Source organism: Streptomyces asiaticus (assembly GCF_018138715.1).
Taxonomy (GTDB): Bacteria; Actinomycetota; Actinomycetes; order Streptomycetales; family Streptomycetaceae; genus Streptomyces; species Streptomyces asiaticus.
The window spans coordinates 5,492,942-5,715,751 of sequence record NZ_JAGSHX010000006.1; the positions used below are offsets into that span (position 1 = coordinate 5,492,942).

The window sequence follows — 222,810 nt, forward strand, 5'->3', positions numbered from 1 at the left end:
CCATGCCTCGGCGGCCCGCTCCACCACCTCGTCGAAGAGCGCCCCGACGGCGTCCGCGCCCATGATCCGCAGCGTCAGCCACAGTTTGAGCGCGTCGAAGCGGCGGGTGGTCTGGATGGACTTGTCCACCTGGTTGGGGATCAGGTTCCGGGCGCTGTGCTCGGGGTTGAGATAGTCCGCGTGGTACGTGGCGTGGCTGAGCGTGGCGCGGTCGCGGACCAGGACGGCGCTGGAGCTGACCGGCTGGAAGAAGGACTTGTGGTAGTCCACGGTCACCGAGTCGGCGCGCTCGATGCCGTCCAGGAGGTGGCGGCGGGTCGGGGAGACCAGCAGCCCGCAGCCGTACGCGGCGTCCACGTGCAGCCAGGTGCCGTGCCGGGCGCACAGCTCGGCGATCTCGGGCAGCGGGTCGATGGAGCCGAAGTCGGTGGTGCCCGCGGTGGCCACGACGGCCATGACGATCAGGCCCTCGCGGCGGCAGCGGTCCAGCTCATGGGCGAGGGAGACGGTCCGCATCCGGCGGTCCTGGTCGCAGGGGACCGGGATGACGGCCTCGTAGCCGAGCCCGAGGATGGCGGCGGCCTTCTGGATGGAGAAGTGGCTGACCTGGGAGGTGAGGATGCGCAGCCGGGGCAGGATCGCGGATTTCGCGATCGTCTCACCGGCGGCGGTGGCCTCCTTCTCGACCAGGGTGCACGCCTCGTCGCGGGCGAGCAGCATCGCCTGGAGGTTGGACTGGGTGCCGCCGCTGGTGAAGATGCCGTCCGCGGCCTCGCCGAGGCCGATGCGCTCCGCGGTCCAGTCGATCAGCCGGCGCTCGATCAGGGTGCCGCCGGCGCTCTGGTCCCAGGTGTCGAGGGAGGAGTTGACGGCGGAGAGGACGGCCTCGCCCAGCAGTGCGGGGATCACCACGGGGCAGTTGAGATGGGCCAGGTAGCGCGGGTGGTGGAAGTAGACGGTGTCCCTGAGGTAGACGCTCTCCAGCTCCTTGAGCGCGGCGTCCGGATCGCCGAGCGGGCGCTCCAGGTCGATTCCGGAGATCTCGGGGGCGAGCTCGGCGGGGGTGATGCCGGTGAAGGGGCGCTCGGCGCGGGCGACGGTGGCGGCCACCAGGCCGACGCCGTCGGTCACGGAGCGCCGATAGCGTTCCGCCGTACGGCCGTTGAAGAGGTGGGCCCTGCCATCCGCCGCCCCGGGTATCGGCTCCGGCGACGGGTCCTCAGCGGTCTGCGCGAGGAAACTCACGGTCTGTCCCTTCTGGAAACGAGCATGCGGGCGTGCGGACGGCGCCGGCATGCGGCTGGGTGGGGGAGGGGGCGGCCTGCGGCCTGACGGCCCGGTGGGCTGACGGCCTGGTGGGCATGCGGGGGCGCTGGACGTGGCGGCAGGGCGCGCGGGGGCGCGCCGAGCGGTCGGCCGCCGGCGTCCAGCGGTCGGCCCTCTGCGGTCCTTTGGAGGGATTCGGTGAGAGGGATTCAGTTGTGCGCCGCGGGGGTGGATTCAGCTGGGGGGCTGGGGAGCGGCTCCGGCGACGGGGTCAGTCGTCGGTCGCGGGGCCGGCGCCCGACACGGCCTCCTCGACGAGCTGCTCCTCACAGGCGCCCAGGCGCCAGTAGCCGGTGAAGGTGACGGCCTTGCGGTCGAAGCCGCGCTCGCGCACCAGGTGGCGGCGCAGCGCCCTGACCGTTCCGGCCTCGCCCGCGATCCAGGCGTACGGCGTGCCGTAGGGCAGCTCGGCGGCGCCCACCGCGTTCAGCAGCAGGGCGGAGCGCGGGGTGCCGGGGGCGATGGCGTCCCGGACCAGCCAGGTGATCTCGGCCCTCGCCTCGGTGCGCAGCTCCTGGATGTCCTCGGCGTGCTGGACCTCGAGCCACACCTTGACGGGGAAGTCGGCGGGCAGCCATTCGAGGATGCCCGCGATGGCGGGCAGCGCGGTCTCGTCGCCGGTGATCAGCACCCAGTCGGTCCTGGACGGCGGCCGGAAGTCCACCCCGCCGTTGTCCTCCACCACCGGGCCCAGCAGGGTGACGCGGTCGCCTGCCTCGGCGCGCGCGGCCCAGCGGGCGGCCGGGCCGCTGTCGTGGTGGAGCGCGAAGTCCACGTCGATCTCATCGGGGTCGCGGCGCTGTTGGCGCACCGTGTACGAGCGCATGATGCCGCGCTCGGCCGGATCCATCGCCCGCCAGGTGGTGAACCAGCCATCCCCGGCCTCGACCGGCACCACCGGGGCGGTCTGGCCGGGGTGCGGCAGGAAGAGTTTGAAGCGCTGGTCGCGGCCTCCGCTGATGAAGTCCTTCAGACAGGCGCCGCCGAAGGTGATCCGCGCCATGGACGGTCCGAGCGCGCGGGTCCGCACGACCCGCGCGTCGAAGAACCGGAACGGGACGGCGGTGGTGGGGGCGGTTTTGGTGGCTGCGGTGGTCATGGGAGGGGGGTCTTCCCTTCGCTTGCCGTGGGGAGGCCGGGGCCAGCCGGTCGACTGACCGTCAGCTGACCTTCTTCGCGTCCTGGATGGCCTTGGTGAGGGATTCGACGAGCGGGGCGGCGCCTGCGTACGAGAAGCGCGGCTCGCTGCTCCAGGGGGCGATCTGACCGGCCTTGACCGCGGCCAGCTTGGACCAGGTCGGCTTGGAGGTCAGGGCCCCCGGCTGGAGGGTCGCGGTGCGGTTGTCGAGGAAGAGCACATCAGCGTCGTACTTGTCGGCGTTCTCCCAGCTGAGGCTCTCGAAGTAGCCGCCCTTGTCGGGCTTTTCGGGGACGACGAAGTCGACGCCGAGCTCGCTGAAGTAGATCAGGTCGGCATTGATCTTCGGGTTGGAGACATAGAAGAGATCGGCGCTGGCGGAGCAGGCCATGACCTTGATCTTGTGCGATTTGACGGTTTTGCGCAGGGTCTCGGTGGCCTTCTCGAACCGCGCCTTGGCGTCGGTGACCTTCTTGGCCTTCAGGTCGGCGCCGAGCGCCTCGGCCAGCGCGGCGTAGCGCTTGATGGGCTCGAGCATGGAGATCCGGCCGGTGGCGATGGCGGCGCTGGGGGCCAGCTGGAGGATCTTCTTCTTGCTGTCGTCCGGGAGGTAGAAGAGCGCGCCCGGGTCGTACATGTTGGTGATCAGCAGATCGGGGCTGAGCGAGGCGTACTTCTCGACGTTGAACTGGCCCCAGGTGTTGCCCAGGGACGTGGCCTGGTCGACGGGGAAGTCGCCCGCCTGGACGTCCGGCTTGCCGTTCTTCAGCGTGGTCGGGCCGAAGACGCCCGTGATCTGCTTCTCGATGCCGAAGTCGTAGAGCGCGGCCGCCGCGGCGATGTAGGCCACGATGTGCTGCGGCCGGCTGTCGAGGCTGATCTTCTTCTTGCGGTCATCGGTGAACGACCAGGAGCCGCCGCCGTCGTCACCGCCGGAGCCCGAACCGCCGTTGTCCCCGCAGGCGGTGACCAGGGCTCCGAGCCCGAGGGCGCCGCCCGCGGTGAGCAGACCGCGGCGGGAGAGGGGGAGTGCTCTGGCCTGGCGCATGAAGGTGCTCTCTCTCGATGCATACGGGGGCATGGTCACGGGACGGCAACCCGAGGACGTAGTTAGGTTAGCCTAACCAACCTGTTTGTCCAGTGGGTGGGGTCGTTCCGGACCTCACATCGAGGGGCTCATACGGCCGTTCAGGGCGGATTCACAGGTCCAGCACCAATCGCGGGCCACGGCAGCGTGAGACACAGATCATCATCGTCTCGCCCGAGGCCCGCTCCTCGTCGGTGAGCACGGAGTCGTGGTGGTCCACCTCCCCCTCGACGACGTCCGTCTCACACGTCCCACAGGTGCCCTCTTCGCAGGAGTACAAAACCGGTACCCCCGCCGCCTCGACCGTGCGCAGCACGCTGCGCTCCGGCTCCACGGTGAGCGTCAGACCCGAGCGGGTGAGCACCAACTCGAAGGCCCGGGTGCCCGATTCGGCGCCCGCGTCGTGCGTACGGGGCTGGAAGCGCTCGGTGTGCAGGGACCCCTCGGGCCAGTCGCGGCACGCCTCCTCGGCGGCCTGGAGCAGTGGTTCGGGGCCGCAGCAGTAGACCAGGGTGCCGGGACCGGCCGGGGCGGTGGGGTGCGGCGCGGTGGGGTGCGGCGCGGTGAGGTACGGCGCGAGGTCGAGCAGCCCCTCCTCGTCCTGCGGCACCAGGCGCACCTTGTCGCCGTAGGCGGCGGCGAGCTCGTCCGCGAAGGCCATCGAGGCACGGGTGCGCCCGCCGTAGAGCAGCCGCCAGTCGGCGCCCGCGGCCTCGGCGGCGGCCGTCATGGGGAGGAGGGGGGTGATGCCGATGCCGCCCGCGATGAACAGATAGCGGGCCGCCGGGCGCAGCGCGAAGTGGTTGCGCGGCCCGCGCACCCGCACCGTGCCGCCCTCGGTGAGGGTGTCGTGCACCCGGGCGGAGCCGCCGCGCCCGGCGGGGGCGCGGAGCACCGCGATCCGCCAGGAGGCGCGGTCGGCGGGGTCGCCGCACAGCGAGTACTGCCGGATCCGGCCCGCGTCGAGGACGAGGTCGAGATGGGCGCCGGGCTCCCAGGCGGGGAGGTCACGGCCCGCCGGATGGCGCAGCGTCAGCGCCACCACGTCCGAGGCCACCTCCTCCCTGCGGGCCACCAGCAGGGTGTCCTCGTACTCGCCGCCGGGGTTCATGAACGGGGCTCCTTCCGGTGGCCGTTGGGCAGGTGCTCGGAGGGATCGACGGGGTGGTGCCCGGTGGGGTGGGCGAGCATCCACTGCCACAGCTCGACCGGGTCCTCCGCGGTGCGCTCGGCGCCGCAGTGGCAGACCCCGTGCAGCACATCGGTGCCGGGCAGCCAGTCGATCCGGTACACCTCCGCCGTGGGCGTGCCCTTCACGGGGACGCCACCACGGGCGCGGTCTTCTCCCCTTCGGCGGCGAGGCGGGCGAGGATGCGGCGCGCGGCCAGTCCGCCGGTGTCGATGTTGATGCTGAGCTCCTGATAGCCCGCGCGCTCGGCGTCCAGCGCCTTCTGGAGCACGTTCAGCGCCGCCACGTCCTGGAGCACCACGGTCCGGTTGAGGTCGTGGAGGAAGGTGGAGACCTCCTCGTCGTCCTGCGCGAAGTCCCGTGAGACGGCCCAGAAGTCGTACACATGGCGGTCGGTGGACGGGGTGATGGCGTAGGTGATCTCCACATGGAAGGCGTGGGGATCGGAGCCGTCCGGTTCCGGCAGCACTCCCACCGGGGCGATCCGGCTGTGCAGGAGATACAGACAGGGCGCGTGGTACTCGATGTCCTGCCAGCGGGTGATGCGGCCCTCGATGCCGGTGGAGCGGGCGTAGAAGGGCGGGCACTCGGCGTCGTCCATGTGGCGGCTGACCCGGACGACGCCCGCGCCCTCGTCGACCTCCGTGGTGATCGGGGTCTCGGCGACCTCGGGGGTGCCGATGTAGCCGCCGTGCAGATACGTCTCGTGGGAGAGGTCCAGCAGATTGTCCACGAGCAGGCCGTAGTCGGCGTCGATCGGCTCCATGCCGCCGACCGTCGTCCAGCGCGGATCGGCCAGCCAGGGGGCGCGCGGCACCGCGCCGGGGTCGGCGAGCGCCGGATCCCCGATCCACACCCACACCAGCGAGTCCCGCTCGACGACGGGGTAGGAGCGGACCCGGGCGGTGCGCGGGACGCGCTTCTGGCCCGGTACGAACACACAGGTGCCGCCGGTGTCGTAGGTGAAGCCGTGGTAGCCGCAGACGACCGTGTCGCCGTCGAGACGGCCGGCGGTGAGCGGATAGCGGCGGTGCACACAGCGGTCGGCGAGCGCGATGACCTTGTCGTCGGACTCGGCGCGGTAGAAGGCGATGGGTTCGTCGAGGATGGTGCGCCCCAGCAGCTCGCGGCCGATTTCGCGGCCGTAGGCGGCGACGTACCACTGGTTTTTCGCGAAGGCGGTCATGCGTGCCAGCGTGGTGACGCCCGTCACGCACGGGCAACGGCCCTTCCACTGAGTGGAAGGGCCGCGCGGGGAGGTGTGCCGCGGTGGACCGCCGGGCGGGTCAGCCGCCGAACTGCCAGAAGACGGAGTGATTCACCGTCAGCAGGACGATCAGCAGGACCACATCGGCGATGCCGAGGGTGAGTCCGAGCAGCGCCCGGCCCCTGCGGCGGGTGTTCCGGGCGATCGCGAGCGTCCCCAGGACGATCGCGCAGGGCCCGAAGACCGCGTTGAACAGCAGCAGACCGATCAGACCGAGCACGAAGGAGGCGACGGCCATGCCGTCGGCGTCCTGGCGCGCCCGGACCGGTGAGGTGCGGGACGGTGCGGTGAGTGCCATGGGTCTCAGCTCCCCTTGTGCCCGGTGCGTTCGCGGATGAAGAAGATCAGCAGCCAGGCGCCGATGGCGCCCGCGGCGGCGAGGAACAGGGGGAGCGGAGTGTGCGCCGCCGCCCCCAGAAGAACCCCCATCAGGGCGAGTGCCGCGACGATGAAGAGCATGTGTGCCTCTCTCGAAGTGACGATCCGGATGCGGTTGGCGTGCGGATGGTAATTGTTCGGTGAACAGTTGGAATCACAACTGTTCACTGAGTTCTAGAGTACCCCGCCGAACCCTGGAAAAATTCAGCGAACGGCTGTTTACTGAATGATATGAGTCACACGTCCGGGGTCCGGCAGGCCCAGAAGGAGAAGACGCGGCGCGCGTTGATGGACGCCGCGTTGCGGCTGCTGGAGGACCAGAGCCTGAGCAGTCTGGGGCTGCGCGAGGTCACGCGGGCGGTGGGAGTGGCACCGGCCGCGTTCTACCGGCACTTCCGGGATCTGAGCGATCTCGGTGTCGCGCTGGTCGAGGAGAGCCTGGGCAGCCTGCACCACATGATCAATGCGATCCTCGCCGGTCAGGAGGGTGACGAGGAGCGGATCGAGGCCACCGTCGATGCGGTCGCCGAACATGTCCGTCACTACCCCGCGCATATCCGCTTCATCGCACGTGAGCGGCATGGCGGGGTGCGCCCGGTGCGCCAGGCCATAGCCGCCGAGCTGGACCGATTCGCCGATGAGGTGGCCGCCGCCTTCTGTCCGCGGCTCCCGGCGGAATCCTGGCCACCGGAAGATGTCCGGATGCTTGCGGAGCTGTATGTGGACCGCATGGTGATGACGGCGACGGCGTTCCTGGAGGCGCAGGCCGATCACCCCGAGGCCGCGGACGAGCGGCGAGTGGCCGCCACGGCGCGCAAACAGCTTCTGCTGATCAGCCTCGGGCGCCGCCACTGGCACGACGCGTGATCTCCACGCCGTAGTCGCCGGCCGCGTCCCGGCCGGTGACCCGGACCCGTATCCGTATGCCGTTCGCCGCGGCGTCGAAGGTCTCGCCGGGCGCGTAGGCCGCGTCGCTGAGCCCGGGGTGGACATTGTGCTCCCGGGTGCAGCCGCGGCCGTTGGGGGTGGAGTCCACGATGGTGACGGGGCCGCCGCCGGAGTCGACACCGGTGTTCACCCAGGAGATCAGGACCCCGGGCTTGCATATCGCCTCGTCGTTGCCGCCGGTCGCCCGCGCCTCGATCGCGTAGCCGGTGGACGGCGAGACGGGGACGAAGACCAGCTTGGTCCCCTCCGCGCGGCTCAGCGGGGACAGGGTGTGGGCGAAGACCCCGGACCGGGCGGCGCACGCGATCTGCCGCGGGCCGAGCCAACCCAGCTTCCACTTGTGCCAGGCCAGCAGGTCGTTGCCGGGGCCCCAGTCCTCGGACATCACATCCCAGTGGCCCGCCTTGTCGCCGCCGCCGTGGGTATAGAGGTCGGGCAGCCCGAAGACATGGCCGTTCTCATGGGGCAGGACGCGGAAGCCGGTGCGGCGCAGCGAGCCGGAGCCGTCGTCCTGGCGGCTGTAGACGAAGGAGACATTGGCCAGCGGAACGCCGTCGGCGGCCGGGGCGTGCTGGTTGTCGGCGTAGGTGACGGACAGCACGGCATGCGCGGCCGGTGGCCCGGCGTTCGGGGTGACCAGGACGTTCACCAGGTCGTAGCGGCGGAAGTCGACCTTGGGGTCGGCGGACTTGGCGATGTCGGCGACGAGTTTGCGATAGCCCGGGTCGAAGGGGCTGCCGCGCTTGATGCCGTAGGCGTGGAACGGGCGCGGCATCCGCAGCCAGTGGGTGATCGGCATCTCGGGGCGGTAGTCCAGCCGTCCGTACGAGCTCTGCGCGAACCACCGGGAGGTCTGCGGGAAGAACTCCTCGAAGCGCTGGCGGGCGGTGCCCTGACCGCGGACATCGGGGAAGTCGATCATGAGGTTGAGGGCGTGGACGGTGCCGGTGCTGCGGCTGTAGCCGCGGCCGGTGGGTATGCCGTCGGCCATCTGGAGCCCCGGTCCCGAGGCGAGGGCGCAGGGCGCGAGCGAGCCGAAGTCCGGGGGCGCGGAGGGCGCCGGGGTCAGCTCGGAGGGTGCGGGGGGCGCGGGACGCGGGGCCGCCGCCGGGGCGACCACCGCCACCGTGAGCACGGCGGCGGTGGCGAACGCGCTGCCTCTGCGGGGCCGGCGTATTCGTATGCGGGGGCGGGTGGTCCCATGCGTCTGGTCCATTGCCGACCACGGTGTGATGGCGCGGTCCGGGGCGCCCGTGGGGTGCCGCCGAACGGCGGAATGAGCTGCTCCGTCCGGGCGGCGGGGGTGCCGGGCAGGTGTGAGGCAGGTCACGTACGGACGCAGAAATTCCGGGGACTCATTCCCCGTTTAACCGAGTGACCGCATAAACGGGGACTCACTCCCCGGAAAGTTGAAGCTCGAACGTCAAGGCCGGGGCGCGGCGCCGCCGCCAAGCCGCCGGAGCACCGGCCACCGAGAACCGTACGCGTGGAAGCCGTACGCGCAGAAGGGAGTGCTGTCATGGCCGCTGAGACGATCACCGCGAAGTCCGCACAGCCCCGGCTGCGCGCGGACGCCCTGCGTAACCGTGAGCGCATTGTGGCGGCCGCCCGAGAGGTGATCGTCGAGTGCGGGGCGCACATCCCCCTCGATGAAATCGCTCGACGGGCGGGGGTCGGCAATGCCACGATCTACCGGCACTTCACGGACCGCCGTGAGCTGATCCACCATGTGGCGCTCTCGGTGATGTCCCGTGTCGCCGACCAGGCCGAATCCGCCCTGGCCGAGGAGGACGACACCTTCTCGGCGCTGCGGCGCTTCGTCCACGCCGCGGCGGACGAGCACATCGGCGCGCTGTGCCTGCTGCTCTCCGACGGCCTCGACAAGGAGCACCCTGATTTCATCGCTACCCGCGACCGTCTGGCGGACGGTGTCGAAGCCCTGATGGGGGCCGCGAAAGCCGAAGGCAAACTGCGCACCGACATCGGCGTCGGTGACCTGATGGTCGCGCTCAATCAGCTCACCCGGCCGCTGCCCGGCAGCGCCTGTGTGGACTTCGAGCCCTTTGTGCACCGGCATCTGCAACTGTTCCTGGACGGTCTGCACACCCCGGCGCGCTCGGAACTACCCGGAAAGTCCGTGACCTTGGAGGATCTGCAACACCGGCCGTGACGTGACATAGATCGCATCCGGCCGATCCCGGAGCACCGCTTATTCCGCGCACGTTCACACGTCTTCCTTACGTGCGTCGTCGCCTCTCGCTACCTCTTATTCCAACGGCTTATGCCGGTCTGACCCTGACCGGCCCCTTACGTTCCATTTCTCACTCTCCGCACCGCTAGGTAGGCCCATCCATGCCTGAAACGGCTCAGTTCGTCGATCCCCGGCGCTGGAAAGCGCTCATATTCATCGCCCTCGCCCAGCTGATGGTCGTGCTCGACGCGACCATCGTGAACATCGCGCTGCCCAGCGCCCAGGCCGATCTCGGCATCTCCGACGGCAACCGGCAGTGGGTCATCACCGCCTACGCCCTCGCCTTCGGCGGACTGCTGCTGTTCGGCGGCCGGATCGCCGACCTGTGGGGACGCAAGCAGACCTTCATCGTCGGTCTGATCGGCTTCGCCGCCGCCTCGGCCGTCGGCGGTGCCGCGCTGAACACCCCCATGCTGCTGGGTGCGCGCGCCCTCCAGGGTGTGTTCGGCGCGCTGCTCGCCCCCTCCGCGCTCTCGCTGCTCGCGGTGATGTTCACCGACGCCAAGGAGCGCGCCAAGGCGTTCGGTGTCTTCGGTGCCATCGCCGGTGGTGGCGGCGCCGTCGGTCTGATCCTCGGTGGTGTGCTCACCGAGTACATGGACTGGCGCTGGACCTTCTTCGTGAACATCCCGTTCGCCATCGTCGCCGCGATCGGCGCGGTCGCCGTGATCCGCGAGCCGGTGGAGAGCCACAACTCGTCCCGGCTGGACGTCCCCGGCGTGATCCTGGCCACCACCGGTCTGGTCTCGCTGGTCTACGGCTTCACCCGCGCCGAGGCCGACGGCTGGTCCGCGGGCCCGACCATCGGTCTGTTCGTCGCCGCGGCCGTGCTGCTGCTCGCCTTCGTGGTCGTCGAGTCGCGGGTGAAGGCGCCGCTGCTGCCGCTGCGGGTGGTCGCCGACCGCAACCGCGGCGGTGTCTACGCCTCGCTGGCCCTCGCCATCATCGGCATGTTCGGCCTGTTCCTCTTCCTCACCTACTACATGCAGGTCGTCAAGGGGTACAGCCCGGTCAAGACCGGCTTCGCCTTCCTGCCGATGGTCGCGGGCATGATCACCGGCTCGACGCAGATCGGCGCCCGGCTGATGACCCGCGTCCCGGCGCGGCTGCTGATGGGCCCGGGCTTCCTGGTCGCCTCGGTCGGCATGCTGCTGCTGACCCAGATCGACCTGGACACCTCGTACCCGGCGCTGATCCTGCCCGGGTTCCTGTTGCTCGGCCTCGGTATGGGTACCGCCTTCATGCCGGCGATGAGCCTGGCCACGCATGGTGTCGAGCCGCGTGACGCGGGTGTCGCCTCGGCGATGGTCAACACCTCGCAGCAGGTCGGCGGCGCCATCGGCACCGCGCTGCTGAACACGATCGCGGCGAGCGCCACCACCGAGTACGCGAAGTCGCATGCGGCGGGGGCCCCTTCCCGCACGGCGCTTCAGCTCCAGTCGATGGTGCACGGCTACAGCGCCGCCATCTGGTGGGCGGTCGGCATCCTGGTGCTGGCCGCGGTCATCGCCATCACGTTCGTCAACGCCGGACAGCCGAAGGGCGACGGCGCGGTCGCGGGCTCCGGTGAGGGTGCGGCGGAGGACGTCGTTCCGGTGATGGCGCACTGATGCGCTGAGGCCCGTTCGCCGGACTGTCCGTAGCCGGTCTGACGTCAGGTGAAGGCCCCGCTCCTCCTCGGGACTCGAGGAGGAGCGGGGCCTTCGTGTGGTGTCTCGGAGCGTCAGCGCAGCCAGGGGAGGTCGGCGCCGGCCGGCTGGAGGCCGTCCGCGATGATCCGGCATACGGCGCCGAACTGCTCGACCTGCTCGGGGGTGAGCCGGTCGAAGATGGCCGTCCGTACGGCGGTGACATGGCCGGGGGCGGTGTCCTGGAGCACCTTGAGTCCCTTGTCGGTCAGGACCGCGTTCTGTCCGCGCTTGTCGTCGGGGCAGTCCTCGCGCCGGACCCAGCCGTCCTTCTCCATGCGCGCGACGGCGTGGGAGAGCCGGGAGCGGGTGATCTTGGCGGCCTCGGCCAGTTCGGTCATCCGCATCCGGTGGCGCGGTGCCCAGGAGAGCTTCACCAGCAGGCCGTAGTAGACGTGGGGCATGCCCGCGTCACGCTGCAACTGGCGGTCGAGGTGGTCCTCCAGGAGCATGCTCGCCTGGACATACGCCTGCCAGCTGCGCTGTTCGTCTTCGGTCAGCCAACGCGGCTCGTCGGCGTCTGAGGGGGTTTTCATGGCGTCGTCCACGCGTCCATTCTAGGGAATTCTCTTTGAATCTTAAATAACTGTGCGCTACAGTGATAACTACATGCTTGAGACTTCAAGCATTTGGCGAGCTTCTGTCGACTGACGAGGAGTCCTCATGTCCGCGCTCGACGGGCGCATGCCCGCGCTCTACCTCAGCCATGGTGCTCCGCCGCTCGCCGACGATCCGGTCTGGCCGGGGCAGCTCGCCGCCTGGGCCGCCGGCCTGCCCCGGCCCAACGCCATTCTCATGATCTCCGCTCACTGGGAAGAGGCGCCCCTGGCGATCGGCGCCACCCAACAGGTGCCTCTGATCTATGACTTCTGGGGGTTCCCCCAGCACTATTACCAGGTGCGGTACGCCGCGCCGGGCGCTCCCGAACTCGCCGAGCGGATCCGCAGGACGCTGCGCACGGCGGGTACCCCGGTGCAGGACATCCCCGACCGGGGGCTGGACCACGGGGCGTATGTGCCCCTGGTCGAGATGTATCCGGAGGCCGACATCCCGGTTCTCCAGGTCTCGATGCCGACCCTCGACCCGCGGAAGCTGATGGAGATCGGCCGGAAGCTGGCGCCGCTGCGGGACGAGGGCGTCCTGATCGTCGGCAGCGGCTTCTTCACCCACAACCTGGCCGCGCTGCGGCACACGGGCCCGATGCCGCCCAGTTGGTCGGCCGAGTTCGACGACTGGGGGCAGCGGGCCCTGGGCGCGCGGGACATCGACGCGCTGCTGGACTTCGAGCACACGGCCCCGGCGGCGGGGCTCGCCCATCCGCGCACCGAACACTTCGCGCCGTTGTTCGTCACGCTGGGCGCGGCGGAGGCGGAGCTGCGCAGCCAGCGGAGTGTGATCGACGGGTTCTGGATGGGGCTGGCGAAGCGGTCGTTGCAGTTCGGGTGAGGGTGAGGGTGAGGGTGAGGGTGAGGGGGCGGAGGAGGGTTTGCCGTGAGGTTGAGGGGGGCGGGGGAGCGCGCTCGGTGGGGTGTGGCTGAGCGGGTACGGCCCGGCTGGGGCGCTTGGGTCAGAGCACCGGGTCGATCATCGCGCAGGCGTGCAGTGCGGTGGCCAGGGCCGTCGGGTCCGTACCCCGGGCGACATCGAGCGCGGTGTCGGTCAGCTTGATGGCGTGCTCATCGCCGTGCGCGGCGGCGTGGGCGAAGACTTCCTCGGGGGTGATGCCCTTCCCGTCCACGGATGGCAACCGGTCGGCCGGGAGCGCTTCCGCGGGTGCGTACACCGCCGTGACCACGGCGCTCGCCGCCCATGCCGCGTCCAGACTCGGCGCCCACAGCTCGCGCGGCAGCGCGGGCAGGGCGCGCAGGACGGCGTTGGGCGCCGTCGCGGCGTGGACCAGCATGATCGGTTCGCCGTGGCCGTGGGTGGCGTAGCGGTGCGTCGCGGCCCGTACGAGCTCGGTCAGACGTCGGCGCGCCTCCTCGGGCCGGTCGGCGAGGTTGGCGGGGCCGTCGGGGCCGTCGGGGCCGTCGGGGTCTTCGGGACCGTGGGGGCCGTTGGGGCTGGGGCCGGTCGTTCGGCTGGGCCGCGGGGTGGACGGCTCAGCGGGCGGCGGGGCGGTGGGCGGCCAGGTGGGGAAGGCGGTGAGCCGGGCCAGCCGCTCCCGGATGCCACCGCTCTGGTCGGCGATCGGCTCCACGGCGGCCAGCGCGTCGGCCGCCGACCCGGAGGCGGGGCCCGGTAGCCGGCGGAGCGGCGGCAGCGGGGCGTGGCGGGCGGCCCAGTAGCCGAGGGCGTGGGCCAGCTCGGCGGTGCGGGGAGCGGTCGACGTGCCCGGGTCGTCCAGCAGGGTCCGTACGGCGTGGCCGACGCGGATCACCGGATGGGTCGCGCCGGCGGCGATGCCCGGCAGCAGCCGCGGCCACCACACGGTGAGCACGTCCTGCCAGGGGTGGTCGGCGAGCTCCCGGTCGAAGTAGGCGGGCCAGTCGGCGAGCCGACGTGGATCACCGAGCGCCTCGCGCCAGTTCTCCTCGGTGATCGCGGCGTACGAGCGCGGCATCTCCTCCAGCTTGTCGCGATAGCGGTCCAGCCAGCGGTGCACGGTGCGCCCCTGGCCGTGGCGCACCAGTGCCTCCACGGCCATCGGCGCGTGATTGCTCAGCCATCCGTGGCGCTCGGGGCCGGAGGCGTGCAGTCGCTCGAGGGCTTCGTCGAGAGTTCCACTCGTGTCGTCTGTCATGGGCTCACGCTAGGGAGGGCGGGACGGCCCCGGAACGGACCGGGGACGGAGGCGTGCGGGGACCAACGACCTAAGCCGGGCCGGGCCCGGTCGGGCCCGGCCGCCGATCCTCGAAGGCTGAGGGTTACTCCCTTTACTCCCGGGGTGCTCCGCCCGTACGTGGACGTTACTCCCGAGGGTGTTCCGCCCGTACGTGGAAGACGTAGAACGACATGCCCGCCATCGCGAGCCCCGTCCCCAGCCCGATCCCCGCTGACCGGTACACCGAGCCTCCGCTCACGGAGTGCAGAAAGCCGAGCGCACAGCCGAGGACCGTCCCGTAGAGCACGGCCCGGATCTCCGGCATCAGGCCCGGCGTCATCATGCCGAGGGCGTAGCAGAGCGCTCCGACCACCGCCGCCGAGACCACGCCGAAGACGGCGGCCGTGGGGATGGTGGAGCCCTGGTTGTGGGTCACGAACATCACCCAGCCGCCGTAGAGCACCGCGAGAACGGCTGGGACACCCCAGGAGGCGGAGGGGTGCAGTCGGAGCGGGAGGCGTGGATGGCGGTGGTGGCTCACGAGGGCGGTGCGGGCTGTGGGGGCTGTGGGGGCATTCATGGCGGAACCTCCTCGTCGCCGCGTCCCCGCCCTGGCCTGTCACTTTCCAGCGCACACCCATGCCGAGTGCCGGGCAACCCGGAGCGATGGGCCATACGGGCAACCGGCGGCCCGCGAGATTCGTCTTGACAGATGGGAGAAGGGCAGAAGAGCCGTGGGAGGCCGCCGCACAAGGGGTCTGACCTGCGCTTCCCGGTGTCTCGGCAGCGCGCTGACCCGCGTGTGGCTGGACAGGATACTGCATGATCGTAAAAAGGTGGGGGCCTGATGGGAATTCTGTCCTGATTCCAGTCGTTGTTTCCTTCGGACGGGGCACCCGACACCGGAGAGTCCGTCCATAGTCCGCGCCCGATCCATCTGTAAGGGAGCACGCATGGCAACCCGTGCCGTCGCCCGTAATCAGTCCGCCGCCGGTGGTGGCGCTGATGGGGCCAACAGTGTTCGCGCCTCAGGCGGGGAGATCGCCGATCGCGACCTGGTCGGCATGTATCTCGACGAGATCGCTCGCACCCCGCTGCTGGACGCGGCGAAGGAGGTCGAGCTTTCTCAGTCCATCGAAGCGGGGGTGTACGCCCAGCAGATCCTGGACGGGGAGGTTGAGGACACCTCTGCCGCAGGTGCGAGCCGCGAGGAGCTGGAGGCGATAGCCGCCGAAGGCGCCCGCGCCAAGGACATCTTCATCCGCTCCAATCTGCGCCTCGTCGTGGCTGTGGCGCGCCGCTATCCGCGCAGTGGGCTGCCCCTGCTCGACCTGATCCAGGAGGGCAACGCGGGCCTGGTGCGCGCGGTGGAGAAGTTCGACTACACGAAGGGCTTCAAGTTCTCGACCTATGCCACGTGGTGGATCCGTCAGGCCATCACGCGCTCGATCGCGGATCAGTCCCGTACGATCCGGCTGCCCGTCCACCTGGTCGAGGAGCTCGGCCGGATCCGCCGGGTGCAGCGGGAGTTCAACCGTGAGCACGGCCGCGAGCCGGAGCACGCCGAGATCGCCGAGGAGCTCGGCTCCACGATGGAGCGGGTCTCGGATGTGCTCGACTGGGCCCGCGACCCGGTCAGTCTGAACATGTCGGTCGACGACGAAGGGGAGACCCAGTTCGGCGATCTGCTGGAGGACACCTCGGCCGTCTCGCCCGAGCAGTCGGTGATGACGCTGCTGCGCAGCGAGGAGCTGGAGGACCTGATCGGCCGCCTCGACGACCGCACCGCCTCCATCATCAAGGCGCGGTACGGCATCGACGACGGCCGGGAGCGCACCCTGACCGAGGTCGGCAAGCAGCATGGCCTCACGCGTGAGCGGATCCGACAGATTGAGAAGCACGCATTGCTTGAGCTGAAGAAGATGGCCCGCCAGACCGGTTTCGACGCAGCAGCTTGAGTTCTCAGGCCCATAGACCCCAGCAGCCACCAGATCCCCTCCCACCCCTAGACCGAGCCCCGGCGCCTCCCCCCCCCCGGCGTCGGGGCTCGCTTGTGTCTGTCTGCTGGGGGTGTGGATCTGGGGACGGAGGGGGTCAGGCGGCGAAGCCGCCGTCCACGGCGATCGACGCCCCGGTGATGTAGCGGCCGCTGTCGCCCGCGAGATGGGCCACGGTCGCCGCGATCTCCGTGGTGCGGCCGTAGCGCCCGAGCGCGGTGAAGCCGCTCTGGAAGGCGGCGTTCTCGCCGTCGGCCGGGTTCATATCGGTGTCCACGGGGCCGGGGTGGATCAGGTTGGCGGTGATTCCGCGCGGGCCGAGCTCACGGGCCAGGGCCTTGGTGAGGCCGGTCAGCGCGGTCTTGCTGGTCGCGTAGAGGCTGCCGCCGGGGAAGGCGACCCGCTCGGCCATACAGCTGCCGATGTTGATGATCCGCCCGCCGTCGGCCATATGCGCGGTGGCCGCCTGCGCCAGGAGGAACGGTGCCCGGACATTCACGGCGAGAACCCGGTCCACATCGTCCAGCGACAGCTCGGCGATGGGGCCGAGGGCGCCGACGCCCGCGTTGTTGACCAGGATGTCCAGACGGCCGAACTCGGCGGCGGTCCCCTCCACGGCGGCCCGCACCGCCTGCGCGTCGACGCCGTCGGCCCGCACGGCCCAGGCGCGGCGGCCGAGCACCTTGATCCGGTCGACGACATTCGCCGCGCGCTCGGCCTGGCTGTGGTAGGTCAGGGCGACATCGGCGCCCTCCTCGGCGAGCCGGATCGCCACGGCCTCCCCGATGCCCCGGCTGCCGCCGGTGACGAGGGCCGCCTTGCCGTCGAGTGTCATGCCTTCTCCTCTGCTCTTCCTTGTATTCCTGAGATGCGGAAAAGATCCCGCTATGCGGTGGTCCCGGAGGACATGACTCGATCCTGGCCGGGCGGGCCCTGGAAGTCCGGCGGGATTCGGACGGTGCGCTGGCGGCGATGGGTGGTGGCGATGGGCGGCGGCCAGGGGCGGGTCAGCCAGGGCTGAGGCGGTGAGCCAGGAAACATGCCCGGTCGAGTTTGTTTCGTGCCCGAGTCTGTTTACTTTCCTGCATCGCCCACGTAATCTGGCCGCGAAATCACAGGTTCGGGCATGGAAGGGACGTAAACCCACATGTACGCACCGGAGCGTCAGCAGGAGATTCTCCGGCTCGCCCGCGAGGGCGGGCGGGTGGATGTCCTGTCCCTCGCCGAGGAGTTCCAGGTCACCGCCGAGACCGTACGGCGTGATCTGCGCGCCCTCGACCGGGCAGGGCTCGTCCGCCGTGTGCACGGGGGCGCCATCCCGGCCGGACGGCTGGACTTCGAGCCCGATCTCGCCGAGCGCGAGTCCACCGCCGCCGATGAGAAGGACCGGATCGCGCGGGCCGCCATCGCCGAGCTGCCGTCCGACGGCAGCGTGATCATCGACGCGGGCTCGACGGCGGCCCGGTTCGCCGCCGCCCTTCCCCTGGAGGCCAAGCTCACCGTCGTCACCCACGCCCTGCCGGTCGCCGCCCGCCTCGCCGACCACCCCGGTATCGCGCTGCACCTCGTCGGGGGGCGGGTCCGCCACCGCACCCGGGCCGCCGTGGACGCATGGGCGCTGCGCGGCTACGGCGAGATCAAGGCCGATGTGGTCTTCCTCGCCACCAACGGCTTCTCGCTGGACGGCGGGCTCACCACACCCGATCTCGCGGAGGGCGCCGTCAAGAGCGCCATGATCGCGGCGGCCCGGCGGGTGGTGCTGCTCGCGGACTCCGCCAAGTTCGGCCGGGAGCACTTCGCCCGGTTCGGCGGCCTGGACGATGTCGATCTGCTCATCACGGACACCGGGCTCAGCCCCCAGGACGCCCTGGCCATCGAGCGCCAGGGCACGGAAGTGGCACGCGCATGATTCTCACCGTCACCCCCAACCCCAGCCTGGACCGTACGTACGAGATCCCCGCGCTGGAGCGCGGCGCCGTGCTGCGGGCCACGGCCGACCGGGTCGACCCCGGCGGAAAGGGCGTCAATGTCTCGCGCGCCGTGGCCGCCGCGGGGCAGCGCACGGTGGCCGTGCTGCCGCTCGGTGGACCGGAGGGCGCGCTGCTCGCCCGGCTGCTGGAGGAGCTGGGCATCGAGGCAGCGGGTGTGCCCGTGGCGGGCTCGACCCGGGTCAACATCTCCGTGGCCGAACCGGACGGCACCCTCACCAAGCTCAATGCGAGCGGGCCCGAACTGAGCGATGCCGAGGCCGAGGCGGTGCTGGAGGCCGTCCGGACGAGGGTCGAGAGCGCCGACTGGATCGCCTGCTGCGGCAGCCTGCCCCGGGGGCTCGCACCCGAGTGGTACGCCGAGCTGGTGGCGCGGGCCCACCGGGCGGGCGCCCGGATCGCCCTGGACACCTCCGGCCCCTCGCTGACCGCCGCCCTGCGTGAGCGCCCCGATGTGGTGAAGCCCAACGCCGAGGAGCTGGCCCAGGCCGTGGGCCGTCCGCTGACCACCGTGGGCGAGGCGGTCAAGGCGGCCGAGGAACTGCGGGGGCTGGGTGCCCGCGCGGTGCTCGCCAGCCTGGGCGCCGACGGCCAGCTGCTGGTCGACGAGACCGGCGCGTACTTCGGCACCGCCCGGGTCACCGCCGTGCGCAGCAACGTCGGCGCGGGCGACGCCTCGCTCGCCGGATTCCTCGCGGCGGGCGGCTCCGGGCCCGCCGCACTCGCCTCGGCCGTGGCCCATGGAGCGGCCGCGGTGCAGCTGCCGGGAAGCGCCATGCCGACCCCGGCCGACCTCGACCCGTCCGCCGTGGTCACCACGTCGGACATCCCGCTGGACCGTGTGCTCAAGGAGCCCGCGTGACCGGCCGACCCCACTCCCACCCCCCAGTCCCCACTCCGTCCGCCCGCCTCCCCCAGGGCGGCACCGCACACAAGGGAGCCGCGAGATGAGTGAGTTGATCACCGCGGATCTGGTCGACCTTGACCTGTCCGCCGACACCAAGGAAGCCGCCGCCCGGTCGCTCGCCGAACGCATGGTCCAGGCAGGCCGGGTCACCGACCTCGACGGCTTTCTCGCCGACGTGGCGGCGCGCGAGGAGCAGATGCCGACCGGCCTGGACGGCGGCATCGGCATACCCCACTGCCGCAGCGCCCATGTCACCGAGCCGACCCTGGCCTTCGGGCGCAGCGCGGCCCGGATCGACTTCGGCGCGGCGGACGGGCCGGCCGATCTGGTCTTCCTGATTGCCGCCCCGGAGGGCGCGGACAGCGACCATCTGACGATCCTGTCGAGCCTTGCCCGGCAGCTGATGAACGCCGACTTCACCGATGCGCTGCGCTCGGCCGACCAGCCCGAGCAGGTGGCCGCCCTGATCCGCGGCGAGGAGCCCGCCACGGTTGAGCCCGCCACGGCTGAGCCCGCAGCCGCTGAGGCTGCTCCGGCCGAGCCTGCTGCGGCCGAGCCCGCCGCCTCCGACTCGGTTGCGGCCTCGGCCGCTGCCTCCCAGACCGCGCCGGAGCCGGTGGCCCCGTTCCGGATCGTGGCCGTCACGTCCTGCCCCACCGGTATCGCCCACACCTATATGGCCGCCGAGTCGCTGGAGAACGCCGCTCGCGAGGCCGGGGTCGAGCTGGTGGTCGAGACCCAGGGCTCGGCCGGATTCGACAAGCTCCCCGCCGCCACCATCGCCGCCGCCGACGCGGTGGTCTTCGCGCACGATGTGGAGGTGCGGGAGAAGGCCCGCTTCGCGGGCAAGCCGACGGTGGACGTCGGGGTGAAGGTGGCCATCAACCGCCCCGCCGAGCTGATCGCCGAGGCGCGCGGGAAGGCCGCGCGGGGCGAGATCGCCGCACCGGCCGACGGCGCGGAGGGCTCGGCGCCGATGGACGCGGACGGTGCCGCCGGTGACGGCTTCGGCACCCGGCTGCGCAAGTGGCTGATGACGGGCGTCAGTTACATGGTCCCGTTCGTCGCCGCGGGCGGTCTGCTGATCGCGCTCGCCTTCGCGATCGGCGGTTACGAGATCGCGAGCGCCAAGTCCGTGGCGGACCACTTCGTCTGGACCGAGACCAGCAGCTGGGCGGCGCTGCTCTTCCAGATCGGCGGTGCGGCGTTCACCTTCCTGGTGCCGGTCCTGGCGGGCTATATCGCCTACGGGATGGCCGACCGGCCCGGTCTGGTCCCCGGTTTCGTGGGCGGCTACATCGCGACCACCATCAAGGCCGGATTCCTCGGCGGTCTGGTCGCGGGTCTGATCGCGGGCGCGGTCGTCATGGCCATCCAGCGGTTCAAGGTCCCGGCGTCGCTGCGCGGCATCATGCCGGTGGTGGTGATCCCGCTGATCTCCTCCGCGATCGTCGGCGTCCTGATGTTCGTGGTGATCGGCAAGCCCATCGCCTCCGCGCAGGAGGCGATGACCGACTGGCTCAACGGCCTCTCCGGCGCCAACGCCATCGGGCTGGGCGTCCTCCTCGGTCTGATGATGTGCTTCGACCTGGGCGGCCCGGTCAACAAGGTGGCCTACGCCTTCGCCACCGGCGGTATCGCGGTGTCGGACCCCTCCACCGGAAGCCTCAAGATCATGGCCGCGGTGATGGCCGCCGGTATGGTCCCGCCGCTGGCGATGGCCCTCGCCACCACCGTGCGCGGACGGCTGTTCACCAAGACCGAGCGGGAGAACGGCAAGGCCGCCTGGGTGCTGGGTGCCTCCTTCATCAGTGAGGGCGCCATTCCGTTCGCCGCGGCGGATCCGCTGCGGGTGATTCCCTCGTCGATGGTGGGCGGTGCCGTCACCGGTGCGCTGTCGATGGCGTTCGACTGCACGCTGCGCGCCCCGCACGGCGGCATCTTCGTGGTCCCGCTGATCGGCCAGCCGTTCCTCTACCTGCTGGCCATCGTGGCGGGCACGGTGGTCTCGACCGGTCTGGTGGTCTTCCTCAAGGGGCTGCGGAAGACGGCGGAGCCGGGGGCCACCGGCCAGGCGGGCGGCGGTGCTGCCACGGGTGGCGCCACCGAGGACGAGTCGAAGGTGGCGGTGGCGGTCTGACCGCATCTCAGCCACGCCCTGTCGGGCCCGGCGGCCTGCCCACCTCCGTGGGCGGGCCGCCGGTCTCCGTGGGCAGGCCGCGCGAGGCGTAGTAGGCGCCGAGCGCGGCCTCGCCACCCGACCCCATGGCGGTCGCGATCCGCTGGAAGCGGACCGACCGAAGATCACCGGCGGTGAAGACCCGGGGACGCTGGCTCCCGGGAGGGCAGTAACCGGACCGGTCGGCCGCCACGGCCCCGGCCGGGGGCGCCGGGGCGCTGCCCAGGTTGAGGAAGACGAGATCGGCCGCGAGCGTGCGCCGCTCGCCCTCCACCGTCTCGACCTCGGCGGTGACCGGTGCCGACGCGGACCCGGGACCCAACTCCAGCCGCCGCACGGCCACCAGCTCCACCCGCGGGTCCCGCCGGACCTCCTCGGTCTTGTAGGCGTCCTCGGGCGGATACGCCACCACAAAGCGGGCCTGGAGCTCCGGATGGGCCCGCGCCACCGTGCCCAGGGGCCGGTCCGCCCCCAGGACCAGCACCGTCCGGTCGTCGATCGCGTCCGGTTCCGCCTCCCACAGCTGCGGCAGCGCCCGGCCCGCCGCGCCGCCGAGCCATCCCGCTCCCTCGGGGCCCAGCGGCCCGACTCCCGTGGCGACGACTACGTATGGAGCGGTCAGCCGCGACTCACCCGCCCGATCGGACCCCGGGGACCCGGCCGGCTCCACAGCCTCCACCGTGACCTCGACGCGGTCGTCGAAGGCATCGATCAGCGTGGCGCGGCGGCCGAGCTCCACCCGGCACAGATCACACTGCGCCAGATCGGCCTCGATCGCCGCCGCCAGATCCGGGCCGTTGGTGGCGGTGAGGACATTGCGCACCACCGGGATGCGCCGCAGTGCCCCGCACAGGGCGTCGCCCGACTCGATCAGCACCGAGCGCATCCCCACGCTCGCCGCCATCACGGCGGCGGCACAGCCCGCCGGGCCACCGCCGACGATCAGCAGATCCGTATCCATCCGAAGCCCCCTCTCCTCATCGCTCCGGCCCGCTTCTCCCGGCCGGACGCTTCCTTCCCCCGGCCTCCGCGGATCAGAGGCCGTAAAGATCCCGGTACGCGGGGAAGACACCGCCCGGGCCGTCCACGGTCTCCGCCGCGAGCACCGCCTTGACCACCGCCCGGGTCAGCATGTCCGCCCCGGCCGCCAGCACCTCGTTCAGCGCACCGCTCTCCCGGTGCACCCCGAACGCCGGATCGCCGGCGTCCTCGGGGTCTCCCTCCGGTATCAGCGGGCGCCCACAGGTGGCCAGGGCGAAGACCGTGTCGCCGTCGGAGAGCAGATGCACCGGCCGGACGGCCCGCGCCAGACCGTCGTGTGCCGTCCCCGCGAGCTTCTGCGCCTGGGCCCGGGTGAGCACGGCGTCGGTGGCGACCACGGCCAGTGTGGTGTTCAGCGGAGGCCGCACCGACGCGGCCTGCCGCCGCTCCGACTCGGCCCGCGCGGCGGCGAGCCGGCGCATCGCCTCCACGTGCACGGCCGCGCCGGGCCGGTGCGGCCCGCCCTCTTCCGACGGTCCGTAGTGCTCCCCGTACAGCGCACCCGTACCGGGATCGACGACCGACCCCGCGGCGTTGACCACCGCCAGCGCGGCCACGGTGACGCCGGACGGCAGCACCGTGGAGGCCGAACCGGTGCCGCCCTTGAGTCCACCGGCCACCGCGCCCGTGCCCGCCCCCACATTGCCCTGGGCGACCGGAGCCCCCGTCTCCGAACCGGCCGCCGCCTCGATCGCCTCGCGCCCCAGCGCGGCGTCCGGGCGGGCCCGCCAGTCGCCGCCCCGGCCCAGGTCGAAGAGGGCGGCGGTCGGGACCACCGGAACGACCTGCGCCGGGTCGGGCCCGACCCGGAAGCCCCGGCCGTGGTCCTCCAGCCAGGCGGCCACCCCCGAGGCGCTGTCGAGCCCGAAGGCGCTGCCACCGGTCAGCACGACGGCATCGACACGCTGGACCAGATTGCGCGGATCGAGGGCATCGGTCTCCCGGGTGCCGGGGCCACCGCCGCGCACATCGACGGCGGCGACCGCCCCGCCCTCGGGGGCCAGCACCACGGTCGTTCCGGTGAGCCGGCCGCCGCCGGACCGCTGGGCTTGGCCCACCCGCAGTCCGTGGACATCCGTCAGGCCGTCAGCCGGACCGGTGGGGGCAGATTCGGGGTTTGTCCGCTCGGCATCCATGGAAGCTATGCGTAGCACGGGAAGCCATGGCATGGTCGAGTGGCGAGGCGCGAACCACCCCCGTATCCCCCCTTCCGCGATCGCCGCCGAAGCGTGCCGGACGGGATGAGGACCCCTCATATAGAGGGCGTTCATCAGACGTTGATGGCCTGACAGCAATCTGAGCTGTATGCCGTTCGCCCCCGTCCGAAAGAAGACCGCCGTGCCCCGTAGCTCTCGGACGGAGGAGCTCCCGACACCGGCCGCCGACCCTCGGCGGGCCGCCCGGGTGGCCCTCCGCTGGATCAGTGAGCCGGACTGCACCGAGGAGCTCACCCATGCCGAGCTGCTCGACCAGGCGGCCCGGGCCGCCGCCGCGCTCACCCGGCTCGGTGTCCGCGCCGGAGACCGGGTGGCGGTCCATCTGCCGCTGGTGCCCGAGTCCGTGATCGCCACGCTCGCCTGCGGCCGGCTCGACGTCGTCCGCGCCAGCCTCCCCATGGGGCTGCGCCCCCATGAGTTGCGCGACCGGATCAGGGAGGTCGGCGCCAAGGTCGTCATCACCGCGGACGCCGGGCAGCACGGCGGGGAGATACAGCCGCTCAAGCGCCATGTCGACCGGGCGCTGGCCGGCTGCCCCGAGGTGCGGTCCGTACTGGTGGTCCACCGGCTGGCCTGCCCGGTGTCCTGGAGGCCCGGGCGTGACCTGTGGTGGCACGACGAGCTCGGCCGATACACCGAGCCGCTGCCCGGGCCGTATTCTTGAGGCATGAGCACCGCCCCTGCCCCTGGACCGCGCGATCCGGCCGCCGCGCTGAGCTTCGACGATCCCTTCGCGCAGCGGTCATCGGACGATACGGACCACGGGTGGGGTGAGCGGGTTCCCGGCGGCGACAGTGCCGACGATGCCGCTGATCTGGCCCGGTTCCTCGACGAGAAGCCGCCCCACCACCTCTGACGGATTCCTAGGCGCTGGAGCCGCTGCCGCCACCGTCGCAGACGGTGGCGCGCTGTGCCACCAGCTCGTCGCGGATCTCGCGCAGCAGAATGATCTCCTCGGCGTCCGCGACGGCCTGCTCCTCCGCCTTCGCCTCCTTGGCGGCCTTCCGCGCCAGATAGCGCGACATCGGCAGCACCATCAGGAAGTACACCACCGCCGCGGTGATCAGGAAGGTCAGCACGGCTGAGAGCACGCTTCCCCAGAGAATCGGGATGCCGTGGACGATATCGCCCGTGGCGTTGGTCTCGCAGGGCGCCTTGAGACAGGAGCGGTACTTCTCGAGGTCCTTCGTGCCGAAGGCTCCGACTATGGGGTTGATGAGGCCCTTCACTATCGAGTTCACGACGGCGGTGAAAGCGGCTCCGATGACGACCGCGACGGCCAGGTCGATCACATTGCCGCGCATCAGGAAGGCTTTGAACCCCTCCATGACGCTCTGCTTCTCCTCGGTCACCTTCTCCTGACTCAACCCACTGCCTCTCTTTCGCCGCGTCGGTGCTTGAGCGGACGGTTCCGCAACCTACACCCGCAGGTGAAAGGGGCATCAGGGGAGTCGGGGCAGTCGTCGGGGGAGTCGGGGCAGTCAGCGGCGGCATAGTGTCACCGTCAGTCGGGAGTCGGCCGCGGCTCCGGCCAGCGCTGTGGCGTCCGCTCGCGGCACCGTCAGCACCACCAGCGCCCCGCCGCCGTCCGCCGCGCCGTCGAGCGTGCCGCTGTCCGGCGCCCCGTCGCCGCTCGTATCCGCTTCCACCTCGGCCTCCGGCGCGCCGCCGTCGGCTTCGCTGTCCGTCGCGCGGGCGCTTCGAGACCCCGGCACCTCGGCCACCCGGACCCCACGCGCGACCACCCGCGCCGTAGCACCGGAGGAGCGGGCCCGTGCGGCGTCCGGCAGCGGCGTGGCCAGCACATCCACCCGGTCGCCGGGGTGCAGCAGCCGTACCGCCGCGGCGTCGGCGATCCGGACCGGCGCCGAGACCATGGCGGGGCTCGGGCCACCCCGCCGCTCCTCACCCGTGGGCGCGGGCGCGCGGGAGGACACCGCGTCCGTGTGCTCCCGGCCGGACGGCGCGGCGGCCGCGAGCGCGGCGGCCGTCAGCGCGAGCCCGGCCGCCATCGCACGGCGGCGTCGCCGCACGGTCCGCCGCAGCCCGAATCCGCCGGTGCGCCTGGTGCGCCCGGTGCGCACCGGATCGAAGCGGGGCACCGCACGGGCCGGGGGAGCGGAGCGGGGTAACGCGAGGGTGGGGGACGGATGGGACATGGCACATCACCGCCTGCCGGGAGGGTCCGAGTGCTTCTGGCCCCCTCACCATGCCCGCCCCCACCCGATCCCGCTCGGGCCTGTGGACGGCCACCGGGCTGTGGATAACTCGGCCACCCGAGCGAGCGACACCCGCCCCGTCCGGCTGCCCCCGCACCGCGCCTACGGAAGCTCGATCCCCAGGTCCCAGCCGTCGTGGGCGTGGGTGCACAGGCAGTCCCGGGCGGAGGTCTCCGGCAGCCTGCCCACCGCGTCGAAGAGCACCTCGCGCAGTCGGCCCACGTTCTCCCCGAAGACCTTCAGCACCTCGGTGTGGGTGACGCCCTCGCCGGTCTCGACCCCCGCGTCCAGGTCGGTGACCAGCGTCAACGACGTGTAGCAGAGCCCCAGTTCACGGGCGAGTACCGCCTCCGGGTGGCCCGTCATGCCGACCACCGACCAGCCCTGCGCCGCATGCCAGCGCGATTCGGCGCGGGTCGAGAAGCGCGGCCCCTCGACGACGCACATCGTCCCGCCGTCCACCGGCTCCCAGCCGCGTCCGCGCGCCGCGTCCACGGCCGCCTTCCGGCCCACCGGGCAGTACGGGTCGGCGAATGTGGTGTGCACCACGTTCGGGATCCGGCCGTCCGGCAGCTGCTCGCCGTCGAAGTAGGTCTGCGTACGCCCCTTGGTACGGTCCACCAGCTGGTCCGGGACGAGCAGCGTGCCGGGTCCGTACTCCGGCTGAAGCCCGCCGACCGCGCACGGGCCGAAGACCTGCCGCACCCCGAGCGAGCGCAGGGCCCAGAGGTTGGCACGGTAGTTGATGCGGTGTGGCGGCAGATGGTGCTTGCGGCCGTGCCGCGGGAGGAAGGCGACCCGGCGCCCCTCGATGTCGCCGAGGACGAGCGAGTCGCTCGGCGCCCCATAGGGAGTCTCCACGGTGATCTCGGTCACGTCGTCGAGGAACGTGTAGAACCCCGATCCCCCGATGACCCCTATGTCTGCTTGCCTGCTGGTCTCGACCATGTGATCACCCTAGCCATCCGCGCCCGCGCGAACGACACCCCGCCGCCTCCCGGGGGAGGCGGCGGGGTGTCGTTGAAGCCGAGGAACCAGGCGGCCGGATCAGGCGGCCGAGCTCGACGTCGAGGACGACGAAGACGCCGAGGAGGGCGTCGACGACGAAGACGTCGAGGAAGAGGAGTCCGAGGACGAAGACGAGTCCGAGGACGAGGAGGACGACGAGCCGGAGCTGTCGCTCTTCGCCGCCGGCTTGCTGGAGCCGCCGCTCGAGCTGCTGGAGGAGGAGCGGCTGTCGTTCCGGTAGAAGCCGGAGCCCTTGAACACGATGCCGACCGCCGAGAACACCTTCTTCAGGCGTCCCTTGCAGTTGGGGCACTCGGTGAGCGCGTCGTCGCTGAACTTCTGCACCGCCTCGAGGCCCTCGCCGCACTCGGTGCACTGGTACTGATAGGTCGGCACGTTCTTCCTCCTGGCACTCTCACTCAATGAGTGCTAACGACGCTCCATAGTGCAGTATTCCCGCGCGTCAGTCCACTGGGGCGAGACATGCGGTGATCGAACACACCGCCCGAGGCGGCCTCCTACTGGCCCCTCAACCCGCTCCCGTGCCCAGCCAGCCCGCCAGCTTGCCGCCCCGGCCCACCGCCCGCAGCCGCCGCTCCGCCGCGTCGCGCACCGGGTCCGTGGCCACCACCAGCAGCTCGTCGCCGCGCCGCAGCACCGTCGAGGGCAGCGGTACGAAGCTGGTCTCGTCCCGGACCACCAGGGTGACCGCGGCCCCCGGGGGCAGCCGCAGCTCGCCGACCTCGACGCCGTGCATCTTGGACGACCGGGGGATCGACACCGACAGCAGGTGACCGCGCAGCCGCTCCAGTGGCGCCGACTCGATGCCCAGGTCGGCCGGCTCGGGCTCCTCGAGCCGCAGCCGGGGGGCGAGCCAGGGCAGCGTCGGCCCCTGGACCAGGGTGTAGACGATCACCAGCACGAAGACGATGTTGAAGATCCGGCGGCTGTCGGGCACATCGCTGACCACCGGGATGGTCGCCAGCACGATCGGCACCGCCCCGCGCAGCCCCGCCCAGGACAGCAGCGCCTTCTCCCGCCAGGGCAGCCGGAACGGCGCCGTGCTGACCAGGACCGACACCGGGCGGGCCACCACGGTCAGCACCAGCCCCACCGCGAGGGCGGGCAGGATGTCATCGCCCAGCTCATGCGGGGTGACCAGCAGCCCCAGCAGGACGAACATCCCGATCTGGGCGAGCCAGCCCAGCCCCTCGGCGAAGCCGCGCGTCGCCGGCCAGTGCGGCAGCCGTGCGTTGCCCATGATGAGCGAGGCGAGGTAGACGGCGAGGAAGCCGGACCCGTGCGCCAGCGAACCCGCCGCATAGGCGGTCACCGCGATGGCGATCACCGCGATCGGGTACAGACCCGAGGCGGGCAGCGCCACATGCCGCAGGCCGTAGGCGCCCAGCCAGCCGACCGCGATGCCGATCACCGCGCCGATCGCCAGCTCCAGGGCGATCGTGCCGATCAGGGAGTACCAGGAATCCATGGGGCCCTGGCTGGAGAAGGCGACCACCAGGATCACCACAGGGGCGTCGTTGAAGCCCGACTCGGCCTCCAGGACGCCCGTGAGCCGCTTGGGCAGCGGCACCGTGCGCAGCACCGAGAAGACCGCCGCCGCGTCCGTGGACGACACCACCGCGCCGATGATCAGCGCCTGCCGCCAGTCCAGTCCCACCAGGTAGTGCCCTGCCGCCGCGGTGATCCCCACGCTGACCGCGACGCCCACGGTGGACAGGACGGCGGCCGCCGGCAGGGCGGGTTTGATCTCGCCCCACTTCGTGCCCAGACCGCCTTCGGCCAGGATGACGACCAGCGCGGCGTAGCCGAGGATCTGCGTCAGTTCAGCGTCGTTGAAGGTGACGCCGATCCCGTCCGTGCCGATGGCGACGCCGATCCCGAGATAGATCAGCAGCGTGGGCAGTCCACTGCGTGATGACACCCTTACGGCCGCCACCGCGACGAGCAGGACGAGGGAGCAGATCAACAGCAGTTCATTGAGGTGGTGAACAGTCAGGGGCCGACCCTTTCTCGCGGGAGCGGAGGGAACGCTGCGAAGGGGTCCCCACCGACCGGAACTTCATTGCCTTATCTAACATTTTACGGGATCTTGACGCGAGCCTCCCACGGGAAGGCTTCACCGAGGTGTACGAGCCCGGGCGGTGGCCGGTGCAGGACGTCAGTCATGACTCCGCGTAGGGGCGGCGACAGCGCTGCGCCTATGGTTGCTCCAGCACTCCAGGTTCACCCTGCCCCTCGAAGGACAGCGATGCCCGCCAACACAACCGGCTCTTCTCCCAAAAAGAAGAAGAGCCGACGTCTCCGCCTGATCGTGATCGCAGTCGTGCTGCTGCTCGTCGGGGGCGTCGGCTACGGCGCGTACTGGAGCATCAGTACCGTTCGAGCCTCATTCCCGGAGACCACGGGATCGCTGCAGCTGAAGGGGTTGTCCGGCCCCGTGCAGGTCAAACGTGACGGCTACGGGATACCTCAGATCTACGCCGGTACCTCCGAGGACCTCTTCCGCGCCCAGGGGTTCGTCCAGGCCCAGGACCGCTTCTGGGAGATGGACGTCCGCCGCCATATGACCGCGGGCCGGCTCTCGGAGATGTTTGGTTCCGGCCAGGTGGAGACCGACGCGTTCCTGCGCACCATGGGCTGGCACCGGGTGGCCAAGCAGGAGTACGACACCAAGGTGTCGGCCTCGACCAAGAAGTATCTGCGGGCCTACTCCGACGGCGTCAACGCCTACCTCAAGGACCACCAAGGGGACGCGCTGTCGGTCGAGTACGCGGCCCTGGACTTCAAGAACGACGGCTACAAGCCCGAGAAGTGGACCCCGGTCGACTCGTTGGCGTGGCTGAAGGCGATGGCCTGGGACCTGCGCGGCAACATGCAGGACGAGGTGGACCGCGCCCTGGCTTCCAACCGGCTCAGCGCCAAGCAGATAGACGAGCTCTACCCCTCCTACCCGTACAGCCGGAACAAGCCGATCGTCCAGGGCGGCGCCGTCAGCGAGGTCACGGACGAGTTCGACCCCAAGGGCACCCCGGCCGGCTCCACGAGCGGTACGGGCGGCACCGGCTCGGTGGGCGGAGGGGCCACCGGGGCCGCTCAGGGGCTTCAGACGCAGCTGTCCTCGCTCTCCAAGACCCTGGACGACGTCCCGGCGCTGCTGGGCCCGAACGGGACCGGTATCGGCTCCAACTCGTGGGTGGTCTCCGGCAAGTACACGACGACCGGCAAGCCGCTGCTCGCCAACGACCCGCACCTGGCGCCCCAGCTGCCGTCCGTCTGGTACCAGATGGGGCTGCACTGCAAGCAGGTCACCAGCGAGTGTCCGTTCGACGCGGCGGGCTTCACCTTCGCCGGTCTGCCCGGTGTGGTCATAGGTCACAATCAGGACATCAGCTGGGGCATGACCAACCTCGGCGCCGACGTCAGCGACCTGTACCTGGAGAAGGTCACCTCCGACGGCTATCTCTACGACGGCAAGCAGCTCCCGTTCACCACCCGCGAGGAGACCATCAAGGTCGCGGGCGGCGCGAGCCGTAAGATCACCGTCCGCACCACCAACAACGGCCCGATCGTCTCCGACCGCGACGACGAGCTCGCCGGCGTCGGTAAGAGCGCCCCGGTGGGCTCCGGCGCCGATGACGTGGCCCCCGACCGCGGCGACGGCTACGCGGTGGCGCTGAAGTGGACCGCGCTGAACCCGTCCAACACCATGGACTCGGTCTTCAAGCTCAACACCGCCAAGAACTTCAGCGACTTCCGTAAGGCGGCCCGCGACTTCGCGGTCCCCTCCCAGAACCTCATCTACGCCGACACCAAGGGCAACATCGGCTATCAGGCGCCCGGTCAGATCCCGGTGCGCTCCAAGGGCGACGGCCGCTATCCGGCGCCCGGCTGGGACTCGCGCTACAAGTGGAGCAAGTACATTCCGCAGTCGGCGCTGCCCTGGGAGCTCAACCCCGACCGCGGCTATATCGTCACCGCCAACCAGGCCGTCATAGACAAGAAGAACTACCCGTATCTGCTGACCGACGACTGGGGCTACGGCGCGCGGAGCCAGCGCATCACCGACCTCATCGAGTCGAAGGTCAAGGACGGCGGGAAGATCTCCACGGACGACATGCAGTCCCTTCAGATGGACAACAGCAGCGAGATCGCCAAGCTGCTGACGCCCTATCTGCTGAAGATCGAGGTCAAGGACGACTACGTACGCGAGGCCCAGAAGCTGCTGGAGAGCTGGGACTACACCCAGGACTCGGACTCGGCGGCCGCCGCGTACTTCAACGCCGTCTGGCGCAACACTCTCAAGCTGGCCTTCGGCGACAAGCTTCCCAAGGAGCTGCGGGTCAAGGGGGAGTGCCTGCGGGTGCGCCCGGCCGACGACTCGGGTCCGCTGGAGGACCTGAACGGCAACGCCCGGCTGGTGCGCGAATGCGGTAGGCGCGACCCCGACATGGCCCAGCCCGACGGCGGCGACCGCTGGTACGAGGTCGTGCGCGAGATCATCAAGGACCCGGAGAACGACTGGTGGAAGACGGCGGGCACCCGCAACAAGCCCGGCGCCACCAACCGTGACGAGCTGCTGGGGCAGGCCATGCGGGCCGCGCGCTCGGAGCTCACCGCCAAGCTGGGCAAGGACATCAACAGCTGGAGCTGGGGCCGGCTGCATCGGCTGACGCTGAAGAACCAGACCCTGGGCACGGACGGTCCCGGCGTGGTGCAGTGGCTCCTCAACCGGGGCCCGTGGAACCTCTCCGGCGGCGAGGCGGCGGTCAACGCCACCGGCTGGAACGCAGCGGGCGGCTACGACGTCACCTGGGTCCCCTCGATGCGGATGGTCGTCAACCTCGACAACCTCGACAAGTCGCGCTGGATCAACCTCACCGGCGCCTCCGGCCACGCCTACAACGCGCACTACACGGACCAGACCGAGAAGTGGGCGAAGGGCGAGCTGCTGCCCTGGGCGTTCAACAAGAGCGCCGTGGACAAGTCGACGGAGGACGAGCTGGCGCTCACCCCGTAGCGATCCATGGAGCACCGGGGGCCCCGCACGGGCCCCGAAGGGCCCGGTGGCCGTCTGAGGGGCGTTTCCGCCCCCGGACGGCCCCCGGGCCCGTTCGACCCTCGCGGCCCCGCCGACAGGCGCCTCCGGGCGCCTTCAGCGGGGCCGTGGCGTGAAGCGGTGGAGGCCCGACGGCATCACCGCCGCGTGCACCGGACGGTCGTGGGCCTCCTGGGGCACCTCGTCCAGCAGTTCGCCGTCGTACAGCAGCACCACCAGCGCCGGATCGGCCCCCGCCGCAGCCAGTCGGGCCAGCACCCGGTCGTACGAGCCGCCGCCGCGGCCCAGCCGCATCCCGCGCCGGTCCACCGCGAGCCCGGGCAGCAGCACCACGTCCGCCCCGGTCACCGCCCCGGGGCCGAGCCGCGGCCCCTCGGGCTCCAGCAGGCCGCGCCGGGCGGGCGTCAGCCGACCGGGCCCCTCGTCCTCGCCCCAGTCGAGATCGTCGTCCTCGAGCAGCACCGGAAGCAGCACCCGGACCCCGCGGGCGCGCAGGGCCTCCCTCAGGGCGTGCGTACCGGGCTCGCCGCCCATGGACACATAGGCCGCCACCGTGGCCGCCCCGGCGAGCTCGGGAAGCTCCAGGGCGCGACACGCCAGAGCGGCGCCGGCCGTCTCGATGTCATCCGCCGTCAACCTGGACCTCATCGTCAGGTGACGTCTCCGCAACGCGCGCTTACTAGCGTCGGTGTTGATCACTGGGTGCGCAATCTCCCTGTCTCATGCCATATTCACCGAATACTCATCATCTGTCCCAAAGGCACCGGATAGGGTTCGGTACATGACTCAATCGCGTACTCGGATCACCAAGGCTGTCATCCCTGCCGCGGGGCTCGGAACCCGCTTTCTTCCGGCCACCAAGGCCACCCCCAAGGAGATGCTGCCGGTCGTCGACAAGCCGGCGATCCAGTACGTCGTCGAGGAAGCAGTCACCGCCGGACTGTCCGACGTCCTCATGATCACCGGTCGTAACAAGCGGCCCCTGGAAGACCACTTCGACCGCAACTACGAGCTCGAAGAGGCCCTGACCCGTAAGGGCGACGAGACCCGACTCGCCCGCGTCCAGGAGTCCAGCGACCTGGCGACCATGCACTACGTCCGCCAGGGAGACCCCAGGGGGCTCGGCCATGCCGTGCTCTGTGCCGCCCCGCACGTCGGTGATCAGCCCTTTGCCGTCCTCCTCGGCGACGACCTCATTGATGCCCGCGACCCGCTACTGGCCCGCATGGTCGACGTTCAGGAGCAGCATGGCGGCAGCGTCATCGCCCTGATGGAGGTGGACCCGGCACAGATCCACCTCTATGGCTGCGCGGCCGTCAAGCCGACGGTGGACGACGATGTCGTCCAGGTCACCGGCCTGGTCGAGAAGCCCGACCCCGCGGACGCGCCCAGCAACTACGCCGTCATCGGCCGCTATGTGCTCGACCCGGCCGTCTTCGGGGTGCTGCGCGAGACCGAGCCGGGCCGCGGTGGCGAGATCCAGCTCACCGACGCCCTTCAGGCGCTAGCCTCCAGTCCGGACCTCGGCGGCCCGGTGCACGGGGTCGTCTTCAAGGGGCGCCGTTACGACACAGGCGACCGTGGCGACTATCTGCGTGCCATTGTCAGACTCGCGTGCGAACGTGAAGACCTGGGCCCGGAGTTCCGGGATTGGCTTCGCAGTTACGTCACCGAGGAGATGTAGCACCTTGAGCAGCACCGCAGAACGGGCCGCGGACCGCGGGCCGGACCAGGACCGGGTCTGGACGGTGGCCGAGCACCTCGACGACATCCTCGGGCACGTCCATCCGCTGGAGCCGATCGAGCTGCAATTGCTCGAGGCCCAGGGCTGCGTCCTGGTGGAGGACGTCACCGTTCCCGGCGCGCTTCCGCCGTTCGACAACAGCTCCATGGACGGCTATGCCGTCCGTACGGCTGACGTCGCGGCCGCGACCGAGGACCATCCCGCGGTGCTGACCGTCATCGGCGACATCGCGGCAGGCAGCGGTGACCTGCCCGCCGTGGGCCCGGGCGAGGCGGCCCGGATCATGACCGGCGCCCCGGTCCCGCCCGGTGGCCAGGCCATCGTCCCCGTCGAGTGGACCGACGGCGGCCTCGACAGCGGGCCGGTCACCCATATGCCCGCGCGGGGCTCGGACCCCCACGGCGGCAGCGGCAGGGTGCGCGTCTTCCGCCCGGCGCGGGAGGGCCAGCACGTGCGCACCCGGGGCAGCGACGCGGACGCGGGCGAGCTCGCGCTGCGCGCCGGCACGGTCCTGGGCGCCTCGCAGCTCGGGCTGCTGGCCGCGCTCGGCCGCGCCACCGTGATGGTGCGGCCCCGGCCGCGGGTGGTGGTGCTCTCCACCGGCAGCGAGCTGGTCCAGCCCGGTGAGGAGGCGGGCCCGGGCCGGATCCACGACTCCAACAGCTTCCAGCTCACGGCCGCCGCCCGGGAGGCCGGCGCGATCGCCTACCGGGTGGGCGCGGTGGCCGACGACGCCGCCACGCTGCGTGCCGCCGTCGAGGACCAGCTGGTCCGCGCCGACATCGTCGTGACCAGCGGTGGCGTCAGCGTCGGCGCCTACGACGTGGTCAAGGAGGCGATGCACGAGGTGCACTTCCGCAAGCTGGCCATGCAGCCCGGCAAGCCCCAGGGCTTCGGCCGTGTCGGCCCGGAGAACACCCCGCTGATGGCCCTGCCCGGCAACCCGGTGAGCTCGTACGTCTCCTTCGAGCTCTTCGTGCGCCCCGTCATCCGCACCATGCTGGGGAGCGCCGACGTCCACCGCACCATCGCCCAGGCGGTCTGCCCCGAGGGTGTCGCCTCCTCGCCCAAGGACAGGCGCCAGTTCCTGCGCGGCTGGTACGAGCCGGCCACGCTCGACGGGCCGGCCACCGTCAGCCCGGTGGGCGGCGCGGGATCACACCTGATCAAGGCCATGGCGCACGCCAACGCGCTGATCGTCGTCCCCGAGGACGTCACCCAGGTCGCCCCCGGCGCCGAGGTGGACGTCGTCCTGCTGGCCTAGCCGCCGACCGCGGCGGGTACGGTGTCGTCCCACACAGGAGCCACCTGGCCCGGACCGGGAGAACGATGAGCAGCGCCCAGGACCATCTCACCCACCTCGACCCGTCGGGCGCCGCCCGCATGGTCGACGTCTCGGCCAAGGACGTCACCGCGCGCACCGCCCGGGCGAGCGGCCGCGTGCGCGTGGCGCCGCGTGTCGTGGAACTGCTGCGCGGCGAGGGCCTCCCCAAGGGCGACGCCCTCGCCACCGCGCGGATCGCGGGCATCATGGGTGCCAAGCGGACCCCGGACCTGATCCCGCTCTGTCATCCGCTCGCGGTGTCGGGCGTCACGGTGGACCTCGAGGTCGCCGACGACGCCGTCGAGATCACCGCCACCGTGAAGACCACGGACCGCACGGGCGTGGAGATGGAGGCCCTGACGGCGGTCTCGGTCGCCGCCCTGACGGTGATCGACATGGTCAAGGCCGTCGACAAGGGAGCCGTCATCACCGACGTCCGGGTGGAGGAGAAGACCGGCGGCAAGTCCGGCGACTGGAGCCGGTCGTGAGCGGCTCAGCGGCGTCACGCCGCGCCCTGGTCGTCACCGCCTCCAACCGCGCCGCCGCCGGGGTCTACGCCGACACGGGGGGCCCGCTGATCGCCGAGGGGCTGGCCGGGCTCGGCTTCGCCGTGGACGGCCCGCGCGTGGTGCCCGACGGCGATCCGGTGGAGGCCGCCCTGCGGGACGCCGTGGCGGCCTCGTACGACGTCGTGGTGACCACCGGCGGCACCGGTCTCACCCCGACCGACCGCACCCCTGAGGCGACCCGCCGGGTCCTGGACTACGAGATCCCGGGGATCGCGGAGGCCATCCGCGCCGAGGGGCTCGCCAAGGTGCCCACCGCCGCGCTCTCCCGGGGGCTGGCCGGGGTCGCCGGCACGACCCTGGTCGTCAATCTGCCCGGCTCGACCGGAGGGGTGCGTGACGGCCTCAAGGTGCTCGGCCGCATCCTGGTCCACGCGGTCGACCAGATCCACGGCGGGGACCACCGCAGACCCGCCGACTCCGCCGCCTCCGCCAGTGATCCCGCCGATCCCGCGGGGCGGGCCGGGAGCACGCGCTGAACGCCCCCTGGCCGGTCGTGCTGGCGGACGGCGACACCGTCCTCCGCCCCATAAAGCTGCGCGACCAGCGCGCCTGGCGCGAGGTCAACCAGCGCAACCGGGAGTGGCTGCGGCGCTGGGAGGCGACCATCCCGCCGCCCCCTCCGGGCGGCCCCGTCACCCACCGGCCCACCTACCGGCAGATGGTCCGCCATCTGCGGGCGGAGGCGCACGCGGGGCGGATGCTGCCGTTCATCATCGAGTACCAGGGGCGGCTGGCCGGGCAGTTGACGGTCGCCGGGATCACCTGGGGGTCGATGTGCTCGGGCCATGTCGGCTATTGGGTCGACCAGGCGGTGGCCGGGCGCGGAGTGATGCCGACGTCGGTCGCGCTCGCCGTCGACCATTGCTTCCGCACCGTCGGGCTGCACCGCATCGAGGTCTGTATCCGGCCCGAGAACCTGCCCAGCCGCCGGGTGGTGGAGAAACTCGGATTCCGCCAGGAAGGGCTGCGGCCGCGCTATCTCCACATCGACGGCGCATGGCGCGACCACCTGGTCTACGCGCTCACGGTGGAGGAACTGTCCGAGGGGCTGCTGAACCGGTGGCACCGGACCCGACCAGGAGCATCGCAGAAATGAAATATCTGTTCGAATAGCGGGAGAACATTTCCAACCTGGTCATCCCAACAATCACAAAAAACTTTCGAGATATCAGCCAGATCGTGCGACACACCGCGCCAATTGGCAGATGGCCTCATGCGGACCCCTCTACCGTGTGAGCGTGAGCAGCAGTGGCCTCATCTACGCAGTCATCGTCGGGGCCTGGGCCGCCTATTTGGTGCCGATGTGGCTTCGTAGGCAGGACGAGCTCAATGAGGCCCGTCCGACGGAACGCTTCAGCACCGCCATCCGGCTGCTGTCCGGACGGGCGGGCATGGAGCGTCGTTACGCCAAGAGCCGTGTGGACCTCGAGCGCCCCGGGGACCCGGCGGACGACCCCGCCGAGCGCACCGCCGAGGACGGGGACGCCCCCGCCACGGGTGGCGGCCTCGCCGAGCCGGGGCGCTATGCGGCCGACCCGGAAGCGGTGACCGACGCGGTCGACGTCCGGGCCTTCGCCGAGCCCGTAACCCTGCGTGCCCCCGCCCCCACGGGCGCCGACGCCCCCGCCGAGGGCCCGTCGGCAGCGGCGGCCGGGGGCGCGAGCGGTGCACGGGGCGCGGGCGCCGGAGGTACGAGCGGTGCGCGGGCCCCTGGCGCCGGGGGCGCGAGCGGTGCACGCGGGGCAGGCGGCGGAGGCTGGAGCGCGTTGGACCGCGGACGGCGCGCCCGAGTGCTCGCGCGCCGTCGCCGCACCACCGTGATCCTCTTCATCGCCTTCACCCTCGGCGCGATCGTCGCGGCCGTGGGTGGCCTCGCCTTCCTGTGGGCCCCGGGCATCCCGGCCATACTGCTCAGCGCCTATATCGCCTACCTCCGCGCCCAGGAGCGCCGTCGCTTCGCCTTCACCATGGACCAGCGCCACGCCGAGCAGGCGGCGCAGCGACTGCGTGAGCGCCGTCGTCCGCGGGCCCATCCGCCCGCCGATGGTCCCTCGGCCGAGGACCGCCCTGCCGACCCTCCCGCCCCCGCCGAGGCCGAGCCCGCCCCCGCGAAGGCGCCCTCGCCGCACGCGGCCGGGCGGCGCGCGCTGGTGGAGCAGACCGATCACGCCGAGTGGGTGGACCAGGAGCGCGAGCGCGAGCGGGGCCCGGCGGCCGGCGAGGGCTGGGAGCCGGTGCCGGTCCCGCTGCCCACCTACGTCACTGCCCCGGTCGCCCCGCGCGCCACGGGCAGCGTCGACCTGGCCGCCCCCGACGCCTGGAGCTCGGCCCGCTCCAGCACCGTCGACCCCGCCTCCGCCCATGACCCCGCCCCGGCCCCGGACCCGGTCGCCGCCCCACCCCACGGCACCCGCGACCGCGGCCGCACCCCCCTCTTCGACCAGTACGCCGACGAGGACCGGCCGCGTGCTGCCAACGAGTGACGGGCCCTTCACTGACCAGCGAGGAACGGATTACCAAGCACCCCGGAGGGGATGCTAGAGTTTCACTCGTTGCAAGGGCCTGTGGCGCAGACTGGTAGCGCACCTCGTTCGCATCGAGGGGGTCAGGGGTTCAAATCCCCTCAGGTCCACCGCAGCTCAAAGCCCCCGCCGGGGAAACCTGGCGGGGGCTTTTTCGTGCCGTACAGCAGCGAAGTACAGCAACTACTTCAACTACTTCCGATCTTGCTTGCCCAGGTGCTTGCCGAGCCTCCGCAGCGCCTTACGGGTGGCCTCGGACGGGACGTGCGTGTAGATCTCCATGGTCACCGCGATCTTGCTGTGCCGGAGGATCTGCATCGCGATGCGCGGGTGCACGTCGAGTGCGGCGAGCAGCGATCCGCAGGTGTGACGGGTGTCATGCAGCCGGATCCGGCGGATGCCCGCCTTGGAGGTCCGATCGGCGAACGAGCGGTTGAAGTTGCGCGGCTCGATCGGGGTCCCGTAGCGGGTGGTGAACACGAAGTCCGAGTCCGTCCACAACTCTCCGGCCGCTTGCTTGGCCGCTTCCTGCTCCTTCCTGCGCACCCGGAGAGCGGTGACACAGATCGCGGGCAGCGGCAGGACGGCCGTTGAGGCTTCGGTCTTGGTCTCGTCGTGCACCAGGCGCCGCTGGATGCGCTGGAGCTGAAGCTGCACCGTCACCTCCCCGGCATCCAGATTGACGTTCTGCCAGGTGAGCCCGAGCACCTCACCGCGCCGGAACCCCAGGACGAGGATCAGTACGTACGCCGCGTAGAGCGGATCACGGGCGGTGCTGGCTGCTTCGAGGAACTTCCGGGCTTCCTCCACGGACCAGGGGTCGCGCTTGACCTTCCGCGCGGACCGCACCTTGACCAGTCCCGCGACGTTCTTCGAAATCAGCTCTTCCGTCATGGCGTTGGTGAGCGCGGAACGCAGGACGGCACGGGAGTCCTGGACCGTACGGCGGGACGGGACCTGATCGCAGCATCGGCCGACCGCGCAGCAACGAGGCTCTTCGCGCCGGGCATCCTTGCCCTGTGCGCAGCACTGGCACTGTTCGAGCAGATCGTTGACCCATGTCCGCACGTCCCGCACGGTGAGCTTGTCGATGCGCTTGTGGCCGACGCCGGGGGCGATGTAGAGCCGGACGTGCATCGCGTAGGTCTCGGCCGTCTTGGGCTTCAGGTCGGGCTCCACGACCTCGCGCAGCCAGTACGTGAGGTACTGCTCAAGCGTCGGCGCACTGGTGGTGACAGGCCCCTTCTTCGCTTCCGCGTGGAGCTTGATCCACTTGTCGTGAACCTCGGTCCGCGTCTTGCCATAGACGTACTTGCGCTTCTTCCTGCCGTCCGGGGTGGTGACCCAGGCGTAGGCGGCGAAGCCGTTCTTGTAGGGGTAGATGGACCCTTCGCCGTTGCCGCGCTTGCCGCTCATGCGGACCACCTCTCGGTGCTGTCCTGGGCACAGCGGTTGACGTACTCGTCGACCCAGGCCGGGAGGATGCGCCGGTTCCGGCCGATCTTGACCGGGCGGATCTCACCGGTCAGGACAAGCATCTTGGTCTTGGACAGCCCGAAGCCGAGCATCTCGGCGACCTCGGCCGTCGTGTGCCACTTACGCGTTATCGCGGTCGGGGTCATCCGGCGCGTTTTCCTTCCGTTGCGGGGGAGGGGGTGGGCGGGTATCGCCTCGGGGACGGTCAGGGCTGTGTGTGTCGTTGGCAGGCCCGTTCTCACAGCCAGGGGTCCCCTTCCGCTTTGCGGCGGTCGGCGTGGTCGCGTGCTTGGGCGATGTCGTGGCGTACCTGGGCGGCGAGGAGTTCTTCGCCGGGGCTGTAGCCGGAGGTCAGGTATTGCCAGTGGGAGACGATGAGGGTGGTTTCCTCGTCCAGCTCGGGCTGGTCGTCTGCGGTGCGGGCTTGTTCGGTGCGCCAGGTGCGGCGGATGTCGCGGAGTGCGCCGAGGGTGGTGGAGTAGCGGCGGGATTTGCTGGAGAAGTGGCCTCGGAAGCCGAGCATGTGGGCCCACTTCCAGAGCTTGAGTTCGGCGAATTCGGGGAGGTGGCCGAGGTTCCAGGCGGTGCGGATCATCTGGCGGACGTGGCTGTGCACGGGCAGGTCCGCGATGGGTTCGGACTGGCCGGTGCCCTCGCACTCGTCGCAGAGATCGCGGAAGCCGTCGGGGCCGCGCTGGTAGCCGCGTCCGGTGCAGTGCGGGCAGCGCAGGGAGCGATCTACCGTTCCGGAGTCCTCAGCGCTCTTGGTGGCGTACTTCGCGACGTAGGCGGCCACCTTCTGATCCGTCAGCTCACCATCGCCCAGGGCCGCGATCTCGCGGATGTCGAGCTGATCGCCCCACCGGAGTTCGCGTTCTCCGATGGCGTCGGAAGCCGCAGTGAGTACGACCCGCCCATGTGCTGTCTTGACCGCGTGGGTGAGGGCGTCGGCGGTGGCCCACCGGGGCGGGGGCTCGTTGCTGCCTTCGGGGCCGTCGAGGCGGATCACGGCGTGGAAGTGGACCAGGCCGCGCCGCTGGTACTCGGCGACCTTGGCGAAGGAGACCCGCAGCGCCGCGTTCAGAGCCTTCTGCGTCATGCCGAGGTGGGCGGCCAGCTCACGGCGCAGGTAGGTGGTGAAGCGTGCCCACAGTGCTCCGGCGTGGGCGTTCCAGAGCACGGCGCCGGTGTAGTCGTAGGTGGTCGGGGACAGTGGGGTGCCCAGGGCGGGGTCGTCGGCGGGGTGGCGGGTGCCGCAGCGACAGGGCAGGTTCTCGCCCGCGTCGGTGGTGCGGCGGTTGTGGACCGGCCCGAACGACGGAGCGGTCAGGGTGACGAAAAGGCGCGGGTGCGTGCGCACGGTCTCCGGCACGCTCTTGCCGCCTGAGAGTCCGGCCCGGATCAGGTGGTAGGTGTCGGCTGCGTACAGGCGCGAGCAGGACGGGCAGCGCGAGGAGCGGCGGTTACCGCAGGCGGTCAGCAGCCGCCCGGTGGGCTCATCAGCGGTGCTGTACGCACGGACAACGGTGCCGCTTGCTGTGTCGCGGGTCTCGGTGGAGCCGACGAGCTGAACCGGCCGGGTACAACCGCGGATTCGGCTGATCTGGTCTTGGACGCGGTCGAAGTCGGGGAGGTGGGCAAGTTCGATGAGGTCCCGCAGGGCCAGGCTCGCCACGTGGCGCAGGTCCAGAGGGGCTTTCACGGGTGAGGTCTCCTTTCGAGGAGGAGGGCCCCGGGCAGCACTGGGCCAGGGCTGCGGGTGCTGCCCGAGGACATGACGAATCCGGCCCGGTCGGGGCGGGGGATTTCGGATTGCCGGGACGGCCGGCACGGGGTCAGAGCTGGGCGTGCGCGGCGGTGGCCAGCGGCAGTGCGACGCCGAGGCGGGCCCGGAGCTGGGCCGGGCTGATGGGCTCGCCGTGTTCGGCCCGGTAGGTCTCCGCGATGGTGCGTGCCGCGTTCAGCAGCGGCACGGGCACCGTGACCACCGGGGAAGTCTCCGGCTTCGGCGCGACCGGGGGCGAGACCGGTTCAGGGGCCGGGGCAGGCTCCGGCGCGGGGGCCGGTGCCGTCTCGGCCGGAACGGGTGGCGCGGCCGGGGTCGGGGTGGTGTGGGTGACGGTGTGGAAGTGGCGCAGGAGTTGCGGGCCGACAGCTCCCCAGCCCAGAAGGAGGAGCGGGGCGACCGCGTCCACGGCGGCCCGGCCGTAGTGCCCGGCCACGATCGGTTCGGCGACGTTGAGGGCCAGGGTCAGCAGCCCGGACACGTGCATCAGCCGGGCGGCGGCCTTGATCTGCTCGGCGGGGACGCCGCGCAGGGACAGGTAGCGCAGGGCGACCAGGAGGCCGACGACGGACAGGTCCACCATCGGGGCGATCAGCGGGGCGACCGGGGCGGGGACGCCGAGGCGCAGGGCCAGGGCCCAGACGTTGCCGAAGGAGAAGACGAAGGCCAGGGCCGCGATGATGCCCATGACCACGGTCACCGTGCGCTGAGTGATCCGGTCCTCAGACATAGAGGATTCACCTCCTTCCACGTGTTGTGACGAGCGGGCCAGAGGGACGAGTCAGGCCGCCTCCCGCTTGGTGAGCGGGTCGTCCACCCGCATCGCCGAGGCAGCCAGGTCTTCCAGCAGTTCGGCGGGGTCGCGGGTCAGGTGCGCTGTCTCGGTGGCGATGCGGGCAGCGTCAGCGTCGGCCACGTACGGCGTGCGGATGCGCGCGAAGCCGGGCCGCCCCTGGTGCGCCATGGCCGCCACCCCGACATAGGCAGGGTCCTGGAGCGCGGTCGGGTTGGCGTCGGGCCAGTTGCGGATGTCCTCCCCCAGCGCGACCACGGCCGCTTCAGCGGTCTTCTGGGCGAAGGACAGGCCGACCGGGCACACGTCCCGGATGAAGGTGGGGATGGCATCCCCGGTCGCCTTCTGCGTCGCGATGATCACCAGGATGCCGACGTTACGGCCCTTCTTCACCAGGTCCTCCACCAGCCGCGCGTTCTCCGCAGCCAGCGCGGCGAGCCTCTTCGTCCGCGTGTCCGACCCCTTGTAGTCACGGAAGTAGGTGTGCGCCTCGTCCACGATGAGCACGGTCAACGGCCAGGCCGCCGAGGGCCCGACGTGCCACATGTTCTTCACGCCCAGCAGAGCGCGGATGGACGCCGACCGGTCCCGCCGGAGCCTGACCAACCGCGTGAACAGCGCGTTCGCCTCTTCCAGATCGTCACCGACGAACGCGAAGATCCGCTCGGTCAGATCGGCGTAGTCACCCTCATGGGATGAGGTCACCTTCCCGTCGGCCACCGCGTACTGAACCGCATCGGACGGCGCCGTATCGCAGATGAACCGGTTGACCAGAGACGTCTTACCGAAGCCGGGCAACCCGGCCACAGTCACACCGGGCACGTTGGCCAGGCTCACGCTCACCGGCAGCGCGTACTCATCCACGCCCAGATCCCACACCGCCAAATCCTCCGGCACCGAGCCGGTAGGGATGTGCTCGGTGGGAACGATCAGCGGATCAACCCGCACCCCACGGATCACGAGCTGCCCCGGCTTGTCCGGCAGGACCGAAACCCGCGTGCACCGCCACGCGTCAGCCAGATACGGCGCTGCCTTCTGGAACTCCGCTAGGCCCACCTTGGGCAGGCATACCGCGTGCACCAGCACCCCGTACCGGTCGGCGACCACTCGGATCTTTGGGATCAGAACCCGGGGCTTGGGGACCTTGCCGTCCGGGGCCACGATCACGGCCGGAGGGGTCTTGTCGGTCACTGACAGCCCGACCATCGGGGCCAGCCGACGCCAGCGACGCCGTACGCCGATGGCTTGCCGCATGCTCGCCCGCGTCATCTTGTCGGCACGCACGTAGCGCACCAGCCACCACAGGGCCCATATGCCGATCAGGGCCAGGGCCGCCCCGGCAACAACCGGGGCAGACCCGAACACCTCCTGCACAGTCACAGCACGTCCTTGTTCGTGTAGAGGAATCGGTACAGGGATATCCGCAGTTCCAGCAGGTCACGGCCCGATGTGAGCCGGGGGTAGCCGTGCGACTCGATCACCTTGGCCACGTCGAAGTGCAGACCGTTGGTGAACCGCGAGTCGTCATCCCCGCTCTCCGGCGCCACCGGATAGACCGGCTCAGGGGTGGCGGCCGTCACTTGACCAGCTCCAGCGCCGCCGCCCGGTAGGCCACACCATCGGACAGTTGCCCGTTGAAGAGCCGCGCCCACGGAGTGGCGAACAGCTCCGCCACCCGCACCGGCATGCCCGGCTGGAGACCGCCCGGCAGGCCGCTCTCGGGAACGGTGATCTTCATCTGCTCGGCGCGGCCTTCCTCCATGAGGAAGACGGTCAGGGTGTGCAGGGTCTCCCCGGTGTCCCGGTCGGTGGCGACCTCACCCGTGTTGGGGTCCTTGATCTTCGGCACCGGGAGGGTGCCAGCGATGAACTGGGTGGAGGGCAGCAGCCCCACGCGGATACGCGTCATAGCCATGCTTCTTGCTCCTCTTCGGTCGGTAGCCGCTCGGTGCGGCGCGACCAACAGTGCACTATGTGCGCTAGCGCGTCAAGCACATAGCGCACTCATGCCGTGAGTGAGCTAGCGCACTTCGTGTGGGGGTGGAGGCGACGTGCGTTCTAGTGCGGTGGGTGGGCTAAGCGGGCTACCCTCGTGCTATGAGCCTGCCGAGGGATGCCCACACCCCGCCTTACCGGCTGGTCGCGGACGAACTGCGCCAGCAGATCCGCACCGGCCGCATTAAGCCGGGTGAACGCGTCCCGTCATCTCGCGACCTGGAAGCCAAGTACGACATCGCGAACATGACCGCGAGGTCTGCGCTGCGTGTTCTCCGCGACGAGGGGCTGATCTACTCCACGCCAGGGCGGGGGAACTTCGTTGTTGACCCGCTGCCCCCAGAGTCGGGGGATGGCCTGGGGGCAGACGGGTTGGAAAGTCAGCGGCAGATGCCCAGTGCCGAGTATCTGGAACTCTCTGGCCGATTGGATGACCTCAACGCCAAGGTTGACGACCTCATGGGGTTCCTCCAGCAGCTAGCCAACTTCACCGAGCGTCAGCAGAAGGGGTAGCGGTCAGACCTTTCGGCAATCCGACGAGCCAGCTCCTCCAGCTGGGCAATCTTCTTGTCGAGTTCATCGAGGCGAGCCAGGATCTCCGCCGACTCCTGCGCGTTCATGTGCTCCCCGTTTATGTCGCTTATGTCTGCTCACCTGTTCCGCGCCCGATTTCCGGATCCCGTTGGGACAGCCACGCCCTGTGCACTGATCTCACATGACTCGTGCCTCCCGATCAGGCGTCCGCAGCGGCGGACGGGGGAGGCGCACAAGCAGCTGTTCAGAGTTTCCTTACTGGATCAAGGCGGCCCGCTTGCGCGGGCCGCGCGCGCTGGCGGCCCGTGGCCGCCGCCCGCTCCTGTCTGCCGCCCCGCTCAGCGGCGCCCCCGTGCCACTCAGCGCGCCACCCCGCACCAGCAGCCCACCGACCGCAGTCAGCATCTGGAACAGCTCCCACGGAGCTCCTGCCGACCGCAGTGGACGCGCCGACGTAGCAACACGGCCAAGGCCACATGCCCAGTCCTGCCAGCCGTCGAGGGGCGGCTACGCGGAGCGGTTTACATGACCGGTCGTCCGCCGACTGCGGCCATCGTCGTTGTGCGCGTAGGAACGGCCAGCGGGGAGGGGAGGGGTGCCGGGCCGGGGGTATGTCGATCGTCGGCCCCGGCCCGATACGGCCGGCCGCCGTACTGTCGCCGTCACGGATGCGAGCGCGTGAGCAGACCGAACTGCCCGGTCCTGGCGGGCGGGGAGCGGCTGCTGCCGCGCGGTGGCTTAGGTCGTCGTGGTCGCTCCGCGTCGGTTTCCGTATCGCGGTGGCTGACCAGCGTGTCGTAAACGCTCTGGCAACCGCCACCACAGAACCCGCCACCTCGCATCTGCCTCGCACTCGTCACCATCCCTTTCCTGCGCCTGAACTCACCTGGAAATGGGCGGCGTCGAAACGAGTACGACAACCACCCCGGTACCATCGGCACCGGGGTCCTGACCACGGACTTCCCACCGGGCTACCCCTTGGCCTGCCAGGGTTTTGAGGGGTAGCCCGGTTTTGCGTATGCGGTTGTTCTGCTGTGCGGTCCGACTCCCGGCCTCGCGGATCGTCTGTTGGGCGCGGGCATGGGGAGCCGGACCGCTGACGGCGGACGGGGCAGTGTCCGCCGCTCCTGGGCGTGGTGGGTGACATCCACGAGGCGAACGGGGCGTTGTCCGCCGCGCAGTCACCGCGCCCAGGGAGGGCGGGAGCCGCGGGTCCTTCCCATGGGCAGCAGCTCCCGCCCGGTCTCTAGGTCACCCGTCGCCTTCCTGGGCGAGACCGGAGTTGTTGAGCAGGAACTGACACGTGTAGCCCAAGCTCCGAACGTGCCACTCAGCCGACCGCAAGCCGGAGCCCAGCCCCTGACGCACCTCATGCGGGATGGTGTTCAACCTGCTGCGCTTCGAGTACCAGGCCACAGTGCCCCGGTTCAGACGGTCGATCCGCGTCTCTGCCAGCGGCATCAACGTATGAATGTGCCCCAGCAACGCTGTGTGCAGGTCGCGCAGTTCTTCGTACGGCGGCAGTACCGTCCGCGTCACTAAGGCGTTGACGATCGTCCTCTTGATCTCCTCGACGTCCACTTCGTCTTGCTGCTCGCCTGCGCGTTGCACCGCCGCGCTCATGGCCTTCACCCCGCATGTTTGCTGTCTGTCCGGCCTTAGACATGGTGGGGTTACAGGACGTCCCAATGAAGGCCGCTTAGAGGACTCAAAGAGGACTTCTATGGGACCTGCTAGCGAGGTCAGGAAGGGGAGGGTCCCCAAATGGGCCCTTCAAAGCTACCGTTGGCGGAGCTGACCAGCCCCATCGAAACTGTGAGGAAGTCCAGTGCCCAGGCCAGTGGGAAACGTTCGGCTCAAGGCCGCCCGGCAGGCGGCGGGATACGCGTCTCAGGAAGCGTTGGCGGAGGCCATCCGTAACACCGCTCCTCAGCTCGGCATACGGTCGTTGCAGATCAGCGTGCGCCAGGTCCGCCGCTGGGAGTCAGCGAATCCGCCATGGCCGCAGCCTGACGTTCAGCGGGTATTGACGCATCTGCTGGGCCAGTCCATCGAGGAACTGGGCTTCACCGCGCCGTGGAACGGAACGGGTTCGACGGGGGAGGGTGCCAGTCGACGGCCCGTCGCAGCATCGGGAGCGCCCGCGATCGGACCCGCTCCCGGGCCGTTTCCCACCGCGAGCAATGCCACGCAACCAGCCACTGTGGGCAGTGACTTCGCCGCGATCACGGCCGCTCACCGACGCCTGTACTGGTCCGTGCAGCCCTCCCAACTCCACGCCACCGTTGTGGAGCACACACGTCTGGGCACAGCGCTCATTGGTGAGACGTCCGGCCGCTGCCGTACGGCCCTGGCCGCCGCACTCGCCGAGTCCTACCTTCTGGCCGGACGTATCGACTTCTTCGACCTCCAGCAGCCCAATGCCGCGAACAACGCGTTTGTGCGTGGCCTCCAGGCCGCAGGGGAAGCCGATGACGCGCTCTTGGGAGCGGCGATCCTGGCGCATACCGCGTTCATCCCAGGCTGGGAGGGCCACAGGGAAGACGCCGAAGAGCGCATGTCTGCTGCCCGTGCCTACGCCCGCAGGGGCAACGCCCCCGCGATGATGCTGGCTTGGCTTGACGCCGTTGAGGCCGAGTGCATGACCCGGTGCAACGACACCCGTACGGCGCTGCGCCTGATCTCCCACGCCGAAGGCGTACTGGCCGAAGGCGATACGGACGAGCCATGCCCGGTGTGGATGGATTGGTTCAGCCCCGTCCGCCTCGCCGCGTTCAAAGGCAACACCCAGCTGATCGCCGGACACACGGCCCAGGCCCGGACCACGCTGCTGGGAGTCCTCGACAACCTGCCCGCCGACGACGGCAAGCAGCGGACCATCATCCTCGGCGACCTGGCGGCCGTGGAGGCCGCAGCCGGTAGGCCAGAGGAAGCCTGCCGATGGGCCAACGAAGCGCTCGATCAGCTCAGCGTCACTTGGTACGCCGTCGGCATGGACCGGATCCGCGACGTACGCAAGCGACTGCACGCATGGCGCGACGAACCGTACGTCCGCAGCCTGGACGACCGCATGTACGGCTGGGGAACGACCGTCAGCGCTCTTCAGCGCTGAGACTGGCAACCAGCTCCGGCAGCTCGGCGAGGCTGTGCACACGGAAGGTCGGCACCGCGACAGCATCCGGCTCGTCCCACTGGATCGTCGCCCACGGCCCACGCCGGACCAGCGCCGTCTTCATGCCCACCTTGTCCGCCGGGCGGATGTCGTTGTCCAGCCGGTCACCCACGTAAAGGATCTCCTCGGCCGGGCAGGGAGCCGCGTCCGCTACGTGGGAGAAGAACGCCGGATCGGGTTTGGACACGCCCCAGTCGTCGGACGTGGCGATGAAGTCGGCCGGGAGGTCGAGCGAGCGCAGTATGCCCCCGGCCCGCACGGTCTGGTTGCCCGCGATCCCCACCCACAGACCGGTATCCCGCAGCGCCGCCAGCGTCGGACGGACGTCCGCGTACAGATCGCTGTCATCGAAGTGCTCAGGCTGGCCGGCCTGAGCCCGCTTCTCCCGCTCCTCGTACAGATCGAACCCAGGGCGGAAGACCTGGAACGTCTCGCGGTAGTCCCGACCCTGAGCGATCACAGCGCCGAACGCCGCCGCGAACGTGTGCCGGGGCACCCCCAGCCAATCCGCCCACGTGCCGTACTCGCGCGTCTCATCGACCAGGCACTCACCAACATCGAAAACCACAGCTCGGATCATGATGAGCAGGGTAGGCCAAGCAGAGCGCACGCTGCGTCTTGTGTCTCCGTAACCGTCGCAGTCGGACTCGACCGTGCCAACCGGACCCTGAAGACGCGCCTCTTTTTCATGGCTGCGAAGCAAGTCATCAGCCGAGCTCATTGGCCGTGACCAGTGACGCACAGGGTCTCGACGCCTGCTTTGGCACGGCTGCGTCGGCTGCGGTGCGTCGGTCTGACCGAGTGCGTTCCCGGGAATCGGATCCGTTAGTTCGATTGCGCTCCTTCTAACCCTGGGGGAGGATTTACACGAGCTGGAGCACTGCATAGCGGGTGTTCTACGCCGATCTCAGTAGGGTGGGGGCATGGGGACGGAAGCTCGCGTTTTTGGATCTTGGCGCCTTCGGGGAGGGCGCTATGAACAGCACGGCTTGCCAGTCGAGGTTCTGGCGGAGTTCGGTAGATACGAGCGTTTGGTTATTGACGTCGCCCGGGGCATCTACAAGCAGCGTCATGCTTCGCGGCAGCGTGTGCCGAGGGGGTTCGCTTCCTCGTTTTCGCTGCGTCTTTCAGGGATTCGACCCGGCAGCGTGATTCCGGTTCTTGAACGCATTCCGGGCGATACCGCAGCCCTCTTTGAAGAAATTGACGCCGGGGTATTTGACGAAGCGAGAATGGTAATCCAAGAGACTCTGCGTTCAATTTCGGCAGGAGCGGGGATTCCCCGAAGCTTTCCGCCTCATGCGCTTCGGGAGTTTTCTCACTTCGGAAGGAGTCTGCAAGAGGATGAGTTTATTGAATTCGATGCAGGTACGCCCAGCGCGGCAACCTATTCACAATCGGTTCGTCGTCTAATTCACGAGCAGGCGCGTTTGGATCGGTTTGAGATTGAGACACTTGTATCTGGTCAGGTCACTGGTGTTAGCGCCGATAAAGGTACGTTTGATTTCCGTCTTGCGCGGGGTGGAAGGGTCATCATTGGGCGCTTTGCGTCAGATGACATCGTCGGTGAGTTGAAGCAGTACCTTGATCGATCAACAATGGCACCAACGGTTGCTATAAATGCTGTCGCCATTCAATCGATGGATGGCGACACGCTCGAGATTCGAGATGTGATTTCTATCGAACCTGTGCTGCCCGCTGAGTGGTCCGAGCGTCTAGTTGAGTTGCATGACCTTGAATCCGGGTGGCTGGACGGCGTCGGGGCCCAGGTTGACCGCAAGGTCCTTCGTGAAGTCGAGTCGCTGCTTTTGGAATTTCTTGACACGGGAGTAAGGCGTCCCTATATCTATCCAACTGAGGAGGGGGACGTACAGCTTGAGTGGCCATTTGCGGCCGGAGAGGTCACTCTAGTCGTAACTTCGGATGAGCGGGTGGAAGTTTTCGTATTCTCTAAAGAGAATGATGACGAGCGGGAGCAGTCATTCTCTTGGCGGCAGTTGACTGAGATTGCAGAATTTGTCCATGGGGGGATTGCGGAGTATGGCGACTGATGGCTCAAGCCTTCGTCCCGGGGAATTTGAGATAGTCGATGAGGGGGAGCGGCTCTGGCGTCAGGTTAACCCTGCATGGATCCAAGAGGGACGGGTCACCAGTCAACTATTCAGTCCCACTCCCAAGGACACTGGGGAAGTTTCTGTATGCAGAGCTTCGAAAGTGAGTGCCGAGTCATCCTATGAGCACCACACGGAGGTGCTGGGATACAAGTCGGTCGGCGTCTACTCTGTAGATGTAGTCGAGGTCGAGGACGTGGGACTTCGGGCCGTTGACGATTCCCAGGTCAACGATGGAGACGAGCGTCCGCCAGGGCACTCCTATATCGACTTTAAGTCTGCGAGTGGCAATCAGCGAAAAAAGCGCGCAAGTAAATTGCGCGATAAGGCCGAAAAGCGTGGTTGGCAATATCGCCCGGGGGAACAGTCGTAGGCTGCGTGAGATCTATACGCTTTCGGGATGCGACCTGACCGTCTAAAGCATGGGTTGAGATTCCGCTGTGTGCTGTATGACGCTGCGGATCTCTGGTGGACCATGAAGCCGTTACGGTGCAGGCGAGAGGCCGTTTGCGCAGGTGGAAGTACGACTCCAACCATGCCTACAGCAGAGGCGAAACGAGCGGCTGACAGCAACGATTCCACATGACGCCTGTCGTTGACTCGGCGCAGGCACTCGTCCGGGGCGTCGTCCAAGCGGGCACCGGCACCCTGCCCGAACCTTACGGATCAAGCGCCGCGCAGATCCGACGCTCTCTATGGAGTGGGCGGGGTTACGGAAGCGAGCGTGTGCCTCGCGGCGGTTGTGAACCGCTCGCGTATGCCAGCGCGGGCTTCCTGGTTGCGCTTCAGTTCATCGATGATCGCAGTAGCTTGGTCAAGGAATACGGAAAACCCGTCGCCATCCTCATACGCGCGAGCGATTGCAGCGTTGGCGAGTTCCTGGGCTCGTTCCATGCTCTCGAATATCGCTGCCGCCTGCGGGTCCTCATGGATTGGCCGACCACTTTCGTTTGCCTGCGCCACGAGCTCTTGCATCTGCCTCGTGGTCTCCTCCATAGTCTCCCTAGCCGCTCTCATCGCTGGCGTTGTCTCGTTGGTCATGCGTTCAGTTGCAGCCGGAAGTGTTGATTCTGTTAGCTCCTTGAATTTGGTGGCTATATCTACGTCACGCCGAATGCTGTCGGCGAGCTCTTCCGCCGCCCGGGCTACATCGGCCGGTCCTAGGATGTCGATCCTCCGAGCACGCTCCGCCATGCGGCTGGCAGCTTCCTTTAGCGGGTTGACTCCTGGCGATTCGGAGTCTCCCGGCAAGCCCACGGAGTCAATAAGGCGAAGGCACTCGTCCCAAGCTGCTAGGAAACCCTCGTATGCCTGAAGCCGCTGTTGCCGAAGCCAGTGGGCTTGATCGACTGTGGCTTGATCGTGAACTTGCTGCAAGGTGGCTTGCGCACTGAGCACAGCTCCTTTCTTGGTGGCCCGCGCGGACAGAGCCGCACCGACCACTGTGCCTGCCAGTCCGAACACGGCAGCCACCAGGGCAACCACAAGTTCTCTCATGAAGAGACATCATCGCGACAATGACGGTCGGGTGGAATGGGACGTCCCGTGTACCTGGTTGCGCCGCCCATGCCCCGGTAGCACCCGTCGATGACGGGGCGGTCGGCCACGCGGGCAGCAGCGGCTTGCCCCGGCGGACGCCCGGTTGCGTGGTTCGGGATCCTGAAGCCACGGACCTCACACGACTCCGCCGCATAGTCCCTACCCCGACCAGTCCGGGTCACCGGACACCACATTGTTCGGAACCACCCATGCACGCCCACCAAGACTTCTAAATCAGTGGTCAGCGAGTGCTGTACAGCAGAGAAGTACAGCAACCACCCCAACCACCGTCGATCGACACCGGCCCCAGCCGACCCACTGACCAGCCGGGCAGACCTCAGCGACCGCCCCGCGCGTAGTTCGCATCGAGGGGGTCAGGGGTTCAAATCCCCTCAGGTCCACCGCAGCTCAAAGCCCCCGCCGGGGAAACCTGGCGGGGGCTTTTTGGTGTCCGGTGCCCGTGCGGTGGCGATCAGGTGGAGCGGTTTTCCGCGTTGACCATCCAGGCGTGTTTCTCCAGGGAATCGATGATCGCGTGCAGTAGGTCGGCCGTGGAGGGGTCCTCGGTGTCGACCTGGTCGTGGAGGGTGCGGAGGGTGTCCGCGGTGGCGCGCAGGCGGGCGGTGATGAGGTCGACGACGGTGCTTACGCTCGCCTCGCCCGCCGGGAACGTGGGGAGGGTGGTGGTCGCTGCCACGGTCTCGGAGCGGCCGTCCGGGATGGCGGCCAGGGCGCGCATGCGTTCGGCGATGGTGTCGGCCGACTCGCGGGCGTCGTCCACGATCTGATCCAGTTGAAGGTGGAGGTCGCGGAAGTTGTGGCCGACCACGTTCCAGTGGGCCTGCTTGCCCTGGAGATGCAGTTCGACGAGGTCCACCACGATCTGCTGCAACGCCTGGGCGAGCTGCGGCGAGGCCGTGAATCCGGCGACATCGCTCTCCGAACGTCGGGAACTCCCGGAAGCGGCCATGGTGTGTCTCCTTCGGAAGCGCCGCAGAGCAGACCCCTGGCACAGGAGGCCCGTGTTCGTATGCGATCAAGCCTCAGGGAGGTCTCTCTCCGTCGCCACTCCGCTTGATCCGCTCGGGTACCTGGGGGGGAATGAGTACCCCGCGCGATCCGCGGGCGGCCCGTGCGCGGTTGGGGGGAACGGTGAGCGAGACAGCTTCCGCGGGAACGGGTGCCGACGAGGCGGCAGGCGCCGCGCAGGACCGGAGGGTCCGTACGGTGGCCAAGGTCGGCCTCGCACTGCTGGTGCCCACGGCCGTCGTCAGCATCGTCCTCGCCCTCATGACGCAGCGGGCCACCGATTGCATCGTGGACGGTGACCACTGCTCCTCCATACCCGGCTCGGTGATCTTCGGGTCGTTTCTGGCCTCGGCGGCGTTCGGGGTCTTCGCCGTCGGCTGCCCGCGGGAGCGGCTGCCGTTTCCCTCGGCGCGGTCGTGGGCGGTCGAGCTACAGGGGGCCGCTCAGGTGGTGATGGCGATGCTGCTGCTGGCCTCTCCCTGAGCGTTCGGGAGGCGCGGGGGAGGGTGCGATGTCATGGAATCGTGCTTACCGCGTTCGTGTTTGGTGCGGGCCGGTGGACAGGTGATGGCGCAGGCCAGGGGCACGGGCATAGTAGGTGCCCGGTCCTGTGGCTCCATGGCGTGAAAACGCCGTAGGGCAGAGGACGGCACAGCAGATCACAGCGCAACAACTGCACCACAACAGGGGGATAAGGCTCCATGCCACTCATACGCCGTTCCACCGTGGCGGCCGCGGCCATGACCGCGCTGCTGGTGGTCTCCGCTTCGGCCTGCGGGCCCGGTGACGACGAGTCGGCTTCTTCGTCGAACTCCTCGGCCGCGTCCACCGGGCAGCAGGCCAAGGACGGGATCAAGCTGCCCGATGGCGTCCCGACGAGTCTGGACGACCTGAAGAAGTGGAAGGAGGGCGGCTGGAAGGACTGGGACAAGTGGGCCCGCAAGGCATCGGAATTCGCCAATCCGATCATCAAGAACTTCTGGCAGCCGTCCAGGATGGCCAAGGCGAAGGACTCGTCGCACACCGTCTCCACGCAGAGCGCCGGCCAGGACCAGGCGGCCACCGACCCCGAGCCGCCCGCCGTGCCGGCCAAGCAGGTTTCGCGGCCGTACCACCAGAACATGGCGCCGGTCGGGAAGGTGTTCTTCGACGGCCCCGAGGGGCCGATGGTGTGTTCCGGGACGGTCATCGACGACCCGGCCCACCCGGGGAAGTCCAACCTGGTGTGGACCGCGGGCCACTGTGTGCACTCCGGCAAGCAGGGCGGCTGGATGCGCAACATCGTGTTCGTGCCCTCGTACAACGACAACGGACTGCCGGCCGAGCAGACCCAGTCGGCGGCGCAGAACGAGGTCAGCCCCTACGGCGTGTGGTGGGCGGACTGGTCGCAGACCTCGTCCGAGTGGATCGCGAACGGCGGTAAGACCGGCGGAGTGGGGTCGGCGTACGACTTCGCGGTGCTGCATCTGAAGCCCGAGAACGGCGGCGGCAAGTCGTTGCAGGAGACGGTCGGGGCCTCGGTGCCGGTGTGGTTCGGGGCGCCGTCGGCCGACCAGGTGAGCTCGATCGGCGCGTACGGCTACCCGCAGGCCCCGCCGTACGACGGGGCGAAGATGTTCAACTGCACCAGCAGGCCGGGCCGGCTGTCGTTCTCGCCCACCTCGCCGACGATGTACCGGATCGGCTGCTCGATGACCGGCGGGACCTCGGGCGGTGGCTGGTTCGTCAACCACGGCGGTAAGACGGTGCTGGTGTCCAACAGCTCGATCGGCTCGTACGGGCACACCTGGCTCGCCGGGCCGCATCTGGGGGCCGAGGCCAAGGGCGTGTTCGAGGCCATCAGCAAGAAGTTCGCCGGTCAGGGCTGACCGGGGCGCGGAGACGCGACAGGTGTTACGGGGCCCGCTCCGCGTTCCGGAGCGGGCCCCTCGTCATGGGCTTACGGGTGCGCCCGTAAGCCCATCCGTGAGGTCCGTTGTGCCCGCCTCACCCGTGGCGTCCGTAAGGAGCTTGGCGTAGCAACGGCTGCTCTCCTCGAACCGGTAGAGCCCGAACTTGGTCACCGGCGCGTAGCCGGACGAGGTGTACAGCGCGATGGCCTCGGGCTGCTCGGTGCCGGTCTCCAGAACCATCCGCACCCGCCCCGCCTCCCGCGCGCTGTCCTCCAGCGCCGCGAGGATCCGCCGGGCCAGCCCCCGCCCGCGTGCCGAGCGCACCACGAACATCCGCTTGATCTCGGCGTCCCCGTCCTCGTAGCCCTCCTCGTTCCGCTCCTGGCTGCGCCAGCCGCCGCTCGCGACCGGGGTGCCGTCCGTGTCGTACACGATGAGATAGAGGCCGTGCGGCGGGTCGAAGTGGGCCGGGTCCATATGCGTCAGATCGCCCTCGCCGTAGCGCTCGGCGTACTCCACCTGCACTTCCGCGTCGAGTTTGCGGGCGTCAGGGTGATCGTAGCGAATGACTCGAACGTCCATGCGACGGATCGTACTTCCATGCGGGGGGAGGGGCCGTTGTTTTTGTCGCGTATCGTGCCGGGCGTGCTCACCGTGACGACCGTGAATGTGAACGGGCTGCGCGCCGCCGCCAAGAAGGGCTTCATCTCCTGGCTGGACGGCACCGCGGCCGATGTGGTGTGCCTCCAGGAGGTGCGCGCCGAGCCCAAGGAACTGCCCGAGGCGGTGCGCGAACCCGATGGCTGGCATGTGGTGCACGCCCCAGCGGCGGCCAAGGGCCGGGCCGGGGTGTCGGTGTACGCCCGGCGCGAGCTGGAGGGCGTCCGGGTCGGCTTCGGATCGTCCGAGTTCGACGGCAGCGGCCGCTATGTGGAGGTCGATCTGCCGGGCGTGACCGTCGGCAGCCTGTACCTTCCCTCGGGCGAGGTCGGCACGGACCGCCAGGACGAGAAGGAGCGCTTCATGGCGGAGTTCCTTCCGTATCTGAAGGAGCTGCGCGAGCGGGCGGCGGCCGGTGGGCGCGAGGCGCTGGTGTGCGGCGACTGGAACATCGCCCACCAGGAGGCCGACCTCAAGAACTGGAAGGCCAACCAGAAGAAGTCCGGCTTCCTGCCGGAGGAGCGCGCCTGGCTGGGCAGGGTCTTCGAGGAGGCGGCGTACGTGGACGTGGTGCGCGCCCTGCACCCGGACGTCGCGGGTCCCTACTCGTGGTGGTCCTACCGCGGCCGGGCCTTCGACAATGACGCGGGCTGGCGCATCGACTACCAGATCGCCACCCCGGGGCTCGCCGGGCGCGCGGTCAAGGCGGTCGTGGAGCGGGCGGCCGCCTACGACCAGCGGTGGAGCGACCACGCCCCGGTGACGGTGGCCTACGGCCCGGCTCACTGAGGTTCGCGGGGGCAGCGGTCCTGTGGGTTCGCCGCCTCCGGGGGCTCATCGGCCCCGCGGGCTCACTGGCCCGTCCTCCCCGGGGCCGCTGACCCGTACGTCCCCGGGCTCTCTGACCCGTACCTCCCCGCAGGCTCACTGGCCCCCGGAGCGACCCCCGGAGGGCCCCCTGGGCGGGGCCTCGCCCAGCTCCGCCCGCATTCGGCGGTTCATGGCCATCGTCAGCTCGGCGTCCACCACGCTGGTGGCCAGTGGCCGCAGCCGCTCCATGGTCTCGCCGACGTCCTCGCCGCGCTCCATGGCGTCCGCCAGCACATGGGTGCGCAGCAGTGTGACGAAGGTCTCGGCGATCGCGTCCACATGCTCACGCACCTCGCGCGCCGCGCCGAGCACGGCGGCCAGTGGGACGCCCTGTTCGACCAGGGTGTGTGAGACGTCCAGCAGGCGGCGGCTGAGGTGGACGATCTCGTCGCCGTCGACGGCCAGATAGCCGAGGTCGAGGGAGGTGCTGAGGTTCTCCGGGGTGACCTCGCCCTGGAAGTAGTCGGCGAGGGCCTCGGGCCTGAGCCGGACCGGGGTCTCCGCGGGCCAGGACGCGGCGGCGCCGGGCAGTCCGAGCAGCTCGCCGACGTCTCGGCGGCCGCTTTCGAAGGCGGCGAGCAGCTCGGCGATCCCGCCGAGGGTGTGGCCGCGTTCCAGCAGCGCCGCGATCGTCCGCAGCCGGGCCAGATGGTGGTCGTTGTACCAGGCGATCCGGCCCTCGCGGCGCGGCGGTGGGAGCAGCTTGCGCTCCCGGTAGAAGCGCAGGGTGCGCACGGTGATCCCGGCCTTCTCGGCCAGTTCCGCCATGCGGTACTCGCGTACCTCGTCCGCTTCGCTCGTCGCCACGAGGGAAGCCTATGCCGAAGCCCATGCCGAGGCCGGTCAGGTGCAACCGCCGGTAACTAAGTTATCCACAGCCCCTACCGCTTGGTAGATCCCTGTCCTACGCTCCCATCGTGCCAGTGATTGCTGGCGCGGTCGTATTCGCGTTCGTGGAAGGCGGCGGCATGGCTGGGCTGACGCATGAGCATGTACGGGTGGCGGTGATCGGGGCCGGATTCGGCGGGCTGGGGGCGGCGGTGCGGCTGCGCCGCGCGGGCATCACGGACTTCGTGGTGCTGGAGCGCGCGGACGCGGTCGGCGGCGCCTGGCGGGACAACACCTATCCGGGCTGTGCCTGCGATGTCCCGTCGCATCTGTACTCCTTCTCTTTCGCGCCCAACCCCGACTGGCCGCGGAACTTCTCCGGTCAGCCCCATATCCGCGCCTATCTGGAGCGGGTCGCCGACACCTTCGGGCTGCGGCCGCACCTGCGCTTCGGCGCCGAGGTGCGGTCCCTGCGCTGGGACACCGAAGCGGTGCACTGGGAGGTGGAGACGGCGCGGGGCTCGCTGACCGCCGATGTCGTGGTGAGTGCCACCGGTCCGCTCGCCGATCCCCGGATCCCCGACGTCCCGGGGCTCGACGGCTTCCCCGGTGCCGTCTTCCACTCCGCGCGCTGGGACCACACCACCGATCTGCGCGGCAAGCGCGTGGCGATGATCGGCACCGGCGCCTCGGCCATCCAGATCGTCCCCGCCATCCAGCGCGAGGTCGGCCGGCTCACCCTCTTCCAGCGCACCCCGCCCTGGGTGCTGCCGCGGATGGACCGCCGGATCAGCGGCCTCGAGCGATGGCTGCACTCGAAGATCCCGGCCACCCGGTCGCTGCGCCGCGGGGTGCTGTGGGGCATCCGGGAGCTCCAGGTCGGGGCCTTCACCAAGCGGCCGGGCGAGATGCGGTTCGTCGAGCGGCTGGCCGGCGCCCATATGCGACGGGCCATCAAGGACCCGGGGCTGCGGGCGGCGCTGACCCCCGACTACCGCATCGGCTGCAAGCGCATCCTGCTCTCCAACGACTACTATCCGGCGCTCGCCCAGCCGCATGTGGACGTGGTCCCGACGGGGTTGAGTGAGGTGCGCGGCAGCACTCTGGTCGGTGCCGACGGCACCGAGACCGAGGCCGACGTGATCATCTTCGGCACCGGCTTCCATGTGACCGACGTCCCCATAGCCCAGCGGGTGACCGGGGCGCGCGGGACGACGCTCGCGGAGGAGTGGAAGGGCGGGATGGAGGCGCTGCGCGGCACCAGTCCCGCGGGTTTCCCCAACTTCCTGACCATCATCGGGCCCAACACCGGCCTCGGGAACAGCTCGATGATCCTCGTCATCGAGGCGCAGCTGGCCTATATGGCCGACTATCTGCGCCAGTTGGACACCCTCGGCGGCAAGGTCGCGCTGGACGCCCGGCCGTCGGCGGTGCGCGCCTACACCGACATGATCCAGGAAAGGATGGCACGCACGGTGTGGAACACCGGAGGCTGTGACAGCTGGTACCTCGACAACGGCCGCAACACCACCCTGTGGCCCGGCACGACGTCCGAGCTGCGAAGGGTCACCCGACGCGTGGACCTCGCCGAGTACACGGTGGTGCGGCCGCGCACCGGGCCGGTCAAGGCCACGGTGTCCACGGCCGGTGCGGGGAGGGGATCGCGGTGAGGCGGGTCCCTTCGCCGCCCCCTTCGCCGCCCTCGGGGCCGTACGCCCCGCCCGTGCCGGAGCGCGAGCTGACGGTGGTCTCGGCCGACGGCAGCCGGATCCACACGGAGCTGCACGGGCCCGAGGGCGCCCCGGCCGTCGTGCTCGCGCACGGCTGGGTCTGCTCCACGGCCTTCTGGGCCCCGGTGGTGCGCGCACTCTCGACCGACCACCGGGTGATCCTCTACGACCAGCGCGGCCATGGCCGCAGCCCGGCCCCAGGGCCCGGCGGCTACAGCACCGAGGCCCTGGCCGACGATCTGGTGGCGGTGGTGGAAGCGGTCATTCCGCTGGGTCGGCGGGCCGTGCTGGCGGGCCACTCCATGGGTGCGATGACGCTGATGGCCGCCGCCGACCGTCCCGTGTTGCGCGAGCGTGCGGCCGCCGCGGTGCTGTGCAGCACCGGTGCCGCACGGCTGATGGAGCGGTCTCGGGTGGTGCCGCTGCGCTCCCCGCGGGCGCGGGCGCGGGTGCACCGCCTGCTGCTCGGCTCACGCGCCCCGCTGGGCCCGGTCACGCCGCTCTCCAAGCGGCTGGTGCGGTACGTCACGATGGGCCCAGGCGCCGACCCGGCCACGGTGGAGGTGGCCGCGCGGATCCTGCACGCCTGCCCCCGCGTCGTACGCGCCGGGTGGGGCCGGGTCCTGGCCGCCCTCGAACTGGACGCGCGGATCGGCCAACTGACCATGCCCACGGCCGTCATCGTCGGCACCGCCGACCGGCTCACCCCGACCGAGCACGCCCACGCCCTCGCCGCCGCGCTGCCGCACTGCACCGGTCTGACCGAGCTCCCGGGGCTCGGCCATATGACCCCGCTGGAGGATCCCGAGGCGGTCACCGGGGTGATCCGCGGCCTGGTCGAGGAGTACGGGACATCCCGGGGAACCGATCCCACAGCCCCTCAGGAATCCCAAGTGGAAGCGAAGGAGCAGACGGCATGAGTGCGCGCAGGGGCCTTGAGGGCCAGGTCGCGGTGGTGACGGGTGCGGCGCGGGGCGTCGGCGAGCTGCTCGCCCGCAAGCTCTCCGCACGCGGCGCGAAGGTCGCCCTGGTGGGCCTGGAGCCCGAGGAGCTGAAGCGGATCTCGGAGCGGCTGCCCACCGACTCCGCCTACTGGCACGCCGATGTCACCGACACCGAGGCGATGGCACGGGTGGCGGAGGAGGTCGTGGCGCGGTTCGGCGCGGTGGACATCGTCTGCGCCAACGCGGGCGTGGCCCAGGCCGGTCCGTTCCTCGACACCGATGAGACGGCCTGGCGGCGCGTGATCGAGGTCAATCTGCTGGGCAGCGCCACCACGGCCCGTGCCTTCCTGCCCGCGCTGACCGCGAGCCGCGGCTATCTGCTCCAGATCGCCTCGCTCGCCGCGATCGCGCCCGCGCCCATGATGACGGCGTACTGCGCGTCCAAGTCCGGGGTCGAGGCGTTCGCCCACAGTCTGCGGGCCGAGGTGGGCCACCGTGGGGTCCGGGTCGGCGTGGGCTATCTGAGCTGGACGGACACCGATATGGTGCGCGGCGCCGACCGCGACGAGGTGATGCGCGAGCTGCGGCAGCGGCTGCCCTGGCCCGCGGGCCGCACCTATCCGCTGGGCCCGGCGGTGGAGCGGCTGGTGGCGGGCATCGAGCGCCGGTCGGCGCATGTGTACGCGCAGTGGTGGTTGCGCGGTATGCAGTCGATGCGCGGCTATCTCCCGGCGTTCATCCATGCCGTGGGGCGGCGCGAGATGCGCCGCGCCGAGCCGCGGCTGGCGGCGACCCGGGAGGAGCGGGGCGGTCTGGTGGGCGAGGGCGGCGCGGCGGACGAGAAGGCGCGCACGTCGGGCACCGTGGGCACGGAGCGTCACCAGTAACGCTCCGTCAACCGCCCTGACCTGCGTGTTCTTCGACTCCTCCGGTCCGGAATGCGGAGAAAGTCAGTGCGTGTAACTCTTGTCGGGCCCGACGCCATTCACCCGATGAGGAGTGACACATGGGCCCCAAGGACCAGTCGAACGAGAAGGCTCAGCAGGCCAAGCGGAAGCAGCAGGGCGGGCGGAGCCAGGAGCCGCGGCGCGGTCAGCAGACGCAGTCCGGTCAGCAGAGGCAGTCCGGTGAGCGCATGCAGTCCGGTGAGCGCATGGAGGAGCGCTCCCGCCGGGAGCCCGGGCAGGAGCAGCGCCGCGGCCGTCAGGACCGGCCGGAGGCCCAGGGGCAGTCCCAGCGGATGGGCCGTGAGCGCCGTCAGCCGGGCATGGGCGACGAGATGATGGACCAGGAGCCCTTCGAAGAGATGTGACGCACCGAGGGCGGCACAGAGGGCGGGAGGGGTGTATCCCCATGGTCGACCATGGGGATACACCCCTGCGCCTGCACCCTCACTCCCCGTTGCGTGGTGGCAGTTGGGGGCGGCGCAGGTCGGGGACGTCCGAGTAGTCCGGTGGGGTCGCGGCCGGATGCCGCTCCAGCAGATCGAGCGCCGTACGGACGGCGACCCCGAGTTGTGGATGGCGGCCCTCCGCCCAGTCCACGGGGGAGCGCGGCGCCTCGATGTCCGGCTCCACACCGTGGTTCTCCACGCCCCAGCGGTAGGCGTCGAACCACGCGGCGTTCATCGGCACCGTGATCGACGTGCCGTCGCCGAGGCGGTGACGCCCGGTCATCCCGACCACCCCGCCCCAGGTGCGCAGCCCCACCACCGGCCCGATGCCCTGGATCTTGAAGGCCGCGGTGATCATGTCGCCGTCGGAGGAGGTCGCCTCGTCGGCGACGGCGACGATCGGCCCGCGCGGCGCGTTGCTGGAGTACGACACCGGCTGGGCGTTGCGGGTCAGGTCCCAGCCCATGACCTTGCGGGTGAGCTTCTCCACCACCAGCTCGCTGATGTTGCCTCCCGCGTTGCCCCGGACGTCCACGATCAGCGCGGGCAGCGACATCTCGCGGCGTAGATCGCGGTTGAACTGCGCCCAGCCGGAGCCGCCCATGTCGGGGATGTGGAGATAGCCGCACCGCCCGTCGCTCAACTCCCGCACCACGGACCGGCGCTGGGCGACCCAGTCCTGGTAGCGCAGCGGCCGGTCGTCAATCAGCGGGGAGACCGCGACCCGGCGCGGCGGCCCCTCGCCGTCCGGCGACTCGAAGGTCAGCTCCACCGTCGTGCCGCCCGCGGCCGTCAGCAGCGGATACGGGCCGGCCACCGGGTCCACCGGGCGCCCGTCGACATGGGTGAGCACGGCGCCGTCCCGGATGCCCAGACCGGCCAGCGGCGAGCGGGCCCGGGAGTCGGAGGACTCACCGGGCAGGATGCGGGCCACCGTCCACCGCCCGTCCTTGGGCAAGCGGGTGAGGTTGGCGCCGAGCAGTCCGATGGGGCGCTGGTAGTGGGACGGCCCCTCGTTGCGCCGGGCGGCGCTGACGTAGGCGTGCGAGGTGCCCAGCTCGCCCAGGGTCTCGCGGAGCAGATCGGCGAACTCGTCGGGCGAGGCGACCCGTTCGACCAGCGGACGGTACTGGTCGAGCACCCCGTCCCAGTCGACACCGCACATCCCCGGGTCCCAGTAGTAGTGGCGGGTGATGCGCCCGGCCTCGTCGTACGCCTGCCGCCACTCGGCCGCCGGATCGGCGGTGTGCTGGATCCGCCGCATGTCGAGGTGGACCGTCGAGTCGCTGTCGCCCGACTCGGTGGCGGGCATCGCGCGCAGATCGCCGTCGTCGTAGGCCACCAGCCGGGTGCCGTCGCCGCTGACCACGAACCAGTCCAGCTCACCGGTGAGTTCGGTGCGCTTGGCCTTCGCCAGGTCGAAGTGTTCCAGGGTGGGGCGGCTCGAGGTCTCGCCCGGGTTGGCGAACGTCTCGCCGAGCACACCCGAGATCGGCCAGCGCAGCCACACCAGCCCGCCGCCGCTGACCGGGCTCAGCGAGGAGTACTTGGACGCGGAGACGGGGAAGGCCGTGACCCGGCTGGCCAGCCCCTCCACCTCGACCGTCACCGTGCCGTCGCCGTCGCCCTCGCCCCCGCTGACGTCCGGGTCAAGACCGCCCGCCGCCGGGCGCCCCTCGGGGGACAGCGCGAAGGGCGAGGGGGTGGCGGAGGACAGCGGTACGAGATAGGGCCGGCAGCCCAGCGGGAAGGAGAGATCGCCGGTGTGCACGTCGTAGACCGGGTCGAAGCCGCGCCAGGAGAGGAAGGCGAGATAGCGGCCGTCGCTGGTGAAGACCGGCTCCTCGTCCTCGAACCGCCCGTTGGTCACATCCACCACGGACCGGTCGGCCAGCCGCGCGATCTTGATCGAGCGCAGGGTGCGCCCTATCCCGGGGTGGGACCAGGCGAGCCAGGCCGAGTCGGGGGCGAAGGCCAGGTCGCCCACCGGGCCGTTGTCCGACCGGATCAGCTCGGTGACCTCGCCGTCCCCGTCGGGTGAGGTGTCCACCAGCAGCAGCCGCCCGTCGCCCGCGGCGACCGCGAGCAGGTCGCCGTCCGGTGAGGGCTCCAGCTCGTGCACCCGGCCCAGCCGGCCGGCGGCCAGCCGGCGCGGCTCGGTGGGGCCGCTGGCCCGGGGCAGATGCGCTATCTCGATGGCGTCCTCGCCCTCCGCGTCGGTGAGGTAGGCGACCCGGCCGGTCGAGCCCAGCATCACGGGCAGCCGCACCCGGACGCCCGGGGTGTCGGCGAGGGTGCGGGCGGGGCCGTCGCGGTGGGTGAGCCAGTACAGGCTGCCGCGGACGCACACCGCGCTGGCCCGGCCGGTGGTGTCCACCGACAGCGAGTCGATGTGCGAGGCGGCGGGCACCTGGTAGGGCCGCCGCCCGGTGCGCGCCCCGCCGAGCCGTACGTCCAGCCTGCGCGGTTCGCCGTCCGGGCTCAGGTCGTCCACCAGCCACAGCTCGCCCGCGCACTGGTAGACGACGCGGGAGCCGTCGGTCGAGGCGTGCCGGGCGTAGAAGTCGGCGTGGTCGGTGTGGCGGCGCAGATCGGTGCCGTCGGGCAGACAGGAGTAGAGGTTGCCGATGCCCTCGTGGTCGGAGAGGAAGGCGATCCGGCCGCCGACGAACATCGCCGCGTCCAGATGCCCGTTCAGCTTCTCCACGAGCCGGGTGCCGTGCAGCCACAGCCGGCCCATCGCCCCGCCCCGGTAGCGCTTCCAGGTGGCGGGCTCGTGCGGCGGCTTGCCGGTGAGCAGCAGGGTGCGGCGCTCGCCGTCGAGGTCGGCCACCGCGATGTCGGCCACCGGCCCCCAGGGCAGCCGCCCGCCGGGGCTGCCGTCGGTCGGCAGGCTGTAGGCCCAGGAGAAGTGGGAGAACGGCTGCTCATGGGAGGAGACCGCGAGGATCTGGGAGGCGCCGTCCTGGTCCGGCGGGGTCCAGCCGCACACCGTGGCGTCCGTGCTGCCCCAGTAGGTCAGCCGGCGGGCCGGGCCGCCGGCCGAGGGGACGAGATAGATCTCCGGGTCGAGGCTGCGCCAGGTGGTGAATGCGATCTGGGAGCCGTCGGGGGAGAAGCGGGGAGGTCCGACACGGGTCCGGTCCGCGGTCAGCCGCCACGCTCGCCCGGGTGGCTCACCCGAGGCGGTCAGCGGGGCGACCCACAGATCGTCCTCGGCCGCGAAGCACAGCAAGTCGCCGTGCAGATGCGGAAATCGCAGGTACGCCTGGTCGTCGTCGCATGCGTAAGGCTCCACCCCACCCATGTTTTCGAGCTACGCCATTCGGAGCAACTCGGTTGTGTGACCGAGACCACGAGCGAAACGGCGTAGTTTCGATAGAGCCGGGCTTATGCTGGAGGAGTACGAAACCGTTTCGTTCGGAAGCTCGGAGGGAGGCGACACCCCATGCGGACCACGGATCAGCCGACGGAGGACCGCGACACCGCCCGGGTGCGCCGCAGCAGACTCTCCCCCGAGCGCGAGCGGGAGCTGTACGAGGCGGTGGTCGAGCTGCTGGGCGAGGTCGGGTACGACGGTCTGACGATGGACGCCGTCGCGGCCCGCACCCGGTCCAGCAAGGCCACGCTCTACCGCCAGTGGAATGGCAAGCCGCAGCTGGTCGCGACCGCGCTGCGGCACACCAAGCCCGTTCTGCTCGAAGGCGTCGACACCGGATCGCTCCGCGGGGACCTGCGGGAGATCGCACGGTGTTCGGAGACCGCCCATGAGCGGGACGCCGCGCTGATGAGGGGACTCGCCCACGCAAGCCACGACAACCCGGACCTTCACCAGGCCCTGCGAGAGTTGTTGATCTTCCCCGAGATCGACGCGCTCCACGCGCTGCTGAGGCGCGCCGTCGACCGCGGCGAAGTCGCCCCGGACCGGCCCGCCCTGAACTACGTCGTGCACATGATGTGCGGCGCGTTCATCACCCGACCGCTCGTCGAGGGCAAGCAGCCGGACCAGACGTATCTCCTGGAGTACATCGACGCCGTGATCCTCCCCGCACTCGGCGCCGCATAGCCCTTCCTCTCACACTCCCCCGAAACTCCCCCCGATCTCCCCGCACAACCACATAGGACCCCGGCCGGCGCGCCGCTCTCGTCGCCGGTTCGGTCACCCATCCCTGCCCTGCCAGCCAACCGACGGGAGCACCCCTTCTCGTGGCCACCTTCCTCTATAAACTCGGCCGGTTCGCCTTCCGGCGACGCGGCTTCGTCGCGCTGATATGGGTGGCGCTGCTCGCGGTCGCGGGCGTCGGCGCCGCCACCGCCTCCCAGCCCGCCAACGACAGCTTCTCCATCCCCGGCACCGAGGCCCAGAAGGCATTCGACCTGCTGGAACAGCGGTTCCCCGGGGGTAACGCGGACGGCGCCACCGCCCGTGTGGTCTTCCGCGCCCCGAGCGGCGAGAAGATGACCGACCCGGCCAACAAGGCGGTGGTCACCAAGACCGTCGCCGAGCTCAAGGCCAGCTCGCCGCAGGTCGCCTCGGTCGCCGACCCCTACCAGGCCCATGCCGTCAGCAAGGACGGCACCACGGCGTACATCCTGACCAGCTACAAGGTCAACGCCATGGAGCTGGAGGACCCCGCCAAGGACGGTCTGAAGGAGGTGGGGGACAAGGCCCAGAAGTCGGGGCTGACGGTGCAGATCGGCGGTGACGCGCTCCAGGAGATGCCGGAGACCGGCTCCACCGAGATCATCGGCATCGCGATCTCCGCGGTCGTCCTCGCCATCACCTTCGGCTCGCTGGTCGCGGCCGGACTACCACTGCTGACCGCGCTCATCGGCGTCGGCATCGGCATTTCGTCGATCACCGCGCTCGCCACCACCCTGGGGCTGTCCACCACCACCTCCACACTGGCGATGATGATCGGCCTCGCGGTCGGCATCGACTACGCGCTGTTCATCGTCTCCCGCTACCGAGCGGAGCTGGCCGAGGGACGGGAGCGGGAGGAAGCCGCCGGACGGGCCGTGGGCACCGCGGGCTCCGCGGTCGTCTTCGCCGGCCTTACGGTCGTCATCGCGCTCGTCGGCCTCGCCGTCGTCAACATTCCGATGCTCACCAAGATGGGCTTCGCCGCGGCCGGTACGGTCGTCATCGCCGTCCTCATCGCGATCAGCCTCATCCCGGCGGTGCTGGGCTTCGCGGGCAAGCGGGTGTTCGGGCGCAAGGCGCGCCGGCGGATGGAGGAGCGTGCCGCGGCGGCCGCCGCGAGCGGCGGGGACGCCCCCGAGGAGAAGCCCAACATGGGCACCCGCTGGGCCCGCTTCGTGCTGCGCCGCCCGCTGATGGTGCTCCTGGTGGCCGTGCTCGGCCTCGGTGCGGCCGCCGTGCCCGCCGTCAGCCTGGAACTCGGTCTGCCGGACGACGGCTCGCAGCCGGTCAGCAGCCAGAAGCGCCAGGCGTACGACGCGATCTCCGAGGGCTTCGGCCCCGGCTACAACGGTCCGCTGATGGTGGTCGTGGACGCCAAGGGCAGCGACGACGCCAAGGGCGCGGCCCAGCAGGTCCGTAAGACCATCACCGGTCTGGACGGGGTGGCGGGGGTCAGCCCGGCCGCGTTCAACAAGGCCGGTGACACCGCGACGCTCACCGTCGTCCCCAAGTACAAGCCGAGCAGCATCGACACCGAGAACCTGGTCGGCGACATCCGGGACAAGGCGAGCGGGTTCACGTCCGACACCGGCGCCGAGGTGCTGGTGACCGGCCAGACGGCGATGAACATCGACATCTCGCAGAAGCTCAACGACGCGCTGGTGCCCTATCTGGTGCTCGTCGTCGGACTGGCCTTCCTGCTGCTGATGGTGGTCTTCCGGTCCGTCCTGGTCCCGCTCAAGGCGGCGCTCGGCTTCCTGCTCTCCGTCGTCGCGGCGCTCGGCGCGGTGGTCGCGGTCTTCCAGTGGGGCTGGCTGGCGGATCTGTTCGGGGTCGAGGAGACCGGTCCGATCATGAGCATGATGCCGATCTTCATGATCGGTGTGGTGTTCGGTCTGGCGATGGACTACGAGGTCTTCCTGGTGACCCGGATGCGGGAGGCGTACGTCCACGGCGAGCGCCCCGGCCAGGCCGTCGTCACCGGCTTCCGGCACGGCGCCCGGGTGGTCACCGCGGCCGCGGTCATCATGATCAGCGTCTTCGCGGGATTCATCGGCTCGTCCGAGTCGATGATCAAGATGATCGGCTTCGGCCTCGCCACCGCCGTTCTCTTCGACGCCTTCGTGGTCCGTATGGCCATCGTGCCGGCGGTGCTGGCGCTGCTCGGCAAGGCGGCCTGGTGGCTGCCGCGCTGGCTGGACCGGGCGCTGCCCAACGTGGATGTGGAGGGCGAGGGCCTGCGCAAGCAGCTCGAGCAGCCCGCCGCGGCCCAGGAGCGCGACAGGGACTCCGACGCCGAGCTGACCCGCGTCTGACCAGCGTCCGACCCGCGTCCGACCTTGTGTCTGACCCGCGGCTGACCGTGTCTGACCCGTGTCTGACCCGCTTCTGACCCGCTTCTGACTCGCGGCTGAACACCTGGCGTCACGCCTCGGCCCGACGGCGGCCTTCCGATCCCGGAAGGCCGCCGTCCGGCGTTTTCCGCGGGCCCACGCGATCCCGCGATGTAGGCGCTCTTGCGAACGACTTGCAGGTACGGGCTACCATCGGGCCGATAGTTGCAGCTCAGGAGCGGAGTCCCGTCATGCATGTGCCCGACGGATTCATCGACGCACCGGTGTCGGTGGCGACCGGTGCGGTCGCGGCCGGGGCCGTCGCGGTCAGTTTGCGCGGTGCCCGGCGGGAGCTCGACGAGCGGACCGCGCCGCTGGCCGGGCTGGTCGCGGCGTTCATCTTCGCCGTGCAGATGCTGAACTTCCCCGTGGCCGCCGGGACCAGCGGCCATCTGCTGGGCGGGGCGCTGGCCGCGATACTCGTGGGGCCGTACACGGGGGTGTTGTGCGTCTCCGTGGTGCTGCTGATGCAGGGCGTGCTGTTCGCGGACGGCGGGCTCACCGCGCTCGGCGTCAACATCACGGACATGGCCCTGGTCACCACGGTCGTGGCGTACGCGCTCTTCCGCGCGATCGTGAAGCTGGCCCCGCATCGCCGCCGTACGGTCACCGTCGCGTCCTTCGTGGCCGCGCTGATCTCCGTACCGGCCGCGGCGGTGGCCTTCACGGCGATCTACGCGCTCGGCGGCACCGCCGATGTGGCGATCGGCAAGGTCTTCGCGGCGATGGTCGGTGTGCATGTGCTGATCGGCATCGGCGAGGCGGCGATCACCGCGCTGACGGTCGGTGCCGTCGTGGCCGTGCGGCCAGATCTGGTGTACGGGGCGCGGGGGGTGACCGCGCGTCCGCTGGAGATCCGCAGCAGCCCGCTGGCTCCGGCCACCCCGGGGGCGGTGGCGCGGGCCGAGGGCCCGGCGGCCGAACCCGCCGCGGCGACCTCCGAGATCCCCGAGCCCGCCGGGACCCCCGAACCCGCCGCGGCGCCGCGGCGGTCGGCCCGGCGCGTGTGGTGGGCCGGGCTCGCGGCCGCGCTACTGTGCGCCGGGGTCGTCAGCTTCTACGCCTCCGCCAGCCCCGACGGGCTGGAGAAGGTCGCCCATGACAAGGGGATCGACCAGAAGAAGGAGGACCACGCCGCCAAGGACTCCCCGCTCGCCGACTACGGCGTCAAGAACATCACCGACGCCCGGCTCTCCGGCGGGATCGCCGGGGTGATCGGGGTCGGGGCCACCCTCGCCGTCGGCTCCGGGGTCTTCATCGTCATACGGCGGCGCAGGGCGACGGCCGAGAGCGGGCGGGGCTGACCGTGGGCGCGGGACACGCACACAAGCTCTACCGGGAGGGCCGGTCGCCGGTCCACGCCCTCCCCCCGCACTGCAAGATCGCCGCCGTCTTCTGCTTCGTGCTGGTCGTGGTCTCCACGCCGCGCGAGGCCGTCTGGGCCTTCGGGGCGTACGCGGTGCTGCTGGCCGCAGTGGCGGTGGCGGCCCGGATCCCGGCCGGGTACGTACTGCGGCGGCTGCTCATCGAGATCCCGTTCGTGGCCTTCGCCGTGCTGATGCCGTTCATCGCGGAGGGCCCGCGGGTGGAGGCGCTGGGGATGTCGCTGAGCGAGTCGGGGCTGTGGAGCGCCTGGAACATCCTCGCCAAGGGCACCCTCGGCGTCGCCGCCTCCGTCCTCCTGGCGTCCACGACCGAACTGCGCGCCCTGCTGCTGGGGTTGCAGCGGCTGCGGATGCCCTCGCTGCTGGTGCAGATCGCCTCGTTCATGATCCGCTACGGGGACGTCATCTCCGATGAGATGCGCCGGATGCGCATCGCCCGCCAGTCGCGCGGCTTCGAGGCGCGCGGGGTGCGGCACTGGGGCGTGCTCGCCTCCTCGGCCGGGGCGCTGTTCATCCGCTCCTACGAACGGGGCGAGCGGGTCCATCTGGCGATGGTCAGCCGGGGCTATACGGGCACCATGCCGGTGATCGACGATGTGACGGCGTCCCGTACCCAGTGGATGTACGCCGCCGCCCTCCCGCTGACCGCGCTGGCGGTCTGCCTGACCGGATGGATGCTGCCATGACCGACCCCGCCACCACTCCGCCGTCCCTCCAGGTGTCCGGTCTGGCCTATGCCTACCCCGACGGCCACCAGGCCCTCTACGGCGTCGATCTGACCGTGGCCCGCGGCGAGCGGGTGGCGCTCCTGGGGCCCAATGGCGCGGGCAAGACCACGCTCGTGCTGCACCTCAACGGCATCCTTACGGCGGGCGCCGGGACGGTCACGGTCGCGGGGCTGCCGGTGGCGAAGGCGCATCTGGCCGAGATCCGCCGCCGGGTGGGCATCGTCTTCCAGGACCCGGACGACCAGCTGTTCATGCCGACCGTGCGCGAGGACGTGGCCTTCGGCCCGGCCGCGGCGGGGCTGCGCGGCGCGGAGCTGGAGGAGCGGGTGCGCCACGCGCTGGAGCGGGTCGGGATGGCGGAGTTCGCCGACCGGCCGCCGCACCACCTCTCCTTCGGGCAGCGGCGGCGGGTGGCCGTGGCGACCGTACTGGCCATGGAGCCGGAGATCCTGGTCCTGGACGAGCCCTCGTCCAACCTCGATCCGGCCTCGCGCCGCGAACTCGCCGACATCCTGCGGTCCCTGGAGGTGACCGTGCTGATGGTCACCCACGATCTGCCGTACGCGCTGGAGTTGTGCCCGCGCTCGGTGGTGCTCAGCGGCGGGGTGATCGCGGCGGACGGCGGAACGCAGGAGCTGCTGTGCGACGAGGGGCTGATGCGTGAGCACCGGCTGGAGCTTCCCTTCGGCTTTGACCCGCGTTCGGTGACGGTGCCGGTGAGGTGACGGGCTGGGGGTGTCCGCCGGCGCTTGGCGCCTGCGGCGGGCTGTTCCCCTCCCCGCCCCTTCCCGAAACCGGGGCTCCGCCCCGGGCCCCGGGCTGGGGCTCTGCCCCGGGCCCCCGGCTGGGGTTCCGTCCCGGGCCCCCGGCTGGGGCTTCGTCCCGGGTCCCGGGCTGGGGCTCTGCCCCGGGTCCCGGGCTGGGGTTCCGTCCCGGGTCCCGGGCTGGGGCTTCGCCCCGGGTCCCGGGCTGGGGTTCCGTCCCGGGCCCCCGGCTGGGGCTTCGTCCCGGGCCCCCGGCTGAGGTTCCGTCCCGGGCCCCCGGCTGGGGCTTCGTCCCGGGTCCCGGGCTGGGGCTTCGTCCCGGACCCCGGAGCGGGGCTCCGCCCCGGCCCCCGGGCTGGGGCTTCGCCCGGATCCCGGGGGCCGGGGGCGAAGCCCCTGCACGCGGCTTCGCCGCGTGGTCTGTCGGACCGGCGATCAGCGTCGGTGAGGTGAGCGGTCATCCGGACCCGCCGGACATGGACATCGGTGTCGATGTCGCTCGGCATGGGCGGCCGGCCTTGATCCGCTCCACCGCTGCCAGCAGATCCGCCTGCCCCACGCGCGGCCGCCCCGTCCGCAGCACCTCCGCCGCCGCGTCGATCACCGCACGGCGGATATCGCGCCCGGTCACCTCGTCCACCCCGGCCAGCCCCTCCGGCGATACGTCCTCGGCGAGGGGCAGCGCCTCGGGCAGATGGCGCCGCCAGATCCCGGCCCGCGCCGCCTCGTCCGGCGCCGGGAAGCGCACATGCCACACCCGGCTGTCGAACGCCGTGTCATAGCTGGTCACCAGGTTGGTGGCCAGGACGACCAGCCCCTCGTGGCTGTCCAGGGCGGTCAGCATTTCGCTGCGCATGGCGTTCACCGCGTGTTCCGAGCCATGGGTGGCGGTCTCGAACCGCGAGGACATCAGCGCGTCCGCCTCGTCGAGGAAGAGCACCGCGCCCTGCTCGCGCGCCGCGTGGAAGAGCGCCGCCAGATTCTTCGGGCCCTCCCCGTAGTACTTGCTCTCCAACTGCGAGGCGCGGGCCGCGATCAGCGAACGGCCCAGCCGGTGGGCGAGGGCGTGGGCGGCCAGGGTCTTGCCGGTGCCGGGCGCGCCCTCCAGGTTGATCGCCGAGCCTGGGTGCGGCTGGATCTCGCGCAGCCCCCACTCGTCGAACAGCACCCGGCGCTGCTCCACGGTGTGCACGGCGCGCAGCAGCTGGTCCAGCGTCCGGTCCGGGAGCACCAGGCGGTCGAAGGTGTACAGCGGTGGCGACGCGGTGAACCGCCGCGCCCGCTGCGCGATCGACGGCTCGTCCGGCCCCGCCTCCGCTTCCGTCTCCGCTGCCCTCTCCGCCGCCGTGCCCGCTCGCGGCCCCGACTCCGCCGCCGCCCCCGGTGGTTGGTTGGTGACGGTGACGGTGAGCGGCCGTGGTCCGCCCCGGCCGCTGAACTCCTTCGCGGCCTCGATCAGCCGGGTCCGCAGCAGCGCCGCCTCCACATCGTCGGTGCCGCCCGGAATCCCGGTGACGGCGAAGGCGGTACGCGAACCCCTTCCCAGGTTCCTCACTGGATCTCCCCCCCTCGAACGCCGGCCGAGCGCAGGCCCCTCAGACGCGGAGCCTCGGACCCGGAGCCCCAGGCCCGGGCCCTCGGCCCCGGACCTCAGCCCCAGACCGCGACCCGGTGGTGCGTATGAGCGCTGCGCACCCGCTGCTCGGCCTGCTTCGCCTCGATCCGGCGGCTTTCGACGAACTGCTCCCGCGAGGTGTCGAAAAGCCCTTGGATATAGCTGACATTGCCGTTGCGGATGGACTCGGAGACGGTGACCGCCCGCAGATCGGGATCGGTGTGCAGCCGCTCGCTCCGGGACCGGAACCAGTCCGCCAGGAGCTCGATGGTCACGCAGACGACATGGACCACCGCGACCGCGCCGATCCCGCCGAGTGCGAGGAGGACCATGCCCAGCAGGCTCAGCATGACGGCCCCGCCTCTCCGAAGATGATGAGGTCCTTGTCCCCGAAGGCCGCGCGGAGTTCCTCGTCCAGGCGCCGGGCCCGGCAGACCCACACCGGGGCGGACGCCTCGGTGTCGCCCAGCGGAACGCCCTCCTGGTCCAGGAAGAAGGTCTGTACGAGGAAGACCGGCCCCTGGCGCCGCCGCAGCACGGCACCGGCGGCCGCTTCCGGTGCCCGTGGGCGGTTGCGGACCAGGAAGGAGACCACATCGCGGTAGCGGAGGACGCCGCGCGGCGATACTCGCCGGGCGCCCCGCCCCCGCCCGCGCTCCCGGTCGCTCCGGGCCCCGGGGGACCGGCACCCGAGCCGGGCGTCCGTCCCGCGGAGCGTCACGTCGAAGGTGCCGAGGAGACGGTCACCGGTGGCCGTCTCACGAGAGCCGCGCTGGTCAGGCATGGGCTTCCCCCGTCTTCCGAATCCGTCGTCCGAACCGGTCGTCCGAAGAGGCGGGCCCCCGGTTCCCCCGGCGAGGGCCCGATACCGATCCTGCGCGCCTCGCGTGTCGCTTTTCGTCCCCCGGGACGGTGGGAAATCCGGGAGATCGCTGTCGGCGCCCGTGACGACAGAAACCGACATCCGCGCGGGCCCGCATCGCTCGGCCCCGCATCGCTCGGCCCCGCATCGCTCGGCCCTTCATCGCTCGGCCCCGCATCGCTCGGCCCTTCATCGCTCGGCCCCGCCCCGGCGCGGCGGATGCGCCCCCAGGTCGGTCAGCCGGCGCAGCAGCAGATCCGGTTTGGTGTGCCGGGAGCACACGTACATCGCGAACATCATGCGGATGTCCGCCGGTTTGGAATTGATCCCGCAGGCGGTCATGGCCCGGTCTATCTGCGTACGGACCGTGGAGACCTTCACATCGAGGTGGGCGGCCGTCTCCTCGTACGAGTACCCGTCCGCGTACCACTCCAGCGCCCGGACCTGGCCCTCGCTCAGCCCGGCGGCCCAGGGGGAGAACACCACGGGCTCATGGGCGGGCGGCTGCTCGGCCGACGAGGCCATGTAGAGCGCGTCCAGCAGGGTCAGCTGGCCGAGCCCGGCCCGGGCGCACTGCATCCGGAAGTCCCGCAGATCCTCCCCGTAGCGCTTCTCGCTGACGCCCAGCTCCTCCAGGATCCAGGCCACCCGGCCGCCACGGGCCGTGCGCCCCAGCAGATCGGCGAAGTACGGCGGCACACTGAGCCCGCATTCGCGCACCGCCGTCTCCAGGGCGGAGGCCAGATGCGGTTTCAGCCAGTGCGGATGGTTGCGGGCGTCCCATACGGCATTGGCCAGGACCGCCGCGCCGACCGTCTTGCCGAAGACCGCCTTCGCCCCGCACACCCAGGGGGCCACCCGCTGGCGCCACTGCTCGGCCGCCGTGCACACCACCACATCCGAGCGGCGCACCAGATCGGCGAACTGCTCGGCGGTGCCCACCCCCATCATGTCGGCCACGCACACGTCGTACTCCGCGCCGCTCACCTCGAGTTGCTCCACGGAGTCCACCTCGCTGACCACGGTCAGCCGTGGATCGGCGTTCAGCGCGGCCACCAGGCCGCGTCTGGTCATCTCATGGTCCTCGACCACCGCCACCTGGAGTGGCTGTTTCGGTCCGTACTCGGCCGACTCGTCTCTCATCCGACGCCCCCTTGACTCGGCTCGGTCGTGTAACTCGTCTCGGTGTCGTTGTCCCGTTGGATCGGCAGGGTGAGCGTCACCTGTGTGAACCCGGGGACCGACCGCACCCGCAGCGCCCCGCCCCGCTCGCGCAGCAGGCTCTCGTGCAGCGCCAGCGACCGCATGGCGCCGACCCCGCGTGCCAGCACCCCGGGCGGGAAGCCCACGCCCTCGTCGGTGACCACCAGCTCCACCAGCTCGCCGCCGTCGGCGTCCTCGACGAGGTCCACATGCAGCACCGCGTCATGCACCCCGGCACTGCGCGGCACATTGATCAACAGGGCGCGCAGCGCGGGCTCCAACAGCTCCACCTGGGACGGCAGCACCCGGGCCGCGGCGCCGACCACCCGCTCGGTGACGATCGGCTCCACGGTGAGGGTGTCGTTGGTGGCCAGGGCCACCTGCCGGTGGACCATGCCGATCAGCGGCACCGACTCGCTGAACCGCCCGGTGCCGATGAAGGTGGCCAGCCGCTCCCGCGCCACCACCGCCGATTTGCGCAGCGAGTCGATCTGCTCGGGGTCCGAGGCGTCGATCCGCTGGAAGGCGTTGAGGGTGTGGCCGAGGTGGTTGTGGAGCTCGATGGCGAGCAGCTTGCGCTGCTCCTGCTCATGCAGCTGAAGGCTCATATCGCCCAGGTCGGCGGCGAGTTGCAGCAGGAACGCGGCGCCGCGGCGGATGAGATACGCCAGCGCTCCGTAGCCGGTGAGCCCGATGAGCACATCGGAGCGGGCCAGCGCCGCCGGGCCGCCGTCGCCCAGGGCGACGACCGCGGCGTAGGAGGCGGCGATCGCGCAGGTGCCGATGACCAGCACCCGCCGTGGCCGGCCGAGCGCCGAACCGATGCCCGCGGCCGAGATCTGCTCGGTGGTCAGCACCAGCAGCGGGGCCATGTCCTGCGACCGGTGCGGGCCCATGACCAGGGCACACGCCCACAGGAACAGCACGGCCGAGCACAGCTCCACACCGGCCGCCACACCGTCGTACGTGGTCGGCGGCGGATCCCGCGGATCGGGCCGGACGCCCGCGCGCTCCCGCTCGGTGTCGTCCGCGAGCATCCGCCGGTGGTTGCGGACTATGCGCGCGACGAACCACAGGGATTCGGCCACCACCGCGATCAGCAGCAGCAATGCCCCGCCGCGGTGCGGCAGACGGCCCGCGATCCCGGGCACCGTGACCGCCAGCTGGATGCCGTGCATCAGTCGGAAGATCAGCAGGATGCGCAGCATCTGCCATTCCATGTCCCGGCGGGCCAGCCGGTGCCGGTCGGCCGGCGGTTCGGCGACCTGGTGATATCCGTCGGTGGGGCGCGGCGCCCGCCCGCGCCCCCGCTGTCGTTCCTCGCGTGTCCACGCCCACGCCCACGCCCATGAACGCGGCCGCAGCCGCCCCCGTAACCGAGCCACGTGCCCCCCGATTTCCCCCGGATTCCAGTGTGCGGTGGCCGGGGGCGGCGCAATAGGGACCCTTGGCCCTGGCGGACCCGCGTGTGCGGGTGCGGGAGGGCGCTCGGAGGCATACCGGGGGCGCGTGGCGCCTGCTCTTCCGCGCCGCCCCACCGCACCAGCGGCGGGCCGTTCCGTTACGCCTCCCGCGCCGCCAGGCTGGCCCGCACCGCGCGCACGAGCGCCTGCGCACGCGGATCGGCGGTGACACCGCGCCGCATACCGTTGGTGACGTAGGCAAAGCCGATGCGCGCCTCCGGGTCGGCGAAGGCGAGGGACCCGCCGCGCCCCGGGTGGCCGAAGGAGCCCGGACCCAGCAGCGGGCAGGCCGGGCCGTGCAGCATATAGCCGAGGCCGAACCGGGTGCCGACGACCAGGACCCGGTCAGGGCCCGCGGACTCCTCGGTGCGGGCCATCGTCAGCGTCGCCGGGGCGAACAGCCTGCCCCCCGAGCGGGCCGTACGGGCCGAGGGCAGCGGGCCGATCAGCGCCGCGTAGAAGCGCGCCAGTGCCTCGGCGGTCGCCACCCCGCCCGAGGCGGGCAACTCGGCGGCCAGATACGCGGGGTCGTTCTCGTCCGGCAGCGGGGTGATCGCGGCGAACGCCCGCCGGGTCAGCGACTCGGGGTCCCGGTACGCCTCGGCGACCGACCGCTTGGGGCGCAGCCGCGGCCCCTGGGCGGCGGGCACGGAGAGCGCCTCCACCGCCGCGATCCGGCCCACCCGGCCCCGCTGCTCCTCGGGCAGCCCGAGCCACAGGTCGAGCCCCAGCGGCCGGGCGATCTCCTCGGCGATCCAGCGCCCGATGGTCCGCCCGGTGACCCTGCGCACCAGCTCGCCCAGCAGCCAGCTGTACGTCTGGGCGTGGTAGCCGTGTGCCGTACCGGGCTCCCATACGGGCCGCTGGGCGGCGACGGCCCGCGGCCCGGATATGCCGTCGATGGCCTCGGCGGGGGTCAGCGGGGTGTCGAGCACGGGCACGCCGGTGCGGTGCGCGAGCAGATGCCGCACCAGCACCCGCTCCTTGCCGGCCGCCTTGAACTCCGGCCAGTAGGTGCTGACCCGGCCGTCCAGGTCCAGCTGGCCGCGCTGGTGCAGCAGCAGCGGCACGGCGGCGGCCACGCCCTTGGTGACCGACCGGACGACCTGGGCGGTGTCCTGGACCCAGGGCTCGGGGCCGTCGTCGGCCCCGGGACTGTTGTCGCCGTCGTTGTCGGGGGTCTTCGTACCGCCCCACAGATCGACGACCTTCTCGCCCTCCCGGTACAGGACCACGGCCGCGCCGCGCTCACCGTGCCGGGCGAAGTTCGCCGCGAAGGCGTCCCGGACCGGTTCGAAACCGTCCGCCACCGTGCCCTGGACGTCCACCACTGTCCGACTCCCGCCATGTCGACCCGAGCGTGTGTGCTGAGTTTCTCTTATGGTGCAACGCCCCGCGCGGGAGGATCATGCCGGGGCCGGGCATGATCCCGGCGGACCCGCCGCGATGGGGCGGCGGCGGTCCCGGAACCGACGAGAAGGGGCACACGGTGCGGAGATTCGAGGGCTACGCGGTCATGCTCACCGGCGCGGGGCGCGGGATCGGGGAGGTGACCGCCCGCCGGTTCGCCGACGAGGGCGCCCAGGTGCTGATCACCGACCAGGACGGCGAACGGGCCGCGAAGGCCGCCGAGTCCATACGGGCCGACGGCGGCGAGGCCGAGTCGCTGGGCTGCGACGTGGCACTGCGGGCGGACGTCGAGGCGACCGTGGCGCACGCCGTAAGGAGCTTCGGAAGGCTGGACGTCCTGGTCAACAGCGCCCACTCGTGCCACGTCGACACCCCGCTGTTCGAGGACCAGGCGGACGACGAGTGGCAGCAGGACATCGATGTCACCCTCGGCGGCGCCTTCCGCTGCTCCCGCGCCGCGCTGCCGCACCTGGCCGCCGCGGAGGGCCGGGGCGCGATCGTCAACGTCGGCTCGGTCAACGGCCTCCAGGACTTCGGCAACCACGCCTACAGCGCCGCCAAGGCGGGCCTGGGCAGCCTCACCCGCACCCTGGCCGCCCACGCCGCCGCCCGGGGCGTCCGCGTCAACCTCGTGGCCCCCGGCACGATCCGCACCCCCGGCTGGGACGGCCAGGAGGACACCCTGCGCCGCGCCGCCGAGGTCTACCCCCTCGGCCGGGTCGGCGAACCCACCGACATCGCCGCCGCCATCACCTTCCTCGCCTCCTCCGACGCCGCCTGGATCACCGGGATCACCCTCCCCGTGGACGGCGGCATCACGACCACGAACGTGGCGGTGCGCAGGGCCTTCGGTCACTTGGAGACGCCCAGCGAGACATAGTCGTAAGCGCCCTGCCAGGGGTCGCTCGTATAGACGTTGGTCAGCCGGGAGCCGCGCCAGAGCACGCTCTTCTGGAACAGGATGGGCAGATACGCGGCGGAGTCGGAGATCCTCCGATTGATCTGCGCGTAGTCGCTCCCGGCCTTTTCCGGGTCCTGTTCGGCGATCGCCGTGTCGAAGAGGTGGTCGATCGTGGGGTCGTCCAGCAGGGCGGTATTGATATTGCCGGTGTCCCGCGTGAAACGGCTGTCGGCGAGCGGCTGGAGAAAGCTCTGACCGGTCGGGAAGTCGGGGGCCCACCGGTTGAGGATGATGCCGTAGCCCTTCTCCTGCACCACTCCGGGCGAGCCGACCCTGTCGAAGTAGTCCGTGATGCCGATGCGCTCGATATGGGTGCTGATACCGACCTGTTTGAGGGATGCGGAGAGCGACGCGGCGATATCCAGGTCTCTCCCGCTGTCACGCACCGCCATGGTGATCGTGAACCCCTTCGGCCGTCCGCACGCCTTCAGCTCCTCCTTCGCCTTGTCGGCGTTCGGCCTGCCGTTGTTCTCCAGTGTTCCGTACGGGTCGTAGGAGGAGTCGGAGCCCGCGATGGTGGGCGGGAGCATATGGGGCGCGATATCGCCGGTCAGCTGTTCACCGGAAGCGGTCCGCAGGTTCTCCCTGTCCGCCGCGTAGAGGACCGCCTTACGGCAGTGGACGTTGTTCAGGGGTTTGACGGAGCGCGGGAGGGCCGCGAACAGGAGCACCCCGGTGTACGAGGTGTCCAACCGGGGCTTGAGGTCGGAGCTGTTCCTGGCCTTGGTGAGGGCGGGTCCGGTGAATCCGGACGATTCCAGGTCCAGGTCGTACCGGCCGGAGAACAGGGCATTCGCGTTGGCCTGCTCATCACCGTTGATATCCACCGTGATCCGGTCGGGAAGGGCGGTGCGGATCGGGTCGGACGACCGCTTCCACTCGGTGTTGCGGACCAGTTCCAGTGACGTGCCCGGCTGATAGGAGCGGATTTTGTACGGCCCCGAGGAGAACGGCCCGTCCGTGTACTTTCCCTTGGTGTCCTTCTCCTTTTTCACCGGGGATCCGGACGGCATGGCGAGCATGCGCTCGAAGTCGCCATTGGCCTTCGGGAGGTTGAAGACGATGGTCCTGTCGTCCGGGGTGCCGATGGCCTTCAGCCCGAGCTTGTCCTTGGAGTTGTCCTTGTACGGCCCTTTGTAGGTGAGGTCGGGATCGAGCGTCTCCTGGAGGAAGATCGGGCCACCCGGGAGCTCGTCCTGGGCCCAGACCCGCTCGATGCCGTACTTGATGTCATAGGACGTGATCGGGGAGCCGTCCTCCCAGGTGATCCCCTTGCGCAGGGTGTAGGTGTACGTCTTACCGCCGTCGGTCACCTTGGCCGTCTTCTCCGCGAGGTCGGGGACCAGTTCGGCACCGTCCTTACCGGGCTTGGGGGCGTAGGTGACCAGTTGGCGGGCGTAGTAGCGGGAGAAGTTCCAGATGTAGCCGTAATAGGTGCGCTGGGGGTCCCAATAGTCCGCGTCGTTCCGGCTGATGAACTTCAGCGTTCCGCCCGGTTTCGTCGAGGCGTTGACGACGGCGCCCTTGGCCGCGGCGTTGTACCCGGAGGTGGGGCCCGGCTTCGGTTTGCCGGACGACTTCGGCTTCGACGGGTGCTGCCCGGAGTCGTCCTTGGAGGAGTCCTTCATCCAGGACATCGCCAGGGGCACGCCCGCGGCCACCAGGGCCACGACGAGCGCTCCCGCCAGCCCGTAGGTGACGGCGCGGCGGCGGCCCCGAGAGGCGGCGCCGCCGGGGGAGGGGAGCGGGGCGGGCGACGGCAGGGCCATCGGCGACCAGGTGGGCATCGGCGGCACGGCGGGCAGCGGCGCGGGCGGCGGCGTCGGCTCGTGGCCGTACGGTGTGGGTTCGTGGCCGTACGGCGGTGGCGGGGGCGGCGGCTCGTGGTCGTACGGCAGGGGCGGCGGGCCGAAGCCGGGCGGTGCCCAGGCGGCGTTGCGCGCCAAGGCGAGCCCGCCCGCCGTGTTGCGGTCGCGCTTCTGTGGCAGCGGCCGCCCCTTGGCCCGCAGCGCCGCGTACACCTGCGCGTAGACCGTGTCCAGGTCCAGTAGCTCCGGCCCGCCCGGCACCCCTTCGCGCAGCAGCCGCAGCAACTCACCCGTGAAGGCTGTATGGGTCTCACCGGGCGGGGCGAGCGCGAAGCTGGTGTCGGGGACGGAGGCCAGCAGATAGGTGCCCTCGATCTCCACCTGGTCGATGACCGCCTCGGCGCTCGCCGCGCTCATGAAGCCGAGCACGCGTCCGCTGAAGCAGCAGTCGAGCAGCATCACCTGGCGCCCGGCCCGCCCGTCCAGCACGACGTCGCGCAGCGTGCCGTACGGCAGTCCGGTGTAGGAGCGGTGCTGCATGGACCCGGTCAGCCCCAGGAAGAGCTCGCCGCGGCGCGGTTCCACGAGGCCGTGTCCCGCGAAGTACACCAGCAGGGTGTCCGTGGCCTCCTCGGCCGCGGTCCGGACGGCCTCGAGGACCTCGACCGCGGTGCCGGGGTCCTCGATGACCGTGCAGTGCTCGGGCGCCAGCCCCCAGGAGCCCGGGGCGCACAGGGCCGCGGCCAGCGCGCTCAGGTTGTTGGCCACCGCCGGGATCTGCTCCAGGTGGGCATAGCGGCTGGTGCCGATGAGCACAGCGCGGCTGGCGGCCGGATCGGGCAGAACGGCCACGGCTATCGCCCTTCCCCGCCGCCCTGACGGTGCGGTTCCGGTTCCCGTTCCGGCTCGGGGGCGGCCGGGCGCTCCAGCGCGTCGATCAGCCGCGCCAGCTCCTCGTCGCCGCCGTCGATGTCGACCGTAAGGTCACCACGGCGCACGGTGATCCGTGGGCCGTGCGGCCGCGTCTGCCGCCAGGTGGACAGCGCCAGCGCGAAGGAGGCCGCGCTCCAGGCGTTGTCGGTGATGAGCTGTAGCACATCGGTGAACACGCCCATCTGGCCCGGCGACGGCTCGGCCCGGACCAGCTCCACCTGGGCGCCGTGGCGCGTGTCCGGATCCCGTCTCAGCCAGTCGTGGAGCGAACGGAGCTCCGCCTCCCCACCGGTCACCGCTACGTCGATCCGCACCAAGTCCCCCTTGTGACGACGGTCTCCTGATTCTGGCCTACCCAGGCCCGCTCGCGCAGGACCACCAAGAGCAGGGGCAACGGAGTACGGGCACGCGCGACGGAGTACGCGGCCAACCCGCGTGCGGCATCAACCCGTGTGCAGCATCAGCCCGATGCCCGCCACCATCAGCCCCGCCGCCGCGATCCTCGGACCGCCGAACCGCTCCTTGAAGAACAGCGCCCCGATCGCCGCGCCCACGATGATCGACGATTCGCGCAGCGCCGCGATCGGGGCGAGCTCGGCCCGGGTCTGGGCCCACAGCACCAGCCCGTAGGCGGCGACCGACAGCAGCCCGCCGAGCAGTCCGCGCGCCGCGACCGGCCGCAGCTGCCGAAGGAGCGCACCGCGCCGGATCGCCAGGGCGCAGACGGGGATGGCGAAGCCCTCCAGGATCATCAGCCAGGCGATGTAGGCGGGCGGGCTGCCGGAGGCGCGCACCCCCAGACCGTCCACGACGGTGTACGCGGCGATGGACAGACCGGTGGCGATGGCGGCCGTAAGGGCGAGCCACTGCGGCGCGCCCCCGCCGTTCCCCTCGCGTTCGGCGTGCCGCGCCCCCCTGATGCCCCACAGCGCCACGCCCACCAGCCCCGCCGAGGCCACTGCGATGCCCGCCGCCTGCCAGCGGTCCGGCCGCTCGCCGACGAAGACCGCGGCGGCCACGGTCACCACCAGCGGGGCGGTGCCGCGCGCGATGGGGTACATCTGGCCGAAGTCGCCCAGGTGGAACGAGCGCATGAGCAGCAGCTGATAGACCACGTGGATGGCCGCGGAGGCCAGCAGATACGGCCAGGCGTCCGCCGCGGGCAGCGGGGTGAACGGCAGCAGCGCCAGCCCGCACAGCGCCCCGCCGCCACCCACCAGGGTGAAGGCGAGCAGCTGGTCCCTGATGCCGTGCGCGATCGCGTTCCAACTGGCGTGGGTGACGGCCGCTATGAGTACCGCGGCCGCGACCAGCGGGGTCACGCGGACCGCTCGCGCACATCCACCAGGGTGCCCTCGGCATGCGCGATCAGGGACTTGGGGCCGAGCGGGAAGACGGTGTGCGGATTGCCCGCCGCGGCCCATACGGTCTCGTGGTCCAGCAGCCGGCGGTCGGCGAGGACGCGGGTACGGGTGCGGTGGCCGAAGGGCGGCACCCCGCCGATGGCGTAGCCGGTGGTCTCCCGCACCAGCGCCGCGTCCGCCCGGCGGACGCTCCCGGCGCCCAGTTCATGCCGTACGAGCTCGACGTCGACCCGTGACGCCCCGTCCATCAGCACCACCACCGGCTGTCCGTCCGCCTCGAAGACCAGCGACTTGACGATCTGGCTCAGCTCACAGCCGATCGCCGCGGCGGCCTCGGCGGCGGTACGGGTGGCGTCGGGGAACCGGCGCACCTCGACGTCCAGGCCGAGCTCGCGCAGGGCGGCGGCGAAGCGGGGGTGGGCGGCGGTGTCAGGGGTGGAGTCGACCATGGGCCGACGCTATCGACGCCCCCGCGCCCGCCGCCACGACATTTCCCGTCGGTGGCATCACGACTTTTCCCGTCGGCGGCGTCCGGGCCCCGCTGACGGTTGCCGTCCGGGCCCCGCCGACCGGCGGCGTCCGTGCCCCGCCGACCGGCCGAACACGAAGGAGCCGGGCGGGCGCTCGACGCGCCCGCCCGGCTCCTGGGGCGTATCCGCGAAGGCTCAGCCCGCGCGCAGCAGCGCGGCCACGATCGGGCCCGCCGTGTCGCCGCCGTGGCCGCCCTCGGGGACCACACCGGCGGCCGCGACGTCGTCGCGGTACGCGCTGAACCAGCCGTTCGGCTTCTCCTGGTTGTCCACCTCGGCGGAGCCGGTCTTGGCGCCGAAGTCACCGCTCATCCCGGCCATCGCCTCGGCGGCGGTGCCCGAGGTGGCCGTGAGCTTCATGAGCTTCTTCAGCTGGTCGTGGGTGCTGGACTTCATCGCCCTGCTCGCCTTGGCCAGCGTCCGGTCGTCCAGCGACGGCGAGACCAGGTACGGCTGGCGGAAGGTGCCGGTGGAGGCGGTGGCCGCGACCGACGCCATGTTGAGCGGGTTCATCCGCACGCCGCCCTGGCCGATCAGCGAGGCGGCCTTGGAGGCCCCGGACTGCACCGGCACCGCGCCGTCGAAGGTGGGCACGCCGGTCTGCCAGTTGAGCCCGATGCCGAAGACGTCCCGGGCCTCCTTGCTCAGGTCGTCGTCCTTCAGCTTCCCCGCCTGGCTGATGAAGGCCGTGTTGCAGGAGCGGGCGAAGCTCTGCTCGAACGTGCCGTTCTTGATCTCGAACTTCTTGTCGTTCTGGAACTTCCAGCCGCCGTAACTGAAGTACTTCGGGCACGGATGCGGCTTGCCGTACGCCGCCAGACCCTTGTCCATCAGCGTCGTCGAGGTGATGATCTTCATCGTCGAGCCGGGTGCGTACGAACCCTGGAAGGCGGTGTTGAAGCCGCTCGCGGGGGAGTTGGCCAGCGCGAGGATCTCACCGGTGCTGGGCTTGACCGCGACCACCGACGCCTTGGTGCGCTTGCTCACCTGCTGCTCGGCGGTGCGCTGGAGCGATGCGTCGATCGTGGTGCGGAGCGTGCCCGGGGTGCCCTTGGAGAGCACCTTGAGGGTCTTGTCGGGGGTCTTGGAGCCCTTGGCGCGCTGGATCCAGGTCTCCACGCCCGCCTCGCCGCCCGCCTTCTTGCCGTACCGCTCGCGCAGCGCGGCCAGGACGGTCTTGAGGGTCGGGTGTTCGGAGGCGGTCAGCTCCTTGCCGTCGCGGTCCACCGCCTTGATCGGCGGCGCCTCGGACGCGCCGGTCTTGAGCGTGTCGCCCTCGGCGAGGTCGGGGTGCACCACGGAGGGCTTCCAGGCGACGACCGGCTTGCCGGTCTTGGTGTCGCGGGTCACGGTCAGCGAGGATTCATACGCCCAGGGGACGCTCTCACCGCCGGAGGAGAGCTGGGCGCTGACGGAGAACGGCACCTTGGCGCCGCTTGCCTGCCCCGCGTCCAGCGTCACCTTGGCCACCTTGGCCTTCGTGCGGTAGCCGCTCAGCGCGGTGGTGGCCGCGCCGCTGTCGTCCGTAAGGGCGGCGGCCTTCGCCGTCTCGCCCGCCGACCAGGCCGCCAGGAACGCGTGGGCGGTGGTCTTGACCTCGGCCGCGCTGGGCGGGCCGGTCTTCACCTTCTTCAGGGACGGCTTGTCGTCACCCGAGCCGGCGCTCGCACCGTCCTTCGGGCCGGCTGAATCGTCCTGGCCGCTGCCGCAACCGGCCACACCGACCATGGCGGCGAACACCGCACCGACGATCGCGGCTCTCGCGCCACTCCGCATTTCAGAACCCCCACACTGTGTTCTCGGTTCCCCCCATCAGTCGATGGGGGTCGCGGTGCCCGGCACTCTACCGGCACCACGTGAAGCCCCCGCGCCCTCACCGTAGGGGGCGCGGGGGCCGTGGCCGGATCCATGCGGTGGGCCAGGGGCCGAGCCGGGGTCAGATCCACGTGTCGAGCCACATCCGGGCGCGCCAGGCGTCCATGGGGATCGTCTGGCCCGTGTACAGCGGGAAGAAGTAGATGAAGTTCCAGATGATCAGCAGGACGAGCGCGCCCGAGCCGACCGCGCCGATCACCCGGCGGGTCTCGCTCGCGCCCGGTGGCCCCAGCAGCGCGCCGATCATCATCGCCACCCCGAGGCACAGGAAGGGCACGAAGACGACGGCGTAGAAGGAGAAGATTGTCCGGTCCTGGTAGAGGAACCACGGCAGATAGCCCGCGGCGATCCCGCACAGGATCGCGCCCGCCCGCCAGTCGCGCCGCAGCGCCCAGCGGAAGAGCAGGTACAGCAGTGCGAAACAGGCCGTCCACCACAGCAGCGGGGTGCCGATGGCCAGCACCTCGCGGGCGCACTTCTCGGCGGCGTCCTTGGGACAGCCCTCCTGGCCGGCCCGCGGGGACTCGTAGAAGTACGAGACCGGGCGGGACTGGACCAGCCAGCTCCATGGATTGGACTGGTAGACATGCGGCGAGTCGAGGTTGACGTGGAACTTGTAGACCTCGGACTCGTAGTGCCACAGGCTGCGCAGCGGGTTGAGCAGCCAGTCGAAGGCGCCGCCGGTGCCATGGCCGCCGCCGCCGTCGGACGTGGCGGACTCGGACCAGTGGCGGAAGTAGCCGCTGTGCCGCCAGCCGCGCCCCTGGTCGTAGCTGCCGCTCGCGGTGAACCAGCCCGACCAGGAGGCGATGTACGTGAGGATCGCCACAGGCACCAGCGAGACGAACGCCCAGCCCAGATCGCGCCGCAGCACCGCCCGGTAGGGGCGGAGGGCGCCCGCGGTGCGGCGGCTGCCGACGTCCCACAGGACGGTCATCAGGCCGAAGGCCGCCAGTACGTACAGCCCGTTCCACTTGGTGCCGATGGCCAGGCCCAGCAGCACCCCGGCCGCGATCCGCCACGGCCGCGCGCCCAGCTTCAGGCCCCGGGCGACGGCCGGGTCCGGCCGCGCCCCGCCGTTCTCTCCGGCCGGCAGCGCCGCCGCCAGCCTGGCGCGCGCCAGGTCCCGGTCGACGAGCAGACAGCCGAAGGCGGCCAGCACGAAGAACATCACGACCAGGTCGAGCAGCGCCGTGCGGCTCATCACGAAGTGCAGCCCGTCCACGGCCATCAGCGCGCCCGCGAGACAGCCGAGGAACGTCGACCGGAACAGCCGCCGCCCGATCCGGCACAGCATCAGCACCGAGAGGGTGCCGAGCACCGCGACCATGAACCGCCAGCCGAACGGGTGCAGCCCGAAGAACTGCTCGCCGAGCCCGATGACCCACTTGCCCACCGGCGGGTGCACCACATACGAGGCCGCGTCACTGAGCGGGATGTGCTGCGGGACGTCGAGAATCCGGTCGTTGGCGGATTTCGGCCAGGTGCCCTCGTAGCCGTACTCCCAGATCGACCAGGCGTCCTTGGCGTAGTACGTCTCGTCGAATATGACGTTGTCCGGGCTGCCCAGATGCCAGAAGCGGGTCAGCCCGGCGCACAGCGCGACGAGCAGCGGACCGCCCCAGCCGCTCCAGCGGGCGATTCTGGCCGCCGCCGAGGGGGTCGCGCCGAGGATCTCCCAGAGCCGGGTGCCCGGCTCCGCGTACGGCGGGACCAGCCGCTCCCGTACGCCGGGCCTGGTCTGGCCCGCGTATCCGAAACGGCGCAGCCGGCGTTGCCAGGCCGGCGGCTGCTGGCCGGTGGCTTTGCCCGGCTGGGCGTGGGTCGCGGTGTCACTGCTCACCGGCCCATCGTAGGGAAGCGGTCTGTGAGTGTGGCGGGGAAAGGCGGCGAACGGGGATTCGTGCCCGGGGCGGCGGCCTGGGGGCCGAGCCCGCGGCCGCCTCGGAGCCGAGCCCGTGGCCGGTCTCCGTCGGCCCCGCGGCCGGTCGTGGCCGGTCTCCGTCGGCCCCGCAGCCGGTCGCCGGGCCTTCCGCCCCCGGCTGCGAGGATGGGGGCGTGACTGGAACGCTCGTACTGGCAGGGACCCCCATCGGCGACACGGCGGACGCGCCCCCGAGGCTGGCCGCCGAGCTCATGGCCGCCGATGTGATCGCCGCCGAGGACACCCGGCGGCTGCGCCGCCTCACCCAGGCGCTGGACGTGCGCCCGGCCGGCCGGGTGGTGTCCTACTTCGAGGGCAACGAGTCGGCCCGCACGCCCGAGCTGGTCGAGTCGCTGGCCGGCGGCGCCCGGGTGCTGCTGGTCACCGACGCGGGCATGCCGTCGGTCTCCGACCCCGGCTACCGGCTGGTGGCCGCCGCCGTGGAGCGCGGGATCGCCGTCACCGCCGTGCCCGGCCCGTCCGCGGTGCTCACCGCCCTGGCCGTGTCCGGGCTGCCGGTGGACCGCTTCTGCTTCGAGGGGTTCCCGCCGCGCAAGGCGGGGGAGCGGCTGACGCGGCTGCGCGAGGTCGCCGACGAGCGCCGCACCCTGGTCTGGTTCGAGGCCCCGCACCGGCTGGACGACACGCTGGCGGCCATGGCCGAGGTGTTCGGCCCGGACCGCCGCGCCGCGGTGTGCCGGGAGCTGACCAAGACCTACGAGGAGGTGCGGCGCGGCCCGCTGGCCGAGCTGGCCGCCTGGGCGGCGGAGGGCGTACGCGGCGAGATCACCATCGTGGTCGAGGGCGCCCCCGCGCCCGGCCCCGACGAGGCGGGCCCCGCCGAGCTGGCCCGCCGGGTCGCGGTGCGCGAGGAGGCCGGTGAGCGCCGTAAGGAGGCCATCGCGGCGGTGGCGCAGGAGGCCGGGGTGCCCAAACGGCAGGTGTTCGACGCGGTCGTGGCGGCGAAGAACGCCGCGGGAAGCACCCCACGCGAAGGTAAAGCCCTGTAGCGAAATGCAAAGCTCAGGTTAGTAGCCGGGCAGTTGCACGCCAGTTTCTCCATCGCCGTTGCCAAATCTCGCTCAAAGAGAGGGAAGAGCCCGTGCGGTGGCGCCGGGAAAGGCGTCCACTAGTGGTGGAAGACCTGGGGCGATCCCATCCCGGAAGACTTGTCCTGTGTGACAAGAGGAGCTGCCATGAGCGATATAGCGGGAACTTCGAGCGGTGCTCATCCGATAGCCGCCCACACCCCCTCCGAACAGTCCGGCGAGGTGGCCCACGAGGCGTACGCCTTCGCCTGCATGAAGTGCGGGCACGGCTGGGAGCGGTCGTACGACATCGAACACCACGTGGACGGCGAGGGCCGCGCCTTCGTCGTGTACTTCACCGGCGGCCGGCGCGTCCCGTCCCCGCTGACGAGCCCCGACTGCGTCAACTGCGGTGCGCATCTGGTGCGGATCATGCGCTCGGGGCAGGTCTCCTCCGTCCTGGAGAGTGCGCGGCGCGGGAGGCCGCACACCACCCGGGACCGGAAGGACGGCACCGGCGCGCCGGACACCGAGGCGGACGCCGCGCCGGACCACGCACCGGAAAACGAGGGCCCCGCGCGACGCCGTGGGCACCATTGGCACCTTCCGAATCTGCTGCATCCCTTTCAGCACCACCGCGACTGAGTACGATCCGGTTCATATGAGCCGCTTCACATGAGCCGGTTCGAGTGGATTCGTATGATCCGGTTCCCGAGCCGGTTCACCTGAGCCGGGCACGGGTCAACTGAGCGGCCGGACGCGATTCACCTCACATTCACCGGGATTCATAGAATCGCGTCCATGGCGAAAACAGCATCGACCCCCGGCGGCAGTGGCAAGGCGAGTGGCGCGCAAAAGGAAAAGGACGCGCCCCCGCCGCCGCCGGAGCCCCTGCGGGTCCCGGTCGCCGATTCCCACACCCACCTGGACATGCAGTCGGGCACCGTCGAGGAGGCACTGGCCAAGGCTGCCTCGGTCGGCGTGACGACCGTCGTCCAGGTGGGCTGTGATCTCGCCGGGTCCCGGTGGGCGGCCGAGACCGCGGCGGCGCACGAGAGCGTATGGGCCACGGTGGCCCTGCACCCCAACGAGGCGCCGCGCATCGTCCTGGGCGACCCGGACGGCTGGTCCCGGCAGGGGGCCAGGGAGCCCGGCGGCGACGCCGCCCTGGACGCGGCGCTCGACCGGATAGCGGCCCTCGCCGCGCTGCCCCAGGTGCGGGGCGTGGGCGAGACCGGTCTGGACTACTTCCGCACCGGCCCGGAGGGCATGGCCGCCCAGGAGCGCTCGTTCCGCCGCCACATCGCCATCGCCAAGGAGCACGGCAAGGCGCTGGTCATCCACGACCGGGAGGCCCACGACGACGTGCTGCGGGTGCTCACCGAGGAGGGCGCGCCCGACACCGTCGTCTTCCACTGCTACTCCGGTGACGCGGCCATGGCGAAGATCTGCGCCGAGCGCGGCTACTACATGTCGTTCGCGGGCAACATCACCTTCAAGAACGCCCAGCCGCTGCGCGACGCCCTCGCCGTCGCCCCGCTCGACCTCGTCCTCGTCGAGACCGACGCGCCGTTCCTGACCCCCGTCCCCTACCGCGGACGGCCCAACGCCCCGTATCTGATCCCGCTCACCCTGCGGGCCATGGCCGAGGTCAAGGGCGTCCCCGAGGACACCCTGGCGACCGCCGTGGCGGCCAATACGGCGCGCGTCTTCGGCTATTGATCGGCCATCGAGGGGCGGTGGCGATCCGAGGCCGCTGATCACACTGCGTGATGATCTTCCTTTGGAGAGTCACCCCCACTCCGCTACAGTCCCGGACCCAACGCCCTGACCAGTGGACTTGTGGAGTGTTACCGGAGTGTTGTCGTGAGCCGTAGGGCCAGCCACCGCGTCCCGGGCGGCCGTGCCGCCGCCCGCCGAGCCGCCCGGCGCGGTGCCACCGGCCGGACCGATCCGATGCGCCGACTGCTGCCGCAGGCGATGGTGGTCGCCGCCCTGGCCGGCGGCACCTCCGCCTTTGTCGCCCAGGACAAGGCCGTACGGCTCAGCGTCGACGGCGACGCGCGCACGTTGCACACCTACGCCGACGACGTGGGCGAGCTGCTGGCGGACCAGGACGTCCGCGTCGGCGCGCACGACATCGTCGCCCCCGCCCCCGGGGAGCGGCTCGGTGACGGCGACGAGATCGCCGTCCGCTACGGCCGACCCGTCACCCTCACCCTCGACGGGGAGCGCCGCCGGGTGTGGACCACCGCCCGCACGGTTGACGGCGCACTGCGCCAACTGGGCGTACGTGCCGAGGGCGCGTATCTGTCCGCCTCCCGCTCCGCGGCCATCACCAGCCGCGGGCTGCTCCTGCACGTCCGCACCGAGCGCACCGTCACCTTCCTCGCCGACGGGCGCCCCCACGTCGTCCGTACGAACGCCGCCACCGTCGGCGAGGCGCTCGCCGCCGCCGGGCTCACCCTGCGCGGCCAGGACACCACCTCCGTCCCGCAGGACAGCTTTCCGCGCGACGGCCAGACGGTGACGGTGATGCGGATCACCGGCGGCAAGGAGGTCCGGGACCATCCGGTGCCCTTCACCACCGTCCGCCGCGCCGACCCCACCCTCCCCAAGGGCACCGAGCTGGTGGCCCGGCCCGGTGAGCCGGGCACCCTGCGCATCACCTACCGGGTGCGCAGCGTCAACGGCGTACGGCAGCGGCCGCGGAAGATCGGCAGCGAGATCGTCAAGGCGCCCGTGGCCCGGATCGTCCGGGTCGGCACCATGACCGTGCCCGCCGTCGTCGGCGGCCCGGCGGACGGGCTCAACTGGCGGGCGATGGCCCGCTGCGAATCGGGCGGCCGGCCCGACGCGGTCGACGGCTCCGGCCACTACGGCGGCCTCTACCAGCTCGACCAGGGCACCTGGCACTCCCTCGGCGGCCACGGCCGCCCCCAGGACGCGCCCCCGTCCGAGCAGACCTACCGAGCGAAGAAGCTCTACCAGCAACGCGGCGCCGGCCCCTGGCCCAGCTGCGGCTCCAAGCTTCACCGGTGACGGGGCCCGGTCGGCTGCCCCGGCCGGACCCCCAGCCCCGCCGAGCGCGGGAGCGCCCCGTCGCGTACGCCGGACCCGGGTCCCACGGCGCGGCCGTAAACTCTCCGGGTGAGCTCCACCGACTCCGACGTCCTGCTCGGCCCCGCCGACATCCGCGAACTCGCGGCGCGGCTCGGCGTACGTCCGACCAAGCAGCGCGGCCAGAACTTCGTCATCGACGCCAATACGGTCCGCCGGATCGTCCGGACCGCCGGGGTGCGCCCGGACGACGTGGTCGTCGAGGTCGGCCCCGGGCTCGGTTCGCTGACCCTCGCGCTGCTGGAGGCCGCCGACCGGGTCACCGCCGTCGAGATCGACGAGGTCCTCGCCGCGGCCCTCCCCGCGACCGTCGAGGCCCGGCTGCCGCACCGCGCCGACCGCTTCGCGCTGGTGCACAGCGACGCCCTGCGGGTGACCGAGCTGCCGGGCCCCGCCCCGACCGCGCTGGTCGCCAACCTGCCGTACAACGTCGCCGTGCCCGTGCTGCTCCATATGCTCGGACGCTTCCCGACCATCGAGCGGACCCTGGTCATGGTCCAGTCCGAGGTCGCCGACCGGCTCGCCGCCCCGCCCGGCTCCAAGGTGTACGGCGTCCCCTCCGTGAAGGCCGCCTGGTACGCCCACGTCAAGCGCGCGGGCGCGATCGGCCGCAATGTCTTCTGGCCCGCCCCCAACGTCGACTCCGGCCTGGTCTCGCTGATCCGCCGGGACGAGCCCCCGCGCACCACCGCCACCCGGGAAGCGGTCTTCGCGGTGGTGGACGCGGCGTTCGCCCAGCGCCGCAAGACCCTCAGGGCGGCGCTCGCGGGCTGGGCGGGTTCGGCGGGGGCCGCGGAGGAGGCCCTGAAGGCCGCCGGCGTCTCGCCGCAGGCGCGCGGCGAGTCGCTGACGGTGGAGGACTTCGCCGCGATCGCCGAGCACGGACCGGCGGCCTGATCGCGGGACGCGCCTCCGGTGGGCTTGCTCCCCGCCCCGCAGCATCCGATGCACGGCTTCGCCGGGGCCCGGGGGGCTCCGCCACCGAACGCCCGCTGGGGCTCCGCCCCAGGCCCCGCTTCGGCCGTATGCCGGCCGGGGTCAGGGGCCGGAGCCGCGGACCGGGGGTGCGGCGCCTCGCCGGGGCGCGGGGCGCAACCCCGGGTGTAACCCCCGGGGCAAAGCCCCCTGAAGGGGGCTGGACGGGGGCTGGGGCGGAGGTGCCCGACCCCCAGCCCCTCCGGCGTTTGAGGAGCGGGGTCCAGGGGCGGAGCCCCGGTTACGGGAAGGGGCGGGGTGGGGGACGAGCCCGCCGCAGGCACACCCCCGCAGGCGGGACAATGGCCGCACCGGAACACCCGAACCCCACCGAGGAGCCCCGTGAGCCGTCCCGTGACCGCCCGTGTGCCCGCCAAGGTCAACGTCCAGCTCGCGGTCGGCGGACTGCGTCCCGACGGGTTCCACGACCTGGCCAACGTCTTCCTCGCCGTCGGGCTCCACGACGAGGTCACCGCGACCCCCGCCGACGCCCTCCGGATCACCGTCGAGGGCGCGGACGCCGGTCAGGTGCCGCTGGACCGCGGCAACCTCGCGGCCCGCGCCGCGCTCGCGCTCGCCGAGCGGTACGGCATCGAACCCGGCGTGCACCTCCACATCGCCAAGGACATCCCCGTGGCGGGCGGCATGGCGGGCGGCAGCGCGGACGCCGCCGGGGCGCTGCTGGCGTGCGACGCGCTGTGGGGCACCCGGGCGACCCGGGCCGAACTCCTCGAGATCTGCGCCGAGTTGGGCAGCGACATCCCCTTCAGCCTCGTCGGCGGCGTGGCACTCGGCCGTGGCCGGGGCGAGCTGCTGACGCCGCTCGAGACCGGCGGCACCTTCCACTGGGTGTTCGCCGTGGCCGACGGCGGGCTGTCCACCCCCGCCGTCTACCGCGAATGCGACCGGCTCCGCGAGGAGTCCGGCGCGGGTGCGAGCGCCGCCGACGTGCCCGACCCCGAGCCCTCCCAGGCGCTGCTGGACGCGCTGCGCAGCGGCGACGCCACCGCGCTTGCCGCCGCCGTCTCCAACGATCTCCAGCCCGCCGCGCTCTCGCTGCGCCCCGCGCTCGCCGACACCCTGCGCGCCGGAGCGGACGCGGGCGCGCTCGCCTCCCTCGTCTCCGGCTCCGGTCCGACCTGCGCCTTCCTGGCCAAGGACACCGAGGCCGCGCAGGGGGTGGCGACGGCGCTGGCCGCCTCGGGCACCTGCCGTACGGTCCGGGTCACCTCCGGCCCGGTCCCCGGTGCGCGGCTGGTCGGCGACGCCTGGGCGGCCGGCCCACTCGATGCCTGAGCGGCTGGCGGACGCCTGAGTGAGCGCCTGAGTGAGCGGCCGGCAGACGCCCGAGTGAGCGCCTGAGCGAGCAGCTGGTCGACGCCTGAGCGAGGCGCCCCGCGCGGCGACTACCCTGGGATGCCGATCGATCCGCGTAATGGAGTGTGATGGCGACCAACCTGGTCAACGTTGAATCCGTCGGCAAGGTGTACGGCACCCGTGCCCTGCTGGACGGCGTCTCCCTCGGAGTGAACGAGGGCGACCGCATCGGCGTCGTCGGCCGTAACGGCGACGGCAAGACCACGCTCATCCGGATCCTCGCCAAGCTGGAGCCCGCCGACGACGGCCGCGTCACCCACGCCGGTGATCTGCGGCTCGGCGTGCTCACCCAGCACGACTCGCTCGATCCCGCGGCCACCATCCGCCATGAGGTGATCGGCGACCTCGCCGACCACGAGTGGGCCGGTGACGCCAAGATCCGGGACGTGCTCACCGGGCTGTTCGGCGGGCTGGACCTGCCCGGCTTCCCGCAGGGCCTCGACACGGTCATCGGTCCGCTGTCCGGCGGTGAGCGCCGCCGTATCGCGCTCGCCCAGCTGCTGATCGCCGAGCAGGACCTGATCGTTCTCGACGAGCCCACCAACCACCTCGACGTCGAGGGCATCTCCTGGCTGGCCGGGCATCTGCGCGCCCGCCGCTCGGGCCTGGTGGTGGTCACCCACGACCGCTGGTTCCTCGACCAGGTCTGCACCCGGATGTGGGACGTCCAGCGCGGCGCCGTCCACGAGTACGAGGGCGGCTACAGCGACTACGTCTTCGCCCGCGCCGAGCGCGAGCGCATCGCCGCCAGCGAGGAGGCCAAGCGGCAGAACATGATGCGCAAGGAGCTCGCCTGGCTGCGCCGCGGTGCCCCCGCCCGCACCAGCAAGCCCCGCTTCCGCATCGAGGCGGCCAACGCGCTGATCGCGGACGTCCCCCCACCCCGCGACAGCGCCGAGCTGATGAAGTTCGCCAACTCCCGGCTCGGCAAGACCGTCTTCGACCTGGAGGACGTGACCGTCACCGCCGGGCCCAAGATGCTGCTCAAGCATCTGACCTGGCAGCTGGGGCCCGGTGACCGGATCGGCCTGGTGGGGGTGAACGGCGCGGGCAAGACCTCGCTGCTGCGCGCCCTCGCCGAGGCCGCCCGCAGCGAGGGCGAACAGCAGCCCGCCGGGGGCCGGATCGTGGTCGGCAAGACCGTAAGGCTCGCGTATCTGTCCCAGGAGGTCGCCGAACTCGACCGGAACCTGCGGGTCCTGGAGGCCGTCGAGCAGATCCGGCAGCGCGTCGACCTCGGCAAGGGCCGGGAGATGACCGCATCCCAGCTGTGCGAGAAGTTCGGCTTCACCAAGGAGAAGCAGTGGACCCCGGTCGGCGATCTCTCCGGCGGTGAGCGGCGCCGGCTCCAGATCCTGCGGCTGCTGATGGACGAGCCCAATGTGCTCTTCCTGGACGAGCCCACCAACGACCTGGACATCGAGACCCTGACCCAGCTGGAGGACCTGCTCGACGGCTGGCCCGGCTCGCTCGTGGTCATCAGCCACGACCGCTACTTCATCGAGCGCACCACCGACCGGGTGCTCGCCCTGCTGGGCGACGCCACCCTGCGGATGCTGCCGCGCGGCGTGGACGAGTACCTGGAGCGGCGGCAGCGCGCCCTGGCCGCGGCCGCCCCGGCCGCCGCCGCGCCCGCCAAGCAGAAGACCGGCGAACAGGCCGCCCGGCAGCGGTCGGCGGCCGAGCAGCGCGCCGCCAAGAAGGAGCTTCAGCGCATCGAGCGGCGGCTGGACCGGATCAGCGAGCAGGAGTCCGGGCTGCACGCGCAGATCGCCGAGCACGCCACGGACTTCGCCAAGGTCGCCGAGCTCGATACGCAGCTGCGCGAGCTGACGGGGGAGCGGGACGAGCTGGAGACCCGCTGGCTGGAGCTGGCTGACGACGCGTGAGCCGACGCCGCATGGCCGACGAAGCACGAGCCGCCAACGCACGAGCCGCCAACGCATGATGTGAGTGGCCTGAAAGCATCGTGTGAAGAGGTTGTGCGGCGATGGCGCGCGCCCTGACAACGGTCGCGTCACAGGCCGGTCTCAGCTGATCGATGACCTGGACACTGATCCCAATTGCGCCCCTTACGGGTGATACAAAGAACTCCCGCCTGCCTTCCGCTCAATGGCGGGGTGCCCTGTCCGATTCGCTCCTTCCCGGGGGTCTTTGACCCACCGGGATCGCGGGGGAGGCCGGTCGGACGACGGGTCCCGCATCTGAAGGAATTCGCATGTCACAGCCGCCTCCGCCGCCGAACCAGCCGCCGCAGGGCGGTTTCGGCGCGCCGCAGGAACCTGGTTACGGCTACCCACAGCAGCCGCCCACGCCGCCTCCGGGCCAGCAGGGCTACGGCTATCCGCAGGCTCCCGGCCAGTCGCCGCAGACCCCGCCGCCTCCGCCGCCGTCGGCACCGCCGGCGCCGCCGCAGACGCCCCCGCAGGGCGCGGGCGGCTACGGCTACCCGGATCAGCCGGTGCATGGCCAGCCGACCCAGGGCGGCCCGTCGCCGTACGGATCCGGCCAGCAGCCTTACGGTCAGCCGCAGTACGGCCAGCAGCCTTACGGACAGCCGCAATTCGGTCAGCCGCAGTACGGCCAGCCGCCGCAGGCCCAGTACCCCGGCGGCCCCGGTCCGGGCGGCCCCGGTGGCTCCGGCCAGTCCAAGCAGCGTATGGCGATCATCGTCAGCGCCGTGGTCGCGGTGGCGCTGATCATCGGCGGCGGCATCTGGTTCGCCACCAAGGACGACGGCGGCGGAAGCGAGGCGAAGGGCAAGGACAAGCAGTCCAGCCAGGGCGCCTCCAGCGGCACCACCGGTGGCGGGGACAAGCCCGCCAAGGTTGTGGACGCCAAGCTGCTCAACAAGGTCCCGATGCCCAAGGTCTCCGACCAGGTCACCGTCGAGGGCATGTGGACCACCGACGACACCTTCGTGAAGGCCGGTGTGTACAAGATCGTCGGCTATCCGCTGAGCGGCGGCGACGCCAAGTGGACGATCCCGCTGGACGGCGCGGTCTGCTGGTCCTCGGACCACCTCACCAAGGACGGGCTGACCACGGTCCTCTACCAGGAGGCCAAGCCGTCGGCCGAGGACAAGTACCCCAGCTGCACCGAGGTCGGGTTGCTGGACCTCAAGAACGGCAAGATGCTGTGGCACCGGAACGTCAAGGAGGGTGACGAGAAGATCCGCTTCGACGAGGTCACCATCGGCGGGGGCACCGTGGCCGCGGGCGGCACCAGCGGCGGCGCCGCCTGGTCCACCTCGGGCCAGTCCCTGTGGAAGCCCAAGTCGGGCGAGCAGTGCTCGGACGACGGCTACGCGGGCGGCGAGGACAAGCTGGTCGCGGTGCGCCGCTGCGGCGACTACGACAACCCGCAGATCCAGGTCCAGACGCTGAACCCGAAGACGGGCGCGGTGAAGTCGGCCTACAAGGTCTCGCAGGGCATCGACTACGTCCACGTCGCCTCCACCGATCCGCTGGTGATCGGCCTGGACGCCGGCGACTCCACCGGCTCGGCGGTCTCGGACTTCCTGTCCATCGACGACAGCGCCAAGACCGGCAAGGTGCTCGGCAAGATCGGCACCGAGAACGGCAAGTACGACGCCAAGTGCGAGTCGACCAATGTCGAGGGCTGCCGCAAGCTCGCCATCTCCAAGTCGGCGAACACCCTCTTCCTCGGCTCCGAGGACCGCACCGACTCCAGCGCCGCGACGGCCAACGAGGTCGTGGCCTTCGACCTGAAGACCGGCAAGCCGATCGGGAAGACCGACGGGGTCAAGGGCGCCGCCCTCACCCCGCTCGGGCTGGACAAGGACGGCTCCGTCCTCGCGTACCAGGAGAGCACCTGGGAGACCGGCGGCGCGGTCTGGCGGATCGACCCCAAGTCGTACGCCAAGACCAAGCTGTTGCAGAACCCCGTCACCAGCCATGAGCTGGAGCAGAACTTCAGCCCCAGCTACTCGGAGATCATCTACTCCGGAGAGCACCTCTACATGAGCGACGTCTACGCCAGCAAGCCCTCGGGCACCTACGACCGGAACGACCCGCTGGCCATCATCTTCGGCGCGAGCTGAGGTTTCCGGCGCGAGCTGACGTTCCGGCGTCCGCCCGACCGACCCCACGGCGGCCCCGCCCGTACGCACCGTACGGGCGGGGCCGCCGCTGTGTGTGCCGGCGGAGCGCCGGGGCGCGCGCCCCCGGGGAACCGGCCGCATCGATCGGATTGGGACGTCAACCGGACCTCAAGTGGGCACGAATGGCCGGGATTTCGGCATTCCGGGGGGCTTCTGCCCGGTAAGGGGCGCGCAACGTCGAACAAGCGTGTAGCTTTCCCACCTGAGCGAATGGGGGGAGCTCATGGGCGTGCGACTCATGGTGGTCGACGATCACCGTCTGCTCGCGGAGGCGCTCGCCTCGGCGCTGAAGCTGCGCGGGCATCGGGTGCTCGCCGCGGCGGCGCCGAGCGCGGGCGCGGCGGACCTGGTGGTGAGCCGGGCACCTGAGGTGTGCCTGCTGGGCACGGCGGCACCCGCCGAGCCGGGGGTGTTCGACCCGGTGGTGCGGATCAAGAAGGAGCGGCCGCAGGTCGCGGTCGTGGTGCTCGGCCCGGTGCCGAGCCCGCGCGGCATCGCCGCCGCCTTCGCCGCCGGGGCGTCCGGCTATGTGCGCCACGACGAGCGGATCGAGGGCGTCGAACGCGCCATGATGAAGGCGCGCGCGGGGGAGGCGGCCGTGGCGCCCCAGCTGCTCCAGGGGGCGTTCGCGGAGCTGCTCAACCCCGCGGCCCAGCCCGACGACGAGGGCGCCCGGCTGCTGCGGATGCTGACCCCGCGCGAGGTGGAGGTGCTGGTGCGGGTCGCCGAGGGCGAGGACACCCGGCTGATCGCGGCGGGCATGGGGATCGCCCCCAGCACGGCCCGCACCCATGTGCAGCGGGTGCTGATGAAGCTCGGGGTGGGCTCGCGGCTGGAGGCGGCGGCCCTGGCGGCGCGTACGGGGCTGCTGGACCGCGCGGCGACGCGCCGGACCGCGTCGGCCCCGCCCCAGCCGCCTACCGCGCCGCAGCCGCCCGCGTCGGCGCCGTAAGCCTCAAGCCCGGGGGCCGGGCCGGGCCGTGCCGGGCGCGGTGGTCGGTTGCCCGCGTCGCTCAGCCCGTTCCGGACCCAGGCTCTCGGCCCCCGGGCCCGCCCCCGGGCCCGCCCCCGGGCCCGCCCCCGGGCCGAGCGGGCTCCGGCTTGGGCCCGGCCCCGGGCGCGGACAGCGGCCTGAGCTTCATCCAGAGCAGAAAGAGCAGGCCGACCGCGAGCATGCACGACCCCGTCCAGAGGTTGATGTTGATGCCCGACGCCTTCTTCACATCCGCGTCCGAGGCGGTGAACCCGGCGATGAGGACGATGATCCCGTAGATCACGAACAGCCCGCCGATGATCCGCCGCACATCGAACAGCCGGGCCGCGGTCGCCGACTTCTGCTCCAGGTCCTCGACCTCATGCCGGTATTCGTACTCCTCACTCATGGCGCACGCTCCTTATCGCCGCGGGTCACAGGGAGAACGGGATGTAGCACAGGGCCGCGAGGATCAGCGCGGTCCAGCCCAGCACGGCCGGACGGCGGTACCACGCCTCGTCACCCGGCGCCGGCGGCTCGGCCACCCCGGGCGCGGTGGTGCCGTAGACCAGACCGGCCAGCGACTCCACCGGCTTGGGCTTGGTGAACGGGGTCACCGTGACCATCACCACCCCGCCGACCACGAACGCCACGATGGCCGAGACGAAGTTGGCGCCCTGGTCGCTGGGGATGGAGATGACATCCCCCCGGTAGAGCCAGAAGTAGTTGATCAACGCCGCCACCGTGCCGCACAGCAGCCCCCAGAACCCGGCCGGGGCGGTGGCCCGTTTCCAGAACATCCCGATGATGAAGACGCAGAACAGCGGCACGTTGAAGAACGAGAACAGGGTCTGGAGGTAGTTCATGATGTTGCTGAACGAGGAGGCGATGAACGCCGTCCCCATACCGGCCAGCACTCCGATCGCCGTCACCACCCGCCCGGTCAGCAGGTAGTACTCGTCCGGTCGGCCCTTCCTGACGTACGCCCGCCAGATGTCGTTGGTGAAGACCGTGTTGAACGACGACACATTGGCCGCCATGCCCGCCATGAAGGCGGCCAGCAGCCCGGTCACCGCAAGCCCCAGCACCCCGTTCGGCAGCAACTCGCTCATCAGCAGCGGAATCGCGTCGTTGTACTGGAGACCGCTCGTCTTCGAGCCGATGCCCGGCTCCATGACCAGGGCGATCAGCCCGGGGACCACCACGATCAGCGGGATGAACATCTTGGGGAACGCGGCGATCAGCGGAGTGCGCTGGGCGGCCGAGAGGTTCCTGGCCGACAGGGCGCGCTGCACCTCGGCGAAGTTGGTCGTCCAGTAGCCGAAGCTCAGACAGAAGCCGAGGCCCAGCACGATGGTCAGCCAGTTCGCCCCCAGCGGGTTGGACGAGCCGATGCCGGTACCGCCCCAGGCGGAGACGAAATTGGGGCCGTGGGAGTCCGTGAGCGAGTCCTTGAGCCCGCCGAAGCCGCCGATCCGCCGGAGGCCGACGACGGTGAGCGGGATCAGGGCGGCCAGGATCACGAAGAACTGAAGCACCTCGTTGTAGATCGCCGAGGAGAGTCCGCCGAGGGTGATGTACGCGAGCACGAAGAGCCCCGCGACCACGATGGCCACCCACTGCGGCCAGCCCAGCAGCGCCTCCACCACGATCGCCATCGCGTAGAGGTTCACCCCCGCGATCAGCACGGACGCGACCGAGAAGATGATCGAGCTGAGCAGGTGCGAGGACGGTCCATAGCGGTGCAGCAGGAACTCGGGGACGGACCGTACCTTTGAACCGTAGTAGAACGGCATCATCACCAGGCCGAGGAAGACCATGGCCGGAATCGCCCCGACCCAGTACCAGTGCACCGTGTACACCCCGTACTGCGCCCCGTTGGCGGCCATCCCCAGGATCTCCAGGGCGCCCAGATTCGCGGCGACGAAGGCCAGACCGGTGACCCACGCGGGCAGCGACCGGCCGGAGAGAAAGAAGTCGAGGCTGGTCTTGACGCTCGCTCTGGCGGCGAATCCCACGCCGAGGACGACGGCGAAATAGAGGATCAGGATCGTGTAGTCGAGCGCGTTGGTGGGGAGCCGTAGCCCTTCGGCCAGAAAGTGCATGGTCTCGCCTCATCGCCTGAACGGAATGCACCAGAAACGTTCGGTGAACGTATCCGAATTCTTGTGGTTTGTCCGAGCAGCTGCACCGTGCATTGACGGCACTGTTGGCTTGTGGTTCATTATGTTGAGTTGTGTTGGGTGCACCTGACAGGAGCTGGCGGAGTGAAGAAGACGGCGACGCGGCTCGCGGACGGACGCGAGCTGATCTATTACGACGCACGCGACGACGCGGTGCGCGACGCCGTCGACCAGCGGCCGCTCGACCCCATCGCGACCCGCTCGGAGATCCGGCACGACCGGCTGCTCGGCGACCGGGTGGCGATCGCCTCCCACCGGCAGGCCCGCACCTACCACCCGCCGGCCGACGAATGTCCGCTGTGCCCCTCCCGCGAGGGGCGGCACAGCGAGATCCCCGCCTCCGACTACGACGTCGTGGTCTTCGAGAACCGCTTCCCGTCGCTGGCCGGTGACTCGGGCCGGTGCGAGGTCGTGTGCTTCACCTCCGACCACGACGCCTCCTTCGCCGACCTCGACGTCGAACAGGCCGCTCTGGTGCTCGACGCCTGGACCGACCGCACCGCCGAGCTGGCCCAGCACCCCGCCGTCGAACAGGTCTTCTGCTTCGAGAACCGCGGCAAGGAGATCGGCGTCACCCTCGGCCATCCGCACGGCCAGATCTACGGGTATCCCTTTGTGACCCCTCGTACACGGCTGATGCTCCGTTCGCTCGGCGAGCACCGTGTGGCCACCGGTCGGAATCTGTTCGATGATGTGGTCGCCGATGAGCTGGCCGACGGGCGCCGGGTGGTGCTCGACGGCGAGCACTGGGTCGCGTTCGTGCCGTACGCCGCCCACTGGCCCTACGAGGTGCACCTCTACCCGAAGCGGCGGGTCCCGGACCTGCCGGCGCTGGACGAGGCCGCGCGCACAGAGTTTCCACAGATGTATCTGGAACTCTTGAAGCGCTTCGACCGGATTTTCGGCGAGGGTGAGCCGCCCACGCCCTACATCTCCGCCTGGCACCAGGCGCCGTACCGCATGACCGACCGCGGTGAATTCGCACTTCACCTCGAGCTTTTCACCATCCGCCGCACTTCCGGCAAGCTGAAGTTTCTCGCGGGTTCCGAATCCGGCATGAATGTGTTCATCAACGATGTGCCGCCGGAGGCCGCGGCCGAGCGACTGCGAGAGGTAGCGAGCAAGTGAGCAATGCGCAGCAGAAGAAGTACCTGGTCACCGGCGGTGCCGGCTATGTCGGCAGCGTGGTCGCGGCGCATCTGCTCGAAGCCGGGCACCGGGTGACGGTGCTGGACGACCTCTCCACCGGCCACCGCGCCGGGGTCCCCGAGGGCGCGGAGTTCATCGAGGGCCGCATCCAGGACGCCGCCAAGTGGCTCGACCCCACCTACGACGGCGTGCTGCACTTCGCGGCGTTTTCCCAGGTCGGCGAGTCCGTCGTCAACCCCGAGAAGTACTGGGTCAACAATGTGGGCGGCACCACGGAGCTGCTCGCCGCGATGCGCGACGCCGGGGTGCGCACCCTCGTCTTCTCCTCCACCGCCGCCACCTACGGCGAGCCCGACCAGGTCCCGATCACCGAGGACCTCCCGACCGCGCCCACCAACCCCTACGGGGCCAGCAAGCTCGCCGTCGACCACATGATCAGCGGTGAGTGCGCCGCCCACGGCCTGGCCGCGGTCTCCCTGCGGTACTTCAACGTCGCGGGCGCCTACGGGGCGTACGGCGAGCGCCATGACCCCGAGTCGCACCTCATCCCCCTGGTGCTCCAGGTCGCCCAGGGCCGCCGGGAGGCCATCTCCGTCTTCGGCGACGACTACGCCACCCCCGACGGCACCTGCGTCCGCGACTACATCCACGTCGCCGACCTCGCCGACGCCCATCTGCTCGCCCTCGGCGCGGCAGCCCGCCCGTCTCCCACCACCACCCTCAACGGAGGCGCTGCGCGCCGCGGAGTCAATCCCGGCGAGCACCTGATCTGCAACCTCGGCAATGGGAACGGCTTCTCCGTCCGCGAGGTCATCGAGACGGTGCGCCAGGTCACCGGCCACCCCATCCCGGAGATCGCCGCCCCGCGCCGCGGCGGCGACCCGGCGGTCCTGGTGGCCTCCGCCGAGCGTGCCAAGGAGCGCCTGGGCTGGCGCCCGACCCGCGCCGACCTGGCCGGAATCGTCGCGGACGCATGGGAGTTCGCGCAGCGGAGGGAGAGTCAGTGACGGACGAGCACGGCCCCGGGCGGGTCACGGCGGAGTTCCGCGAGGTCTACGGCACCGAGCCCGGCGGCGTCTGGGCGGCGCCGGGCCGGGTCAATCTGATCGGCGAGCACACCGACTACAACGACGGCTTCGTGATGCCGCTCGCCCTGCCCCACACCTGCCTGGCCGCCGCCTCGCCGCGCACCGACGGGGTGCTGCGGCTGCATTCGGGCGATGTGCCGGGCGGGGCCGTCGAGCTGCGGGTCGAGGAGCTTTCGCCGGTCGCGGGCGGCGCCGGTGGCGGCGACCGCGGCGGCTGGGCCGCCTATCCGGCCGGAGTGGTGTGGGCGCTGCGCGAGGCGGGGCTGCTGACGGGCGGGGCCGGTGGTGCGGATCTGCACTTCGAGTCCACCGTGCCCACCGGCGCCGGGCTGTCCTCGTCCGCCGCGCTGGAGGTGGTCACCGCCACCGCGCTCAACGATCTGTACGGGCTGGGGCTCACCCCGCCGCGCATCGCCCAGCTGTGCCAGCGCGCGGAGAACGCCTTCGTGGGCGTGCCCTGCGGGATCATGGACCAGATGGCGTCGGCGTGCTGCACCGAGGGGCACGCCCTCTTCCTCGACGCCCGTGATCTCACCCAGCGCCAGGTGCCGTTCGACCTGGCGGCCGAGGGGCTGCGGCTGCTGGTCGTGGACACCCGGGTCAAGCACGAGCTGGGCGACGGCGCGTACGCGAGCCGGCGCGCCGCGTGCGAGGCGGCCGCGCGGACGCTCGGGGTGCGGGCGCTGCGGGATGTGCCCTTCGAGGGGCTGGACGCGACGCTCGCCGAGCTGGAGCGGCTGGGCTGCGACGCGGCCACCCGGCGGCGGGTGCGCCATGTGGTGACCGAGGACCGCCGGGTGGAGGAGGTCATCCAGCGGCTCGACGCGGGGGACACCCGGTCCATCGGGCCGGTGCTGACCGCCGGGCACGCCTCCTGTCGCGACGACTTCGAGATCTCCTGCGCGGAGCTCGACCTGGTCGTGGAGACGGCCAACGCGGCGGGGGCGCTCGGGGCGCGGATGACCGGCGGCGGCTTCGGCGGCTCGGCCATCGTGCTGGTGGAGGAGGCGGACGCGGATGCGGTGAGCAAGGCGGTGACGGAGGCGTTCGGCGCGGCCGGGCACCGGGCGCCGCGGATCTTCCCGGCGGTGCCGAGTGCGGGGGCGCGACGGCTGTAGGGGGCCGTACCCACCGGCTCTTGGTCGCCTCTCGGTAAATTTTCGCCGCTCGTGGATCTCGTACTCCCCAAGAGCGAACAAGAAACCCACAGTGAACAGCCGAGAACAGTCAGTTTCGCTAATCCGCTTCCTATATGAGACCACGGCCTTACTCTGAGTACAGCGTCGGTGGGGGCCGACGCGTATCAGGGGGCGAGACAGTCAGGTACGACGCCCGGGGCGGGGTAGCAATCACTGCACGGCGGCGGCCGTGCGGGTTGCGGTGACCTTGCGCCGGGCGCCGTACCCGGCACTGTTTCTCGGTGTTCCGGGATCTTTCATCCGGTGACGTGGGGGGTTGTCCGTGGCACGTATTCGGGTTCTCGTGGTCGACGACCATCGTATTTTCGCCGAGTCCTTGGCTGCCGCCCTCGCGGCGGAGCAGGATGTGGACGTGGCGGCGGCCGGAAGCGGTCCGGCGGCGCTGCGCTGTCTGGAGCGCGCGGCGGCGGAGGGGCGCCGCTTCGACGTCCTGCTGGTCGATGCCGACTTGGGCACGGCCGCCGACGGTGTGGGGCCACCGCTTCCGGTGCCGGCCGAGCTGCCGTACGGCGGGGCGAACGGCACGGCGCACAGCGGTATCCAAGGCGGGAGGCACGGCGGGACGCACGTCGGCGCGCACGGCGGGCCGCACGGCGGGGCCCATGGTGGCCCGCACGGCGGGGCCCATGGCGGGTCGGCCCGGGCGGTGAACGGCCGGGCGGCCGACGGGATATCGCTCGTCGGCGCGGTCCGCTCCGCCCAGCCGGGGGCGCGCACCGTGGTGCTGGCCGAGCGCGACGATCCGCGCCGCGCGGCGGCGGCGCTACAGGCCGGGGCGTCCGGCTGGGTCGCCAAGGACTGCTCACTGGTCCGGCTGCTCGCGGTCATCCGGGGGGTGCTGCGGGAGGAGACCCATCTGCCGCCCGCCCTGCTCACCGGCGTTCTGCGGGAGTTGACGGCCGCCCGTAAGCACCGCACCGAAAGCGAGCGCCTGGTCGAGTCGCTGACGCCGCGTGAGCGGGAGGTGCTGCGCTGCATGGTGGCCGGGCTCGGCCGTAAGGCCGTCGCCGAGCGGCTCTTCCTTTCCCCGCACACCGTCCGCACCCATATGCAGAATGTGCTGGGCAAGCTGGGTGTGCACTCCACGCTCGCGGCCGTGGCGCTGGCCCGCCGGGCCGGTGTGGGCCCGGTCGACCTAGCCGGGGAGATTGTCGAACGGGGCGGTCAGCTGGCGTAGCAGCGCGGCCAGTTCGGCGCGCTGGGCCTGGGAGAGCTCGGCCAGGATGGCGTGCTCATGGTCCAGCAGCCCGGCCAGTGCCTGATCGGCGCGGTCACGCCCTTCGGCGGTCAGCCGGACCAGCACACCGCGCCGGTCACTGGGGTCGGGCCCCCGCTCGACCAGCCCCTTCTTGGCGAGCCGGTCGATGCGGTTGGTCATGGTGCCCGAGGTGACCAGAGTCTGGGTCAGCAGCTGCCCGGGGGAGAGCTGATACGGGGGCCCGGCCCGGCGCAGCGAGGTGAGGACGTCGAACTCCCAGGGCTCCAGATTGTGCTCGGCGAAGGCGATCCGCCGTGCCCGGTCCAGATGGCGGGCGAGCCGGCTGACCCGGCTGAGCACTTCGAGCGGTTCCACATCGAGGTCGGGGCGTTCCCGCCGCCACGCCGCGACCAGCCGATCGACCTCGTCCTCCATGGCGATCAGTGTAGTGGGTCTGTCGACATGAAGTCTCTTGACATCAAGAGATAACGTGGAGCACGGTAAGGCGCCGGGACGCGCAGCAGCGACCACGGCGACTCGTACCGACCGTACCCGCAGGGGGACCGACCATGACCACCGCGCCCAACTGGGACCCTCGGCAGTATCTCCGCCACGCCGGCCACCGCACCCGCCCCTTCCTGGACCTGCTGGCCCACGTCCCCGAGCTGCCCACCGACCCCGGCCGCCCGCCCCGCATCGCCGACCTCGGCTGCGGCCCCGGGAACGTCACCGCCCTGCTCTTCGACCGCTGGCCCGACGCCGGGGTCACCGGCCTGGACAACTCCGCCGAGATGCTCGCCGAGGCCCAGCCCCTCGCGGGCCCCACCACCGGCGGCGGCCGCCTCGACCTCCGGCAGGCCGATGTGCGGAACTGGGTGCCGGACGAGCCCTACGACCTGATCGTCTCCAACGCCGCCCTCCAGTGGATCCCCGGCCACCCCGACGCCTTCCCGACCTGGCTGGCCGGACTGCGCCCCGGCGGCACCTTCGCCTTCCAGGTCCCCGGCAACTTCACCGCCCCCAGCCACACCCTGCTGCGCGACCTGTGCAACGCACCCGAATGGCGCGACCGCCTCGCCGCCCGCCTCCGCGACCCGGCCGCCGTCCTGGAACCCACCGAATACCTGGAGCGCCTGGCCGCGCTCGGCTGCGAGGTCGACGCCTGGGAGACCACCTATGTGCAGATCCTGACCGGCCCCGACCCCGTCCTCGATTGGGTCAAGGGCACCGCCCTGCGCCCGGTCCTGACCGCCCTCGCCGACGACCCACCCGCCCGCGACCGCTTCCTCGCCACCTACGCCGCCCTCCTCCGCGACGCCTACCCCGCCACCCCCCACGGCACGGCCTTCCCCTTCCGCCGCATCTTCATCGTCGCCCACCAGGCCCGCCGATGATCACGGCCCTCGACCACGTACAACTCGCCGCCCCACCCGGCAGCGAGCCCGCCCTGCGCACCTACTACGGCGAGGTGCTCGGCATGACCGAGATCCCCAAACCACCCGCCCTCGCCGCCAACGGCGGCCTGTGGTTCGCCCGCGGCCCGGTCCAGCTGCACCTGGGCATCGACCCGGACTTCCGCCCCTCCCACAAGGCCCACCCGGGTCTCAGGGTCGCCGGCATAGCAGCCTTCGCCACCCGCCTCGCCGGGCACGGCGCCAAGGTCGTCTGGGACGAGAAACTGCCGGGCCACCACCGCTTCTACTCCGAGGACCCGGTCGGCAACCGGCTGGAGTTCCTGGAGCCGATCGGGTGAAACCACCCGATCGGATGATCGACCCGGCTTCCGGCCCGCCGTTCCCCCTACGGCCCATAGTGTCCCGGTGCCGCCGGTGACGGCAGGAAGGAGGGATCACTGTGACCGACCGTCCGGTTCCGGACATCCTTGATGGGCTGGTCTGGCAGGCGTGGAAGGCCATGGCGCCGCCCGAGGGTTTCCGCGCCGAGATCATTGATGAGGCCATCGAGGTATCGCCCCCACGCCGACGACGCCACGCTGTGGTCGTCAACCGATTGCGTCTCGCTCTGACGTCCCAGTTGATCGGCGGCGACCATGCCGGCTACCAAGGCGCCCATGTCATCCACCGCCGCAAGGTGTGGATCCCCGACCTCTTCATCGCCCCCGAGGACCTCGACGAGATCCCCGACGAAGAAGACCTCGGAGTGGACGCGAGCGGGGTCAAAGCTGTCTTCGAGGTGGTCTCGCCCGGCCGGGAGGCCCAGTCGCGCGACCGGGAGCGCAAGCGCCGGGCCTACGCCCGCGCGGGCATCCCGCTCTACGTCCTGATCGACGACTTCGACGGTGACGGCACGGTCGTCGTGCTGACCGACCCCAACCCCGACAAGGCCGTCTACGCCGACGAGCACCGCGTGCCCTACGGCACCGACGCCGTCATCCCCGACGGCCCCGCCAAGGGCTTCGTCATCGGCGAGGCCATCGTCGGGCCGTGACACTCAGCCGTTCCGGTCCAGGGTGAGCCGGGTGCCGGTACAGCCCCTTCCCGCGGAAGTCGCGTTCCCGTTTCCGTGATGACCTCGGCCCATACGGTCAGTCCCTGACGGGAGCGTCGGCCGCCCCAGCGGTGTGCCAGTGCCGCGACCATGAACAGGCCGCGACCATGCTCGTCGTCCCCCTCGGGCAGAGCGGTGACCGAGATGTCGCCCGCACCCTCATCGGTCACGGTGACGACGACCGAGCGCCCGGCCAGCGCGAGCGTGACCGCGACCGAGCGGCTGGCGGTGTGTTCCAGTGCGTTGGCGGCGAGCTCGCCGATGACGGTTTCCAGCGCCTCGGTGGTCTCCTTGGGCAACCCCCATGAACGCGCCGTCCCGGCCACGTGCCGACGGGCCATGGCGGCGGAGGCGAGATCGTCGCCGGGCAGCGTCCACAGGCTGAGCGTCTGCGGGCGCGTGGCGCTTCCGAGCGCGGCGCCGACCGCCTCAAGAGACGCGGCGCATTGGTCCACGACCGGCCCCCTTGATACGGACATCGGAGAGCCACACTCCGGTGAGATGGGCGAGCGCGGCGGCGACGGCCTCGCACAGCTCGTCGCCGTCGGTGGTGAGCGGGCCCGCCGTATCCGGTGCCACGATCCAGCGCCGCCCGCAGACGGCCCGGCGACCGGCGAGGAGATTCGCCAGGGGTGACGGCCAGCGCATGACGCCGGAGGCGACGCAGCGCGTGCCGGTCAGTGGCGGCCAACTCGCGGAGCAGCCAGGCGGCGCGAGGAATTCGACCGTCGCCCGCGGAGGCACGTCCAGTACGAGCCCGAGGGCCGCGCCTCGCGCGCGCAGCCGATGCAGGGCGACCGCACCGATCGTGCGGGTCACTCGCGTGACGTCCCACGCCGTGCCGATGGGCACTTCCACGGCCCGCCCGCTTCGCCAGGCCCGTTCGACGTCGGATAACCGGGCCCCGGCGGCGACGGCCAGTGCGGTGGGGGTGTGCGGTGTCATGGGTAGCTCCCTTGAGGCGATTGGCTGGTGCATCTTCGACCTTCACGAGGAGCTTGCCATTGAATTCCAACAACTGGCCTTTACGTCAGTAGAGTTCACCGATGTGGGTGACGAACTCGCTGGTGCCGTCAACTCGATGTCCATCGCCGCATACGCTCGGCGGACTCGACGGGAGGGAGCGTGGAATGACCGCCACGATGACGGGACCGGCCGGACGCATGCAGATCGCGCGGGGGCTGATCGCGCTGCGTGAGCGTTGCGGCCTGACGCAGACGCAAGTCGCCGAGCGTGCGGGCGTGAGCAAAGCGACGGTGAGCCGGTACGAGGCTTGGCAGGACCGCGCGCGTATTCGCTGGGCAACGGTCAAGGCACTGGCCGACGCCTGCGAGGCATCCGCAGAGGAACGAGAGGCGCTGGTGCGCGTCGTCAAGTCGCAATCCGAGGGCTGGTGGGTCGGCAACAGCGCGGTACCGGAGTGGATCGACCCCCTGGTCTCGTTCGAGCATGAGTCGGAGTACGAGCACGTGTACGCGAACAATGTCGTACCCGGACTGCTTCAGACCCGTGCCTATGCGACCGCGATCCACCGGGCGACCGAACTGCGCACCCCCAACGAGCAGGTCGAGCGCATGGTCGATGCCCGTATGCAGCGCCAGAGCATCCTTGACCGGCAAGTGCCCCTGCACCTGTGGGTCATCCTGGACGAAGCCGTACTCCGGCGCATCGTGGGTGATGAGGCTGTGATGGCCGAGCAGATGGACCACCTCTACGACATGGCGCAGCGCCCGAACGTCGATATCCAACTGCTCCCTTTCACGGCTGGAGCCCATGCCGCGGGGTCCGGGCACTTCGTCATCCTCGGCCGGGAGGACGCGCGAAACCCGCTCAACTCCATGGCCGTCGTGTACATCGAGATGCGTCGCAGAGGCTTGTACCTCGACGACGTGGACGCGGTCACTTCCTATAAATTGTCGTTCGATTACCTTCGTTCACAGGCAGCCGACTCGACAGCGTCACTGCGGCTGCTGGGGACCGTGCGACAGGAGTTCTCTTCATGAGCGATCGCATATCCACCGTTGGCATGGCAGCCGCAGTCTGGCGCAGAAGCAGTTACAGCGGCCCGGAGGGCAATGAATGCGTCGAGGTCGCGGACCTCCGCACCCACATCGCCGTCCGCGACTCGAAGAACACGACCGGCCCCGTCCTGACCTTCCCCGCCGACGCCTTCGCCTTGTTCGTCGGCGAGGTGAAGGCGGGTCGCCGGCGCGGCTGAGGCTGTCCACAATCCGCGCGGTGGCGGCGCGACAGCGTGTATACATCCTGTAACAGGGAGAAGGGGTGAGCCGGTGTACGTGACGAGGCTGCGGCTGGACGGTGTCCGTGGATTCCATGGGCCGCGCACCGTGGACCTCGACTTCACCCGGCCCGATGGCGGCTACGCGGGCTGGACGGTGCTGGCCGGGCGCAACGGCTCGGGCAAGACCACGTTATTGCGGGCCATCGCGCTATGCCTCGCGGGAAACCGGCGAGCCTCCCAGCTGGACGACGATCTGGAGGGCTGGTTGTCGGACGGCCGGGAGCATGCCTGGCTCACCGCGGCGCTGCGGTCCGACTCGGGAGAGGACCCAGGGAGCGCCAAGGCGATCGGGAAGAGGCCCCGGACGGCTGAATTCGAGGTTCGGCTCGAGTGGAAGCCCGAGGACGCGCTCTTTCCGGAATCGGGCGATGTCATGCCCACTGAGGTGAGGTTCAGCGGGGGTCGGGAGGCGGGCGCACTGTGGTCGTCGTCACCCGTCGGCTGGTTTCACGCCGGGTACGGTCCGTTCCGCAGGCTGTCCGGAGCCGGGATGTACCACGACCGCCAGACCCGCGCCGCCCATCGCGGCGCCGCCAGCCGCGCTGCGGCGATGCGCACGCTCTTCCACGAGCAGGCCGCGCTGACCGAGGCCGTCGACTGGCTGGTCTCGGCGCATCTCTACCGGCTGGAGGAGCGCTCGGGAGCCCAGGACCTCCTGGACACGGTCATCGCGCTGCTCAACCACGATCTGCTGCCCGATGACTACCGCGTCGTCGAAGTCGATTCCGATGGACCGTGGTTGTGCCGGAACGACGACCGGGGCGTGATGTTCCCACTGCACCAGATGAGTGACGGATTCCGCACCGTTGTCGCTTTGGTCCTCGACATCGTCTGGCGGATGTATACCGCCTATGGACACCTGGATCTCAGATGGCGGCGTGCTGGGCCGCAGGGGCCCGAACCATATCTGCCGCACTCGGGCGTGGTGCTGATCGACGAGGTCGACGCGCACCTCCACGTCTCCTGGCAAAAGCGCATCGGGGAGTGGCTCAAGGCACACTTCCCGGCGATCCAGTTCATCGTCACCACCCACAGCCCGTACATCTGCCAGGCCGCCGATGAGCGCGGTCTGATCCGGTTGCCCGGTCCGGACGAGGCGCGGCCCCCGGAGGTGGTCTCCGAGGCCCTGTGGAAGCGCATCGTGTACGGAACAGGCGACGACGCCGCGCTCTCGGACCTGTTCGGGCTGGACACCCCGTACTCGGGCGAGGCCCAGGAGCTGCGGAAGGAACTGGTGGCGCTGGAGGCACGCGTGGTCACGGGGCAGGCCACGGACGAGGAAGAGGACCGCCACGAGGCTCTGCGACAGCGATTGAAGAGCTCACCGCGGACCAGGGTCTCGGAGGTGGAGGCCCGCTTGAAGCGCCTCGGGGCCTTTGACGAATGATCCGGGTGCAGCGCATCGAGCTGCCGCGACAGCTGGTGGCTCACGCGGCGGAACTGACGGAAAGAGTGACGAAGGCCGAGCCGGAAGAGCGGTACGACCTCGCGCGCGGTCTGTGGAGCCACACCACGCAGCGCCGCAAGCTCGTCACGCCGCTGCGCCGATTATTGGGGCAGATGGCGCACGGCAACCGCTGCTGCATGTACTGCTGCGACGACCTCAGTACGGACGTCGATCACTTCGAGCCGTTGGCGGTCAACCCGTTACGGACTTTCGATTGGCTGAACCACCTCCTCGCGTGCACGACCTGCAACAGCCATCACAAAGGGGATCGTTTCCCTCTGGACAGCGCCGGTGAGCCGTTGCTCATCGATCCCACGCGGGAAGATCCGTACGAGCACCTGTACCTGGGCCTTGAGAACGGGGAGTACACAGGGCTGACGGACAAGGGGCGGGCCACCCTGGATGTGTGCGGGCTGAACAGGGACGAGCTGCCCGAGGCTCGACGCGGTGCACGGGATGTGGTGTGCATGTGCGTGAGCGCCTGGCAGCGGGGCCGGGAGAAGGGGAACGAGCGCAACATGGCAGTAGCCGTGCGCACCATCCGCGAGCAGCCTTTCGCCGACGTGGCCCAGTTCATGCTTCGACAGGCCGTCCTGCCGAAGGCCAGGGTCGCTTTCGCCTTCGACCTCGGGGACGAGACGCTCGATCTGCTGCGGATTCCGGAGCTGCGCGCGGCCCTGCTCGACTGACATCCGACACGGCCGGTCGAGGTCACATGCCAGGCACGCATTGCCGCAATGCTCTCCGCGGCGCTCCCCTGAACCGATATGTCATGAGACCGTTGACGCGCTGAACAACAAAGCGGTGGCCACGTTTCTCGGGGGAGAGCCATGAGCAGCGCGTCGGGCGGGGCGGGTCCGGGCATGGGTGGGGGCAGCGAGGAGCAGCGGCAGCGCGGCGTCTGGATATTGGTGGCCGCCGCCCTCGCGTTCGCCGTGCTCGTGCTGCCGCAGGTGGTCGAGGGGGACGACAAGACCTCCTTCGCGGGCAGCGCACTCCCGTCCGGTGGAACCTCACCCCCGCCGACGGGGCCCGGCGGGCTTCCCAGTGGGCTTCCCAGCGGAATCCCCACGGGGGTGCCCAGCGCCTCGCTGCCGGGGTACGGCTCCGGGGGCAGCGGGGGAGGGGGAGGATCGGCCGAGACCCGGGCGCCCGCCACGCCCACCGTGGCGCCGGATCCCACCGGGGAGGCGTACCGGGCGGTGAGCCCCGGGAACTGCCTCGCCGTGTACGACACCGGGTACGGCGACTACAACACCCGGATGCCCGCCCCGGTCGACTGCGACGCCGGAAACGCCTACATGTGGGTGAGCGCGGTGCGGAGCGGCGGCGGGGCCTGTCCGCAGGGGGCGGGGCAGGACTACATGTCGTACACCTCCCGGGGGCGGACCACCGCCCTGTGCCTGACCCGTCAGTTCAAGGTGGGGTACTGCTTGCTGGCCAAGCAGACGGGCAGCGGGCAGCAGGCGCGGATGAACGCCGGGCTGATGACCGCGGTGGACTGCGACGCGAAGCGGGTCCCGGTCCGGTACAACCGGATTCTGCACATCACCGGCGTCTACAAGGCCCCGGCGAACGCCTCCGCGGCGAACTGTGCCCGGGTCCAGGGCGACCGTACGTACTACTGGTCATGGCTGGTGAACGGCGGCCGGACACTGCTGTGCGCCATGGTGTACCAGGGCTGACCGCTCAGCGGGTCGCCACGTTCACCAGCCCCCCGCTCAGCGCCAGCAGCAGAATGACGCCGGCCCCCGGGGCGGCCAGATACGGCAGGAGGGCCAGCGTGGCCAGGAGGCAGTACGCGGCGGCCACCCAGGACAGCACCCGCTGGGCCTCCTCCGGCCCGTAGCGGTTGAGCCGCACGACGAGCGCCATGAACACGGCCGCCCACAGGGCGGCCCGTGGCTCACCGAAGGAGACGTTGTCGTACAGGTCCACCGCGGGCTTGTACCAGTCCGTGTCGGCCAGCGAGCCCGCGAACTCGATCATGTCCTTCAGATAGGCGTGCGACGCCGCTGACGTCGCGTCCTTCAGGTCGGCGCGCACCCACTCCGTGATGACCAGCATCATCAGGCCGAGTGCGTGGCAGACGCCCGGCCCCACGGCCACCGCCTTCCGGCGCGCCTCAGACCGCTCCCCCGTGCTCATGTCCGGTCTCCCCCTCCCCCGTGAGCCCCCATCATCCCGACCGGCGGGACGCGCGGAACAGTACCGGGAGGGTCAGTTCTTGCGGTGGCCTATCAGGCGGGGCTTCTGTTCCAGGCCGTCCAGGCCGTGCCAGGCCAGGTTCACCAGGTGGGCCGCGACCTCGGCCTTCTTGGGTTTGCGGACGTCCAGCCACCACTGGCCGGTCAGGGCGACCATGCCCACCAGGGCCTGGGCGTAGAGGGGGGCCAGTTTGGGGTCGAAGCCGCGGGCCTTGAATTCCAGGCCCAGGATGTCCTCCACCTGGGTGGCGATATCGCTGATCAGGGAGGCGAAGGTGCCCGTGGACTGGGCGACGGGGGAGTCGCGGACGAGGATGCGGAAGCCGTCCGTGTACTCCTCGATGTAGTCCAGGAGGGCGAAGGTGGCCTGCTCGCACAGCTCGCGCGGATGGCCCGCGGTGAGGGATGTGGTCACCATGTCGAGCATCCGCCGCATCTCGCGGTCCACCACGACCGCGTACAGCCCCTCCTTGCCGCCGAAGTGCTCGTAGACCACCGGCTTGGAGACCCCGGCCTTCGCCGCGATCTCCTCCACCGAGGTGCCCTCGAAGCCGCGCTCGGCGAAGAGCGTGCGACCGATGTCCAGCAGCTGCTCCCGGCGCTCCTTGCCGGTCATCCGGACCCGGCGGGGTCGCCGGGCTCCGGATCCGGAGGGCCGGCTGGCCCGGCGCGGCCGGTCCTTTTCACCGCTGGTATTACTGTCGGTCGCCACGCCCTCTATCATGCCGCTCCGGCGGTCTCCTTCTGACGGCGGGCATCGATACGGTCCTGGCTCGGCCACCGGACGTCATACGCCCAGCCCGCCTTCTCGAACCAGCGGATGATCCGGGCGCTGGAGTCCAGCTGCCCCCGCATCACCCCGTGCCGGGCGCAGGTCGGGTCCGCGTGGTGCAGGTTGTGCCAGGACTCGCCGCACGAGAGCACCGCGAGCCACCACACATTGCCGGAGCGGTCCCGCGACTTGAACGGGCGCTTGCCCACCGCGTGGCAGATCGAGTTGATCGACCAGGTCACATGGTGCAGCAAAGCCACCCGGACGAGTGACCCCCAGAAGAAGGCGGTCACCGCGCCCTGCCAGGACCAGGTCACCAGTCCGCCGATCACCGGCGGCACCATCAGGGAGACCACGGTCCAGATCACGAACTGCCGGGAGATCGCCCGGATGGCGCCGTCCTTGACCAGATCCGGTGCGTATTTGGACTGCGGCGTCTGCTCCTCGTCGAACATCCAGGCGATATGGGCCCACCACAACCCCTTCAGCAGGGCCGGCACGGTCTCGCCGTACCGCCAGGGGGAGTGCGGGTCGCCCTCCGCGTCGGAGAACTTGTGGTGCTTGCGGTGATCGGCCACCCAGCGGACCAGCGGGCCCTCCACGGCCAGCGACCCCGCGATCGCCAGCGCGATCCGCAGCGGCCGCTTCGCCTTGAACGAGCCATGGGTGAAGTAGCGGTGGAAGCCGATCGTGATGCCGTGGCAGCCGATGTAGTACATCGACACCAGAAGCGCCAGATCCAGCCAGCTGACCCCCCAGCCCCAGGCCAGGGGAACCGCCGCGACCAGTGCGACGAAGGGGACGGTGATGAACAGGAGGAGGGTGATCTGTTCGATGGAGCGCTTGCTGTCCCCGCCGAGCGTGGCGGTGGGAAGCGGGGCCTCCTGGGCCTTCGGCGTGTCGTTGACCACGTCGGGGCTTGCAGTCATGGGATCCCTCGTGGGGCTCGGGGGCATGGCTACGGATGCGTAACCTACGGCGTCGTAAGTATGGCAGGGCCGGGAAGCGGGGCAATAGGGCTCTGGTCTCACCCAGGCTCGTGCCGCCTATCCTGGTGAGCGTCGGACAGCGCGGTCCGCACATGGCCGAAAGCACCGGGTCAGCAGCCCGCGGCGCCCGCCGCGCACGCATTGATGCCGCGCTTCGAACCCCGTTCGCTGCAAGGAGCCCGCACCTGTGAGCAGTGCCGACCACACCAACGCCGCCCTGCGTGCCGATATCCGCCGTCTGGGTGACCTGCTCGGTGAGACCCTCGTCCGACAGGAGGGCCCCGACCTCCTCGAACTCGTCGAGCGCGTCCGCGCCCTCACCCGCAGTGACGGCGAGGCCGCGGCCGACCTGCTCGGCTCCACCGACCTGGAGACCGCCGCCAAGCTGGTCCGCGCCTTCTCCACCTACTTCCACCTGGCCAACGTCACCGAGCAGGTGCACCGCGGCCGCGAGCTGCGCGCCCGCCGCGCCGCCGAGGGCGGCATCCTCGCCCGCACCGCCGACCAGCTCAAGGACGCCGACCCCGAGCACCTCCGGGAGACCGTCGCCAACCTCGGCGTGCGCCCCGTCTTCACCGCCCACCCCACCGAGGCCGCCCGCCGCACCGTCCTCACCAAGCTCCGACGCATCGCCGAGCTGCTCGACACCCTCGCCGTCGGCGGCGACGCCCGCCGCGCCGACCTGCGGCTCGCCGAGAGCATCGATCTGCTCTGGCAGACCGACGAGCTGCGCGTCGCCCGCCCCGAGCCCGCCGACGAGGCCCGCAACGCCATCTACTACCTCGACGAGCTGCACGCCGGTGCCGTCGGCGACGTCCTCGAGGACCTCACCGCGGAGCTCGAGCGCGTGGGCGTCGAGCTGCCCGCCACCACCCGCCCGCTCACCTTCGGCACCTGGATCGGCGGCGACCGCGACGGCAACCCCAACGTCACCCCCGAGGTCACCCGGGACGTCCTGATCCTCCAGCACGAGCACGGCATCACCGACGCGCTGGAGATCATCGACGAGCTGCGCGCCGCGCTCTCCAGCTCCATCCGCAACACCGGCGCCTCCGAGGAGCTCCTCGCCTCCCTCCAGCGCGACCTCGAACTGCTGCCCGAGATCAGCCCGCGCTACAAGCGGCTCAACGCCGAGGAGCCCTACCGGCTCAAGGCCACCTGTATGCGGCAGAAGCTCGTCAACACCCGCGAGCGGCTCGCCGGGGACACCCCCCACCAGCCCGGCCGCGACTACCTCGGCTCCGGTGAGCTCCTCGCCGACCTCCACCTCGTCCAGGACTCCCTGCGCGCCCACCGCGGCCAGCTCATCGCCGACGGCCGGCTCGAGCGGTCCATCCGCACCCTCGCCGCCTTCGGCCTCCAGCTCGCCACCATGGACGTCCGCGAGCACGCCGACGCCCACCACCACGCCCTCGGCCAGCTCTTCGACCGGCTCGGCGAGGAGTCCTGGCGCTACGCCGACATGCCGCGCGACTACCGGCGCAAGCTGCTCGCCAAGGAGCTGCGCTCCCGGCGTCCCCTCGCCCCGACCCCGGCGCCGCTGGACGCCGCCGGTGCCAAGACCCTCGGCGTCTTCCACACCATCCGCGAGTCCTTCGAGCGCTTCGGCCCCGAGATCGTCGAGTCGTACATCATCTCCATGTGCCAGGGCTCCGACGACGTCTTCGCCGCCGCGGTCCTCGCCCGCGAGGCCGGGCTGATCGACCTCCACGCGGGCTGGGCCAAGATCGGCATCGTTCCGCTGCTGGAGACCACCGAAGAGCTGAAGATCGCCGACAAGCTCCTCGACGAGATGCTCGCCGACCCCTCCTACCGGCGGCTCGTCGCCCTCCGCGGCGACGTCCAGGAGGTCATGCTCGGCTACTCCGACTCCTCCAAGTTCGGCGGCATCACCACCTCCCAGTGGGAGATCCACCGCGCCCAGCGGCTGCTGCGCGACGTCGCCCACCGGCACGGCGTACGGCTGCGGCTCTTCCACGGCCGCGGCGGCACCGTCGGCCGCGGCGGCGGCCCCACCCATGACGCGATCCTCGCGCAGCCGTGGGGCACCCTCGAGGGCGAGATCAAGGTGACCGAGCAGGGCGAGGTCATCTCCGACAAGTACCTCGTGCCCTCGCTGGCCCGGGAGAACCTGGAGCTGACGGTGGCCGCCACGTTGCAGGCGTCCGCCCTGCACACCGCCCCGCGCCAGTCCGACGAGGCGCTCGCCCGCTGGGACGCGGCGATGGAAACCGTGTCCGAGGCCGCGCACGGCGCCTACCGCGGGCTCGTCGACGACCCCGACCTGCCCGCGTACTTCTTCGCCTCCACACCGGTGGACCAGCTCGCCGAGCTCCACCTCGGCTCCCGGCCCTCCCGCCGCCCCGACTCCGGCGCCGGTCTCGACGGACTGCGGGCCATCCCGTGGGTCTTCGGCTGGACCCAGTCCCGGCAGATCGTCCCCGGCTGGTTCGGCGTCGGCTCCGGCCTCAAGGCGGCCCGCGAGGCCGGGCTCGACAGCGTCCTCGACGAAATGCACGAACACTGGCACTTCTTCCGCAACTTCCTGTCCAACGTCGAGATGACGCTGGCCAAGACGGATCTGCGGATCGCCCGGCACTACGTGGACACGCTGGTGCCGGATGAGCTGAAGCACGTCTTCGACGTGATCCAGGAGGAGCACGAGCTGACGGTGCGGGAGGTGCTGCGGATCACCGGTGGACGGGAGCTCCTCGACTCCAACCCGGTGCTGAAGCAGACGTTCCACGTCCGGGACGCCTACCTCGACCCGATCTCGTATCTCCAGGTGACCCTGCTCCACCGCCAGCGCACCGCGGCCGAGCGGGGCGAGGACCCCGACCCCCTGCTCGCCCGGGCCCTCCTCCTCACGGTCAACGGCGTGGCCGCGGGCCTCCGCAACACCGGCTGACGACGGCGTGACACGGTCTGGGGCCCGCTCCCAAAGGGGCGGGCCCCAGACATGCTGGTCGCGCCCGTACCTCGCGCGCGTTGAAACGCCGGCGCGTGGAAGGCCGAGCGGCCGCGCCGGGAACAGCCGGTCCAGCCGGCGCGGTTGCATCGACCGAAGACATATTTCTCCAGGAGGACTGTTTCATGGCTGACCGGCCCTTGACGCTCATGGCAGTGCACGCCCACCCCGACGACGAGGCCACCGGGACCGGAGGGGTCCTCGCGCGGTACGCGGCGGAAGGCATCCGTACGGTTCTCGTGACGTGTACCGACGGCGGTTGCGGTGACGGACCGGGGGGTGTCAAACCGGGCGAACCCGGGCACGATCCGGCGGCGGTCGCCTTGATGCGCCGTCAAGAGCTCGAGGCGAGTTGTGAGGTCCTGAAGATCAGCGATCTGGAGATGCTGGACTATGCCGACTCCGGGATGACGGGCTGGCCGAGCAACGACGCCCCCGGATCCTTCTGGCAGACCCCCGTGGAGGAAGGCGCGGCCCGACTCGCGGAACTCATGCGGCACTACCGGCCCGATGTGGTCGTCACTTACGACGAGAACGGCTTCTACGGCCACCCCGACCACATCCAGGCCCACCGCATCACGATGGCGGCACTGGAGATGACCGAGCTGACCCCGAAGGTCTACTGGACCACGATGCCCCGCTCGGGGATGCGGCGGTTCGGCGAGATCATGCGCGAGTTCCATGAGGACATGCCGGAGCCGGACCCTGCCGAGGCCGCGGCGATGCCCGAGATCGGCCTCCCCGACGATGAGATCACCACCTGGGTGGACACCACCGCGTTCAGCGGCCAGAAGTTCGACGCGCTGGCCGCGCACGCCAGTCAGGGCGAGAACATCTTCTTCCTCAAGATGGGCAAGGAGCGGTTCGGCGAGTTGATGGGCATGGAGACCTTCCTACGGGTCCAGGACGCCACCGGCGCGGCCGTCCCCGAGAACGATCTCTTCGCCGGACTGCGCTGAGACCGCGTAGGTTCGCCGGGCCGGTCAGGCCACGGCCCCGAGGGCGCGTCCGCCCCAGCGGACGCGGGCGCGTTCCTCGGCCAAGGGGCCGGTCGCACCACGGCGGGGTGGTCCCGGGACGAAGCGTGCGCCCGGACCCAGGGGGGACCCGGTGAGCGCTACAGCGTCAGCGTGGCGAAGGACGCGCCCAGCAGCGCCGCGCCCAGCAGGCCCATGGCCCAGCCCGTGCGGCGCAGCCCGAGGCCGCCTGCCACGATCAGGGAGGTGAGGAGGAGGGAGCCGCCGAAGGGGACCCAGGCGTGGAGCATGCCGGCGGCGCCGGTGCGGACGGCGTGGTCCGTGCCGGGTTTGAGGGCCACCGGCACCCGGTCGCCCGTCCCGTTCGTGACGGTCTCGTCGATCCGTACCCGGCCACGGGACGTGCCGCCCTCGCGGGCCGGGGTGAAGGAGCCGGTGCACCATTCGTCGCCGCAGTCGGAGACCGTGACGGTGCCGCGCTCAAGCCCCTTGGTCAGCGTCGACGGCTTGGCGTCGCCCCAGGATGACCACACCCCGGCGACCAGGATCAGCAGCGCGACAAGCGCCATTGCCACGTTCTTCGCCAGCAACAGAAACCCGTACGCGTTCTCGCCCGCCCGCCGCGCACGGCTGCGCTTGGTCACACCGGTGGAAGCCATGGCGGCGATCCTCGCCATCCCCGGGCCGTCGGTCAACCTTCCGACGAACAAACGGGCGAGCGGCGTTTTTCAGGAGTTGTACGTCCCCTGCGCGCGCTCCAGCCCGTCCGCGATGAGCGTCTCCACCGCGTCCGCCGCGCGGTCCACGAAATAGTCCAACTCCCGGCGCTCCGCGGCGGAAAAGTCCTTGAGGACAAACGCGGCGACATCCATCCGGCCCGGCGGACGGCCGATTCCGAAGCGCACCCGGCAGTAGTCCGCGCCCAGCGACTTGGTGATCGACTTCAGCCCATTGTGGCCATTGTCACCACCGCCGATCTTCAACCGCAGTGCCCCGTAATCGATGTCCAATTCGTCATGGACGGCCACGACATGACCGACCGGCACCTTGTAGAAGTCGCGCAGCGCGGTCACCGGACCGCCCGAGAGGTTCATGAAGGACATCGGCTTGGCGATCACGACGCGGCGGCTCGCCGGCCCGGGCGGACCCACCCGGCCCTCGACGACCTGGGCCCGCGACTTGTGCGCCTTGAAACGGGCACCCATCCGCTCGGCCAGCAGATCGGCCACCATGAAGCCGACGTTGTGGCGGTTGCCCGCGTACTCGCCACCGGGGTTGCCGAGGCCCACCACAAGCCAGGGGCTCGTGTCGTCCGTCATCTGGATGTCTCTCCTTGAGGACGGCCGCCGCCCCGCACCCCAGGGGGCGGGACGGCGGCCGGAGCAGCGAAAAGGGAGCAGGCGCAGATTACGCCTCGGCGCCCTCGGCCTCGCCCTCGGCGCCCTCCTCGGCGGGGGCCTCGGCCTGGGCGGCGACCACCTGAAGCACGGCCGCGTCGTCCTCGACGGCCAGCGTGGTGCCCGCCGGGAGGGTGATGTCCTTGGCGTGGATGGTGGCACCCGCGTCCAGGCCCGCGATGGAGACGGTGACCGACTCCGGGATGTGGGTCGCCTCGGTCTCGACCGGCAGGGCGTTCAGCAGGTGCTCGAGCAGGTTGCCGCCCGGGGCCAGGTCGCCCTCGGTGAGGATCGGCACCTCGACGGTGACCTTCTCACCCTTCTTCACCAGCAGCAGGTCGATGTGCTCCAGCACGCCGATCTTGATGGGGTGACGCTGTACGGCCTTCGGGATGACCAGCTCGTCCTTGCCGCCCTCGACGTTCAGACGGATCAGCACGTTCGGGGTCTTCAGCGCCATCAGCAGGTCGTGCGCCGGCAGCGTGACGTGCAGCGGGTCGACGCCGTGGCCGTAGACCACGCCGGGAACGCGATCGGCGGCACGGGTGCGGCGGGCGGCACCCTTGCCGAACTCGGTACGGGGCTTAGCGGCGATCTTGACCTCGGCCATGGGGCACTCCTCGTAGATCGTTTACGGTGTGTGGGCGTCACCCGGCCCACGACAGACCTGCTACGAAGAGCGCGTCGATAACGGACAGCCGCTGTGAGAAGCGGCCTCCCTCGCCGAGCAACTCAACGATTCTACCAATGACTGAGGCCACTCCCTGACGGGAGTGGCCTCTACGTCCGGTCCGGGGAGGTTAAGCCGCTCACGCTTGCTCCTCGAACAGGCTGGTCACCGAGCCGTCCTCGAAGACCTCCTGGACCGCGCGGGCGATCGTCGGCGCCATCGACAGCACGGTCACCTTGTCCAGCTCCACCTCGTTCGGAGTCGGCAGGGTGTTGGTGAAGACGAACTCACTGACCTTGGAGTTCTTCAGCCGGTCCGCGGCCGGACCCGACAGCACACCGTGGGTGGCGGTCACGATCACGTCCTCCGCGCCGTTGGCGAACAGCGCCTCCGCCGCCGCGCAGATGGTGCCACCGGTGTCGATCATGTCGTCGACCAGCACACACACCCGGCCCCGCACATCGCCGACCACCTCGTGCACCGTGACCTGGTTGGCCACGTCCGGGTCCCGCCGCTTGTGCACGATCGCCAGCGGTGCGCCCAGCCGGTCGCACCAGCGGTCCGCGACCCGGACCCGGCCGGCGTCCGGCGACACCACGGTGAGCTTGGCCTTGTCGACCTTGGCGCCCACGTAGTCGGCGAGCACCGGCAGCGCGAAGAGGTGGTCCACCGGACCGTCGAAGAAGCCCTGGATCTGGTCGGTGTGCAGATCGACCGTGAGGATCCGGTCGGCGCCCGCCGTCTTCAGCATGTCGGCGATCAGCCGGGCCGAGATCGGCTCCCGGCCACGGTGCTTCTTGTCCTGACGGGCGTAGCCGTAGAACGGAACGATCACCGTGATCGAGCGCGCGGAGGCCCGCTTCAGCGCGTCGACCATGATGAGCTGTTCCATGATCCACTTATTGATCGGAGTCGTGTGGCTCTGGATCAAAAAGCAGTCGGCACCGCGTGCCGACTCCTGGAAGCGGACGTAGATCTCGCCGTTGGCGAAGTCGAATGCCTTGGTCGGGACCAAGCTGACGCCCAGCTCATGGGCGACCTCCTCGGCCAGCTCGGGGTGGGCGCGGCCGGAGAAGAGCATCAGCTTCTTCTCGCCGGTCGTCTTGATCCCGGTCACAACAAGTCTCCTTGGATGTCGCTTTGGTGCACTTCTCACCGTACGCCCCGCACGGTGTACCTGTGCACATGTCACTGCTGGTCCTCGTCCTCCCGACGAGCGGCCTCGGCGGCTCGCGCCGCGGCGCTTCCGGGGCGCTTGCGGGCGACCCAGCCCTCGATGTTCCGCTGCTGTCCGCGTGCGACGGCGAGCGAGCCCGGGGGCACATCCTTGGTGATGACCGATCCGGCGGCGGTGTAAGCACCGTCCCCGATCGTGACGGGAGCCACAAGCATGTTGTCGGCCCCGGTCCGGCAGTGGCTGCCGATGGTGGTGTGGTGCTTCTTCACACCGTCGTAGTTCACGAAGACGCTGGCGGCGCCGATGTTGGTCTGCTCGCCGATCGTCGCGTCGCCCACGTAGGACAGATGCGGCACCTTGGTGCCGTCGCCGATCGAGGCGTTCTTCATCTCCACATACGTGCCGGCCTTGGCCTTGGCGCCCAGCCGGGTCCCGGGGCGCAGATACGTGTACGGCCCCACGTTCGCCCCCGCGCCGATCTCCGCGCCGTCCGCGACGGTGAACGAGACGACCGCGCCCCGGTCGACGGTGGTGTCGGTGAGCCGGGAGTTCGGCCCGACCTCGGCGTCCGAGGCCAGGTGGGTGGCGCCCAGCAGCTGGGTGCCGGGGTGGACCAGCGCGTCCGGCTCGAAGGTGACGGTCACGTCGATCCAGGTGGTGGCGGGGTCGACGACGGTCACCCCGCTCAGCATCGCCCGCTCCAGCAGCCGCTCGTTCAGCAGCCTGCGGGCCTCGGCCAGCTGGACGCGGTTGTTGATCCCGACGATCTCGCGGTGGTCACCCGCCACGCACGCGCCCACCCGGTGTCCGGCCTCGCGCAGGATGCCGAGCACATCGGTGAGGTACTCCTCACCCTGGCTGTTGTCGGTGCGGACCTTGCCGAGGGCGTCGGTGAGCAGCTGGGCGTCGAAGGCGAAGACCCCGGAGTTGATCTCGCGGATCGCGCGCTGCGCGTCGGTGGCGTCCTTGTGCTCCACGATCGCGGTGACGGCGCCGGTCGCGTCCTCCCGCACGATCCGGCCGTAGCCGGTGGCGTCGGGGACCTCGGCGGACAGCACGGTCACGGCGTTGCCGTCGGCGTCGTGGGCCGCGGCGAGCCGCTGGAGCGTCTCGCCGGTCAGCAGCGGGGTGTCACCGCAGACGACGATCACGGTGCCGTCGAGGGCGACCCCGCTGTCGGACAGCTCCTCCAGGCCCATCCGGACGGCGTGCCCGGTGCCGTTCTGCTCGTGCTGGACGGCGGTGCGCACCTCGGCGTCGGTCTCGGCCAGATGCGCGGAGACCTGCTCCCGGGCGTGGCCGACCACGACCACGAGGTGTTCGGGGGAGAGCTCGCGGGAGGCGGCGACGACGTGCCCGACGAGGGAGCGGCCGCAGAGGGCGTGCAGAACCTTCGGGGTCGCCGATTTCATGCGGGTGCCCTCACCCGCTGCGAGGACGACGACGGCTGCCGGGCGGTTGGCGCTCACGGGTGTGCCCTTCGGCTTCGGGGGTGGACACCCGCAGGATACCGAGAGGTTTCCGGGCGGAAAGGAAGGAGGGTCCCGAGCCGGGAGATCAGGCCCCCGGGAAGGCGGAACGCGAGGCGGGACCGAAGACGGAATGTGAAGCTCCCCCGCCAGGACTCGAACCCGGACAAATGGCACCAAAAGCCACTGTGCTGCCAATTACACCACGGGGGATGGCGCGAGCCATCTGACCGGAATTCGATCAGACCGCCGCTACGGCGCCCTCCACTATGCCGTACCAGGAGCCTTCCGTGCGACGGTATGCGCCAGCCCGTCGGGGGCGCGGACGGCGCGGCGGGCGCGCCGCCGTGTCACCGGGAAAAGCGCTGGCGCCCGGCCGTAGGCTGGTCGCTATGAGTCCGACGGGGGAAGAGGCCACGGGCGCGCGGGGCGCGCCCGCGGGGCCGTGGTGGTGGGCGCGGCGGCGGAGCATGGGGCTCGATGTCCTGCTCGCCGTGGCGTCGTCGATCGAGTGCGCGGCGGAGGGTGTCGGATTCGCCCACGATGCCCGGATTCCGGTGGCTGCCGGGGTGCTGACCGGGGCGCTCGTCGGCGCCACGCTGGTGCTGCGGCGCCGCTGGGCGATCGCCGTGGTGCTGATATCGATCGCGGTCGCCCCCGCCGAAATGGGTCTGCTGCTCGGCGTCGTGGGGCTCTACACCCTCGCCTCCTCCGAGGTGCCGCGCCGGATCACGGCGGTGCTGGCCGGGATGGCGGCGGTGGGCAGCTTCCTCGTCACGGTGATCGGTCTCCGCCAGGACAATCCGCAGAGCAGTCTGGGGACCTCCGTGTGGGAGGCCCCGATGTTCGCCATGGTGCTCACCCTGGGGCTGACCGGCCCGCCCGTGCTGCTGGGGCTGTACGTCCGGGCGCGGCGACGGCTGGTGGAGAGCCTGCGCGAGCGGGCGGACGGTCTGGAACGGGAGCTCTCGCTGCTCGCGGATCGCGCGGAGGAACGGGCCGAGTGGGCCCGTAACGAGGAGCGGACCCGGATCGCGCGGGAGATGCACGACGTGGTGGCGCACCGGGTGAGCCTGATGGTGGTGCACGCGGCGGCCCTTCAGGCGGTGGCGCTCAAGGATCCGGAGAAGGCGTCGAAGAACGCGGCGCTGGTGGGCGACATGGGACGGCAGGCGCTGACCGAGTTGCGGCAGATGCTGGGGGTGCTGCGGTCCGAGGACGGTCCGCGGGCGGGGGCGGCGTTCGCCGCCGGGTCCTCGTCTTCCGTTGCTGGGTCCTCGTCTTCCGCCGCCGCTGCTGGGTTCTCCTCCGCCGGGTCCTCTACCGCCGACGCCTCCGATGCTGCCGGGGCCTCCGCCGAGGAGAGGCCGCTGGCGGGGGTGGTGGCCGCGGCCTCGGCCGCCGCGGAGGCCGCGGAGGCCGCGGGGGCCGCGGGAGCGGCCGGGAGGGGCGTGGAGGTGGCCGGGGGGCCGCGGCTGGCGGAGCTGGAGGCGCTGGTCGGGCAGTCCCGGGCGGCGGGGATGGCCGTGGAGCTCTCGGTCGAGGGCGAGGAGCGGCGGTACGCGGCGCCGGTGGAGCAGACGGCCTACCGGGTGGTCCAGGAGGCGCTGACCAACGTCCACAAGCACGCCCCGGGCGCGAGCGCCCGGGTCCGGGTGGCGCACCGCACCGCGGAGATCGCGGTCCTGGTGGAGAACGGGCCGTCGGAGCGGGGCGCGGCGGACGCGGGGCTGCCGAGCGGGGGGAACGGCCTGGTCGGGATGCGGGAGCGGGTCTCGACGCTCGGCGGGGGTTTTGTGTCGGGCGCCACGGAGGCGGGGGGCTTCCGGGTGTCGGCGGTCATCCCGGACGGGGCGGAGGGGCCGGACGGCCCCGACCGTAAGAATGACGCGGATCACACGGATCACACGGATCACACGGACCGCACGGATCAGCCCGCGGACCGTCCGGCCGACCGCGCCGGGGGCGTGGAGCGGGCGAAGAGCGCCTAAGGGGGCGTTCGACGGAGCTTGGCGCCTGCGGCGGGCTGTTCCCCTACCCGCCCCTTCCCGACACCTGACGATATGCGGCTCCGCCGCGTGGGGGGGTGAGCGGGCGAAGAGCGCCTGAGCGTTCTGCGGACGTGCCCTGAGCTGCCGTCGTTCGTCCGCGGCGCCGTCGTGGCTGGTCGCGCCCACGCGGCGGAGCCGCATATCGACACAGCCCCGCGCCCCTTCGGGGCGCCTCCCGGCGGTAGCCGGAGCGCTGTGCCTGGCGTCGCGGGCCCGTGTGGCCTAGTCGGTGGCCGGTCGGATTGCGTGGGTTACGCACGGGTCAGCCTCGTCGGGAGCGCGCCCGTGACGAGGGTGCTGAGGGCGGCGTCCAGGGTGGGGCCGAGGTACCAGTCCCCGGTGTGGTCGAGGCTGTAGATCCGCCCCTCCGCGTCGATGGTCAACACCGCCTGCCCGTCCGCCTCCTCGCCCAGCGGGCTCACCTCGGTCTCCAGGGCCCGGCCCAGATCGCCCAGGGTGCGGGCGAGATGGAGGCCGAGCAGGGGATCGATGCGGAACGGGGTCGGGGCGATCTCGCGGCCCGCACCGGGCGGCTGGATGTGCAGCCCGCCGAACTCCGCCCATGCCTCGACCGCCGCCGGGAAGACGGCGTGCCGGTGGCCGGCCGGGGAGGTGTGGGCGCGCAGGGTGTCGGCCCAGACCTCGGCGCGCTGCATGTCCCAGCGGCCGGGCTGCCAGCCCGCCTCGCGCAGGGCGGCGTCGACGGCGACGGAGAAGCGGGTGACGTCCAAGCGGTCGATCGGCTGCCGCGCCGGGCGTGTCGGCTGCCGTGTCGGGGCTCCCCGCGGGGCCTGGGCCGTCTGTGGTGCCTGTGGTGCCTGATGTGCCTGGCTCACGTGCTCCCCCCCACCACCCGTACGCCGAAATGGGCCAGCAGCGCGGCGCAGGACAGACAGGGCGGGGCGTAGCTGCCGTGCTGCGGGTCGCCCGCCTCCCGGATCCGGCGAGTGGTGAGTTTGGCCTGTTTGAGGGAGCGGCGGGCCTCACCCTGGGTGAGCGGTTTGCGGGAGGCGCGCTTGGAGCGGCCGGCCTCGACGTTCGCCAGGTGGCGGGAGAGCAGGATCACCTCGGGGCAGCGCCCGGTGAAGCGTTCACGCTGGCCGCTGGCGAGCGCGTCGAGGAATTCCCGCACCAGTGGATGGAGCGTCGGCGGCTGGTCGGCCTTGCCCCCGGTGCAGGTCAGCGTTTCGCCACGGACGGACAGCGCGGCCGCGACGGCGGGCAGGATGCCGTCGCGGCGGCGGTGCAGCGGCGGTGGGCCGGCGTCGGGGTCGACGCTGCTCCATCTCAGCCGGGGGTCGCCGGCCGCGGGGGTGGCGCCGTCGCCGCCTCCGTTGCTCTGCGTGATGTGCATGTGGTGGATCCCTCCCTGTGCAATCCCCCGGTTGCAATGATCAGATTGCCAAATCCCGCGGGCGCTGCGGTAGTCCGGGTCTGAACGACCTGGTGGGGACGGAGGCCGTCGTGAGGGTGGATGGCCGCCCGGTTCGGACGGTTGCGTCACCGCATAGGCTGTGCCCAGTAGCCAGCATCAGCAGGGGGCAACCGCCATGACGACAGGTCGGCTCGGGCAGCATGCCGCGCCACCGAACACGGCCTACGCCGGGCAGGTCGTGCACTTCCCGGATCCGGTCCGGGCCGCGCGCCACCCCAAGGGTGTCCGCGTGGACGAAAACGGCTTTCCGGACTTCTCGCCGTATGCGCGCGCGGCCGCCGAAATCGCGGAGCCCCCGGAGGGGTTCGGCGTCGACGAGCTCCGGCTGACGGACTACGTCTCGGCGAACGCGGCGCTGCACGCCACCGGGCACGAGCTGTGGAACGGGGCGTCGGCGGTGGCCACCCCGCACGGCTGGACCTGGCACCACGTCGTCGGCACCCGGCGCATGGAGCTGATCCCGGTCGAGGTCAAGGCACTGCTGCGGCACCACGGCGGGCTCGCCACGGCGCAGGTCGACCAGGAGAAGCGGGGTACCCGCCCGCTTCAGGAGACCCGGCCGATGCATGTGGGCCTGCCGCTGCGGGGCATCTCCGTCACCGAGGAGCAGGTGCTCGGCGTCGAGGAGGACCTCGGCTACCGGCTGCCCGATGCGTACCGCGCCTTCCTCAAGGCGGCGGGCGGCTGCGCGCCGGTCGGCACGGCGCTCGACCCGGAGCTGGGGCTGCTGATCGACCAGCCCTTCTTCACGGTGCGCGACGAGGCGGCGGTCAATGACCTCGTCTATGTCAACAAGTGTCTGCGGGACCACTTCACCAAGGACTATCTGGGCGTCGGCTTCGTCCAGGGCGGGGTGATCGCGGTCAAGGTGAAGGGTGACGCGATCGGCTCGGTGTGGTTCTGCGCGTATGACGACGCGCGGGACCGTGACGGCTGGACGGTCCAGGAGCGGGTGGAGCGGCTGTTGCTGCCCTGCGGCGACGACTTCGACGCCTTCCTGCTCCGGCTGGCGGGCAATCCGCCGGAGCTGGAGACCGTGGCGAACCTGATGGTGGACGGTGGATTCGCGTACGCCGTCCCGGTGGAGGGGTGAGCGCGATGGTGACCTTCGCACAGGCGCAGGAGCGCGCGGAACTCTGGATCAACGGCGATGTGCCGGCCTATCAGCAGCGCGAGGCGCGGGTCCGGGAGTTCGACCTGGGCTTCGTGGTCTGGGCCGAGGACCGCCCGGACGGCCCGGTCTCGGGCAGCGGTGCCGAGGGCACGCGGATGGTGATCGCCCGCGACAGCGGCGAGACCACGCTGTGGCCGGGGCTGCCGGTGGGCGAGGTGATCCGCCGTTACGAGGAGCGGTACGGCACGACCGACGGCTCCCGCGACGAGTCCACGACCGGGCGGCAGCAGCGCATCGATCTGAACGCGACCTCCTTCCTGCTCACTCCGCCGGAGTGGTTGCAGGAGGCGGCGGACGCGATGAGCAGCCGGTCCGAGGGGCGGCTGGACCTTCCCGAGCAGCGGGCGGGGGCGGAGCCGGATGCCGCCGCCGCGGCTGCCGGTTCCCCTTCGGCTCCGGATCCTTCGGCGGCTCCTGGTCCTCCCGCTTCCCCTGCTGCTCCGGCTGCGGGGTCCGCTTCACCTCCCTTGCCGCCGGAGGACAACTGGCCGTCGGCCGGTGGGCCGGGGGCCGGGGCCGCCGGGCCCGGGGCGGCGGGACACAGGTCCCCGGGCATGGACCACTGGCCGTCGGACGGCGGGGCGCGGAGCGCCGGTCCGGACGCGCCGTACAGCGCGCCGGGCGCTCCGCCCGCTCCGCCCGCGCCCGTTCCGGGTGCGCCCCGGGACCGGGGCGGGGCGGTGGACGACTGGCCGTCCGACGGTGTCGCGCGCCCGCTCGCGGGCGACCGGCCGCAGGACGGCCCGCCCGCGCCCGGTGGCCCGCCCGGCGGTGAGGGCTGGCGGAACGCTCCGCCTCCGCCCCCGTCCGGTGGCGGCAGCCCGTGGGCCCCGCCCACGCCGGGCGCCGGTACGCCCTCCTCGGGGGGCCAGGCCGACAACGCGGCCACACCCGGCGGCGGTACGCCGTGGGCCGGTACGGACATCAAGGGCGACGATGACGACGACCGCTCGGTCGCCCCGCCCGCCACGGTCTTCGCGCCGCCGCTCGCGGGCTACGACGACGAGGACACCCCGGCGCCGGGCATACGGCCGGACGCCAAGACCGAGTTGATGTCCGGCGGCAGCGCGCTGCCGCCCACGGCCATCGCCCCGTCCCTCGACTTCCCCGGGCAGCAGGGCGGCCCCGGTGCCGGACCCGGTGCCGGTCCGGGTGCCCATCCCAACGCGAGCGACATCGCGGACGCCGCCACCCGTAAGGCGGGCGGCGGTCCGACGCCTCCGCCGCCCGGTGCTCCGGGGGCCCCGGGTACGCCCGGTACGCCCGGCGCCCGGCCGGGTGCGGACTCCACGCCTCCGTCGCCCGCGCCGTCCGGTCCCGGTGCCCCCGGCGCTCCGGCCGGTGGGTACGTACCGACGCAGCTGGTCTCGCAGCTCGACTCCGAAAGCCTCGGCGGCGCCCCGCGGCCGCCCGGCCCGCCTGGTCCGCCCGGAGCGCCGGGTGCTCCTGGCGCTCCCGGTGCTCCCGGTGCTCCCGGTGCTCCTGGCGCCCCCGGTGGTCAGGGTGGTGGGCAGACGCCGCCTCCGCCCGGTGCTCCGGGTGCGCCCGGTGGTGGTGTGCACGCTGCCGCGACGATGCTCGCGGGTGGTCCGGGTGCGCCCGGCCAGACCCCGCCTCCGGGCACCCCACAGCCTCCCGGTCCCCCCGGCCCTCCCGGCGCGCCGGGCGCTCCTGGCGCTCCCGGTGGTCAGGGTGGTGGGCAGACGCCGCCTCCGCCCGGTGCTCCGGGTGCGCCCGGTGGTGGTGTGCACGCTGCCGCGACGATGCTCGCCGGTGGTCCGGGCGCGCCCGGCCAGACCCCGCCCCCCGGCACCCCGCACCCGCCCGGTGCGCCCGGCGCTCCGGGCCAGGGTGCCCCGTCCGGCCCGCAGCCGCCCGGCCCACCCGGTGTCCCCGGTGCGGGTGGTCCGCACACGCCGCCGCCCCCGCCGGGCGCGGCCGGGCCGCCGTACCCGGGCGGACCGGGCGCCCCTGGCGCGCCCGGCGCCCCCGGTATGCCCCCGCCCGCCGGTGCTCCCGCTCAGGGGCTGGCGCCGCCTCCGGGCGCGCCCGCGCCGGGGATGGCGCCGCAGCCCGGCTATGCGTATCCGCCGCCGCCCCCCGGTCAGCCGACCGTGGGCCCGGGCTATATGGCGGTGTTGCGCTACCGTGCGCAGGACGGCTCGGAGCAGCAGCTGATCCGCCGTTCGGCGCCCGGCACCCCGCATCCGGAGTGGCAGATCCTGCATGAGCTGCGGGCGATGAACGTCCCGCCGCAGCAGGTGCTGGAGCTCCACACCGAGCTGGAGTCCTGCGATCTGCCCGGCGGCTACTGCGCCCGGATGATCCGGGAGAGCTGGCCGCAGGTGCGGATCAGCCACACCGCCGCGTACGGACGCGATCACGCCACCCGGCAGCAGGGCGTACGGCATCTGCTGGAGCACCAGGGCGAGCTGCACCAGGTGGCGGACGGCCCGGCCCGTCCGGCGCCGAACCGGGTGCCGCTGCCGCACCCCAGCCAGGTGCAGCCGATTCCGCCGGTGCCGCCGGAGGGGCTGGCGCATGAGCTGGGCCAGGCGTTCGGGCCGCAGGGCATCGTCCGCTTCGACCAGCGCGCGGTGTCGCGGATGGGCGTTCCGGAGGTGGTGGCGCAGACGCTGGTGTGGGCGGGGCTGCCGCTGGACTTCGGTCCGTTCTTCTGGGCGCAGGCCCAGGCGGGCCGCCCGGTGCCGACGCTGGCGGAGCTGGCGGCGGAGCGCGGGGTGCAGTCCGCGCCGGACGCGGGTTCGTACCTGGTCATGGGCAATGACTTCGGCCGTCAGCTGTGTGTGCAGTACGGCACGGCGAACATCGTGGCGGTGCCGCTGGAGGCGACGCCCCAGCCGGCCCCGCCGCAGTTCGTGAACACCGGGCTCCCGGAGTTCGTGCGGTGCATGGCGCTGCTGGGCCGGATGTGGCGGCTGCGGTACGGGTTGACGCCGGACCAGGCGGGCCGCTGGACCGTGGACTTCCAGGCGCAACTCGCGGGTCTGGACCCGGCGGCGCTGTCCACGCCGGACAACTGGTGGGCCGTGCTGCTCGAGCAGATGTGGGACGGCCTGCTGTAAGCCCGTTGTGCGTCCGCCCGCGCGGCCCTGACCGCGCGCCACCGGACGAACCGCGCGACCGAGGAACGCGCACCGCGCGGCCGAAGAACGAATGGCGATCGAGGCGCCCGACCCCCGTGACGGGGGCGGGCGCCTCGTCGTTGTTGTCACCGGCGGCGCTCCCGGCCGCGGAAATGGGCGGAGTGTCGCGTTATGGGGATGAGAGGCCATCTATAAAGATGTGCGCCGAAGCGCGTTGCATACCGGACAAAAGGGGTTCCAAGGATGGGCGCATCGGTGTCACGTCATGGCTTCACCATCGTCGGCGGACGGGGCCGTGGCTACCGGCCCGCGCAGGTCGAGCGCTATGTGGCCGACCTGTCCGAAGCGCGGGACGCGGCGTGGGAGCGCGCCGCGCGCCTCACCGTGCTGGCCAATGAGCTGACCGCCGAGGCGGAGCGGCTGCGCGAGGTGATCTCCCAACTGGCCCCCCAGACCTATGAGTCCCTCGGCGACCGGGCCCAGCTGATCCTGATGGCCGCCGAGGAGGAGGTCGTCTGTCTGCGGGCGGCGGCCGAGGCGACGGCGCAGGAGGAGTGGGAGGCCGCGCAGGCCGTGGCCCGTAGGGTGCGGGACGCCGCCCGCGACGAGGCCGAGCTGGTCCGCGAGGCCGCCGAGGTGGCGGCGCGCGCCACCTTGGAGTCGGCCCAGGTGGATGTGGACGAGCTGCGGGCCGTCTCGCGCCAGGACGCCAAGGAGTGGCGGGCCCAGGCGCTGACGGAGCTGAAGGAGATGCGCCAGCGCACCGCCGGGATCCTGGCCGAGCAGGAGCGGGAGCACGCCGAGCGGTGGGAGGCGGCGGGCCGCGAACTGGCCGAGCGGGACAACGCGATGACGGCCCGGCTGGCCCAGCTGGAGGAGTACGCCCGGGCGGGGCTCGCCGACGCCAAGCGGGAGTACGGGATGGCCGAGCAGGCCGCGCGGCTGCGGCAGGAGGACGCGCAGGCACAGGCGGCGGAGATCATCGCCCAGGCGCGGGCCCGGGAGGAGCGGCTGGCGCGGGAGACGGAGCGGACGCTGCGCGAGCACGTGCAGCGGCGCGAGGAGCTCAAGGCGCATCTGGAGCATGTGCGCGGCAGCCTGGCGGCGCTGACCGGCAAGCCGGTGGCGGAGGACGCGACGGCGGCCCCGCACCACGAGTCCTGAGCCCGCCCGGCCTCGGGGGCCGGGCCGCCGTTCAGGCGTCCGCCTCCGCCCCCGCCCCTGCCTCCGCCTCCGCCTCCGTACGGACCGGGAAGCGGCGCGGGGCGAGGAACACCAGGGCCAGCAGCGCCAGCAGCGCGGCGGTCGCCGAGCCCAGATAGACGTGGTCGACGGCGGTGTCCACGGCCCGTCGCAGATAGTCGGCCGCCTGGTCGGTGAGGGTGCCGGGGTGCTCCAGGGCGCGCGAGACCGAGTCCAGGTCGTCGGGCAGCCCCGGCCGGATGGCGTCGGGCGCCTCGGTCAGCCGGGAGGCCAGCGTCGCGTTGGCCACGGCGCCGAAGAGCGCCGCCCCGACGCTCTGGCCGACCTGGCGGCAGAAGAGGATCGAGGCGGTGGCGGTGCCGCGCTCGGCCCATCCGACGGACGACTGCACCCCGATGATCAGCGGCAGCTGGAACAGCCCGAGCGCGCCCCCGAGCAGCAGCATGATCAGCGCGGGCTGCCAGGCGGCGCCCGGATAGGGCAGGAGCGGGAAGGCGGCCAGGATCAGCGTGGCGGCCGTCATCCCCGTGATGGCACAGCGCCGGAAGCCGACGCGGTTGTAGACGCGGCTGCTGAGCGCGGCCGCGATCGGCCAGCTCAGCGTCATCGTGGACAGCACGAACCCGGCCGGTATCGGTCCGAGCCCCAGTACCGACTGGGCGTAGGTGGGCAGAAAGACGGTCGGGGCGATCATCAGCAGACCGAGCGCGGCGAAGGCGACGTTCACCGCCGAGATGGTGCGGCGGTGCCAGACCCACCCGGGGATGATCGGTTCGGCGGCGCGCCATTCGATCCACACGGTGGCCGCGGCGCACACCGCGGCGCCGCCGAGCATGGTGAGCGAGGGCGCGGACAGCCAGCTCCAGGCCACTCCGCCCTGGACGAGCGCGGTCAGCAGCAGTCCGCCGCTGAGGAACACACCGAGCGCCCCGGCCCAGTCGACCCGGGGGCGGCTCTCCCGGTGCCGCCGTGGTTCGTGCAGATGGCGGGTGATCAGGGTGAACGCCAGGGCGCCGACCGGCAGATTGATGAGGAAGATCCACCGCCAGTCGGCGTATCCGGCGAGCATTCCGCCGATCGCGGGGCCCGCCACGGAGGAGAGCGCCCACACCGAGGAGAGCCTGGCCTGGATCTTCGGGCGCTCCTTGAGCGGGTAGAGGTCGGCGGCGACGACCTGGATGGTGCCCTGGAGCGCCCCGCCGCCCAGCCCCTGGACGACCCGGAAGGCGATGAGGGAGGCCATGTTCCAGGCCCCGGCGCACAGCAGCGAGCCGATGACGAAGAGCACGACGCCCGCGAGCAGGATGGGCTTGCGGCCGAAGGTGTCGGAGAGCTTTCCGTACAGCGGCAGGGAGACCGTGACGGCGAGCAGATAGCCGGAGAAGAGCCAGGAGAAGACGGAGAAGCCGCCGAGGTCGCCGACGATCTGCGGGACGGCGGTGGAGATGATGGTCGAGTCCAGCGCCGCCAGCGCCATGCCGAGCATCAGGGCGGCGACGACGGGGCGGCGGCCGCTGGGGGTGGGGGCGCCGGGCGGGAGCTGGGGTGCGGGGGGCCTGGGGTCCGCGTCCATCGGCCGTCGTGCGGTGCCGCCCACGGTGGCGCGCTCCCTCCGCCGGTCCGCGCCGGCACGTGTCCCTGTTGTTCGTACGCCGGACTCGCGTGCGCACGATGCTTGTACGACCCACGATTCCATGCCGGAGCAGGCTCGCGGAAGAACGCATCCGGGCTGCCCAGACGGCCCGGTTTGAGCCTGACGTGGCGGAAGGGTGCAGCATCGACCCCGAGTCCGGGGTCAGACCCAGGACTCACTCCCCTAGGGGATGCCCACCCTGTACTCCTACTCCCGGTTCGTCCGGGCGGATGAGGAGCCTGTCGTCCCCACTTCATAAGGTTGCTACGGGCTGCGCGACCGAGGGGGTGGGGCTAGCCCTACCGCTAAGAGGGAGTCATTCCCCATCGCGGAGGTTCCCGGATCGCGGCAGTCTTGATGCGGCGATCGGGGAACAGAGATCACCGATCGGACATCGAAGGAGAAAGACCGTGACAACGGCTGTATCGATTCCCAGGACCGGGGGCAGCGGAGGACATACGGCCGTCGCCGCCCGAGCACGTCAGGTCGTCAAGGCGTACGGCTCCGGGGAGACCCGGGTGGTCGCGCTGGACCATGTGGACGTGGACGTCGCGCGGGGGCAGTACACCGCGATCATGGGCCCGTCCGGCTCCGGCAAGTCGACCCTGATGCACTGCCTGGCCGGTCTGGACACCGTCAGCTCCGGGCAGATCTTCATCGACGAGACCGAGATCACCAAGCTGAAGGACAAGAAGCTCACCAAGCTGCGCCGGGACCGGATCGGCTTCATCTTCCAGGCGTTCAACCTGCTGCCCACGCTCAGCGCGATCGAGAACATCACACTGCCGATGGACATCGCGGGCCGCAAGCCCGACCGGGCCTGGATGGACCGGGTGGTGGAGACCGTGGGTCTGTCCGGCCGGCTCAAGCACCGTCCGAACCAGCTCTCCGGCGGTCAGCAGCAGCGCGTCGCCGTGGCCCGCGCCCTCGCCGCCCGCCCCGAGATCATCTTCGGTGACGAGCCGACCGGAAACCTGGACTCGCGGGCCGGCGCCGAGGTGCTGGGCTTCCTCAAGCGGTCGGTGGACGAGCTGGGCCAGACCATCGTGATGGTCACCCATGACCCGGTCGCCGCCTCCTACGCCAACCGGGTGCTGTACCTGGCCGACGGCCGGATCGTCGACGAGATGTACAACCCGACGGCCGATCTGGTCCTGGAGCGCATGAAGCACTTCGACGCGCGAGGACGGGTGTCATGACCGTCCTCAAGACCTCACTGCGCAACTTCGTCGCCCACAAGGGGCGGATGGCGCTGTCCGCGATCGCCGTGCTGCTGTCGGTGGCGTTCGTCTGCGGCACGCTCGTCTTCACCGACACCACCAACGCCACGTTCGACAAGCTCTTCGCGAGCACGGCCTCCGACGTCACGGTCAGCCCCAAGGGCGTCAGCGACAAGGACACCCAGCAGGGCCGGATCCGTACCCTGCCCGGTTCGGAGCTGGCGCGGCTGAAGCAGGTGGACGGCGTCAAGTCGGTGCTCGGCGACGCCACCAGCCAGTCGATCACCGCCGCCGACCGCGACGACAACAGCATCGGCTCGGACACCGGCGCCCCGACCATCGGCACCAACTGGGACCCGACCGAGAAGCGCTCGGTCGAGATCACCTCCGGCCACGCGCCACGCGGCCCGACCGAGATCATGGTCGACGCCGACACCGCCAAGAACAAGAAGCTGAAGCTGGGCGACGAGGTGCGGATCATCGCCATCCCGGGCGAGTTCCGCGCGAAGATCGTCGGCATTGCCACGTTCCAGGTGACCAACCCCGGCGCCACGCTGATCTACATGGACACCGACACCGCGCAGCGCAAGCTGCTCGGCGCCCCCGGGGTCTACTCCAGCTACTCGCTCACCGCCAAGGCGGGCGTCAGCCACGACCAGCTGAAGAAGAACGTCGTCGCCGACCTCGGCACCGGGGTCAAGGTGCAGACGAAGGCCGAGTCCAGCAAGGAGGCCGAGGACGACATCGGCTCGTTCCTGGACGTGATGAAGTACGCGATGCTCGGCTTCGCCGGGATCGCCGTCCTGGTCGGCATCTTCCTGATCGTCAACACCTTCTCGATGCTGGTCGCCCAGCGCACCCGTGAGATCGGCCTGATGCGCGCCATCGGCTCCAGCCGGAAGCAGATCAACCGGTCGGTGCTGATCGAGGCGCTGCTGCTCGGCGTCGTCGGCTCGATCCTCGGTGTCCTCGGCGGCGTCGGCCTCGCGGTCGGCCTGATGAAGATCATGGGCAGCGCGGGGCTCCACCTGAGCACCGACCAGCTGACCGTGAAGGCCACCACGCCCATCGTGGGCATCGGCATCGGCGTCGTCGTCACCGTCATCGCGGCGTACATCCCCGCCCGCCGGGCCGGGAAGATCTCCCCGATGGCGGCCCTGCGCGACGCGGGCACCCCGGCGGACAGCAGGGCCGGATGGATCCGCGGCGCGATCGGCACCCTGCTCACCGCGGGCGGCGCGGCCTCCCTGGTGGTCGCGGGGAACGCGGACAAGGCGGTCGACGGCTCGATGTTCCTGGGCCTCGGCGTGGTGCTGACGCTCATCGGCTTCATCGTCATCGGCCCGCTGCTGGCCGGTCTGGTGGTCCGGGTACTGGCCACCGTCGTCCTGCGGATCTTCGGCCCGGTCGGCCGGCTGGCCGAGCGCAACGCGCTGCGCAACCCGCGCCGCACCGGCGCCACCGGCGCGGCCCTGATGATCGGCCTGGCGCTGGTCGCCTGTCTGTCGGTGGTGGGCTCCTCGATGGTCGCCTCGGCCACCGACGAGCTGGACAAGTCGGTGGGCGCGGACTTCATCATCCAGTCCGACACCGGCCAGCCGATCACCAAGGGGATCGCGGACGCGGTGCGCCAGGCCAAGGGCCTGAAGCACATCAGCGAGGCCAAGGACATCGAGGGCACCAAGCTCACCCTGCCCGACGGCAAGACGGTCACCAAGGACCTCTCGGCCGCCAGCCCGACGTACGCCGAGGATCTGCGCACCCCGGTCGTCGAGGGCGACCTGTCCGCCGCGTACGGCAAGGACGCCATGTCGGTGCCCGAGGGCTTCGCCAAGGACCACAAGGTGAAGAAGGGCGACACCCTCACCGTCGCCTTCAAGGAGGGCCGCACCGCCAAGCTGACCGTCGCCGCGATCACCTCGGACGACGTCAGCCTCGACAAGGGCGCGCTGTACCTCAACATCGCCACCGTCGAGCGTTACGTCCCCGCCAAGCTGATCCCGGCCGACGTCATGATGCTGGCGCAGGCCAAGGACGGCCAGGAGAAGCAGGCGTACGACTCCCTCAAGTCCCAGCTGCACCACTACCCGTCGGTGAAGGTGCGCGACCAGACCGACTACAAGAAGGAGGTCAAGGACCAGGTCGGTCAGCTGCTCAACCTGGTCTACGGCCTGCTGGCGCTCGCGATCATCGTCGCCGTCCTCGGCGTGGTGAACACCCTGGCGCTCTCGGTCGTCGAGCGGACCCGTGAGATCGGCCTGATGCGCGCCATCGGCGTCTCCCGCCGCCAGATGCGCCGCATGATCCGCCTGGAGTCCGTGGTCATCGCCCTCTTCGGCGCCCTGCTGGGACTCGGGCTCGGCATGGGCTGGGGCACCACGGCCCAGAAGCTGCTGGCGCTCGAGGGTCTGAAGACCCTGGAGATCCCGTGGCCGACGATCATCACGGTCTTCATCGGCTCCGCCGTCGTGGGCCTGATCGCGGCCCTGGTCCCGGCCTTCCGGGCGGCGCGGATGAACGTCCTGAACGCGATCGCCACGGAATAGCAGAGCCAACGGGGGAAATGAGGCCCGCTGCCCCTCCACGGAGGGAGGGACAGAAGGGCGACCGGCCCGGTGTGCGACGGGGGAGCGCACCGGGCCGGTTTTTTCCTGTGCACCGTTTTCTTCTGTGCACCCGGTTTTTCCTGCGTGCCGGGGCGAATTCGATCACCGGCCGCCATATTGAGGCCGACTTCGCGGAGCGAGGCGCTCAGGTCAGTTGATGCCCCACGGGTCGGTGATCGGCGCGGAGTCGCTGGTGCCGTCGGGGTTGTGCCAGATACAGATGCTTGCGACGACATTGATCGGGACGACCAGGCCTCCAGAGGCCCGGCATTCGGCCTGGGTGACCGAGGGGCGGGGAGCGGCCTGGGCCGTTCCTCCGATTCCCAGCGTGAGGGCGAGGGCCCCGAGGGTGGTTGCCGCAGCTAACGCAAGGCGACGAGAGCGCATATCGGTACACTCCGATCCGGTGGACTTTCCACCTCGGCGAGAAAGCTAGCCGGACGAACTCGAGGAATTCACTAGAGCTGTGACCGCGCGGTTCGGATGAGGGGACGTCGGCGTATTCCGGTACGGCAAAACCGCCGCCCGGGTGGGCCCGCAGAATTCCGGCGCAATGTCAATGCATTCGTCGCCGATGGCCGATTCTCTGCCGCACAGCTACTGGTCCCGTGGTTTGACTTGGAGTGCGCTCCAACTCCTAGCGTGATCGTCACGACCACGAAGGAGGTACCCGATGTCCGAACTGCCCACCCGCCGCCTGGGCGCCCTGACCGTCGCGGCCCAGGGCCTGGGCTGCATGGGGATGAGCCACGGCTACGGCGCCTCGGACGACGCCCAGTCGATCGCCACGCTCCACCGCGCCCTCGACCTCGGCGTCACGCTGCTGGACACCTCCGACTTCTACGGCGCCGGGCACAACGAGGAGCTGCTCGGCCGGGCCCTGGCCGGGCGGCGGGAGCGGGCGGCGCTGGCCACCAAGTTCGGGTTCGCCAACCGGCTGGGGGAGCCGACCGCGATCCGGGGGGACGCCGCGTACGTCCGCCAGGCGTGCGACGCCTCGCTGCGGCGGCTCGGCGTCGATCACATCGACCTCTACTACCAGCATCGCGTCGACCCCGACGTCCCCATCGAGGAGACCGTCGGCGCGATGGCCGAGCTGGTCCAGGCGGGCAAGGTGCGCCATCTCGGTCTGTCCGAGGCGGGCGCGGAGACCATCCGCCGGGCCCACGCGGTGCACCCCATCGCGGCCCTCCAGAGCGAATGGTCGCTGTGGACGCGGGACCTGGAGCACGAGATCGTCCCGGTCTGCCGCGAGCTCGGCATCGGCCTCGTCCCCTTCTCCCCGCTCGGCCGCGGCTTCCTGACCGGCCGCTACACCTCCGTCGACGGCCTGCCGGAGACCGATGTGCGCCGCACCCAGCCCCGGTTCGCGGACGGCAACCTCGAACAGAACCTGGCCATCGTCGACAAGCTGAACGAACTGGCCGCCGAGAAGGGCGTCACCGCCGGTCAGCTCGCCCTCGCCTGGGTGCAGCACCGCGGCGACGACGTGGTCCCCATCCCGGGCACCCGGCGCCAGAAGTACCTGGAGGAGAACCTGGCCGCGGTCGCCATCGAGCTGTCCGCCGACGACCTGGCCGCGATCGACGCCGCGGCCCCGGCCGACCAGGTGGCGGGAACCCGCTACGACGAGAAGAGCCTCACCTTCGTCAACCGCTGACCCCCATCAGCTCGCTGATCACCGCGCCCAGCGCCTGTTGTTCGTCATCCGCCGGCCAGCGGGCGGCGTGCACCATGCGCAGCGCGGTGATCAGCCGCTCCCGCTCCTCCTCCGTACCGAGGTCGCCGAGGTACGGCGGGAGGATCACCCCGAGCGCCCGCAACTCGCCGCGGGCACACAGCCGCTCCAGCAGCGCTGCGAGCGGTCCGTTCCTGCGGGTCGTACGCAGCCCGTCGGCGATGCCGAAGCGGGTCCAGTCCGCGTAAGCCCCGGCCGGTACGTCGCCGATGTGCGCGGCGGCGCGTACGAAGTGCCGGTGGGCAGCGGCTGGGTCACCGAGTGCCCGGTACGCCGAGCCCATGGTGACGTGCAGCGAGGCGTAGAACCCGCGGACCCGCTCGTCGCCGACCGCGTCCGCGCGGTCCAGGCACTCCTGGTTCCAGCGCAGTGTCTCGGCGGGGGTGGGCTGGTGCCGGGCGAGGTAGTGCGCGGCCACGCATTTCTCGTAGTCGTCGGCGGCGATGTCCCACGCCTGCCGGAAGCGGGCGCGGGCATCGTCGGCCCGGCCCTCGGCCTCGGCGGCCATGCCCTGCACGCACAACCGGACGACGGGATTGTCGGGATCCATTGCGGTCTCCTTCACGGGGTCCGGACGGGCATGACGAGCGTCGTGAAACTGCCCTGATCGGCGGAACGGACGACGACGGGCTCGCTGTCCGAGGCGATCTCCAGCAGCACGTCCGGCCCCACACCGGCCTCCAGCGCGGGCACGAGGGCGGCCGGGTCGAAGGCGATGCGCAGCGGCGGCCCGGTGGAGAGGGCGGACAACGGAGGCCCGTCTGCGACGGCGGGCGGTGGCGCGGTGCCATCCACGGCGGCCGACGATGGCGCACCGTCCGCGACGGCGGGCAGCGCCGGGCCACCCTCGACCGTCAGCCCGCCGTCACCGGTCCGCAGCACCACCGGCCCGTCACCACCCCACCCCGCAACAACCGCACACAGCGCCGCCCGATCGGTGATCACCCGATGCCGGGCGGCAGCCAGTCCGTCGAGCACCATGCGGTACGCGGGAAACATCTCATCCGCGACGGCAAGCGCCCGCTCCTCCCCGCCCCCACGTACGCGGACGTCGTCCCCATCCACCTCGATCGCGACCTCCGCCAGCCCCCGCACCCGCCCCGCGACCTCCCGCAACTCCTCCACACCGACCGGCAGCCCACACGGCTCACCGCTGATCGCGAGCGGCCGCAGCGCCCGTACGGACAGCCGGTAGCGGTCGGTGGCCACCAGCCGCAGCTCCTGCTCGGCGAGCTCGACCAAGACGCAGCCCAGCACCGGAAACTCCGCCCGCACCGCACCGGACGCCACCGCCGAGCCCACCTGTCGCACCGCGCCCGCCAGCTCGGCGCCGCCGATCCGGACCTGGGCTCGGCGCGCCCCGCCCGGCAGGGTGCGCAGCACGTCCTCGATGGCCGCACGGGCGGCCGCCGCGGACTCCCTGGTCCGTCGCAGATGGTCCCGCAGCAGCTCCCGGGCCTCTTCGGGCGGCCCGTCCAGCACGGCCGTCGCCTCGACCAGCGGCAGCCCGGCGTCCCGCAGCCGCCGCAGCAGCGCGGCGCGGGGCGCCTGCTCCGGGGCGTAGTACCGATACCCGGTGGCCGCGTCCACCCGCGCGGGCCGCAGCACCGCGCAGTCGTCGTAGAACCGCAGCGCGCTCGGCGCCAGCCCGACCCGGCGGGCGAAGGCGCCGATGCCCATCAGGGGCTCGTCGTCGTCCATGGCCGCCATGCTCGGCCTTCAAGCGGCTCGAAGGTCAAACGGAACCGCCCCGATGAGTTTCGCGCCGCCCCTCGGTCTTACCGGCATAACCCATGACCACCAGGGAGGTCACCATGACCGAGACCGCGAAGGGCACCCGGTTCACCGAGATCGGCCGGGTCGCCGTCACCGTCGCCGACCAGGACCGGGCGCTCGATTTCTACGTCAACACCCTCGGCTTCGAGAAGCGCGCCGACATTCCCTTCGGCGACGGCATGCGCTGGATCGAGGTGGGCCCGGCAGGCGCCCCGACCGGCATCGCGCTCGTCCTCCCGCGCGAGGGCCAAACCGCTGAGGGCACCGAGACGGGCCTGATCCTCACCTCCGCGGACATCGACGCCGACCACGCCACCCTGCGCTCCCGCGGCGTCGACACCGACCCCGAGGTCCAGCGCTGGGGCGCCCCGGTCCCGCCGATGTTCGGCTTCCGCGACGCGGACGGCAACTCCCTGATGGTCGTCCAGAACGACTGAGCCCCACCCCGCCGGGAGCCGGTCCGCACACGGGGGCGGACCGGTTCCCGGGTACGCTCAGCCGCTTGCGGTGGTGTCGTGACCGAAGTGGTCGAGGGCGCCTGCCTTGGCGGCGCGTAGGAAGGTGCCGAAGGTGGCGGGGCTGGTGGCGAGGATGGTGTCGGGTGCGGCGCTCTCGCGCAGCTGGAGGGCACCGGTGCGGTCGTTGCGTCCAGGAATTCGCTCTGGACGACGGCTGGCGGGATGCCGAGGTCGCGGCGTGGGGGACGGCGTACGAGGACGGGCGGGTGGACGTGACCAGCGTCGACGGGCTGCGGCGGCTCAGCCTGGCCTCGCCCGCCCGGGCGACTTGGTACTTCGCGCGGCGGGACGGCGTCACCGCCCGGTTGGTGTGGCTCACGCCGTCGCGTGCCGCCACGTTCGACCCCGCCGAGGCGGCCTGACCGGCGGCCACCGGGCTCACCGGCGCGTTGTCAGTCGCTCCTAGTAGAACTGTTGCTCACATCGCCCCCCTGACACGCCGCACGGCAGGAGCAGCCAGCATGAGAAGGCACGACGATCACCTTGAGGAGCTGTACGGCCTCCCGGCTTTCACGTTTCCCGCGCCCGGCGAGACAGCAACCCTGCCCGAACCCGACGCCGTGGCCTGGCGGATCGGCTATGAGAGGTGGGAATCCGAGGAGAGGTGGGTGGAGACCTTCGGCCGCTTCTGTGCCGAGGTCGACATCACGCGGGTCCGCGCTCTGATCGTCGGCATCTGGGGCGATGTGGAAGACACCGATCCGTCCGAGGTCATCGAAGCGCTGTTGGCCGTGCGCGACCGGCTGCCCGCCCTGCGGTCGGTGTTCCTCGGGGACATCACGGACGAGGAGTGCAGTCTCTCCCGGATCAGCCAGACCGACGTCACACCGCTGCTGACCGGCTTTCCCGCACTGGAGGATTTCGGCGTGCGCGCGGGGTGGGGCACCAGCCTGGGAGAAACATTGAAGCTGGAGTTCCCCGCCCTGCGCCATGACGCGCTGCGCAGGCTGACCGTGCAAAGCAGTGGCCTGCCGGGTGGCGTCGTGCGCGGTGTGGGGGCGAGCGAACTGCCCGCGCTGGTCCACCTCGACCTGTGGCTGGGCAGCAACGACACCGGTGGGGACTGTGAGGTGGCCGATCTGGAGCCGATCCTGTCCGGTGCCCGGATGCCCCGGCTGCGGCACCTGGCCCTGCGCAACAGCGAGATCCAGGACGAGGTCGCCGCCGCCGTGGCGTCCGCCCCGGTGGTCGCTCGGCTCGAGGTGCTCGACCTTTCCATGGGCATCCTGAGCGACGACGGCGCCGCCGCCCTCCTCAGCGGCCAGCCGCTGACCCACCTCACAAAGCTGGACCTGCACTACAACTTCCTCAGCGAGCCCTTCCGGCAGCGCATACGCCAAGCGCTCGAACCCGCGGGCGTCGAAGTGGATCTCGATCAGAGTGACGTCGACTACGAGGCCGACGGCACCGTCTGGCGCTCCATCTGTGTTGAGGGGCTCCCCTAAGGGGTGTCTTGTCGATCAGTCCGGATCAGCGAGCGGCGTCAGGGGGCACCTCCCAGCGGTAGCTGGGGGCGCGGGGGGCACCTCCCAGCGGTAGCTGGGGGAGCGACGAGCGCGGGGCCGCGAGGTGCCGTGCCGGGCGTCGGGAGCCCGGCACGACCGGCAAGACACCCCCTAGTCGCGGGGGAGCAGGGTGCCCAGCGGGCCGAGGTCCAGGTTGAGGTCGTCCGGTGTCAGGCCGTGCTGGTCGCACAGCTCCGCCATGCGCTGGTCGAGCAGCATCAGCGTGGTGCCGATGCGCTCGATCTGGTCGTCGGTGAGGCCGCCCGCGTCGATGCGGCGGATGGCCTGGCGCTCCATCAGCTGGCGGAGGAGTTCGACGACCGTCAGCACCAGGGCCACCAGGTCGCGGCCGACCGAGTCGCGGTCGATGTCGACGCGGGACGGGGCGGAGGGGACCGGCGTGCTCATAGCGGGCCGCTGTCGGTCCACGGGGCCCGCACCCGTTCGTTGACCGAGGAGAGCAGGGCGTGCAGGGAGAGGCGGACGAGGGGGACCTCGGCGATCGCGATGACCAGGTCGCCGCTGATGACGACGCCGGTGGCGAGCACCCGGTCGAGGAGGTCCACGAGGGGGACGCCGAGCGGGCCCAGGGCCTCGGCGGGGGTGGTTCCCCACTCGGGGGCCTCTTGACGGGCGGTGGCGGCGGGGTTCGCCTCCCACAGGGCCCGGGCCGGAGCGGCATCCCAGGTGGGCCCGGTCATGGGGGTCATGGGGTCGCCCCCGCGTCCGTGATTCCTCCGTCGACGAAGGAGTACGGCACCCACGGTCCGGAGAGTTCGATCCGCACGTCCGCCTCGTCGTGGCGCAACGACGCGAGCGCGGCGCGCAGTTCGCGCTCCCGGCCCAGGTCGAGCAGGTAGGCCGCGTTCAGCACATGGGTGCGGTGCTTCCCGGTCACCTCGACGCCGTGCGGGCGCAGCCGGCGCGCGGCCACGGCGAGGCCCCGGACGACGGTGTCCACCCGCTCGGCGGCCCGCAGCGCCAGGGTGTGGCGCTGTTCGCGGCCGCGCTGCCGGGTGCGGACGCGGTCCAGATAGGCGCGGCCGCTCCCGGGGCCGTCCGACGGGGCGGGGGCCGCTTCGGGCGGCGGCCCCGTGGGGGCGTAGACCTTGACGCCCCATTCGACCCGGCCCGCGATCCGGTCCAGGGCGGTCAGCAAGGACGTCTGCCGGTCGCCCAGGGCCTCGCGGACGCGGCCGTCGTCGAGATAGACCGTGGCCAGGGGCAGCGGAACGGCCGGGGCCAGCGCCGACGCCGCCGTGATCACCGCGTGGTGGGCGCGGGCGCAGCGCTCCAGCTCGGCGCCGTCGGACAGCCGCCGGCGCAGCGCCGCCTCGCCGTACCCGGCCGCGGGCACGTCCTGGACCACGGCGGTGAGCGGGCCCGCCGCGAGCGTGCGGACCGGGGCGCCGGTGCCGAGCCCGGGGAGTTCCGCCAACGGTTCCGCCGGGTCGGTGAGGCCGTCGCCCCGGCAGACCGCGAAGGCGTAGGTGAGGGTGGGGGGTTCGGCGCGGGTCATGGGCGCCTCTCCTCCTCGGCCGCGCCGACCGTGCTCAGCTCCTCTGCGCCGATCCGTGACTCCAGGGCGTGAAGCCGCGTCCGCAGGTCCGCGTTCTCCTGGGCGAGGGTGTCCCGCGCGGCGCGCGACGAGAGCGCGGGATCGGTTTCCCACCAGTCGATGCCGGCCTTACGGGCGGTGTCCACGGAGGAGATGAACAACCGCAGCCGGATGGTGAGCAGTTCGATGTCCAGCAGGTCGATCTTGATGTCCCCGGCGATCACGATGCCCTTGTCCAGGACCCGCTCCAGGATCTCGGCGAGGTCGGAGGGGTGCCGCTCGTCGTTCACGGTCGGGGGGTCGATCAGACCGCGTTCAGTCATGGTGTCGCACCCCCGCCCTTCCTCCCCGGCCGCCCGGGCCTCCCCGGCCGCCCGAGCGCTCCAGCAGCTCCAGCAGCCGGTCCTCCTCCCGGTCGAACTCCTCCGGGCCGATCGCCCCCGACTCCAGCGCCTCGTTCAGCGCGGCGAGCCGGGCGCGCAGCACCGACGGATGGCACATCTCCTCCTCCGCCATGTCCCGCACGCGCTCCGCGATCCACACCACCCCGCGCACCGGCGCCAGCGGGAAGAGGACGACCTGGCTCAGTACGCCCATCTCAGACCCGGCCTTCCGTGAAGCTGTAGCAGGGCAGCGGGCCGGTGAGCCGCAGTTCGGCCCGGTCGCGGTGGGCGGCCGCGAGGCGTTCCACGGTGCCCTCGAACCGCCGCTGCTCGCGCCGGTCCAGCAGGAACGAGGCGTTGAGCACGCACCCCTCGACCTCCGGGCCGTGCACCGTGGCGTCCGCCACGGCCGAGAGCTCCGCGAGCACCGTGGCCGCGGCGGCCGCCGCCCTGCGCCTCAGCCCGCGCGCCACGGCCTCGCCGAGCCGGACGCTGGCCTCGTACCCCGGGGCCCGGCGCGCGGCGGTGCGCAACCGGCTCACCTCGGGGTCCTCCCGTACCAGCGCGCCCAGGTCGGCCTCGGTGGGCAGCGCCTTGAGGTTCATCTCCACGCGTCCCTCGAGGCGTTCCAGCGCGGCCAGACAGTCGTGCTGTGTGCACAGCAGCTGCCGCCGCACCGACTCCTCGTCGGGGGCGACCATGCCGAAGCGCATCGGCAGCACCGGCCCGTCCCGCCCCAGCGTCAGGGCGAGGTCCTGGTGGGCGAGGAGGTCGCGGCGCTTGGCGCGCAGCCGGGCCGGAGCGTCGCTGATCACCGCGGCCAGCGCTCCGGCCCGGACGGTACGGACCGGGGCGGGCCGCTCGCCCACCCCGGTGCGGCCGGGCGGCACCGTGTGGGAGGCGCGGACGACGCCGTAGACGTACACGCTCTGCGGTGCGGGCGCGGGCGCGGTCATGGATCAGTCCTCCTCGGAGGCAGACGGTGAACGGCGGCGGGTGGGGGCACTGCGCCGCCGGGGGCGGCTCTCCCGCTCCTCCCGCTCCCCTTCTTCCCCCTCCTCGTCATCGGCCCCGACGGCCCGCTTGACCTTCTCGCCCACGCCCGCCACCGCCTTCTTGGCCTTCTTCTTGGCGAGGCCGGTGGCCATGCCCCCGGCCGGACTCCCGCCGCCGCCCGCCATCCCGCCCAGCAGTTCCGGAACGGTCTTGCTGCGGTCGAATTCGAGGTCCAGACGGTTGCAGGCCTCGGCGAAGCGGAGGTACGTGTCCACGCTGGCGACCACGATCCGGGCGTCGATCTTCAGGATCTCGATGCCGACGAGGGAGACCCGGATGAAGACGTCGATCACCATGCCCCGGTCGAGGATGAGTTCCAGGCAGTCGTAGAGGGTGCCGGTCCGCTGGATGCAGACGACCTCTTCCGTGTAAGTGCCACTGGGCATCTCGGGGCGTCCTTTCGGCTGTCGCGTCTCAGCAGTCGTCGGCCGCACCGCGCCGGTAGCGGCGGACCCTCCGGTATTCCTGGAGCTCGCCCCGCTCGTCGATGCGCACCTCGTACGTGGCCAGCAGGCTGGTGGTGTCGGGGATCCGGGCGACCTCGAGGACGTCCACGCTGACGAGCCAGCCGTCCTCGTGGCGGGCCACGCCGCTGACGCCCTCGGGCTCATGGACGATCAGTGAGGCGAGCTGTTCGCACGCGTGCCGGGCGGCCTCGGCCGGTTTGGGGGCTCGGGGCCGGGTACTCGTCCTGGTGGGCGATGGGCGCGGGTCTCGCTCTGCCATGTGCATCAGTGTGATCACAGGGCGTGCCCGGCCGCCCGTCGTGATGGGCCGGACGGATGCCTGCCGCCATGGGCCGGACGGCCCCGTGCCGCCACGGGCGCGGGCCGGGCGCGGACCGCCGGGGCGCAGGCGGTTCCGGCGGGGCCACGGCCGGACCCGGCGTGGTTGTCCGCGGGTGGCCGTACTCTGGAAGACCCCCGGCCCGTGACACGTGTCGGGTCATTCGCGTTGTCCGCCTCCGGGATGGAATACCCCTTTATGAGCCTCACCGGTCTGCTCGACGCCGTCGTAAGGGACCCCGCGCTCGCCGAGGCGGTGCGCGGCGCCGCCGACGGCCATCGCCCCCATGTCGATCTGGTCGGCCCGCCCGCCGCCCGTCCGTTCGCCATCGCCGCGCTGGCGCGCTCCGCGGGCCGTCCCGTGCTCGCGGTGACGGCCACCGGCCGGGAGGCGGAGGACCTCGCGGCGGCGCTGCGCTCGCTGCTGCCGCCGGACGGGGTGGTGGAGTACCCGTCCTGGGAGACGCTGCCGCACGAGCGGCTCTCCCCGCGCTCGGACACGGTCGGGCGGCGCCTCGCGGTGCTGCGCAGGCTGGCCCATCCGAGCCCGGACGACCCGGCGGCCGGTCCCGTCTCGGTCGTCGTCGCGCCCGTGCGGTCCGTGCTCCAGCCGCAGGTCAAGGGGCTCGGTGACCTGGAGCCGGTGAGCCTGCGGGCCGGGCAGACCGCCGATCTGGAGGAGATCGTGGACGGGCTCGGGGCCGCCGCGTACTCCCGGGTCGAACTGGTCGAGAAGCGCGGTGAGTTCGCCGTGCGCGGCGGCATCCTGGACGTCTTCCCGCCGACCGAGGAGCATCCGCTCCGGATCGAGTTCTGGGGCGACGACATCGAGGAGATCCGCTACTTCAAGGTGGCCGATCAGCGGTCCCTGGAGGTCGCCGAGCACGGGCTGTGGGCCCCGCCCTGCCGGGAGCTGCTGCTGACCGACGACGTACGGGAGCGGGCCGCGGCCCTCGCCGAGGCCCATCCCGAGCTGGGCGAGCTGCTCGGCAAGATCGCCGAGGGGATCGCGGTCGAGGGCATGGAGTCCCTGGCCCCCGTCCTGGTGGACGACATGGAGCTGCTGCTCGACGTCCTCCCGGCGGGCAGTATGACGGTCGTCTGCGAGCCGGAGCGGGTGCGCACCCGGGCGGCGGACCTGGTGGCCACCAGCCAGGAGTTCCTCCAGGCGTCCTGGGCGGCCACGGCCGGGGGAGGGGAGGCCCCGATCGACGTCGGCGCGGCCTCCCTGTGGAGCATCGCGGACGTCCGCGACCGCGCCCGTGAGCTGGGCATGATGTGGTGGTCGGTGAGCCCCTTCGCGGCCGACGAGGAGCTCGACGCGGACACCGTCAAGCTCGGTATGCACGCCACCGAGAGCTACCGCGGCGACACCGCCCGGGCGCTGGCCGACACCAAGGGCTGGCTCGCCGACGGCTGGCGCACGGTCTATGTGACCGAGGGCCACGGCCCCGCCTCCCGCACCGTCGAGGTGCTCGGCGGCGAGGGGATCGCGGCCCGGCTGGACGGCGACCTCACCGAGATCAAGCCGTCCGTGGTGCATGTGGCCTGCGGCTCGATCGACTACGGCTTCATCGACCCGGCCCTGAAGCTGGCCGTGCTGACCGAGACCGATCTGTCCGGGCAGAAGGCCGCGGGCAAGGACGGGGCGCGGATGCCCGCGCGCCGCCGTAAGACCATCGATCCGCTCACCCTCGAGGCGGGCGACTTCATCGTCCACGAGCAGCACGGCGTGGGCCGCTACATCGAGATGGTGCAGCGCACCGTCCAGGGCGCCACCCGTGAGTACCTGGTGGTGGAGTACGCCCCGGCCAAGCGCGGCCAGCCCGGCGACCGGCTCTTCGTCCCGACCGACCAGCTGGAGCAGGTCACCAAGTACGTGGGCGGCGAGGCGCCGACCCTGCACCGGCTCGGCGGCGCCGACTGGACCAAGACCAAGGCGCGCGCCAAGAAGGCCGTCAAGGAGATCGCCGCCGACCTGATCAAGCTCTACTCGGCCCGGATGGCGGCGCCCGGCCATGCCTTCGGCGCGGACACCCCCTGGCAGCGCGAGCTGGAGGACGCGTTCCCGTACGCGGAGACCCCCGACCAGCTCACCACCATCGCCGAGGTCAAGGAGGACATGGAGAAGTCGGTTCCGATGGACCGGCTGATCTGCGGCGACGTCGGCTACGGCAAGACCGAGATCGCGGTCCGCGCGGCCTTCAAGGCGGTCCAGGACGGCAAGCAGGTGGCGGTGCTCGTGCCCACGACCCTGCTGGTGCAGCAGCACTTCGGCACCTTCGGCGAGCGGTACGGCCAGTTCCCGGTCAATGTCAGGGCGCTCTCCCGCTTCCAGACCGACACCGAGGCCAAGGCGGTGCTGGAAGGGCTGCGGGACGGCTCGGTCGACATCGTCATCGGCACCCACCGGCTCTTCTCCTCCGAAACCAAGTTCAAGGACCTGGGTCTGGTCATCGTGGACGAGGAGCAGCGCTTCGGCGTCGAGCACAAGGAGCAGCTGAAGAAGCTCCGCGCCAATGTGGACGTGCTGACCATGTCCGCCACGCCCATCCCGCGCACCCTGGAGATGGCGGTCACCGGCATCCGCGAGATGTCCACGATCACCACCCCGCCGGAGGAGCGCCATCCGGTGCTGACCTTCGTCGGACCGTACGAGCAGAAGCAGATCGGCGCGGCGATCCGGCGCGAGCTGCTCCGCGAGGGCCAGGTCTTCTACATCCACAACCGGGTGGAGTCCATCGACCGGGCCGCCGCCCGGCTGCGCGAGATCGTCCCCGAGGCGCGGATCGCCACCGCCCACGGGCAGATGTCGGAGGGCGCGCTGGAGCAGGTCGTGGTCGACTTCTGGGAGAAGAAGTTCGACGTCCTGGTCTCCACGACCATCGTCGAGTCCGGGATCGACATCTCCAACGCCAACACCCTGATCGTCGAGCGCGGCGACAACTTCGGCCTCTCCCAGCTGCACCAGCTGCGCGGCCGGGTCGGGCGAGGGCGCGAGCGCGGTTACGCGTACTTCCTCTACCCGCCCGAGAAGCCGCTCACCGAGACCGCCCATGAGCGGCTGGCCACGATCGCCCAGCACACCGAGATGGGCGCGGGCATGTATGTGGCGATGAAGGACCTGGAGATCCGCGGCGCGGGCAATCTGCTCGGCGGCGAGCAGTCCGGCCATATCGCGGGCGTCGGCTTCGACCTCTACGTCCGGATGGTCGGCGAGGCCGTCGCCGACTACCGCGCCTCGATCGAGGCGGGCGAGGGCGAGCCCGTGGAGGCGCCGCTGGAGGTCAAGATCGAGCTTCCGGTCGACGCGCACGTCCCGCACGACTACGCCCCCGGCGAGCGGCTGCGCCTCCAGGCGTACCGGGCGATCGCCTCCGCGAGCAGCGAGGACGACATCCGCGCCGTCCGCGAGGAGCTCACCGACCGCTACGGCAAGCTCCCCGAGCCGGTGGAGAACCTCCTCCTGGTCGCCGGACTGCGCCTGCTGGCCCGCGCCTGCGGCGTCACGGACATCACCCTCCAGGGCTCCAACATCCGCTTCTCCCCGGTGGAGCTCCGCGAATCCCAGGAGCTGCGCCTCAAGCGCCTCTACCAGCGCTCGGTCATCAAGCCCGCCACCAAGCAGGTCCTGGTGCCCCGCCCCGCCACCGCCCGCATCGGCGGCAAGCCGCTGGTGGGGCGGGAGCTGCTGGCGTGGACCGGGGAGTTCCTGACGTCGATCCTGGGGTCGTGAGGGCGATCCTGGGGGCGTGACCGGGCGGCCGTCCCGGGCGGTTGCCCTGAACCGGCTTGCCTGCGGGGCCGCCGTGCATGGAAAATGCATGCATGGTGGCTCTTCAGATTCGGGATGTGCCGGACGAGGTGCGCGACATACTGGCCGAACGGGCGAGGCAGCTGGGCCAGTCCCTCCAGGGATATCTGCTGGACCTGGTCAAGCACGAGGCCGAGCGGGCGGGCAACGTCGCGCTGTTGCAACGGTTCGAGGGTCGATCGGACGGCGTCGAGACCGCCGTGAGCGAGACCGTACGCGAGCTCGACGCCGACCGCGCGGCACGCGTCGCCGGACCCGGCCTCTCACCGGGGGAGCCGGGGGCGCCCGCGTGATCATCGTGGACGCGAGCGTCCTCATTGAAGCGCTCACCGGGGACGCCGCCGCCGGGAAGGCGGCCCGTGCGCGCCTCGCTCAGGACCCGCATTGGGCGGCGCCCGGCCATCTCGTCGTCGAGACCTTCCACGCGGTACGCGGTCGGCTCCTCGGAGGGAAGATCACCCAAGCCCGCGCCGAGGACGCCGTGGCCGCGCTGACCGGGGCATCGATCGAGTCGATCGCCATCCAGCCGCTCCTGATGCGCATGTGGGAGCTGCGGGGGCAGGTCACGGGCTACCACGCGGCGTACATCGCGGCGGCGGAGGTGTACCGGGCTCCGCTGATCACTGGTGATGCCCGGCTGAGTCGCTGCACCATGGCGCGCTGCGTGATCGAAGTCCTCGGCTGATCGCCTGGGCGAGGGGGACAGGGGCGGGCCGCGCGCGACACCCCCGTCGTCGCGCGGCGGCCGGCCCCGGCTCATGAGCCCGGCGGGGTGGCCGGGTGCGGTGCCGTGCGGGTGGGGGAGTGCGCCCTCAGCCCTCAGCCCTCAGCCCTCGGCGAGAGGCGGGGCTCGGCGCGGCCCGTCGTGGCTTGTCCAGGACAATAGGCGCCCGCGGCATCCGCGGCGAGGAACGATGTGCACAGTGAGCGCGCCGGGCGGTTCCCCATCGAACGGTGAGTGCGCTGGCGAACGGTGAGTACGACGGCGAACGGAGAGCGACCCCGGTGTGCGGTCGCCCCGTCTCAGAGCGAGCCCAAAGCCCGCATCGCGAGCCATAGTTCGTACTTCGCGCTCGGCGCGGTCAGCAGGGAGCGGCCCAGGGCGTCCTCCGCCCTGGTCAGGCGCTTGCGGGCGCCCGGGAGGGAGATGCCCAGGGCGGTGGCCGCTGCGGGGAGGCGGGCGTCGGCGCGCAGCCAGGCGCGTATGGTCTCCAGGCCGGCCGTCGGACCGGCCTGCTCCAGGGGGCGCAGCTGGGCCCGGGCCCAGGCCCCGGCGGCGGGGGTGCCCAGCACCGCGTCCAGTGTGGCGGTGTGCCCCGGCGGGGCCTGGGCGCGGGCCGCCGCGGCCTGGGGCGCCGTATGCAGCCGCAGCGCCAGCCACGCGGCCGACTGCGCGGCCAGACTGCGGCTGACCTCCACGCCCAGCAGCTCGTCCAGATGGCGCATCCGCGCCGCGAGCGTATTGCGGTGGATCTTCAGATGGCGGCTGGCCGCCCCGCCGAAGCTGAGCCACGACCCGAGCGTGCCCAGCAGCTCCTGCGGGCCCGGGTCGGCGCGGCGGGCCGGTGCGTACCGCAGACAGGGCGCCAGGAGCTCGCTCGCCCACACATAGCCCTCCGGGCCCGCCAGGACGGTCACATCCACATCGCCGCCGAAACCCGCGCGGCGCCCGGGCGCGTTACGGGCCACCGCCAGCGCGTGGATGGCCTGCTCGTACGCGGTCGGTGTGTCCCGCAGCGCGACCGCCGCGCTCACCCCGACCCGGCATTCGGGCACCAGCCGGACGATCAGCAGGTCCAGTGGCGCAGGGCCGCCGCGCGGGCCGCCGCTCACCGCCGCCGCACCCGGGCCCGGCTCGGGCGGTACGAGCGCGAGCACATGGTTCGGGCGCACCGGACACGGCACGATCCACGCCCCGCCCCCGGCCTCGCGGTCGATCCGCCGGGCGATCTCGCGCCGCCGGGCGTGCGGGCACTCGATGACGTACATCTGGACCATCGCGGGCAGCGCCGGCCGCAGCGCCCCGGCGATCCGCTGCGCGGCGGGCACGCTGCCCACCATCAGCAGATGCAGCACCGCCTCCCGGCTGTACTCCTCGGCCGACTCGATCCGCCGCCGCGCCCGCTCGGACTGCTCCAGCCGCCAGCACAGGGCGAGGGTGCGGGCGGCGTCGGCGAGCAGCGTTCCGCAGTGCGGATCGTCCGGCCCGACGACGGCGAGATACGTCCTGGGGCCGGTGTCGAGCGCGATCAGATGCACCGGGGGCCCATCGCCCCCGCCCAGCACGGCGGAGGCCGCCCCGCGCCGGTGCAGCTCGACAGCGGCCACGGCGGCGGCGTCGACGGCGACCCGCGCCACCGCCGGGTCGTGCTCCCCACCCGGCCCGGCCAGCACCCGCCCCGTGTCCCCGACCAGCACGGCCGGACCCCCGGTCCGCCGGGCCAGCCAGCCGAGCATCGCCCGTACCGCCCCACGCTTGGTGGCCAGCCGGGCGAGAGCGAGAACGTCATCGGCGCGGTCGGCGCGGTCGGCGCGCACGTCGGAGGGCGGGGTGTGCATGAAACAGCACATTAGTTCTGATCGCCTGGGTTTCGGAAAGGGCCCGACCCCGCCTGTGGAAAACCTGTGGAAACGACGGAGACGTAGCCGGTTCCTCCGAGCGCTTCGGGACCACTGTCATCCTGTGGCTCGCGGTTCCGCGAGCAGGCCGGGCAGGGCAAAGAGAGTCCGGCCCTGCGCCATGCTGGTGTGCTCGATCCAGCCGTCCGGCAGGGCGAGCGTGTGGCGGCGCAGGCGGCGGCCAGTGGTGCGCATAACGGGGGAGAGATGGCAGGGGTCGAGTTCCTCGACCAGTAGGCTCGGGGCGCTGGTGGCTGGGTTCTTCTTCCCTGTGACGGCGAGTGGCAGGCGCCCGGTAGGCGCAAGAGGCAGAGGTGCCATCCGCCAGATCGGTCCGCGGAGGGCGGACAGGCTGGCCCGGCCGAAGTCGCGTTCCTCGAGCGGGGTCATTGGTTCGCCGTTGGTGCCGGTCAGGCCGCGGAACAGTTTCTCGGCGCGGCCCTGGTTGACGATCTGTCCGGTGTCGATGGTGAAGGTCCGGGAGAAGAACATGCGCGGTGGGTAGCCGGCCCGCTCAAGCGCCGCAGCGTACGCGGCGACCTGGGGATGGATCTGCTCGCACAGATGGGCCGCCGCAGCACGGTCGATGGGCTGCAATTCGTCGGCCTGGGCGGTGAGCGCCTGAAGAACGGTGGCCACGTCCGCGCCAGTGGCATGGGCGAACTCGTCCCGGCGGCCCAGCCCGTGGGCCCGCTTGTGGGCCAGCAAGGTGTTGAGCAGGGGCCTGGTTGCGTCGGTGTAGCCGGAGTTCGGGCGCACGGCGGTGGCCGGATAGAGGTGCAGGGCGGTGAAGGTGCCGTCGGGGTGGAAGTTGGGATCGGCCGCGAAGTACGGGCCGTCGGCGTTGGAGAAGCGGTGCAGCCGTACCGTCCGGGCCCGGTGCGGCACCGAGAGGGTGCCGGTGAGCGCAGCCTGCACCGTGGCGGCCGTCGGCGGTGCGATGTCGGAGGTGATGTGCAGGTAGGGGGCACCGGGTTCGGAGTAGAGCGGCTCGTCCAGGCTCTCGATCACGGTCTCGGGCAGCTCACCGTCGGTCCGTTCATGGGAGATGAGCAGGTGGGGGCCGGTGGCGAGGACGTGGTGGCCGTCGATGCGGGCGTCGGTCAGTTCGCCGATCCCGACGAGCGGGGCGAAGCGGAGCTCGCACGCGGCGGTGGTGGCGCCGTGCCCGAGCACGTCCAGTAGTGGACGGTATGTCCGCAGGGCAGCGGCCAGATCCTCGATATACGCCTGGCGGTCGACCCCGAAGCGGCCGGTGAAGCCGAGGGTGTAGGGGGTGACGGAGAAACGGATGCCGTCGAAGGCGCCGGTGAACTCCTTCACCAGGTGCTGGTGCATAGCGGCCAGTCGCGCGGAGTGGCGGGAGTAGCCGACGGTGGAGATTCGCAGCTTCACGCCAAGGACATCACGGGCAAGCTGGGCATAGTGGTCGAGGTGGGGGTAGGAGCCGATGTCGTTGTCCAGATAGGGGAAGACCACGCCGGGGCGGTGGATACGGCCCGAGGCGATGGCCAGGCTCCGCTCGGCGGCGACCCCCGCGAGCGCGGTGAACAGGCCGGTCAGCCCCTCTTGGGTCAGGCTCCAGATGTCGCGGCCGGCACCTTGCGAGCACATGGCGCATCCATTGAAGCAGCCGACCTGTGGGGCCAGGTATTGCAGGCGGGTGAAGGCGTCGTCGGGCATGCGCCGCAACTGCTCCAGCAGCCCGGGTACGACGGTGGTGGTCATGACGGTGTCACCTCGCTGGAAGTCGGTGGTGAGTAAGCCCCAAGGTCACGCCCGGTCTCGAACTCGCCGAAGAGCGGCATGTACTCCAGCCGCCAGCACACCTGCACGCACCGTTTCGGCAGTGCGGCCCCGATCCCGCCCCCACGGGCATCCCAACCCACCAGTTCGGTGGAGGAGTCCGCCCGCTTCTTCGCCATCCCTGAGGGCTACCCACCAACACAGCAGACAGCACCGGAAGCGCTGCCGCGCCCGTCAACCCGACCGGCGCTGATCCGGTACCCGCTGTACTCGATCACGCGTCCCTCGCGTCTGACGAGGATGCGGTCAGCCAGTTGCGTGTTCTCGAGCCGGTGTGTGACGACGATGGTCATGCGGCTGTCGGCGATGCGCCGGATCATGCGGGAGGACCTGGGCATCTTCGACTGAGGCCCGGGGCCGGGGCCATGACCTCGGGGGTAATCGACGCTCCTGGCGGGGCGCGGCAGGCTGATCCGTGTCCGCCGATCCGCTTGGAGCACTTGGAGGAGCCATGCCCGCCGCCTACGCGCTCGCGCATCTGCACGGCCGCAGCCCGCACCCCGACGTCATCGAGTACCTGGAGCGGATCCAGGCCACCCTCGACCCCTTTCACGGCCGGTTCCTCATCCACGGCGACACGTTCGAGGTGGTCGAGGGGGAGTGGCCGGGCAGTGTGGTGCTGATCGAGTTCCCGGGCGGGATGGCGGACGCCCGCGCGTGGTACGCGTCGCCCGCCTATCAGGACATCCTGGCGCTGCGCACCGACCACATCGAGGGCGATGTGATCCTGGCCGATGGCGTCGGCCCCGGCTACGACCCACTGAAGCGGGCCGAGAAGCTCCGGTCCGCCGACCCCAGCGGGTACGCCCGCTGAGCGCTCCGCGGGAAGTGTCGCGATGTGTCGTCGGCCGACTGCGGCGCCGTCGTGGCTGGTCCCACGCGGCGGAGCCGCATATCGACACAGCCGCGGCGGAGCCGCACAACGACACAGCCCCGCGCCCCTTCGGGGCGCTGCCCGAACCGTAGCGGGCTTCCTCCGACCTGCTGGGCGCGCGCCACCCAGCGGGTCTTCCCCCCTCTCCGCCACTTCCCGCGGCATGGATATGCGGCTCCGCCGCGTGGCAAGGGCTTCGCCCCTGGGCCCCGGGGGGCGACGAGCCGACCGTCGCCGCGATCAGCGCACCGGCCGGGGATGCCGACCGCGCCACCTGCGACGCGGCCGGGGGCTGGGGCGGAGCCCCAGTTGGGGGAAGGGGCGGGGAGGGGAGTAGCCCACCGCAGGCGTCAGCGCCCCACCGCGTAGCCCTGCGCGCCGCGCGGGTTGGCGGCGGCGAGCAGGACGCCCGTCTCCGGGTCGCGGGCGACCGCGCACAGGCGGCCCTCCGACCAGGGTTCGCCGACCACGACGTCGTGGCCTCGGCGGCGGAGTTCCGCAAGGGCGGGTTCGCCGATGCGGGACTCGACGACCACCCGGCCCGCCGTCATCGCCCGGGGGTGGAAGGAGCCGGGGAAGGACTCCTGGTGCCAGTTGGGGGCGTCGATGGCGCCCTGGAGATCCAGGCCGGAGCGCACCGGCGCCCGTAGCGCCACGCCGAGGAAGAAGTGGGTGCTCCACTGGTCCTGCTGGTCGCCGCCGGGAGTGCCGAAGGCCATGACGGGGGTGTCGCCGCGCAGCGCGAGCGAGGGGGTGAGCGTGGTGCGGGGGCGGCGGCCGGGGGTGAGGGAGTTGGGCAGGCCGGGGTCCAGCCAGGTCATCTGGAGCCGGGTGCCGAGCGGGAAACCCAGCGCGGGGATGACGGGGTTGGACTGGAGCCAGCCGCCGCTGGGCGTGGCCGCGACCATGTTGCCCCAGCGGTCCACCACGTCGAGGTGGCAGGTGTCGCCCCGGGTCACCCCGTCCCGGTCGACGACGGGTTCGCCATGAGCCGGTCCGCCCAGCCCCAGGCCCAGGTCCCCGCCGCCGACCGTCGGCTCGCCGCCGCCCGGCCCGGCGGCCGGTCCGGCCGCCCCGGACGCGGCGCGGGCCACCGCGGCCAGCGCCTGCTTGCTCAGCCGTGGCGTACGGCCCCCGGGATGCCCGGGGCGCAGCTCGTACGAGGCCCGTTCGCCGATCAGCGCCCGCCGCTCGTCGTTGTACGGACGCGAGAGCAGCTCCGTCAGCGGCACGTCGGCGGCGTCCCCGTACCACGCCTCGCGGTCGGCCATGGCCAGCTTGCCGCCCTCGATCAGGAGGTGCAGGAAGTCGGGCGTGCCCAGGTCGGCCTCGCTCAGCTCGTACGGCAGCAGGGCGAGTTGCTGGAGCAGCACCGGCCCCTGGCTCCAGGGCCCGGCCTTGCACACGGTCCAGCCGTTCCAGAAGTGGCGGACCGGCGGCTCGTACGTGGCCTCGAAGGCGGCCAGGTCGTCCCCGGTCATGGTCCCGGCGTTGCGGTGCCCGGACGAGTCCATCGCGGGCCGGGCCGCCGCGTCCGCCAGCTCCTCCGCGATGAAGCCCTCGCGCCAGACCCGGCGGGCCGCCTCGATCTGGGTCTCGCGCCCCGGCCCTGCCCCCTCCGCCTCGGTGACCAGCCGTCGCCAGGTGGCGGCCAGCGCGGGGTTGGTGAGCAGCCGCCCGGCGGCGGGGGACTTCCCGTCCGGCAGATACAGCTCGGCCGAGGTGGTCCACTCGGTCTCGAACAGCTCCCGCACCGTCTCGACGGTCTCCCCGATCCGCTCGACCGCCGGATGGCCGTGCTCGGCGTAGCCGATCGCGTACCGCAGCACCTCGGCGAGCCGCTTCGTACCGTGGTCGCGCAGCAGCACCATCCAGGCGTCGAACGCACCGGGCACCGCCGCCGCGAGCGGGCCGGTGCCGGGGACGAGGTCGAGGCCGAGCGCGGTGTAGTGGTCGATGGTGGCCCCGGCGGGGGCCGGGCCCTGGCCGCACAGCACGGTGGGTTCGCCGCCCGCCGGGGCGAGGATGATCGGCACCTCACCGGCGGGCCCGTTCAGATGCGGCTCGACCACATGCAGGACGAACCCGGCGGCCACGGCCGCGTCGAAGGCGTTGCCGCCGTCCTCCAGGACGGCCATGGCGGACTGCGAGGCCAGCCAGTGGGTGGAGGACACCATGCCATGGGTGCCCTGAAGGGTGGGCCGGGTGGTGAACATGTCGGCAGGCTCCTGGTCTCGTACGAATGCGGGTGCGGGTGCGGGTGCGGGTGCAGGTGTGGACGGCGGGTGGGGACGGCGGGTGTGGACGTGCGGGTGCGGACGTGCGGGGCAGTCAGAAGGCAGACGCGTCTGGCGCGGTGCCATCGTCCGCCACCAGATGGCACGAGACCTCGCGGCGGCCGCCGCCCTCCGCGAGCCGCCGCGGCACGGGCGGCTCGGTGCGGCAGCGGTCGACGGCGAGCGGACAGCGGGTGTGGAAGCGGCAGCCGCTCGGCGGATCCAGCGGGCTGGGCAGCTCCCCGCTGAGCACGATCCGGGCGCGCGACCGCTGCGCGGCCGGGTTCGGCACCGGGGCCGCGGACAGCAGGGCCTGGGTGTACGGATGCTTGGGGTCGGCGAACAGCTCGGCGGCCGGGGCCTGTTCCACCAGCTGCCCCAGATACATCACGGCGATCCGGTCGGCGAGGTACTCGACGGCGGCCAGGTCATGGGTGATGAACAGACACCCGAACCGCCGCTCCCGCTGGAGGTCCGCCAGCAGATTGAGCACGGACGCCTGGACGGAGACGTCCAGCGCCGACGTCGGCTCGTCGGCCACCAGCAGCTGGGGGTCGACCGACAGCGCGCGGGCGATGGAGACCCGCTGCCGCTGTCCGCCGGAGAGTTCATGGGGCCGCCGTCGCGCCAGTTCGGGCCGCAGCCCCACCTGGGCCAGCAGCGCGGCGACCCGGTCGCGCAGGGCGTCGCCGGACGCCAGGCGGTGCAGCCGCAGCGGCTGGCCGACGATGGCGCCCACGGTCATCCGCGGGTCGAGCGAGGAGGACGGGTCCTGGAAGACCAGGTGGAAGTCCTTGCGCAGCGGACGCAGCGCCCGCCTCGAAAGACGGGTCACATCGCGGCCGTTGATCGTCACCTGGCCCGCGGTCGGCCGGTCCAGCCGTACGGCGCACCGTCCCACCGTTGACTTGCCGCTGCCGGACTCCCCGACCAGGCCGACGATCTCGCCCCGGCCGATGCTGAGGCTGACCCCGTCGACCGCCCTGACGGTGCCGGCGGGGCCGGTGAAGTGCCGGACCAGGCCACTGATGTCGAGCACGGCGTCATCCCGCGACGCCTCCGGGGGCGCGACGGCGGCGGTCATGAGGCGGCCTCCTGTCCGGGGCGTTCGGAGCGTTCAGTGTGTTCGGAGCGTTCAGGGTGTTCGGGGTGTTCAGGGCGTTCGGGGTGCACCGGCACCGGATACCAGCACGCGGCCTCATGCGACTCGGATTGCTCGGCTTGCTCGGAGCGCCCGTCCCGTTCGTACCCCTCATGCCTCTCATCCCGCTCGCGCGGCGCCCGCAGCCCCCGCAGCCCCCGCAGTACGGGCCTCTGCTCCCCGCACCGCTCGTCGGCGTAGGAGCAGCGGGGCTGGAAGGTGCAGCGGTCGGGCTGTTCGGTGAGGCTCGGCACCAGTCCGGGGATCTCCTGGAGCCGCCCCCGCCCGCCCTCCGTCCGCCGCCGACCGGGCACCGGCACCGCGCCGAGCAGCCCGCGGGTGTACGGATGGCGGGGCGCGCCGAACAGCTCGTCCACCGGGGCCTGTTCGACGCCCCGGCCCGCGTACATCACCAGCACCCGGTCGGCGATGTCGGCGACCACGCCCAGATCGTGGGTGATCAGCACGATCGCGGTGCCGAGCCGCTCCCGCAGGGATTGCAGCACCTCCAGGATGCCCGCCTGCACGGTGACGTCCAGCGCGGTGGTGGGCTCGTCGGCGATGAGCACGGCGGGGTCGCAGGCGATCGCGATGGCGATCATCACCCGCTGCCGCATTCCGCCGCTGAGCTGGTGGGGATAGTCGCGGGCCCGCTGGGCGGGGGCGGGGATGCCGACGAGGTCGAGCAGGTCCACGGCCCGCTCGCGCGCCTCCCGGCGGCCGATCCCCTGATGGCGCCGGAGGACCTCGCCCACCTGGCGGCCGATGGTGAGCACGGGGTTCAGCGAGGTCATCGGCTCCTGGAAGATCATCGCGATCTCCCGGCCGCGGACGTCCCGCAGTTCGCTCTCGTCCGCCCCCACCAGCTCCCGTCCGCCCAGCCGGACGGAGCCGCCGACGCTCGCCGTGGGCGGCAGCAGCCCCATGACGGCGGTGGAGGTCACGGACTTGCCGCAGCCGGACTCGCCGACCACGGCCAGTACTTCACCGGCGGCGATGTCGTACGACAGCCCGTCCACCGCGTGGACCACGCGGGTCGGGGTGCGGAAGACCACGGACAGGTCCCGCACGCTCAGGGCGGGGGGCGCGGTGGACGGCGCGGTGGACGTGGTCATCGGCTGTCTCCCTGGGGGTCGAGGATGTCGCGCAGCCCGTCCCCGAGCAGATTGAACGCGAGCGTCGCGGCGATGATCGCGAGGCCCGGGAAGACCGCCATCCAGGGCGCGGCGGCGATGTACGCCTGGGCGCTGGAGAGCATCACCCCGAGCGAGGGGGACGGCGGCTGGACGCCGAGGCCGAGGAAGCTCAGCAGCGCCTCACCGATGATCGCGGTGGGGATGCCCACGGTGGCCTGGACGGTCAGCGCGGACAGGGCGCCGGGCAGGATATGGCGGAAGAGCACGGTGCCGTCCCCGCCGCCGTTTGCCACGGCCGCCGCCACATAGTCCAGGTGTTTGAGCCGCAGTGTCTCCGCCCGGGTGATCCGGATGACGGCCGGGATCTGCGAGACGCCGACCGCGATCGTGGCGTTGAGCAGGGACGGTCCGAGGATGGTGGCCAGGCCCACCGCCAGCACCAGGAAGGGGAAGGCGAGCAGGGTGTCGGTGAGCCGGGAGACCACCGAGTCGGCGAACCGCCCGTAGTAGCCCGCGATCAGCCCGAGCGGCACCCCGGCCGCGAAGGCCAGCGCCACCGCGAGCAGCCCGATCTGGAGCGAGGCCCGCACCCCGTACACGACCCGGGAGAGCTGATCGCGGCCCAGGTCGTCGGTGCCCAGCCAGTGGGCCCAGCCCGGCGGCCGGAGGGCGGCGGTGAAGTCGGGGCGGGCCGGGTCGTACGGCGCGATGAGCGGGGCGCCCACCGCGATCAGCACCAGGAGCGCGGCGGCCACGGCCCCGGTGAGGGCCAGCTTGTTACGGGTCAGCAGCCGGAGCCGGGACAGCGGGGCGAGCGGGGCCCGCTCCCGCTCCCCGGCGGCGGGAAGGGCGGTAGTCGCGGCGCTCACTGCGCACCTCCGAGCCGGATACGGGGGTCGATCACCGAATAGGCCAGGTCCACCAGGAGGTTGACGACGATGTAGGCGGTGGAGGTGAACAGCACCACGCCCTGCACCATCGCGTAGTCGCGGGAGAAGACCGCGTCGATGGTGAGCTTGCCGAAGCCCGGCAGGACGAAGATCTGCTCGGTGACCACCGCGCCCGAGATGAGGTGCCCGAGCTGGAGTCCGAGCACGGTCACCACGGTGACCAGGCTGTTCCGCAGGGCGTGCCCCATGATCACCTGGCGTCGGGAGAGCCCCTTGGCGCGTGCCGTGCGCACGTAGTCGGCGGACAGCGAGCCCAGCATGGCCGCGCGCGTCTGCCGCATCACGACCGCCGCCAGACCGGAGCCGAGGACGATCACCGGGAGCACCATATGGCGCAGGTTCTCCATCGGGTCCACGCCGAACGGCACGAAACCGGAGGCCGCGAAGACCGGGACGGCGATCGCGAAGGCGAGGACGAGCACGATGCCGAGCCAGAACGCGGGCACCGAAAGCCCCAGCAGCGCCACCGCGTTGACCAGCCACTCCTCGGGCCTGCCGCGTCGGACCGCCGCCACCACCCCGGCACCCACGCCGACCACGACCGCGAGCAGCAGGGCCAGCGCGGACAGTTCGAGGGTGACGGGCAGCGCCTCCATCACCGAGTCCAGGACCGGCAGCCCGGTGCGGGAGGAGACGCCGAGGTCGCCGGTGGCGGCGTGCCGCACATAGCGCACGTACTGCACCACGATGTTGTCGTCGAGCCCGTAGCTCTCGCGGATCTGGGCGATCGCCTCGGGCGTCGGCTCCTCCCCGGCCAGCGCGGTGGCGGTGTCGCCGGGCAGCGCCCGTACACCGGCGAAGACCACGACACTGACCAGGAAGAGCGTGATCAGCGATTCGCCGAGCCGGCGGATCGGATACGACATCAGCTCCCTCCCCTCACATATCCGGCGTCCTTCACCCGGATCAGCCCGTCGCCGAAGACCTTCAGCCCGGCGACCTTCTTCGTCACGAAGACGTAGTTCGTGGGCTGGATCAGATAGAGCACGGTGTGCGCGGCGCGGACGCGCTCCACGAGCCGGGCGTAGATCTTCTTGCGGGCGGGTTTGGCCGCGGTGGTGCCGCCCTCGGCGATCAGCCGGTCGATGGCGGGGTCGGAGAGCCCGCCGTAGTTCTGGGCGCCGCCGGTGCCGGCGAACACGTCGATGTTGCCCGCCGGGTCCAGCCGACCCGACCAGTTGGTGGTCGCCGCCTGGAAGTCGCCCGCGCGGGAGTGCTCCAGGCCGGTGGCGAACTCGGTGGGCGCCAGGCTCACCGCGAAGCCCGCCTCCTTGGCCATGGCCTGGATGACCTGGCCCAGCCGGTTGTCCTCCGGGGTGGTGCTGATCTGGAGCCGCACCCGGACCGGTGTGGTCACCTTGGCGGCCCTGAGCAGCCGCTTGGCCTTGGCCAGGTCGCGGGCCGGGCAGCGGGACCCGGTGGCGTACGGGGTGCCGACGGGGAGCGGACCGCAGGTGGGCCGGTAGCGGCCCTGGAAGACGATGGTGTTGATCAGGTCGCGGTCCAGGGAGAGGTCGAACGCCTCGCGCACCCGTACGTCCCGAGCGATCGGGGTGTCGATCCGGCCCGGCGGCGCCCCCGCGCCCTTGGTGTTCCCGATGTTGAGGGTCAGTCCGTAGTAGCCCAGCGAGGAGGAGTGGAACAGCTGGAGCCCGGGTTCGGTGAGCGCCCTGCCCACCTGGACCGGGTCCATCTGGTCGCCCACCTGGATGTCGCCGGACTGGAGGTTCGCCAGCCGGACGTTGCCGTCGGTGATGGTGCGGTAGATCACCCGCCGCAGATGGACGGCGTCGGCGTCGTAGTAGTTCGGGTCCTTGTCCAGCACGATGCGGTCGCCCACCACGCGCTCGGCGTAGCGGAACGGGCCGACGCAGGTGGGGTGGCTCGCGAAGCCCTTGCCGTAGCGCTTCAGCGCGGTGGGGGACATGACCATGCCCGCGCGGTCCGCGAGCAGCGCGAGCAGCGGGACGTACGGCTTGGCCAGCCGCAGCCGTACGGTGTCGTCGCCGACCGCCTGGACCGAGGTGAGGGGCTTCAGCTCGCTCGCGCGCACGGAACCGGTCAGCGTCCGGTGCCGGTCCAGGGAGGTCTTGACCGCCTCGGCGTCCATGCGGGTGCCGTCGGCGAACCGGACGCCGCGCCGCAGCTTGACGGTGACGGTGCGGCCGCCGTCGCTCGTCGTGGGCGGGGCGGCGGCGAGCTGCGGCACGATCCGGTTCGCGGCGTCGACGTCGTAGAGCTTCTCGCACATCGCGGTGAACACGGTCCGGCCCACGGCGGTGCTGGCCAGGGTGGGGTCCAGCTTGTCCGGGTCCGATTTGAGGGCGATGGTGAGCGTTCCGCCGTCGCGGGCGGGCCGGGGGTCGGTCATCCGGTCGGCGCCCACCTCGGCCGTGGGGGAGGCCAGGGAGGCGCAGCCGGCGGTGGCGCCGGCCACCAGCACCCACAGCACCCGGGCGGCGAGGGCGGCGGCGCGCGGTCGGTGGCGGGTGGGTGGGGGCCGGTCGCTGGGTCCGCTCGTTCTTTGGCGCATGGCGGGATGCCTCACTGCTGGGGACGTCGGGGCGCGCGCTGCGGTGCGGCCAGGATGGCGCAGCGGCCGCATTTGGCCCATTGGTAGGACCAAATTGATGTCGGTGGACGCTAGCGTGCGGACCCGGTGACTCCGGTTGCCCGCCCGTCACCACCTGGTTAAATCCGCTCGCGGCGGCGACGGGGCGGAGGCCGGGCGGAGGCCGGGAGGACACCGGGATGACGTCCGCCGGGTGTGAGACTCTGGACCACCGGCCGGACCGGAAAGCTGGAGAAAGCTGAAGAAGGCGGAGGAAAGCCAGGAGATGGACTGGCGGCAACTGCGGCACTCCACCCTGTCGAGGCCGGACGCCCTGGCCGTCGGCCTGGAGCGGCTGATCCTGAGCGGAGAGCTGGCGCCCGGTTCCCGGGTCCCCCCGGAGCGGGAGCTCGCGGAGAGCCTCGGCGTCTCCCGGGGCTCGGTCCGCGAGGCGCTGCGCGCCCTCGCCTCGCGCGGACTGGTCGCCCGGCGCCCCGGCTCCGGCACCGTCGTGCTCGACCCCGGGGCCACTCCGCGCGGCGACGTCCTGGCCTCCGGGCTCGAGGCCACGGCGGAGCTGTTGCAGGTCATGGAGGTGCGCGCGTGCATCGAGCCCTCGGTGACCGCGCGGGCCGCCCGGCGGGCCACCCCCTCCGACATCGTCCAGCTGCACGCCCTGCTGGACGCGATGCGACGCGAGCCCACGCGGCAGGAGTTCACCGACCTGGACCGCACCTTCCACCGCGCCATCGCCCAGTACACCCGCAACCCGCTGCTGCTGCGGCTGCTGGACCGGGTCTACGAGATCGGCGAGCCCGGGCGGCGCAAGACCTCGCTGTCCGCCGCCCGCCGGCGCGCCACGATCGAGGAGCACCAGGCCATCCTGCGGGCGATCGAGGACCGCGACCCGGAGGCGGCCCGAGCGGCCTCCGAGGCGCATCTGGACTCGGTGCTGCACCGGATCGAGGAGCAGCGAAAAAAATCTTCGGACGGGGATGTCGAGAACGCGGGACCGGCTCCGTCCCCGGGGTGAACGCGACCACAATGGGTCGCATCCGCATCGAGGAGAACCACGATGGCCAAGTACCTGCTGCTGAAGCACTACCGCGGCGCTCCGGCTCCGGTGAACAACGTGCCGATGGACCAGTGGACGCCGGAGGAGATCTCGGCGCATGTGCAGTACATGAACGACTTCGCGGCCCGGCTGGAGAAGACCGGCGAGTTCGTCGACGGTCAGGCGCTCGCCCCGGAGGGGTCGTGGGTGCGGTACGACGGCGAGGGGCGTCCGCCGGTCACCGACGGTCCGTTCGCCGAGACCAAGGACCTCATCGCGGGCTGGATGGTGATCGACGTCGACAGCCACGAGCGCGCCGTCGAGCTGGCCGGTGAGCTGTCGGCCGCTCCGGGGAAGGACGGGAAGCCGATCCACGAGTGGCTGGAGGTGCGCCCGTTCCTGGCCGCCAAGCCCAGCACCACGGAGTGCACTTTCAAGTGACGCGGATGAACGAGGCCCTGATCAGGAGCCTCACGCCGGGTGTGCTCGGCGTCCTCGTCCGCCGCGGAGCCGATTTCGCGGCGGCCGAGGACGCCGTACAGGACGCGCTCATCGAGGCGGTCCGCGTGTGGCCGGCCGACCCCCCGCGGGACGCCAAGGGCTGGCTGGTCACCGTGGCCTGGCGCAAGTTCCTCGACGCGACCCGGGCGGACGCGGCCCGCCGCCGGCGTGAGGACCTCGTCGAGGAGGAACCGGCGCCCGGCCCGGCCGCCTCGGTGGACGACACGCTCCAGCTCTACTTCCTGTGCGCCCACCCGTCGCTGACGCCGTCGTCCGCCGTCGCGCTCACCCTGCGCGCGGTCGGCGGCCTCACCACCCGCCAGATCGCCCAGGCGTATCTGGTGCCCGAGGCGACCATGGCGCAGCGCATCAGCCGGGCCAAGCGCACCGTCTCCGGCGTACGGTTCGACCAGCCCGGCGACGTCGCCACCGTGCTCCGCGTGCTGTACCTGGTCTTCAACGAGGGCTACTCGGGCGACGTCGACCTCGCCGCCGAGGCCATCCGGCTCACCCGGCAGCTCGCGGCCGCGATCGACCACCCCGAGGTGGCGGGGCTCCTCGCCCTGATGCTGCTCCACCACGCCCGGCGCGCCAGCCGGACCGCGCCCGACGGCAGCCTGGTGCCGCTCGCCGAGCAGGACCGCTCCCGGTGGGACACCGAGGCGATCGCCGAGGGGGTGGAGATCCTCCAGGCGGCGCTCGCCCGCGACCGGCTGGGCGAGTTCCAGGCCCAGGCCGCCATCGCGGCCCTCCACGCGGACGCGCCCACCGCCGAGGAGACCGACTGGGTGCAGATCGTGGAGTGGTACGACGAGCTCGCGGGCCTGACCGACAGCCCGGTCGTGCGGCTCAACCGAGCGGTGGCCGTCGGCGAGGCCGACGGCCCGCGTGCCGGGCTGGCCGCGCTCGCGGAACTGGACGCGTCTTCCCCCAGCTCTTCGAGCGGGGGATCCCCCTTGCCCCGCCACGCGGCGGTGGCGGCGTACCTCCACGAGCGCGACGGTGACCTGACGACGGCGGCCCGGCTGTACGCGGAGGCGGCCCACAAGGCGTCCAACCTCGCCGAACGCGACTATCTGACCCGCCAGGCCGCCCGGCTCAACACCGGCCGATCTCACTGACGGGCCGGGTCAGCCAGGAGCCGGCTCACGGACGGACGTACCGGTCGGGTTTGCCCTGGGGCCAGTTGACGGTGAGGCTCTGGCCGTCACCGCTGACCACGGCGTGGCCACCGGAGAGGGGCTCGCCCTGACAGGTCATGGTGACGGCCATGCTCGCGCTGATCGTCCCGGGGCAGGACTTGCCCTGGTAGCCCACGCTGAGGGAACTGCCGGACACGGTCATGACGATCGCGTTGCCGTTCGGGTCGCGCACCTCGGAGTACCAGGTGCCCCGCACGCTCGCCGGGGCGCCCGCCCGGGTCGGCGCGGGGGCCTGCGGGTTCGGCGCCGTGCGGCGCGGGGCCGGGGTGGTGCCGCCGGCGGGTCGGGTGGCCCGGGGGCTGCTCGGGCTCGCACGGGGGCGCTTGGCGGGCTCCGTACGGCTCGGGCTGGGGCTCGCACTGGTGGGAGTGGCGGACGCGGTGCCGCGTTCCGCATCGTCGGCCTTCTGGGCGGACGCCGCCGCCCCGTCTCCTCCGGCGCGGTGACCCCTGCCGACTCGGGTGAACGAGGGGTTAAATCGCCCGGAAAGGCCGGTTACGGCGATGTCGTCATTTCTTCTGCAACTCCCTTCGAATAACGCGATGACCTGCGACTGCGGGAATCCTGCGGGAAACTAGGTAATTTCCCGGGCAACCGCTTGCCGTCCCTCAGGGTCTACCGGGGCGATCGGAAACACCCAATAGCCGATCGCCGGCGCCCGGTGACTGAAACCGCGCTTACTCGCCGGCCCGATCGGCGCTGATTGCACGAAGGGCCCTTTCCCTATGCGCAGGTACCGGATCATGGCCGCTACGGCCACCCTCGCTCTCGCCCTGGGGGGAGCCGCGCTCGCGGCGCCCGCCGCCCAGGCGGCCCCGACGACCTCGGGCTCTCTCGTCCACGAGGACGGCGAGCTCTGGTACAAGGCCGCCGCGGGGCAGAAGAACAATCTGACGGTCTCCGAGCAGATCGTCAGCCGTGGGGAATTCGAGGAATATTACGTCCTCACCTTCCGCGACAAGGGTGACATCACCATCGATCCGGAGGCGGCGAACTGGGACGAGTGCACCTACCCGACCGCGAGCGATCACACCGTCGCCCAGTGCGCGGTGGAAATCCCGCAGAACTCCGACGACTCCGACAACTTCGATGTCGATCTCGGTGACGGCAATGACACCGCGAAGATCGACCCCAATGGCTCGGCCTACGCCGGAATTCACGGCGGCGCCGGCAACGACGTCCTCCAGGGCAGCGCGGCGCCCACGTTCTACGGCGAGGGCGGCAACGACAAGATCGACGGTGGCGGCGGTGTCATGGGCTTCGGCGCCTACGGCGGCGACGGCGACGACACCATCACCAACTGCGCGCAGGAATGCCACGGTGACGCCGGGAACGACACCATCACCGGCGGCTCCGAGGACAACATCCTGCGCGGGGGCACCGGCAACGACATCCTCCGTGGCGGCAAGGGCGACGACACCCTCTACGGCAACAGCGGCGACGACGTGCTGTGGGGCGGCGAGGGCAATGACACCCTCTCCGGCGGCACGGGCAACAACGAGGTCCACCAGGACTGAGACCGGGCAGGACCAGGTCTCACTGGGGCCGGGGCTCCCCTCACGAGCCCCGGCCCTCCCCGTGCCTGCTCCCCTTCGCCTACTTCCCCCAGATCTTGCGATACGCCTGCCGATAGCCCTCGGAGTCCCACGACAGCGCGCCACCGCTGTTCGCGGCGGTGGTGATGTGCACCGAGGGGACGTATCCGCTGGCGGGCTTGTCCGCGAAGGCGCGGTTGAACTCATCGGCGATCTGCCAGCCCTGTTCGGTGAGGGGCTCGGGCACCGTGGCCGCCTGGAACCGCTTGCCGTTGACGCGCTGGAAGGCCGACGGGTCGCCGTCCCCCGCGCCGATGTTGAACGGGGCGCCCGCGCCGTCCTTGCCCGCGGCGCGCAGAGCGGCCGCGGTGTGCCGGAAGTACAGGTCGTTGATGGCGGCCGAGTACGTCCACTTGTCGCCGAAGCGGGCGAGCAGGGACCGGACTTCCCCGATGGCGCGCTTGTTGGCCTCGGGTATCGGCACGTTCCGGTAGCTCAGCAGCTTGACGTCGGAGCAGGTGGCGAGCTCCTTCTTGATCAGGTCCGACTTGTGCTTCGCGAAGGGGACCGTGCCGTCGGTGAACAGCACCACGCCCGCGCGGCCGCCCGAGCGGGCGATGATCCAGTCGGCACTGATCTTCGCGACGTCCTCGACCCGGGTGGTGACGTTGGTGAAGAGATCGGGGCTCCCGTCCGGGCCCGGGGTCGGGGCGGAGTGCCAGCCGATCACCGGAATGCCCGCCGCCTTGGCCTCCTTCATCTCGTCGGCGACGCTGCCGGGGTCGAAACCGGCGATGGCGATGCCGTCCGGCTTGAGGGCGAGCGCCTTCTTGAAGGCGGACCGGTAACCCTCCGGCGTGCCCTGGCCATTGAGGGTGCGGGCGCTCCACCGCAGCAGTGACGCGGCTTCCTGGACGCCCTGGGCGACTCCGGCCGGACCGGGGTTGGAGAGGTCATGGGCGATGAAGACGATGCTCTTGCCGTGACCGGCCGCCTCGGGCCCGGTGGTGGGGCCCTTCCACGGGGCGTCCACGTCCTCGGCCTTCTTGACGGCTCGTTCGGCTCTGGAGACGACGGTCGGGCAGCCGGGCTTCGCGGAGGTCCGGTGGGTCGTGGTGGAGGCGGCGCCGGGCTCGCAGCCGGCGGTGGCCACGGCCAGCAGCGCGATGGCCGTCAGGGCCGCCTTGCGGGTGGGGTGCACGGGTCTCCTCGCAGGGCACGGAGTGGTACGGAGAGTACGGGCCGGGGATGGTACGGGGGTTGACCGGCGATGGGCCGGGGTGGACCCGGGGTGGACCGGGGGTGGGTGGACCGGGGGCTGGGAGCAGACAGGTTACGGGTGGCGGCGCCGCGCCGGGCAGCCCCCTTCGGTACCCGCGGCCCCATCGAGCACAGTCGTGAACAAGCCAGCCCATGCGCCGCCCTCGGTCTCCACCCCATGACCACCGGGCAGCCACCTCCCGGCCACCGGCTGGGCGGTTGGCGGGGCGCCGGGGGATACGTAGATGACCTAAACCTAGCAAACTGTGGAAATTCCGTGGTCGTTGAGGGGCCATGCCTTGCGCGTGTGCGCACAGGCGGTAGTGTTCACGCCCGGTCACGCATGTGGCGCGATTCCATCGCTCGCATTCCGGCCGGAATCGCCTTCGCCGACGTCCCGTTTCCCGGTGTCGGCGATCGGCGGCAACAACACCTCGGTCACCGCTCAGGAGCACATCGAAGGAGGACCTGGGTGTCTGTGGACACGGCGGACCCGCCAGCCGACCAGGAGCCGTCCGGACACGCGCCGCCGCCGAGTTCGCGGTCCCCGCACACGACGGGGCGCGCGGCGGGTCGTACGACGGGCCGCACGACGGGTCGTAGGACGGAAGCCCTCGGCGCGCTCCTCGACCGCTGGCCGTTCCGGCGGAAGCTCAACGTCCTGGTGATCGTGCCGCTGACGGTCGTCGGCGTGCTCCTCGGCGTCGCCGTGTACGGCCAGGTGCGGCAGGCCATGGACGCCAACCGGATCGCCGAGCGGGTGCGCGACAGCGGCCAGGTGGCCCGGCTGATCAACGACGTACAGGCCGAGCACCGGGAGGCGCTCCTGCTCTCCGTCCAGCAGGAGCCGGTCCGCCCCGGGGCCACCCTCCCGTCCACCGCCGACTACCGCCGGGCGCAGCGGGTCACCGACGGGCGGGCCGCCGATGTGCGTTCGGCGTTCGGCTCCGCCCTGCCGAAGGACGAGGCTCAGGCCCTCGACTACGTCCGGCGCCTGAGCGTGCTGCGGGACAAGGTCGAACGGGGCTCGGTGCCCGCCGCCGGTATCGACCCCGCGTACGCCGCCGCCGTCGGCTATCTCATCGACGGCATCGGGCTCGACCACTTCTCCGACAGCCCCTCGTCCTCCGCGATCGAGCTGGTCGACGCCGTGATGCGCGCCGACGCCGCCCATGCGGCCTTCGAGGGCGGGGTGTTCTCCGCCCAGACCCGGGACGCCAACGGCCTCACCGAGTACACCCGCGCGGTCGGCGCCCACCGGGTCTACGAGGAGCAGTCGGAACGTTTCTCCAGGATCGCCGACCCCGGCCAGGTCCTGCGCCTCGACGGCATCGAGCGGAACGCCGAGGAGAACGGCATCGAGGACCGGTTCGCCGAGCTCCAGATCGACCCCAGCTCCCTCCAGGACCAGTCGCCGCGGCAGCTGCGCGCGGAGATGGCCCAGGGCAACCGGCAGGCCGAGGCCCGCCTCGAGATCGCCCGCTCGCTGATCGGCGAGATCGCCGATCGGACCGAGCATGCCTCCAACGACGCCCTGTACAAGGCGCTGGCCCTGCTCGCCCTCGCCGTTCTCGGCTTCGCCGCCTGGCTGACGTTCTCGTTCCTGGTCCGGCGTTCCGTCGTACGCCCCCTGGCGGCCCTCACCGGCGCGGCGCACCAGGTCGTCGAGGTGGCGGACAAGGAACTCGCCAAGGTCGAGGACGACGACACGACCGACACCACCCCGCTGCGGCCCCGGCCGATCCCGGTCCCGGTGCGCGACGAGATCGGCGATCTCGCCGAGGCGTTCAACCAGGTGCAGGTCACCGCCGCGGCGCTGCTGGAGCGGCAGGTGCTCAGCCGCCGCAACGTCGGCGAGATGTTCGGCAACGTCGGCCGCCGGGTCAGCAACCTCACCACCCGCCAGCTCACCCTGATCGACGCCGTCGAACGCGAGGAGAGTTCCCCCGACATCCTGGAGCGGCTCTACCGCATCGACCACATCGCCGTACGCCTCCAGCGCAACGCCGACAGCCTGATGCTGCTCGCCGGAATCCGGGAGACCGAGCTGGACGCCCGGCCGACGACGCTGGCCGATGTCATCCGCGCGGCGCTCGGCCAGATCGAGGGGTACCAGCGGGTGTCTCTGCGGTCCGAGACCGAGGTCACGGTCGCGCCCGACATCACCGGCGACCTCACGCTGATGCTGGCGGAGTTGCTGGAGAACGCGGTCTCGTTCTCCCCGTCCGACACCCCCGTCGAGGTCGTCGTCCGGCCCGGCACCGATGTCACGGCGGACGGCGGCGCGCTGATCGAGGTCATCGACCACGGGCTCGGCCTGGCCGCGGAACGCCTCAAGGAGGAGAACGCCCGCCTGGTGCGCCGCGAGCGGCTCGACCTCGTACCGACCAAGGTGCTCGGCCTCTTCGTGGTCGGCAGCCTCGCCCGGCGCTGGGGCATCCGGGTCACGCTGAGCCGTACGCCGGGCGGCGGGGTCACGGGCAGTGTGTGGGTGCCGTCGGCGCTGCTGGTGGCGCGGGGGGCAGGAGAGGAATCGGCGGCTGCGGCTTCGGGTCCGGCTTCGGTTACGGCTGCGGGGTCGGGTGCTGCGGGGTCGGGGAAGGGCGCGGCAGGGGCCGGGCGGGAGCTCGCGTCCGCACTTGTCGTCACGCCTCCGCCCGTACGGTCCTCCGGGTCCTCCGGGTCCTCCGGGTCCTCCGCCGGCGCGCCGGAGCGGCGCCCGGCGGCTCCGGCGACGGAGTCGGGTCTGCCGCGGCGTGTCCCGGCGACGTCCCGTACGAACGCGGAGTCGGCCGGCACCGCGAAGGAGACGCGGGCAGCGAACGAGTCGAACGCCGGGGAGGAGCGGTCCGCCGGGAAGGAGCGGTCCGCCGAGAGGGAGCGGTCCGCCGAGAGGGAGCGGTCCGCCGCGAACGAGCCGAACACCGTCCCGGCCGCCGCCCCCGGCTCGCGCCCCCTCCGCCGCCGCGTCCGGGGCGCGACGCTCGACAAGACCACCTCATCGGCCGACCGGGCGATCCCGGAGACGCGTCGGCCCGCCGACGCCGACGCGGTCCGCTCCGAACTCGACGAGTTCGAGGCGGCCGTACGCAGGGCGGAGCGGGACAGCGCCGCCGCCAGCCCGGCCGAAGCCATGCCATCGACACATCAGCGACCCCGGAAGGAGTCGGGCAGTGACCACGCCGACAGATAAGAGCGGTACCGCTGAGCGGGAAGCCACCGATCTGCGAGCCGCCGCGGCCGACTTCACCTGGCTGCTGGACCGATTCGCCACCCAGACCGCCGGTGTCGTCGACGCCATCGCGGTGTCCTCCGACGGCCTGCTGATCGCCGTCTCCCAACTGCGGGATCAGGCCGACTCCGAGCGGCTCGCCGCGATCGTCTCCGGTGTCACCAGCCTCGCCGCCGGTGCCTCCGGCAACTACGGCCTCGGCGAGCTGAACAAGGTCATCATCGATCTCGAGGGCGGCCATGTGCTGGTGTCGTCCATCGGCTGCGGTGCCGTGCTCGGCGTGGTGACCACGAAGGAGGCGAAGCTGGGCAACATCGCGTACGAGATGACCCTCTTCGCCAACCGGGCCGGGACCGCGCTCACCCCGCAGCTCGTCATGGAGCTGAAGAAGAGCGCCGGGTCCGTCGGCTGACGGGGCGCGCGGCGCAGGGAGGAGGGGGCGAGATGGCCGCCGGTGAACCAGTACCGCACGACGCGGCAGCGCGGGAGGGGGCAGGACAGGACGCGGAGGACGGTGCCCGGGCCGCCCCGGAGCCGCGCGAGCCCGTGGGGCCGCCCGAGCCAGAGGCGCCGCCCGAGCCCGTAGGGACAACCGAGCGGGCCGGCCGCCCCGAAGAGCGGCCGGCGCCGCCCGAGTCCGTCGAGCCGCCCGAGCCCGAGGCACGGCCCGAGTCCGTCGAGCCGCCCGAGCCCGCCGTCCGCGCCTCCGCCGTCCGCCCGTTCCTGCTGACCGCGGGCAGGGTGGCCGGGAGCGGCGCCGCGCCACCGCTCCCGGTCGAGACCCAGATCGTGGCGACGCCGGACGGGCTGTCCGCCCTGCGGTCGCTCGCCTTCGAACGCCGCGACATCGTCGCCGCCTGCCGACGCCCCCAGTCGGTGGCGGAGCTGGCCGCCCGGCTGCATCTGCATCTCAACGTGGTCCGGGTCCTCGCGGAGGACCTGTGCGCCGCGGGACATCTGGCGGTCCATGTCCCGAACGCCGGGACCGTCCACGACATCTCCGTACTGCGAAGGGTTATCGATGGTCTCCGTGCCGTCCCCGACTCACGGGGCTCACTCCGCGACAGCGGTTGAAGAACCGCCACTGCCGGTCAAGCTGGTCATCGCCGGTGGCTTCGGGGTCGGCAAGACCACGGCGGTGGGCGCGATCTCCGAGATCCGGCCGCTGACCACGGAGGCGTTGATCACGGAGGTCGCGGCGGGCGTGGACGACCTCACCCACACCCCCGGCAAGACCACCACCACGGTCGCCATGGACTTCGGCGTCATCACGATCGACCCGAAGCTGAAGCTGTATCTGTTCGGCACGCCGGGCCAGGACCGGTTCGGCTTCATGTGGGACGACGTGGTCGAGGGCGCCCTCGGCGGCCTGGTGATCGTGGACACCCGCCGCCTGGACGACTGTTACGCGGCGGTGGACTACTTCGAGCACAAGGACATCCCCTTCGCCGTCGCCATCAACGCCTTCGACGGCGAGGTCCAGCACGATCTGGACGAGGTCCGCTGGGCCCTGGACATCTCCGAGCACGTCCCGCTGATCGTCTTCGACGCCCGCGAGACGGGTTCGGTCCGCGACGCGCTCCTGATCGTCCTCGATGTGGCCCTGTCCCGCGCCCAGTCCGCGGCCGACCCGGCCTGACGAGACATAACGGAACGGCCGACGACGCGGGCCGAGATCAAGGGTCGCCCTCCTCCGACAGCGACCGCAGATGTGTACGGCGCCCGTCCTGGTCCAGGATGCCCAGGGCCTCGGCAGGCCCGCCGTGCGCTCCGAAGGCGTGGGGGATCATCGTGGAGAACTCCGCCGCCTGTCCGGTCTCGACGACGATCCTCCGATCCCCCAACACGAGCGTCACGGCGCCGGACAGGACCGTGAACCAGTCCCTGCCCGGATGGACCTTCAGCGCCTCGGCACTGGTCGGGGCCGGTTTGGTGAGGCGTAGCTTGGCCACGATGACCCCGGGCTGCCGGTTCAGCATCCAGGTGGTCAGCCCGCGCGCCGCGTCATGCTGCGGCCGGATGATCACGTCATCATCGGCGGTCGACTCCACCAGCTGATCCAGACTGGTCCCCAGGGCCCGCGCTATCGCGCTCAACTGATCAAGACTGATCCGTCGATGTCCCGTCTCGATCCGGCTCAGCGTGGACGGGCTCAGATAGCAGCGGGCGGCCAGATCGTCCAGCGACCAGCCCATGGCCGAACGCAGTCCCCTGATCCGCTTGCGAACCAGGGCGTCGAGAGCGCTGTCCTCTTGCGTCATACGCAAGATGGTATGTCGCTGAGGCAAGACCCACTTACGCTCGAAACATGACGGACCACCACCACGAGCACCACCAACACAGCGCCGCCGGGGCGGACGACTCGGACTGGGCCGAACTCCTGGACCTCGACGCCGAAGTCCTGCACACCTACCTGTCCGAAGTGACGTCTCAGCTCGCCCAGTTGACGCGCAACGACCCACCCCACCGCATCCTCGACCTGGGCAGCGGCACCGGCACCGGCACCCTCGCCCTGCTCGAGCGTTTCGAGGACGCCGAGGCGGTCGCCGTCGACCGATCCCCTGACCTCCTGGAGCATCTGCGGGGCAAGGCCCGCGCACGCGGAGTGGAGGACCGCGTCCGAACCGTCCAGGCGGATCTGGACGACACATGGCCGGACTTCGGCCCCGTGGACCTGGTGTGGGCGTCGGCGTCCGTCCACCACCTCGCCGACCCCGACCGCGGCTTGCGCGAGATCTTCGAGCGGCTGCGCCCCGGCGGTCTCCTGGCCGTGATCGAGATGGCCGGTTTCCCGCGCTTCCTCCCCGAGGACGTCGGCCGAGGGCGCCCAGGACTCGAGGCCCGCTGTCACGCCGTACAGGTCCAGGAGCACGCCGAGCGGATGCCGGAGCTGGGCTCCGACTGGGGCCCTCGCCTCTCCCGCGCCGGATTCGGCATCGCGGTGGAGCGCCCCTTCACCATCGATCTGCGTCCCCCGCTCCCCGAGCCCACCGGCCGCTACGCCCAGGCGTTCCTCCGCCGAGTGCGCTCCCATGTGGCGGCGCGCCTGAGCCCCGACGACCTGGCCACCCTCGACCACCTCATCGACAGCGACGGCCCGGACGGCGTGCTGCGACGCGACGACCTCACCGTCCGCGCCGAGCGCACCCTGTGGGCGGCCCGCCGCCCGTGACCCGTCAGCGGGTCGGCGGAAGCCCGAGGAAGTCGGCGAGCTGTTCGACCGTGTGGTCGAAGAACTCGTCCGTGGGGTCCACGCTGCCGACGAACTGACCGAACAGCTCGAAGCTCAACATCCCGAACAGCTGCGTCCACACCACGATGCCGCGGTTGAGCGTCTCCAGCGGCAGATCCGGCGCGATCCGCTCACCATCCGGCGCGACCTGCTCGCCCAGTGCCCGCAACTGACCGGCCAGCCCTTCGGTCAGGGGCGGGCCTTCGAACGCGGGCGAGGGGTTCGTCTCCCGCAGGATCTTGATCAGGACCATCGGTACGCGCGCCGCCGAGGCGACCGTGTCCTGCGGGGCGGCGTACCCCGGGATCGGCGAACCGTAGATCAGGGCGTACTCATGCGGATTGGCCCGCGCCCAGTCCCGGACCGCGTGACACGCCTTGCGCCAGCGCTCCCGCGGCGCGCCTCCCTTCGCGCCCCCCTCCGCGGCCTGCTCCGCCTGCTCGCCCACCGCGTCGTACGCGTCGATGATCAGCGCGGTGAGCAGCTCGTCCCTGCTGGCGAAGTAGCGGTACAGGGCCGACGACACCATGCCCAACTCCCGGGCGACCGAGCGCAACGAGAGTTTCTGGGCGCCATCCACCGCGAGCTGACGCCGGGCCTCGTTCTTGATCTCCTGCGTGAGCTCCGCCCGGGCCCGGCCCCTGGCTGTCCGACTGGCGTTCATGCCGACCAGTGTGCCATGAACGAGAGCGGCGCACGATTCCGAGAGCACTGCTCTTGACGTGTGGATGGGGTCCGGTGTTCAGTGATCCCAACAGAGAGCGCTGCTCTCGAGATCTGAACAGTGCTCTCGCGCGCCGGGAGTCGAAGAGGGATGACATGACCGAGCTCCGCAACCTCAAGCCCAGTAAGTTCGACAGGATCTTCAACGGCCTGGCCAAGCGTCTGACGAAGCTCGGCATCGGCCTGGCCGGGAGCCAGATCCTGGCCGTCCGCGGCCGCAAGAGCGGCGAGTGGCGCACCACCCCGGTCAACCCGCTGACCCTGCGCGGCGAGCGCTACCTCGTCGCCCCGCGCGGCCACACCCAGTGGGTGCGCAATATGCGCGCGGCGGGCGGCGGGGAACTGCGGCTGGGCCGCAGGGTGGAGCCGTTCAGCGCCGTCGAGGTGGAGGACGGCGCGAAGCCGGAGATCCTGCGGCTGTACCTGAAGAAGTGGGCGTGGGAGGTCGGCCGCTTCTTCGACGATGTCGACGCGCATTCGAGCGACGAGAAGCTGCTGGAGATCGCGCCCGGCTTCCCGGTGTTCAGGATCAGCGCGCAGGGATGACCCGCGGGCCGCGGGACCCGCCGGCGACGCATCCCGCCGACCGCATTGCCCAACTCGCCCACAACGAAGGGAAACCCATGTCCAGCAACCGCCCGTCGCCCTCGCGTAACCAGGTACGCACCACCGCGCTCACGATCGCGCTCGCCGCCGCGGGCGTCGTAGGGATGGCCGCCCCGCAGACCCAAGCCGCACCGGCAGGGGCCAACACCACCCAGGCCGACACCACCCAGGCCGACACCACCCAGGCCGACACCACCCAGGCCGCCGCCCACCACAACGGCCCCTCCACCTGCCGCGGCGAAGGCGTCGACCCCACCGCCCGGATCCGCTACCAGTCCGATGTCGTGATCAAGGCGCCGCTGAGCACCGTCTTCGCGTTGCAGACCGACGTGGAGCGCTGGCCGACCTGGCAGCCCCCCGTCCTCACCATGAAACGCCTCGACCCCGGCCCGGTCCGGAAGGGTTCGCGGTTCCGGTGGACCACCCCGGCGCCCGCCACCCCGACGACCCCCGCCACCACCCTCACCATCACCTCCACCGTCCACCAGCTCAAGCGCGACTCCTGCATCCGGTGGAGCGGACCCGCGATCGGCGAGGGGCTGCGCATCGACGAGGGCGTCCATGTGTGGACCTTCACCAAGGTCAGGGGAGGCGTCCGGGTCCACACCGAGGAAACGTGGACGGGCGACCAGGTCGAGGCGGATATCCCCACCGCGACCGAGGCCCTGGGCCAGGGCCTCGAAGCGTGGTTGAGCAATCTGAAGACCACCGCCGAGGCCGCCAACCGCCATGACCGGCAGCCTCTTTGACTTCGGGCTAGCGACCGTCGGTCACGCCCAGACCGCGGCGTACGCCCACGAGGGTCTGCATGCCGATGATGACCCACACGAAGTTGGAAGTGACCGATGGCCAGGCGCCATTGGCGGCCGCCGATACGGCCAGCAGTGCGCCACCGAGCATGTTGATCGACTGGGATGTACGCGAATCCGGTTCGATCCGCCGACGTGACACCAGGGCGTAGGCCGTGGCGGTGCACAGGGCACCGATCCACCCGGCCGCCGCGGCGACCAGGGGCAGCAACTCCTCCATACCGCCATGGTGGCGGCCACGGGCATACACATCAATCGAAGTTGTCTTCCCCCCGCGTTAAGCTGAACTGAATGGATATCGACGCACGCAAACTGGCCGTACTGCTGGCCGTCCACCGGGCCGGAGGGGTGCTGGCGGCGGCGGATGTCCTGCATCTCACACCGTCGGCCGTTTCCCAGCAGATCGCCCGCCTGGAGAGCGCGGTCGGCGTCACCGTTCTGGACCGTCAGCCCCGCGGAGCCGTCCTCACACAGGCGGGTCGGGTTCTCGCCGAAACCGCGGAGCGCATCGAATCCGAGCTGACCGATGCCCGCAAAGCACTGGCGGCGCTACAGGGGGAGGTGACGGGCACGGTCGTCATCAGCGCCTTCAAGACGGTGATCCGCATGCTGCTCGTACCGCTGGTGCACGGGCTGCGCGAGCAGTTCCCCGGTCTGGAACTGCTGATCCGGGAGATGGACGGCGAGAAGGCCCAGCAGGAGCTGCGGTCGGGTGCGGTCGACCTGATCATTCTGGAGGCCGAGACCCCCCTCGGCCACCGGGCCGCGCGCGGCACCCGCGATGTGCCGGTGCTGGAGGAACCGTGGGTGGTGGTCATGCCCGCGGCGACGCCGGTCCCGGTCAGTACGGCGGACCTGGAGCACCTCACCTGGCTCGGGGTCGACCCGGACGCGGCCGCCCACAGCGCCACCGAACAGGCCCGGCGCGGTCTGAAGGCCACGCCCCCGGCCCACAGCTACTACGACTACGACGTCGCGCTCTCACTGGTGTCGGGAGGTCTGGGCATAGCGATCGTGCCCGCCTTGGCCGTGCTGGGTGTGCTGCCCGACGGCGTAAAGGCGATGTCCCTGCCCGGCCTGGGCACCCGCCGCCTGATCGCCCGGCACCGCACCACCCGCTCCGAGCCACGCAAGGAGGTCCTGACCGTCCTCGACGCCATCATCGCGTCCGCCGCCGAGCTCGACACCAACGTATAGTCGGCCGCTGGTCAGCCGCCCAAGGACCAGAGAAGGGCGGTGGTGCCGAAGAATCCAACGGCACCGAGGGCGGCTCCGACCACGGCGATCCACAGGCGCCCGACCCCGCGGCGGGCGTGGTGGACACCCACGGCCCCGAGAGCGATGGCGAGCGCCCCGGCGATGATCGTCCACGGAAGGGCGATGAGCACGAGCGTGGACCCAAATACGCCCAATGCGCCCACGGCGGAGAACACGCCGAGGACAAGCGCGGTGGGGCCCAGCGCGACGGCGGGCGAGTCACTTCGCCCGGCTCCGGACACGGTCGACTCGGACATGACCTGCACCCCCGTGGGATGGGTTCCTGTTCTTGTACTGATCGTACCGATGGGGGTGCGGCTGACCGATGGGGGCGCCACGTGAGCGGGGATGCCGCCTGTCATACGGCCATGATCGGGGTCGTACTTCACCGGCTGCGGCGGCGTACGGCCTGACGCAGCTTTCAGCGGGGACGATGCCCGGTCCCGCGTCCGGCTCCAGGAGCGTCGTCCTGTTAACAGTTCCACACGCAATGGTCACCAGTCGCCCATGCCTGGGCACCATGTGCGCATGCAAGACAACGCAGCGTCGCCTTTGGCTCCGCCGTCGCCTCTTCCTAAGCGACGGAATTCTGTCCTCAGGCTGTACGACGCACCCCTCTACCGTGGTTGGGCGTTTTGGACCACTGTCGGATGGGGCCTGATCGCTCGCGACTCCCGGCTGGGCGGCTTCGGACAAGAAGGACGGCGTTGACCGCCCGGAGGGCATCGAGCGATCCGTGGTGCCCTCTGAGTTACTCGCGAACGCACGAAATGCATTGCCGCATCCCGTTGCTCGCGCCGTCCGCGCGCTTCAGCAGGCGTATACCTCCAAGGAGAAGTACGAGGCACTGCTCGATGCCGCGGAGACCCTCGCCATCACTGTCAGCGTCACTGCGGCGGCGCTGCTTCAGGGGCGGATCGAAAGTCGATCCGGCAATGAGGGGCACGGGCAGGGGCTGGGACAGAACCCCGCGGCCGTTGCCCGCCGGCATCGTGCTTGGCCAGGGAGACGGCAGCGGTCCGTCAACCTCTACCTATTGGCGTGACAGAACCCGGGTGATGCCCGCCGCGAGGGCGGTCGCCAGCAGCCAGCCCGCGCCGATCAGGAGCCAAGCGATCCATTGGGTCGGCCCCGTCGGTTGGAACACCCGCTCCTGGCCGAAGTCGATCACGGGCAGGAGCAGGTCCAGGCTGTACATCACCGGACTGAACACCGGATGGGGCGTACCACTCGGCGGGGTGGGCCGGTGCAGGGCGAAGACGGTGGCACCTGTGGCGAGCAGGGCCAGCAGCCACACTGCGGCGCGTTCCGGCAAGTAGCCGTACCCGACGGTGGCATCCTGCACATGCCCCCAGGCACGGGCGTACCAGGGGAGGGTCGCGCGGCGGTGACGCTGGCGGGTCAGGAGCACGGTCCGGGCGTCGCGGTCCTGACCGATGGACTGGTACACGGTGGCGAGCTGTTGGTACGGCTGGGGCCGGTACCCGTCGGGATCACGGCTCAGCAGCTCAAGGCGATGGCCGACAGGCAGGTGGGGTTCCAGCGACCCGTAGACCAGGCCGTCGAGTTGGAGGGGTGGCTGCTCGCGATGGTCGTCATGGAGCCGGAGTACACCGATGGCGGCGTGACGCAGATCCGCGCCTCCCGTGGCCCGCGCGGGTCGGAGAAGCAACTCTCCGGCCTGGAGGTGATGACAGGAGAGGGCGTTGCCACGGGCGGGGGCGAGGGATGCCGTGTCGAAGCTGACCGATCCGCCGACGGTGGCGCTGGTCAGCGTTATGGCTCCGGTGGCGCGGAATCCTTCGCCGCAGTCGATATCCGTGGGGACCTGGATGCCGGGGGCGGACAGAGCTTCACCGTCGGGTGCGTGCAGTGTGGCCCCTCGGAGGTGCAGACCTTCACTGAGGCGGGCCCGGAGCAGCCGCAGTTCCCCGTCGGCGCGGAATCCGTCGGTCCCGACGACGCCCTTCGCCTCGAGGCGTGCGCCGTCCAGGGCCACATCCCCGGCGTGGGAGAGGTGCGCGCCTTGGAGGAGCAGACTCCCGCTGATACAGGCGTCATGCACGTTGACTCCGCCCTGAACGCGGCAGTTCATCAGGTCGAGGTTTCCGTCCACCGTCGTGGCGCCCATCCCGAGCCCCGGTAAGGACGAGCCGCCGAAGCTGGTCACTCGCAGCTTGGCCCCGTACAACTGCGGCGCCTCCTCGAACCAGCACTCCTCCAGTCACAGCACGCAGCATGCCTCGGCGAAGACCAGGCGCAGCTTCTCCGATATCCGAGCGCCCGTCAGGTGGACCATCGGAGTTTCCCCACCGATGGCATCGGCACCGCCCAGCAGCAACGAGCGGATCACCGAGGCCCGCACCTGGCGCTCCGGCCCCCAACTGCCGCCGTCCATCACCGCCCCGCCGTCCGCGTCGCGGGGACGTAGGTCGACCTCATCCCCCGTGGCGAAGGCTTCCCAGAGCCGGAGTTCCGGGCCGGTGAGGTCGTCAGGGCGCATCCGGGCGTCCTCCGGTGGGTCTGGAACGGGATCCGTGGGCAAATGGGCGTACGGGAAAGGGGCATCCCGATCGGTCGTGGACCCCGATCTTCGCGACGAGCAGCCACGTTGTCCATGGGCGGGCGCACGGGCCGGGTGTCAGGGCCACGGCTCCCGTGTGACGTCGGCGATGACGGTGGTGACCATCTTGCGGACGGCCACGGCGTCCGGCGGTGCGGCCTCGCGGTCCGCGAAGAGCAGGTGTCCGGCCCCGATCACCGTGGGTGCGAGCGCGTCGATGTCGGCGTCGGCCGCGATGCGTCCCCGGTCCCGCTCGGCGGTGAGGTAGGAGGCGAGCATGGCCGTGGCCTCCGTCAGGAGCGGGATGCCGATCGGTGTGGTCGCGCGAAGCCGGGCGCGTAGCTCGTCCCGCGAGGTGACGAGGCTGACGAGGGCCACGGCGACCGACTCGAACAGGGTCGTCAGGGCGTCGGCGAGGTGGCCGGCGACGGTGCCGGTCCCCGCGGCGTCGCGCAGGTCGGCGGACTGCTGGTCGAGCCGGGCGATGCGATCCCGTACGAGTTCGGCGAGGAAGGCGTCGAAGTCGGCGAAGTGCCGGTGCAGGACGCCCTTCGCGCAGCCCGCCTCCGTGGTGACCGCCCGACTGGTCAGCGCGCTCGGCCCGTCCCGGAGCAGGACCCGCTCGGCGGCCTGGAACAACTGCTCGCGTACGTCACGCATGGCGACCCCTGTCGGCACCGTGCGTTCCTCCTCACCTTGCTCGTGGGTCCGCCCGATTGACGAGTGGGCAAGTGCCCACTCATAGTGGGCGAATGCCCACTCTACCGTCTTCCGGGAACGAGCCCCATCGACATCGGCAGATGGCCGAGTCGTTCGGCACGGATGCCGAACGCTATGACCAGGCCCGGCCCCGCTACCCCCAGGCCATGGTGGACCGGATCGCCACCGACAGCCCGGGCCCCGGCGTCCTCAATGTCCCCGACGTCCTCGATGCCCCCGACATCCTCGACGTCGGCTGTGGCACCGGTATCGCGGCCCGGCAGTTCCAGCAGGCCGGCCGCACGGTGCTCGGTGTCGAGCCGGACGCGCGGATGGCCGACGTGGCGCGGCGGCTCGGGACGGCGGTCGAGGTCGCGACCTTCGAAGCCTGGGATCCGGCCGGCCGGCACTTCGACGCGGTGATCGCGGGCCAGGCGTGGCACTGGGTCGACCCGGTCGCGGGAGCGGCCAAAGCCGCCCAGGTACTGCGGCCCGGCGCCCGGCTGGCCGCGTTCTGGAACGTCTTCCGGCTCCCAACCGAGCTTGCGGAAGCCCTCGCCGCGGTCTGCCGACGGGTGATGCCCGGCGCGCCGTTCGACTTCCGGGCGGTGGCGCAGGGCGGCCTGGACACGCATCAGCCGATCCTCACCAAGGCCGCCGACGGGATACGGGCGGCGGGCGCGTTCGGCGAACCGGAACAGTGGCGGTTCGACTGGGAGTGGACCTACACCCGGGACGCCTGGCTCGAGCAGATCCCCACGCAGGGCGCCTTCACCCGACTTCCCCCGGCCGGGCTGGCGGAGGTGCTGGAGGGTGTCGGCGCGGCCATCGACGCGATGGGCGGCAGCTTCACGATGCCGTACGCGACGGTGGTGATCACCACGACCCGAACTGCCCCAGCCTGACTTCACGAAAGGGAGGCCAGCGCCTCGAACAACTCACCCTTCGCTCATGGACTCTCTCCGACCTGCTCGCCGCGAGACCTCGGCTCGGACGTCTCGACATGCACCGGCCCCAGCCGCGGTCGCTTGGCCGTGCGGCCGTCGCCGGAGGAGCGGCCCCGGAGGCGGCGGGTGAGCCAGGGGCCGAGGAAGGTGGCGGTCCAGCGGAGTTCATCGGTGGCGGCGCGCCATCCGGTGGGTGCTGGCGTCGCCGGCGGGGGCAGCGGGTGGCTCCAGGTGTCGTCGGTGCCCGGGAGGTTGAGGGTGTAGGCGAGTGCGGCGGCGATGCGCTGGTGGCCGATGGGGCTGGCGTGGAGGCGGTCGTGACTCCACAGCCGGGGGTCGGTGACGACGGGGTAGTGGCCGGTTTCGGCGACGGTGACGCCATGGCGCCGGGCGGCCTCGCGGATGCGCTCGTTGAGGGCTATGACGCGCGGGGTGAGGGGGCGCGCCAGGGGGCTGATGCGGGCGGGGTCGGGGAAGGTGAGCGTGGCGACGTGGGCGCCTTGCGTGGTGAGCGCGGCGAACATCGCCTCCAGGTGGTGGGCGGTGTGGTCGGCGTCGAAGCGGGGACGGAGGAGGTCGTTGACCCCGGCGACGACGGTGGCCAGATCGGGGCGGAGCGCCAGGGCCGGTGCGAGCTGCTCCGCGTGGACCTGCGCGGCGAGACGGCCCCGTACGGCGAGATTGGCGTACGAGAGGCCGGGGTTCGCGTGCGCGAGGTGCTCGGCGAGGCGGTCGGCGAACCCGCGCAGCCCTGTGACGTCGTCGCCGTCGCCGAGGCCCTCGGTCTGGCTGTCGCCCAGCGCGACATAGCGGCTGTACGCCGCGTCAGTGTCGGGCACGGCTGTGCTGCCTCTCTCGCAGGACGGTGATGGTGCGCTCGCACCAGTCGCGGTTGCCCTGTTCCAGGGCCAGGCCGCGCAGACAGGTCAGATACGGTCCGATGCGGCGGCCGTGGCGCAGGAACTCCTCCTCCGTACGGTCACCCCGCATCTTGCGCAGCAGCTTGCCGAAGAGCTGGATCTTGGCCTCGGCGAAGCTGGCACGCTCGGTGAGCTGGCCGATCAGGGTCTCCGTGTCGACGTGGTCCGCGGCCTGGACCTTGACGAGCAGGTCGTCACGGATGAAGGACGGCTTGGCGAACGCCGCCGTGAACTCCTCCAGCTCCGCCAGCCCGGCATCGGTCACATGGAACAACCGCTTGGTGGGGCGGGTCTCCTGGACCACCGCCCGGCCCGCGATGAGCCCGTCCTTCTCCAGGCGGGTCAGCTCGGCGTAGAGCTGCTGTGGCTGGGCGTGCCAGAAGTTGGCCACGCCGATGTCGAACGCCTTGGTCAGCTGGTATCCGCTGAGCTCACCCTCGAGCAGTGCCGCCAGCACGGCGTGCCGTAGGGCCATCGGATCGCCTCCCTCATGTCTCCGTGTCTCCGCATGCCTCTGTGTCTGCATGCCTCTGTCGCCGGACACGAGGCCATGATAGTCATGAAAATGACTACTCACATCCTTGATTATGAAAGAGGCGGGTGTGCGATGACCACTGCCGACCGTTTCCGTACCGCCATCGACAACCGGGACCTCGCGGCCTTGGACGACCTCTTCACCGAGGACATCCGCTTCTACAGCCCCGTCAAGTTCACCCCCTTCGAGGGCAAACCGATGGTGCTGGGCCTCTTCGGGGTCCTGCTGCGCACGTTCCAGGACTTCCGCTACATCGGCGACTACACCGGCACCGCGCAGACCAGCACCGACGGCACGTCCACCCAGTCCGCGGTGCTGCTCTTCCGCACCCGGGTGGGCGACAAGGAGATCCACGGCATCGACCTGCTGCACTTCGCCGACGACGGCCGCATCAAGGAGTTCACCGTCATGGTCCGCCCCCAGTCCGCCGTCCACGCCCTGGGCGAAGCGGTCCTCGCGGGCCTGGTCGAAGACGGCCTCGCGCCGGCACCGACGCCCTCCGGCCAGTAGCCGCGCATCTGCCCGTCGCCACGGGCCCGAGGGTGCGCGTCGGCCGCCCCTCGGAAACCCTTTCGCCGCGTGGCCGGACGCCGCCCGGGTGCCTTCACCCGGCGGCGGTCGGCGCTGTGGGACTCCGCACCGGCCCAGCGACCCCGGAAGGCGCCTCGGTCGGCACGTCGGCCACGGTCACCCCGGCGGTCAGTCGCCGGCCGGATGGTCTGGAACGTGATGGTGTGTCATCGCTCGTCCCCCTGGGCCGGCCCTGGCTGGAGAATGACGTCGCGATGCCCGCCGTCAGTCATGTTGCGGTGCGGAGCCAGTAGCCATGCCCAGCCCGCATACTCTTTCTCTTCGATCGCGACCTGTTGGAAGCGATTGACGGGGAGTCCTGGCAGGCCCGACAGGACCACGTCTTGATACAGGCTGTCCGAAACCGCCAAGGCCAGCGGTGAATCCGGCGACTCGACCAGCATGTTTCTGAGCGGCTTCGAATTCACTAGCCGTGCTACCGAAATTACCGCCCGGCCGACATAGCCATTCGCTGCGTGCCGGACCACGCCGGTGTCGAAAGCCGCCCGTAGCTGAATCTGTGCAGCTTCTTTGAGGGGCTCATTGACCCATTCGACGGCTTCCATCAGTCCAAGCGTCAATCGGGCCAGGGTCATGGGGAGCGGTAGGCTCGGGTGGGCAAGCAGTAGGCATCCATCGCCTTGACCCTGCTTTGAAAGATCCCGCTCTTCCAGTCCGGCGCTTTCCCGCATTCTTTCGAGAGCTTCAGCAAGCCACCCTTGGACCCGCGACTGTTCGGGCAATGATCGCTTTCCGTATCCCTGTACATCCACGAACAGGCATAACCGACTCAGGTTGTCGAATTCCATAGTATTCCCCCGCTTTCACGCCTGCGTTTCAGGGCGATGTGAGAGTCGTTGCGATCTTGGCAAGTGCCCTGTGTCGGAATCGGGCGTCACTCGCTGAGTGAAGCGATCCCCCGGTACGAGCATGTCCGGCCGCTGCCCCTTCCATGCCCCCAACGGGGTTGGACACCCTTGCGAGGGCGATCAAGCGGCGTGCGGCACGAAGGAGACGCGGGCTCCCGCGGTGTCGGTCGATATGTCCGGTGTGGCGTCGAGCCCCTGCCGAGGTGCGCAGGAAGGGGAGGGGCGACCTGCGTCTCGTGGGCGAACCCCGGTCGCGGCTCCTGGGCTCCCGGACGACTCACACCTTGCCGCCGAAGAAGACCTGCACCTCCCGGATGAGACCGTCCCGCACGGTGATCGCCTCGACATTGCGGTGCCGGTCGCCCGTCGTGAGCTCGTACTCGTAGTGAACGAGAACGAGTTCCTGATCTGCGGGCGTGACGTGGAGCAACCGCTGTTCCTTGAGTCGGCCGGCGGTGGGAAAGCACTTCTCGAAGAACGTTGCCTTGTCGATGTGGTCGTCCTGGGGGCTGGTGAACGTGAAGTCGTCGGCGTAAAGGGGGAGGGCCGCCTCGCGGTCCTGTGACCGGTAATAACGGAACGCCGCCTCAACGACGCTTGTCGGGCCTTCGTTCATTCGACCTCCAAGATCGGACGGTTGGCTCCACCCTGCCAGGGCCGGACCACAGCAGCAATCGTGGAACTCCGGCTCACTGGTCCGTTCAGTCTTTCAGGATGCCGGCTGAGCGGGCGGAGTCGAGCCACAGCGGGAATTCATGGAGTAGCTGATCGTAGAGGGCGGCGTCGGAGAGGGCCTTCGGTGTCGGTCCGGCGGCGAAGAAGCCGGCGTTGTCGACGACGCGCCGGTTCGGCACCGGCAGGTCGTCGAGCCTGTGCAGGAAGCGGAATTCGTCGTCGCCGAACCCGATGAACTGCCAGAAGATGGGCAGCCTCGCGGCCGCGCACAGCACATGCTCTGCCGCCGCCTTGGAGGTGGGGGAGCCGTCGGTCTGGAAGACGACGAATGCCGGGTCGTCGGCCCCGGATGTCTGGTAGTGGTCGATGACGGCCTGCATGGCGACGTGGTAGTTGGTACGGCCCATGTGGCCCATCGAGTCGTGCAGGGGGTTGATCCGGTCCTGGTAGGCGTCGAGGCTGATCTCGGCGGTTCCGTCGATGTCCGTGGAGAAGAAGACGACCGGCACGACTCCGTCGTCATCGAGGTTCGCCGCGAGGGCGAGTGTCTGTTCCGCCAAGTGCTGCACGGAGCCGTTGCGGTAGTACCGGCGCATGCTTCCGGAGCGGTCCAGCACCAGGTACACCGCGGCCCGTTGCCCACCGGCATCGTGCTTGGCCAAGGAGACCGCAGCGGTCTTGTAGAGGCTGACCAGCCCTGGAGCCTGGGCGGCGACCTTTTCCAGACTGATCGCGGGAGCCGGTGCCTTGGGGCGTTTGCGGTAGTCGATTTTTGGACGCTTGATGTAATCGATAGCCATAGCCGGTGATTGTCCTCCAACTGATGAAATGCGTCTCGCTCTTGGCGAATGCCTCTCGGGGTCGTACCTCGACGGTGATGAAGGGCGGTCGCGAGCAACCCACGCTGGGCACACTCGGTGCGGGCTGATCAACGCTCAGTGGGCTTGCGGCGCTGGGTGCGCCCCGTTGGCCGCCCCGCGCCGACGGAGGTGCTGCCCCATATGGCCACCCGCCCCCGGCCGGGCACAGCCGAATGGGACGCCTACTTGGCAGCGGGCAGCGCCAAGCAAGCGCGCAAACGCGCCGGGCGGGGAGATCACGCCCTGAACTGCCTGGCAGGCCATCGCAGCCAGGACCTGTCCGGCGGACGGCCCCCGGAAGACCGCAGCCTTCAGCGATCAGTCGCACCGGCCGGACAGGGATCTCACCGTCCGGGCGGGTGGACAGTGCGATCAGAAGACGGGCGCGGATGTGCTGTCGACGTCGGGCGCCATAAGGCGCCTCAACTTGGCCTCATCCGCACTGCCGGGCACGGCAGTCAAGATCACGATCTTGAAGTCGGAATCACCGTCGGTCAGGACATCGCAGTCCACGTCGACGGGGCCGACCTCGGGATGCTCGACCGTCTTGCGGTCCTCGCGATGCGCGGCCACCGTGCCGCTCGCCCACAGCCGGGCGAATGTCGGGTTGCCCGTGGTGAGCACCTGGATCAGTTCCGCCAGGCGCGCGTCATGGGGGAAGCGGCCGGTGGCGCGGCGGAGGTCGGACACGATGGCGAGATCCGAGTCGTCGCTGTTCCGCGCGATGACCGGCCACGCGGCGATGCGTACGGGGTCGGAGCCGATCGGGAACCTCTCGCGGGCGAAGTTGCGCAGTGCCGGTGGCGACGCCGACGGGTCGCCGAGAAGTGCCGCCCATCCGGCGTTCCACCAGATCATCTGCCAGTCCGCGGCGAATACGGCGACCGCGACGTCTCCGAGACGGTGCAGTACGCGGTGAACGCCCGGCGGGATGCGATCCGGGATCCGCTCGTCGTTCGGAGGGGCCAGCCCGGCCATGCGGTAGAGGTGGTCACGCTCGGCGTCGGTCAGTCGCAGGGCGCGCGTCAGGGACGCGACGACCTGGGCCGAAGGTGCCGTGGCCCGCCCCTGCTCCAGGCGCACCACATAGTCGACGGAGACACCGGCGCGTTCGGCGAGTTCCTCACGGCGCAGCCCGGCCGCGCGACGTGCCCGGCCTGTCGGCAGCCCCACGGCGGAGGGAGACAGCCGCTCCCGCCAGGCGCGGATCGTCGCGCCCAGCCCGACTCCCTCGTTCGTCGCCATACCGGCCATCCTGCCCCTTCCCGCCCCCATTCTGGTACTGCCGTTCCTACGGTCGAAGCGTCCCTGGTACGGCCTCGGCGCCGCGCGGACGATCGATCCATGACCACTACGTTCATCACCGGAGCCAACAAGGGGCTCGGCCACGAGACCGCCCGCCGCCTCATCGCACTCGGTCACACCGTGATCGTCGGGGCCCGCGATCCGGAGCGGGGCGCGGCAGCCGCCGCCACGCTGGGTGCGCGATTCGTCCGTATCGATGTCACCGACGACGCCTCCGTCACCGCCGCGGCGGCCGACGTCGCCGCGCACGAAGGCGCGATCGACGTCCTGATCAACAACGCCGGGGTGCACGGCCCGCATGGCGATCCCGGTGACCTGACCGGCGCGGACGCTCTGAGCGTCTTCGACGTCAACCTGTTCGGGGTGGTGCGGACGACCACCGCCTTCCTGCCGCTGCTGCGCCGCTCGCCGGACCCGGTCATCATCAACGTCAGCAGCGGGATGGGGTCGCTCGCCATCACCCACGATCCGTCCCGGGTCGAGTCCTCGGTGGTCGCGCCCCTCTACACCGCCTCGAAGGCGGCCCTCACCATGCTGACCACCCAGTACGCCAAGGGGCTGAAGGACATTCGCGTCAACGCCGCCGATCCCGGCTACACGGCAACCGATCTCAACGGCCGCACCGGCCCCCAGACCGTCACCGAGGGCACCGACGCGATCGTCCGCCTCGCGACCGAAGGGCCCGGCGCCGGATCGGGACGCTTCATCGACCGCACCGGTCCGATCGGCTGGTCCTGATCGGCCTGCCCATCGGCCGCGGTCGGCTGTTCGGCGAACCGGCCGGTCATCCCCGCAGGTGGGCAAGAAGGCCGTCCGCGGTGGGATAGGGACGCTCCTGGGGCAGCAGTCGGGCGGCGGAGTCCAGGTCACCACCGCTGACGAGGGAGTGGATCTCGCGGGCGAGCGGGGTTACGTCGCGGATGGCGACCGTCCACTCGTCCGCGTAGCGTCGTACGGCCTCACCGGAGAGACCGAGTTGCAGGGAGCGGTACGGCAGGGGCCGTAGGCGCAGGTCGCGCTCGGGATCCCACTGCACGCGAGCGGGCGCATGCTTCAACTGACGCTGCCAGGTGGCCTGGTCGGGGTGTACCCCGCGCACGTAGCTCGACAGAATCGCGTGGCGCAGCGCCCACTCGAAGCCGTCACGGCTGATCTCGACGGCCAGGACGGTCTCCTGCCCCGCTTTCGAGCCCCAGCCGCAGCGGTACATCATCCACAGGAACGACGGCTTGATCCACGTCATCCTGTCCCGCTTCCACCGGGCCGGGAAACGGCCCTCGCGGACCGCGGGCAGGCCGATTTCGGGGGAGTACGCCTGGTAGACGGTGATCGTGGATTCCGAATGGACGGCACGGATCCCGCGTCGCGGATCTTCCATGGTGTACAGCGTGGGGTCGGCCGGGTCAGGTGGCCACTGAATTTCGGCGGCCGACCCCTGGGCTCGCACAGCCACTTGTCCGCGGCCTCCGCTCCCGGCGCGCTTGAGCTCGGGTGTCAGGCTCCGCGCCCACTCGCCTCCCGGGACGCCGCATGGATCACCGGCGATGTCGTCTTCGCCGCCAGCGGGTTGCGCTGACCCGCCCCTCTCGCAGCGCCCCACCCGTTCATGCGCGACGGCGGGAGTCCGTCTCCCGCGCGGCGAGGCACCGGCGCCCCGCCGAGAGTGTGTCGAGGGCCCGGGGTGACCCGCGCAGGTGGTCGGCCAGGGCATCCGTCATCGCGAGGAGGCAGCGGGGCTCCACCGAGCGGGCGGAGAGGTATGCCGCGGCGAAGGCGAGCTGACCGGTGAATACGCGTGCGTCGTCGACGAACACGGCCGCGGCCAGGGAATCCAGCAACCGGCCGAGAAAGTCGGTGCCCTCCTCGTGTTCCCTGCCTGAGCCGTCCGGGCTGCCCGAGCCGCCCGAGCCGCCCGAACCGTCCGGGCCGTCCGAGCGGGTCCGCAAGCCCGGGAACACGTCACGCAGCGCATGGGCCAAGTGCGCCAGCAGCTCGGGGCGTCGTCTGACGAGTGCCGCGTACTCCTCCACGGCATCGGCCTGGACCGAGGACTCCCCACAGAACACCGGTGGCCAGCGGCGAAGCAGCGCTTCCGCCGCGGCGCGGGCGTCTGCCGCGTACAGGTCCGCGCCCAGCGCGTACGCCCATGTGCCCTCGGGGCCGAACCCCCGGCCGCCCGCCATGACAGGGACACCGGCGCATCTGCACGTCTCGATCTGCCGGTGTGCGAGCGGAAGGTTGAAGGTCAGCGTGCACGAGAGAGCGACGATGTCGGGGCCGCTCTGATGGACGTCCGAGAGGAGCTCGGGCGGGGAGATCGAGCCGCCGAGCGAACGCACTTGGAAGCCGCGCAGACGCAGCACCTCGGCGAGGATGTGGGAGGGCAGAACGTGCCATTCGCCGTCGCTGCACGCCACCAGCACATGGCGCGGTGGGCCGGCCCCGGCAGGGGGGTGGGCGGCGGATGCGACGGCGTCCACCGTCAACCTGCTGACGTGGGTGGCCGAGTGTTCCCGCGCCACCGTCCACTCGCCGGACTCCCACCTCTCACCGACCCTCACCTGGGCGGGCGCGACGAGTCCGAGCAGTACGTCCTCCGCGCTCACGCCGCTCGTCACCAGGCCGACGGCCAGCTCCAGCGCTCCGCCCTCGTCCGCATCGGCCAGGCAGGCGTCGAAGTCGGCCCGGACGGCGTCGGTGATCCCGGTGGCGTTCATGGGCTCCCAGGCTCCCCGGTGCTCGCGCGCTCCCCGGCGCTCGCGGACCCGCCGGGCCCCTCGGGCCGACGGTGCGGTGGTGAGCCGCGGCGGGGAGGTGCCTGAAGCGTCAGGAGGGAGATGTCGTCGTGCGGGCGACCGGCGAGCCATTCGGTCGTGAGGAGCTCCAGCCGCTCGGCGACCGACGCTGCCTGCATGCCGACGCAGCCGGCCAGCGCGTCGACGAGGCGTTCGTCGCCGTATATCTCCCGTCCGCTCATCCCGCCTCGGGCCTCGGTGAGCCCGTCGCTGTAGAGAAGCACCAGCTCGCCGGGGGCGAGGCGGAACTCCCTACAGCCGAAACTGGGATCGGGCACCGCCCCGACGAGCATGCCCTCACAGACGATTTCCTCCACCTTTCCGTCGCCACGGAGTACGAGCGGGGAGAGGTGGCCGCCGCTGGCGATCTCCACCTTCACCGAGCCGTCGTCGCAGGGCCGGGCGGAGCCCGTGACCAGGGTCGTGAAGCGGCGGCCGGCGCTGATGACGAGGTCGTTGAGCAGCTGGAGGTCGCCCAGGGGGTCGGGACCCCTCTTGACCATGGCCAGGGTGCGCATGCTCTGCCGTACGTGCCCTGCCAGCACCGCGGCCTCCGCACCCTTGCCGGACACATCGCCGAAGAAGAACGTGACGCCGCCCGCGGGGCAGGGGGCCACGTGGTAGTAGTCGCCGCTGATGCGCAGAGCCTCCGCGGCCGGCCGGTAGGCGGCGCCGAGCCAGAGGCCGTCGGCCACCGGCAGCGGCTCCGGAGCCATACTGGCCTGGAGGACGGCGATGGTGTGGGCCTGCTGCGAGTAGAGCGCCGCCGTCGCCAGCGCGAGTCCGGCCCTTTCGGCGAACTTGTGCGCCAGCTCGATGTCCGCGTCCTCGAAGCGGGCACGCTCCGGGCCGCGCAGCATGATCAGCGCACCGGCCGGTACGCCTCCCGCCGCGAGCTGGACCACCAGCGCCTCCTCGCTGTGAACGAGCTCACCGGGCAGGACATCGTCGAGCCCGGCCATCTCCTTGGGGCGTATGACGGCGGGGTGTGGCTGGAGTCCGTACAGCGCGTCCGCGACCTTGGGTATCCGCTCGAGTGCTTCGACCGCCACCTCCCCGGCGAACCGGGCATCGCCCGGACCCGCGCGGTGCCAGTGCGTACGTCGTCCGCTCGCGGGCAGGACGAGCACGGACGCGTCCGCCAGTTTCGGGATCACCAGCTCCACGAGCGCACGGGCGGTACGGCCGTGGTGGAGCGAGGCGCCCAGGCGCCGGGTGGTCTCGTCCAGGAAGGCGGACCTGTCGCGCTCGTCGAGGAGCGCGGCCTCGATGAGACCCAGCAGCTCGCTCAGCTGCGCCGGGGCACGGCCCCATGCGCCTCTGCCCCTGCCCCCGCCCCTGCTGCCGCCGTTGTCCGTCATCGGCCACCGCCTCTTGCACGCTCCGCCGCTGCGCCCGTAATGCCCTATTATTCCCCTTCCATTCTGTTCAATCGGCGTGGTTGGTCGTGACCGGCGGTAGGAGCTGACGACAGGAGCGGATGTAGCGGCACGGCGTCGGTGACGCAGGATGCCTCCATGATCGAAGGCATCCACACCGAGAACGCCCCGTTCGTACGCTTCGCCGACGGCACCGCGCCCCCGTTGTCCCAGGCCATCAGGACCGGTGACCTGATCTTCACCTCCGGGCAGGGGCCACTCGACCCCGTGACGCACGAGATACCGACCGACTTCGACGACCAGGCGCGGCAGGTTCTGCGCAACCTCGTCGCGGTCTTCGTCGCGGTCGGCGGCAGCAAGGACCTGATCGTCAAGTGCACCTGCTATCTCAGCGACCGCAGCCACTTCACCGCCTTCAACCGTGTGTACGCGGAGTTCTTCGCGGAGTGCTCTCCGCTGCCCGCCCGCACCACGGTGGTCACGCAGCTCGTGCGCGACGGAGTGCTCGTCGAGATCGACGGTGTCGGCCGTACCGACCACCAGTGACCGCTAGCCGTCCGCCGGTGCCACGCCGATAGGGCAGGAGACGCCCGTGCCGCCGATGCCGCAGTAGCCGTTTTTGTTGCGGTCAAGATACTGCTGGTGGTAGGGCTCGGCCGGGTAGAAGGGGCCCGCGGGGAGGATTTCGGTGGTGATCTCGCCGTAGCCGGAGCCCGTCAGGACGGACTGGTAGGCGGCGCGGGAGGACTCGGCCTCGGACTGCTGCTCGGGGGAGTGGGCGTAGATCGCCGAGCGGTACTGGGTGCCGACGTCGTTGCCCTGGCGGAAGCCCTGGGTGGGGTCGTGGGACTCCCAGAAGACTTTCAGGAGGGCGGCGTAGGAGGTGATCTTCGGGTCGAAGACGACGCGGACGGCCTCGGTGTGGCCGGTGAGGCCGCTACAGACCTCCTCGTAGGTGGGGTTCTCGGTGTGGCCGCCCTGGTAGCCGACGAGCGTGGTCCACACGCCCGGGGCCTGCCAGAACTTCCGCTCCGCGCCCCAGAAGCAGCCCAGGCCGAAGTCGGCGACGACCAGGCCCTCCGGGTACGGGCCGGTCAGGGGGTTGCCGAGGACCGTGTGGCGGTCGGGCACGGGGTAGCCCGGTTCGGGGCGGCCCTTCAGCGCCTCCTCGGCGGTGGGGAGGTGGTTCCTGTGGCGGCTGAACAGCATCTGCGGGCTCCTCGCGGGACGGGTACGGCGGCTGCCACGTTCGCGCGGCGTGCTGTCACTTCAACGGGTACGGGGTTACGGGAATTCCGGGGCCCCTACGGCCCCTCTCACCGTCATCGCGGCCACCGTCACCGCGGCAGCGTCGCCGGGGTGCCGCCGCCGCCCTCCCAGCCCGCCACCGCCAGCGCCCGGTAGACCGTGTACTCGGCCGCCGGGTCCGCCCCGTACGACCACGGGACCGCGCCCACGTGGCCGTCCACATGGCGCAGCTGCTCCAGGGCCTCCGCGTACCGCTCCGCGCGGACCAGGAAGAAGACCAGCAGGTGGCGGACGTGCGGCAGCACCGGGTGGTCGGCGGGGGCCTGGCGGACGGCGTAGAGGGCGCCCTCCATCGCCTTGGTGATCACCTCGCTGCGGTAGAGGGTGCGCACGAGGTTGGCTTCCGGCAGGTGCTCGAAGACGCCGAAGAGGGGGAGGGCGGGCAGCAGGCTCTTCGCGGGGGCGGAGGCGGCGGCCGCGTGGGTGAAGGCGTCGGCGCGGTCCTGGGAGCCGTGCCACTTCTCGCACCAGTAGTGGAGGGCGGCCAGATGGGCGCCCATGTGGTGCGGTGCGAGCTTGGTGACCTTGGTCCACAGCTCCTCGAAGTCGGTCTTTCGGTAGGCCAGACCGCGGGCCACGCCGAGCTCGATGATGTGCGGCACCGGGTCCTCCGGGGCCAGCCGGGCCGCCTCGTGGCAGACGTCCCGGGCCTCCTCCAGGATCATTCGGAAGTCCTGCGAGGACGGGTCGAGCAGCGCCTGGCGGACCAGGAACTCCGCGTGCACCGCCGCCGCGCCCGGGTCCTCGGGGGCCGCCACCCGCCAGGTGCGCAGCCACATCCCGCCCTGGCCGGGGGCCTGGGCGAGCTCGAAGGCCGCCGCCCCGGCCAGCGTCTGCACCCGCTGCCAGCGCAGCTCCGAGGTGGCCTCGGTGAGGGCGAGCAGCCGGGCGGCCGGCTGCCAGTCCTGCCGGGCCTGGACCTCCTCGAGCGCGTCGATCAGCTGCCGGTCCGGGCCGGGCAGCCGCACGTCCAGCCGCTCGCGCGGGACGAAGCCGTACTCCTGCGGGTCCGAGGCGCGCATCGCACCCTGCACGGCCCCGCGGCCTCCGCGGCCCCCGCGCATCCGCCGCAACGCCGGTACGACGATCAGCCCGCCGATCATGACGATGGCGATGAGGAAGATCAGAAGCTCCATGAGGTGTCCCCGTGTGAAGGCCCGTAACGGCTCGTGGTGCGGAACGGCTTGTGGTCCAGCCTATGCGTCCCGGCGGTCGTTGAATCCAGCACGGGCGCGTCGGGCGTTACGCTCGGCCTCATGAGCCACCAGCACCCCCAGGGGCATCCTCAGAGTTTCGAGACGCTCGCCATCCACGCGGGCCAGGAGGCGGACTCCCTCACCGGCGCCGTCGTTCCCCCGATCTACCAGGTCTCCACCTACAAGCAGGACGGCGTGGGGGGTCTGCGGGGCGGCTATGAGTACAGCCGTTCCGCCAACCCCACCCGCACCGCGCTCGAGGAGAACCTGGCGGCGCTGGAGGGCGGCCGCCGCGGCCTGGCCTTCGCCTCGGGTCTCGCCGCCGAGGACTGCCTGCTGCGCACGCTCCTGGTGCCGGGCGACCACGTCGTGATCCCGAACGACGCGTACGGCGGTACGTTCCGCCTGTTCGCGAAGGTCGTGGAGCGCTGGGGCGTGGAGTGGTCGGTGGCCGACAGCTCCGACCCGGCGGCGGTACGGGCCGCGCTCCGCCCCCGTACGAAGGTGATCTGGGTCGAGACGCCCAGCAACCCGCTGCTCGGCATCACCGACATCGCCGCCGTCGCCGACGTCGCCCGCGAAGCGGGGGCACGGCTGGTGGTGGACAACACCTTCGCCAGCCCCTACCTCCAGCAGCCGCTCGCGCTCGGCGCGGACGTCGTGGTGCACTCCACCACCAAGTACATGGGCGGGCACTCGGACGTCGTCGGCGGTGCGCTGATCGTCTCCGACCCCGGCCTCGGCGACGAACTCGCCTTCCACCAGAACGCGATGGGCGCCATCGCCGGGCCCTTCGACTCCTGGCTGGTGATGCGCGGCATCAAGACCCTCGCCGTCCGGATGGACCGGCACAGCGCGAACGCCACGCGGATCGCGGAGATGCTCACCGCGCACCCCAAGGTGACCCAGGTCTACTACCCGGGGCTGCCGGAGCACGTGGGGCACGAGATCGCGGCCAAGCAGATGCGGGCCTTCGGCGGCATGGTGTCGTTCCGGGTCGCGGGCGGCGAGGAGGCGGCGGTCGAGGTGTGCGACCGGGCGCGGCTGTTCACGCTGGGGGAGTCCCTCGGCGGCGTCGAGTCGCTGATCGAACACCCGGGGCGGATGACGCACGCCTCGGCGGCTGGCTCGGCGCTCGAGGTGCCGGCCGATCTCGTACGGCTGTCGGTCGGCATCGAGTCGATCGACGATCTGCTGATGGATCTGGGCCAGGCGCTGGGCTGACGACCAGCCTGGGTCAGCTCTGGGCCGGAGACCAGTTCTGGGCCGGAGACCAGTTCTGGGCCGGCGGCCAGCTTTGGGCCGGCGGCCGGGCTGCGGTTTTTGGGGGTGGTCACACCCCTCTGGCGGTCACCACCCCTCGAGGGGAGGGGTGGTGTCGGTGGGCGGCGGCGCGGCCCACGGTTCGACGATCGCCGCCCAGACGCCGAACGCGACGACCGCGGCGAGCAGCAGCAACCAGCCGATGGTGCGGACCACTTGGTGGCGGTGGAGCATCCGCCGCCCCCGTTCGGCGGCCCGGCCCGCCAGATCCGGCGGCAGCGCGGGGTGCGGGCCCTCCAGCATCCGGCGGACCTCGGTCTCCTTGCGGTCGGGAAAGCTCATGGGCCCGCTCCGGCTCCGGCCCCTGCCTCGGCTTCCGCCCCCGTCGCCTCGGTGGCGGAACGGCTGCCGCCGGACGGGGGCGTTCCACTGGAGGACGACGTTTCGGCGGCGGATGACGTTCCGCCGGAGGGCGACGTTCCGCCGGAGGACGGCGTTCCGGCGGAGCGTGGCGTTCCGGCGGACGGGCGCGCTCCAGTCGTGCCGCGCCGGGCCGCCGCGCTGCGCATCGCCGTGACCGCGCGGGTGCAGATCGCCCGGACCCGCTCGACCGGGAGCCCGAGCGCCGCCGCCGTCTGCTCCTCCGCGACCCCCTCGTACAGCCGCAGCACCAGCACCAGCCGTTCCTGCGGGGTGAGCCGGGCCAGGGTGCCGCCGCGCGGGCGGCGGTAGCGGTGGCCCCGGTGGGCGAAGAGGGCGGCCAGCGTCCGGCGGGTGTGGTCGTACGGATCCTCGCCGCGCAGCCGGTCCCAGCGGGCGTACGTGCGCGCGAGCGCGGCGGTCAGCAGGCGCTCGGCGGCTTCGGTGTCCCCCGTCGGCTCCCCCGTGAGCAGCGTGGCCGCATGCAGCAGTCGGCCACCCGCGCCCGCGACGAATGCCTCGAACTCCCGGGCCCGGCGGTCATCCCGTGCTGCCCGCCGCTCTCGCACCACGCCCTCCGCCTCCCGTTCCTTTTAGGACACGGCAGGCACAGGCACCTGGTCAAGATGTCTGCGTGTTGGGTCAGGTGGCGGGCGTCGCCTGGGGCACCGTGGTGTGCGCGGCGGAGAGGGCGACGTTGAAGCGGGTCAGGAGGTCGCAGAAGAGGTCGCGCTCCTCCGCCGTCCAGTCCCCGGTCACGCGGGACATCAGATCGCGCCGTGACGAACGCACTTCCTCCAGGCGGGCCTTGCCGCGTGGGGAGAGCTGCAGCACGACCGCCCGGCCGTCCTCGGGGTGCGAGGTGCGCTTGACCATGCCGGAGTCGACCAGCGGGGCGACCTGGCGGGTCACGGTGGAGGAGTCGATGCCCATGCTCCCCGCGAGCGCCTTGACCCCCATCGGGCCTTCCTGGTCGAGCCGGTTGAGCAGCAGATACGCGGCTCGGTCCATGGAATTGCGGGCCTGGCCGACGCCGCCGAGCCGGGTCTGTTCCGCACGGCGGGCGAAGACGGCGACCTGATGCTGGAGTGCGTCCAGTACGCCGGTGTCGAGTTGAGTCGTCATGTCCGATTGGGTGGGCATGGCCTAGGGCTCACTTCATGCGGTGGTCTGTGGGATGTGGCACAGAGTACGCGGCCGGGGGCCCGCCCGTACGGGGGCTGCAGAAACCTGACGGCCTCCGAGCCACAACCTGCCGTTCTGGGCCGTTCCCCGGCGCCGTGGCCCGTCGGCGGCCCCTCGTCCGGCACCGGTCCAGGGCCATCCCTGCCGTCGGCTCGGCCCGCCGGGGTCTGTCGGGGGTGAGCTGCGAGACTGGGGACCATGGCTGCACGACACGGCGACGAGGACGGGCCCGGCTCCGGGTCCGGCCCGGCCTCGCACCTCACCTCTCCCGCCCCCGCGTCCGCCCCCGCGTCCGCCCCCGCGACCGCGTCCGCGACCGCGTCCGCGACCGCGTCTCGGTCCGGGTCCGAGGGTTCCGTATCCGGAGGTTCCGCCTCCGAGGGGTCCGGGTCGGGGACCGGGACGAGGGTCACCCTCGACGACATCCGCGGCGCGCAGAAGGCGCTCTCGGGGGTCTCCCGGCTCACCGCGCTGGAAGGCAGCCGCTATCTGTCCGGTCTGGTCGGCGCGCCGGTCCACTTCAAGTGCGAGAACCTCCAGCGCACCGGGTCGTTCAAGCTGCGCGGCGGCTATGTGCGGATCGCGGGGCTCAGCCCCGAGGAGCGGGCGGCCGGGGTGGTCGCGGCGAGCGCCGGGAACCATGCGCAGGGCGTCGCCCTCGCGGCCTCGCTGCTGGGGGTGCGCTCGACGGTCTTCATGCCCGAGGGCGCACCGCTGCCGAAGATCGCCGCCACCCGGGACTACGGCGCCGAGGTGCGGCTGTACGGGCAGATCGTGGACGAGACGATGCGGGCGGCGAAGGAGTACGCCGAGCGCACGGGCGCGGTCTTCATCCACCCCTTCGACCACCCGGACATCATCGCCGGGCAGGGCACGGTGGGGCTGGAGATCCTGGAGCAGTGTCCCGAGGTGCGCACCGTGGTGGTGGGCATCGGCGGGGGCGGGCTGGCCGCCGGGATCGCGGTGGCGGTGAAGGCGCTGCGGCCGGATGTGCGGGTGGTGGGGGTGCAGGCGGAGGGCGCCGCTGCGTATCCGCCGTCGCTGGCGGCCGGGCGGCCGGTGACGATCGACGCGCCCGTGACGATGGCGGACGGCATCAAGGTGGGGCGGCCGGGCGATGTGCCGTTCCAGATCATCGAGAACCTGGTCGACGAGGTCCGTACGGTCACCGAGGACGAGCTGTCCAGCGCGCTGCTGCTCTGCCTGGAGCGGGCGAAGCTGGTGGTGGAGCCCGCGGGCGCGAGCCCGGTGGCCGCGCTGCTGTCGGCGCCGGAGTCCTTCGAGGGGCCGGTGGTCGCGGTGCTCTCGGGCGGCAACGTCGATCCGCTGCTGATGCAGCGCATCCTGCGGCACGGCATGGCCGCGGCGGGGCGCTATCTGTCGCTGCGGCTGCGGCTCACCGACCGGCCGGGGGCGCTGGCCACGCTGCTGGGGGTGCTGTCGACGGTGGACGCCAATGTGCTCGACGTCAGCCATGTACGCACCAACCCGCGGCTCGGGCTGAGCGAGGCCGAGGTGGAGCTGCACCTGGAGACGAAGGGGCCGGACCACTGCGAGGACGTCCGGGAGGCGCTGCGCGGCGCCGGGTACACGGTGATGGCCTGACGACGGGAACGGGTCCGAGCCGGAGCCCGGGAACGGGCCCGAGCCCGAGCCCGGGAACGGGGCTTCTCTCGCGGGGGTAGGGGTCCCCGCGGCCCGCGGCTCGCTTTCTTCATTTTGTTCGCCTCGCGTATGTCGCGATGTATCGCGTCTCGGTTACGATTGCCGTCCAGTTGCTGCCGAGCGCTGCCCATATGGGCGGACTTATGCCTTGATTGAGTCTGGAATTGACCCAACCCGGGGAGTGCCAACATGCCAGGCGCTATTCACGCCGAGGGTCTGGTGAAGACCTTCGGTGACGTAAAGGCTCTGGACGGCGTCGATCTCGACGTACCGGAAGGAACCGTGCTCGGACTGCTCGGCCCCAATGGCGCCGGCAAGACCACCGCGGTGCGCGTGCTCACCACGCTGCTGCGCCCGGACAGCGGAACGGCGGTGGTCGCGGGGGTGGACGTGCTCAAGAACCCCAACGAGGTCCGTCGCTCCATCGGGTTGTCCGGCCAGTTCGCCGCCGTCGACGAGTATCTGACCGGCCGTGAGAACCTCCAAATGGTCGGCCAGCTCTACCAGATGGGAGCGCGGGAGGCCAAGGCCCGCGCGAGTGAGCTGCTGGAGCGGTTCAGCCTCGCGGACGCGGCCGACCGCACCGCCAAGACGTACTCCGGCGGGATGCGCCGACGGCTGGACCTCGCCGCGGCCCTGGTGGTCAGCCCGCCCGTGATGTTCATGGACGAGCCCACCACCGGTCTGGACCCGCGCAACAGACAGGCGCTGTGGGAGGTCATCCAGGAGCTGGTGGCCGGCGGTACGACGCTGCTGCTGACCACGCAGTATCTGGAGGAGGCGGACCACCTGGCGCATGACATCTGCGTGATCGACCGCGGCCGGGTCATCGCCCGCGGCACCTCCGACCAGCTCAAGGCCCGTACGGGCGGTGAGCGCGTGGAGGTCGTGGTGCATGAGCGCGAGGACATCGCGGCCGCCGAGGAAGTGCTGCGGGTCCTGGGCAAGGGCGAGACGACCGTGCAGGAGCACACCCGTAAGGTCACCGTCCCGGTCGTGGGCGGCGCCAAGCTGCTCGCCGAGGTCATCCGCGAACTGGACACCCGTGGTGTCGAGATCGACGACATCGGGCTGCGCCGCCCGACCCTGGACGACGTATTCATCTCGCTCACCGGCCATGGCGCCGGGAAGGGGGAGGCGAAATGAGCACGATGAGCGATTCCCTGGTCATCGCCCGACGGAATCTGATCCGAATGACCAGAATTCCCGAAATGGTCCTCTTTGGACTGGTTCAGCCAGTGATGTTCGTGATCCTCTTCACGTACGTCTTCGGCGGCTCGATGAAGATCGGCAACAGCACCGACCCGGACGTCTACAAGAACTTCCTGATGGCCGGGATCTTCGCGCAGACCGTGACCTTCGCCACCGCGGGCGCGGGCGCGGGGATCGCGGAGGACATGCACAAGGGGTTGATCGACCGGTTCCGCTCGCTGCCGATGGCCCGGGGCGCGGTGCTCACCGGCCGGACCTTCGCCGATCTGGTGCAGACGACGCTCACCCTGGTGGTGCTGGCCGTCGTCGCGCTGATCGTGGGCTGGCGCCCCGGCTTCGCGGGCTCGACCAACATCGGGAAGATCCTGGGCGGCTTCGGTCTGCTGCTCCTCCTGGGATACGCCTTCACCTGGATCGGGGCGCTGATCGGGCTGTCCGTCCGCACCCCGGAGGCGGCGACCTCCGGCGGTCTGATCTGGCTGTTCCCGGTGACGTTCATCTCGAACGCCTTCGTGGACTCCAGCCAGATGACCCCGTGGCTGCGGCATATCGCCGAATGGAACCCGTTCAGCGCCACCGTGCAGGCATGCCGTCAGCTCTTCGGTGACCCCGGTCTGTCCCGGTCCGGCGCCTGGCCGATGCAGCATCCGGTCTGGGCGTCGCTGATCTACTCGGCCCTGATCATTGTGGTCTTCCGGACGCTGGCGGTGCGCAAGTACCGCTCGGCTACCGCCTGACCGGTTCTTCGGGGAGCACGGAGGCCAGGGAGCACGGGGGCCAGGGGGCGCGGTGGCCCGCGGGCGCGGGGGAGCCCCGGCCGTTCGGCCGGGGCTTCCCATCGGGCGTTCAGCCCTGGTAGGGCTTGGCCTCCAGGATTCGCACCGAGGCGGTGCGGCCGTTGGGGAGCTCGTACTCCGCGTCCTGGCCGACCTTCTTGCCGTTCACACCCGAACCCAGCGGGGACTGCGGCGAGTAGGTCTCGACGTCCGCGCTCGCGTACTCACGGGAGGCGAGCAGGAACGTCAGGGTGTCGTCGGGGTCGCCGTCGAAGGCGATGGTGACCACCATGCCGGGGGCGACCACGCCGGTGTCCGCGGGTGCCTCGCCGACCTTCGCCTGTTGCAGGAGCTGCGTCAGTTGACGCACTCGGAGCTCCTGCTTGCCCTGCTCCTCCTTGGCGGCGTGGTAACCCCCGTTCTCCCGGAGGTCACCCTCCTCCCGGGCAGCCTCGATCTTCTTCGCGATCTCGACACGTGCGGGACCCGACAGGTACTCCAGCTCTGCCTTGAGCTGGTCGTACGCCTCCTGGGTCAGCCAGGTGACGTTCTCGCTGGTCTGGGTCACAGGTGCTCCTCGTCGGTACTGGGAATACAAATGAACGCCCTACTCAGAAGGGTGCGCCTTCGTCGCCGGGCGAAACCACGAGCCTAACAATTCCGGCAAGAAACGGGGAGGAGGGAACCGGGCGCAATGCGTAGGAAACGCGTCAGTGCTGGTCAGATCGGGGCAGGCGCCCGACACGTCCTGTTCGATTATCGAACGGACGCGCAGTCGATCAACTCGGCGCTGGTCGCCCGGGCCGTGGTCCGTACGGTCACGACCTTGACCATGTCCTCCTGGCGCTGGCCGAAGGTGAAGTCCTTCCGGCCCACCTCGTCGTGGTACTTGTCCAGGGTACGCACCGTGCAGACACCGGTCGCGTTCTTTTCCTTGGAGATCTCCAGCCGGACCTCGACGGCGTCGTCGGCGACCACCTTGAAACCGGTCAACCGTCCGCTGACGTCCTGACCGGCGATGTAGTCGTACCCGAACCACGCGATCAGGGCCAGCAGCCCGGCACCGAGCACGGCGCCGACGATCTTCAGCGTCCGGTCGGCACGCGCGTCCGCGGACCGGCCGTAACGCCCGTCGGGCAGCCCCTCGCGCACCGCGGCCATCGGCGTTCCTCCTGCTGGGGGAGAGATCGGAATTATTCGTCCCCGGTTTAGGTCACTATAGAAGCCGCCTTCCACGACGAATCACTGAGGATCGAACTTGACTGAGCAGTTGCGTTTGATGGCCGTGCACGCGCACCCGGATGACGAGTCGAGCAAGGGCGCGGCCACCATGGCCAAGTACGTGTCCGAGGGGGTGGACGTGCTGGTCGCCACCTGCACCGGCGGTGAGCGCGGCTCCATTCTCAACCCCAAGCTCCAGGGTGACCCCTACATCGAGGAGCACATTCACGAGGTCCGCGCCAAGGAGATGGACGAGGCGCGCCAGATCCTCGGGGTCAGGCAGGAGTGGCTGGGCTTCGTGGACTCCGGACTGCCCGAGGGCGATCCGCTGCCGCCACTGCCCGAGGGCTGCTTCGCACTCCAGGACGTGGAGGCCGCGGCGGAGCCCCTGGTGAAGCTGATCCGGACGTTCAAGCCGCAGGTGATCACCACCTATGACGAGAACGGCGGCTATCCGCACCCGGACCACATCATGACCCACAAGATCTCGATGGTGGCCTTCGAGGCGGCCGGTGATCCCGAGAAGTACCCGGAGGCGGGCGAGCCCTGGCAGCCGCAGAAGCTCTACTACAACCAGGGCTTCAACCGGGCGCGCACCGTGGCGCTGCACGAGGCGCTGCTGGCCCGCGGGCTGGACTCGCCGTACGGGGAGTGGCTGGAGCGCTGGAAGACGTTCGGGCGGCCCGAGCGCACCCTGACCACCTATGTGCCCTGCGCCGATTTCTTCGAGATCCGCGACAAGGCGCTGATCGCGCACCGTACGCAGATCGACCCCGACGGCGGCTGGTTCCGGGTGCCCATGGACATCCAGAAGGAGGTCTGGCCCACCGAGGAGTACGAGCTCGCCAAGTCGCTCGTGGACACTTCCCTCCCCGAGGACGACCTCTTCGCGGGCATCCGCAACAATTGAGCCCATGATGAGCGCCACCAGCACCCTCGCCATGACGCATCTCGTCCCGCTCGCCAAGGACCTGGACGAGAACAAGGTGACCCCGGGCGTCCTCGGTTTCATCGTCTTCGCCGTGATCGGCGGGGCGGTGTGGCTGCTGATGAAGTCCATGAACAAGCACATGAAGCGGGTGAACTTCGAGGAGGCGCCGGAGGAGCCCGGCAAGGCTCCGGCGGCCGCCTCCACCGAAGGCGCCAAGGGCGAGGAGCGCACGGCCTGACTCCTGGCCGGGCCTGACTCCTGGCCGGGCCTGACCCCTGACTGGGCCTGACCCCTGACTGGGCCTGACTCCTGGCCGGGCCTGACCGCGTGTCCCGCGAGCGGGACGCCACGGCCCGGGAGCGCTCAGGCGCGAGGCCGGTCCGGCAGCACGGCCATGACCTCGCGCGAGTGGCGGCTCGGCACCATGCCGAGCTGCCATGCCTGCCACCCCGTCTCCGGCTCGACGCCGCGCTCCAGCACCAGCGCGAACGCCTCCGCGCACCCCTCCAGCCGGGAATCGCCCGCCGTGCCCTCCTCGCGCATCTCCCGCAACAGCTCCGCCAGCTCCTCCTGGGCCACCGCCGTGCCGATCACCGAACCGCCCGCGGAGGCGAACGGCAGCAGGGTGCAGCGCAGGAACCGGGCCCAGGAGCGGCCGCGCCGGTCCCCGTACCCCGCGAACAGCACCGCCGCCTCGTCCACCAGCTCCAGGGCCTGCGCCGCCTTGCCGTTTCCCGCGTCGATCACCGCAAGCTCGACACAGGACCAGGCCTCGCCATGGGCCACGCCCACCCGGCGGAAGTCCTGCCGCGCGTCCTGGAGCAGCTGCCGGGCGAAGCCGCTGTTGCGCAGCGAGCCCGTCTGCGCCGCCCGCAGATCACGGGTGACCCGCGCCGAGTGATGCCGGGCACACGCCAGCCCGTACACATCCCGCATCCGGCTGAACATCGTGCGGGCCCGCTCCAGCTCCCGCACCGCCGAGTCGTGGTCGCCGCGCTCCTCCAGCGCCTGGCCCAGGTAGTACAGCGTCCATGCCTCACCCCGCGCGTCCTCGTTCTCCCGGTGGCGGGCAAGGGCCTGGCGCAGCTGGTCGACGGCCGTCGACGCCTCCCCGGCCACCAGCCGGGCCCGGGCGAGCTGGGTGAGCGCCCATGCCTCACCGCGCTGGTCATGGGTGCGGCTGTAGGCGTCCAGCGCCTCCCCCAGCTCGGTCTCGGCGCGCGGCACATCGCCCATCCGCAGACATGCCTGGCCGAGCTGGAAGTGCGCCCACGCCTGGCCGTGCAGGCTCTCGCTCTCCTGGTGCAGCTCCAGGGCGTCGCCCAGCAGCTCCAGCGCCTCGGCCAGCCCGCCGCGGTCACGCTCCACCGCCGCCAGCGCGTGCATCGTCCAGGCCCGGTCGCCGCGCAGCTCCTCGGCCCGCTGGAGCTCCAGCGCCTCGCGCAGCTTCGCCGCGGCCTCCACGAGATTGCCCTGGTGGTGCAGGGTGATGCCGAGACTGCACAGGGCGCGGGCCGCCCCCGCCTGGTGCTGGGCCTCGAAATACAGGTCCACCACCGAGGAGAGCGTGGTGCGGGCCTGGTCCAGCTCGCCGAGCTGGCGGGCCGCGATACCGGTGCGCCACTGCACGGACCGCATCAGCAGCCCCTGGTCGACGGCCTGGGTGAGCTCGCTGATCTCGCCCAGCCGGTAGAGATCGCCGCGCAGCAGGCAGTAGTCGCACAGCGCGCCCAGGAGGTGGAGCACCGCTGACTGGTCCACGCCCTCGGCATGGCGCAGCGCGGCGGTGATGAAGCTCGATTCGTCGTCCAGCCAGCGCAGCGCCGCGTCCAGCGAGGCGAAGCCATGGGCCGCGCCCTTGCCGAAGATGTCGGCCCGGGTGGAGGTCTTGCCGTCGACCAGCCGGATCACCGAGTCCGCGAGCTCGGCATAGCTGCGGATCAGCCGCTCCTGCGCGGCGGTGCGCTGCTCCGGCTGCTCCTCGTCCAGCAGCCGGGCGTGGGCGAAGGAGCGCACCAGGTCATGGAGGCGGTAGCGGCTCCCGCGCACATGCTGGATCAGCCCGGCCCGGCCGAGCGCCGCCAGATGGCGGCCGGCCTCCTGCTCATCGGCGTCCAGCAGCGCCGCGGCCGCCGCACCGCCCAGGCTGGCCCGCCCGGCCAGCGCCAGCCGGCGCAGCAGCCGCCTGGCGCCCTCCTGCTGGTCGGTGTAGCGCAGCCACAGGGTGCGCTCGATCGCGCCCACCGGGCCGTACGCCTCCAGGTCGGTGACCAGGGCGGCGGGGGAGCGGGGGCCGAGCGAGGAGCCCGCGATGCGCAGCGCCAGCGGCAGCCGCCCGCACAGCTCGGCGATCCGCTCCACGGACTGCCCGTCGTAGGGGCCCGCGCCGGTGGGCTCCTCGGCGGAGGCCCGCAGCAGCTCCTCGGCGCCCGGCTCGTCCAGCGGGCCCACCTCGATCCGGTGCACCCAGGCGGCGAGGTCGTCCGGCAGGCCGAGCGGGGTGCGCGAGGTGATCAGCACCAGGCCGTCGGACCGCTCGGGGATCAGCGTGCGCACCTGCTCGGCGTCGCGGGCGTCATCGAGCACGATGGTGACCGGCAGCCCGGTCAGATACTGGTGATACAGCTCGGTGAGCCGTCTGATGTGCTGGTCCTGCGAGGAGCGCTCCCGGAAGAGCAGCTGGTCACGGGGTGCGCCGAGCCGGTTCAGCAGATGCAGCAGCGCGTCGCGGGTGGGCAGCGGGGCCTGCTCGGGGCTGTCGCCGCGCAGATCGACCAGGCAAGCGCCGCGGAACTCATCGCGCAGATGGTGGGCCGCCCGCACGGCCAGCATGGTCCGGCCGGAGCCCGGCGGACCCTCCAGCAGCACCACCGTGGGTTTGGTCTCGGTGGACGCGCGGGCCTGCCGCACCCACTGCGCGATCTGTGTGATCTGCGCATGGCGCCCGGCGAACGGGCCGTCCGCCTCGGGGAGATGGGCGAAGGACTGCTCCAGCACGGTGCGCCTGCGGGCCGCCTGGCTGCGGTCCGCGCCGCGCAGCTTCGGCTGCCCGGTGGCGGAGGCGGAGCGCTTCGCCGAACCGACGCCCTGGCGGGTGGCGGCCGTGGTCATCCGGTGCTGGTCGATGAACGGCCGGATGCCCCGCACCTCGACCGCCGTGAGCCACTGAAGCCGCAACTGCTCGGCGCCACCGGGCTGGTTGCGCAGCGCGGCCTGGCGGTGGGCGGCCGGCCAGTGGCCCGCGGTGAGCTTGACGACGGCGGCGGCCGACCCGGCCACGGCGGCCGTGACCCCCGCGCCCAGCGCCGTGCCCGCCGAGGTGCCATACCCGAGATCGGCGCCGAAGGCCGCCACCGCGGCGACCGCCGCGGCCAGCGCCGGGGTGCCCAGCTGCCCGCGCGACAGCCGGGCGGAGAGTGGTCTGCTGCCCGCGTCCGACTCGTCCAGCGCGCGCACATACGCCCCGTACTCCTCCGCGGCGGCGGCGGTCATCTCGTCGAGCGCGCCGCGCGCCCGGCTGAGCAGCACCCCGCCGTCGGTGCGCCCGCCCGAGCGGCGCACCTCCTCCTCCACGGCCCGCGACAGCAGCCGCTCGACTTCCGTCCGGTGGCTGTCCCGCAGCACCGCCAGTGACGCCGGCATAGTGATCCCCCTCTTCCAGCAGTGCCATCAGTCTTCCGTTTCTGGCTCTTATCCGGCAGTCCTGTGGATAACTCCCCTGTGGATAACTTCGCCTGTCTCGCCGGGTGGGGGAGGATGGAGCCATGCCGAACCGTCTGGCGCACGAAACGTCCCCCTATCTGCTCCAACACGCCGAGAACCCGGTCGACTGGTGGCCGTGGTCGGATGAGGCGTTCGAGGAAGCGCGTCGCCGCGGGGTGCCCGTGCTGCTGAGCGTCGGCTATTCGAGCTGCCACTGGTGCCATGTCATGGCGCACGAGTCGTTCGAGGACAAGGCGACCGCCGATTACCTCAACGCCCACTTCGTCTCCGTGAAGGTCGACCGCGAGGAGCGGCCGGACGTCGACGCGGTGTACATGGAGGCCGTGCAGGCCGCCACCGGCCAGGGCGGCTGGCCCATGACGGTCTTCCTGACCCCGGAGGCCCAGCCGTTCTACTTCGGCACATACTTCCCGCCCCGCCCCCGGCCCGGGATGCCGTCCTTCCGGCAGGTGCTGGAGGGGGTGAGCACCGCCTGGTCGGACCGCCGCGACGAGGTGCGGGACGTCGCCGGCCGGATCGTGGAGGACCTGTCCCAGCGCGGCGGTATCGCCCTGGGGTCGGACGCGCCGCAGCCGCCGGGCGAGGAGGATCTGCACAGCGCGCTCATGGCCCTGACCCGCGAATTCGACACCACCCGCGGCGGATTCGGCGGTGCGCCGAAGTTCCCGCCGTCGATGGCGCTGGAGTTCCTGCTCCGCCACCACGCACGCACCGGCTCCGAGGGCGCGCTCCAGATGGTGTCGGCCACCTGCGAGGCGATGGCCCGCGGGGGTATCTACGACCAGCTCGGCGGCGGTTTCGCCCGCTATTCCGTCGACGCCACCTGGACCGTGCCCCATTTCGAGAAGATGCTGTACGACAACGCGCTGCTGTGCCGGGTCTACGCCCATCTGTGGCGGGCCACCGGCTCGGACCTCGCGCGCCGAGTCGCCCTGGAGACGGCGGACTTCATGGTCCGCGAGCTGCGCACCCAACAGGGCGGTTTCGCCTCCGCGCTGGACGCCGACAGTGACGACGGCACCGGCAGGCATGTCGAGGGCGCGTACTACGTGTGGACCCCCGAGCGGCTGAGCGAGGTGCTGGGGGAGGCCGACGCGGAGTTCGCCGCCGGGTATTTCGGCGTCACGCGCGAGGGCACCTTCGAGCACGGGGCCTCCGTGCTCCAGCTGCCCGACGGGGAGCGGCTGACGGACGCCACCCGCGTCGCCTCCGTACGGGAGCGACTGCTGGCCGCCCGGGAGCTGCGGGCCCGCCCCGGCCGCGACGACAAGATCGTCGCGGCGTGGAACGGGCTGGCCATCGCGGCGCTCGCCGAGACCGGCGCCTATTTCGACCGCCCCGACCTGGTGAACGCCGCGACCGAGGCCGCCGAGCTGCTGGTCCGCATCCACATGGACCAGCGCGGGCGGCTGGCCCGCACCTCGCTCAACGGCACCGCGGGCGGCCACGCGGGCGTGCTCGAGGACTACGGGGATGTGGCCGAGGGCTTCCTCGCGCTGTCCGCCGTCACCGGCGACGGTGCGTGGGTGGAGTTCGCCGGGCTGCTCCTGGACACCGTGCTGAGCCGGTTCACCGATGAGGACGGCACGCTGTTCGACACCGCCGATGACGCCGAGACGCTCATCCGCCGCCCCCAGGACCCGACGGACAACGCGGCGCCGTCCGGCTGGACGGCCGCCGCCGGGGCCCTGCTGTCCTACGCGGCCATCACCGGCGGAGCGCGCCATCGGGAGGGTGCCGAGCGCGCCCTCGCCGTGGTGCGGGCCCTCGGCCCCCGGGTGCCCCGCTTCATCGGCTGGGGCCTGGCCGTGGCCGAGGCCCGGCTCGACGGGCCTCGCGAGGTGGCCGTGGTCGGCCCCGGCGACGACCCGGCGACCCGCGCCCTGCACCGCGCCGCGCTGCTCGCCACCGCCCCCGGGGCCGTCGTCGCGGTCGGCGAGCCCGGCTCCGGCGAGATCCCGCTCCTCCAGGACCGCCCGCTCCTGGAGGGCCGCCCGGCGGCCTACGTCTGCCGCGGCTTCACCTGCGACGCACCCACGGCCGACGTCGAGGCCCTGACGGCCAAGCTGGGGGGTTGACCGGGGGCGTTGGCGGCCCGCGCCGCGCGTCGCCCGCCGGGCCCGCCGACGTACGGTGCGTGGGCCCGGGGCCGCGGAGGGGGTGGGCCCGGCGCCGCGACGAGTCCGGACGGTGCCGGGGTCCGGGGGCGTCCGGTGACTGGGTCCGGGGCCGGTCCGGTGCGGCGACGGGCCGGTGCGGAGCCGGGTTCGGGGGCCGCGAGGGGGGCTTGTCCGGTGCCGGGGATGGAGCTGGGTCCGGAGGCGCGACGGGGCTTGTCCGGGGCCGTAACGCAGCCGGACCAGCTCCGGTCCGGAGCTGGTCCGGGCCCGCGACGCGGCCGCGCGCCGGGACGCCGCTACAGCGGGAGGCCCTGGGACAGCATGTCCAAGGCGCGGTCGATGCTTTCCTCCATGGCCGCCATCGCCGCGTCCTCCGCCGCGCTCTGGTCGGCGCAGTGGAAGAGCGTTTCCTGGAGGACGCCCAGGACGGCTCCGACCACGACCCGCACCTCGAAGTCCTCCGGTGACCGGTCGCTGCGCTCGGCCAGGACCTCGGCGAGCAGGGCGCCGGTCCGGGACATGCTCTCGCTCATCCGGGCGCGCAGCCCCGGTACCTGGCGGATCAGGGTGAGGCGGACCAGCATCTCCTGCCGCTCGTCACCGGCGAACTGCCGGAACAGGTCGAGCAGGACGCGCCGCAGCGAGGCGACCGGCGGTTCGTCCAGCGGCCGGTCCCGGAGCGCGGCGAGCAGGACATCGTCGTACTCGTCGGAGAGGACGATGTCCTCCTTGGTGGGGAAGTAGCGGAAGACGGTGCTGGGGGAGACATCGGCGGCCTCCGCGATGCGGTCCACCGGGGTCGCGTCGTAGCCCTGCTCGGTGAACAGCCGGTAGGCGGCGCGCCGGATCGCCTGCCGGGTCTGGATCTTCTTGCGTTCGCGCAGCCCGAGCTTGGGCCGCGCGGACGTGGTACGTGCGGAAGCCATGGATCTCATTGTCGGGCATCGGCGGTCTCCTGGACCATGGCGCCTTGATCGGCGGGGACCGTACGCGGCAGGAGGGTCGCGACGAGCGCCGCCGCCGCGAGGGAGGTGATGGTCGGCAGGGCGATGTTGAGGATCGTGGTGTCGAAGCCGATCACCAGGGTGCTGGCGACGAGGGCTGCGAGAGTGCACCAGCGACGTGGGTCCGGCCGTGGGTCCGGCCGTGGGTCCAGGCGTGAGTCCGGCCGTGGGTTCGGGACAGCGGACATGGCACACCTCCGAGAGTTACCGTCAAATGACAGTAACTCTCAAAAGATGTATGAGCTGTCAATCGGGGGTGTCTGTCAGGCGTGCTGATAGGCCACCAGGGAGATGCCGACGTAGTGCACGACGAAGGCGGCCAGCGTGAAGCTGTGGAACACCTCGTGGAAGCCGAACCAGCGGGGTGAGGGGTTCGGGCGCTTGGTGCCGTAGATCACCGCGCCCACGCTGTAGAGCAGCCCGCCGACGACGATCAGCGTCATCACGGCGATACCGCCGGTGCGCAGGAAGTCGGGCAGGAAGAAGATGGCCGCCCAGCCCAGCGCGATGTAGCACGGGGTGTACAGCCAGCGCGGGGCGCCGACCCAGAAGACCCGGAAGGCGATTCCGGCGAGCGCTCCGGCCCACACCAGCCACAGCAGCAACTGCTGTTTGCCGTGTGGCAGGAGCAGCAGCGTGAAGGGCGTATAGGTGCCCGCGATGATCAGGAAGATATTGGCGTGGTCCAGCCGCCGCAGCACCGCGGCGGTGCGCGGCCCCCAATTGCCGCGGTGGTAAAGGGCGCTGGTGCCGAACAGCGCGCATGCGGTGAGGGTGTAGATGGCGCAGGCCAGCCGTCCGCGCGGACTGTCGGCGAGGGCCGTCAGTACCACGCCCGCGACCAGCGCGGCGGGAAACATGCCGGCGTGCAGCCAGCCGCGCAGCATCGGCTTCAGCGGGAGCGGCGGGACCGCTTGGGGCCCTGGGGGATTCTCAACGGCGGCATCGGGCGCGGCGGCAGTCATGGCGCTCATGCTACCTACGCCACCGTAAGTTACCGGTCCATGTCGAGTGGTGATGGTCACCAGGGCGCCCACTGGACAGATGGCCCGTACAGTCGGATGATCAAATGAGCGCGGTCGGCACCGGATGAGCTGAGCATCCGGGTCGCAGCCCCCAAGGGGTAGCTGTCTCCATAATCGGATATGAGTGCACATATCCGTCCAAACCCTCAATCAAGACGCCGGAGCGAGTGCGGTTCCGGCGGGATGGAGCGATCGTGGCGCCCAGCAATGTGGCTTCCTCCCTCACGACCACCCCGAGCCCCACGAACCACCAGGAGCTGGTCTCCTGGGTCGGCGAGATCGCCGCCCTCACCCAGCCGGACCGGGTGGTGTGGTGCGACGGCTCGGAGGCGGAGTACGACCGCCTGTGCGCGGAACTCGTCGAGAAGGGCACCTTCAAGCGCCTTGACTCGATCAAGCGCCCCAACTCGTACTACGCCGCGTCCGATCCGAGCGATGTGGCGCGCGTCGAGGACCGTACGTTCATATGCTCCGAGAAGGAGGCGGACGCGGGCCCGACGAACCACTGGAAACACCCCGACGAGATGCGCGAGATCTTCGTCGGGGAACAGGGCGTCTTCCGGGGTTCGATGCGCGGCCGGACCATGTACGTCGTGCCCTTCTGCATGGGCCCGCTCGGCTCGCCGCTCTCCGCGATCGGCGTCGAGATCACCGACTCCGCCTACGTGGCGGTCTCCATGCGCACCATGACCCGCATGGGGCAGGAGGTCCTCGACGTCCTCGGGGACGAGGGCTTCTTCGTCAAGGCCGTCCACACCCTCGGCGCCCCGCTGGAGCCGGGCCAGGCCGATGTGCCCTGGCCGTGCAACCCGACCAAGTACATCTCGCACTTCCCGGAGTCGCGGGAGATCTGGTCGTACGGCTCCGGCTACGGCGGTAACGCCCTGCTCGGCAAGAAGTGCTACGCCCTGCGCATCGCCTCGGTGATGGCGCGGGACGAGGGCTGGCTCGCCGAGCACATGCTGATCCTCAAGCTCACCCCGCCGCGTGGGGAGGCCAAGTACGTGGCCGCGGCGTTCCCGAGCGCGTGCGGCAAGACCAACCTCGCGATGCTGGAGCCGACCATCCCCGGCTGGACGGTCGAGACGATCGGCGACGACATCGCCTGGATGCGGTTCGGCGAGGACGGCAGGCTGTACGCGATCAACCCCGAGGCGGGCTTCTTCGGCGTCGCGCCCGGCACCGGTGAGCACACCAACGCCAACGCGATGAAGACCCTGTGGGGGAACTCGGTCTTCACCAACGTGGCGCTCACCGACGACGGCGACGTGTGGTGGGAAGGCATGACCGAGGAGCCGCCCGCCCATCTGACCGACTGGAAGGGCAACGACTGGACCCCGGCGAGCGAGACGCCCGCGGCCCACCCCAACGCCCGCTTCACCGTGCCGGCCGGTCAGTGCCCGATCATCGCGCCCGAGTGGGAGGACCCCAGGGGCGTGCCGATCTCGGCGATCCTCTTCGGCGGCCGCCGGGCCAGCGCCGTTCCGCTGGTGACCGAGTCCTTCGACTGGCAGCACGGTGTCTTCCTCGGCGCCAACGTGGCGAGCGAGAAGACCGCCGCGGCCGAGGGCAAGGTCGGCGAGCTGCGCCGCGACCCGTTCGCCATGCTGCCGTTCTGCGGCTACAACATGGGCGACTACATGGCGCATTGGGTGGAGGTCGGCAAGAACGCCGACGCCGCCAAGCTGCCGAAGATCTACTACGTCAACTGGTTCCGCAAGGACGCCGACGGGCGCTTCGTCTGGCCGGGCTTCGGCGAGAACAGCCGGGTGCTGAAGTGGATCGTCGACCGCCTGGACGGCAAGGCCGAGGGCGTGGAGTCCCCGATCGGGGTGCTGCCGACGCCCGAGGCGCTGGACACCGACGGTCTGGACCTCGACGACGCCTCGCTCGAGCTGCTGCTCACGGTCGACAAGGAGGTCTGGCGCGATGAGGCCGGGCTGGTGCCGGACCACCTCAACACCTTCGGCGAGCACACGCCCAAGGAGATGTGGGACGAGTACCACGCACTGGTGAAGCGCCTGGGCTGAGCCACCCGCTCACCCCGCTCCATGGGCCGGGGCCCGCGCCTTCGGGCGCGGGCCCCGGCCGTGCGCCCTCTTCGGTCGTCAGCTCACGTCGGCGGTCGAGGGGGCTCAGGCCGCGAGGCCCAGGGCGGTCGCGTGGGAGCGCATGCGCTCGGCCGCCAGCGTCGTGGCCGCCGTGTCGTCGCGGGACGTGGCCACCACCAGGGCCCATCCGGCCAGGGTGTGGGCGCGCTGGTGGAGGGCGGCGATATGCGCCGGGTCCGTGGCCGCCGCCGTGGGGGCCGCGCGCAGCGGGGCGTGGCCGTCGCGCAGACGGGTGGCCTGCTCGGCGAGGCGCTGGGCGGCGTCGTCGAGGGTGGGGTCCGGGGTGAGGGTGCGCAGCTCGTCCGTCACGGTGAGCAGTGCGGTCAGATGTCCGGCCAGCCGGATGTCCAGCTCTTCCTCGCGGGAGCGGTGCGGGAAGTCGGGCTTGGGCTCGGCCATGCTGTGGACCGACTTGGTGCGGATCGGTTCGTACATGGATGGCCTCCAAGAGGTGAGGAGGCCATCCTAACTTAGACTCTGTCTAAAGTTGAGCAGTAACTAAAAGATCAGGGTTGGCCGTATCCGTCCAGGAAGTTCCCGATCCTGGTCACCGCGTCGGCGAGATCCTTCTTGGCGGGCAGCGTCACGATGCGGAAGTGATCCGGCTCGGGCCAGTTGAACCCCGTGCCGTGCACGATCATGATCTTCTCGGCCCGCAGCAGATCCAGGACCATCTGCCGGTCGTCCTTGATCTTGTAGACCTTGGGGTCCAGCTTAGGGAACGCGTACAGCGCGCCCTTGGGCTTCACGCAGCTGACGCCCGGGATCTGGGTCAGCAGCTCGTACGCCGTGTCCCGCTGCTCCACCAGCCGGCCGCCCGGGAGCACCAGGTCGTTGATCGACTGACGGCCGCCGAGCGCCGTGGCCACCGCGTGCTGCGCCGGCATATTGGCGCACAGCCGCATATTGGCCAGGATCGTCAGCCCCTCCAGATAGCTGGAGGCGTGCGACTTCGGGCCGCAGACCGCGACCCAGCCGCTGCGGTAGCCCGCCACCCGGTACGCCTTGGAGAGCCCGTTGAAGGTGAGGGTCAGCAGGTCCGGGGCGACGGCGGTGGTCGGGGTGTGGGTGGCGCCGTCGTAGAGGATCTTGTCGTAGATCTCGTCGGAGCAGACGATCAGCTGGTGGCGGCGGGCGATGTCGGTGAGGCCGCGCAGCATCTCCTCGCCGTAGACGGCGCCCGTGGGGTTGTTCGGGTTGATGATGACGAGCGCCTTGGTGCGGTCGGTGACCTTGCGCTCGATGTCGGCGAGGTCCGGCAGCCAGTCCGACTGCTCGTCGCAGCGGTAGTGGACGGCGGTGCCGCCGGCGAGCGAGACCGCGGCGGTCCACAGCGGATAGTCGGGGGCGGGGACGAGGACCTCGTCGCCGTCGTCCAGCAGCCCCTGCATCGACATCTGGATCAGCTCCGAGACGCCGTTGCCGAGGAAGATGTCCTCGACATCGAGGTCGATGCCCTGGGTCTGGTAGTGCTGCATCACCGCGCGCCGCGCGGACAGCAGGCCCTTGGCGTCGCCGTAGCCGTGGGCGTCGCCGAGGTTCCGGAGCATGTCCTCGAGGATCTCCGGGGGGCATTCGAAGCCGAAGGTCGCCGGATTTCCGGTGTTGAGCTTGAGGATGCGGTGTCCTGCCGCCTCCAGCCGCATCGCCTCCTCGAGCACCGGGCCACGGATTTCGTAGCAGACGTTGGCGAGCTTCGTGGACTGGATCACCTGCATGTCGGCCACCTTACGGCGGTGCATCCGGGGCCGCTCGGTGTTTTTCGCCACGTGGACGGTGTACAGGGGCACCGGGCGGTGGTGGCCGCGATCCCGTGCGCCGCCCCCGGAGCGGCACGTCGCGCGGGATAACGAGTCTGTTTCCGGTGTTAATTTCCGCGAAAGAAGGGTTGGCCCGAACGGATTGCGTGGCTATCGTTCACGCACTTCACCCAATCGTTCCACTGAACGAATAAGGGAAGGGTGCCCCCGTTCATGTCCCCGTTGATGCCCGAGACCTCCCACGGCACAGCCCCCGCCGCGGCCGGGATACCGCGGCGGTCGGTGCTCACCACCGCCGCGGCGGCCGTCGCCGCGCTCGGCGGCTCCGCCGCGCTGACCGGCTGCTCGGGAGCCGCCTCCGCCTCCCCGTCGAGGGCCGTGCCCACCCACGGCCCGGCCGGGCGGCCCGACCGCGGCGGCACCCTGCGCATCGCCCGGCCGCCCGCCTCCGACGCCGAGACCCTCGACCCCGCGAGCGCGCTGTCCGCGTACGAATACCTCGGCGCGCTCTACAACCGCCTGGTCCGGATCGCGCCCGACGGCACCGTCGCCCCCGACCTCGCCGAGTCCTGGGAGCCCGACGCCAAGGCCACCACCTGGACCTTCCGGCTGCGCCGCGGCGTCACCTTCCACGACGGCCGCGCCTTCACCTCCGCCGACGCCGCGTACACCCTGCGCCACATCCTCGCCAAGGCGACCGCGTCCCCGCAGGCCCCGGTGCTCTCCCCGCTGGTCGACCCGGGGCGGCTGCGCACCCCCGACGCCCACACCCTCGTCGTCCCGCTGAAGAGCCCGCACGCCGAGTTCCCCAGCCTGCTCACCCACTACAACTGCTACGTCGTGCCCGAGGGCAGCGCGGGCTCCATCGGCCGCACCGGCATCGGCACCGGCCCCTTCCGGCTCGCCTCCTTCACCGCCGCCGGGCCCGGCCGGGTCACCGCCTACGCCGATCACTGGGCCGGGCGCCCGGTCCTGGACGCGATCGACTTCTACACCGTGGCCGATATGCAGGCCCGCTCCAACGCCCTGCTCGCCGGGCAGGTCGATCTGCTCTCCCAGACCAATCTCGACTTCGCCACCGCCCGGGTCGTCGCCGCCTCCGACCGCGCCACGATCGCCCGCGCCGAGAACGCCCAGTGGTACGTGCTGCCGATGCTCACCACCGAGAAGCCCTTCACCGATCCGCGGGTGCGGCAGGCGATGAAGCTCGCCTACGACCCCGCGCACATCCTGAAGGCCGCCCTCCAGGGCGCGGGCACGGCCGGCTGGGACAACCCCGTCCCGCCCAACGACCCCGCCCATATCGCCACCCACCCCGCCCATGACCCCGAGAAGGCCCGCCATCTGCTGAAGCGGGCCGGGCACGAGCGGCTGGCGGTGGACCTCTACACCTCCTCGTACGACCCGATCTTCACGCCCATGGCTCTCGCCTACCAGGAGTCGGCCGGGCGCGCGGGCATCCGCATCCGGGTCAAGACCGCGGCCGCGGACTCGTACTACACCCAGATCTGGATGAAGAAGCCGCTCATGGCCACCTACTGGTACACCGGACGCCCCGTCGACCAGCTGCTCAACCAGGTCTTCCGCGGCGGCTCCTCGTACAACGAGACCGCCTGGTCCGACAAGGAGTTCGACGCGCTGCTCGACCGGGCCCGCCGGGAGATCGACGAGGGCCGCAGGCGCGAGCTGTACGGACAGGCGCAGACGCTCGTCGTGGAGCGGGGCGGCGCGATCACCCCGATGTTCGCCGACCGGCTCGTCGGGATCTCCCGGAAGGTGCGCGGCTACGCCGAGCACGGCTTCGAGTTCGACTACCTCCACATCGGGCTGAAGGGGGCGTGATGTTCTCTTTCCTCCTCCGCCGTGTGGTCGCCGCGCTCGGCACCCTGCTGCTCTCCTCGGTCATGGTCTTCCTGGCCGTCCAGGCGCTGCCCGGCGATGTCGCCACCCAGGTGCTCGGCCGGGACGCCACCCCCGACGCGGTCGCCGCGCTGCGCAAGCAGATGGGTCTCGACCAGCCCGCCTGGGAGCGGTACGCCGACTGGATCAAGGGCGCGCTGCACGGCGACTTCGGCACCTCGCTGGTCACCACCAAGCCGGTGGGCGGCGAGGTCGCCCAGTACCTCGGCAACTCCGCCCTGATCGCCGTCGTCACCGTCCTCTTCGCGGTCACCGGCTCGGTCGTGCTCGGCGTCGTGGCCGGGCTCTACCGCGACCGCTGGCCGGACCATCTGATCTCCACGGTCAGCCTGGTCGGGATGAGCGTCCCCGAATTCGTCGTGGCCACGGTGCTGGTGCTCGCCTTCTCCGTCACCGTGCCGGTGCTTCCCGCCGTGGTGCTGTACGGGCCGGGGGCCGGGGTCGGGCAGCTGCTCCCGGCGGTGTGGCTGCCCGCCGCCGCGCTCGCGATCGTCATGGCCGCGTACATCGTGCGGATGGCCCGTACCTCGGTGATCGACGTCATGGCGAGCGAGTACGTCACCACGGCCCGGCTCAAGGGGCTGACCACCTGGCGCGTGGTCACCCGGCACGCGCTGCCCAGCGCCCTGCTGCCCACGCTGCACGTCATCGCGCTCAATGTGGCGTGGCTGGTGGGCGGCGTCGCCGTGGTCGAGAACGTCTTCAACTATCCCGGTATCGGGAAGCTGATGCTGACCTCCGTGCAGAACCGCGATCTGCCGGTCATCCAGGCCATCGCCCTCATCAGCGCGGTCGTCTACGTCGTCTGCAACCTCGCCGCCGACCTCGGGTCCATGGCCCTCAACCCCAAGCTCCGCACCCGAGGAGGGAGGATCCGATGAGCTCCGTCGAGGATCCGAAGAGCTCAGTGGAGGATCCGATGAGTTCCGTGAAGGTGCCCGTGGGCGCGGCCCCGTCGGCCGCCGCGAGCGCGAGCACGCCGCCGCCCGCGCCCGTACGGCCCGGCCTCGCCGCCCGCACCTGGCGCACGGTGCGCTCCTCCCGCCCGGCCGTCATCGGGCTCGCGATCGTGGCCGTTCATGTGGTGGTCGCGCTGCTCGCCCCGCTGCTCACCCCGTACCACCCCACCACCGGCGACGCCTCGCACGCGCTGCTCGGGCCGAGCGCCGACCACTGGGCGGGCACCGACCAGTACGGGCGCGATGTGCTGACCCGGGTGCTGTACGGCGGGCGGTACGCGCTCGGCGTCTCCGTCACCGCGACCCTCATCACCATCGCCCTGGGCACCGTCCTCGGCTGCGCCGCCGCGCTGCGCGGCGGCTGGCTGGACGATGTGGTCATGCGCGTCCTGGACGCGGTGCTGTCCATCCCCGCGATCCTCGTCCTGCTGGTGATCGTCACCGCGCTGGGCACCGGGTCCTCGGTCATCGTGCTGGCCATCGCCGTCGTCTGCGTCCCCCAGGTGGTGCGGGTGGTGCGGGGCGCCGCGCTCGGCGTCGTGCCGCAGGACTACGTCACCGCGGCGCGGGCCCGGGGCGAGAGCACCTGGGCGATTCTGCGGCGCGAGGTGCTGCCCAACATCAGCGATGTGGTGTGCGTCGAGTTCGCGATGCGGGCGTCATGGGTGGTGCTGCTGATCTCCTCGCTGTCGTTCCTCGGCTTCGGCGCGGATCCGCCCACCCCGGACTGGGGGCTGATGGTCTCGGAGAACCGCACCGCGATCACCGTGGTGCCGATGGCGAGCCTGGCGCCGATCATCGGCCTGGCCACGATGGTGGTCGGGCTCAACCTCGCGGCCGACGGCCTGTCCAAGGCGTGGGGCGTGGACCGGATCAGGGAGGGTGTCTGATGACCACGTCGCCAAAGGCCCCCATCGTGTCGGTGGACAAGCTGTCCGTGGCGTACCGCTCGGGCGGGGGCGAGGTGCCCGTCGTCCAGGAGGTGTCGCTGGAGGTGAGCCCCGGCCGGACGCTGGCCCTGGTCGGCGAGTCCGGCAGCGGCAAGTCGACGGTCGCCGCGACGCTTCTGGGGCATCTGCGGCATGGCTCCCGGATCACGGGCGGGCGCGTCGCGGTGGACGGGGACGACGTCTTCGCGCTGTCCGCGCGGGAGTTGCGGCGGCTGCGCGGCGGTACGGTCGCGATGGTCGCGCAGAACGCGGGCCATGCCCTGACGCCGTCCATGCGGATCGGACGGCAGATCGCGGAGGCGGGCGGCGAGGTGCCCGTCACGGACCTGCTGGAGCAGGTGCGGCTGTCCCACGGGCGCGAGCTCGCCCGCCGCTATCCGCACGAACTCTCCGGCGGGCAGCAGCAGCGTGTCGCCATCGCCATGGCGATCGCGGCCCGGCCCAAGGTGCTCGTACTGGACGAGCCCACGACCGGCCTCGATGTGATCACCCAGCGCGGAGTGCTGGACCTGATCGGCGCCCTCCGCGAGGAACTCGGCCTCGCGGCCGTCCTGGTCAGCCATGACCTGGGCGTGGTCGCGCGGATGGCCGACGAGGTGTGCGTGCTGAGCGCCGGGCGGGTCGTCGAGGCCGCCCCCACCCGTCGGCTCTTCGCCGCCCCCGCCGACCCGTACACCCGCCGGCTGCTGGCCAGCGTCCCGCGTATCGCGGACGCGGGGCTCGCGGTGGTGGGGGAGGACGGTACGCGGGAGATCCGGCCCAGGGCGGGCGTGGCCAGGGACGCGGCGGAGGCGGTGAACGTACGGGAAGTCGTGATCGACTACGGGGCCAGCCGCGCCGTGGACGGAGTCTCCTTCAGCGTGCGGCGCGGTGAGGTGCTGGCGCTGGTGGGCGAGTCGGGGAGCGGTAAGTCGACGATCGCGTGGTCGCTGGCGGGGTTGCGGGTGCCGTCGGGCGGGATGATGAGGGCTGCGGCTGGGGGCTCGCCCGGTGGTTCGTCAGGTGACGGGTCCGGTGACGGGTCCGGTGGCCGATCCAGCGGCCCGCCCGACGGCTCGTCCGGCGGCGACGGGGACCTGAGCGCCCCCGCGCGGCGGCGCCCGCTCGCCCTGCGCCGCACCGTCCAGCTCGTCTTCCAGAACGCCGACACCGCGCTCAACCCGCGGCGCTCGGTGGGCGACGCGGTACGGCGGCCGCTGCGCTTCTTCGGTACGGCCGGGTCTCGGGGCGAGGCGGCGTCGCGCGCCCGTCAGCTGATCGCCGACGTCCGCCTCGACCCCGACTTCGCCGACCGACTCCCCGCCCAGCTCTCCGGCGGCCAGCGCCAGCGCATCGGCATCGCCCGGGCGCTGGCCGGTGAGCCCGATCTGCTGATCGCGGACGAGATCACGACGGCGCTGGATGTGTCCGTACAGGCCGATGTGTTGCGCCTGCTGGACGACCTGCGCCGGGAGCGTGAACTGGCCTGCCTGTTCATCAGCCACGACCTGGCGGTGGTGCGGGGGATCGCGGACCGGGTGGTGGTGCTGCGGCACGGGGTGGTGGTGGAGGAGGGCCCGACGGACGCGGTCTTCGCGGCTCCGGGCCACCCGTACACCCGCGAACTGATCGCCGCCGCCCTCGAACCCGACCCGGACGCGGAAGCCGCCGTCGAGGCGGCCGACGCCTGGGAGGATGCCGCCGAACTGGGCGCCGTCTGGGACGAGCTGGGCGCCGGCCACCGAGTCCGCAGGTGGCGGCCGCCGAATGCTTAGCCCCCACCCCGCCCCTCCCCGAAACCGGGGGGGCACCCCCGGCCCCCCACCGGGGCTGCGCCCCGGGCCCCGGCGGGGGTGCGGCTTGGGGTCTCGTTGCCGGGGGGCGGCCCGGTGGGCGGGTTGTGCTCACCCGTCCCTGCGCCAGCTACTGCTGGGAGGTGCCGCCTCAGCCCCACCCCGCCCCTTCCCGAAACCGGGGGCGCGCCCCCGGACCCCACCGGGGCTGTGCCCCGGACCCCGGCCCCGCTGGGGCTCCGCCCCAAGAGCCGCCCCCCGAGGTATCGCCGCCGACTGCACGCGGGTGGCCGGGTTGTGCCCACCCGTTCCTCCCCCAGCTACCGCTGGGAGGTGCCCTCTCGGCGGAACGATTGCCCACAACCTGCAAGCCCCTCCGGCGATTGAGGAGCGGGGGGCCGGGGGCGGCGCCCCCGGTTTCGGGAAGGGGCGGGGTGGGGGAATTGCCCGCCGCAGGCGCACCCGCATCCGCATCCGCATCCGCACCAGCATCCGCATCCGCATCCGCACCCACAACACCAGGCAAGGAGCAGCGTGAAGTACCGCGAGACGTTCGACCGTGAGGTGCTGGTCGAGGACGCGTGGATCCCCACCCGGGACGGGAGGAC

At 71.2% G+C, this 222,810-nt stretch carries 215 protein-coding genes and 2 tRNA genes (2 of these 217 only partly in view); 102 read left to right on the plus strand and 115 right to left on the minus strand.

Going from position 1 to position 222,810, the window contains the following annotated elements; all coding sequences use genetic code 11:
• The 8 genes from KHP12_RS30850 to KHP12_RS30885 form a co-directional block, all read right to left on the minus strand.
• Positions 1-1,245, minus strand: the 5' portion of a protein-coding gene (locus tag KHP12_RS30850; protein WP_276328630.1) for a pyridoxal phosphate-dependent decarboxylase family protein. Its footprint begins 342 nt before the window's first position; the window shows 1,245 of its 1,587 coding nt (coding positions 1-1,245); it begins with the start codon at positions 1,243-1,245; the stop codon falls past the left edge of the window.
• A gap of 292 nt (positions 1,246-1,537) precedes the next feature.
• Positions 1,538-2,425: a siderophore-interacting protein gene (locus KHP12_RS30855; RefSeq protein WP_210609725.1), complete on the minus strand. Its 888-nt coding sequence runs from the start codon at positions 2,423-2,425 to the stop codon at positions 1,538-1,540.
• A 61-nt stretch (positions 2,426-2,486) separates the two neighbouring features.
• Positions 2,487-3,512 (minus strand): ABC transporter substrate-binding protein, encoded by a 1,026-nt coding sequence (locus KHP12_RS30860; RefSeq protein WP_086886170.1) that lies wholly within the window; start codon positions 3,510-3,512, stop codon positions 2,487-2,489.
• A 151-nt stretch (positions 3,513-3,663) separates the two neighbouring features.
• Entirely contained in the window at positions 3,664-4,662 is a 999-nt protein-coding gene (locus tag KHP12_RS30865; protein ID WP_211833950.1) for a PDR/VanB family oxidoreductase, read from the minus strand.
• Positions 4,659-4,868: a hypothetical protein gene (locus KHP12_RS30870; protein WP_037948130.1), complete on the minus strand. Its 210-nt coding sequence runs from the start codon at positions 4,866-4,868 to the stop codon at positions 4,659-4,661. Before KHP12_RS30870 ends, KHP12_RS30865 begins: the two co-directional genes overlap by 4 nt.
• Positions 4,865-5,926 (minus strand): Rieske 2Fe-2S domain-containing protein, encoded by a 1,062-nt coding sequence (locus tag KHP12_RS30875; protein ID WP_086886421.1) that lies wholly within the window; start codon positions 5,924-5,926, stop codon positions 4,865-4,867. Before KHP12_RS30875 ends, KHP12_RS30870 begins: the two co-directional genes overlap by 4 nt.
• 100 nt (positions 5,927-6,026) lie before the next feature.
• Positions 6,027-6,305, minus strand: coding sequence for a DUF4190 domain-containing protein (locus KHP12_RS30880; RefSeq protein ID WP_037948133.1), 279 nt, complete (start codon positions 6,303-6,305; stop codon positions 6,027-6,029).
• 5 nt (positions 6,306-6,310) lie between these two features.
• Entirely contained in the window at positions 6,311-6,466 is a 156-nt protein-coding gene (locus tag KHP12_RS30885) for a hypothetical protein (protein ID WP_014054348.1), read from the minus strand.
• Positions 6,467-6,616: 150 nt separating this feature from the next.
• Between KHP12_RS30885 and KHP12_RS30890 the strand changes: the two genes are divergently transcribed.
• The gene (locus KHP12_RS30890; protein WP_086886420.1) at positions 6,617-7,252 is read left to right on the plus strand and encodes a TetR family transcriptional regulator; all 636 of its coding nucleotides are present in this window, start codon (positions 6,617-6,619) and stop codon (positions 7,250-7,252) included.
• Here KHP12_RS30890 and KHP12_RS30895 read toward each other — a convergent pair.
• The gene (locus tag KHP12_RS30895) at positions 7,218-8,549 is read right to left on the minus strand and encodes a M6 family metalloprotease domain-containing protein (RefSeq protein ID WP_210609729.1); all 1,332 of its coding nucleotides are present in this window, start codon (positions 8,547-8,549) and stop codon (positions 7,218-7,220) included. The two genes, KHP12_RS30890 and KHP12_RS30895, sit on opposite strands and share 35 nt — an antisense overlap.
• Positions 8,550-8,852: 303 nt before the next feature.
• On the opposite strand from KHP12_RS30895, the gene KHP12_RS30900 reads away from it, so the two are divergent.
• Positions 8,853-9,503, plus strand: a complete 651-nt coding sequence (locus KHP12_RS30900) for a TetR/AcrR family transcriptional regulator (RefSeq protein WP_086885959.1) — start codon at positions 8,853-8,855, stop codon at positions 9,501-9,503.
• 182 nt (positions 9,504-9,685) lie between these two features.
• Positions 9,686-11,194, plus strand: a complete 1,509-nt coding sequence (locus KHP12_RS30905; protein WP_086885960.1) for an MFS transporter — start codon at positions 9,686-9,688, stop codon at positions 11,192-11,194.
• Between the two features lie 113 nt (positions 11,195-11,307).
• Here the strand turns inward: KHP12_RS30905 and KHP12_RS30910 are convergent, their stop codons facing one another.
• The gene (locus KHP12_RS30910; RefSeq protein WP_086885962.1) at positions 11,308-11,808 is read right to left on the minus strand and encodes a MarR family winged helix-turn-helix transcriptional regulator; all 501 of its coding nucleotides are present in this window, start codon (positions 11,806-11,808) and stop codon (positions 11,308-11,310) included.
• 127 nt (positions 11,809-11,935) lie between these two features.
• Between KHP12_RS30910 and KHP12_RS30915 the strand changes: the two genes are divergently transcribed.
• Entirely contained in the window at positions 11,936-12,718 is a 783-nt protein-coding gene (locus KHP12_RS30915) for a dioxygenase family protein (protein WP_086885961.1), read from the plus strand.
• A 121-nt stretch (positions 12,719-12,839) separates the two neighbouring features.
• Here the strand turns inward: KHP12_RS30915 and KHP12_RS30920 are convergent, their stop codons facing one another.
• Together KHP12_RS30920 and KHP12_RS30925 are read right to left on the minus strand one after the other, a co-directional pair.
• Positions 12,840-14,015, minus strand: coding sequence for a questin oxidase family protein (locus KHP12_RS30920; RefSeq protein WP_211833951.1), 1,176 nt, complete (start codon positions 14,013-14,015; stop codon positions 12,840-12,842).
• 166 nt (positions 14,016-14,181) lie between these two features.
• Complete coding sequence (locus tag KHP12_RS30925) at positions 14,182-14,616, minus strand: hypothetical protein (RefSeq protein ID WP_086884572.1); 435 nt, start codon at positions 14,614-14,616, stop codon at positions 14,182-14,184.
• A 373-nt stretch (positions 14,617-14,989) separates the two neighbouring features.
• Here KHP12_RS30925 and KHP12_RS30930 point away from each other — a divergent pair, with 373 nt between their 5' ends.
• The gene (locus KHP12_RS30930) at positions 14,990-15,994 is read left to right on the plus strand and encodes a sigma-70 family RNA polymerase sigma factor (protein WP_086884571.1); all 1,005 of its coding nucleotides are present in this window, start codon (positions 14,990-14,992) and stop codon (positions 15,992-15,994) included.
• Positions 15,995-16,130: 136 nt separating this feature from the next.
• Here KHP12_RS30930 and KHP12_RS30935 read toward each other — a convergent pair whose 3' ends face one another.
• Positions 16,131-16,868 (minus strand): SDR family NAD(P)-dependent oxidoreductase, encoded by a 738-nt coding sequence (locus tag KHP12_RS30935; protein ID WP_086886096.1) that lies wholly within the window; start codon positions 16,866-16,868, stop codon positions 16,131-16,133.
• Between the two features lie 33 nt (positions 16,869-16,901).
• On the opposite strand from KHP12_RS30935, the gene KHP12_RS30940 reads away from it, so the two are divergent.
• The 4 genes from KHP12_RS30940 to KHP12_RS30955 all read left to right on the plus strand — a co-directional run bounded on the left by KHP12_RS30940 (position 16,902) and on the right by KHP12_RS30955 (position 21,068).
• Positions 16,902-17,054 carry a hypothetical protein gene (locus tag KHP12_RS30940; RefSeq protein ID WP_167442790.1) on the plus strand — a complete coding sequence of 51 codons (153 nt, stop codon included), beginning with the start codon at positions 16,902-16,904 and terminating at the stop codon, positions 17,052-17,054.
• A 126-nt stretch (positions 17,055-17,180) separates the two neighbouring features.
• Entirely contained in the window at positions 17,181-17,942 is a 762-nt protein-coding gene (locus KHP12_RS30945) for a DeoR/GlpR family DNA-binding transcription regulator (protein ID WP_086886097.1), read from the plus strand.
• Positions 17,939-18,883: a 1-phosphofructokinase gene (gene pfkB, locus KHP12_RS30950; protein WP_086886098.1), complete on the plus strand. Its 945-nt coding sequence runs from the start codon at positions 17,939-17,941 to the stop codon at positions 18,881-18,883. Before KHP12_RS30945 ends, pfkB begins: the two co-directional genes overlap by 4 nt.
• Before the next feature lie 85 nt (positions 18,884-18,968).
• A complete protein-coding gene (locus KHP12_RS30955; protein ID WP_210609733.1) occupies positions 18,969-21,068 on the plus strand; it encodes a PTS fructose transporter subunit IIABC in 2,100 nt (699 codons plus the stop codon).
• Between the two features lie 7 nt (positions 21,069-21,075).
• Here KHP12_RS30955 and KHP12_RS30960 read toward each other — a convergent pair whose 3' ends face one another.
• Both KHP12_RS30960 and KHP12_RS30965 read right to left on the minus strand, forming a co-directional pair.
• On the minus strand, positions 21,076-22,068 hold the full coding sequence (locus KHP12_RS30960; protein ID WP_086886167.1) for an FAD-dependent oxidoreductase: 993 nt from the start codon (positions 22,066-22,068) through the stop codon (positions 21,076-21,078).
• Positions 22,069-22,141: 73 nt separating this feature from the next.
• A complete protein-coding gene (locus KHP12_RS30965; RefSeq protein ID WP_086886166.1) occupies positions 22,142-23,284 on the minus strand; it encodes a P1 family peptidase in 1,143 nt (380 codons plus the stop codon).
• A gap of 202 nt (positions 23,285-23,486) precedes the next feature.
• On the opposite strand from KHP12_RS30965, the gene KHP12_RS30970 reads away from it, so the two are divergent.
• Both KHP12_RS30970 and KHP12_RS30975 read left to right on the plus strand, forming a co-directional pair.
• Entirely contained in the window at positions 23,487-24,029 is a 543-nt protein-coding gene (locus tag KHP12_RS30970; protein WP_241787560.1) for an AMP-binding protein, read from the plus strand.
• A 3-nt stretch (positions 24,030-24,032) separates the two neighbouring features.
• Complete coding sequence (locus tag KHP12_RS30975) at positions 24,033-24,221, plus strand: hypothetical protein (RefSeq protein WP_078559050.1); 189 nt, start codon at positions 24,033-24,035, stop codon at positions 24,219-24,221.
• 7 nt (positions 24,222-24,228) lie between these two features.
• Here KHP12_RS30975 and mscL read toward each other — a convergent pair whose 3' ends face one another.
• The 5 genes from mscL to KHP12_RS31000 all read right to left on the minus strand — a co-directional run bounded on the left by mscL (position 24,229) and on the right by KHP12_RS31000 (position 28,609).
• Positions 24,229-24,717: a large conductance mechanosensitive channel protein MscL gene (mscL, locus tag KHP12_RS30980; protein ID WP_372455315.1), complete on the minus strand. Its 489-nt coding sequence runs from the start codon at positions 24,715-24,717 to the stop codon at positions 24,229-24,231.
• A gap of 129 nt (positions 24,718-24,846) precedes the next feature.
• The gene (locus tag KHP12_RS30985) at positions 24,847-25,524 is read right to left on the minus strand and encodes an RcpC/CpaB family pilus assembly protein (protein ID WP_210609735.1); all 678 of its coding nucleotides are present in this window, start codon (positions 25,522-25,524) and stop codon (positions 24,847-24,849) included.
• Between the two features lie 162 nt (positions 25,525-25,686).
• The gene (locus KHP12_RS30990; RefSeq protein ID WP_037948185.1) at positions 25,687-26,532 is read right to left on the minus strand and encodes an S-methyl-5'-thioadenosine phosphorylase; all 846 of its coding nucleotides are present in this window, start codon (positions 26,530-26,532) and stop codon (positions 25,687-25,689) included.
• Positions 26,533-26,631: 99 nt separating this feature from the next.
• On the minus strand, positions 26,632-26,988 hold the full coding sequence (locus KHP12_RS30995; RefSeq protein ID WP_086882450.1) for an FmdB family zinc ribbon protein: 357 nt from the start codon (positions 26,986-26,988) through the stop codon (positions 26,632-26,634).
• A gap of 133 nt (positions 26,989-27,121) precedes the next feature.
• The gene (locus KHP12_RS31000; protein WP_086882449.1) at positions 27,122-28,609 is read right to left on the minus strand and encodes a potassium/proton antiporter; all 1,488 of its coding nucleotides are present in this window, start codon (positions 28,607-28,609) and stop codon (positions 27,122-27,124) included.
• A 252-nt stretch (positions 28,610-28,861) separates the two neighbouring features.
• Here KHP12_RS31000 and KHP12_RS31005 point away from each other — a divergent pair, with 252 nt between their 5' ends.
• The gene (locus KHP12_RS31005) at positions 28,862-31,630 is read left to right on the plus strand and encodes a penicillin acylase family protein (RefSeq protein WP_086882448.1); all 2,769 of its coding nucleotides are present in this window, start codon (positions 28,862-28,864) and stop codon (positions 31,628-31,630) included.
• A gap of 135 nt (positions 31,631-31,765) precedes the next feature.
• Here KHP12_RS31005 and KHP12_RS31010 read toward each other — a convergent pair whose 3' ends face one another.
• Positions 31,766-32,365: a 5-formyltetrahydrofolate cyclo-ligase gene (locus tag KHP12_RS31010; RefSeq protein ID WP_167442546.1), complete on the minus strand. Its 600-nt coding sequence runs from the start codon at positions 32,363-32,365 to the stop codon at positions 31,766-31,768.
• Positions 32,366-32,450: 85 nt separating this feature from the next.
• Between KHP12_RS31010 and galU the strand changes: the two genes are divergently transcribed.
• From galU to KHP12_RS31045, 7 genes are all read left to right on the plus strand, one after another.
• Complete coding sequence (galU, locus tag KHP12_RS31015; protein WP_086882446.1) at positions 32,451-33,353, plus strand: UTP--glucose-1-phosphate uridylyltransferase GalU; 903 nt, start codon at positions 32,451-32,453, stop codon at positions 33,351-33,353.
• Positions 33,354-33,357: 4 nt separating this feature from the next.
• A complete protein-coding gene (gene glp, locus KHP12_RS31020; protein ID WP_086882445.1) occupies positions 33,358-34,677 on the plus strand; it encodes a molybdotransferase-like divisome protein Glp in 1,320 nt (439 codons plus the stop codon).
• Positions 34,678-34,742: 65 nt separating this feature from the next.
• The gene (moaC, locus tag KHP12_RS31025) at positions 34,743-35,225 is read left to right on the plus strand and encodes a cyclic pyranopterin monophosphate synthase MoaC (RefSeq protein WP_037948204.1); all 483 of its coding nucleotides are present in this window, start codon (positions 34,743-34,745) and stop codon (positions 35,223-35,225) included.
• The gene (locus KHP12_RS31030; protein WP_086882444.1) at positions 35,222-35,782 is read left to right on the plus strand and encodes a MogA/MoaB family molybdenum cofactor biosynthesis protein; all 561 of its coding nucleotides are present in this window, start codon (positions 35,222-35,224) and stop codon (positions 35,780-35,782) included. Before moaC ends, KHP12_RS31030 begins: the two co-directional genes overlap by 4 nt.
• The gene (locus KHP12_RS31035) at positions 35,779-36,402 is read left to right on the plus strand and encodes a GNAT family N-acetyltransferase (protein ID WP_037948207.1); all 624 of its coding nucleotides are present in this window, start codon (positions 35,779-35,781) and stop codon (positions 36,400-36,402) included. Before KHP12_RS31030 ends, KHP12_RS31035 begins: the two co-directional genes overlap by 4 nt.
• A 142-nt stretch (positions 36,403-36,544) precedes the next feature.
• Positions 36,545-37,789 carry a divisome protein SepX/GlpR gene (sepX, locus tag KHP12_RS31040; RefSeq protein ID WP_425574576.1) on the plus strand — a complete coding sequence of 415 codons (1,245 nt, stop codon included), beginning with the start codon at positions 36,545-36,547 and terminating at the stop codon, positions 37,787-37,789.
• Between the two features lie 75 nt (positions 37,790-37,864).
• Positions 37,865-37,938 (plus strand) — tRNA-Ala (locus tag KHP12_RS31045).
• Between the two features lie 82 nt (positions 37,939-38,020).
• Here KHP12_RS31045 and KHP12_RS31050 read toward each other — a convergent pair.
• The 7 genes from KHP12_RS31050 to KHP12_RS31080 form a co-directional block, all read right to left on the minus strand.
• Positions 38,021-39,253, minus strand: a complete 1,233-nt coding sequence (locus KHP12_RS31050; RefSeq protein WP_210609740.1) for a site-specific integrase — start codon at positions 39,251-39,253, stop codon at positions 38,021-38,023.
• Positions 39,241-39,450 carry a helix-turn-helix domain-containing protein gene (locus tag KHP12_RS31055; protein ID WP_210609742.1) on the minus strand — a complete coding sequence of 70 codons (210 nt, stop codon included), beginning with the start codon at positions 39,448-39,450 and terminating at the stop codon, positions 39,241-39,243. The genes KHP12_RS31050 and KHP12_RS31055 overlap by 13 nt, the downstream gene beginning before the upstream one ends.
• Before the next feature lie 92 nt (positions 39,451-39,542).
• Positions 39,543-41,006: a replication initiator gene (locus KHP12_RS31060; protein ID WP_210609744.1), complete on the minus strand. Its 1,464-nt coding sequence runs from the start codon at positions 41,004-41,006 to the stop codon at positions 39,543-39,545.
• 133 nt (positions 41,007-41,139) lie between these two features.
• Complete coding sequence (locus KHP12_RS31065) at positions 41,140-41,820, minus strand: DUF2637 domain-containing protein (protein ID WP_211833952.1); 681 nt, start codon at positions 41,818-41,820, stop codon at positions 41,140-41,142.
• Positions 41,821-41,871: 51 nt separating this feature from the next.
• On the minus strand, positions 41,872-43,263 hold the full coding sequence (locus KHP12_RS31070) for an FtsK/SpoIIIE domain-containing protein (RefSeq protein WP_086882487.1): 1,392 nt from the start codon (positions 43,261-43,263) through the stop codon (positions 41,872-41,874).
• A complete protein-coding gene (locus KHP12_RS31075) occupies positions 43,260-43,463 on the minus strand; it encodes a hypothetical protein (RefSeq protein ID WP_086882488.1) in 204 nt (67 codons plus the stop codon). Before KHP12_RS31075 ends, KHP12_RS31070 begins: the two co-directional genes overlap by 4 nt.
• A complete protein-coding gene (locus KHP12_RS31080) occupies positions 43,460-43,798 on the minus strand; it encodes an SCO3933 family regulatory protein (RefSeq protein WP_086882489.1) in 339 nt (112 codons plus the stop codon). The genes KHP12_RS31075 and KHP12_RS31080 overlap by 4 nt, the downstream gene beginning before the upstream one ends.
• Before the next feature lie 182 nt (positions 43,799-43,980).
• On the opposite strand from KHP12_RS31080, the gene KHP12_RS31085 reads away from it, so the two are divergent.
• Positions 43,981-44,391, plus strand: coding sequence for a GntR family transcriptional regulator (locus KHP12_RS31085; RefSeq protein WP_086882490.1), 411 nt, complete (start codon positions 43,981-43,983; stop codon positions 44,389-44,391).
• Here the strand turns inward: KHP12_RS31085 and KHP12_RS52520 are convergent.
• Both KHP12_RS52520 and KHP12_RS31090 read right to left on the minus strand, forming a co-directional pair.
• Positions 44,376-44,498, minus strand: a complete 123-nt coding sequence (locus KHP12_RS52520; protein WP_276328647.1) for a hypothetical protein — start codon at positions 44,496-44,498, stop codon at positions 44,376-44,378. The genes KHP12_RS31085 and KHP12_RS52520 overlap by 16 nt on opposite strands.
• A gap of 1,165 nt (positions 44,499-45,663) precedes the next feature.
• Positions 45,664-46,035, minus strand: a complete 372-nt coding sequence (locus KHP12_RS31090) for a DUF6415 family natural product biosynthesis protein (RefSeq protein ID WP_086882491.1) — start codon at positions 46,033-46,035, stop codon at positions 45,664-45,666.
• A gap of 205 nt (positions 46,036-46,240) precedes the next feature.
• Between KHP12_RS31090 and KHP12_RS31095 the strand changes: the two genes are divergently transcribed.
• Positions 46,241-47,524 carry a helix-turn-helix domain-containing protein gene (locus KHP12_RS31095; RefSeq protein WP_086882492.1) on the plus strand — a complete coding sequence of 428 codons (1,284 nt, stop codon included), beginning with the start codon at positions 46,241-46,243 and terminating at the stop codon, positions 47,522-47,524.
• Here KHP12_RS31095 and KHP12_RS31100 read toward each other — a convergent pair.
• Positions 47,505-48,164 (minus strand): HAD family hydrolase, encoded by a 660-nt coding sequence (locus KHP12_RS31100; protein ID WP_211833953.1) that lies wholly within the window; start codon positions 48,162-48,164, stop codon positions 47,505-47,507. The two genes, KHP12_RS31095 and KHP12_RS31100, sit on opposite strands and share 20 nt — an antisense overlap.
• A 343-nt stretch (positions 48,165-48,507) precedes the next feature.
• On the opposite strand from KHP12_RS31100, the gene KHP12_RS31105 reads away from it, so the two are divergent.
• Positions 48,508-49,635, plus strand: a complete 1,128-nt coding sequence (locus KHP12_RS31105; protein ID WP_211833954.1) for a hypothetical protein — start codon at positions 48,508-48,510, stop codon at positions 49,633-49,635.
• A gap of 753 nt (positions 49,636-50,388) precedes the next feature.
• On the opposite strand, the gene KHP12_RS31110 is transcribed toward KHP12_RS31105, so the two are convergent.
• Together KHP12_RS31110 and KHP12_RS31115 are read right to left on the minus strand one after the other, a co-directional pair.
• Positions 50,389-51,192: a methyl-accepting chemotaxis protein gene (locus KHP12_RS31110; RefSeq protein ID WP_211833955.1), complete on the minus strand. Its 804-nt coding sequence runs from the start codon at positions 51,190-51,192 to the stop codon at positions 50,389-50,391.
• 514 nt (positions 51,193-51,706) lie between these two features.
• On the minus strand, positions 51,707-52,204 hold the full coding sequence (locus KHP12_RS31115) for a Dps family protein (protein ID WP_086882493.1): 498 nt from the start codon (positions 52,202-52,204) through the stop codon (positions 51,707-51,709).
• A 182-nt stretch (positions 52,205-52,386) separates the two neighbouring features.
• Between KHP12_RS31115 and KHP12_RS31120 the strand changes: the two genes are divergently transcribed.
• Together KHP12_RS31120 and KHP12_RS31125 are read left to right on the plus strand one after the other, a co-directional pair.
• Positions 52,387-52,746 (plus strand): hypothetical protein, encoded by a 360-nt coding sequence (locus tag KHP12_RS31120; RefSeq protein WP_143678053.1) that lies wholly within the window; start codon positions 52,387-52,389, stop codon positions 52,744-52,746.
• 218 nt (positions 52,747-52,964) lie between these two features.
• Positions 52,965-54,131 (plus strand): trypsin-like serine peptidase, encoded by a 1,167-nt coding sequence (locus KHP12_RS31125; RefSeq protein ID WP_086882495.1) that lies wholly within the window; start codon positions 52,965-52,967, stop codon positions 54,129-54,131.
• A gap of 63 nt (positions 54,132-54,194) precedes the next feature.
• Here the strand turns inward: KHP12_RS31125 and KHP12_RS31130 are convergent, their stop codons facing one another.
• A complete protein-coding gene (locus KHP12_RS31130) occupies positions 54,195-54,737 on the minus strand; it encodes a GNAT family N-acetyltransferase (protein ID WP_086882496.1) in 543 nt (180 codons plus the stop codon).
• Positions 54,738-54,800: 63 nt separating this feature from the next.
• On the opposite strand from KHP12_RS31130, the gene KHP12_RS31135 reads away from it, so the two are divergent.
• Positions 54,801-55,604, plus strand: coding sequence for an exodeoxyribonuclease III (locus KHP12_RS31135; protein WP_037948396.1), 804 nt, complete (start codon positions 54,801-54,803; stop codon positions 55,602-55,604).
• A 135-nt stretch (positions 55,605-55,739) separates the two neighbouring features.
• Here the strand turns inward: KHP12_RS31135 and KHP12_RS31140 are convergent, their stop codons facing one another.
• A complete protein-coding gene (locus KHP12_RS31140) occupies positions 55,740-56,492 on the minus strand; it encodes a MerR family transcriptional regulator (protein WP_086882497.1) in 753 nt (250 codons plus the stop codon).
• A gap of 161 nt (positions 56,493-56,653) precedes the next feature.
• On the opposite strand from KHP12_RS31140, the gene KHP12_RS31145 reads away from it, so the two are divergent.
• From KHP12_RS31145 to KHP12_RS31160, 4 genes are all read left to right on the plus strand, one after another.
• Positions 56,654-58,183 (plus strand): flavin-containing monooxygenase, encoded by a 1,530-nt coding sequence (locus KHP12_RS31145; RefSeq protein ID WP_086882498.1) that lies wholly within the window; start codon positions 56,654-56,656, stop codon positions 58,181-58,183.
• 53 nt (positions 58,184-58,236) lie between these two features.
• Positions 58,237-59,163, plus strand: coding sequence for an alpha/beta fold hydrolase (locus tag KHP12_RS31150; protein ID WP_244202891.1), 927 nt, complete (start codon positions 58,237-58,239; stop codon positions 59,161-59,163).
• Positions 59,160-60,074, plus strand: a complete 915-nt coding sequence (locus tag KHP12_RS31155; protein ID WP_211833956.1) for an SDR family oxidoreductase — start codon at positions 59,160-59,162, stop codon at positions 60,072-60,074. Before KHP12_RS31150 ends, KHP12_RS31155 begins: the two co-directional genes overlap by 4 nt.
• Positions 60,075-60,193: 119 nt before the next feature.
• Entirely contained in the window at positions 60,194-60,499 is a 306-nt protein-coding gene (locus KHP12_RS31160; protein ID WP_037948236.1) for a hypothetical protein, read from the plus strand.
• A gap of 79 nt (positions 60,500-60,578) precedes the next feature.
• On the opposite strand, the gene KHP12_RS31165 is transcribed toward KHP12_RS31160, so the two are convergent.
• Positions 60,579-63,878 carry a S41 family peptidase gene (locus KHP12_RS31165; protein ID WP_372455239.1) on the minus strand — a complete coding sequence of 1,100 codons (3,300 nt, stop codon included), beginning with the start codon at positions 63,876-63,878 and terminating at the stop codon, positions 60,579-60,581.
• A gap of 150 nt (positions 63,879-64,028) precedes the next feature.
• Between KHP12_RS31165 and KHP12_RS31170 the strand changes: the two genes are divergently transcribed.
• The 5 genes from KHP12_RS31170 (at position 64,029) to KHP12_RS31190 (ending at position 69,955) form a co-directional block, all read left to right on the plus strand.
• Positions 64,029-64,646, plus strand: coding sequence for a TetR/AcrR family transcriptional regulator (locus KHP12_RS31170; RefSeq protein WP_240812954.1), 618 nt, complete (start codon positions 64,029-64,031; stop codon positions 64,644-64,646).
• 140 nt (positions 64,647-64,786) lie between these two features.
• Entirely contained in the window at positions 64,787-67,039 is a 2,253-nt protein-coding gene (locus tag KHP12_RS31175; protein ID WP_086882502.1) for an MMPL family transporter, read from the plus strand.
• 269 nt (positions 67,040-67,308) lie between these two features.
• Positions 67,309-68,421 carry an energy-coupling factor ABC transporter permease gene (locus KHP12_RS31180; RefSeq protein WP_208653045.1) on the plus strand — a complete coding sequence of 371 codons (1,113 nt, stop codon included), beginning with the start codon at positions 67,309-67,311 and terminating at the stop codon, positions 68,419-68,421.
• A 2-nt stretch (positions 68,422-68,423) separates the two neighbouring features.
• Entirely contained in the window at positions 68,424-69,188 is a 765-nt protein-coding gene (cbiQ, locus tag KHP12_RS31185; protein ID WP_086882503.1) for a cobalt ECF transporter T component CbiQ, read from the plus strand.
• Positions 69,185-69,955: an energy-coupling factor ABC transporter ATP-binding protein gene (locus KHP12_RS31190; RefSeq protein WP_211833958.1), complete on the plus strand. Its 771-nt coding sequence runs from the start codon at positions 69,185-69,187 to the stop codon at positions 69,953-69,955. The genes cbiQ and KHP12_RS31190 overlap by 4 nt, the downstream gene beginning before the upstream one ends.
• Before the next feature lie 496 nt (positions 69,956-70,451).
• Here KHP12_RS31190 and KHP12_RS31195 read toward each other — a convergent pair whose 3' ends face one another.
• From KHP12_RS31195 to KHP12_RS31220, 6 genes are all read right to left on the minus strand, one after another.
• Entirely contained in the window at positions 70,452-71,549 is a 1,098-nt protein-coding gene (locus KHP12_RS31195; protein ID WP_308289520.1) for an ATP-binding protein, read from the minus strand.
• Positions 71,550-71,644: 95 nt separating this feature from the next.
• The gene (locus KHP12_RS31200) at positions 71,645-71,959 is read right to left on the minus strand and encodes a hypothetical protein (protein ID WP_086885863.1); all 315 of its coding nucleotides are present in this window, start codon (positions 71,957-71,959) and stop codon (positions 71,645-71,647) included.
• Positions 71,953-72,393, minus strand: a complete 441-nt coding sequence (locus KHP12_RS31205) for a hypothetical protein (protein WP_086885864.1) — start codon at positions 72,391-72,393, stop codon at positions 71,953-71,955. Before KHP12_RS31205 ends, KHP12_RS31200 begins: the two co-directional genes overlap by 7 nt.
• Before the next feature lie 267 nt (positions 72,394-72,660).
• Positions 72,661-73,614: a sigma factor-like helix-turn-helix DNA-binding protein gene (locus KHP12_RS31210; RefSeq protein ID WP_086885865.1), complete on the minus strand. Its 954-nt coding sequence runs from the start codon at positions 73,612-73,614 to the stop codon at positions 72,661-72,663.
• Positions 73,611-75,059, minus strand: a complete 1,449-nt coding sequence (locus tag KHP12_RS31215; RefSeq protein WP_143678448.1) for a sensor histidine kinase — start codon at positions 75,057-75,059, stop codon at positions 73,611-73,613. Before KHP12_RS31215 ends, KHP12_RS31210 begins: the two co-directional genes overlap by 4 nt.
• A 176-nt stretch (positions 75,060-75,235) precedes the next feature.
• The gene (locus KHP12_RS31220) at positions 75,236-76,468 is read right to left on the minus strand and encodes a serine hydrolase domain-containing protein (RefSeq protein WP_211833959.1); all 1,233 of its coding nucleotides are present in this window, start codon (positions 76,466-76,468) and stop codon (positions 75,236-75,238) included.
• A 158-nt stretch (positions 76,469-76,626) separates the two neighbouring features.
• On the opposite strand from KHP12_RS31220, the gene KHP12_RS31225 reads away from it, so the two are divergent.
• Entirely contained in the window at positions 76,627-77,427 is an 801-nt protein-coding gene (locus KHP12_RS31225; RefSeq protein ID WP_086885867.1) for an SDR family NAD(P)-dependent oxidoreductase, read from the plus strand.
• Here the strand turns inward: KHP12_RS31225 and KHP12_RS31230 are convergent.
• From KHP12_RS31230 to KHP12_RS31255, 6 genes are all read right to left on the minus strand, one after another.
• A complete protein-coding gene (locus KHP12_RS31230; protein ID WP_211833960.1) occupies positions 77,400-80,168 on the minus strand; it encodes a caspase, EACC1-associated type in 2,769 nt (922 codons plus the stop codon). The genes KHP12_RS31225 and KHP12_RS31230 overlap by 28 nt on opposite strands.
• Positions 80,169-80,170: 2 nt before the next feature.
• Positions 80,171-80,563 (minus strand): effector-associated constant component EACC1, encoded by a 393-nt coding sequence (locus KHP12_RS31235; protein WP_211833961.1) that lies wholly within the window; start codon positions 80,561-80,563, stop codon positions 80,171-80,173.
• Positions 80,564-80,692: 129 nt separating this feature from the next.
• On the minus strand, positions 80,693-81,571 hold the full coding sequence (locus KHP12_RS31240; RefSeq protein WP_086881958.1) for an EamA family transporter: 879 nt from the start codon (positions 81,569-81,571) through the stop codon (positions 80,693-80,695).
• On the minus strand, positions 81,568-82,062 hold the full coding sequence (locus KHP12_RS31245) for a YbaK/EbsC family protein (RefSeq protein ID WP_086881959.1): 495 nt from the start codon (positions 82,060-82,062) through the stop codon (positions 81,568-81,570). The genes KHP12_RS31240 and KHP12_RS31245 overlap by 4 nt, the downstream gene beginning before the upstream one ends.
• 216 nt (positions 82,063-82,278) lie before the next feature.
• Positions 82,279-83,919 carry a penicillin-binding transpeptidase domain-containing protein gene (locus tag KHP12_RS31250; RefSeq protein WP_086881960.1) on the minus strand — a complete coding sequence of 547 codons (1,641 nt, stop codon included), beginning with the start codon at positions 83,917-83,919 and terminating at the stop codon, positions 82,279-82,281.
• A 160-nt stretch (positions 83,920-84,079) separates the two neighbouring features.
• Positions 84,080-85,861, minus strand: a complete 1,782-nt coding sequence (locus KHP12_RS31255; protein ID WP_211833962.1) for a dolichyl-phosphate-mannose--protein mannosyltransferase — start codon at positions 85,859-85,861, stop codon at positions 84,080-84,082.
• 215 nt (positions 85,862-86,076) lie between these two features.
• Here KHP12_RS31255 and rsmI point away from each other — a divergent pair, with 215 nt between their 5' ends.
• The 9 genes from rsmI (at position 86,077) to KHP12_RS31300 (ending at position 97,517) form a co-directional block, all read left to right on the plus strand.
• Positions 86,077-86,952 carry a 16S rRNA (cytidine(1402)-2'-O)-methyltransferase gene (rsmI, locus tag KHP12_RS31260; protein WP_037948286.1) on the plus strand — a complete coding sequence of 292 codons (876 nt, stop codon included), beginning with the start codon at positions 86,077-86,079 and terminating at the stop codon, positions 86,950-86,952.
• 186 nt (positions 86,953-87,138) lie between these two features.
• Positions 87,139-87,615, plus strand: coding sequence for a hypothetical protein (locus KHP12_RS31265; protein ID WP_037948289.1), 477 nt, complete (start codon positions 87,139-87,141; stop codon positions 87,613-87,615).
• A 156-nt stretch (positions 87,616-87,771) separates the two neighbouring features.
• Positions 87,772-88,692: a TatD family hydrolase gene (locus KHP12_RS31270; RefSeq protein WP_086881962.1), complete on the plus strand. Its 921-nt coding sequence runs from the start codon at positions 87,772-87,774 to the stop codon at positions 88,690-88,692.
• Between the two features lie 120 nt (positions 88,693-88,812).
• Entirely contained in the window at positions 88,813-90,012 is a 1,200-nt protein-coding gene (locus KHP12_RS31275; RefSeq protein ID WP_244202812.1) for a resuscitation-promoting factor, read from the plus strand.
• 108 nt (positions 90,013-90,120) lie between these two features.
• Positions 90,121-90,987 carry a 16S rRNA (adenine(1518)-N(6)/adenine(1519)-N(6))-dimethyltransferase RsmA gene (rsmA, locus tag KHP12_RS31280; protein WP_211833963.1) on the plus strand — a complete coding sequence of 289 codons (867 nt, stop codon included), beginning with the start codon at positions 90,121-90,123 and terminating at the stop codon, positions 90,985-90,987.
• Between the two features lie 420 nt (positions 90,988-91,407).
• Positions 91,408-92,361, plus strand: a complete 954-nt coding sequence (locus KHP12_RS31285) for a 4-(cytidine 5'-diphospho)-2-C-methyl-D-erythritol kinase (RefSeq protein WP_210609751.1) — start codon at positions 91,408-91,410, stop codon at positions 92,359-92,361.
• 149 nt (positions 92,362-92,510) lie between these two features.
• Positions 92,511-94,331 (plus strand): ABC-F family ATP-binding cassette domain-containing protein, encoded by a 1,821-nt coding sequence (locus tag KHP12_RS31290; protein WP_086885976.1) that lies wholly within the window; start codon positions 92,511-92,513, stop codon positions 94,329-94,331.
• Between the two features lie 329 nt (positions 94,332-94,660).
• On the plus strand, positions 94,661-96,505 hold the full coding sequence (locus KHP12_RS31295; RefSeq protein ID WP_086885977.1) for a hypothetical protein: 1,845 nt from the start codon (positions 94,661-94,663) through the stop codon (positions 96,503-96,505).
• A 283-nt stretch (positions 96,506-96,788) separates the two neighbouring features.
• Complete coding sequence (locus KHP12_RS31300; RefSeq protein ID WP_086885978.1) at positions 96,789-97,517, plus strand: response regulator transcription factor; 729 nt, start codon at positions 96,789-96,791, stop codon at positions 97,515-97,517.
• A gap of 61 nt (positions 97,518-97,578) precedes the next feature.
• On the opposite strand, the gene KHP12_RS31305 is transcribed toward KHP12_RS31300, so the two are convergent.
• Together KHP12_RS31305 and KHP12_RS31310 are read right to left on the minus strand one after the other, a co-directional pair.
• The gene (locus tag KHP12_RS31305; protein WP_211833964.1) at positions 97,579-97,947 is read right to left on the minus strand and encodes a hypothetical protein; all 369 of its coding nucleotides are present in this window, start codon (positions 97,945-97,947) and stop codon (positions 97,579-97,581) included.
• Between the two features lie 25 nt (positions 97,948-97,972).
• Positions 97,973-99,643, minus strand: a complete 1,671-nt coding sequence (locus tag KHP12_RS31310; protein ID WP_211833965.1) for a sodium:solute symporter family protein — start codon at positions 99,641-99,643, stop codon at positions 97,973-97,975.
• Positions 99,644-99,805: 162 nt separating this feature from the next.
• Between KHP12_RS31310 and galT the strand changes: the two genes are divergently transcribed.
• The 4 genes from galT to KHP12_RS31330 all read left to right on the plus strand — a co-directional run bounded on the left by galT (position 99,806) and on the right by KHP12_RS31330 (position 104,334).
• Positions 99,806-100,849: a galactose-1-phosphate uridylyltransferase gene (galT, locus tag KHP12_RS31315; protein WP_037950942.1), complete on the plus strand. Its 1,044-nt coding sequence runs from the start codon at positions 99,806-99,808 to the stop codon at positions 100,847-100,849.
• The gene (gene galE / locus KHP12_RS31320) at positions 100,846-101,877 is read left to right on the plus strand and encodes a UDP-glucose 4-epimerase GalE (RefSeq protein WP_086882811.1); all 1,032 of its coding nucleotides are present in this window, start codon (positions 100,846-100,848) and stop codon (positions 101,875-101,877) included. The genes galT and galE overlap by 4 nt, the downstream gene beginning before the upstream one ends.
• Positions 101,874-103,076: a galactokinase gene (galK, locus tag KHP12_RS31325; RefSeq protein WP_211833966.1), complete on the plus strand. Its 1,203-nt coding sequence runs from the start codon at positions 101,874-101,876 to the stop codon at positions 103,074-103,076. Before galE ends, galK begins: the two co-directional genes overlap by 4 nt.
• Positions 103,077-103,419: 343 nt before the next feature.
• On the plus strand, positions 103,420-104,334 hold the full coding sequence (locus KHP12_RS31330) for a response regulator transcription factor (RefSeq protein WP_086882809.1): 915 nt from the start codon (positions 103,420-103,422) through the stop codon (positions 104,332-104,334).
• On the opposite strand, the gene KHP12_RS31335 is transcribed toward KHP12_RS31330, so the two are convergent.
• Positions 104,293-104,790, minus strand: coding sequence for a MarR family winged helix-turn-helix transcriptional regulator (locus tag KHP12_RS31335; protein ID WP_014054422.1), 498 nt, complete (start codon positions 104,788-104,790; stop codon positions 104,293-104,295). The genes KHP12_RS31330 and KHP12_RS31335 overlap by 42 nt on opposite strands.
• Positions 104,791-104,924: 134 nt before the next feature.
• On the opposite strand from KHP12_RS31335, the gene KHP12_RS31340 reads away from it, so the two are divergent.
• From KHP12_RS31340 to KHP12_RS31350, 3 genes are all read left to right on the plus strand, one after another.
• On the plus strand, positions 104,925-105,749 hold the full coding sequence (locus KHP12_RS31340; protein WP_210609753.1) for a trans-aconitate 2-methyltransferase: 825 nt from the start codon (positions 104,925-104,927) through the stop codon (positions 105,747-105,749).
• Positions 105,746-106,108, plus strand: a complete 363-nt coding sequence (locus KHP12_RS31345; protein WP_210609755.1) for a VOC family protein — start codon at positions 105,746-105,748, stop codon at positions 106,106-106,108. The genes KHP12_RS31340 and KHP12_RS31345 overlap by 4 nt, the downstream gene beginning before the upstream one ends.
• 101 nt (positions 106,109-106,209) lie before the next feature.
• Positions 106,210-106,803 carry a Uma2 family endonuclease gene (locus tag KHP12_RS31350; RefSeq protein ID WP_244203330.1) on the plus strand — a complete coding sequence of 198 codons (594 nt, stop codon included), beginning with the start codon at positions 106,210-106,212 and terminating at the stop codon, positions 106,801-106,803.
• Here the strand turns inward: KHP12_RS31350 and KHP12_RS31355 are convergent.
• A complete protein-coding gene (locus tag KHP12_RS31355) occupies positions 106,728-107,318 on the minus strand; it encodes an ATP-binding protein (protein ID WP_167442744.1) in 591 nt (196 codons plus the stop codon). The genes KHP12_RS31350 and KHP12_RS31355 overlap by 76 nt on opposite strands.
• Positions 107,293-107,808 carry a hypothetical protein gene (locus KHP12_RS31360; protein WP_086885383.1) on the minus strand — a complete coding sequence of 172 codons (516 nt, stop codon included), beginning with the start codon at positions 107,806-107,808 and terminating at the stop codon, positions 107,293-107,295. Before KHP12_RS31360 ends, KHP12_RS31355 begins: the two co-directional genes overlap by 26 nt.
• A gap of 185 nt (positions 107,809-107,993) precedes the next feature.
• Between KHP12_RS31360 and KHP12_RS31365 the strand changes: the two genes are divergently transcribed.
• The 5 genes from KHP12_RS31365 (at position 107,994) to KHP12_RS31385 (ending at position 112,297) form a co-directional block, all read left to right on the plus strand.
• Positions 107,994-108,866: a helix-turn-helix domain-containing protein gene (locus tag KHP12_RS31365; RefSeq protein ID WP_244203331.1), complete on the plus strand. Its 873-nt coding sequence runs from the start codon at positions 107,994-107,996 to the stop codon at positions 108,864-108,866.
• Between the two features lie 23 nt (positions 108,867-108,889).
• Entirely contained in the window at positions 108,890-109,081 is a 192-nt protein-coding gene (locus KHP12_RS31370) for a DUF397 domain-containing protein (RefSeq protein WP_086885384.1), read from the plus strand.
• Positions 109,082-109,154: 73 nt separating this feature from the next.
• A complete protein-coding gene (locus KHP12_RS31375; RefSeq protein ID WP_086885385.1) occupies positions 109,155-110,552 on the plus strand; it encodes an AAA family ATPase in 1,398 nt (465 codons plus the stop codon).
• Positions 110,553-110,557: 5 nt separating this feature from the next.
• On the plus strand, positions 110,558-111,301 hold the full coding sequence (locus tag KHP12_RS31380; RefSeq protein ID WP_210609757.1) for an HNH endonuclease family protein: 744 nt from the start codon (positions 110,558-110,560) through the stop codon (positions 111,299-111,301).
• Between the two features lie 141 nt (positions 111,302-111,442).
• The gene (locus KHP12_RS31385) at positions 111,443-112,297 is read left to right on the plus strand and encodes an LppU/SCO3897 family protein (protein ID WP_211833967.1); all 855 of its coding nucleotides are present in this window, start codon (positions 111,443-111,445) and stop codon (positions 112,295-112,297) included.
• Between the two features lie 4 nt (positions 112,298-112,301).
• Here KHP12_RS31385 and KHP12_RS31390 read toward each other — a convergent pair whose 3' ends face one another.
• From KHP12_RS31390 to KHP12_RS31400, 3 genes are all read right to left on the minus strand, one after another.
• On the minus strand, positions 112,302-112,760 hold the full coding sequence (locus KHP12_RS31390) for a hypothetical protein (protein WP_244202960.1): 459 nt from the start codon (positions 112,758-112,760) through the stop codon (positions 112,302-112,304).
• A 72-nt stretch (positions 112,761-112,832) separates the two neighbouring features.
• Positions 112,833-113,543, minus strand: coding sequence for a TetR/AcrR family transcriptional regulator (locus KHP12_RS31395; RefSeq protein WP_211833968.1), 711 nt, complete (start codon positions 113,541-113,543; stop codon positions 112,833-112,835).
• Positions 113,540-114,520 carry an acyl-CoA desaturase gene (locus KHP12_RS31400; RefSeq protein ID WP_171072620.1) on the minus strand — a complete coding sequence of 327 codons (981 nt, stop codon included), beginning with the start codon at positions 114,518-114,520 and terminating at the stop codon, positions 113,540-113,542. Before KHP12_RS31400 ends, KHP12_RS31395 begins: the two co-directional genes overlap by 4 nt.
• A 247-nt stretch (positions 114,521-114,767) precedes the next feature.
• Here KHP12_RS31400 and ppc point away from each other — a divergent pair, with 247 nt between their 5' ends.
• Positions 114,768-117,488: a phosphoenolpyruvate carboxylase gene (ppc, locus tag KHP12_RS31405; RefSeq protein ID WP_086882986.1), complete on the plus strand. Its 2,721-nt coding sequence runs from the start codon at positions 114,768-114,770 to the stop codon at positions 117,486-117,488.
• A 185-nt stretch (positions 117,489-117,673) separates the two neighbouring features.
• The gene (locus KHP12_RS31410; RefSeq protein ID WP_086882987.1) at positions 117,674-118,507 is read left to right on the plus strand and encodes a PIG-L family deacetylase; all 834 of its coding nucleotides are present in this window, start codon (positions 117,674-117,676) and stop codon (positions 118,505-118,507) included.
• 158 nt (positions 118,508-118,665) lie between these two features.
• Here KHP12_RS31410 and KHP12_RS31415 read toward each other — a convergent pair whose 3' ends face one another.
• From KHP12_RS31415 to KHP12_RS31440, 6 genes are all read right to left on the minus strand, one after another.
• Entirely contained in the window at positions 118,666-119,184 is a 519-nt protein-coding gene (locus tag KHP12_RS31415) for a hypothetical protein (protein WP_086882988.1), read from the minus strand.
• 69 nt (positions 119,185-119,253) lie between these two features.
• On the minus strand, positions 119,254-119,844 hold the full coding sequence (gene pth / locus KHP12_RS31420; protein WP_037950921.1) for an aminoacyl-tRNA hydrolase: 591 nt from the start codon (positions 119,842-119,844) through the stop codon (positions 119,254-119,256).
• 88 nt (positions 119,845-119,932) lie between these two features.
• Complete coding sequence (locus KHP12_RS31425; protein WP_086882989.1) at positions 119,933-120,532, minus strand: 50S ribosomal protein L25/general stress protein Ctc; 600 nt, start codon at positions 120,530-120,532, stop codon at positions 119,933-119,935.
• Between the two features lie 199 nt (positions 120,533-120,731).
• Positions 120,732-121,709: a ribose-phosphate diphosphokinase gene (locus KHP12_RS31430; RefSeq protein WP_086882990.1), complete on the minus strand. Its 978-nt coding sequence runs from the start codon at positions 121,707-121,709 to the stop codon at positions 120,732-120,734.
• Between the two features lie 71 nt (positions 121,710-121,780).
• On the minus strand, positions 121,781-123,238 hold the full coding sequence (gene glmU, locus KHP12_RS31435) for a bifunctional UDP-N-acetylglucosamine diphosphorylase/glucosamine-1-phosphate N-acetyltransferase GlmU (protein ID WP_086882991.1): 1,458 nt from the start codon (positions 123,236-123,238) through the stop codon (positions 121,781-121,783).
• A gap of 141 nt (positions 123,239-123,379) precedes the next feature.
• A tRNA-Gln gene (locus KHP12_RS31440) sits at positions 123,380-123,451 on the minus strand.
• 179 nt (positions 123,452-123,630) lie between these two features.
• Here KHP12_RS31440 and KHP12_RS31445 point away from each other — a divergent pair.
• A complete protein-coding gene (locus tag KHP12_RS31445) occupies positions 123,631-125,229 on the plus strand; it encodes a sensor histidine kinase (RefSeq protein ID WP_211833969.1) in 1,599 nt (532 codons plus the stop codon).
• Positions 125,230-125,540: 311 nt separating this feature from the next.
• Here the strand turns inward: KHP12_RS31445 and KHP12_RS31450 are convergent, their stop codons facing one another.
• Both KHP12_RS31450 and KHP12_RS31455 read right to left on the minus strand, forming a co-directional pair.
• Entirely contained in the window at positions 125,541-126,029 is a 489-nt protein-coding gene (locus KHP12_RS31450) for an SUKH-3 domain-containing protein (protein WP_037950987.1), read from the minus strand.
• Positions 126,030-126,121: 92 nt separating this feature from the next.
• On the minus strand, positions 126,122-126,643 hold the full coding sequence (locus KHP12_RS31455) for a YwqJ-related putative deaminase (RefSeq protein WP_086882993.1): 522 nt from the start codon (positions 126,641-126,643) through the stop codon (positions 126,122-126,124).
• 196 nt (positions 126,644-126,839) lie between these two features.
• On the opposite strand from KHP12_RS31455, the gene KHP12_RS31460 reads away from it, so the two are divergent.
• The 3 genes from KHP12_RS31460 to KHP12_RS31470 all read left to right on the plus strand — a co-directional run bounded on the left by KHP12_RS31460 (position 126,840) and on the right by KHP12_RS31470 (position 132,169).
• Positions 126,840-127,817 (plus strand): HNH endonuclease, encoded by a 978-nt coding sequence (locus tag KHP12_RS31460; protein ID WP_037950910.1) that lies wholly within the window; start codon positions 126,840-126,842, stop codon positions 127,815-127,817.
• A gap of 5 nt (positions 127,818-127,822) precedes the next feature.
• Complete coding sequence (locus KHP12_RS31465; RefSeq protein WP_211833970.1) at positions 127,823-130,984, plus strand: SUKH-4 family immunity protein; 3,162 nt, start codon at positions 127,823-127,825, stop codon at positions 130,982-130,984.
• A 264-nt stretch (positions 130,985-131,248) separates the two neighbouring features.
• Complete coding sequence (locus KHP12_RS31470) at positions 131,249-132,169, plus strand: coiled-coil domain-containing protein (protein WP_211833971.1); 921 nt, start codon at positions 131,249-131,251, stop codon at positions 132,167-132,169.
• Positions 132,170-132,200: 31 nt separating this feature from the next.
• Here KHP12_RS31470 and KHP12_RS31475 read toward each other — a convergent pair whose 3' ends face one another.
• On the minus strand, positions 132,201-133,781 hold the full coding sequence (locus tag KHP12_RS31475; RefSeq protein ID WP_245010994.1) for an MFS transporter: 1,581 nt from the start codon (positions 133,779-133,781) through the stop codon (positions 132,201-132,203).
• Positions 133,782-134,251: 470 nt separating this feature from the next.
• Between KHP12_RS31475 and KHP12_RS31480 the strand changes: the two genes are divergently transcribed.
• The 3 genes from KHP12_RS31480 to KHP12_RS31490 all read left to right on the plus strand — a co-directional run bounded on the left by KHP12_RS31480 (position 134,252) and on the right by KHP12_RS31490 (position 139,327).
• Complete coding sequence (locus KHP12_RS31480; protein WP_210609765.1) at positions 134,252-135,040, plus strand: ABC transporter ATP-binding protein; 789 nt, start codon at positions 134,252-134,254, stop codon at positions 135,038-135,040.
• The gene (locus KHP12_RS31485) at positions 135,037-137,607 is read left to right on the plus strand and encodes an ABC transporter permease (protein WP_086886498.1); all 2,571 of its coding nucleotides are present in this window, start codon (positions 135,037-135,039) and stop codon (positions 137,605-137,607) included. Before KHP12_RS31480 ends, KHP12_RS31485 begins: the two co-directional genes overlap by 4 nt.
• Positions 137,608-138,340: 733 nt before the next feature.
• On the plus strand, positions 138,341-139,327 hold the full coding sequence (locus tag KHP12_RS31490; protein WP_086886499.1) for an aldo/keto reductase: 987 nt from the start codon (positions 138,341-138,343) through the stop codon (positions 139,325-139,327).
• Here KHP12_RS31490 and KHP12_RS31495 read toward each other — a convergent pair.
• Positions 139,317-139,955: a hypothetical protein gene (locus KHP12_RS31495; protein WP_086886500.1), complete on the minus strand. Its 639-nt coding sequence runs from the start codon at positions 139,953-139,955 to the stop codon at positions 139,317-139,319. The two genes, KHP12_RS31490 and KHP12_RS31495, sit on opposite strands and share 11 nt — an antisense overlap.
• Before the next feature lie 11 nt (positions 139,956-139,966).
• On the minus strand, positions 139,967-141,106 hold the full coding sequence (locus KHP12_RS31500; protein ID WP_308016866.1) for a MerR family transcriptional regulator: 1,140 nt from the start codon (positions 141,104-141,106) through the stop codon (positions 139,967-139,969).
• Between the two features lie 113 nt (positions 141,107-141,219).
• Between KHP12_RS31500 and KHP12_RS31505 the strand changes: the two genes are divergently transcribed.
• The 3 genes from KHP12_RS31505 (at position 141,220) to KHP12_RS31515 (ending at position 143,144) form a co-directional block, all read left to right on the plus strand.
• Positions 141,220-141,618, plus strand: coding sequence for a VOC family protein (locus KHP12_RS31505; RefSeq protein ID WP_086883567.1), 399 nt, complete (start codon positions 141,220-141,222; stop codon positions 141,616-141,618).
• Positions 141,619-141,782: 164 nt separating this feature from the next.
• The gene (locus tag KHP12_RS31510) at positions 141,783-142,061 is read left to right on the plus strand and encodes a hypothetical protein (RefSeq protein ID WP_086883568.1); all 279 of its coding nucleotides are present in this window, start codon (positions 141,783-141,785) and stop codon (positions 142,059-142,061) included.
• Between the two features lie 99 nt (positions 142,062-142,160).
• Positions 142,161-143,144, plus strand: a complete 984-nt coding sequence (locus tag KHP12_RS31515) for an STM4015 family protein (RefSeq protein WP_086883569.1) — start codon at positions 142,161-142,163, stop codon at positions 143,142-143,144.
• A 171-nt stretch (positions 143,145-143,315) separates the two neighbouring features.
• Here KHP12_RS31515 and KHP12_RS31520 read toward each other — a convergent pair whose 3' ends face one another.
• The 8 genes from KHP12_RS31520 to KHP12_RS31555 all read right to left on the minus strand — a co-directional run bounded on the left by KHP12_RS31520 (position 143,316) and on the right by KHP12_RS31555 (position 146,927).
• Positions 143,316-143,612, minus strand: a complete 297-nt coding sequence (locus tag KHP12_RS31520; protein WP_086883570.1) for a gas vesicle protein K — start codon at positions 143,610-143,612, stop codon at positions 143,316-143,318.
• Positions 143,609-143,794 (minus strand): gas vesicle protein, encoded by a 186-nt coding sequence (locus KHP12_RS31525; RefSeq protein ID WP_044581510.1) that lies wholly within the window; start codon positions 143,792-143,794, stop codon positions 143,609-143,611. Before KHP12_RS31525 ends, KHP12_RS31520 begins: the two co-directional genes overlap by 4 nt.
• A gap of 116 nt (positions 143,795-143,910) precedes the next feature.
• Positions 143,911-144,723, minus strand: a complete 813-nt coding sequence (locus KHP12_RS31530) for a GvpL/GvpF family gas vesicle protein (RefSeq protein WP_086883571.1) — start codon at positions 144,721-144,723, stop codon at positions 143,911-143,913.
• Positions 144,720-145,085, minus strand: a complete 366-nt coding sequence (locus KHP12_RS31535) for a gas vesicle protein (RefSeq protein WP_086883572.1) — start codon at positions 145,083-145,085, stop codon at positions 144,720-144,722. Before KHP12_RS31535 ends, KHP12_RS31530 begins: the two co-directional genes overlap by 4 nt.
• Complete coding sequence (locus KHP12_RS31540) at positions 145,078-145,359, minus strand: gas vesicle protein GvpG (RefSeq protein WP_086883573.1); 282 nt, start codon at positions 145,357-145,359, stop codon at positions 145,078-145,080. Before KHP12_RS31540 ends, KHP12_RS31535 begins: the two co-directional genes overlap by 8 nt.
• Position 145,360: 1 nt before the next feature.
• Positions 145,361-146,101 (minus strand): GvpL/GvpF family gas vesicle protein, encoded by a 741-nt coding sequence (locus KHP12_RS31545; RefSeq protein ID WP_210609769.1) that lies wholly within the window; start codon positions 146,099-146,101, stop codon positions 145,361-145,363.
• 3 nt (positions 146,102-146,104) lie between these two features.
• Complete coding sequence (gene gvpJ, locus KHP12_RS31550; RefSeq protein ID WP_037950880.1) at positions 146,105-146,587, minus strand: gas vesicle protein GvpJ; 483 nt, start codon at positions 146,585-146,587, stop codon at positions 146,105-146,107.
• A 28-nt stretch (positions 146,588-146,615) separates the two neighbouring features.
• The gene (locus tag KHP12_RS31555) at positions 146,616-146,927 is read right to left on the minus strand and encodes a gas vesicle protein GvpO (protein WP_063745093.1); all 312 of its coding nucleotides are present in this window, start codon (positions 146,925-146,927) and stop codon (positions 146,616-146,618) included.
• Positions 146,928-147,185: 258 nt separating this feature from the next.
• Here KHP12_RS31555 and mfd point away from each other — a divergent pair, with 258 nt between their 5' ends.
• The 3 genes from mfd to KHP12_RS31570 all read left to right on the plus strand — a co-directional run bounded on the left by mfd (position 147,186) and on the right by KHP12_RS31570 (position 151,485).
• Complete coding sequence (mfd, locus tag KHP12_RS31560; RefSeq protein ID WP_210609771.1) at positions 147,186-150,722, plus strand: transcription-repair coupling factor; 3,537 nt, start codon at positions 147,186-147,188, stop codon at positions 150,720-150,722.
• Positions 150,723-150,814: 92 nt separating this feature from the next.
• Positions 150,815-151,093, plus strand: coding sequence for a hypothetical protein (locus KHP12_RS31565; protein WP_244203469.1), 279 nt, complete (start codon positions 150,815-150,817; stop codon positions 151,091-151,093).
• Positions 151,090-151,485, plus strand: coding sequence for a type II toxin-antitoxin system VapC family toxin (locus tag KHP12_RS31570; protein ID WP_086886255.1), 396 nt, complete (start codon positions 151,090-151,092; stop codon positions 151,483-151,485). Before KHP12_RS31565 ends, KHP12_RS31570 begins: the two co-directional genes overlap by 4 nt.
• Before the next feature lie 338 nt (positions 151,486-151,823).
• Here the strand turns inward: KHP12_RS31570 and KHP12_RS31575 are convergent, their stop codons facing one another.
• The 3 genes from KHP12_RS31575 to KHP12_RS31585 all read right to left on the minus strand — a co-directional run bounded on the left by KHP12_RS31575 (position 151,824) and on the right by KHP12_RS31585 (position 155,545).
• Positions 151,824-153,359: a helix-turn-helix domain-containing protein gene (locus KHP12_RS31575; protein ID WP_210609773.1), complete on the minus strand. Its 1,536-nt coding sequence runs from the start codon at positions 153,357-153,359 to the stop codon at positions 151,824-151,826.
• A gap of 117 nt (positions 153,360-153,476) precedes the next feature.
• Positions 153,477-155,147 carry a hypothetical protein gene (locus KHP12_RS31580; protein ID WP_086885684.1) on the minus strand — a complete coding sequence of 557 codons (1,671 nt, stop codon included), beginning with the start codon at positions 155,145-155,147 and terminating at the stop codon, positions 153,477-153,479.
• Between the two features lie 206 nt (positions 155,148-155,353).
• Entirely contained in the window at positions 155,354-155,545 is a 192-nt protein-coding gene (locus KHP12_RS31585) for a hypothetical protein (RefSeq protein ID WP_086885683.1), read from the minus strand.
• 131 nt (positions 155,546-155,676) lie between these two features.
• On the opposite strand from KHP12_RS31585, the gene KHP12_RS31590 reads away from it, so the two are divergent.
• On the plus strand, positions 155,677-156,039 hold the full coding sequence (locus tag KHP12_RS31590; protein WP_086885682.1) for a DUF1330 domain-containing protein: 363 nt from the start codon (positions 155,677-155,679) through the stop codon (positions 156,037-156,039).
• 410 nt (positions 156,040-156,449) lie between these two features.
• Here the strand turns inward: KHP12_RS31590 and KHP12_RS31595 are convergent, their stop codons facing one another.
• The 6 genes from KHP12_RS31595 to KHP12_RS31620 all read right to left on the minus strand — a co-directional run bounded on the left by KHP12_RS31595 (position 156,450) and on the right by KHP12_RS31620 (position 164,135).
• A complete protein-coding gene (locus tag KHP12_RS31595; protein ID WP_086886312.1) occupies positions 156,450-158,315 on the minus strand; it encodes a gamma-glutamyltransferase family protein in 1,866 nt (621 codons plus the stop codon).
• Between the two features lie 115 nt (positions 158,316-158,430).
• Complete coding sequence (locus KHP12_RS31600) at positions 158,431-159,459, minus strand: ABC transporter ATP-binding protein (RefSeq protein ID WP_086886311.1); 1,029 nt, start codon at positions 159,457-159,459, stop codon at positions 158,431-158,433.
• Positions 159,456-160,631, minus strand: coding sequence for an ABC transporter ATP-binding protein (locus tag KHP12_RS31605; RefSeq protein WP_086886310.1), 1,176 nt, complete (start codon positions 160,629-160,631; stop codon positions 159,456-159,458). Before KHP12_RS31605 ends, KHP12_RS31600 begins: the two co-directional genes overlap by 4 nt.
• Positions 160,628-161,443 carry an ABC transporter permease gene (locus KHP12_RS31610; RefSeq protein ID WP_372455316.1) on the minus strand — a complete coding sequence of 272 codons (816 nt, stop codon included), beginning with the start codon at positions 161,441-161,443 and terminating at the stop codon, positions 160,628-160,630. Before KHP12_RS31610 ends, KHP12_RS31605 begins: the two co-directional genes overlap by 4 nt.
• Positions 161,444-161,517: 74 nt before the next feature.
• Complete coding sequence (locus tag KHP12_RS31615; RefSeq protein WP_208653292.1) at positions 161,518-162,468, minus strand: ABC transporter permease; 951 nt, start codon at positions 162,466-162,468, stop codon at positions 161,518-161,520.
• A complete protein-coding gene (locus KHP12_RS31620; protein WP_210609774.1) occupies positions 162,468-164,135 on the minus strand; it encodes an ABC transporter substrate-binding protein in 1,668 nt (555 codons plus the stop codon). The genes KHP12_RS31615 and KHP12_RS31620 overlap by 1 nt, the downstream gene beginning before the upstream one ends.
• Positions 164,136-164,439: 304 nt before the next feature.
• Here KHP12_RS31620 and KHP12_RS31625 point away from each other — a divergent pair, with 304 nt between their 5' ends.
• The 3 genes from KHP12_RS31625 to KHP12_RS31635 are packed head-to-tail and all read left to right on the plus strand — an operon-like array spanning position 164,440 to position 166,829.
• Positions 164,440-165,186 carry a FadR/GntR family transcriptional regulator gene (locus tag KHP12_RS31625; RefSeq protein ID WP_138914109.1) on the plus strand — a complete coding sequence of 249 codons (747 nt, stop codon included), beginning with the start codon at positions 164,440-164,442 and terminating at the stop codon, positions 165,184-165,186.
• A gap of 42 nt (positions 165,187-165,228) precedes the next feature.
• The gene (locus tag KHP12_RS31630) at positions 165,229-165,648 is read left to right on the plus strand and encodes a YciI family protein (protein WP_037950854.1); all 420 of its coding nucleotides are present in this window, start codon (positions 165,229-165,231) and stop codon (positions 165,646-165,648) included.
• A gap of 5 nt (positions 165,649-165,653) precedes the next feature.
• Complete coding sequence (locus KHP12_RS31635; protein ID WP_086884299.1) at positions 165,654-166,829, plus strand: RNA polymerase sigma factor; 1,176 nt, start codon at positions 165,654-165,656, stop codon at positions 166,827-166,829.
• A gap of 25 nt (positions 166,830-166,854) precedes the next feature.
• Here KHP12_RS31635 and KHP12_RS31640 read toward each other — a convergent pair whose 3' ends face one another.
• Entirely contained in the window at positions 166,855-167,046 is a 192-nt protein-coding gene (locus tag KHP12_RS31640; protein ID WP_143678292.1) for a hypothetical protein, read from the minus strand.
• A 4-nt stretch (positions 167,047-167,050) separates the two neighbouring features.
• Between KHP12_RS31640 and KHP12_RS31645 the strand changes: the two genes are divergently transcribed.
• Entirely contained in the window at positions 167,051-167,356 is a 306-nt protein-coding gene (locus KHP12_RS31645) for a hypothetical protein (protein WP_143678294.1), read from the plus strand.
• Between the two features lie 297 nt (positions 167,357-167,653).
• Positions 167,654-168,427, plus strand: a complete 774-nt coding sequence (locus KHP12_RS31650; RefSeq protein WP_308016864.1) for a calcium-binding protein — start codon at positions 167,654-167,656, stop codon at positions 168,425-168,427.
• A 79-nt stretch (positions 168,428-168,506) separates the two neighbouring features.
• On the opposite strand, the gene KHP12_RS31655 is transcribed toward KHP12_RS31650, so the two are convergent.
• Entirely contained in the window at positions 168,507-169,646 is a 1,140-nt protein-coding gene (locus tag KHP12_RS31655) for a substrate-binding domain-containing protein (protein ID WP_086884298.1), read from the minus strand.
• A gap of 531 nt (positions 169,647-170,177) precedes the next feature.
• On the opposite strand from KHP12_RS31655, the gene KHP12_RS31660 reads away from it, so the two are divergent.
• The 4 genes from KHP12_RS31660 (at position 170,178) to KHP12_RS31675 (ending at position 174,576) form a co-directional block, all read left to right on the plus strand.
• Positions 170,178-172,898 carry a sensor histidine kinase gene (locus tag KHP12_RS31660; RefSeq protein WP_308036106.1) on the plus strand — a complete coding sequence of 907 codons (2,721 nt, stop codon included), beginning with the start codon at positions 170,178-170,180 and terminating at the stop codon, positions 172,896-172,898.
• Entirely contained in the window at positions 172,879-173,349 is a 471-nt protein-coding gene (locus KHP12_RS31665) for a roadblock/LC7 domain-containing protein (RefSeq protein ID WP_086884468.1), read from the plus strand. Before KHP12_RS31660 ends, KHP12_RS31665 begins: the two co-directional genes overlap by 20 nt.
• Before the next feature lie 311 nt (positions 173,350-173,660).
• The gene (locus KHP12_RS31670) at positions 173,661-174,011 is read left to right on the plus strand and encodes a DUF742 domain-containing protein (protein ID WP_233361397.1); all 351 of its coding nucleotides are present in this window, start codon (positions 173,661-173,663) and stop codon (positions 174,009-174,011) included.
• Positions 173,959-174,576, plus strand: coding sequence for a GTP-binding protein (locus tag KHP12_RS31675; protein WP_086884467.1), 618 nt, complete (start codon positions 173,959-173,961; stop codon positions 174,574-174,576). Before KHP12_RS31670 ends, KHP12_RS31675 begins: the two co-directional genes overlap by 53 nt.
• 37 nt (positions 174,577-174,613) lie before the next feature.
• Here the strand turns inward: KHP12_RS31675 and KHP12_RS31680 are convergent, their stop codons facing one another.
• Positions 174,614-175,198 carry a helix-turn-helix domain-containing protein gene (locus KHP12_RS31680; RefSeq protein WP_086884466.1) on the minus strand — a complete coding sequence of 195 codons (585 nt, stop codon included), beginning with the start codon at positions 175,196-175,198 and terminating at the stop codon, positions 174,614-174,616.
• 47 nt (positions 175,199-175,245) lie between these two features.
• On the opposite strand from KHP12_RS31680, the gene KHP12_RS31685 reads away from it, so the two are divergent.
• A complete protein-coding gene (locus KHP12_RS31685; protein ID WP_086884465.1) occupies positions 175,246-176,109 on the plus strand; it encodes a class I SAM-dependent methyltransferase in 864 nt (287 codons plus the stop codon).
• A gap of 4 nt (positions 176,110-176,113) precedes the next feature.
• On the opposite strand, the gene KHP12_RS31690 is transcribed toward KHP12_RS31685, so the two are convergent.
• A complete protein-coding gene (locus KHP12_RS31690) occupies positions 176,114-176,833 on the minus strand; it encodes a TetR/AcrR family transcriptional regulator (RefSeq protein ID WP_086884469.1) in 720 nt (239 codons plus the stop codon).
• 155 nt (positions 176,834-176,988) lie between these two features.
• Here KHP12_RS31690 and KHP12_RS31695 point away from each other — a divergent pair, with 155 nt between their 5' ends.
• Together KHP12_RS31695 and KHP12_RS31700 are read left to right on the plus strand one after the other, a co-directional pair.
• Positions 176,989-177,438, plus strand: a complete 450-nt coding sequence (locus tag KHP12_RS31695) for a nitroreductase family deazaflavin-dependent oxidoreductase (protein ID WP_086884464.1) — start codon at positions 176,989-176,991, stop codon at positions 177,436-177,438.
• A 77-nt stretch (positions 177,439-177,515) separates the two neighbouring features.
• Complete coding sequence (locus KHP12_RS31700) at positions 177,516-178,247, plus strand: SRPBCC family protein (protein ID WP_210609776.1); 732 nt, start codon at positions 177,516-177,518, stop codon at positions 178,245-178,247.
• 7 nt (positions 178,248-178,254) lie between these two features.
• Here the strand turns inward: KHP12_RS31700 and KHP12_RS31705 are convergent, their stop codons facing one another.
• Positions 178,255-178,527, minus strand: a complete 273-nt coding sequence (locus KHP12_RS31705; protein WP_037950822.1) for a CBU_0592 family membrane protein — start codon at positions 178,525-178,527, stop codon at positions 178,255-178,257.
• A 71-nt stretch (positions 178,528-178,598) separates the two neighbouring features.
• On the opposite strand from KHP12_RS31705, the gene KHP12_RS31710 reads away from it, so the two are divergent.
• Positions 178,599-179,504 (plus strand): LysR family transcriptional regulator, encoded by a 906-nt coding sequence (locus tag KHP12_RS31710; RefSeq protein ID WP_086885966.1) that lies wholly within the window; start codon positions 178,599-178,601, stop codon positions 179,502-179,504.
• 11 nt (positions 179,505-179,515) lie between these two features.
• On the opposite strand, the gene KHP12_RS31715 is transcribed toward KHP12_RS31710, so the two are convergent.
• The 4 genes from KHP12_RS31715 to KHP12_RS31730 form a co-directional block, all read right to left on the minus strand.
• A complete protein-coding gene (locus KHP12_RS31715; RefSeq protein WP_086885970.1) occupies positions 179,516-179,821 on the minus strand; it encodes a hypothetical protein in 306 nt (101 codons plus the stop codon).
• A 776-nt stretch (positions 179,822-180,597) separates the two neighbouring features.
• Positions 180,598-181,755 carry a hypothetical protein gene (locus tag KHP12_RS31720; RefSeq protein WP_086885967.1) on the minus strand — a complete coding sequence of 386 codons (1,158 nt, stop codon included), beginning with the start codon at positions 181,753-181,755 and terminating at the stop codon, positions 180,598-180,600.
• A 33-nt stretch (positions 181,756-181,788) separates the two neighbouring features.
• On the minus strand, positions 181,789-182,067 hold the full coding sequence (locus KHP12_RS31725; RefSeq protein WP_086885968.1) for a hypothetical protein: 279 nt from the start codon (positions 182,065-182,067) through the stop codon (positions 181,789-181,791).
• A gap of 138 nt (positions 182,068-182,205) precedes the next feature.
• A complete protein-coding gene (locus KHP12_RS31730) occupies positions 182,206-182,805 on the minus strand; it encodes a TetR/AcrR family transcriptional regulator (RefSeq protein ID WP_086885969.1) in 600 nt (199 codons plus the stop codon).
• Positions 182,806-182,927: 122 nt separating this feature from the next.
• Between KHP12_RS31730 and KHP12_RS31735 the strand changes: the two genes are divergently transcribed.
• On the plus strand, positions 182,928-183,731 hold the full coding sequence (locus KHP12_RS31735) for a class I SAM-dependent methyltransferase (RefSeq protein WP_210609778.1): 804 nt from the start codon (positions 182,928-182,930) through the stop codon (positions 183,729-183,731).
• Between the two features lie 44 nt (positions 183,732-183,775).
• Here the strand turns inward: KHP12_RS31735 and KHP12_RS31740 are convergent, their stop codons facing one another.
• Together KHP12_RS31740 and KHP12_RS31745 are read right to left on the minus strand one after the other, a co-directional pair.
• Positions 183,776-184,612, minus strand: coding sequence for an SGNH/GDSL hydrolase family protein (locus KHP12_RS31740; RefSeq protein ID WP_210609780.1), 837 nt, complete (start codon positions 184,610-184,612; stop codon positions 183,776-183,778).
• Positions 184,599-185,168: a PadR family transcriptional regulator gene (locus KHP12_RS31745; protein WP_037950803.1), complete on the minus strand. Its 570-nt coding sequence runs from the start codon at positions 185,166-185,168 to the stop codon at positions 184,599-184,601. The genes KHP12_RS31740 and KHP12_RS31745 overlap by 14 nt, the downstream gene beginning before the upstream one ends.
• 132 nt (positions 185,169-185,300) lie before the next feature.
• On the opposite strand from KHP12_RS31745, the gene KHP12_RS31750 reads away from it, so the two are divergent.
• Positions 185,301-185,738 carry a nuclear transport factor 2 family protein gene (locus KHP12_RS31750; RefSeq protein WP_086885183.1) on the plus strand — a complete coding sequence of 146 codons (438 nt, stop codon included), beginning with the start codon at positions 185,301-185,303 and terminating at the stop codon, positions 185,736-185,738.
• Positions 185,739-185,965: 227 nt separating this feature from the next.
• Here the strand turns inward: KHP12_RS31750 and KHP12_RS31755 are convergent, their stop codons facing one another.
• The 4 genes from KHP12_RS31755 to KHP12_RS31770 all read right to left on the minus strand — a co-directional run bounded on the left by KHP12_RS31755 (position 185,966) and on the right by KHP12_RS31770 (position 189,456).
• Positions 185,966-186,607 (minus strand): hypothetical protein, encoded by a 642-nt coding sequence (locus tag KHP12_RS31755; protein WP_143678391.1) that lies wholly within the window; start codon positions 186,605-186,607, stop codon positions 185,966-185,968.
• Between the two features lie 337 nt (positions 186,608-186,944).
• Positions 186,945-187,283: a nuclear transport factor 2 family protein gene (locus KHP12_RS31760; protein WP_086885185.1), complete on the minus strand. Its 339-nt coding sequence runs from the start codon at positions 187,281-187,283 to the stop codon at positions 186,945-186,947.
• A gap of 85 nt (positions 187,284-187,368) precedes the next feature.
• Positions 187,369-188,142 carry a vWA domain-containing protein gene (locus tag KHP12_RS31765; RefSeq protein ID WP_086885186.1) on the minus strand — a complete coding sequence of 258 codons (774 nt, stop codon included), beginning with the start codon at positions 188,140-188,142 and terminating at the stop codon, positions 187,369-187,371.
• A gap of 432 nt (positions 188,143-188,574) precedes the next feature.
• On the minus strand, positions 188,575-189,456 hold the full coding sequence (locus KHP12_RS31770; protein ID WP_086885187.1) for a helix-turn-helix transcriptional regulator: 882 nt from the start codon (positions 189,454-189,456) through the stop codon (positions 188,575-188,577).
• A gap of 90 nt (positions 189,457-189,546) precedes the next feature.
• On the opposite strand from KHP12_RS31770, the gene KHP12_RS31775 reads away from it, so the two are divergent.
• Entirely contained in the window at positions 189,547-190,245 is a 699-nt protein-coding gene (locus KHP12_RS31775) for an SDR family NAD(P)-dependent oxidoreductase (protein WP_086885188.1), read from the plus strand.
• A gap of 46 nt (positions 190,246-190,291) precedes the next feature.
• On the opposite strand, the gene KHP12_RS31780 is transcribed toward KHP12_RS31775, so the two are convergent.
• The 3 genes from KHP12_RS31780 to KHP12_RS31790 all read right to left on the minus strand — a co-directional run bounded on the left by KHP12_RS31780 (position 190,292) and on the right by KHP12_RS31790 (position 193,663).
• The gene (locus KHP12_RS31780) at positions 190,292-190,885 is read right to left on the minus strand and encodes a DUF4291 domain-containing protein (protein ID WP_086885189.1); all 594 of its coding nucleotides are present in this window, start codon (positions 190,883-190,885) and stop codon (positions 190,292-190,294) included.
• Positions 190,886-191,111: 226 nt separating this feature from the next.
• Positions 191,112-192,224, minus strand: coding sequence for a cobalamin B12-binding domain-containing protein (locus tag KHP12_RS31785; protein WP_086885190.1), 1,113 nt, complete (start codon positions 192,222-192,224; stop codon positions 191,112-191,114).
• Positions 192,221-193,663 (minus strand): PP2C family protein-serine/threonine phosphatase, encoded by a 1,443-nt coding sequence (locus tag KHP12_RS31790; protein ID WP_246643144.1) that lies wholly within the window; start codon positions 193,661-193,663, stop codon positions 192,221-192,223. Before KHP12_RS31790 ends, KHP12_RS31785 begins: the two co-directional genes overlap by 4 nt.
• 156 nt (positions 193,664-193,819) lie before the next feature.
• Here KHP12_RS31790 and KHP12_RS31795 point away from each other — a divergent pair, with 156 nt between their 5' ends.
• Complete coding sequence (locus KHP12_RS31795) at positions 193,820-194,227, plus strand: RidA family protein (protein ID WP_086885193.1); 408 nt, start codon at positions 193,820-193,822, stop codon at positions 194,225-194,227.
• A 3-nt stretch (positions 194,228-194,230) separates the two neighbouring features.
• Here KHP12_RS31795 and msrA read toward each other — a convergent pair whose 3' ends face one another.
• Positions 194,231-194,890 carry a peptide-methionine (S)-S-oxide reductase MsrA gene (msrA, locus tag KHP12_RS31800; protein WP_086885191.1) on the minus strand — a complete coding sequence of 220 codons (660 nt, stop codon included), beginning with the start codon at positions 194,888-194,890 and terminating at the stop codon, positions 194,231-194,233.
• 128 nt (positions 194,891-195,018) lie between these two features.
• Positions 195,019-196,125 carry a hypothetical protein gene (locus KHP12_RS31805; protein WP_210609782.1) on the minus strand — a complete coding sequence of 369 codons (1,107 nt, stop codon included), beginning with the start codon at positions 196,123-196,125 and terminating at the stop codon, positions 195,019-195,021.
• A 120-nt stretch (positions 196,126-196,245) separates the two neighbouring features.
• Between KHP12_RS31805 and KHP12_RS31810 the strand changes: the two genes are divergently transcribed.
• Complete coding sequence (locus KHP12_RS31810) at positions 196,246-197,409, plus strand: cystathionine gamma-synthase (RefSeq protein WP_164428593.1); 1,164 nt, start codon at positions 196,246-196,248, stop codon at positions 197,407-197,409.
• Between the two features lie 126 nt (positions 197,410-197,535).
• Here KHP12_RS31810 and KHP12_RS31815 read toward each other — a convergent pair whose 3' ends face one another.
• From KHP12_RS31815 to KHP12_RS31825, 3 genes are all read right to left on the minus strand, one after another.
• Positions 197,536-197,790: a hypothetical protein gene (locus KHP12_RS31815; protein ID WP_086886529.1), complete on the minus strand. Its 255-nt coding sequence runs from the start codon at positions 197,788-197,790 to the stop codon at positions 197,536-197,538.
• Positions 197,787-198,440, minus strand: coding sequence for a sigma factor-like helix-turn-helix DNA-binding protein (locus tag KHP12_RS51440; protein ID WP_372455240.1), 654 nt, complete (start codon positions 198,438-198,440; stop codon positions 197,787-197,789). Before KHP12_RS51440 ends, KHP12_RS31815 begins: the two co-directional genes overlap by 4 nt.
• A 70-nt stretch (positions 198,441-198,510) precedes the next feature.
• Entirely contained in the window at positions 198,511-199,011 is a 501-nt protein-coding gene (locus KHP12_RS31825; protein ID WP_171072617.1) for a MarR family winged helix-turn-helix transcriptional regulator, read from the minus strand.
• Positions 199,012-199,251: 240 nt separating this feature from the next.
• Here KHP12_RS31825 and ilvA point away from each other — a divergent pair, with 240 nt between their 5' ends.
• From ilvA to KHP12_RS31840, 3 genes are all read left to right on the plus strand, one after another.
• Positions 199,252-200,658 (plus strand): threonine ammonia-lyase, encoded by a 1,407-nt coding sequence (gene ilvA / locus KHP12_RS31830; protein ID WP_211833972.1) that lies wholly within the window; start codon positions 199,252-199,254, stop codon positions 200,656-200,658.
• Between the two features lie 249 nt (positions 200,659-200,907).
• The gene (locus KHP12_RS31835; RefSeq protein ID WP_086882973.1) at positions 200,908-201,864 is read left to right on the plus strand and encodes an ATP-binding cassette domain-containing protein; all 957 of its coding nucleotides are present in this window, start codon (positions 200,908-200,910) and stop codon (positions 201,862-201,864) included.
• Entirely contained in the window at positions 201,861-202,667 is an 807-nt protein-coding gene (locus KHP12_RS31840; protein ID WP_208653085.1) for an ABC transporter permease, read from the plus strand. The genes KHP12_RS31835 and KHP12_RS31840 overlap by 4 nt, the downstream gene beginning before the upstream one ends.
• Before the next feature lie 109 nt (positions 202,668-202,776).
• On the opposite strand, the gene greA is transcribed toward KHP12_RS31840, so the two are convergent.
• Together greA and KHP12_RS31850 are read right to left on the minus strand one after the other, a co-directional pair.
• Complete coding sequence (greA, locus tag KHP12_RS31845; RefSeq protein WP_020868807.1) at positions 202,777-203,274, minus strand: transcription elongation factor GreA; 498 nt, start codon at positions 203,272-203,274, stop codon at positions 202,777-202,779.
• A 188-nt stretch (positions 203,275-203,462) separates the two neighbouring features.
• The gene (locus KHP12_RS31850) at positions 203,463-203,867 is read right to left on the minus strand and encodes a DUF4307 domain-containing protein (protein ID WP_086882971.1); all 405 of its coding nucleotides are present in this window, start codon (positions 203,865-203,867) and stop codon (positions 203,463-203,465) included.
• A gap of 97 nt (positions 203,868-203,964) precedes the next feature.
• On the opposite strand from KHP12_RS31850, the gene mca reads away from it, so the two are divergent.
• Together mca and KHP12_RS31860 are read left to right on the plus strand one after the other, a co-directional pair.
• Positions 203,965-204,837 carry a mycothiol conjugate amidase Mca gene (gene mca, locus KHP12_RS31855; RefSeq protein WP_037950758.1) on the plus strand — a complete coding sequence of 291 codons (873 nt, stop codon included), beginning with the start codon at positions 203,965-203,967 and terminating at the stop codon, positions 204,835-204,837.
• A gap of 7 nt (positions 204,838-204,844) precedes the next feature.
• Complete coding sequence (locus KHP12_RS31860) at positions 204,845-205,096, plus strand: RAMP4 family protein (protein WP_086882970.1); 252 nt, start codon at positions 204,845-204,847, stop codon at positions 205,094-205,096.
• A gap of 125 nt (positions 205,097-205,221) precedes the next feature.
• Here KHP12_RS31860 and KHP12_RS31865 read toward each other — a convergent pair whose 3' ends face one another.
• Complete coding sequence (locus KHP12_RS31865) at positions 205,222-208,500, minus strand: tetratricopeptide repeat protein (protein WP_086882969.1); 3,279 nt, start codon at positions 208,498-208,500, stop codon at positions 205,222-205,224.
• A 122-nt stretch (positions 208,501-208,622) separates the two neighbouring features.
• Here KHP12_RS31865 and KHP12_RS31870 point away from each other — a divergent pair, with 122 nt between their 5' ends.
• Positions 208,623-210,659 (plus strand): thioredoxin domain-containing protein, encoded by a 2,037-nt coding sequence (locus KHP12_RS31870; RefSeq protein ID WP_086882968.1) that lies wholly within the window; start codon positions 208,623-208,625, stop codon positions 210,657-210,659.
• A 338-nt stretch (positions 210,660-210,997) separates the two neighbouring features.
• Here KHP12_RS31870 and KHP12_RS31875 read toward each other — a convergent pair whose 3' ends face one another.
• The 3 genes from KHP12_RS31875 to trhA form a co-directional block, all read right to left on the minus strand.
• Positions 210,998-211,636, minus strand: a complete 639-nt coding sequence (locus KHP12_RS31875) for a TetR/AcrR family transcriptional regulator (protein ID WP_086882967.1) — start codon at positions 211,634-211,636, stop codon at positions 210,998-211,000.
• Entirely contained in the window at positions 211,633-211,893 is a 261-nt protein-coding gene (locus KHP12_RS31880; protein WP_086882966.1) for a hypothetical protein, read from the minus strand. The genes KHP12_RS31875 and KHP12_RS31880 overlap by 4 nt, the downstream gene beginning before the upstream one ends.
• Positions 211,894-211,968: 75 nt before the next feature.
• Complete coding sequence (gene trhA, locus KHP12_RS31885; RefSeq protein ID WP_086882965.1) at positions 211,969-212,670, minus strand: PAQR family membrane homeostasis protein TrhA; 702 nt, start codon at positions 212,668-212,670, stop codon at positions 211,969-211,971.
• Positions 212,671-212,924: 254 nt separating this feature from the next.
• Here trhA and KHP12_RS31890 point away from each other — a divergent pair, with 254 nt between their 5' ends.
• Positions 212,925-214,760: a phosphoenolpyruvate carboxykinase (GTP) gene (locus KHP12_RS31890; RefSeq protein WP_208653084.1), complete on the plus strand. Its 1,836-nt coding sequence runs from the start codon at positions 212,925-212,927 to the stop codon at positions 214,758-214,760.
• Positions 214,761-214,865: 105 nt separating this feature from the next.
• Here KHP12_RS31890 and KHP12_RS31895 read toward each other — a convergent pair whose 3' ends face one another.
• Both KHP12_RS31895 and KHP12_RS31900 read right to left on the minus strand, forming a co-directional pair.
• Positions 214,866-215,276, minus strand: coding sequence for an SCO4983 family protein (locus KHP12_RS31895; protein WP_037950742.1), 411 nt, complete (start codon positions 215,274-215,276; stop codon positions 214,866-214,868).
• 71 nt (positions 215,277-215,347) lie between these two features.
• Positions 215,348-216,559: a pyridoxal phosphate-dependent aminotransferase gene (locus KHP12_RS31900; protein WP_037950741.1), complete on the minus strand. Its 1,212-nt coding sequence runs from the start codon at positions 216,557-216,559 to the stop codon at positions 215,348-215,350.
• 255 nt (positions 216,560-216,814) lie between these two features.
• On the opposite strand from KHP12_RS31900, the gene KHP12_RS31905 reads away from it, so the two are divergent.
• The 5 genes from KHP12_RS31905 to KHP12_RS31925 form a co-directional block, all read left to right on the plus strand.
• Positions 216,815-218,443, plus strand: coding sequence for an ABC transporter substrate-binding protein (locus KHP12_RS31905; RefSeq protein WP_208653083.1), 1,629 nt, complete (start codon positions 216,815-216,817; stop codon positions 218,441-218,443).
• Positions 218,443-219,402, plus strand: coding sequence for an ABC transporter permease (locus KHP12_RS31910; RefSeq protein WP_037950736.1), 960 nt, complete (start codon positions 218,443-218,445; stop codon positions 219,400-219,402). Before KHP12_RS31905 ends, KHP12_RS31910 begins: the two co-directional genes overlap by 1 nt.
• 38 nt (positions 219,403-219,440) lie before the next feature.
• Positions 219,441-220,370: an ABC transporter permease gene (locus tag KHP12_RS31915; protein ID WP_086882974.1), complete on the plus strand. Its 930-nt coding sequence runs from the start codon at positions 219,441-219,443 to the stop codon at positions 220,368-220,370.
• Entirely contained in the window at positions 220,370-222,184 is a 1,815-nt protein-coding gene (locus KHP12_RS31920; RefSeq protein WP_210609786.1) for an ATP-binding cassette domain-containing protein, read from the plus strand. The genes KHP12_RS31915 and KHP12_RS31920 overlap by 1 nt, the downstream gene beginning before the upstream one ends.
• A gap of 552 nt (positions 222,185-222,736) precedes the next feature.
• Positions 222,737-222,810, plus strand: partial view of a CocE/NonD family hydrolase gene (locus tag KHP12_RS31925; RefSeq protein WP_086880846.1) — the 5' portion only. The gene runs 1,939 nt beyond the window's last position; the window shows 74 of its 2,013 coding nt (coding positions 1-74); its start codon is at positions 222,737-222,739; its stop codon lies beyond the right edge, outside the window.

Excerpts from the sequence above, each read along its gene's own strand:
- KHP12_RS31750 (WP_086885183.1), top strand. The coding sequence starts at position 185,301 with ATGACCACTGCCGACCGTTTCCGTACCGCCATCGACAACCGGGACCTC.
- KHP12_RS31785 (WP_086885190.1), bottom strand. The coding sequence starts at position 192,224 with ATGAACGCCACCGGGATCACCGACGCCGTCCGGGCCGACTTCGACGCC.
- KHP12_RS31780 (WP_086885189.1), bottom strand. The coding sequence starts at position 190,885 with ATGGAAGATCCGCGACGCGGGATCCGTGCCGTCCATTCGGAATCCACG.
- KHP12_RS31180 (WP_208653045.1), top strand. The coding sequence starts at position 67,309 with ATGCATGTGCCCGACGGATTCATCGACGCACCGGTGTCGGTGGCGACC.
- mfd (WP_210609771.1), top strand. The coding sequence starts at position 147,186 with ATGAGCCTCACCGGTCTGCTCGACGCCGTCGTAAGGGACCCCGCGCTC.
- KHP12_RS31360 (WP_086885383.1), bottom strand. The coding sequence starts at position 107,808 with ATGACACCGCACACCCCCACCGCACTGGCCGTCGCCGCCGGGGCCCGG.
- KHP12_RS31460 (WP_037950910.1), top strand. The coding sequence starts at position 126,840 with ATGACGACAGGTCGGCTCGGGCAGCATGCCGCGCCACCGAACACGGCC.
- KHP12_RS31365 (WP_244203331.1), top strand. The coding sequence starts at position 107,994 with ATGACCGCCACGATGACGGGACCGGCCGGACGCATGCAGATCGCGCGG.
- KHP12_RS31840 (WP_208653085.1), top strand. The coding sequence starts at position 201,861 with ATGAGCACGATGAGCGATTCCCTGGTCATCGCCCGACGGAATCTGATC.
- KHP12_RS31345 (WP_210609755.1), top strand. The coding sequence starts at position 105,746 with ATGATCACGGCCCTCGACCACGTACAACTCGCCGCCCCACCCGGCAGC.
- pfkB (WP_086886098.1), top strand. The coding sequence starts at position 17,939 with ATGATTCTCACCGTCACCCCCAACCCCAGCCTGGACCGTACGTACGAG.
- KHP12_RS31540 (WP_086883573.1), bottom strand. The coding sequence starts at position 145,359 with ATGGGCGTACTGAGCCAGGTCGTCCTCTTCCCGCTGGCGCCGGTGCGC.
- KHP12_RS31465 (WP_211833970.1), top strand. The coding sequence starts at position 127,823 with ATGGTGACCTTCGCACAGGCGCAGGAGCGCGCGGAACTCTGGATCAAC.
- trhA (WP_086882965.1), bottom strand. The coding sequence starts at position 212,670 with ATGACTGCCGCCGCGCCCGATGCCGCCGTTGAGAATCCCCCAGGGCCC.
- KHP12_RS31765 (WP_086885186.1), bottom strand. The coding sequence starts at position 188,142 with ATGGCTATCGATTACATCAAGCGTCCAAAAATCGACTACCGCAAACGC.
- KHP12_RS31585 (WP_086885683.1), bottom strand. The coding sequence starts at position 155,545 with ATGATCCGGCGCATCGCCGACAGCCGCATGACCATCGTCGTCACACAC.
- KHP12_RS31760 (WP_086885185.1), bottom strand. The coding sequence starts at position 187,283 with ATGAACGAAGGCCCGACAAGCGTCGTTGAGGCGGCGTTCCGTTATTAC.
- KHP12_RS30985 (WP_210609735.1), bottom strand. The coding sequence starts at position 25,524 with ATGTCCCATCCGTCCCCCACCCTCGCGTTACCCCGCTCCGCTCCCCCG.
- KHP12_RS31300 (WP_086885978.1), top strand. The coding sequence starts at position 96,789 with ATGGGCGTGCGACTCATGGTGGTCGACGATCACCGTCTGCTCGCGGAG.
- KHP12_RS31705 (WP_037950822.1), bottom strand. The coding sequence starts at position 178,527 with ATGGAGGAGTTGCTGCCCCTGGTCGCCGCGGCGGCCGGGTGGATCGGT.
- KHP12_RS31080 (WP_086882489.1), bottom strand. The coding sequence starts at position 43,798 with ATGGCTATGACGCGTATCCGCGTGGGGCTGCTGCCCTCCACCCAGTTC.
- KHP12_RS31620 (WP_210609774.1), bottom strand. The coding sequence starts at position 164,135 with ATGCGCCAAAGAACGAGCGGACCCAGCGACCGGCCCCCACCCACCCGC.
- pth (WP_037950921.1), bottom strand. The coding sequence starts at position 119,844 with ATGACGGACGACACGAGCCCCTGGCTTGTGGTGGGCCTCGGCAACCCC.
- KHP12_RS30930 (WP_086884571.1), top strand. The coding sequence starts at position 14,990 with ATGGCAACCCGTGCCGTCGCCCGTAATCAGTCCGCCGCCGGTGGTGGC.
- KHP12_RS30885 (WP_014054348.1), bottom strand. The coding sequence starts at position 6,466 with ATGCTCTTCATCGTCGCGGCACTCGCCCTGATGGGGGTTCTTCTGGGG.
- KHP12_RS31130 (WP_086882496.1), bottom strand. The coding sequence starts at position 54,737 with ATGGACGTTCGAGTCATTCGCTACGATCACCCTGACGCCCGCAAACTC.
- KHP12_RS31485 (WP_086886498.1), top strand. The coding sequence starts at position 135,037 with ATGACCGTCCTCAAGACCTCACTGCGCAACTTCGTCGCCCACAAGGGG.
- KHP12_RS31875 (WP_086882967.1), bottom strand. The coding sequence starts at position 211,636 with ATGAGATCCATGGCTTCCGCACGTACCACGTCCGCGCGGCCCAAGCTC.
- KHP12_RS30920 (WP_211833951.1), bottom strand. The coding sequence starts at position 14,015 with ATGACAGACGACACGAGTGGAACTCTCGACGAAGCCCTCGAGCGACTG.
- KHP12_RS31850 (WP_086882971.1), bottom strand. The coding sequence starts at position 203,867 with ATGGCCGCGGTGCGCGAGGGGCTGCCCGACGGGCGTTACGGCCGGTCC.
- KHP12_RS30960 (WP_086886167.1), bottom strand. The coding sequence starts at position 22,068 with ATGGATACGGATCTGCTGATCGTCGGCGGTGGCCCGGCGGGCTGTGCC.
- KHP12_RS31335 (WP_014054422.1), bottom strand. The coding sequence starts at position 104,790 with ATGGAGGACGAGGTCGATCGGCTGGTCGCGGCGTGGCGGCGGGAACGC.
- KHP12_RS31190 (WP_211833958.1), top strand. The coding sequence starts at position 69,185 with ATGACCGACCCCGCCACCACTCCGCCGTCCCTCCAGGTGTCCGGTCTG.
- KHP12_RS31490 (WP_086886499.1), top strand. The coding sequence starts at position 138,341 with ATGTCCGAACTGCCCACCCGCCGCCTGGGCGCCCTGACCGTCGCGGCC.
- KHP12_RS30990 (WP_037948185.1), bottom strand. The coding sequence starts at position 26,532 with ATGGTCGAGACCAGCAGGCAAGCAGACATAGGGGTCATCGGGGGATCG.
- KHP12_RS31105 (WP_211833954.1), top strand. The coding sequence starts at position 48,508 with ATGGGGACGGAAGCTCGCGTTTTTGGATCTTGGCGCCTTCGGGGAGGG.
- KHP12_RS31085 (WP_086882490.1), top strand. The coding sequence starts at position 43,981 with ATGAGCCTGCCGAGGGATGCCCACACCCCGCCTTACCGGCTGGTCGCG.
- KHP12_RS31110 (WP_211833955.1), bottom strand. The coding sequence starts at position 51,192 with ATGAGAGAACTTGTGGTTGCCCTGGTGGCTGCCGTGTTCGGACTGGCA.
- KHP12_RS30895 (WP_210609729.1), bottom strand. The coding sequence starts at position 8,549 with ATGGACCAGACGCATGGGACCACCCGCCCCCGCATACGAATACGCCGG.
- KHP12_RS31125 (WP_086882495.1), top strand. The coding sequence starts at position 52,965 with ATGCCACTCATACGCCGTTCCACCGTGGCGGCCGCGGCCATGACCGCG.
- KHP12_RS31870 (WP_086882968.1), top strand. The coding sequence starts at position 208,623 with ATGCCGAACCGTCTGGCGCACGAAACGTCCCCCTATCTGCTCCAACAC.
- KHP12_RS31475 (WP_245010994.1), bottom strand. The coding sequence starts at position 133,781 with ATGGACGCGGACCCCAGGCCCCCCGCACCCCAGCTCCCGCCCGGCGCC.
- msrA (WP_086885191.1), bottom strand. The coding sequence starts at position 194,890 with ATGCTGTTCAGCCGCCACAGGAACCACCTCCCCACCGCCGAGGAGGCG.
- KHP12_RS31605 (WP_086886310.1), bottom strand. The coding sequence starts at position 160,631 with ATGACCACGTCCACCGCGCCGTCCACCGCGCCCCCCGCCCTGAGCGTG.
- KHP12_RS31710 (WP_086885966.1), top strand. The coding sequence starts at position 178,599 with ATGGATATCGACGCACGCAAACTGGCCGTACTGCTGGCCGTCCACCGG.
- KHP12_RS31245 (WP_086881959.1), bottom strand. The coding sequence starts at position 82,062 with ATGGTCGACTCCACCCCTGACACCGCCGCCCACCCCCGCTTCGCCGCC.
- KHP12_RS31825 (WP_171072617.1), bottom strand. The coding sequence starts at position 199,011 with ATGCCCACCCAATCGGACATGACGACTCAACTCGACACCGGCGTACTG.
- KHP12_RS31565 (WP_244203469.1), top strand. The coding sequence starts at position 150,815 with ATGGTGGCTCTTCAGATTCGGGATGTGCCGGACGAGGTGCGCGACATA.
- KHP12_RS31770 (WP_086885187.1), bottom strand. The coding sequence starts at position 189,456 with ATGGCCGGTATGGCGACGAACGAGGGAGTCGGGCTGGGCGCGACGATC.
- KHP12_RS31310 (WP_211833965.1), bottom strand. The coding sequence starts at position 99,643 with ATGCACTTTCTGGCCGAAGGGCTACGGCTCCCCACCAACGCGCTCGAC.
- KHP12_RS30925 (WP_086884572.1), bottom strand. The coding sequence starts at position 14,616 with ATGAATGCCCCCACAGCCCCCACAGCCCGCACCGCCCTCGTGAGCCAC.
- KHP12_RS31340 (WP_210609753.1), top strand. The coding sequence starts at position 104,925 with ATGACCACCGCGCCCAACTGGGACCCTCGGCAGTATCTCCGCCACGCC.
- KHP12_RS31635 (WP_086884299.1), top strand. The coding sequence starts at position 165,654 with ATGAACGAGGCCCTGATCAGGAGCCTCACGCCGGGTGTGCTCGGCGTC.
- KHP12_RS30900 (WP_086885959.1), top strand. The coding sequence starts at position 8,853 with ATGGCCGCTGAGACGATCACCGCGAAGTCCGCACAGCCCCGGCTGCGC.
- KHP12_RS31395 (WP_211833968.1), bottom strand. The coding sequence starts at position 113,543 with ATGATAGAGGGCGTGGCGACCGACAGTAATACCAGCGGTGAAAAGGAC.
- KHP12_RS30935 (WP_086886096.1), bottom strand. The coding sequence starts at position 16,868 with ATGACACTCGACGGCAAGGCGGCCCTCGTCACCGGCGGCAGCCGGGGC.
- KHP12_RS31860 (WP_086882970.1), top strand. The coding sequence starts at position 204,845 with ATGAGCGCCACCAGCACCCTCGCCATGACGCATCTCGTCCCGCTCGCC.
- KHP12_RS31810 (WP_164428593.1), top strand. The coding sequence starts at position 196,246 with ATGAGCCACCAGCACCCCCAGGGGCATCCTCAGAGTTTCGAGACGCTC.
- KHP12_RS31530 (WP_086883571.1), bottom strand. The coding sequence starts at position 144,723 with ATGACCCGCGCCGAACCCCCCACCCTCACCTACGCCTTCGCGGTCTGC.
- KHP12_RS30915 (WP_086885961.1), top strand. The coding sequence starts at position 11,936 with ATGTCCGCGCTCGACGGGCGCATGCCCGCGCTCTACCTCAGCCATGGT.
- KHP12_RS31835 (WP_086882973.1), top strand. The coding sequence starts at position 200,908 with ATGCCAGGCGCTATTCACGCCGAGGGTCTGGTGAAGACCTTCGGTGAC.
- KHP12_RS31580 (WP_086885684.1), bottom strand. The coding sequence starts at position 155,147 with ATGACCACCACCGTCGTACCCGGGCTGCTGGAGCAGTTGCGGCGCATG.
- KHP12_RS31805 (WP_210609782.1), bottom strand. The coding sequence starts at position 196,125 with ATGGAGCTTCTGATCTTCCTCATCGCCATCGTCATGATCGGCGGGCTG.
- KHP12_RS30905 (WP_086885960.1), top strand. The coding sequence starts at position 9,686 with ATGCCTGAAACGGCTCAGTTCGTCGATCCCCGGCGCTGGAAAGCGCTC.
- KHP12_RS31695 (WP_086884464.1), top strand. The coding sequence starts at position 176,989 with ATGACCGAGCTCCGCAACCTCAAGCCCAGTAAGTTCGACAGGATCTTC.
- KHP12_RS31425 (WP_086882989.1), bottom strand. The coding sequence starts at position 120,532 with ATGGCCGAGGTCAAGATCGCCGCTAAGCCCCGTACCGAGTTCGGCAAG.
- KHP12_RS30940 (WP_167442790.1), top strand. The coding sequence starts at position 16,902 with ATGCGGAAAAGATCCCGCTATGCGGTGGTCCCGGAGGACATGACTCGA.
- KHP12_RS31735 (WP_210609778.1), top strand. The coding sequence starts at position 182,928 with ATGGCCGAGTCGTTCGGCACGGATGCCGAACGCTATGACCAGGCCCGG.
- KHP12_RS31545 (WP_210609769.1), bottom strand. The coding sequence starts at position 146,101 with ATGACCGCGCCCGCGCCCGCACCGCAGAGCGTGTACGTCTACGGCGTC.
- KHP12_RS31090 (WP_086882491.1), bottom strand. The coding sequence starts at position 46,035 with ATGAGCGCGGCGGTGCAACGCGCAGGCGAGCAGCAAGACGAAGTGGAC.
- KHP12_RS31055 (WP_210609742.1), bottom strand. The coding sequence starts at position 39,450 with ATGACCCCGACCGCGATAACGCGTAAGTGGCACACGACGGCCGAGGTC.
- KHP12_RS30955 (WP_210609733.1), top strand. The coding sequence starts at position 18,969 with ATGAGTGAGTTGATCACCGCGGATCTGGTCGACCTTGACCTGTCCGCC.
- KHP12_RS30855 (WP_210609725.1), bottom strand. The coding sequence starts at position 2,425 with ATGACCACCGCAGCCACCAAAACCGCCCCCACCACCGCCGTCCCGTTC.
- KHP12_RS31200 (WP_086885863.1), bottom strand. The coding sequence starts at position 71,959 with ATGCTGAGCCTGCTGGGCATGGTCCTCCTCGCACTCGGCGGGATCGGC.
- KHP12_RS31795 (WP_086885193.1), top strand. The coding sequence starts at position 193,820 with ATGATCGAAGGCATCCACACCGAGAACGCCCCGTTCGTACGCTTCGCC.
- galU (WP_086882446.1), top strand. The coding sequence starts at position 32,451 with ATGACTCAATCGCGTACTCGGATCACCAAGGCTGTCATCCCTGCCGCG.
- KHP12_RS31590 (WP_086885682.1), top strand. The coding sequence starts at position 155,677 with ATGCCCGCCGCCTACGCGCTCGCGCATCTGCACGGCCGCAGCCCGCAC.
- gvpJ (WP_037950880.1), bottom strand. The coding sequence starts at position 146,587 with ATGCCCAGTGGCACTTACACGGAAGAGGTCGTCTGCATCCAGCGGACC.
- KHP12_RS31895 (WP_037950742.1), bottom strand. The coding sequence starts at position 215,276 with ATGTACGAACCGATCCGCACCAAGTCGGTCCACAGCATGGCCGAGCCC.
- KHP12_RS30875 (WP_086886421.1), bottom strand. The coding sequence starts at position 5,926 with ATGACCGCCTTCGCGAAAAACCAGTGGTACGTCGCCGCCTACGGCCGC.
- KHP12_RS31715 (WP_086885970.1), bottom strand. The coding sequence starts at position 179,821 with ATGTCCGAGTCGACCGTGTCCGGAGCCGGGCGAAGTGACTCGCCCGCC.
- KHP12_RS31790 (WP_246643144.1), bottom strand. The coding sequence starts at position 193,663 with ATGACGGACAACGGCGGCAGCAGGGGCGGGGGCAGGGGCAGAGGCGCA.
- KHP12_RS31575 (WP_210609773.1), bottom strand. The coding sequence starts at position 153,359 with ATGCACACCCCGCCCTCCGACGTGCGCGCCGACCGCGCCGACCGCGCC.
- KHP12_RS31535 (WP_086883572.1), bottom strand. The coding sequence starts at position 145,085 with ATGACTGAACGCGGTCTGATCGACCCCCCGACCGTGAACGACGAGCGG.
- KHP12_RS31600 (WP_086886311.1), bottom strand. The coding sequence starts at position 159,459 with ATGACCGCCGCCGTCGCGCCCCCGGAGGCGTCGCGGGATGACGCCGTG.
- KHP12_RS31700 (WP_210609776.1), top strand. The coding sequence starts at position 177,516 with ATGTCCAGCAACCGCCCGTCGCCCTCGCGTAACCAGGTACGCACCACC.
- KHP12_RS31900 (WP_037950741.1), bottom strand. The coding sequence starts at position 216,559 with ATGCAGGTGATCCAGTCCACGAAGCTCGCCAACGTCTGCTACGAAATC.
- KHP12_RS31295 (WP_086885977.1), top strand. The coding sequence starts at position 94,661 with ATGTCACAGCCGCCTCCGCCGCCGAACCAGCCGCCGCAGGGCGGTTTC.
- KHP12_RS31650 (WP_308016864.1), top strand. The coding sequence starts at position 167,654 with ATGGCCGCTACGGCCACCCTCGCTCTCGCCCTGGGGGGAGCCGCGCTC.
- KHP12_RS31865 (WP_086882969.1), bottom strand. The coding sequence starts at position 208,500 with ATGCCGGCGTCACTGGCGGTGCTGCGGGACAGCCACCGGACGGAAGTC.
- KHP12_RS30890 (WP_086886420.1), top strand. The coding sequence starts at position 6,617 with ATGAGTCACACGTCCGGGGTCCGGCAGGCCCAGAAGGAGAAGACGCGG.
- KHP12_RS31495 (WP_086886500.1), bottom strand. The coding sequence starts at position 139,955 with ATGGATCCCGACAATCCCGTCGTCCGGTTGTGCGTGCAGGGCATGGCC.
- KHP12_RS30975 (WP_078559050.1), top strand. The coding sequence starts at position 24,033 with ATGAGCACCGCCCCTGCCCCTGGACCGCGCGATCCGGCCGCCGCGCTG.
- KHP12_RS31500 (WP_308016866.1), bottom strand. The coding sequence starts at position 141,106 with ATGGACGACGACGAGCCCCTGATGGGCATCGGCGCCTTCGCCCGCCGG.
- KHP12_RS31250 (WP_086881960.1), bottom strand. The coding sequence starts at position 83,919 with ATGCGGAGTGGCGCGAGAGCCGCGATCGTCGGTGCGGTGTTCGCCGCC.
- KHP12_RS31680 (WP_086884466.1), bottom strand. The coding sequence starts at position 175,198 with ATGACGCAAGAGGACAGCGCTCTCGACGCCCTGGTTCGCAAGCGGATC.
- KHP12_RS31445 (WP_211833969.1), top strand. The coding sequence starts at position 123,631 with ATGAGTCCGACGGGGGAAGAGGCCACGGGCGCGCGGGGCGCGCCCGCG.
- KHP12_RS30880 (WP_037948133.1), bottom strand. The coding sequence starts at position 6,305 with ATGGCACTCACCGCACCGTCCCGCACCTCACCGGTCCGGGCGCGCCAG.
- KHP12_RS31645 (WP_143678294.1), top strand. The coding sequence starts at position 167,051 with ATGACGATCGCGTTGCCGTTCGGGTCGCGCACCTCGGAGTACCAGGTG.
- KHP12_RS31675 (WP_086884467.1), top strand. The coding sequence starts at position 173,959 with ATGGTCTCCGTGCCGTCCCCGACTCACGGGGCTCACTCCGCGACAGCG.
- KHP12_RS31385 (WP_211833967.1), top strand. The coding sequence starts at position 111,443 with ATGAGCAGCGCGTCGGGCGGGGCGGGTCCGGGCATGGGTGGGGGCAGC.
- KHP12_RS31400 (WP_171072620.1), bottom strand. The coding sequence starts at position 114,520 with ATGACTGCAAGCCCCGACGTGGTCAACGACACGCCGAAGGCCCAGGAG.
- KHP12_RS31005 (WP_086882448.1), top strand. The coding sequence starts at position 28,862 with ATGCCCGCCAACACAACCGGCTCTTCTCCCAAAAAGAAGAAGAGCCGA.
- KHP12_RS31470 (WP_211833971.1), top strand. The coding sequence starts at position 131,249 with ATGGGCGCATCGGTGTCACGTCATGGCTTCACCATCGTCGGCGGACGG.
- KHP12_RS30945 (WP_086886097.1), top strand. The coding sequence starts at position 17,181 with ATGTACGCACCGGAGCGTCAGCAGGAGATTCTCCGGCTCGCCCGCGAG.
- KHP12_RS31630 (WP_037950854.1), top strand. The coding sequence starts at position 165,229 with ATGGCCAAGTACCTGCTGCTGAAGCACTACCGCGGCGCTCCGGCTCCG.
- KHP12_RS31685 (WP_086884465.1), top strand. The coding sequence starts at position 175,246 with ATGACGGACCACCACCACGAGCACCACCAACACAGCGCCGCCGGGGCG.
- KHP12_RS31265 (WP_037948289.1), top strand. The coding sequence starts at position 87,139 with ATGAGCGATATAGCGGGAACTTCGAGCGGTGCTCATCCGATAGCCGCC.
- KHP12_RS31390 (WP_244202960.1), bottom strand. The coding sequence starts at position 112,760 with ATGAGCACGGGGGAGCGGTCTGAGGCGCGCCGGAAGGCGGTGGCCGTG.
- KHP12_RS30860 (WP_086886170.1), bottom strand. The coding sequence starts at position 3,512 with ATGCGCCAGGCCAGAGCACTCCCCCTCTCCCGCCGCGGTCTGCTCACC.
- ilvA (WP_211833972.1), top strand. The coding sequence starts at position 199,252 with ATGGCTGCACGACACGGCGACGAGGACGGGCCCGGCTCCGGGTCCGGC.
- KHP12_RS31520 (WP_086883570.1), bottom strand. The coding sequence starts at position 143,612 with ATGAGCACGCCGGTCCCCTCCGCCCCGTCCCGCGTCGACATCGACCGC.
- KHP12_RS31755 (WP_143678391.1), bottom strand. The coding sequence starts at position 186,607 with ATGGAATTCGACAACCTGAGTCGGTTATGCCTGTTCGTGGATGTACAG.
- KHP12_RS31595 (WP_086886312.1), bottom strand. The coding sequence starts at position 158,315 with ATGTTCACCACCCGGCCCACCCTTCAGGGCACCCATGGCATGGTGTCC.
- KHP12_RS31205 (WP_086885864.1), bottom strand. The coding sequence starts at position 72,393 with ATGCCTGACCAGCGCGGCTCTCGTGAGACGGCCACCGGTGACCGTCTC.
- KHP12_RS52520 (WP_276328647.1), bottom strand. The coding sequence starts at position 44,498 with ATGAACGCGCAGGAGTCGGCGGAGATCCTGGCTCGCCTCGATGAACTC.
- KHP12_RS30910 (WP_086885962.1), bottom strand. The coding sequence starts at position 11,808 with ATGAAAACCCCCTCAGACGCCGACGAGCCGCGTTGGCTGACCGAAGAC.
- KHP12_RS31370 (WP_086885384.1), top strand. The coding sequence starts at position 108,890 with ATGGCAGCCGCAGTCTGGCGCAGAAGCAGTTACAGCGGCCCGGAGGGC.
- KHP12_RS31170 (WP_240812954.1), top strand. The coding sequence starts at position 64,029 with ATGCGGACCACGGATCAGCCGACGGAGGACCGCGACACCGCCCGGGTG.
- KHP12_RS30965 (WP_086886166.1), bottom strand. The coding sequence starts at position 23,284 with ATGGATGCCGAGCGGACAAACCCCGAATCTGCCCCCACCGGTCCGGCT.
- KHP12_RS31505 (WP_086883567.1), top strand. The coding sequence starts at position 141,220 with ATGACCGAGACCGCGAAGGGCACCCGGTTCACCGAGATCGGCCGGGTC.
- KHP12_RS31725 (WP_086885968.1), bottom strand. The coding sequence starts at position 182,067 with ATGCGCCCTGACGACCTCACCGGCCCGGAACTCCGGCTCTGGGAAGCC.
- KHP12_RS31155 (WP_211833956.1), top strand. The coding sequence starts at position 59,160 with ATGAGTGCGCGCAGGGGCCTTGAGGGCCAGGTCGCGGTGGTGACGGGT.
- KHP12_RS31065 (WP_211833952.1), bottom strand. The coding sequence starts at position 41,820 with ATGTCTGAGGACCGGATCACTCAGCGCACGGTGACCGTGGTCATGGGC.
- KHP12_RS31915 (WP_086882974.1), top strand. The coding sequence starts at position 219,441 with ATGAGTTCCGTGAAGGTGCCCGTGGGCGCGGCCCCGTCGGCCGCCGCG.
- KHP12_RS31290 (WP_086885976.1), top strand. The coding sequence starts at position 92,511 with ATGGCGACCAACCTGGTCAACGTTGAATCCGTCGGCAAGGTGTACGGC.
- KHP12_RS31415 (WP_086882988.1), bottom strand. The coding sequence starts at position 119,184 with ATGGCTTCCACCGGTGTGACCAAGCGCAGCCGTGCGCGGCGGGCGGGC.
- KHP12_RS31270 (WP_086881962.1), top strand. The coding sequence starts at position 87,772 with ATGGCGAAAACAGCATCGACCCCCGGCGGCAGTGGCAAGGCGAGTGGC.
- moaC (WP_037948204.1), top strand. The coding sequence starts at position 34,743 with ATGAGCAGCGCCCAGGACCATCTCACCCACCTCGACCCGTCGGGCGCC.
- KHP12_RS31455 (WP_086882993.1), bottom strand. The coding sequence starts at position 126,643 with ATGCACATCACGCAGAGCAACGGAGGCGGCGACGGCGCCACCCCCGCG.
- KHP12_RS31880 (WP_086882966.1), bottom strand. The coding sequence starts at position 211,893 with ATGTCCGCTGTCCCGAACCCACGGCCGGACTCACGCCTGGACCCACGG.
- KHP12_RS30865 (WP_211833950.1), bottom strand. The coding sequence starts at position 4,662 with ATGAACCCCGGCGGCGAGTACGAGGACACCCTGCTGGTGGCCCGCAGG.
- KHP12_RS31910 (WP_037950736.1), top strand. The coding sequence starts at position 218,443 with ATGTTCTCTTTCCTCCTCCGCCGTGTGGTCGCCGCGCTCGGCACCCTG.
- KHP12_RS31625 (WP_138914109.1), top strand. The coding sequence starts at position 164,440 with ATGGACTGGCGGCAACTGCGGCACTCCACCCTGTCGAGGCCGGACGCC.
- KHP12_RS31920 (WP_210609786.1), top strand. The coding sequence starts at position 220,370 with ATGACCACGTCGCCAAAGGCCCCCATCGTGTCGGTGGACAAGCTGTCC.
- KHP12_RS31555 (WP_063745093.1), bottom strand. The coding sequence starts at position 146,927 with ATGGCAGAGCGAGACCCGCGCCCATCGCCCACCAGGACGAGTACCCGG.
- KHP12_RS31210 (WP_086885865.1), bottom strand. The coding sequence starts at position 73,614 with ATGAGAGACGAGTCGGCCGAGTACGGACCGAAACAGCCACTCCAGGTG.
- KHP12_RS31775 (WP_086885188.1), top strand. The coding sequence starts at position 189,547 with ATGACCACTACGTTCATCACCGGAGCCAACAAGGGGCTCGGCCACGAG.
- KHP12_RS31815 (WP_086886529.1), bottom strand. The coding sequence starts at position 197,790 with ATGAGCTTTCCCGACCGCAAGGAGACCGAGGTCCGCCGGATGCTGGAG.
- KHP12_RS31305 (WP_211833964.1), bottom strand. The coding sequence starts at position 97,947 with ATGAGTGAGGAGTACGAATACCGGCATGAGGTCGAGGACCTGGAGCAG.
- KHP12_RS31145 (WP_086882498.1), top strand. The coding sequence starts at position 56,654 with ATGGCTGGGCTGACGCATGAGCATGTACGGGTGGCGGTGATCGGGGCC.
- KHP12_RS31100 (WP_211833953.1), bottom strand. The coding sequence starts at position 48,164 with ATGATCCGAGCTGTGGTTTTCGATGTTGGTGAGTGCCTGGTCGATGAG.
- KHP12_RS31905 (WP_208653083.1), top strand. The coding sequence starts at position 216,815 with ATGTCCCCGTTGATGCCCGAGACCTCCCACGGCACAGCCCCCGCCGCG.
- KHP12_RS31690 (WP_086884469.1), bottom strand. The coding sequence starts at position 176,833 with ATGAACGCCAGTCGGACAGCCAGGGGCCGGGCCCGGGCGGAGCTCACG.
- KHP12_RS31745 (WP_037950803.1), bottom strand. The coding sequence starts at position 185,168 with ATGGCCCTACGGCACGCCGTGCTGGCGGCACTGCTCGAGGGTGAGCTC.
- KHP12_RS31160 (WP_037948236.1), top strand. The coding sequence starts at position 60,194 with ATGGGCCCCAAGGACCAGTCGAACGAGAAGGCTCAGCAGGCCAAGCGG.
- KHP12_RS31410 (WP_086882987.1), top strand. The coding sequence starts at position 117,674 with ATGGCTGACCGGCCCTTGACGCTCATGGCAGTGCACGCCCACCCCGAC.
- KHP12_RS31115 (WP_086882493.1), bottom strand. The coding sequence starts at position 52,204 with ATGGCCGCTTCCGGGAGTTCCCGACGTTCGGAGAGCGATGTCGCCGGA.
- KHP12_RS31515 (WP_086883569.1), top strand. The coding sequence starts at position 142,161 with ATGAGAAGGCACGACGATCACCTTGAGGAGCTGTACGGCCTCCCGGCT.
- KHP12_RS31615 (WP_208653292.1), bottom strand. The coding sequence starts at position 162,468 with ATGTCGTATCCGATCCGCCGGCTCGGCGAATCGCTGATCACGCTCTTC.